The organism is Halioglobus maricola, from assembly GCF_009388985.1.
GTDB classification, from domain to species: Bacteria; Pseudomonadota; Gammaproteobacteria; order Pseudomonadales; family Halieaceae; genus Halioglobus; species Halioglobus maricola.
On record NZ_CP036422.1, the window covers coordinates 1,398,063 to 1,628,748 of the forward strand.

A 230,686-nucleotide genomic window follows, 5' to 3' on the forward strand; every position below is an offset into this window, starting at 1 on the left:
AGCAGGTGTCCTGATATGGCTGAGCTCGGCTACCTTGTGCACGACTCCACCCTCGATGAACGCGCTGAGACCTGGGCCGCCGGGCTTGAATTTGTTCCCTGGAGTGATCGCGAATCGGTGCCTGCGGGGGCGACGCTATTGTTGTGGCTCGGGGACGAGCAAATTCGGGATCTGGCGCACCTCGCGCTGGAGCGAGAGTGGACGGTGGCAGCGCTACCTCACCCCGATGCTCACGAAGCCTGTGTCACGATGGGTGTGAAAGGTGAGCCAGCGGATCTGGTGAAGCATTATCACGCGGTGGAACCAGTTCTTGCTGACGCGCTTACCTGTAATGGTGAATTGGTGTTTTCTTCCGTCGTAATAGGGCGGGTGTTGTCCCTTCGGCCCTGGGATATTAACAGCAAGCAGACAGCCTGGAGTTTCTTTCGCGGTGCGATTAAAGGCCTGGGGCAGCTTTCTCTCAATTCTTTCAAACTCATAACAGCCAAGGAGCAGGAAATTAGTCTGGCCGCGCTGGGAATGGTAGCGGTTACCCAGACCCGAAGCTCTATGGTGGGCAAGCGCTTCGACGAGAGTCCGGGTATGAATGATGGCCGGGCTTCTCTGGTGGTGCTGGCGCCACGCAGTATCTTGAGCTATCTGTGGTTTTTACTGAGATTGGTCCTGCCCGGTAGAATCCAGTTTTCGAACCTGCCTTCGTTTCTCGGTCTAATCCAGAGCACGTCAGTGCATTTGGAGGCACAGGGCGGTATTGAATATCTTCTGGATGGTAAGCCTGTGCACGGTGCGGCGATTGAGCTCTGTGTTCATGAGAACAAGATGAGAGTGTTGCCTGGCCCATCCGTGACACCGAGGGAAGATCAGCCATCCAAAGCTTCGCGAGAAACCCTGCGCCTGAACCACGTGCCTGTGGACGATGCCGCCAGAGCCATGCTCGGCAAAAACCTGCCGCTATTCAATCATGCCAGCGAGAGCGAGTATCGCGATCTCTTTGTATCATTGCGGGAGAACGCGAGCGCGAGTTCATCCTTCCAGGTGCTGATGATTCTCAGCGTCATGTTGGCGCTCACTGGTCTTTACGCAAATTCGGCGCCCGTCATTATTGGCGCAATGATTCTCGCGCCGTTGATGGCACCTATCATTTCCCTCGCCATGGGGCTGGCTCGCTCCGAAGCCACGCTGATTCGGGGGCCTCTCAAGACACTCGCTATAGGTGTGGCCTGGGGGCTTGGCTGTGGCGTGCTCCTCGCGTGGATAATGCCCTTCGATATCGCCACGCCCGAGATGAAGGCGCGGATGTCGCCGACGCTATTGGATTTGATGATTGCGGTGATATCGGGTGTGGCCGGCGCCTATGCGCACGCCAAGGAAGAGATTGCAAAGAGTCTCGCAGGTGTGGCGATTGCCGTGGCATTGGTGCCTCCGCTCAGTGTTGCCGGTATTGGTCTCGGCTGGGGTGACTGGCACATGGCCACCGGCGCACTGCTGTTGCTCACGACTAACCTTGTAGGCATTGCTGTGGCGGCGAGTATTACCTTCCTCGTGCTTGGCTTCGCGCCTTTTCAGCGCGCCCAAAAGGGGCTTGTGGCATCGCTGTTTCTGATCGCCTTGATAAGTGCTCCGCTATATATTGCCTACGACCATCTGGTAGAGCGGAGTCGCATTGAAGAAAGAGTGCCAGTGGGCGAATTGCAATTGTTGGAGCGGAGGGTATTCGTGGCGCGCGATCGGGTTGTGCTCGGCGATCCTCCTGTGATTTCTGTCGTTGTCAGTTCGCGTGAACCACTCCAGAGTCGGCACGTTGACGCGCTCAAGGAGATTGTTTCTCGCAGTGTAGAGCGGGACATAGAGTTGGAGGCGCAGCTGCATATTCGCCGCTAATACGATGCGTTATCTGTTTCTGTCACTGATCTTGTTGCTTTCTGGCTGTGGCAGCTACGACGTCAAAAATCTGGCGAAGTCAGATATCGACCTCGTTGCTGACGAGTTTATCGACGAGACACGGCGGCTGGTGCGAGAGCTCACGGTCAAGCTCTACAAACGTAATCCCGCCGAGTTGCGCAAGACACCCGGTATGACGGCCGAGCAGCGTTTGGCGCAGTTACTCAGCCAGCCTGGAGAGTTGAAATTTATCGAGTTGGGCGAGCGTCAGGGCATTGATGCCATGGAACTTGTGTTCAATCCACACTTCGATGGCGACCGGGTCTTTGCCTTGATTGTCGGCTTGGGAGGGATGCTGCGCCATGCCTATGGTTACAACGACGAGCTATTTCTGTTCGATTCACTGGACGCTGAGCTTCTCTGGACAAGCGCCCACAATGTGGAAGTGCTGGCCTGGAAGTTGCGCGAAAACCGCCGTGCCAATGGCGAGCCCTGGCTGATTACTAGTGAATACAAGGGTGAGATTGACAATCTCAGTTTTGAACGCCTGTTTGGAAAGCTGATTGTGCTACAGGAAATGATGGCGCGTATTGATAGCGATGCCAATGATCGGCGTGTCACCAAGGTGGTACACACGGCCGGTTCGGTGTTTATACCACTGCCTATCTAGCTGCCTGCTTAACTGCGCGGGTAAACCCTGAAGTCTCCAATCGCCAGGCGGCGATGGTCCTTCATAAATGTGCTGGCACTGTAGGGGTATAGCGTATCGTTCTCTCCTTGTTCGTTAACATACCAGCTGCTGCAGGATCCGCCTCCCCACACGGTTTCGTCGAGTGCACTGCGAATGTCATCGACATATTTTTGGCAGGCACTTTCACTCGGTTCGATCAGCTGGTCCTGCCCCGTTAATTCTATGGCCTCGAGGATCAGCTGGAGTTGTGCTTCGATAACACCGACGACCGATGTGGTCCCAAAGCCGGTGTTGGGGCCGGTGGTCATATAGAAATTGGGTAGGCCGGGAACAAACCCGCCTTTGTATGCGCTTGGACGGCCGCTCTGCCATCGTTCTGCCAGCGATTTTCCTGCAGTGTCGATGACTTCCACTGCCACCAAGTGCTTCTCCATATCAAACCCCGTGGCGTAGACGATGATATCTACTGCCTGTTTCTCGCCATTGGCTGTGACAATGCCGTCCGCTTCAATACGATCTATGCCGTCGGTGATTAACGTCACATTGTCGCGATTAATGGCGTTATAGAAGTTGTCTGCAATAAGAATCCGCTTACAACCCATCGGGTAGTCCGGGACCATGCGTTCCGAGAGTTCCTGGTCGTTCACACTTGTGCGGATATGCGTTTTTATTTTTCCTTCCAGCAGGTTTCGCCAGCGGCTTTCCCGCTTTGTTTTTACCACCGGAAAGAGCAAGTAGTCACCTCGTAAGAAGATGATCTTGCGGTAGAGCCAGTTGGTGAGAGGGAGCGCTGAAAACAATTTTTTCACCCATTCCGGGTACTCGATGTCATTGCGCGGTGCTATGTAGTTCGGCGTCCGTTGGTAGACGTTTACCTTGGCTGAAATTTTCGCCAGTTCCGGGACTAACTGGATCGCACTCGCGGCTGAGCCTATAACCGCAACCTTCTTGTCTGCAAAGTCTACACTGTGGTTCCACTCGGCGGAGTGCATGGTGGGGCCATTGAATGTGTCTCGCCCTGCGATATCCGGAAAAGACGGAACATGGAGTCCTCCGGTGGCGAAGATAACGTGCCGTGACCACTCGATCTCTCCATCCGTGAAAGTCGTGCGCCACAGCCCGTCGACGAAAGCATGCTGCTGAATTTCCCGCTCCAGATGGATGTTACCCATGATGGCGTATTTTTCTGCACAGCGCTCTATGTAGGCCTGAATTTCCTTTTGTGGTGAAAATTTTCGCGACCAGTTCGGGTTGGGCTCGAAGGAATAGCAATAAAGATGTGACTGAATATCACAGGCAGCACCAGGGTAGGTGTTGTGCCACCACGTGCCACCGATGCCGGCAGCCTTGTCGAATATCTTGAAATTCTCGATGCCAGCCTGACGCAATTTGATTCCGGCGCAAATTCCGCCGAAACCTGCTCCTACGATCAATACGTCAAGAATTTGAAGTGGGCTGTCTGCCTGACTCATTGTCGGCTCCTGTCATGGTAGCCGACATTCTAGCTGGGGTCCGATGTGACTTTAAACCCTGTCAGGGGTTAAGTTTCGGTAACGCTGCTGATTTCCTTGTCGATCGCCTTTGCTGCGCTGCGCGTGACCGCGCCCAGCACGATCATCGTCCAGCCCGCAAGCAGCAGGCGAATACCGACCATCAGGCCCACCAGCCACGCAGCCGAACTGGGAAACTGGTTGTAGATCATGACCCCAAGAATGATACCTACGCCGCCATTGACGATCATCCAGCCGGCTCCAGGTGCGGGGCGCCAGCGAATCCCATGCACAATGGCGAAGACGCCGTCGATAAAAAACCAGACCGCCAGAAACAGGGTGATCGTCGCTAATCCAGCACCGGGCTGACTAATCAGCGTCGTGCCACAGATACCAGCCAACAGGCCGAACACGAAGCGCAATACACCACTGCCGAACGAGTCAGATTGGAAGGCGAATACAATCTGTGCAATTGCTGTGATGATCAGGACCAGGCCCAGGGTGATTGTGATGGCTACGCCAGTTGCCAGCGGCATCGCGATGGCAATTAGCCCCATGATTACGACGGCGATACCCATCCAGGTGGCTGTTCTTGTTCCCGTTTTTGACGCTTCTGTTGCTATGCCCATAAACCTTTGCTCCAAGTGAAACGATTAGTCGTGCATGCTGATACTGTCAATCGATCCAGCATACCTAAACGGTGTTAAGCTTGATACAGATTTAAAAGAGTAGTGATAGAGCAGAAGTAGAGCTCACGTGAGGGTGAAGCACAAGATGACAACGAAAAAGCACTTGCAGCTGTTGGCCTACAGCTTTTTCACCTGGCTTACGTTCTATCTGATTGGCTTGCCCGAGTATTATCAGCAGTGGTGGGACTGGGCCAAGGTGCTGGTCGTGATTCTGGCAACTCTCGTTTACTTTCCCGTTAGCCGCTACACGCTGTGTAAATTCTGGGACGATGGCCGACATCTGGCGAATGCTCGATGGCTGGCGCTGTACCTGACCCTGCCCTTATTCGTGTACGACTATCTTTTGTTGGCCGTTTACAAGGATCTGGGTATCGGCTTCGTCGTACCCTACTGGTACCTGACGTTTTTCTATTTTTCGTTCTGGGTACAGATCCCCTATGTCGGCTGGAAGCTGCAGCAGGAAACTCGATAAAGAGACGGCCTACACCCGGAAGCGCCTTGCATACGCGGCGGCTTTGATACCCAGCCAATAGCCTGCGTAGCCCACGAACAGCATCATCCAGGCGTCGCGCGATTCGGACAGCCAGTAGGCGGGCCACGCGATAGCCCAAACGAAATTCATGATAGATTCGATGAACAATTCGAGGATCAGCTGGAACAGGCCGCTGGGGCTGAAATCAAATACAATGTTTGCAAGCCCCTGCAGGAAGTTGACGACATCGTCGAACTCAATATAGAGCCAGGTATACAGCGCCACCACGCCATAGAAACCACCGCCAAAACGAAACCACCGCTCCATTACCGGGTCCAACTCGGTTCGCTGCTTTTTGTCTTTCCGGGCTTTGCTCAGGGCATCAATATTGAGTTGCAGTTCCTTCACTGAATTGCCGCTCAGCCAACCCCGATGCATTGCCCAGGAAATAAGTCCAAAACTCAAGAGGAAGAGCGGCAGGCCGGCCGTAAGGATAGCTGTCAGAAAATTGGAAAGACTCATACGGGCAGTGTAATCGGCATTGTGCGTGAGGGTATAGTGTATGCTAACTTGGGCTTTCGTAAACGTGCCGTAAAACCACTGTGAGATGTCTTGATGTCCTGCCTGTATGCTCGCCTCGCGCTGCCACTCTTATTGCTGATCATTGGTTTGCCCGCCTTCGCGGGTGGGGCCAACAATGTCCTCGATGCATTCCATCGCGCGGCCGCGGAAGCTGACCTCGATACATATTTTTCGTTGCTGACGGAGGAGGTTGTTTTTCTCGGCACAGACGGCACTGAACGCTGGCAGGGGGATGAGTTTCGTGAGTTTGCCCGGCCGCATTTTGAATCGGGGCGGGGTTGGGAATACCGGCCACTGTCGCGCAATGTGGCATATTCCGAAGATGGCGATATTGCCTGGTTCGACGAGGCTCTGGAACATGACAAACTGGGGCATTGTCGCAGCAGTGGTGTGCTGCAACGAGTCGATGGGCAGTGGAAAGTTGCCCAGTACAACCTCAGCGTGCCGGTGCCAAATGGACTGGTGCTCTCAGTGGTAGAGCAGATTCAGGCGGTAGATACAGACGCAGTTGCCGCACCAGAGCCGGCTGCAATAGCGGAGGAGCCAGCGGAGAAGCGCGCCTCGTGCCGCAAGAAGCGGCACAAGACGAACAAGCCTGCAGGCTGCTAGGTGGTAATGATCAGTCGCAGGGCCTGCAGCTGCAGGTTGGCGTGCGCGATGTGGATTGCGCACTCTTCAATACGATAACGCAGGTTCTCCAGTTCTTCCTCACGAATCGAGGGATTGACCTCACGCAGCGCTTCCAATCGCGCCAGTTCCGCGCCGAGTTCACTGCGCATCAGATTTTCAGCGTCCGTTAAAACTTCCTTGAGTCGCACCTCGGCCTGCGCTTTGGCCAGGCTCATCTTCGCATCCACTTCGCGGTGTACCTGCTTGATGATGGCGAGCGCGGTCGGCTTCTTCACTTTTTCTACCAGCGAGTTCAGACGCTCGTGGGGTACCAGGTTCGCTAACTCCTTGCCACGCGCATCCACCAGCAAGCGCATGGGCGTCAACGGTAAGAAACGCTCAACCTGCAACGATTTCGGGGCGACACAGTTCACGGTAAACAGGGCTTCCAGCAGCATGGTGCCGGCTGCCACGCCCTTGAGTTTGATTGTGCCCAGAGCGGCATTGCCCAATTCGGTTGAATGCACCATGTCCATTGCTTCATGGATCATGGGGTGTTCCCAGGTGACGAACTCCATGTCTTCCCGCGCCAGTGCTTTATCTCGGCTGAAGGTCACGGTCGTTCCCTCGTCGCCTACATAGGGAAAGTGGCCGGTGAGCATGTGTTCCGATGGGCGCAGGATCAGGGTTTGCTCTGAGTGGAATTCCTGGTCGACGCCAAAGGCCTCGCACAGTGCTTCCAGGTAGTTCTCGAGAGTGTCGCCACTTTCCAGCCCTTCGATTTCGTTGATCAGGGCGTCCGCCACATCCCGGCGACAGGAGTTGCGTTCAATCAGTCGGTCGCGACCTTCTCGCAGCTCTTCGCGGGTGCGATGGGTGAAGTCTGCTGAGTCGACCAGAAGCGTATCAAACGCCTCTGTGCGCGTCTTGAGTTGCTCCACAAGCCGGTCGCGGAACGTTTCGAGAATCATAGTGCCGGCGCTGCAGCTGTCGCGGAACAAATCCAGCCCGCGGTCATACCAGTCCAGCAGCGTTTCCTGGGGTGTGCCCTCAAGGTAGGGTACGTGGATTTCCACATCGTGTTGCTGGCCAATCCGGTCCAGGCGACCGATGCGCTGTTCCAACAGGTCGGGGTTCATTGGCAGGTCAAACAGGATGAGATGGCGGGAGAACTGAAAGTTCCGACCTTCACTGCCGATCTCGGAACATACCAGAGTCTGCGCGCCATTGGTTTCGTCCGCGAAATAGGCAGCGGCGCGATCTCGCTCAATGATAGAGAGGCCTTCATAAAACGCAGAGGAGCGAATGCCTGCTCGCATATGCAGATAATGCTCCAGGGCTACTGCTGTGGTGGCATGGGCGCAGATCACCAGCACTTTTTCGGGGCGAAGTTCTTTCAGTGTCTTGACCAGCCACTCGACGCGCGGGTCGAAATCCAACCAGCTATCATCGTAGTAGGGCAGCTCTGGGTGCAGGCGCTCGATGAGGTCGACCTGCGCATGTGCATATTCCTCGGGCACAGGCAGTGGGTGGCGATGCAGTATGCGTTGGGGGAAGCCCTCAACTGCGGCACGCGTATTTCTGAACAGGACCCTGCCAGTGCCGTGACGGTCGAGCAATTGGTTGACCAGTTCTCCTGCCGGGAGAGAACGGTCGAGGTCGGCGGGCAAGTCCTCGGGTACAGTGCCGGCTTCCAGAGCGTCTGCCATCGCGCTCATCTGCCGATACTCCAGCTCCTGTTCCTTGAATGCTTCGAGATCGTGGAAACGCGATGGATCCAGCAGCCTGAGGCGGGCAAAGTGGCTCGCCTGGCCGATCTGTTCGGGCGTTGCGGTGAGCAGCAGCAGGCCGGGTGAGACCTGCGACAGCGATTCGACAAAGCGATAGTCTTCGCCGGGCTCGTCCTCTGACCAGTGCAGGTGATGGGCTTCATCGACCACGACCAGGTCCCAGCCCGCGTCCAGCGCCAGTTGTTGCAGGTGATCGTTCGCTTCGAACATCTCCATCGAGCACAGCACGAGCTGCTCTGCCTCGAAGGGATTTCCCTCGTCCATTTGCGCCAATCGATCGATATCGAACAGGGCAAAGTGGAGGTTGAAGCGGCGCAGCATTTCGACCAGCCACTGGTGCATCAGACTGGGGGGCAGAAGCACGAGGACGCGGCTGGCACGCCCGGTGAGCAACTGCTGATGAATGATCATGCCTGCTTCGATGGTTTTACCCAGGCCCACCTCGTCGGCGAGCAGTACACGCGGGGCGTGGCGCTGGCCCACTTCATTGGCAATGTACAGCTGGTGATGGAGTAAGCTGGTACGCGATCCCATGAGGCCGCTGGCCGGGCTTCTCTGCAGACGGTCAGTGTGCTCCAACGTCGCGACGCGCAGGGCGAAGTCGCTGTTCTTGTCGAAGTGACCGTTGAGCAAGCGCTGCTGTGGTGTGGTGAGCTGGACGAAGGCGTCCAGTTCCAGTTCAGATACCGCGATCTGTTCCTCGTGGTGATCGGTACCGGTATACATGAGCAGGCCATGCTGTTCATGTACGTCGGTTACCACGAGTTCCACACCTTCGACGGTATTAATGTGGTCGCCGACCTTGAATCGCAGCCTTGTCAGGGGCGCGTTCTCGATCGCGTAAGTGCGCTCCTCGCCGACGGCGGGAAAGCTGAGGGTGATGCGGCGCGGTTCAACTTCGACCACCACGCCAAGGCCGAGCTGGGCGTCAGCATGACTGACCCAGCGCTGTCCAATGAGGTATTCCATCAACTACTCTTGAAGGCCATCAATTACGAGTGAAAAAAAGTGCCTCACTATTACGGTAGACCTGTCTCAGCAGTTCTTCCACCTCGATCTGCATTGTGGCAGCCACCTGTTCGGCGATAAAGGGGAGGTAGAAGGGTGCATTTGGCCTGCCGCGGTAGGGCACAGGGGTTAAATAGGGGGCGTCAGTTTCCAGTAGGGCCTGTTCGACAGGCGTGGCAGCGATGACGTCGCGAACATTGTCGGCGCGATTGAACGTGGCGATACCATTAAAACCCAGCATGAAGCCTTCGCCCAGACAGTACTCCGCCAGGGCCATGCCGGAGGTGAAGCTGTGGATCACCCCTTTGCGTGGCAGACAGTCACTGAAGTTGGCCAGGATCGCTTGAGTATCCTCGTCTGCCTCGCGGGTGTGAATCACCACGGGCAGGTCGGTATCGGCGGCGATCTGGAGCTGCTGCTCAAAGACTTTGCGCTGGGTCGCGCGGTCGGCGTGGTCATAGTGATAGTCGAGGCCAATTTCGCCCACGGCCAGGATGCGGTCGTCGGCGACATGCTCGCGAACTTCGGCCTCGACCTCAGCGTTGTAGTGCTCGGCTTCGTGCGGATGAATACCCTGAGTGCCCCAGATGTCGGGGGCATGACGGGTCAGCGTGCGGACCTTGGCCAGATTGTCTGGGGAGACTGCGATGGTGATGATTCTTTCGACGCCTACCTGACGGGCTTTTTCGAGGGTGCTGTCGAGCTCCTCGCCCTCCAGATAGTCAAGGTGGCAGTGGGTCTCGATAATCGGCGTCTGAAAAAGTGGGATTTCCCGGCGCTTCTTTTTGCTCATAATTTCGCTGTCTGGTGCTATCAGGTACTGCCTGCGGCCACGCGTTGACGAAGCTTCTGAGGCTGGGTTGGGCGCAGGTCGCGGATGGTACAGGTGATCTGTTCCCATAGCCAGTTGTGCATGAGAGAGTTTGCGGTGCGGTTGTGGCTGACCAGCACATAATCCACCGAAAGGTCGCCGGCATCGGGGAACGGCTGGGCAGCAATCCCCTGGCTTACGCTCTCATTCTGCAGCAAGAATGCGGGGCCCGGCATCAGGTAGTCTGTGTTGCGCAGTACCTCCATCGCGGTCATCAGGTGAGAGATCTCCAGCGATCCGCGGGAACGCTGGCGAGCCTCCTCAAGGCTCGATGTGATCGGCGCAACATCCAACTGCTCCCGGTCCGAGATATAGAGTCGAATGGTGGGGTATTGCTGAATGTCCTGAGTGCTGACCGGGCCACTGGAAAGGGGGTGGTCGGACCGCATCAGCAAAACTGGCGGGCTCCCACCCAGATCGGCAAGGCGAAAGTCAGAACCGTACTGGCTCTGGCGAATGTGGATGGCGAAGTCGAGATTGCCCAGGGCCAGCTGTTCCAGCTGGTTTTCAACGCGGGTGACGATTCGCAGGTGGAGCAACGGTGCCTGGGCCTGCAAGCGTGCCGCCAGGATCGGAAGCAGGGTCACGCCGATGTACTCAGAGACGGCGAGGGTAACTTCGGTATCGCAATCGGCAGGATTGAAATGGGTGTTACTCACCAGATTGCTGATGCCGGCGAGAACCTCGGTGAGCCCCTGGTTCAGTTCTATCGCCCTGGGTGTTGGCTGCATGCCGTGGCTAGTGCGGGTGAAAAGAGGGTCGTCAAACAGGTTTCTTAGCCGGGAAAGCGTTTTACTCATGGCCGGCTGGGTAATGTGGAGTCGCTCAGCCGCTCGCGAAACATTCTTCTCCTCCATTAAAACTTGCAAGGATATCAATAGGTTAAGATCAATTTTGGCGAGCTCGCGAGTATCCATAGCGCCTGATATAATTTCAATTCATGTTATTCATAATAATAATACATTGGATACATATCACAAGCAGGTCTAATCTGGGTGCAACTCGAAACACAGAGCCCCAAATGCCGGGGCTGACAGCGGCAAGTCCGCTGCCGATGGCAACCCATCCAGGTCCAACAAGAGTTATTTTCGAACCCGCCGCTTGGCGGGTTTTTTTATGCCCCGGCGAGGCGCTGGGCTTCCTGCAGCGAATCTTCGGGAATGTCGCCCATCACCACAATATGTAATCCGCGTGGGCCGTGGGCACCATACACCAGTGTGGCTTCGACATCGGCGGTACTAGAGGGGCCGGCGATGCAATTGATGCCTCTGGGTCGCGTGCCCTGCTCCAACTCGGGAGAAAGCTCTTTCCAGAGTGCATCCAGGTCGGGAATGATATTCCCCGCATCCAGTAACAGCACATGCTGTTCCGGTAAAAAACTATTGGGCGCCGGATTCTGCTTGCCCGTGAGGGTGACAACCGCGCCTGTCTCAGCGACGCCCCAGCGGCCATAACCCAGTGCAACAGGCTCGCCGGGTTCCAGTTCACCGAAGCGCGGCAGAACACCGCCGTCTCGCCATGGCATAGCGGCCAGTTGCGGTGCATTGCTGGCGACCAACCGGTGGCTGCGGTGATGTTCATAGAGATACTGGCCCACAGCCTTTACCGCCGCGGTTCGGTCCGCCGCCAGAGCGACAGTTGCCTGATTCTTGAGCAGGCGCGCCATAAAGGCCACGGCAAGGTTTTCGTGCAGGAGGGGCGCGGTGGGCGCCGTGCCAAAACTGGCTAGCTCGCGCTCGATGTCGACGCCTTTGCTCCCGGCACTCGCACCGCGTACCCGGGCCATGATTCTGGAGCGGCTTTCACTACTCATCACCACGACTCCTGGCTTTGTACTGTTTCATGAAGGTGTCGCCCTGTGGCGCGGGGAAATCGCGCACTTGGGTCCAGCCGCTGGCCAGTGGCAAGCGTTTGAAGACTCCCTTTTTCTTTCCCAGCCTGGCCATGACGCCAACGCCAAGGTCCACGAAAAATCGATACAGCGTGGGACGTGCCGCAAGGAAAGCGTGCAGGCGCAGGCCGCCGCGCCAACTGCGTGGGGTGATTTTTTGTTGACTCTGTTCGTGACGCAGGTCGCGCAATAGGTCCGGCAGTGGAATGTCAGAGGGACACACTTCAGCACAGCGGCCGCAACTGGTGCAGGCGTTGGGCAGCGCTTCTGCCTCCTCCAGGGAAGATAGCAGTGGAGTGAGTACCGAACCCATCGGCCCTGTATAGACAGCGCCGTAGCTGTGCCCCCCAACAGAGGTGAAAATCGGGCAGTGATTGAGGCATGCGCCACAACGGATGCACTGCAGCATTTCCTTGTAGTCACTGGCGAGGATGTCGGAACGTTTGTTGTCCAGGAGGACAAAGTGGGTTTCCAGTGGCCCGTCGGTGTCTCCTTCGCGCCGTGGTCCTGAGTAGAAACTGGTATAGCAGGTCTGAGGTTGACCGGTTGCGGAGCGCACTAGCAAGCGTTGCACAGCTGCGGCGTCTTCTCCGCGAGGCAGGATTCGGTCCAGGGTGGTGCACACGATCAGTATGGACGGCAGGTTGGCACACAGATCGCCATTGCCCTCGTTGGTGACGAGCATGGAATAGCCGGTTTCGGCAATAAGGGCATTGGAACCAATAATACCCACGTCCGCCTTTAAAAAGGTCTCGCGCAGCATCTGGCGGGCTTCGCTTACGAGGGCCGGGATGTCCTCCAGTTCGCGCTCACCCAGCGGGTGCTTGTCGAAGAACAAGTCGCGAATATCGCTTTGCGACTTGTGCAGTGCCGGGCCGACGATATGGCTGGGTGTTTCGCCCGCCAGCTGGATGATGTACTCGCCGAGGTCGGTTTCGACAACATCGAGGCCTCCCCGCTGCAGATAGTCATTCAGCCCGGTTTCTTCGGTCACCATCGACTTGCCTTTGGCGACCAGGCGCGCGCTGTGCTGCTGGCAGATATCCAGCACGATCGAATTCAGCTCGGCGCCGGTGTCGGCGAAATGCACCTGGTTGCCGTTGTTAGTGGCTTCCAATTCAAAACGCGCGAGATAGTAGTCCAGGTTGTCGAGGGTGTGCTGGCGAATGCGTTTGTTGTGTTGGCGCAGTGCCTCAAATTCACCCAGTTCGTCCATCGCCGCATCGCGTAGCAGTGGCATGAAAAGGCCCAGCATATCGCGACGCTTTACTTGCTCCGTCTTTTCCAGCGCGTCTTCAGACAAGGCATAGAACTGATCGCTGTGCTGTTCCATTTAGCCTTCCCGCTCGCCGATGGCGGGTCCGTATAGATCCCCGCTGAGAATTTCAGCGACGTGGCGCACTTCAATATCAAGGCCTTCGCGGCGCGCACGACCGGCGATGTTGAGCAGGCAGCCTAGATCACCGCCCGTGAGAATTGCCGCGTTTGTTGCGCTCGCGTTGCGCAATTTGTCGTCGGCCATCTTGGCCGAAATGTCGGGCATTTTGGCGCAAAAAGTACCACCGAAGCCGCAGCAGACATCGCTCTGCTGCATTTCAGTGACATCAACCCCACACAGTGATTTGAGGAGCTGGCGCGGTTGCTCCTTTATGCCCAGTTCGCGCAGACCAGCACAGCTGTCGTGATAGGTGAGGGGGGGGAGTTGAGTGGGGTGAGCAGGTGGCGTATCCAGTTTAACTACATCGGTTAGAAAGCTGGTCAGCTCCCAGGTTTTCTCTGCGAGCGCCAGGGCCCGCTCGCGCCATTCGCCTGTAAGTAATTTGGGATAGTGGTGGACGATCATGCCTGCGCAGGAGCCGGAGGGGGCTACCACGTACTCAGCGTGCTCGAATAATTCGATGGTTCTTTTGGCCACGGGTATCGTGCTTTCGTACTCGCCGCTGTTGTAGCCGGGTTGGCCACAGCAGGTTTGCTCGACGGGCACGGAGACCTCGCAACCGGCGTGCTCGAGCAGACGAATAGTGGCGAAGGCAACGGACGGCCGCATCAGGTCTGCGAGGCAGGTGACAAACAGGGAAACTTGCGGCGCGGTACTGTGGTTCATGTGTTGGCCTGGTGCCCCCCAAAGATTAGCGACCAGTATATCTGATTAACACGCAGTGGGTAGCGTCGGACAGTCTAGAAACTGCCGGCGACCAGGACCACCAGGGCCGCCAGCAGGGAAACAGCGCAGGCGACGCCCCCGACGGCGAGCGGATGGCGAACCTCGAGCAACTTGATCAGCGCAGTTTTGCGGTCGACCCGCGCGCCGTGGCGGGCCAGTGGGTAAATCAGTTCGCGTACCTGCTCCGGGTTCAGATTGGGCACGAGTGCCGTGCCGGTGAACACCACCACGTCATCTATCATCAGGAAGGGGCCGCGGTAGTGGATGCGAGCCCCGTGAGCAAGGTGATACATATCCCGGTGGTCAACGAGTGCCAGGGTGTCCTCCACACGACCGGCATGGCCGCTCTCGCCACGCCCATATAGCAGTAGGCCAATAGCGGGACCGGACAGTGCGAGGATGGCCGCCAGAGCCTGGTGCGCGCTAGCGTCGAGCCCAGCGATCAGCAGCAGCACCGCGATACAGATTAAACCGTAGCCTAGCCCAGTGCGAAGCAGGTCTCGTCGGCGGTCTTCCACCGGATCTACCCAGACAATATGCTCGCTGTATTGGTCGAGTGGTTCTGCGCCGCTAGCAGGGCGATTGACATAAACCAAACTGCGTAGGTACTGATGGCAGGTGTACGTCAACGCACCGACTACCGCAACCAGGCACAACGAGAAGACAGTCGCCCAGATCGCACCGCTGATCGTCTCACTGCGATGCTGTTCGGCGATGAATTCAGTCAGCAGGTCTGATTCGTAATTTACCTCGGCCAGGCCTGTACTGCTGAAGCGCAACACCTCGGTGGTCCCTGGGTGGAATAGCAGTATTTTCTGCCCCCAGCGAGTGAGATGGCCGGAAGTCAGTGTTGCTGGTACTGCAAGTTCCCGCAGGTATTTCCAGTCGCTATCGAACAGGTAGAGCCCGCCACTGGCCGTTTCCGGATTGCGCAGGCTGACCCACCAGTATTCACCGGAGCGAATGAAGTCGTGAACCTGGGTCTGAGATTCTTCCAGTGCACGGGGCGGGAGGAGTAAAACTTCATCCAGCTGCCTGCCAAAGGCGTCATCTTCATAGCGAAGCACGCTCACTGCCGGGCCCTCGGCGCTGCCTGCGAAGAGCAAGCCCATCTCCAGCCGCAGTGCTGGCGAGGGCGCAAAGGCGCGTTCTGTGCGCGACAGAATCTCACCAGTGGGATCAAGTTTGAGCAATTCACCGGTGCCGGCCGTCGCGACAAACATCTGACCGCTGAGATCGTGGATGACCACGTTATCCGGTGCGCTGGCCAATACTCCTTTGGGGAGTGCTTTGCATTTCTCTGTCGCTAGGTCGCAGGACCAAAGGCCAGCTCCCGTGGTGTCCTCGCTGGCCGTCTTCGTCTCGATTGCCGAGCCCCAAACCAGCAGCTTGCCATCGGGACCAAAGCCGAGGCTGCGGGTGTCTGCAGCGAGCCCCAGGTCGAGGAAGGACAGCGTATTTTTGCCTGTGCCTGAGCGGTCGTGAATAAGCAGTTGTCCCGCTGCCTCCACGAGCAGTGTGCCGGTGGGAGCGGCGACAATCCGCGACGGTCCGGAAACTGTTTCGGTGGGGTCGAGACTGATATAACGGCCAGTAAGCAGCAGGGTAGCTGCAAGTATTGTCGCGGCGATTGCGAGTGTCCGCTTAAGGCTGTCGCGAGCTACGGTTGCGCGGCTGCGCACTTCGGCGCTGTTGCGAAAAGGATGGGTGCGGTAGTCGTTGGGTGCGCCAGACTGGCGTTTGCGGGAGGGCCCGCTGCCGAGTTTTTCACGGCGGGGTAGTTCCATCGCGGAGCGTACGGCGGCCGATTTTACTTTCAGGCCTTTTTGGGTGGACAGCTCTGCTGCACCTCGGGCCAGCGCCTGCTCCTCAAGGCGCTTGCGCTCAGCTTCGCGCTCTTGCTCCAGTGCCAATTCTCTGGCTTTGTGCGCTTCCTGTTCTTCTTTGAGGCGCGCTTTCTCAGCTTCTCGAGCTACACGCTCAGCTTCCTGTGCCGCTCGCCGCGCTGCGGCCTCGCGCTGTCTGCGGGCGGATTCTTCAGCGCGCTTGCGCTCGATTCTCTCCTGTTCCTGTCGCTTGATTTCCGCCGCTTTGGCGGCGGCCTCGGCCTCTGCTTCTTGCCGCAGGCGTAGCTCGGCAGCATCCTTTTCTCGCTGCAGGGCAAGTTGCCTGGCGCGCTCTCTTTCTGCCGCTTCCCGCTCTGCTTTTTTCTTCGCAGCGAGTTCCTGCTCATTCTTTTTCTGAGCCTCTCGCTCAGCGCGCTGCCTCGCGGCTTTGGCTTCCCGATCTGCTTTCTCTTGCCGACGCTGTGATTCTTCTTGCGCGCGGCGCTCTGCAGCCTCCGCCTTGCGTTTCGCCTCCGCTTCAGCCTTGGTTTTGCGTGCGGCTTCCCGAGCAGCCTTCTTGCGTGCCGATTCCTCGGCTTTCAGCCTAGCGCGCTCTTCGGCCTCTGCCTGTTTGCGTTGTACTTCTTCGGCTTTACGCTGAGCGGTCGCCTCGGCCTCAGCGCGGCGGCGAGCGGTTTCCTCCGCGTCTTTTTGGGCGCGTGCCTCGGCTTGCTCTTGCCTGCGGCGTTCTTCTTCCGTCCGCAGAATCGCCTGTTTTTCGCGTTCTTTCTGTCGGCGGGCTGCCTGCGCCAGTTGCTCGCGCTCGCGCTCCAGCTGACGCGCTTTCCACTCGCTTTCCTGTGCTTCGCGGCGTTCCCGCTGCTGGCGTTGACGACTGCTCTCGAGTTTGCGTTCGCGTTCTTTGGTGGCCCTTAGCTGGGCTTCTTGCTCAGCCTCCTGCCGGGCCTGTTCCCACTTTGCTCGCTTAGCCAGTTTTTCTTTTTCGGCTTGCTCTTGATGGGCGCGCTGGGTCTCGGTTTCGGTGGCAATGCCGGTAGCATCGATTTTGCGGAGTTCGGCCTCAACACCGAGCTTACGCAGTTTGGCGTAGTACTCGGCGGCAACCTTGCGCTCGATATTGCGGCGAAGAACGATCGTTTCGCCGGAGAAAAAGCGCTCGAGTTGCTCCGGTTCCCGGATGTCGAACATTTTGGCGAAGCGAGCCTTGACCGTCTCCGGATCGCGGCCCGGCAGAATCTCGCCCCAGAACGTGAGGTTGAATTTATTCACCTCGCGTCGCCCACTCCTGTGTTATGTCTGGATAAAGGGGCAATGTACGGCGTGCAGTGCCCCTTTGCCAAGCGCGAAGTTACGTTTAGTGCACTCCGTGCATCAGGCGCCTGAGGATAGGGGAGGCGAGGAACAGCAGCAGGGCGACGCCAAGGCCCACCCACAGCAGATCGTTAAACAGGCTGGAGTAGCTGGCCAGGGCAGCGCCGATGTCAGTCACACCGCCATCGACGGTCTCTATTGCGGCCAGTTTGGCCAATTGAGCCGCTACGAATTCTGAGTAGGCTGTGGCGAGGAACCACGCTCCCATCATCACGCCCACTACACTGGGCACAGACAGCTTGGTCACGGCCGATAGCCCTACCGGCGACAGGCATAGTTCTCCGGTGGTGTGCAGCAGGTAGGCCAGCACCATCCACCAGGCGGCCACAAGGCCCGCGTCATCCGGATTGGCAGCGCCCCAGACCAGTGCGCCGAAACCCAGCCCGGCCTGCGCGATACCCAGGGCAAATTTGACCGGCGTTGACGGTTCCAGGCCGCGCCTGTCCAGTGCCGTCCAAAGCCAGGCGAAGAAGGGGGCCAGCGTCATGATGAAGAAGGCATTAAGAGCGCCGAATTGTGAGGCGGTGAATTCGATGCCGAACAGGGTGCGATCCATTACCCGGTCTGCAAAGAGAGTCATGGACGCAGCGGCCTGCTCGAACAGTGCCCAGAACACAACGGTCGACATCGTCAGCACAATCAGGGCAATCATTCTGCCGCGTTCAACGCTGTTACAGCGGGTGGTGATGAACCAGGCCAGGCCAGCCAGCACAGCAATTGAGAGCACGTTCAGCGTAATACCGACAGCGCCATGAAATTGCAGCATCTGCCAGGCGGCGAAAACGCCGAGCAGGGAGATCAGGTAGATGCTCCATTCCTTGCTGATGCCGATGGGAGATTTTTCCTGAAGCGCGTCAGGGTTGGCGGGTTCGGCGTGGCCGTGGAGGTGTTTCTGGCCAGTGATAAACGTCACCAGGCCGACCAGCATGCCGATGCCTGCAGCGCCGAAGCCATAGGCCCAGCCATAAGTCTCACCGAGATAGCCACACAGCAGGGTGGCGGCAAATGAACCGATGTTGATGCCCATGTAGAAGATGGTGAAACCGGAATCCCGTCGATGGTCATCTTCGCTGTAGAGGCGGCCGACGATAGTGGATATGTTGGGCTTGAGGAAACCCACGCCCATGACGATTAAGGCCAGGGAGAAATAGAACACTTGCAGCGCGCCTTCGTCGCGCACCACCACGCCTTCCACGTAGCGGGCCTGTTCGCCCTCTACGGCCATACCCAGGTGGCCCGCGACCAGCAGTAGCCCGCCGAAAATAACGGCTTTACGCATCCCGAGATAACGGTCGGCCAGCAGGCCGCCGATGACTGGCATTGCATACACCAGGGCTGCGTAGCTACCGAGTACTTCCAGGCCATTTGCGTCTGAGAAAAGGTGATATTTTGTGAGGTAAAGCAACAGCAGGTATTTCATGCCATAGAAGGAGAAACGCTCCCACAGCTCGGTGGCGAAGCATACAAACAGGCCTCGGGGGTGGCCGAAAAATCCTGTGTCCTGAGCCGAAGCCGCGGCGCTGTCGCTGGTCATTGAGTGTCCTTGTTGTGGGTGGCCTTCGCAGGCGTTGGCTAATAGACGAATGAGGGCGGCAATACCGCAACAGCCTGTGCGCGCTCACGGAATTGTCAGTATGATAACTCTCCGCCGCACACAATGGAGAATTCCCTTGCGCAAATTAATCGCTATGTTGGGCGCCGCACTGCTGGTTGCCGCCTGTGATTCCGGCAGCGATGCCTCAGTGACACCGCCGCCCGAAGGTAAGCAAGGTGTATCTCAATTGGCCGTCGCGCTCAGCCCCGACGCCACAATTGATGCGGAACTGCATCAGCACATTGCCGAGCTGGCATCTGATGCCTATATGGGGCGTGAGCCCGGCACCGAAGGTGAGGAATTGACCGTTGCCTACCTGGTAAAGCACTTTGAAGCGCTGGGGCTTGAACCGGGGAATGATGGCGACTGGTTTCAGCAGGTACCGATTACCGCCGTAACTTCCTCGCCCGAGGCCGTTTTGTCTATTCGCGGGGCCGACTACAGCGCCGAGCTGAACTACGGCGACCAGATGATGGCGATGACAACCCGGCAGCTTGACCAGGTCTCGATAGAAGATTCCGAGCTGGTATTTGTCGGCTACGGCATCAATGCGCCAGAGCGAGGCTGGAATGATTACGCCGGAATCGACGTGACGGGTAAAACGGTCGTGGTGCTCGTCAATGATCCGGGTTTCGCCACTCGGGATCCAGCGTTATTCAATGGCAATGCGATGACCTACTACGGCCGCTGGATCTACAAATATGAGGAAGCGGCTCGCCAGGGTGCTGCGGGTGTGCTGATTGTGCACGAGACTGCGCCGGCAGCATACGGCTGGGGCGTAGTGCGCAACAGCTGGTCCGGTCCCCAGATCCGTCTGACCGATGCCAATGCCAATGCCCACAGGGTGGCGATAGAAGCCTGGTTGCCTCTGGAACAGGCCGAGGCCCTGTTCTCTGCAGCGGGTCTGGACTATGGCGAACAGAAAGCGGCAGCAGCAAGCGGCGATTTTACGCCGGTGCCATTGGGCGACCTGCGCGCTTCAATGACACTTGAGAATACGCTTACCAGTGCCAGTAGCCACAATGTCGCAGCTCTTATTCCCGGTACCAGGTATCCCGATGAGGTCGTGATCTATACCTCTCACTGGGATCACCTTGGTGTGCGGGAAGGCGAGGGAGATGACAATATTTACAACGGGGCCAGCGATAATGCATCCGGCACCGCCGCGTTGCTTTCATTAGCGCGCATGTATATGGAACTGCCCCAGCGACCCGAGCGCTCTATCCTATTCCTGGCTGTCACCGCCGAGGAGTCGGGCCTGCTAGGTTCCCAATGGTACGGTGAAAACCCTATTTTCCCGCTGGCAAAGACCGTCGCCAATTTCAATATGGACAATATAGCCTCAGGCACGGTGGGTTTAACCCAGTCCGTCGCCGTGGTTGGGTATGGCAACAGTGAATTGGAGAGTTACCTGGAAGAGGCCGCTGCAGAGCAGGGCAGGGCCGTGGTCCAGGAGCCGTTTCCAGAGAAGGGCTACTATTATCGCTCCGATCACTTTTCCCTGGCGCGCGTCGGCGTGCCCGCCCTGTACCTCACACGCGCTACCGACAGTATCGAGCACGGTCATGAGTGGGGGGCGAAGCGTCTTGCCGATTATCGTAAACACCACTACCACAAGCCTTCTGACGAATACGACCCGTCCTGGGATCTCAGCGGTTCGGTACAGGAAGTGCAACTGCTGTTTGCGATGGGCCGGCGCCTGGCTGCCAACCGTGAGTTCCCGCGTTGGAACGAAGGCGTTGAGTTCAAGGCGGCGCGCGATGCCAGCCTGAGCGAATCTGCAAACAAGTGAACAAAGGAATACCCGCATGAATGGTGCTGAAAGCCTGCTGACAACCCTGACCAATAACGGCGTGAATGTTTGTTTCACTAACCCCGGTACATCGGAGATGCATTTCGTCGCCGCGCTGGATGAAGTAGCAGAGATGCGCTGTGTATTGTGCCTTTTTGAGGGGGTTCTCAGTGGCGCTGCCGATGGTTACGCACGTATGACCGGTAAGCCCGCTTCGACCCTGCTGCATCTTGGACCAGGGCTCGGCAATGCGCTGGCCAATATCCACAATGCGAAGAAAGGCCATTCTCCAATGGTGAATATCGTAGGTGACCACGCCACGTATCACCTGGAGTACGACGCGCCGCTGACATCAGATATCGAAGCTATCGCCGGTCCCGTCTCGCACTGGGTGCACACCTCCCGATCGCCGGAGGACATTGCGCGCGACGGTGCCGAGGCGGTTCGCCAGGCTGGGTTCTCACAAATTGCGACCCTGATGCTGCCGGCGGATGTGTCCTGGAGCGACAATCCTAACGGTGCCGAGGCAGCAGTCCAGATCGTCGGTCCCTTAGCGGTGCCTGCCGAGCGTATTGATGACGCTGCAGCGCGTCTTTCATCGGGTGCGAACACGCTGCTTCTGCTTGGTGGCCGCGAAGTCAGCAAAGAGCATGGTCTGCTGGCGGACCAGATCGCCCAGGCCACCGGTGCCCGGGTGCTTATCGAAGTTTTGCCTGGCAAGGTAGCGCGGGGCGAGGGCACCGCGACAATCGAGCGCCTCGCTTATCTCGCGGAGCTGGCTATCGACAGTTTGAAAGACGTCGAGCAATTGATACTCGTTGGTGCAACCGACCCGGTCTCGTTTTTCGCCTACCCGGGGGTGCCCAGTGCGATCGCCCCCGATGCGGCCGAGCGTTTTGTGCTGGCGGGACCGAATGACGATATCGATGGTGCCCTGACAGCGCTTGCGGGCGCTGTCGGGGGCACCGCAATCGAGCCGAGGGTTCACGCGCTGGACCTTCCGGACCTTGCGCAAGGAGAACTCGATGCGGGCATGGTGGGTATGGCGATAGCCCATCACCTGCCAGAGGACGCGATTCTTGTTGACGAAGGCATCACCAGCGGAATGATGGTGAATATGTTCACCGGCGCCGCGCGCCGGCATACACAGCTCAACCAGACAGGTGGCAGTATTGGGTGGGGCCTGCCTGCGGCGCTAGGTGCTTCGATCGCCTGTCCCGATCGTAAAGTTGTCTGTATCGAGGGCGACGGCAGTGCAATGTATACGATCCAGGCGCTCTGGAGTATGGCGAGGGAAAATGCGGATGTGACGATCGTTATATTTAACAACCGCAAATACTCCATTCTGGAAATGGAGTACGGCCGTACCGGCGCCCGTGACGGCGTGCCTGGTCCAAGTGCGGCCAGCACCCTGGATATCGGCAACCCGGATATGGATTTTGTCGCCATGGCTCAGGGTATGGGTGTGCAGGCAGCTCGCGCCACAACTGCGGAAGAGTTTAACGCGTTGTTTTCAGAGGCTATGTCTCAGCAGGGTCCGCGGCTGATAGACGCAATTGTCCCAACGGTGTTCTAGAGAGACTCGGCGTTGAAGAATAACGCTCTGCGAGATTCGACCTGGTGGTTTGTACTGGGCTTTAGTCTGTGTCTTCTGGCAGGCGCTGTGTTGAGATTTGGCTACAACGAAGCCACCGTTAACGCCACTGCGATACAGGCTGACGCGGCCAGCTACGTTCGCTACGCAAATAATTTGTTACATCACGGCGTATTCTCCAAACAACGCGCTGAGAACCCACAGCCGGATTCATATTGGGCGCCCGGCTACCCTGCGTTTCTTGCTGCCTTGATGATCGGTGGTGAATCTCTTGGATTGGAGAGCTATCGCCTTATTCTTGCGGTACAGGCGCTGTTAGGCGTATTTACTATTTATTTTACCGGGCTGATAGCAGCCCGCTTACTCCCCTTCGGATTGGCGCTGCTGCCGCCTGCTCTGGTGGCCTTGTCCCCTCATCTCGTGGCGGTGGGTCAGAATCTTCTGACTGAGACACTGTTCGGATTCCTTATTGTCGCTGGCTTGTACTTTTTGATTGAGGGCATTTATCGACAGGAAAGGGGCAGGCTGCTCGCGGGCGGTGTTGTTCTGGCGTTAGCCTGGTGGGTGAATCCAGTGTCACTCTTGTTGGCCCCTGCGCTGGCGCTGGCGATAGTGTGGTATTGGTTCAGGAAGGGGGAGGCGCCGCAACATGCCCCAGTCATATTGGCCGGAGTTATACTGCCTGTCGTTCTGACTGCGGGTGCCTGGTCAATGCGCAACCAAATCCAGGTGTCAGCGAGTGAGCTGACCTCCGCAGATCGACTGTTAACAAATCTGATTATTGGCATGCACAGTGATTTTCACGCTATCTGGCGTGTCAACAAGCGCGATCCTTCAAACCCCGCGGATATCGACAGGAAGGAGATTGATGGGGACTACGCTAAGTTCGCTGAGAGGTGGGCCGCCAAAGTGACAGCGGACCCACTGGGTATGCTGAACTGGTATCTACTGGAAAAACCGCGGGTATTATGGGGCTGGGAGGTTCAGATAGGTTTTCGGGATATATACATCTATCCCATTCAGTACTCTCTCTACGATGTCTCCCCTGTCGCCGGGGCTACGTACTCTGTAATGCGCACGCTACACCTGCCTTTGTTGGTACTGGGCCTGTTGGGTGTGCTTGTTGCGCTCGGCGACAGGTCTTCGATTACCCCCATGATATTGTGCATCACGCTGTTGTATATCACGTTTGTTTATTTGGCGACCCAGTCCGATCCGCGCTATTCGTTCCCGCTCAGGGGCCCGCTGTATATTCTGGCGATCTATTTCCCCTACAGGGCCTGGAATTTGCTCCTCAGGCGTTGATTGGCGCCGAAACCCATGTGTCTGTCGCTCACGGCAATGCTCTTTGTCAGTCCCCTGCGCTGAAATAGCCAGCATGGAAAACATGCTCGAAAGAGGAGACAGACGTGATGACAATCTTTAGCCGCATTTTTGGCCGCCGTGGCGCCAGCGAAAATCAACTGGGCTATGTCGAGGCACAGCGCAAGGTGTTGGATTACGCCAGATATCTCGAAGACTCGCCGGTCATGCCGGGCCGCGTAGTGGATGAAAGTGATTTGCCCCATTCCAAGCGCGAACTGAAAGCCTCGCTGCTCAAGTGCATAGGTAACAGCGATGACGCACGTCTGAGTGAACACCTCAAAAGTGGCTACTTGATGCTGTCAGCCTTCCAGTCGGGGGTGGGGGTGAAGGCCCTGGGTACCGATTTTGCGAACCTCGATTTGGAACGGGATCCCATGGACATCGCGACAGAGATTGAGGAGAGCCAGGAGATTGCCAATTTCTGGAAGGCCTGGGTTCAATCTGAGCTGGAGCAATTACAGCAGGACATATACGCACTGGAGCTGGAACTCGCCCAGCCCATGCAAGCCTCCGCCTGAGTCAGTTCAGGCCACACTGCGTCCGACTGCGGGCGCAGCTTTCACTTCTGCTGCTAACTGAGCACGCAAGGCTTCGGGATCTCTGAGGCGTTTTATGTTCTCGAACAAGATCGCAGCCTGCGGGTAGTAGCTTCTGAGATATACCAGCCACTGTTTAATGGGGTTGCCCACGCAATGAGCGTCGTAGGCGTCGATAGTCGCCTCGAGGTAGGTCTGCACCAGTAACAGTACTTCTTCCCAGCGCAAGGGCGCCCGGTCTTCAGCCATGTCATCGGCGCGGATGAGGTCTGGCAGGTCCGGGCGGCAAAGGGCGCCGCGCCCCAGCATCAGATCCTCGCAGCCACTCACTTCCCGACAGCGCCGGGCATCATCCGGGCTCCAGATTTCACCGTTGGCGATGACGGGAATGTCCAGAAGCTCGCGGGCGATGGCAATTTCCTCCCAGTAGGCTGGTGGTCGATAGCCATGGCGCTTGGTGCGAGCGTGTACGGTGAGTTCATCTGCACCTGTCTCGCCAATACCACGCACAATATCTTCAAACAGCGCGCCGTCTTCGTAACCCAGACGCGTTTTGACGGTAACGGGAACGGAAGAGGGCACAGCGGCGCGCGCAGCACTGGCAATAGCTGCCACGTGTTCCGGATTGCGCAGCAGTATGGAGCCACCGTTGGAATTGTTGACGGTTTTCGCGGGGCAGCCAAAGTTCAGGTCAATTCCCGCGGCTCCCAGTTCTGCTGCACGAGCAGCGTTTTCCGCGACCACCTGGGGATCGCCGCCAAGAATCTGGACGAACACGGGCACGCCGGAGGGGGTTACGCCGCCTTGTTTTAATTCGGGACAATAGCGGTGAAACACGCGCGGAGGTAGTAGCTGGTCGTTTACGCGCACGAACTCGGTGACACAGCGATCCACCTTGCTGACAGATGTGAGCAAGGTGCGCATGGTGTGGTCAACGACGCCCTCCATGGGGGCGATCATCAGTCGCATGGTGTTTTCTCGAGATTGGAGTGCTTGGGTGTCGCAGGCCGCGAATTATACGCCCGGCCACCTTCCAGGGGAATATCGAGCATAGCTACAACTAATGGCGCAATAATGGCACTACCAGGCCAGCTGTTTTATGATTGAGGTCTTCCGTCCGGAGTCAGGGCAGGCTTTGGCTCCTCCTTTTTTGTAACGGTACTGAGATGACAGACGATATTGTTAGCCAGGGTGTCGAGTTGATGCTTTATGGCATGGGCACCGTAGTCGTGTTTCTGGCGCTGCTGGTGGTGATCACGACGTTTATGTCTACCGTGATAACGCGCTACTTTCCCGAGGCTCCCGCACCTGCGCCGGTGCCACGTAAACCTGTCGCGTCGGCGGCCGCGCAGGGTGAGGTAATCGCGGCTATATCCGCGGCCGTTCATCAGCACCGCAGCAACAAACAGTAAATAGAGGTCACCCATGGATGAGAATAGGCGCCCTCTGGGCATTACCGATGTCGTTTTACGCGACGCCTCCCAATCGCTGCTGGCCACGCGGGTCCGTATCGAAGACATGCTGCCCATTGCTGCCAAACTGGATCAGGTGGGATTCTGGTCACTGGAAACCTGGGGTGGGGCGACTTTCGATGCGTGCATCCGCTATCTGGGTGAAGATCCCTGGGAGCGCATTCGCGAGCTGAAAAAGGCTATGCCGAATACGCCGCAGCAGATGTTGTTTCGCGGCCAGAATATCCTCGGCTATCGTCACTATGCTGATGACGTTGTCGAAAAATTTGTTGAGCGCGCCGCCCATAACGGCGTGGATGTGTTCCGCGTGTTCGATGCCATGAACGATATGCGCAATATCGAAGTGGCCTTGCAGGCGGTCAAAAAAGTGGGCAAGCACGCCCAGGGCACGATTTCCTATACCTCCAGCCCGGTGCACAATATTGACTCCTGGGTTGCCCAGGGGAAGTTAATCGAGGACATGGGCGCGGACTCCATCGCGATCAAGGATATGGCGGGCCTGCTTCACCCCTATGAGGGCTATGAGCTGGTCAAACGCCTTAAAGCCTCCTGCGATATTCCCATCGGCCTGCATTGTCATGCAACCACAGGCCTCTCCACGTCCACTATCCTCAAGTGTGTCGAGGCGGGTATCGACAATGTCGACACGTCCATTTCTTCCATGTCCATGACCTATGGTCATTCGCCGACGGAATCGGTGGTCGCCATGCTGCAGGGCACTGACCGCGACCCAGGCCTGGATATACATCTGCTGGAAGAGATTGCGGCGTACTTCCGCGATGTGCGGAAGAAGTACGCTAAAAACGAAGGCTCGCTACGCGGGGTCGATTCCCGCATTCTCGTGGCCCAGGTGCCCGGTGGCATGCTCACTAATATGGAAAGCCAGCTCAAGGAGCAGGGCGCTGCTGATAAGCTCGACGAGGTGCTCGAGGAGATTCCCCGGGTGCGCGAGGACCTTGGATACATTCCCCTGGTGACACCCACTTCCCAGATTGTGGGCACCCAGGCAGTGATTAACGTGCTCACAGGTGAACGCTACAAGTCTATCTCCAAGGAGACCGCTGGTATTCTCAAGGGTGAGTACGGTGCGGCGCCGGCGCCGGTTAATGCAGAATTACAGGCGCGTGTGCTCGAAGGCAAGGAGGCGATCAGCTGTCGCCCTGCAGACCTGCTCGAGCCTGAACTCGATGTTTTGAGCACCGAGCTTCGTAAGCTGGCAGCGGAGAAGAATGTCGCCCTGACCGCCGGTGAGGGCGAAATCGACGATGTCCTCACCTATGCGCTGTTTCCCCAGATTGGCCTTAAGTTCCTGGAAAACCGCGGCAATCCCGATGCCTTTGAACCGCGCCCTGGTAGTGAGCCCGAGCCCCCGGCGGTAGCCGCGCCTGTGGCTGCGGCCAGCGCTGCAGAGGTCTACACCGTCAAGGTCAATGGCACCGCCTACGTGGTCGAAGTCAGTGATGGGGGCGACATTTCCAGTATTGCACCGGTGGCTGCCCCTGCCACCGTTGCGCCCGTCGCCAGCAGTGAGGCAGAGCCACTGCCGGCCCCGCTTGCGGGGAATATTTTCAAGGTCAACGTCGCACCGGGCGACAGTGTTGCCGCGGGGGACGTCATTATCATCCTCGAGGCGATGAAAATGGAAACCGAGGTACGCGCCAGCCGCGATGGCACTGTTGCCAGTGTTGATGTCAAGGTGGGGGATTCCGTCGCTGTCGGCGAAACCCTGATTACGCTGGGCTAACTGGCGATGGAAAATTTGCTCATTCTCTGGAATTCCTCCGGCCTCGCCCAGGTGCAGCTCGGTCAGGTAGTCATGATGGCTATCGGCCTTTTGCTATTGTTCCTGGCCATTCGCAAGAATTTCGAACCGTTACTCCTGGTCCCGATTGGCTTTGGTGGCATTCTGGCGAACATTCCCGGTGCTGGCCTGGCCTATTCGGCGGTGGAGAATGCACTGCAGGCGGCAGACCCTGCGCTGCTGGGCGAGTTCGCCAGCACGCTGGGCCTGGCGACCTTTGAAAGCACCAAGGATCTGCTGATTGCTTACGACAACGCAGGCGCATCAGCTCACCTTGCTGCCGAGCAACTGGCCCGGGATGCCGGCCATGGCAACGGTATGTTGTATACCTTTTACTCTGTGGCCATCGCCTCAGGTATCGCGCCGCTGGTGATTTTTATGGGAGTAGGGGCGATGACAGACTTCGGCCCGCTGCTCGCCAATCCCAAGACCCTGTTTCTGGGTGCGGCTGCCCAGTTCGGTATCTTTGCCACTGTGCTCGGCGCTGTGGGACTGACCTCCGTCGGCGTGATGGATTTCAGCGTGGCCGATGCGGCGGCTATCGGTATCATCGGTGGCGCAGATGGCCCCACTGCGATCTATGTGTCCAGCGTACTGGCGCCCGACCTGCTCGGCGCTATTGCGGTAGCTGCTTATTCCTATATGGCGCTGGTGCCACTGATTCAGCCGCCGATCATGCGTGCGCTGACCACCGAGGACGAGCGCAAGATTGAAATGGTGCAACTGCGGCCGGTCTCCCAACGGGAGAAAATTGTCTTTCCGCTGGCGTTACTTATATTGGTGGCGCTGTTACTGCCCGACGCAGCACCGCTGCTGGGCATGTTTTGTTTCGGCAACCTGATGAAAGAATGCGGTGTGGTCGATCGACTGTCTGACACGGTCCAGAATGCTTTGATCAATATCACAACCATCTTCCTGGGTTTGTCTGTGGGCTCAAAGCTGGTCGCTGATAAATTCCTCGATGTGAACACGCTTGGGATTCTCGGCCTGGGTATTGTTGCTTTTGGTATCGGCACTGCGTCGGGCGTGTTGATCGCCAAGGCAATGAATCGCTTCGGTTCCACTCCGATCAATCCGTTAATAGGATCGGCTGGGGTTTCCGCTGTGCCTATGGCCGCGCGCGTAAGTAACAAGCTCGGCCTCGAGGCCAACCCGCACAACTTCCTGTTGATGCATGCCATGGGCCCGAATGTGGCGGGAGTGATTGGTTCTGCCGTTGCTGCAGGTGTCATGATCAGTCTCGTTGGAGGTTGATCACATGAGCATTCCGATTACGCGGATCAAGCCGCGCTTTAATGAGACCGACGCCCTGGGGCATATCAACAACGCGGCGATGTCAGTCTGGTTCGAGGTGGCCCGGATTGACGCCTTGGATTATCTGCGGGGTGGCCCCAGGTCCGAAGGTCGCTGGCTGGTAGCTTCAGTGACCATCGACTATCTGAGAGAGACCTTTCACGGCACAGATGTGTTAATCCAGATGACTGCCGTGACCGCAGGCAATACTTCGCTGACCATGAAGTGTGAGATGCAGCAGGGCGACACGCTGGTCGCCCGGGGCAGTGCAGTATTGGTGCATGTGGATATGAAAACCAAGCAGACGATACCTGTGCCGGATGTTATCCGTGAGGCTCTCGCCCGCCTGTAGCGCCAGTTCAGGCCTAGCCCTGGTAGCCGAGCACCGCCTGGAAACCCTTATCCATGATGTTCCTGATCAGGCCCTGAATCGCTTCGGTGTCGTTGACGTGGGGGAAGGTTTCTTCCGGGGCAGGTAACTCCAAAAATTGACACAGTGGTTCCCAGCCGTCAGCTACCTCAAATACCAGGAGTCGTTCAGGGTCAATGTACTCGCGAACAGCGGCGGTATGTTCGTTGAACCGCCGGACAAGGTGCTCGCGTTCGTGCATACGACCGTCAAAGTAGTCGTTAATCGTCGCCTTCATATAGGCGCCTGCCTCAGTATCCGGCAGAAAGGCGATCCACTCTTCACCAAAGATCGTGTCCTGAACTGATCGGAACCATTTTTCCGGGTCGCGGACAGTGTGAATCACTTTTGCTTCAGGGTAGAAGTCCGCCAGGGCAGCAAAACTTGTCGAGGCGGGGAAGTCCACCGTAGCAGTGAACCCCCTGAAGATTGCCTCCCAGTCCGGCGTTTCGGTGCCCACCGCTTCCCAAAGCTTCCAGTGCGATGGCCCCTGCGGAAAGCACTCCACCATGTGGTAGCAGGGGAACCCCAGCTGCTCGAGAGCGGCCTTTAGCGACATGGTGCCGGTTCTGCCGAAGCCTGCGCCTATAATATCCAATGCCATGGTGAACTCCCTGGGAGTAGCGTTTACTCAGACGGTGTGGAAATAGCTTCCTTCACCTTGTCCATGTCTACCGACTCGCTGGCTTTCTGCTTGTCCACTGAGTCATAGGCTTTCTTGTAGTCGACGCTATCGCCACTGACGGCTTCGGTCATTTTATCGGTGTCCACCGATTGCACGGCCTTATCCGTGTCCACGGCCTCAACCAGTTTGCCGAGATCTTGCGCGGATGCCGTACCGGCAATAGGCAGTAAGCTGAGGATGAGGGTCTGAAGAATACGTTTGTTCATAGATGTAGATCCTGTCGTTGTCATTGTTTACCGAGTGCGTGCTGGTAGGCGCGTATGCTGTTGGCGAGCCCCTGATGGATGGCATCCACTGTCAGGGCATGGCCGATAGAGACTTCGAGTAGCCCCGGCACTTCTGTAGTAAAGCGGGGCAAGTTGTGTAGGTCAAGGTCGTGGCCTGCATTGAGTCCCAGGCCTTCCTCTGCCGCGACTTCCGCGGCGCGGATGAACTCTCCCAGTACCTTGTCGACATCTGTATTGGTTTTAAAGGCATGGGCATAACGTTCAGTATAGAGCTCGATCCGATCGGTGCCGGTCTGGGCGGCGAGACGAATTTGTTCTGGATCGGGGTCCATGAACAGGCTGGTCCTCATGCCCAGTGATTTGAGCTCTGCTACCAGCGGCGCAACCCGATCGCCATCGCGCTTAAGGTCGAAGCCATGATCGGAGGTGAGCTGGCCGTCGCCATCGGGGACCAGAGTGACCTGGGCAGGGCGGATGTCCTTTACTAATTCCATGAAACCGGGGTAGTCGGTCACTCCCTCTCGCTCGCTTTTGCGAGCGCGGGTGAAGGGGTTGCCCTCGATATTGAATTCAACGTCCAGCATGGCTGCCAGGTCGTAACAATCCTGGGCGCGGATATGACGCTGATCCGGCCGAGGGTGGACCGTAATGCCATCGGCTCCCGCGTCTATGCACATCTGTGCATGGCCCGGCACACTGGGGTTGGTGGTGTCCCTGGAATTACGGATCAAGGCAATCTTGTTGAGGTTGACCGACAGGGCGATCACAGCAGGGATTTCCGTTTCACCTCAATAATAGTGACGGTGTCTGTCGGTACGTCGCTGTGCCCACCTGCATTGCCCGTGGGGACGGTGGCGATGAAGTCCACGACTTTCATGCCTTCGATGACTTCGCCAAACACAGTGTAGCCCTCGCGCCCTGGCGCCCAGTCCAGACGCAGATTATTGCGCAGGTTGACGAAGAACTGGGAGGTTGCGGAATCCGGGTCATTGGTCCGCGCCATGGCAATCGTGCCGCGGGTATTGTGCAGGCGGTTTTTCGATTCATTCACAATCGGGTCATTCGGCGGTTTTTCGCTCATATCCGCCAGGAAACCACCGCCCTGGATCATGAAGTCAGGAATCACGCGGTGGAAGATTGTGCCGTTGTAGTAACCCTCATCGACGTATTTGAGAAAGTTTTCCACGCTGATGGGCGCCTTGTCGCGGAACAGGCGCAGGGTGAAACTGCCATCGGAAGTTTTGACGGTTACCAACGGGTTGGGCAGTGGGGTTTCTTCTCGCTCGGCTGCGCTTGTTAAAGGCGCAAGTACCAGGGCCAGGGCGAGCGTGAAAATTCTGAGCATTGTGTATCTCCTTACCAGCTGGATCCCCAGCTTGAGGGTTTGCGGCGCTTGGGCCAGAGGCGGGGGACTACCAGAGTAATAATCACACCCAGCAGTACAGCGAGCGCGCCATTCATGAAGGCCTCGCTCTTTAGCTTGTCAGTCAGGCGCAGGTTTTCTGCTTCGAGCGTATCTACTTCGGCGCGCAGGTTTTCTGCTTCCTCTACGAGCCGCCGGTTGTCGATATCAAGTTGTACCGCGTTACCGGAAATAGTTTTGAGTTCAGCCAGTTCCTCAGACACAGAAACCAGATCGGCCTCGGTGCTGGTAATGCGGTTTAGCAACTCGACTTTCTCGCCCTGCAGCGTGCCCAGATCGTTGCTGAGATTGGCGTTTTCATCAGACAGTTGATCCGCTCGCGCTACGGCCTGGGGAAGTTTGACCTGGGCGGGGCTGTCGGCGGTGAGAAATTCGGTGCGAACCCAGCCGGGGGTGCCGCGGGCAGTTGTGACTTCGGTCCAGTCGCCCTGGGAGCGGCCAGCGCTGAGGCGAGTGCCCGGAGTCAGTTTGGCTGCCCAGCGATACTCTGCGCCGGGCCCCTTGTGCAGGACAATAAAGACCTTGTCGCTGACATAGCGTGTTTCCTGAGCCTGGAGGGTAGTGGCCAGCAATAGCGAAAGCAGCAGGACGGGCAGGGAGCGCAGCAAAATGGGAACCTCGATGATTCTTTGGTGATTCTTTGAATGGGGGCGCTAGTTTAACGCCCCTGCGGGGGTATTTGTAGGCGTGGAGTGGTTTAGGGCAGGACCTTTTTGTAGGGCTTTACCGTGACCTTGGAGAATACGCCGGCGTCTACATAGGGATCGGAGTCCGCCCAGGCGGTGGCTGCTTCCAGACTGTCGAACTCGGCGATGATCAGGCTGCCAGTGAAGCCCGCTTCACCGGGATCTTCAGTGTCGAGCGCAGGGTGGGGGCCTGCGACCAGCAGTCGCCCGGCATCCACCAGTTCCTGAATACGTTCCAGGTGGGCGGGGCGCGCGCCAGCGCGCAGCGAAAGGCTGTTTTCTACGTCTTCGCAGAGAATGGCATACAACATGATGTCAGGCTTCCTGATTGTCGGTGAGCGGTGCTTCTTCTTTAATATGGGGGCTGACGATAATCGCGGTCAGCACAGTCAGTACCAGCGTGAAACCAATGGCAGAGTAAAGTTTGTAGCTGACCCAGGTGGCTTCAGAGTAGCCGTAGGCGACGACCAGATTGAGTGCGCCGACGATGGTGAAGTTGCTCACCCACAGCAAGTTCAGTTTGGTCCATATGGGCCTTGGCAGAACGATCTGGCTGCCCAGAGTACGCTCCATCAGGTTTTTGTCGCCGATGAATTGGGAGCCGCCGAAGGCGAGCGCGAGCACCCAATTGAAAATAGTGGGCTTCCACTGGATAAAGAGCTCGTTGCGCAGCACCAGGGTGGCACCACCGAAAACAAGAATAGCCGCGGCCATCCACAGGGCGCGCTTCTCCAATCGTCCACTGAAGGCGAAAGTCAGGCCGACCTGAGCGACGGTGGCGACCATCAACACGGCTGTCGCGCTGAAAATGCCATCAAAAGTGTAGGCCCAGCTGCCCAGGGCCATGGTCTCGCCGTCGAGTTGGTAGACGACGAAAAAGAGGGCGATGGGGATAAATTCTGCCAATTGCTTCATGGTGTGCCCTGTACCTCGGCTGTTACTATGGGTTTTCCCCATGATTATTGTTCGCTCGGCACCCCGTGCCGCAGCGCCTAAGTGTAAAGATTGTGCTGATCGACTTCCATACCCATACGACAGCTTCTGATGGTGCCCTGACGCCCAGGGAGCTCCTGCAGCGCGCCAGTGAGGCGGGCATCGACCTGTTTGCTATCACCGATCACGATACGATGGCAGGCTATCTCGAGGCCAGTCAATTCCAGTTGGACTATCCCACGGTGAAACTGGTTCCCGGGGTAGAGGTGTCCTGTCGCTGGTCTGCCACGACTATTCATGTAGTGGGCCTTGGGGTGGATTGCCAGCATCCGGCCATGTGCGAAGGGCTTGCAGAACTTGATACGGCGCGCACGGCCAGGGGGATCAAGATTGCTGAGCGCCTGGCTAGCCGAGGCTTCCCCGGCGCGCTCGAAGGGGCTCAGATCGAGGCTGGGGGCGGCCAGCTGGGCCGGCCACACTTTGCCAGCTGGATGGTGGCGCAGGGGCATGTGCCTGACCACAACACCGCCTTTGACAAGTATCTGGGGCAGGGTAAGCCGGGGGATGTGAAGGCATTCTGGCCAGAGCTCGCCCGGGCGGTGGCCTGGATCGTCGATGCGGGTGGTATCGCAGTGCTGGCGCATCCACTCAAGTACAAGTACACCCGGATGAAGCTCAGGCGCCTTGTGCAAGACTTTGCCGAAGCCGGGGGCACAGCGGTTGAGGCCCTCAGCGGTCGCCAGACGCCGGACCAGACTGCCCAGCTCCTGCGGCTGGCGGAGGATTTTGAACTGGACGTATCCGCCGGCAGTGATTTTCACAGGGATGGGCCCTATAGCCCCCGCTTGGGTGTAGAATTGCTCCGGCTTGAGGCCCGGTCGGGAGTGTGGCGACACTTCGAGTCGGCGCAAGAGAACCCAGAGGAGGCCCGGTGACCCAGTTTTTACAAATCCATCCAGAGAACCCGCAGGCGCGCCTGGTGCGCCAGGCCGTGGATATTATCCGTGACGGCGGCGTGGTGGCCTACCCCACAGACTCCGCCTATGCCCTGGGTTGCCATATTGGTGACAAGAATGCCCTGGATCGAATTCGCAGGATTCGTCAACTGGATGATCGTCACAATTTCACCCTGGTGTGTCGCGATCTCTCCGAGATCGCCACTTACGCCCGGGTCGACAACGCCGCTTACCGGCTGCTCAAGCACTGTACGCCCGGCCCCTATACGTTCATCCTGCGGGCCACTTCCGAGGTCCCCCGGCGCCTGATGCACCCCAAGCGGAAAACGGTTGGCCTCAGGGTTCCGGACAACGCGATTGCCCAGGCCCTGCTCGCGGATCTCGGCGAACCCATGATGAGCGTTACCCTGATCATGCCGGGTGACGAGTATCCCCTGATCGACCCCTACGACATTCGCGAGACCTTGCAGCACCACGCTGATTTAGTGATCGATGGCGGCTACTGTGGGATGGAAGCGACCACGGTTGTGGATATGGTGGAAGACACTCCTCTGGTGATGCGCGCCGGTAAGGGTGATATTGCCCCATTCGAGGACTGATCCTGTATACTGGTCTCAGACAATTACAGGTAATCCCGTGTCAGCCAACGAACCCGAATCCGAAGTACCCGTAGAAGCCCCAGAGGCTTCCGCTGAGGCGCCTGAATCGGCTGTGCCCACCGGTCCGGAATTCCCCCAACAGGGAGAGATGCCCTTCGCTGTGGTGATGGGGCAGGCAGTCACGGAACTGCCCAAGGATTTGTACATTCCGCCGCAGGCGCTTGAAGTCTTTCTCGAGGCATTCGAGGGGCCGCTGGATCTGCTGCTGTACCTGATTAAGCGTCAGAATCTCGATATTCTCGAGGTCGATGTGTCCAAGATCACCCAGCAGTACATGCACTACGTCGATCTTATGGACGCCATGCAGTTTGAACTCGCGGCGGAGTACTTGCTGATGGCGGCAATGCTCGCCGAGATCAAGTCACGGATGTTGCTGCCGCGCTCTACCGATATTGACGAGGACGAGGAAGATCCGCGCGCCCAGTTGATCCGGCGCCTGCAGGAATACGAGCGTTTCAAAAAGGCTGCCGAAGACATCGAGGAAATGCCCCGCATGGAGCGGGACACCTGGGTGGGTAGTGCCAACCCTCCGGACATTAATCGTGTGCGGCCTGACCCTGACGTCGACATGCGCGAGCTTCTGGTTGCGCTGTCTGAGGTGTTGCGCCGTGCTGATATGTATGAGAGCCACCACATCCAGCGAGAAGCCCTGTCTACCCGGGAACGGATGTCGGATGTGCTGGAACAACTGGCAGGGCAGCAGTTCGTGCCGTTTGTGTCACTGTTTTCGGCAGAAGAAGGACGTCTGGGCGTGGTGGTCACGTTCCTGGCGGTAATGGAATTGATCAAGGAATCACTCGTGGAAATTGTTCAGACCGACTCTTTCGGTCCTATCCACGTCAAGGCAAGGTCTGAATAACATGGCGGAAACAGGTCTGGTACAGATCCTCGAAGGCGCACTACTGGCTGCGGGCAAGCCGCTCACTGTGGCGCAGCTGGCTGAGCTGTTTGAAGAACACGAGCGGCCCGAAAACGCTGCTATCCGCGAGGCCATGAAAGAAGTTGCCGAGCGCTGCGACGATCGCGGCTTTGAGCTGGTGGAAGTGGCGAGTGGGTTTCGTTTTCAGGTGCGCCAGAATCTGAGCCCCTGGGTGGCACGTCTGTGGCAGGAGCGCCCGGCCAAGTACTCCCGCGCTCTGCTCGAGACCCTGGCACTCATTGCCTATCGCCAACCTATCACCCGTGGTGAGATCGAAGAGATTCGCGGTGTGGCGGTGAGTTCGAATATTATCAAAACGCTGCACGAGCGTGAGTGGATCCGGGTTGTCGGGCATCGCGATGTGCCTGGCCGTCCCGCCATGTATGCCACTACACGCCAGTTCCTCGATTACTTTAACCTCAAGAACCTCGATCAGTTGCCCGCGCTCGCCGAGATCCGCGATCTGGAAACACTCAATGCCGAGCTCGGCTTTACTGAGCCGCTGCCCGAGAGTGCAGCGCCCGCGGCTGATGAGGGGTCCGAGCCCGCCGCATCCGAGGCTGAAGGTGATGGCCCGGGACTCACTGTCGTAGGCGGAACGGACCACGTCGAAGCAGACGAACCTTACGCTGAGTTTATCGTGGCCGAGGAACTTGCTGAGGCCATGACGGACCTCACCGAAGCTGCTGAACCCGAAGCTGCTGAAGAAGAACCTGAAGCCTCCGCCAACCCCGAACAGCAGGTCTGATAGCGATTCATGTCATCCCCCTATACAGAGGAGCCTGCCGACGACGCCAAGCCCGCTCCCTCGGTCCCTGGCGAAAAACTGCAGAAGGTTCTTGCGCGCACTGGCATTGGTTCGCGTCGGGAAATGGAGCGCTGGATTGAAGCAGGACGGATTCTCGTTAACGGCAAGGTGGCCAGGCTAGGCGATCGAGTTATCGATCGCGATCGCATCAGCGTTGACGGACGGCCACTTGATCGCGCGCCAGCACAGGAAACCCGCTGCATTCTGTATCACAAGCCAACTGGTGAGGTTTCCTCACGCAAGGATCCCCAGGGTCGGCGCACCGTTTTCGAGCGCCTGCCCAAGCTAAAAGCCGGGCGCTGGATTTCGATAGGCCGGCTCGATTACAACACCTCTGGCCTGTTGTTGTTCACCACCGACGGCGATCTCGCCAATTCCCTGATGCATCCCTCGTCTAATATCGAGCGCGAATACATGGTGCGGGTCATGGGTGAGTGGGACGAGGCAATGCTCAGTCGCTTGCTTGAAGGGGTGATGCTCGATGATGGTGTTGCCCGCTTCACTGACATCCAGGACGGCGGCGGTGACGGCATAAATCACTGGTTTTACGTGGTTATCATGGAGGGTCGTAACCGCGAGGTGCGCCGTCTGTGGGAATCTCAGGGGCTGACCGTGTCGCGCCTCAAGCGAGTGCGCTACGGCGACGTGTTTATTCCGTCCAAGGTCAAGCAGGGCCAGTGGGTGGAGCTCCACTCGAAAGAAGTCAAAAGCCTGTACCGCCTGGCCGGCATGGAACTCAAAGACCAGAAACGCTCCAGCGTAAAAGAGCGCGAGGTCATGGAGCGCCAGTTCAATAAGCGCCGTGGGCGCCCGCCTGCCCGCAAAAAGCGCTAGTGATAACTGAAGGACTACTGCGCGTCGAATGAGACGCCAGTAGTGCCTGCGCTATCCTCTCCCATCAAATACAGATAAGTCCCCATAATCTCCTCGGGTGAGGGGTTCTTCTCGGGGTGCTCCGCCGGGTAGGCAGTGCGCCGCATCGTGGTATTGGTGGCGCCGGGATTGATGCAGTTCACACGGATATTTGACGTCTCCACCAATTCCTCTGACAACACCTGCATGAGCCCCTCGGTGGCAAATTTGGACGCGGCGTAGGCGCCCCAGAATGCGCGACCCGTGCGGCCCACTCCAGAAGACGTGAACACGATAGATGCGCTGGGTGAAGCCTGTAGCAACGGCAGCAGGTGGCGGGTCAGGAGAAATGCCGCATTTACATTCACCTGCATGACTTCCTGCCAGGCGGTATAAGTAGCGCTCTGGATAGGGCGGCGTTCGCCAAGCACGCTCGCGTTGTGCAGCAGGCCGTCTATCTGGCCGAATTCATCGGCCAGTCCGGCCACCAGTTGCATGCACTGCTCTTCGGTCACGGTGAGCAGGTCCATGGGCACGATGGCCGGTTTAGCATGGCCTGCCGCTTCGATCTGGTCATAGAGAGCGTCCAGTTTGCCTTCGGTGCGCCCCAGCAAAATCACAGTGGCACCATGAGCCGCGTAGGCGAGGCTTGCGGCGCGCCCGATGCCGTCGCCGGCGCCGGTGACAAGAATGGTTTTACCCTCCAGTAGATTTTCGGCAGGCTGGTAGTCGGCGGGTGCAGTTGCAATGTTCATTAACGGAGCTCGTCAGTCGGTGAGTATCAGGTTTATCAGGTCTTCGCTGCGAGGGGCAATTATGTCCGCGCCCCAGGATTCAGCGCTGTCGTCTGGCTCGATATAGCCATAGGCGGCGGCAATCGTATACATGCCCGCGCGCTTGCCCGCTTCGATGTCGCGCACGTGGTCGCCCACGTAGATCGCCTGGTGCGGTGTGCAGCCCAGTTCACGACAGTTGAGGTACAGGGATTCCGGGTGTGGTTTGCGATCTTTGACGTCGTCCGGGCAAACCAGGCTGGGGCAGTACAGGCCGATCCGGGGTAGCAGCGGTTCGGCGTAGGCACGTGGTTTGTTGGTCGCCACGCCCCAGGATATGCCGCGCTCGGCAAGTTCATCGAGCAACTCGGTAATCCCGGGGTAAGGCGTCGCCTCGGTCCCCAGTACCTCGGTGTACAGTTCGAGCAGGCGCAGCCGCTTGCTCTCAAATTCGGGTGCCTCGAAATCGATGTCCAGGCCCAGCTTCACCAGTGCTCTTGCGCCATTGGAAACCGATGCGCGGATGCGTTGCGGGTCCATCTCTGGTAGCCCGTGTTCAGCGCGTAGCTTCTGCACCACGACGACAAATTCCGCTGCCGTATCGACGAGGGTGCCATCCAGGTCAAACAATACTGCCTGCAGGTCCCTGGGCATCATGCGGGTTTCACCGCGTGCACCATGTAGTTCACGCTGACATCGCTCGGGTTGAGGCGATAGATCCGGGTGAGCGGATTGTAGGTCAGGCCGGTCTGATCTTTTAGCAGCAGGCCGGCATCGCGAATCCAGCCCGCCATTTCAGAGGGCTTGATGAACTTGTCGTATTCGTGCGTGCCCGCTGGCAGCAACTGCAGAATATGTTCGGCGCCGACGATGGCGAAGGCGTAGGCCTTCAGATTGCGGTTAATGGTGGAAAAATAGAGGTTGCCGCCGGGTTTGGCCATGTCGGCACAAGCCTGGATGATCGCTCCGGGATCGGGCACGTGTTCCAGCATTTCCAGACAGCACACGACGTCGAATGCGCCTGGCTCGCGCTCGGCCAGTTCCTCGGCGGTGCTCTGTTGGTAATCCACTTCGACACCGGATTCCAGGCCGTGCAGTTTGGCCACGGACAGTGGCGCCTCGCCCATGTCGATGCCGGTGACAGTCGCGCCGCGCTGGGCCATGGCTTCTGCCAGTATCCCGCCGCCACAGCCAACGTCCACCAGGCGTTTGCCTGCAACGGGTGAAATGCCGTCGATGTAGTTGGCACGCAATGGATTGATGTCGTGCAGTGGTTTGAATTCGCTATTGCGGTCCCACCAGCGCGAAGCCAGCGCTTCGAACTTGGCGATTTCTGCGGGATCTACGTTGGATTCTGTGCTCATGCCTTGTTTGTCATCTCAATTTTTTGGCGCCATTGATCTGCTCGCGCGAGCAGGTCTGGCAGGTCGATACGGATAAGTTCGCGGTCTTGGAGCAGTTGTTGGCCGGCTATCCAGCTATGCCGGACCTGGCTGCCGTTACAGCTGTATACGAGCTGCGATAGCGGGTGGAACAGGGGTTGGCATTCCGGGCCGGTGAGGTCGACTGCAATGAGGTCTGCCTGCTTGCCAACTTCCAGGCTGCCAACCAGCTCATCGAGGCCGAGTGTGCGGGCGCCACCCAGGGTCGCCATGTACAAGGCGTCGGCAGCGGGAAGCGCGGTGGCGTCTTCGCTGTGCAACTTGGCGAGGAAAGAGGCGCTCTGCATCTCGCCAAACATATTGAGGTCGTTGTTACTGGCCGCGCTGTCCGTGCCCAGAGCGAGGTTGACACCGGCCTCCAATAATTTTTTGACCGGAGCGATCCCCGAGGCAAGCTTCATGTTGGATTGAGGGCAGTGCACCACGGATGCACCGGTCTTGACCAGGGTTTCAATGTCCTGGTCACCCAGATCGGTCATGTGCACGCACTGGGTGCGGGGCCCTAGCAGGCCGATGGCGTTCAGTGTGTCGATTGGGCGCTCGCCATTCGCTTCAACCGCTTGCAGGACTTCGCCGGCGGTCTCGTGCAGGTGGATCTGGATGCCCGCATCCAGTTCCGCTGCCAGCGTGGCCACTTTTTGGAGATTCTCTCGCGACACGGTGTAGGGGGCGTGCGGCCCAAAGGCGATGTTTACAAGGTCCAGATGCTTGGTCTCGTCCCGCAGGCGCAGACCCTTGCTGATGTATTCGTCGGCGTTGCGGGCCCAGTTGCTGGGGAAGTCCAGGACCGGGAAGCTGAGCTGGCAACGCATACCCAGGCGTTGGGCCGTCTGGGCGCAGGTGTCCGGGAAGAAATACATGTCAGAAAATGTCGTGGTGCCGGAGCGGATCATCTCTGCGATAGCGAGTTCGGTGCCGTCGGCGACAAATTCAGCGCTCACATGGGCGCCTTCTGCGGGCCAGATATGATTTTCCAGCCAGGGCATGAGGGGCAGGTCATCGGCATAGCCGCGCAGCAAACTCATCGCGGCGTGCCCGTGTGCATTGATCAGGCCGGGGGTCAATGCGTGGCCTGGCAGCTCGATAACCCTGCCGGCCTCAATGCCAGCGGTTTCATCCCGCGGCAGGATAGCGCTGATGCGCTGGCCAGTTATGGCCAGGCTGTAGTTTTCCAGCACTGTCCCTCGGGGCACAACCGGTACCAGCCACTCGGGGTGAATCAGGGTGTCGACGCTGCTTGGAATCTGGCTCATTACGGCCCTTCTTTGGTCAATTTTCCACCAGCTTTGGCGCTGCTTGGAGAGCGCGTCACCAGTGGGCGGAGAGTATACCCCTAGAGAGCCGTAATTGTCGGTGAAATTCAGTAAAAACGTGGTAGTTACGCGGTCAATTCCGTATAATCGGCGGTTGGTATTCAGGGGCGTTCCGGCACTTTTCCAAAGTGCGTTGCACCCCGTTTAACACAGCATAATTAATTCAAGACGAGGCCTGTAAAAATGGCCGTGGGATACAGTCGTACATGGGTGATTTAGCGAAAGAAATTCTTCCCGTCAATATTGAAGACGAGATGAAACAATCCTACCTCGATTACGCAATGAGCGTGATCGTGGGCCGCGCGCTGCCAGACGTGCGCGACGGGCTCAAGCCAGTTCACCGGCGTGTGCTTTTCGCTATGAACGAGCTCAACAACGATTGGAATAAAGCCTACAAAAAGTCCGCCCGTGTGGTCGGTGATGTTATCGGTAAATATCACCCTCACGGTGACTCCGCTGTGTACGACACTATCGTGCGCATGGCCCAGCCGTTCTCTATGCGCTACATGCTGGTAGACGGGCAGGGTAACTTCGGCTCCATCGACGGCGACAATGCCGCCGCGATGCGTTACACCGAAATCCGGATGCAGAAAATCTCCCACCAGATGCTCGCTGACCTGGATAAGGAGACTGTGGATTTCGTCGATAACTACGACGGCACAGAGCAGATTCCCGCGGTGCTGCCGACCCGCGTCCCCAGCTTGCTGGTTAACGGTTCCTCCGGTATTGCCGTGGGCATGGCCACCAATATTCCGCCGCATAACCTCACCGAGGTCATCAGTGGCTGCCTGGCCCTGCTGAGCGATCCCGAACTCACCGTCGACGAGCTCATGGAGCATATTCCGGGCCCTGATTTCCCTACCGGTGCGATCATCAATGGCCGCGCAGGTATTATCCAGGCCTATCGCACTGGCCGCGGTCGCATATACGTGCGTGCGCGGGCCGAAGTCATTACCGACGAGAAGCGCGGCAAAGACATCATCCTGATCCACGAAATTCCCTACCAGCTGAACAAGGCGCGCCTGATCGAGCGTATTGCCGAGTTGGTAAAAGAGAAGAAGCTTGAGGGCATTACTGAACTCAGGGACGAATCTGACAAGGACGGCCTGCGGGTTGTGATCGAGCTTCGCCGGGGTGAAGTGGGCGATGTTGTGCTCAACAATCTCTATTCGCAGACGCAGCTGCAGTCAGTATTCGGTATCAATATGGTGGCCCTGGTGGATGGCCAGCCCAAGATACTGAACCTCAAGGAAATACTCGAAGCGTTTATCCGTCACCGTCGCGAGGTTGTGACGCGTCGTACCGTGTACCTGCTGCGCAAGGCGCGTGAGCGAGGCCATATTCTCGAAGGTCTCGCCATAGCGCTGGCCAATATTGACCCAGTGATCGAGTTGATCAAGGCGTCACCTAGCTCTACTGAAGCTAAGGAAAAACTGCTGGCACGTGCCTGGGAACCAGGTGATGTCAGCGGCATGCTGGAGCGCGCCGGTGCCGATGCCTGCCGCCCGGATGAGCTGGACCCGATGTACGGTGTTCGCGAAGGCAAATACCACCTGTCTCCTGCGCAGGCTCAGGCCATTCTCGAGTTGCGCCTGCATCGCCTGACTGGCCTCGAGCACGAGAAGCTGCTCAACGAATTCGAGGAGAGACTGCGCGAAATCGGCGAGTACCTGGAAATCCTGTTTGATCCTGAGCGCCTCAAAGTTGTTATTCGTGAGGAGCTGGAAGAAATTGTTGCCGAGTATGGCGACGAGCGTAAAACTGAAATCACCGCCAGCCAGCACGACCTCACAGTGGAAGATCTGATCACTGAAGAGGACCGGGTGGTTACTATTTCTCACGGGGGTTATGCCAAGACCCAGCCTCTGACCGACTATCAGGCGCAGCGCCGTGGCGGTATGGGCAAGTCTGCCACCTCAGTGAAAGACGAGGATTTTGTAGAGCATCTGCTGATTGCCAGCACCCATGCCACTATTCTCTGCTTCTCCAACCTGGGCAAAGTCTATTGGCTCAAGGTTTACCAGATTCCTCTGGCCGGGCGCAATTCTCGCGGCCGCCCGATGGTCAACCTGTTGCCATTGGAAGACGGCGAACGTGTCACTTCCATTCTGCCGGTGGAAGAGTATACCGAGGGCCATTACATCTTTATGGCCACCGCCAACGGCACTGTTAAGAAGACTGCACTGACCGATTTCTCGCGTCAGCGCAGCGTCGGCTTGCGTGCACTGGACCTGGTCGAGGGCGATGTGCTGGTTGGCACCGCTATCACCACCGGCGAACAGGACGTGATGTTGCTGTCCAGTGAGGGCAAAGCCGTTCGATTCAAAGAGGGTGATGTGCGCCAGATGGGCCGCACCGCCAAGGGCGTACGGGGTATCAAGCTGGGCGAGGGCCACGAGATGATTTCCCTGATCGTGCCCCGTGAGGGTGGTCGCGTATTGACCGTGTCTGAACACGGCTACGGCAAGCGCACTGAAATCACGGGTTTCCCCACGAAGGGACGCGGCAATAAGGGTGTGATCGCCATGGCGACTACCGAGCGCAACGGCAAGTTGGTCGGCGCGGTTCAGGTTTTCGATGGCGACGAACTGATGCTGATATCCAACCAGGGCACGCTCGTGCGTACCCGTGCGGATGAGATCTCTATTCTTGGTCGAAATACGCAGGGTGTGCGCGTTATCCGCACCAAGGAAGGCGAAGCGCTGGTGAGTGTAGAGCGTATCGATGAGCCAGAGGAGGAAGTGCTGCTCGAGGGCGAGGGATCCAGCGAGAGTGCAGAATCTGCTTCGGATGAAGCATCCAGCGAAATGACAGAATCCGTCGAAGGTGAAGCATCCAGCCAGGATGAAGAGCCCGGCGAGGAGACATGATAGTTCGCGACGACTGTTCGCGCCTACCTATTATTCAGGAATAAACACCCCCATTTGATCGTTCTTTCTCATGGGGGGCGGCCGACGGTCGCGATTTAAACCACAATTTGAGAACCAGACCATGACCCGCAAATACAATTTCTGCGCCGGCCCGGCGGCTCTGCCCGAGGCGGTACTGGAAACAGCCCGAGACGAAATCCTCGACTGGCATGGCGCCGGCCTGTCCATTATGGAAATGAGCCATCGTAGCCCGGAAGTCGTGAGCGTTGCCGAACATGCCGAGGCCACGCTGCGTGAGCTTATGGGTATTTCGGACGACTACGCGGTGCTGTTTTTGCAAGGTGGTGCCAGCACCCAGTTCGCCGCCGTCCCCCTCAATTTGATGGGCGAGAATGGCACGGCTGACTACGTCAACACCGGGCAGTGGTCCAAAAAAGCGATCGCAGAGGCAAAGCGCTATGGCAATGTAAACGTGGCAGCGACCTCCGAGGACACCAACTTTTCCACTATCCCGCCGCGGGATAGCTGGCAGCTGAGCGACGGCGCCGCGTATTTGCACTACACGCCCAATGAAACAATTGGTGGTGTGGAGTACTTCTGGGTGCCCCAGGCCGATGTCCCGTTGGTGGTGGATATGTCTTCTACTATTCTATCTCGTCCGGTGAATGTCGATGACTACGGCGTGATATACGCTGGCGCCCAGAAAAACATCGGCCCCGCCGGCCTGACTATTGCGATCGTGCGCAGGGATCTACTGGGCAAGGCTGTGCCAAGCTGCCCGGCGATGCTCAACTGGCAGACCGCCGCGGACAATGACTCCATGTACAACACTCCGCCCACGTACGCGATGTACCTGGCTGGCCTGGTGTTCGATTGGCTCAAAGCGCAGGGTGGCCTGACGGCGATGGAGACTGTCAACCGCCGCAAGGCTGAAAAGCTCTATGGCGCCATCGATGGCTCGGATTTCTATGCCAATCCGGTGGAAGTGCAGAGCCGCTCGCTGATGAACGTGCCATTCACCCTGGCGGATGCTGGTCTGGACAAGCAGTTCCTCGCCGAGGCCGATGAGGCCGGTCTGCTTAACCTGAAAGGGCATCGCTCTGTCGGGGGCATGCGCGCGAGCATATACAACGCAGTGGGCGAAGATGCTGTAGACGCACTCATCGCTTTCATGCAGGACTTCGAACAACGCAACGGGTAAGCCCATGGCGGATAACGGTGACAATCGCACCCTGGACGAGGTTCGTGTCGATATCGACTCGATCGACCGGGAAATACAGCAGCTTATCAGCCGCCGGGCGAAGTGTGCCCAGCGGGTAGCAGATATCAAACTCGCCGAAGTGCAGGCCGCCCTGGAAGCGGGCGACACGGAAGCCGAGGTAGTTTACTACCGGCCCGAGCGCGAGGCTCAGGTGCTGCAGAATATTATCGATCGCGAAGAAGGGCCGCTGCAGGGCGAGACAGTGGCGCATATTTTTCGCGAGGTCATGTCCGCCTGTCTGGCACTGGAGAAACCGCTGCAGGTGGCGTATCTGGGCCCGGAGGGCACGTTTACCCAGGCGGCCGCGATTAAGCACTTTGGTCATGCTGCCGTGTGTGTGCCCCGCGGGACCATCGCCTCAGTATTTGCGCAGGTTGAGTCTGGTGAGTGTAATTATGGCGTTGTGCCAGTGGAAAATTCCACCGAAGGCATGGTCAGTCACACGCTGGACAACTTTATGGATTCCTCGCTGAAGATTTCCGGTGAGGTGGAAATGGGTATCGGTCACCATCTGTTGGTGGCGAGCCACACGGGTAAGGGCGATATCCAGCGAATTTGTGCACACCAGCAAGCCCTGGCGCAGTGCCGTAACTGGCTGGACCGCAACTGGCCCGATATCGAGCGGGTAGCTGTGAGCAGTAATGGTGAAGCAGCGCGCATGGCGGTAGACATGCCAGGTGTCGCGGCCATCGCTGGCGATATGGCTGCAGAGCTTTACGGTCTCGAAAAGCTCGCAGAGCACATCGAAGACTATGCCGATAACACGACGCGCTTCCTGATAATTGGCCGCGAGGAAGTACCGGCCTCGGGTCGCGACAAAACCTCTATTATTGTCTCCAGCCGCAACAAGCCAGGCGCTCTGTTTACCCTGCTGGACCCGTTCCGGAAAGCTGGTGTGAGTTTGACCCGAATCGACACCCGGCCTTCGCGCACCGAGAAATGGGCCTATGTTTTCTTTATCGAATTCGAGGGACATCTGCAGGACGAAAATATCGCCGGCATTGTTGGCGAGTTGGAGGAACAGTCCATCCTGCTTAAGCCGCTCGGCTCCTACCCCCGTGCGGTGCTCTGATCGAGTATGGCTACGCGAGTAAGCACAGTTGCCATTCTCGGCCTTGGCTTGATCGGCGGTTCGCTGGCCCGTGCTCTCAAGGCCAATGCATTTTGTGAGCGAGTCATCGGTTACGGCCACCGCGCGCCGTCGCTGGAAAAAGGCGTTGCGCTGGGGGTGATTGATAGCTTCACCCTTGATTTGGACGAGGTCATCGAGAGCGCTGACATTCTCGTGATCTGCACGCCGACCCTGATTGCCGAGCAGGTGCTGGAACAGATTCTGCCGCGCATTGCTGGCCGACAGGATGCGCCGGTGGTGACCGATGCGGCGAGCGTCAAAGGAAATCTTGAAAGCGCCGCCCGGCGCATCTGCGATGGCCGCTACCCCGCCAACTTTGTGCTGGGCCACCCCATTGCGGGTTCTGAGCAGAGTGGCGTGGCCGCCTCAAAGGCGGATCTTTACGTTAATCACCGGGTGATCATCACGCCGGTGGCAGAAAACGATGCTGCTGCGTTGGACCTGGTGCGCGATATGTGGGCTGCCACGGGCGCAGAGGTTGTCGATATGAGCGTCGCGCAGCATGATGCTGTGCTGGCCGCGACCAGCCACTTACCGCATGTGCTTGCGTATTCCCTGGTGGATGCATTGGCCCAGTCCGACGCCAGCGACGAGATTTTCCGCTGCGCTGCCGGTGGCTTTCGCGACTTTACCCGTATAGCATCCTCCGACCCGGTCATGTGGCGAGATATCGCCATAGCCAACAAGGGGGCGCTGCTCGACTCGATCGATCTGTTCAGTGAGCATCTGGCCAGCCTGCGGGCTGCGGTGGAAGCCCAGGACAGTGATGGCATGCATGCAACGTTTACCCGGGCCAAGGCGGCGCGGGATGAATTCGCCGCGATCCTGGCAGAGCGCCAGGGCGACAAGGCAGAGAGTTAGAGAAAGAGACTATGGAATTTTTGTTAAAACCCGGCGGTACCATCTCTGGTGAGGCGCGCGTGCCCGGCGACAAGTCGATGTCGCACCGCTCGATTATGCTGGGCGCACTCGCCGAAGGCACGACCCATGTTAAGGGTTTTCTTGAGGGAGAAGACGCCCTGGCCACCCTGGGGGCTTTTCAAGCCATGGGCGTTGAAATCGAGCGTCGCGGCGAGGGTGAGGTTGTTGTTCACGGCGTTGGGCTGCACGGCCTGAAAGCGCCGACTGAGCCACTTGATCTGGGTAATGCCGGCACCGGTATGCGCCTGATGGCGGGTTTGATGGCAGGTCAACCCTTCGATACCGTACTGACGGGTGACGCTTCCCTTTGCAGTCGTCCCATGGGCCGGGTGATCACCCCACTGCAAAAAATGGGTGCCGAGATCGAATCCGAAGAGGGTGGTCGTCCGCCTCTGCGCATAAAAGGCGGCAGGAGCCTCCGCGGTATTCACTACGATCTGCCGATGGCCAGCGCCCAGGTTAAATCCTGCACCCTGCTGGCGGGGCTCTATGCCGAGGGTCGCACCTCCGTGACTGAGCCTGCGCCCACTCGCGACCACACCGAGCGCATGTTGCGCGGTTTCGGCTATCAGGTGAAATGTGAGAATGAGGTCATCAGTCTTGAATCCGGTGGCCGCCTCGTCGCCGGTGACATCGATGTGCCCGCGGATATATCCTCCGCTGCTTTTTTCCTGGTGGCCGCGGCCATCGCGCCGGGTTCGGACCTGCTGCTGACGCACGTAGGCATTAATCCCACCCGGGTAGGGGTATTGAATATCCTGACCCTGATGGGCGCTGATATCACCCTCAAGAATGAACGTGAAGTTGGTGGTGAGCCCGTAGCTGATATCTACATACGCTATGCGCCCCTTAAGGGTATCGAAATTCCTGAAGACCAGGTGCCGCTGGCCATCGATGAGTTCCCGGTGCTGTTTATTGCTGCCGCCTGTGCCGAGGGCCGCACCGTGCTGCGCGGCGCAGAAGAACTGCGGGTGAAAGAGAGCGACCGTCTCGCCGCAATGGCCGAGGGCCTGGACACCCTGGGCGTGAAAAGCGAGCTGCTCGACGACGGCATTGTGATCGACGGTGGAACCATGGGTGGCGGAAAAATTCGCACGCACATGGATCATCGTATCGCCATGGCGTTCAGTATTGCAGCGCTGCGCGCAGAAGAAGAAATTCATGTTCTGGATTGCGATCACGTGGCTACGTCCTTCCCCGGCTTCGATGCACTGGCCCGTGGCCTGGGGCTGCAGATCACCGCACAGGCTGATTAAGCAGTGCAAGATGCCCCGGTAATAGCTGTCGACGGGCCCTCAGGGGCCGGCAAGGGCACTATCAGTCATCTTCTCGCAGACAGGCTCGGCTGGCACTTTCTGGACAGTGGGGCGCTTTACCGTGTCACTGGCCAGGCCTGCCTGATAGAGGGTGTCAGTTGGGATGATCATCCCGCTGTCACCGAGGTGGCTCGCCACCTGGATGTGTCCTTTACCTATGCCGAGTCAGGCGAAGTACTGGTGGCCTATAAGGGCGCTGATGTTTCCGCCGTTATTCGCACGGAGGAGGGCGGGCGCGGCGCTTCGACCGTTGCAGCTATCCCTGCCGTTCGCGATGCCTTGCTCGCTCGTCAGCGTGAATTCTGCCGGCCTCCGGGCCTGGTCGCAGATGGCCGCGACATGGGCACGGTGGTTTTCCCTGCAGCGGACCTCAAGTTTTTCCTCACTGCATCGGCTGAGGAGCGCGCTGAGCGGCGCTTCAAACAGTTGATATCAAAGGGTGAAAGTGTTAGTCTCCCGCGCCTTCTGGAGGACATCCAGGAGAGAGATGCGCGCGATTCGACGCGATCTGTCTCTCCCCTGGTGCCCGCCGAGGACGCCATAGTCATCGATAGCACCACCACTACGATCGAGCAGGTTTTTGATCAGGTGATGTTAGAAGTGGCACGAAAAGGTCTCTATTAGCGGATAAAATCCGCGATCTCCTTTTAAATGGCATACACTGTTGAGGTGGCTGAATCCAGTCATAGCTTCCTTGTACAGTGCTTTTAAACAACCCCGTACCCGGCTGGAGGGACGGATGACTAAACCTATAGGTAATGTGTAATGAGCGAATCTTTCGCCGAACTATTTGAAGAGAGCCTGAAAACAGTCGACATGCAGCCCGGTGCAATCGTAACCGGCGTAGTGATCGACATCGACAGCGACTGGGTCACCGTACATGCGGGCCTCAAGTCTGAAGGTATTATCCCCCGTTCCCAGTTCACCGACGCCGCAGGCGAATGCTCACTGAGCATCGGTGACGAAGTACAGGTAGCCCTGGAATCCGTAGAAGATGGCTTTGGTGAAACCAAACTGTCTCGCGAGAAAGCCAAGCGTGCTGAAGCCTGGAAAGAGCTGGAAGCCGCCCACGAGGCCGAAGAAGTGGTCAAGGGCGTCATCAACGGCAAGGTCAAGGGTGGTTTCACCGTCGACATCAACACAATCCGCGCGTTCCTGCCGGGCTCCCTGGTAGACGTACGTCCCGTTCGCGAGACCGTCCATCTGGAAGGCAAGGAACTCGAATTCAAGGTCATCAAGCTCGACCAGAAGCGCAACAATGTCGTGGTATCACGTCGCGCAGTCATGGAAGCGGCTAACAGCGAAGAGCGCGAAGCGCTGCTGGAGACCCTGCAAGAAGGCATGTCCGTCAAGGGTATCGTCAAGAACCTGACCGACTACGGTGCTTTCGTAGATCTGGGCGGCGTAGACGGCCTGCTGCACATTACCGACATGGCCTGGAAGCGCATCAAGCATCCTTCCGAGATCGTGGAAGTTGGTCAGGAAATCGACGTCAAGATCCTCAAGTTCGATCGCGAGCGCAACCGCGTTTCTCTGGGTCTCAAGCAACTGGGTGAAGATCCCTGGGTCGAGATCACTGGTCGCTACCCCGAGGGCAGCCGCGTCAAGGCCAAGATCACCAACCTCACCGACTACGGCTGTTTTGCCGAGCTCGAAGAGGGTGTGGAAGGTCTGGTGCACGTATCCGAAATGGATTGGACCAACAAGAACGTACACCCTTCCAAGATCGTCCAGCTGGGCGACGAAGTGGAAGTTATGGTTCTGGACATCGACGAGGAGCGTCGTCGCATCTCCCTGGGTATCAAGCAGTGCATGCAGAACCCCTGGGATGCATTCGCTTCCAAGTGCCAGAAAGGCGACAAGATTGCCGGCTCCATCAAATCCATCACCGACTTCGGTATCTTCATCGGTCTGGAAGGCAACATCGATGGCCTGGTGCACCTGTCCGACATCAGCTGGAACGAAACTGGCGAAGAAGCGGTTCGCAACTACAAGAAGGGCGACGAGATTGAGACAGTTATCCTGTCCGTCGATCCTGAGCGCGAGCGCATCTCTCTCGGTATCAAGCAGCTGGAAGACGATCCGTTCGGCAACTACATCGCAGTCAATGACCGTGGCGCTATCGTCACCGGTGAAGTGATTGAAGTAGAAGCCAAAGAAGTGATCATCAAACTGGCTGACGAAGTTGAAGGCATCCTGAAGGCGTCCGACATTTCCCGCGACCGTGTGGAAGATGCGCGTAACTCCTTCAAGGTTGGCGACTCCGTTGAAGCCAAAATCGTCTCTGTGGATCGCAAGAACCGCGGCGTAGTTCTGTCCATTAAGGCCAAGGATTACGACGACGAGCAGGAAGCTGTGAAGTCACTGAAAGACGCCGAGCAGGAAACAGCGTCTCCAGGTACTATCGGCGACCTGATCAAGGCGCAGATGACCGAGAAGTAATTCTCGATCTGATCCAAACAAAAAAGGCCCGCTTATGCGGGCCTTTTTTTATGTCTGAAAAAAATGTGATCTTTTCGCACTTTTCCTATATAAAATAAGCACTTGCGCAATATAGAATCAGGGTCCACAATAATTCCCGGTGAAATAACGCCCGAATAAGAGCTATGACCAAGAGTGAATTGATCGAAACAATTGCGGCCAAGCAGAACCAGCTGTCCTCGAAGGACGTTGAACTGGCCGTAAAAACTATTCTCGAGCACATGTCCCAGTCCCTCTCGACCGGTGACCGTATCGAGATCCGTGGCTTTGGCAGCTTCTCGTTGCACTACCGTGAGCCGCGCAGGGGCCGCAACCCCAAGACCGGTGATGCGGTAGAGCTCACTGGCAAGTATGTACCTCATTTCAAACCCGGCAAAGAATTGCGAGAGCGGGTCAATCTGGGGCTGCAACAGGGCCTTTAAGCTTGCCCTGAATATCACAGGCGGTATGATCGCACCGGTCATACCGCTTTTTTATATCTGCCATTCTGGATACTCGCATGAAGCTGTTTCGCAACCTCATTTCCATTGCCCTGGTCCTGGCGTTTGCCGCTGTGGGTGTGCTGTTCGCATTGCAAAACAAAGAGCTGGTGCCGCTGGATATGCTGTTCTACACCTTTGAACCGCACAGCCTGGCGCTGTGGGTTCTGGGAGCGTTTGCAATTGGTGGATTGCTGGGTCTGCTGCTCTCATCCGGCATGATCGTACGTCAGCGGACGTCGCTTGCCAGCGCCAACCGCCAGTTGGCCAAGGCGCGGGCAGAGGTGGACAAACTGCGCACGGCGGGCCTGAAAGACGGTGAATGATTACCTCGTCTTCCTTCTTCTTTTTGTAGCAATCGCCATAGGCTGGCTCCTTGGCCGGCGCTCCCAGCGGCAGGTCGTCGCGAGCCCGGATCTTCCCGGGCAGTACTACAAAGGCCTCAATTATTTGCTGGACGGCCGCCCCGATGGCGCTATCGATGCGTTTATCGATGCACTGGAAGTCAACTCCGAGACCATGGAGACGCATATCGCTCTTGGCAACCTGTTGCGCAAGAAGGGAGAGGTAGACCGGGCAATTCGTATCCACCAGAACCTGCTGGCGCGACCCAGCTTGCCGCGAGCACAGGTGCACGCCGCTCACCTTGAACTGGCCCGGGATTACATCAGTGCCGGCTTGCTCGATCGAGCCGAACGCCTACTGTTGGACTTGGTGGCGGAGTCGCCGCTGCAGCGGCGGGCAAGCCAGCGTCATTTGCTCGACATCTTTCAGAGTGAACGTGAATGGCAGCGCGCCATCGATGTCGCGAACGACCTGATACCGCGCAAGACCCTGCTTGGCGGAGCACCCCAGGAATCGGCAGAGCCAGGTCAGAATGTGGCCACGGTGATCCCCCACTATTTTTGTGAGCTCGCGGCAGAAAAGCGCGAGCAGGGCGATATCCAGGGCGCCCGCAATTTGCTGCAGGGAGCATTGGATCAGGACAAGGAGTGTGTGCGAGCCTCGATTATGCTCGGTGAAGTTGAGTGCGAGGCGGGCCGCTACAAACAGTCCATCAAGGCCTTGCGCCGGGTGCGACAGCAGGATCCGGCCTACATCAGCGAGACCATTCCTGTGCTGCGGCGCTGCTACCGGGAACTGGGCGATGAAAAGTCGCTGCGAGCGTATTTGCGTGAATGCCTTGAGGCTCACCCCTCGCCACCACTGGTGATCGCCGCGGCGGAAGATATCCTGGTCTCACAAGGCAGTGACGAGGCGGAGGCGTTTCTTGCCAAACAGCTGGAACAACGCCCCTCTATGCGCGGCCTGGAACAACTGATCGGTTTGCAGATCAAGGCTACCGAGGGCAAGGCCCAGGATAACCTTGGCTTGCTGCAGGTGTTGGTGAAGCGGCTGATTGAAGAGCGGCCGGCCTATCGCTGCAGTCACTGTGGATTTGCCGGGCGTCATATGCACTGGTTCTGCCCTGGTTGCAAATACTGGGGCACGATCAAAACAATTCGCGGCACCAGTCTGGAATGATTGAGGAAATTTGATGAACGACAAACCCGTACTGGTTGCCCTGGATTACCCCGACGCGGAAACGGCGCTGGCATTTGCCGACAAACTCTCGCCGCAGCTTTGCCGCGTGAAAGTGGGCAAGGAACTCTATACTCGCAGCGGCGCCTCGCTGGTCGAATCGCTGCAGGCGCGGGGTTTCGATGTGTTTCTGGACCTCAAGTTTCACGATATACCCAACACGGTTGCTGGCGCGGTGCGTTCTGCCGCCGAGCTCGGCGTGTGGATGGTCAACGTCCATGCCAGTGGTGGGCGGCGCATGATGGAGGCCGCCGCCAATGCCTTGCAGGCCTACCAGCAACCGCCGATTCTGATTGCAGTGACTGTGCTCACCAGTATGTCTGACGATGATCTGCGAGAGCTGGGTTACACCGAATCAGCTGCCGAGCGTGTGTCGCGCCTGGCTGCGCTCACCCAGTCCAGTGGTCTGGACGGTGTAGTGTGTTCTGCGATGGAGGCTCCCGGATTGCGCGCCGATCGCGGCGATGACTTCTGCCTTGTCACGCCGGGGATACGTCTTGCAGGTGATGATGCCGGCGACCAGCGTAGAGTGCTGACCCCCGCGGATGCTGTCGCCAACGGGGCTGACTACCTGGTGATTGGCCGCTCTATAACTGCAGCGGCAGACCCTATTGCGGCGCTGGAGCGAGTGCACCGTGAACTGGAAATCATCGGCTGAGGCCAGTTCCCATCAATTGCGCGCGCACACGCCTTGCAGCGCGTATTTGTTGCTAGACTCACCTCTCGATACGGATGCCTGCACGGATGCAGAGTTTAGAGAGCAAGGAGACTAGCTATGAAAAACATCATCAATCCCAATGTGTTTGCCACCTGCCTGATGGCACTGTTGCTTGCCATCGGCGCGGGACATGCCGCCGCCGAAGATTTGCCGCCGGGCAGTGTGAACATCAATACCGCTGATGCGACGGCGCTCGCCGGCGGGCTCAGTGGTGTAGGTGCCAGCAGGGCCGAGGATATTGTGCGCTATCGAGAGGAGTTCGGGCCGTTTACGACGCTTGAGCAGCTCACGGAAGTAAAGGGTATCGGCCAGGCCACGGTTGATCGCAACCGTTCGGTAATAACTCTGGATTAAGCCGGGCGCATCCGTATCATGAGGGGGCTTATGTCCCCTTATTTTTTTCACATTCCGCGATGAAGTGTCTGGTCACTGGCGCTACCGGATTTATTGGCCGTGCGTTATGCCCCGAGCTGGCAAGCCGTGGCCATGAGGTGCTCGCGATCAGCCGCGGCGTCAACGCGCCGGCTTGCGCTGATGTTCTGGTGATGGATCTTGCCCGAGGAGTGCCGGACTCTGTCCGCCTCGAGGGTGTCGACGCCGTTATTCATCTCGCCGGTATTGCTCACCAAAAGGCAGCAGCGCAGCAGTATCAGCAAGTCAACCGCGATGCGACTCTTGCGCTGGCCCGAGCCGCTCAGGCGGCGGGCGTTCGCCACTTCATTTTCGTGTCCAGCGTGAAAGCGATGGGCCCGGCTCAGGACGGACACGCGCGCGGTGAGGACGATGTCTTTCCCACAACTGACCCCTACGGCCAGAGTAAATGGCAGGCGGAGCTTGGTCTGCAGGAATTGGCCGCGGGCGGCGAGATGGCGGTGACGATTTTGCGCCCTGCACTGGTCTATGGCGCTGCGCCGAAGGGCAATCTGGCCTTGCTGGACCGCGGGGTCGATTTCGGCTTGCCGCGACCACCGGAGGAGGGCGGCCGCTCAATGATTGGGCTGCCGGACCTGGTTGATCTATTGTGCCAATTGGCGACATCTCCGGGCAGCGGTACCCACACCTGGATTGTCAGTGACGGGGAGAGCTATTCGAGCCGGACGGTTCACGATGCGCTGCGCGCAAGGCGCGGTGCGCCCGTCGCGAGTAGCTGGTGCCCGCGCTGGGTTTGGATGGCTGGCGCCCGCATGCTGGGCGCGCGCGACAAGCTGTTTGGTTTCGAGCACTACGATAACAGCGCGCTGCTGGCGGCAACCGATTGGCGACCGCAGTCGCGGCTGCAAGACGTGCTGGCGAGGAAGACCTGATGCCCGCCTTGCTGATCACCCTGGCAATATCGATTGTCCTCTGCGGCCTGTATCTGAAGCTGGCGCGTCGCCTGCAGATAATGGACTTGCCTAACGAGCGCAGCTCTCACACCTTGCCCACCCCACATGGCGGGGGTACTGCGATGTTGGTTGCTTTCAGCCTCGGACTGGCAGCGGCAGCGTGGATGGGCATGGCGTGGCATTCGCAGTATCTCGCGCTCGCCGGCGGCGCATTGTTACTGATGTTGGTGGGGGTGGTGGATGACCTGCGGGGGTTGCCGGTGCGTCTGCGTTTCTCCTTCTACGCTCTGTGTTCCGTCGTGCTGGTGAGCGTTCTGCTAAAGCCCCATGGGGGCCAGTGGCTGGTGGCACTTGTGGCCGCCTTCGCCTTGCTGTGGATGCTCAATCTCTACAATTTCATGGATGGCATAGACGGTATCGCTGCGCTGCAGGCGACGATAGCCTGTGTCGGGGCAGCCATAATCAGCTGGTTCTATGCGGCAGATTTGCAGTACTTCTTTTTCTGCCTCCTTCTGGCTGCAGCCCAGTTGGGATTCCTCTGCTGGAACTGGCCCCCAGCGCGCATGTTCATGGGGGATGCGGGCAGCGTTCCTACGGGGTTCCTGGTGGGTGGCCTGGCACTGCTCGGTGCGGTGGAAGGCACACTACCACTGGCCTGCTGGCTGATTCTGCTGGCTGTTTTTGTGACCGACGCGAGCTACACACTGGTCGCCCGGATGTTCGCCGGCGAGCGATTCACCCAGCCTCACAGGACGCACGCCTACCAGCGGCTGAGCCGCCATTGGGGCGGTCATTTACCCGTTGATATGCTGCTGTTGGCTATCAATGCTCTGTGGCTCTTTCCTTTAGCCCTGACCACAAGTTTGTGCCCCAAGTTCTCATTTTTATTGGTAATTTTGGCATATATACCCTTGCTCTACGGCATGGCTAAAGCCCGGAAAGTGGGCTAGTATCCTTTACTCGCTGCATCAACAAAAACACCAGCAGTGATACGACCAATCAAGGATTGAGGGAAGGAATTGCTGAAATTTCTGGGCAGCATATGTTCGCGCGCGTCTTCAACGGTAGTTGGCGGCCTGCGGGATGCCCTTGAAAGGCTCATCGAGCTTCCTCGCAATATCAAACAAGCCTGCCTGCTGGCGTTGGACATGTTCTATGTCACCGTGGCCATGTGGGCGGCGGTGGCTTTTCGCTATGGTCACACTGACTTCACGCTCGGTTCTGTTGAAATTTTCTGCGGTGTCTTCACCGTGCTGGTCAGCGCCGTCATCTTCTTGCGACTCGGCCTCTATCGCGCTGTCATCCGCTTCATGGGTCAACAGGCCATTTGGGCGATTATCACGGCAGTTAGTTATTCAACCCTGATTCTCGGGGCTGCGGTTTTCTTCACTCAGGCCGAGGTGCCCCGTTCCATGCCCTTTATCTACTGGGGCCTGGCCATGCTTGGGATCGGTGGAACGCGTTTGAGTGTGCGCGCCTATTACCAGGCGAAGCTGCGTTCCATGTCTGAGAACGTGATCATCTATGGTGCTGGCGCTTCTGGACGGCAGCTGCTCACCGCGCTCAATCACGGCGACCAATACCGCGCAGTCTTCTTTGTCGATGACGATATTCGCCTGCAGCATGCTGTGATCAATGGCCTGCAGGTGGCCCATCCCGACCATATTGAGCAATTGATCGCGGCACACGATATCACCCAGGTGCTGCTTGCAGTGCCCTCTGCTTCGCCGGAGCGACGCAAGGAAATTATCAATTCCCTCGTGGGTCTGCCGGTATATGTGCGTACCGTGCCGCGCATCGCCGAATTGGTTGCCGGAGAAGCCAGCGTTAACCAGATTCAGGACATTGATCTGGATGACTTGTTGGGCCGTGAACCGGTCCCGGCCAAGCCGGAACTGATCGACCGCTGTATCACCGGTAAAGTGGTGATGGTGACGGGCGCAGGTGGCTCCATTGGCTCTGAGCTATGCCGCCAGATCCTGGCCGCATCGCCCCGCGAACTGATTCTGCTGGATAATTCTGAATACGCGCTCTACAACATCGAGCGCGAGTTGCGTGCGACGCTCGAACACACCGCTTACGATTTCAATATCGTACCGCTGCTGGGTTCGGTGCAGGACCAGCGACGATTGGAAAGTGTTTATCGCACGTTCTCCGTGAATACGGTCTACCACGCCGCGGCCTACAAACATGTGCCGATGGTCGAGTACAACGTGGCCGAGGGTGTAGCCAACAATGTCTTCGGCACCTGGTACGCCGCTGAAGCAGCACGCAAGGCCGGTGTTGATACCTTTGTTCTGGTGTCGACGGACAAGGCAGTGCGACCTACCAATGTTATGGGTGCGTCCAAGCGCTTCGCCGAGATGATCCTCCAGGGCCTGGCCCAGAGAGATACCCACACCCGTTTTTGTATGGTCCGGTTCGGTAATGTCCTTGGTTCCTCTGGCTCGGTAGTCCCCCTGTTTCGTGAGCAGATTGAAAGCGGCGGCCCAGTCACCGTGACGCACCCGGAAGTTACCCGCTATTTTATGAGTATTACCGAGGCTGCCCAGTTAGTACTGCAGGCCGGCGCCATGGGCACTGGTGGTGATGTATTTGTGCTGGATATGGGAGAGCCGGTGCGTATCGTTGACCTCGCCCGACGCATGATTCGCTTGAGCGGTTACGAGATGGATCACGATACGCATGTGGGTGAGCATATCGATATTGAGTTTATTGGCCTGCGCCCCGGTGAAAAACTGTATGAAGAGTTGTTGCTGGGCAGCAATGTGACCGGCACCGGTCACGCGATGATCATGCGGGCTGAAGAGGAGTGCCTCACCTACGGCCAGATGCACCACTATGTTTCAGAGCTCATTCGCTACTGTGACGCTCTGGATTGCGACGGTATTACCAAAGTGTTGCGCGCCGCTGTCAGTGGCTTCATGGAGCACGAAGTGCGCCATGACTATCTGTGGACCAAGCAGGGTCAGGTCGGCGAACAGCCGCGTGCACCTGTGGTCGTATCCAACGTGAAAGAACTCTTCCCCGAAAAATCGCCCTGATTAGTCCTCGACGTCGTCCACATCCACCTGGCCCGTGAGGCGACGGCGGATGTGAGACCAGGACATTCCTACCGCCAGAATCAGCGACAGCACCGTCAGCGCCAGCCATGTGATCGCGCCAGTAGAATCCAGGCTCAACCAGCCGATATCCACGAATAGCCAGATAATGCAGGCAAACAGTGCGGCTCCCAGAATGATGCCCAGCCAGCCCAGAGACAGGAACGTAGCGCGCAGGAAGACAATCCAGGCAATCAGCAGGGATATGCCGATGATGGCCGTGACCGGGCCGAACTCATGGCCCTCGGCCATCACATAACTGACGTAAGACAAGTCGCTGGGGTTATAAGTGCCGAACACCAGCGCTGCGGCAAAGACTACTCGCAGCGCAAAACCCAGTGCGTCAAAATTGCTGGCCATATCTGTTTTCCTTCGAAATTTTTATCAGCTTAGTCGAGTCATGCGGCTTCGAGCAAGCCGCGCACAATGCCGGATATTTCTGCTTCGGACATATAGCGCGGAACCGGGTAGATACTGCCAGCCTCAGCGATAGCCTCTTCGACAATACCGGGTACGTCGGCCTGGGTCAGGCCCCTGGGTTTCAGTGGCAGCTCCATCTCGGCGCGCATATCAACGATTGCCTGAATAAACTGACGAGCCAGGGTGGCATCGTCATCGCTCTCGCTGCCAATGTTCACATCCCTGGCCAACTGCGCCAGACGCTCGTGTACACAGGCACCGTAATTGCTCAGTACTTCCGGTAGTACCATGGCGTTGGCGTTGCCGTGGGGGGTATGGCAAACGCGGCCCAGCTGGTGAGCGATGCCGTGCACATAACCTACTGAGGTGCGCCCGAAGGCGGAGCCGGCGTAGAACGCAGCCAGTGCCATGCCATCGCGGGCCTCGAGATCATCGCCTTTGTGCCATGCGCGGGTCAGGTTTTTGAATATCAGTTTCACGGCGGCAACGGCCTGCACTTCGGTCGCCGGGGTGGAGGAGGTGGCGATATAGGATTCCACCGCATGCGTGAGTGCGTCCATGCCAGTAGCTGCGGTGATGCCGGGAGGCATACCCTTCATGATGTCCGCGTCCAGCGCGACGTAGCCGGGCATCAGCTTGTTGTCGATCACCGGGACTTTTGCGTGGGTGTCGGGGTCTGAAATGACTGAAACATACGTGATTTCTGAGCCTGTACCTGCGGTGGTGGGTACGGCAAAAATAGGTACGGCGAGATTCTTTGATTTCTGGATGCCGTCGAAATCATCCAGAGTGCCCGGATTGGTATGCAGCAGGGCGATCAATTTACCGGCATCGAGTACCGATCCGCCACCGACGGCGAGCACGGCATCACAGGATTCAGTGCGCAGCAGGGCTTCGCCGGCCTGGATTTGGTCAAAGGCCGGATCCGGTAGCACACCGTCAAAGATTGCATAGCGGGTGTTGTTTTCGTCAAGAGTCGCTTTAATACCGTCAAGGATGCCTGAGCTTGCGAGAAAGCTGTCAGTGACGATCAATATCTTGCTGTGACCGAGCACGGCGAACTGCTTGGCCAGTGTGTTGGCGGAGCCTGCGCCGGAAAATATCACAGGAGCAGGGCGTGGAATCAGGCGCAAGAGCCAGGTGACGGTAAAGGCGCGAAATTTGTAGTACAACGTTTTCATTGGGTCTTCTTATCCGGTGGCATAGAAAGACCATGATACGAGAGCTGAAGCGCTCAAGCCACCTTCTCAAGCTACCTTGTCAGCCCACTTTGTGCCGGCGTCGATGTTGTGCGCGTTTCTGCTTCTTGAGCCAGCGATCGACGCTGGCGAGCCGGGTTATGCGGCCTTCGTCCGCTGCTTTGGCGAGGTTCTCATTGACGAACCGGGTCATCGCTGAGGTGATCTGTCTGACCATCCGATTCCCCTCGTTGTTGGTGGCCATGACCAGCAGGTGGGGGTTGAGCATATCAATGGGGAGGTCCTGTTCGCTGCGCTCGATAAGCACGTAGCGCAGTGTGGCTTTCAGGTCGTCCACCTTGTTGACACCCTCTATAGCCAGTCGTTTCTCTACGAGATATTCGAATTCTTCCCGGTGACGCCGGGCAGATACCAGAAAGTCATCCTGGTGCACGATGCTGATCCAGGGGATGTCATAGGCGAGCAGGATCTCCAGCGCCTGTAGATGTCGCTGCTGGTATTCGGCGGGGTTGCACAGTGCCGCCTCAATTTCTTTCGTGAGGCCATAGAGTGAAACAGTGCGCAGCAGACGGCTGCCTACCAGTCGCAATACGTAGGGGATGTCGGCATTGAGCAGGCGGTGTTGCACCGTGCTGTTGTTTAGCAGTCTGCGGACAGCCAGGTTGAGGCTGTTAATCATCGGTCGGGCGATTTTGCGCTGAAGAAAACGCTCCAGCCCGGCAATATCCTCGTTGCTTGTGGCAATGGCCTCAGCGTGGACCGGATGCAGTTTTCCCTGATCTTCGCGATCATAGATCTGCTCGAATCCGCCGTAGTCGAGTTGTGTCTGGTGGCGCAGGTGGGCGACCAGCGATTTAATATTTTGCCCGGTGTTGGGGCCATCGGCAGGTGACCAGGTGGCAAGGTGAATCATACCGCCGGCGCGCAGGGCGTCGACCAGGTCTCTGTCTTCACGGCGCAGACGCTCGTAGGGCAGGGGGGCTGCGCCGGGCTCCGGCAAGAGGGAAAGTAGCAGGTGATCCATGATGACGCCCGCGATACTGTGGCCTGCCACCGGGGTGGGGCGATTGCGGCGCCAGTTGCGCAGGATGGCTTTGCGCAGCGCCAGGGCGTAGTGGGGGAATATTTCATCTTGTGGGAGAAACTTGGCTCTGCTGCCCCGGTGCAGCGCTGACACGGTCCACGAGCTAGGCAGGCGAATCAGCAGGCTGGCGAAACTGAACAGGCCAAGAAAACCGTGCATGAGCAGGATATGTACGCCGTCCTGTTCATCTCCGGCGCGCGTCTCGGCTTTGTTCTGAACAAGCTGGCCCCGCTCTTTATACTCGAATACGGTCTCGTCAAAGTGGAGCGCCTGTTCGTCGGCGAAGATATAGACCTTGTTGGCGATGTCCCAGGTCTCCCGCAACAGGCGCAATGGTGTTTCCATCACTGTTTGCTCGAAGTCAGTGACTTCGTCCATTTCCAGCCGACCGAGCGCTTTTAGCTTGAGCGTGCCAGCCACCAGCAGGGATACAGTTTCAGCGTTGGTAAAGACGCCGCGATTGAGGGCGACGCGCAGGGCGTTATTCTCCTGTGCTAGCAGCACGACCGCAGGCTCTTTCTCGGCGAGGTCGGGAGAATAGGGGGGGAACGACCCAAGCGTACCGTCTTTGCCGATACCACTGATGAGATAGTGGAAAGACATGCTGGCACCGACGCGGCGACAGATTTCCTGCTGGTAGCGTTCCCGCTCTGCCCGGGCCAATTGCAAGGCGCGACGTTTGTTTCCCGCTTGTAAGGCACGATGGGCCGGGGCGAGGTTGATGGGATTGCACAGGCGCTTCACCACAGCATCCACAATATCCTCACGGTCGGCGCTGCGCTCCAGGTCCAGTTTGCGGCGTATCGCATTCAGGCCCCGGATGCGGCAGAGTTTTTCCGCCAGCGGCTGGAGGAAGTTTAGTCGCAGCGACTGCTCAGCACTCTCCCAGTGCTTTTCCCCGGTAGATTCCTCGAGAAAAAAGAAGCGCACATGGCCTAGCCAGTCGATCTTGCTGTGATGCAATTCCAGCCACGCATGATATTGGGCCTTGATGGTATTGCCACCGCCGATGGCGATGGTGAAGTGGTTGCGCTTGTACGGCCCCCATGCCCGGAGCCGATCGCGCTCAAGCCAGTCCGAATAGCGCTCATACATGAGGTTTGCAGCCTGGCGGGCGGCGGCGGGCAGATCAGGCGAGATGCCCACGTGGATGCCGGAGTCTTCCTGAACGAGTGAGGTCGAGGTGGATTGGCGTTTGCCCAGCTTGAACGATCGCATCAAATTGCCCGCAGCAGATATGAGGTTATTCTGCCACAGGTCGGCTTCGATGAGCTGACAGCGCGATGCGAAAGTGAGTACTGATCGGGATATTGGACCGGAAAAAGAAAAGGGCCGCACAATATGCAGCCCTTTTCAGAATTTGGCTCCGCCTGCTGGGCTCGAACCAGCGACCCAATGATTAACAGTCATTTGCTCCCCTAAGTCCCTGAATTCCAACTGAAACCCTGCGGTTTCCCGTGTTGGGTGGCCTTAAGAATATCACCTGCGGTATCGAGAAAGGAACTAATTTGTCTCAAACTGGGTCTTACGGGAAACCTTGGGAGAACGTAGGGATGCGTGATTGGTGGGATGAATTTGTGATTGTGCTGTCGCACTCAGGGAGAGCCCAGGTCGCGATTTTGTTGGGCCTATTCTTTTTTGTAGGAGTGCTAACTCTGGGCCATTGGGTTACGCACGATTTTGAACTTCAGATACTGGGACCTGAGGGTAGTGCCTCCATTGCCGAGGCATTCAGAGGCAGGTATGAAAAAGTGGCATTAGCTTCTTTGATTGGATTCCTATCGGTAGCGATTCAGGCTTATCGGAAAGACAGAAAAAGGCTGTTCGGCTGATTTCTCGCTGTATCTAATTTTTCTGGAGCCGATCAATGTTCATGTAGAGCTTCTCTACTCTAACGTCTCGATCTGCTGCGAAGTGCAGGGCGCGGTGGCAGTCGGGGCACACTGCGACAGTGTTTGACACCGTGTCTGGACCTCCTTGTGCAAGAGTGACAACGTGGTGTACTTCTAAGTACGCGGTGCCGTCGTCTTTTACAAATGGAGCGGGCTTCTCGCAGCACTCACAGCTTCCGTCAGCTTCTTGTAGTACCCATGCTTTCACTTCGGGAGATCGGTTGTAGACAGTGCTGTTTCCGTCGCGTTTGGTTGGGCTTTTCAAGCCAGAGGGAGGGAGAATACGAGCATCTGATTGTCCCCAATTGTCCAAGAGCATGGATACCTTCCTGTCCATGTCGACGGGATTAGATGCCTCTGTAGTGGGAGGGTGTATATCATGCATTGCATTCAGAATTTGTGACTGTCTCACGAGCTTTTCAAGGACCGGGCGGACAGTTGGACCAATATTTGGAGCAGGAAGTAGGCCTTTCACGTGCTTGCCACCCAACGAGACCACAACATGTGAAATGTTCATCATTCTGCGCTCAAAAGCTTTGTTCTTTCTGCCGAACTGTGCCTCGAGGTCTCGGTAGATTTGAGCTTTGTTCACTTTCCTACCCTCGGCATCTGCACGAAGCATAAGTGCGTACGCGTCTACTGAGGCTTTCAATTCTTCTTCTGACCAAGCGTCTTCAGCCATTTGGACTTCCTTGTAATGAAATGTGGGATTTGTTCGTTCACCTAGTCACGCGCGAGAGAGGGTAATCGCGTGGGGGTGACAGTAATATGGATAAACGGTTGAAAAATCAATGCTCTATGAGAGGGGAGGGTAAAAATTTGTCCGTATTGTTTGCGAGTTTTCTGGCCTTCATTGTTCCAGACTTATGTACTTCGCTGTATTAATTTTCTCCTCCCTGCAGGAGTTTCGCGAGTGTCTGAGAAGTGCCTCGCGGTCTACAGTTTCTGAACTACTTTTCCGCCAGTATTTTCTCCAGTTGCTTTGCCACTGATTTGGGAATCTTGAAGGGGTAGGCTCTCCAAAACTTATAAAACTCTTCCTCGTTATCAAACGCTCCTCTTCCTGCGCGAAGATCTTCGAGATTTGTGACGGCACCAATGTATTCTCGGGTTGTTGAAGAACGCTCCCTTGAAGCGATTCTCCAGGATGGCTGTATAACGAGTTCGAGTTCAGTGACACGAGTGAGCGAATCTTCGTCCAGGGTGTAAATGACAATCAGGTCAATGTGGGATTTGTAGTTCGCAAATGGGCGAAGTATCGAGGGCCAATCTACCTCAGGAAACTTGAAATAGGTGTTTCCTGTGTAGAGTGTAATCCGGCTCTGGGTTTGTTTTCCGGAGGCGCTCCTACGGGCGACCTTTATATCCACCGCATGGTATTCGTCCGCAAGCAGGCTTCCAGTTAGTTCCAGGTCCGGGTAACCGCGCTCGGTCCCTGGATTCATGCTTATCCCGTCGATCTCACTTATCTTGTTTGTCAGGTAATCAGATATGGATACTTCTACGATGTTTGCGAGCGCGGCAGACTCTTTTGGTAGCGGCTGAAATTGCCCTGATTTTCTGAGCTTCTCTCGCAGCTCTGCTTCGCTGTTGGCTGTTAAAGGCCAGTCGATGGATTCGTTATCGGCTTCTGAATGGGCAATTCCGGTCTTTCGGTATACAGCGTAGGGCTGAAACTCGTATTCTGAGCATATGTCACGTAGCCATTCAGAAAGGTCATTGATCATTCTTATATTCCAGTAGTTCTTCTGGCGTGCATTGGAGGGCTTTGCAAATTTTATCTACGGTTTTGAGGCTCGTATTGTAAGCATTTCGAGTGCCAAGGGATTCAAGAGTTGCTTTGGACAACCCTGTTCGCTGAGCGAGACGTTCGTATGTCATTCGCTCGTTCGATTGCTCACTGTAGGCGGCCATTACGGCTTTGAGGCGTAGACTAATCAATTTAAATCTTGTATTGTGAATACAACAAATGTAACATGACTTATATTGTCTCTGAAATTTGAAAGAATCCCAAGAAATGTACTCCACATTGAGCTTATTCACCGGTGCCGGTGGACTTGACCTTGGACTCCACGCAGCTGGATTCCGCACCAAAGTTGCAGTGGAGTGCGACCCTGTCAGCATTGAGACACTCCGATTTACAGAGAACCGTAAGTGGTGGAAGTCGACAGAAATCTGTAGTGAAGCCATTGAGGATGTATCGAGTGAGCGTTTATTGGAAATGGCTAACTTGGGCGTTGGTGAAGCGCGTCTTTTGGTCGGAGGTCCTCCCTGTCAGCCTTTTTCGAAGTCAGGATACTGGCACAGCGGGGATGCGCAGAGGTTAGACGACCCCAGAGCCAACACCCTGTCGGAGTACTTACGGGTCCTCGAAGACTCCCTTCCCGAAGTTTTTCTTCTCGAGAATGTGCCTGGGTTGGCATTCAGTGAGAAAGATGATGGCCTCAAGCTGTTGAAGAGCGAGGTTGCTGCAATAAACAAGAGACAGGGGACGAATTATAGTCTTAAGGCTGCTCAATTGAATGCGGCTAGTTATGGGGTGCCGCAAACTCGTGAGCGCGTGTTTGTTATCGGCCACCGAGACGGAAAGGAATTCGAATTTCCCGAAGCAAGTCATCAGCTCCCGCCTCGAGTCGATATGTCGGCAGGTATTACTGATATGCCACCGAGGAGAGTAGTGGGAGGGCTTCAGCCCTGGAGCACAGCTTGGGACGCGTTGGCGAAGATTAAAACACCTGATGACCCTGATTTGCATGTGCGTGGCAAGTGGGCTGACCTTTTGCCTTCTATTCCAGAGGGGCACAATTACCTCTATCACACAGAGCGAGGTAAGGGGGTGCCACTCTTTGGGTGGCGTCGTCGGTATTGGAGTATGCTTCTAAAGCTGGCAAAGAATCGCCCCTCTTGGACTCTAACGGCACAACCAGGTCCAGCGATCGGTCCGTTTCATTGGGAGAATCGGCGCTTATCCTCAAGAGAATTGTGCGCGCTCCAAACATTCCCTGCTGATTATCAGATAGTTGGAAACTGTATGATGTCTCACAGACAAGTAGGTAATGCGGTGCCAAGTGCGTTAGCGGAGGTGTTGGGGAGAGAGATTCGGCGGCAGTTCTTTGAAGAAACCCAGGTGTCGACAATTCCTACGCTTCTGCCACAGAGGCAGAAAAGGACACCTTCAGTGTCGCCGGTAGCACCAGTGGCCAAAAAGTATGAGCATCTAATTGGTGACTACGAAGAGCACCCCGGGACTGGGAGGGGGCCTGGAGCTTCCCGAAGGGCCTCTAACCAGTAAGACTAACAACTGGCCTCCTTCTTGTAGCTCCAGGCTCAGCACGCTTCATGGGCTTTCTTCGAGTGCTGTTCTGTAGACAATTGTTGATGGGCTCAAGCAGCCAATTGTAGTTTTCTCCTCTTTACATGAATGTGCGGGCTCAAATCATAACTCTGCCTGAAAGCTGTCTCCATGGCGTGATGGACTTTCTCCCAGTCACGGTCACGGCACACAGCCCCGTCATGGATGGGCAGAAGCGGTATGGAGTGCTCCACACAAAAGGCGATAACGGACATCATTATTTCGCTTTCACGGAAGTACAGGCTTTCCCAGGTGTTGTCGTAGAACATATGTGAGATGCGCCAGTGCTTTGTGGCGATGGCGTCCCGGAGTTCACGCGCTTCTTTGAACAAGCCCATACCCTCTTTCTTAACGATGGCCTGAACGGCACCTTGAGGAGACTTTGAGTTCAGCATAACCTGGAAGGCCACCTTCACATGTTCCCGCTCGAAGCCGGGGATGTTGTAGGCGTCTCCGTCGATTTGAAGTGGCGTGTGGGCTGAGGATTGTAGCCCTGTCTCGGCATAGGCCAGTGTCGGCATCATGGCTCTAAAGTCCAGTTCTGCCACAGGTTCACCACCGATGGTCATGGCCTTGCGGTCTTCCTTCGAGAGGTTCTGTAGGCCGCAGTGAAACCTGCCGTAGCACCTGAAGGAGCCTTGCTTGAATTTTCGCGTCAATGCGAGTGACCGTAGGTTCGACACGACAGGTCTTCCAGCGTTGTCTGGGTGTACCCAATCCACGGAGGCATTCACCGCCCTCAAGCCGTTTATGTTCTTCCGCATCCAAATGGTCCTGGGGTTGTCTGCGTAATCCTGGAGTCGGTCATTCCTACCTTGGAGAATCACCACCTCGGAGCCAGTGGGGTCAACAGAGCCCTCGAAGGAGTAGCTGGCCTCAAGAATTACTTCATTATAAAGATGTCTTATCTTCTCTGTAGGTACGGCCAGGGAGGTTAGTCCACCAATACCAGCGCTGCCGCTCTTGCCACCCCTGTAGAACTCGATATATCCGTGTTCCTGTAGGACGTCGGCTGCGTCTCGTCTGCGGGCTTCCGGGAATAGGCGACCATTGAAGTATCTATTCTTCGGTGTCGCATCCGTCCCCGTCTTCCACAGTACGCCAATAGGAGAGTTGTCTCTGCGTGAGTGGTATGCCTCGAAGCAGGCGTTAATGAGGCTGTGTATTGCCTTCTCTGTACCTCTACGCAGGTCAGCCCGCCAGGAATACGCGCTGGTAATTTCAGTGACCTCCTGGCGTAGACGCGGCGAAGTAATCATTCTGTTCTGATCTGCTATGAAGCTTCTCAATATCTCATCTTCTTCAAGGTAGCCTTGGTTCCTCAACGGGCCGGTCCAGCGCTCGTTCTTCCATAGGAATCGTTCAATCAGGGGTTCAATCATTGTTGCGTCCTCGTTTATGTTCCCTTGGTTACAGGGAGCTTTGGTTGGGGTGGGTGGGGCTGGTGGGGGATAGTTCTTGCCAGGGCACTTGCCGGGCTACTTAAGGATTACCTTCTGCATAGAAATAGACTTTTGCCCCCCCACAGTTCTCAGGGGCGAGTGTTGTAGCGAGGCTGTATTCCAGGGTTGAGGGTTTTTGTATCCCGCGTGTAACGCTCACCACGCGATGTGATGGACGCACGGCATGGAGTGGGCGAGTTTTCGCCAGCGGGCTGAGTGTGCTATTCAGGCGCGCTCAGCCGGTGGGGGAGCAAATGATTCTAAGCGGCGTGGAATAGGTCGGCGTCTAGTTGCTCTATTCCAGAGTTCGGGGTTTTCGGCTGTTCCTTCCGAGGTTGTGTGTTTTTGGCGTTCGTACTCACCGTGCTGCATCACACAAGCGATTTGAACTACACATGAATCTCTAAGAAAACCGCCAGTGATTGACGGTAAGACCCCATATCGGAGCGGAGGGCGGCAACAGGTGCGCCTGCAGATATCCTGGCAGGATTACCCGAGGAGGGCTGTAGTGTACCGTTCTGCGCCTTGGGGGTGGCTACTCACCGCAGCATCCAGTTGGGTGATTTGTATTAGTCTGGATTTGATCTGACAGACATTGTCAGACTGCTGAGGTTTGCTTTCGTCTACTAGCAGCTATAGGAAAAAGCTCGGAGAAATCGAATCTAGCGGCTACCACATCCAGCAATTTGGTTCTCATCTATTCTATCTCTGTCGCTCAAGATCATGTTGTTGGCAGGTCCCGCCATCTCATTCTAAGGACGACTCTCATAGGATTCTGCAGCAAGGTCAGGAGGACTAAGAGATGGCTAGACTTATCAAATGCCCAGACTGCGGACAAAAGGTGTCTAAGCGGGCACAGGCTTGCCCAAGTTGCGGCTACCACGTTGCTAAATACCGCGGCCAGAATCAAGCCTTTAAGGTCTTGATGTGGCTCATTCTAATAGGCATATTTGCCAGCTATTTACAGGGCGGCTGATGGCACCAAGCCGCCGTTGAATCTATCCGTCTACTACTTCTTACGGGAGCCCTTGGTGGGAACCTTCTGCGCCCCCGTCTGCCCCGATGTGTCCACTCCGGCCTTCTTGAGTATCCGGTGAACGGTAGTCTTCGTGGACTCCAGGGCCTTGGCGGTGGCACCAATGCTGCTGTGTTCCATGTAGGCGCCTACCACTGCCTCAGTCTCCAATGATTGCTTCCTGCCGAACTGGACACCTTTGGCCTTGGCTGCTTCGATACCTGCCATCTGTCGTTCATACCTTAGGTCCGTCTCGAACTGAGCGAACACAGCAAGCATCCCGAACATGGCCCGTCCGGTACTGGTAGTGGTATCAATCCCTTGGTCCAACACCACGAAGCCCACCCCCGAGCTGCGGAAGTCCTCTACGATGTTCGATAGGTCATTGAGGGACCGGCCCAGTCGGTCCAACTTCGTGATGTACACAGTGTCACCCTTGCGAACAAACCGCTGTAGTTCCTTCAGCTTGGGCCTGTCTGCTGTGGTGCCGCTTTGCTTCTCTGAGAAGATGTTCTCCGGGTCACACCCTGCCGCCTGAAGTGCTTCCATTTGCACCTCCAGCGATTGCCCTGTCGTGGACACCCTCGCGTAACCTACCTTGACGCCCGTTCCCATGATGTATCGTTCCGTTACCCCTAAAGAATATGGAATGCATGTTATCGGAACGAAAACGGAACGGCAATACTCAGGGGGCAGAAAGTGTTCCTAAAGGTATACCCAGTGGAATGCTGCTCCAAGGCCGTTTGAACTTAGGAGTAGTAGATTACCTGTTCAACTCGAAAGTGAACTTATTGGATACCCCATGACGCTCCACAGGAACGTCATCGAGCATTTTGGGGCGGTATCGGAACTGCTTCGCTGCTGCTAACGCTGCTGCGTCAAACACTCCCGTGGGCACGGAGTGCGTGATGTGGAAATTCGTGGTTCGGCCTTCTTTGTCGATGCAGTATTCGACAATTACATAGCCCTCTAACCCAGCGTACTGAGCTATCCGGGGGTAAATCGGCGCTATCTTCCATGCGCCATGTTCTTCTATTTGTTGCTTAATCTCGTCTTCAGTCAAGCGACTCACTGGGGGCGGGTTGTCCTCAGGGTTGCTGAATACCTCCTTCGCCTGTTCATTCCCTAGTTCCGAAGCCCTGTCCAAATACATGAACGCGGTCTGGTAATCGACGTCAGTCCCTTGCCCGGTGAAGTACATGAAGTACAGCGAGTAGGCCGCGTGAGCCATCCGGCGATTGGCGGCGAGCGTGAACCAGTAGAGCGCGTCCTTGTAACTCCGCTCTGTGCCATATCCGTTGTAGTAGAGTCCCCCTAAAATGGATTGCCCTACGGGGTGCCCCTGCTCTGCTGCGGCAACACACCATTGAAATGCCTTGTCATAATCTTGGGGGTAGCCCTCCCTCCCATACCGATAGCCATCGCACCGTGCGATAGTCTCCTCTGCGTCACCCAAGCTCCCCGCTGGTGCGTCAGAAGCTTTCGCAGATAGCTCCGCTGTTTCCTCAAACGGATTCTCAGGCGTGTCGGTCTCAGCTAAGTCTACTTCTACCGAAACTGGGTCTGGGTCCTGCGCTTCGTCTTCCACCGCTGGTGTGGCACAGCCGAGCAGCGTCCCGGTTGCCACGAACAAGCTCAGGAATCGAAGTTTGGTAGTAGATGCTTTGAATTGAAGTGGCGAGTTCATGAGGTAGTTGTCCACCGTCCTTGTGGTGACTGCTTTCGATGGAGTCTATCTGGACGCTGGCAGAAATTCGAGAGAGGGCCAAGTGATTGGCGAAGAATCTATCGAAAGCCCAAACGCTTCCCCAGAGACACCTTGCGAATCCTACAGGCTCCAGGCACCCCCACCCCCTTATATAGAAGGCCCCCCGTTGCGCTGTGGGAGTAGGCCCTCAGATATTTTTCCTGATTTTTCGCTGAGGGGGTTGAAAGTTCGTGTAGTGAATCAATATTCAAATAATTGCAGAGTCAACTATTGAGGACTTATGAAGATTCGATTGCCTGAGCTTGAGATACCTGAGGATGCTGGTTTCTCTCGTGACTTCGACATGTTTGAGCGGAAAGCGTACGGAGTGCGCCTGCTGGATATAATTCAACGCGCGGACGACAATTTGGTTATTGGTCTCGATGCAGCATGGGGTGAAGGAAAAAGCACGTTCATTAGTATGTGGTCAGGTCATCTTCGGCAGAATGATGTCCCGCTCGTTGTCTACGATGCCTTTACGAACGACTATCAAGAGAGTGCGTTTATTGCACTGGCAAGCTGTGTATACGATGCCATACCCGAGAAAGAAACGGAGAGGCGGGAAGAATTCCTGTCTAAGGCCACGAGTTTGGGAAAAATTCTTCTTCGGTCTAGTGCGAGAATAGCCACACGAGCCGCGCTGGGCGTGGCTATCGACGACTCTGCTTTTGAATCTGCTTCTGTTGAGTCTGAGGGAGCCGCGCTTGTAGATCAGCTTATTGCTTCTAAGATTGCCGGCGCACAGCAAGAGAAGGAAGAACGTGCGGCTTTTCGCGCCGCATTGAGCGAGTTAGCGGGTTCCGGGAACGATGGCAGCAAGCTTGTATTTGTAATTGATGAACTGGACCGTTGTCGGCCTGCATTTGCTCTGGAGATAATTGAATGTGTGAAACATTTCTTTGCTGTGCCCGGTGTTTCATTTGTTCTGGTGATGAATCGTACACAGGTGGAAGAGTCGGTTCGTTGCACCTATGGTCAAGGCATTGATGCGCACACATATCTACAAAAGTTTGTGAATCTCTGGACGGCCCTTCCCAGCAAGGGCAATGGAGTCTTATCTGGCGCACAGCTTTACATGCGGAACTGTTTGGGGCGTATGGGCTTTGAGGTCCAAACGCAAGAGCAAAATGTAGTTGTGGAACAGTTTGACCAGCTAATCGGTCACTACAGGATGACGCTGAGGGAGATTGAAAAAGCTCTTACCAATTTTGCGATTGTAAGTAACGCCATCAATTCTCGCATGTATAGCCACTACTACATTCTCACTGTGTTCCTGGCGGTTCTGAAGGTTGTCCGTCCAGGTGTGTATGCAGACTTGGCAAAGGAACTTCTGGACTACAAGTCGCTCTCGGAGAGGGCTGGTTTGGTGTCTTTGGTAGATGAATACTGGAGTCGCGAAGAGGGTTGTTACCTCCGCTTCTTGCTGTGTGGGTATCTTGGCACTGATGCACAGCGTGAGAGCCTTTCCGATTTTAGTAGCCTTATGGAGTTCCGCAGGAGCGAGAACCCGGTAGCAAATATCATTAAATGGATGGAAACGCTTGAATACACATAGCCCGATCAGTCGTGCGGCAGTTTTTTCCATCCCATTCGAGAGAGATATGAGGGTATGTGTGGCGGCTGGTAGCTTGCCATGCTCTGATTGAGGGTTTCCATTCTGAACCTGCCAGTTGCATAGCGACGAGACTCGCCCATTCCTTCCAGGGTATGACCAGCCAAGGATTGAACTACCATCGTGTCGATACCTTGTTCCTTTATGGCTCGGTTAATGAACGTGTGCCGGAAGGAGTGATAGACAAGATTCTTTAGCGACCAGCCGGCAGGCAACTCGTTGGCTCGGTAGGTCCCGCCGAACCATTTACTGCAACGCTGTGCGGGGTCTTCAGTGTTCTCATTTGGGTACGGGAGTATGTGGTTGTGCCCCCTCTGTTTGAGGTGCAGAAGGTACTCTTCGAAGCCGAGGCGTAGTAGCTCTGGATGCACAGGTACCAGTCGTATCCCTGCAGGCGTCTTAACCGACTTGTCGCCTTCGTCGTTGATAGACAGGCACATGACGCCATCCACGGTTTGAACATCCTCAAGTCGTAGTTGTGCCAGTTCTCCGACACGAGCCCCTGTGTACAAGCCCAGGATAATCAGCCACCACCACGACTTCCGGCCACCAGGGCCACGGCGGTACTCCTTACAGGCAAACAACGGGCTGGAGAACAGCACCTTCAGGTCCTCCTCGGTATACCTTCCGCGCTCCCTCGGCTTCTCAGGTAGTCGTAGTGTCTTGCTTCGGAATGGATTAGGCCCACTGTAAGCCTCTGCCTCTGTCGCCCACTCCCACAATTTTCCCAGGCGCTTCATTCGCTCATTGATGCTCGTGGCACTCAATAGCTGGTCCGGTGGTGTGTCTAACTCCAATACGGCGTCGATTGGCATGCTCTTGTATGGCTTCCTGTCGGTCCGTCTTCGTGGCAATCGTAGGAGCGCTTCAAGATGCTCTCGGGCCTCAGCGAACCGGAACTCGTGGAAGTAGGCTCCTGGGTTCAACAGCGACAGTTCGGTGAACGCTTCCCGGTACTTCCTGCGATGCTCCTTTCCGCCAGTTCGGCATAGGTCACGCAGCGCATCCTCCAGGGCCTCTTTCAGCAGCAATGGTCGGGGCACAGGGGAGGGCGGCAGGGTGTCCGAGAGTGTCCGGACGTGTCCGCTTGTGTCCACGGTAGGTGCCTCAATGGCCCCCTTGGGTGCTACCACAAACTCAGTCAGCCCCTCCTCGTAGAGTTGCTGTGCCCTGATGCGTGTCAGTCGGGAGACCTCAGGGAACTGGAGCCCCGCGCGGTGGAGTTGGCTGCTGTAGGTGTAGAGGACGCCGGCCCGCTGTCTGGCGGTGTATTCGTCCTGGGTTCGTAAAGTGGTCCTAAGCAGGCTGCCTCCCAGTCGGCGCTGGAAGTGGTAGTAGCCCTGGAGGAGATGGTAGTAGGTTGGTGTCCGGCCCATATCTGAAGTCTCGTGTTTGTATCAAGAAAATCTCGAACCAACACGGGGCAGGTTTCATTCAGGCAAAAAAAATCCCCGAAAACATTGGCTTTCAGGGATTCTTCAGTATTTGGCTCCGCCTGCTGGGCTCGAACCAGCGACCCAATGATTAACAGTCATTTGCTCTACCAACTGAGCTAAGGCGGAATTGATCTCGTGAGAGGCCGCGTATATTAATGATGGAGCGGGGTTGGGTCAACACCCGTAATGCAATTATTTCTGATTCCTGACAGGTCTTCGAAACAGGCTGCATTTCATGCCTATGTGGATGATAATTAACGGCTAATTGATGATCCTGAGAGCCGCCCCGCGATGTCCCGCCCATTCAAGGTAGAGTCCAAATTTGAGCCCGCCGGCGACCAGCCGGAGGCGATTCGCCAGTTGGTAGAGGGACTTCAGGCCGGGCTGGCCTCGCAGACGCTGCTCGGGGTCACGGGCTCGGGCAAGACGTTCACCATGGCCCACGTGGTGGAGAAGCTGCAGCGGCCCACGATTGTGATGGCTCATAACAAGACCCTGGCGGCCCAGCTCTACGGCGAGTTCAAGGAGTTCTTCCCCAACAATGCTGTCGAGTACTTCGTTTCCTATTACGACTATTACCAGCCCGAGGCTTATGTGCCTTCGTCCGATACCTTCATCGAGAAGGACGCCTCGGTTAACGATCACATTGAGCAGATGCGCCTATCGGCGACGAAAGCACTGATGGAGCGGGACGACTGCCTGGTGGTCGCCACTGTCTCGGCCATCTACGGCCTGGGTAATCCCGATTCCTATTACAAGATGCGCATGCACGTGTCACGCGGCGAGATCATCGATCAACGCCAGATTTTGCGCCATCTCGCCGAGTTGCAGTACACCCGCAACGATGTGGACTTTGCCCGCGCGACTTACAGGGTGCGCGGCGATGTGATTGACATCTTCCCGGCCGATTCTGAGCGCGAGGCGGTGCGGCTCGAGTTGTTCGATGAGGAAATCGAGAATATCTACATCTTCGATCCCCTTACCGGCGCCGTCGAAGCCAAGATTCCCAGGGTGACGATCTTCCCGAAAAGCCACTATGTGACGCCACGGGAAGTGATGCTGCAGGCGGTGGACCAGATTGAGGCGGAACTTGAGGTGCGCCTGGATCAGCTGCAGGATCTGGAAAAGAGGGTGGAAGCCCAGCGCCTGGGGCAACGCACCAAGTACGATCTCGAGATGATTCGCGAACTGGGTTACTGCCAGGGGGTGGAAAACTACTCTCGTTACCTCTCGGGCCGCGCGCCGGGCGAACCACCTCCCACCCTTTTCGAGTACCTGCCTGACAACGCCCTGGTGATCGTGGATGAATCGCATGTCACCATTCCGCAGATTGGCGCCATGTATAAAGGTGACCGCTCGCGCAAGGAAACGCTGGTGGAATACGGATTCCGACTCCCCTCAGCACTGGACAACAGGCCTCTGCGCTTTGAGGAGTGGGAGCGGCTGGTGCCGCAGGCGATTTTTGTCTCTGCCACGCCAGGCAAGTACGAGGACGAGCACGCAGGCCGGGTTGTTGAGCAGGTGGTGCGCCCAACAGGGTTGTTGGACCCGGAACTGGAAGTGCGCCCGGCGACGACCCAGGTGGACGATTTACTGGGCGAAATTCGGACAACGGTAGAGCTGGGGGAGCGGGTATTGGTTACGACTCTCACCAAGCGTATGGCCGAAGACCTGACAGAATATCTTAGCGATCATGGGGTGCGGGTGCGTTACTTACACTCCGATATCGACACGGTGGAGCGGGTTGAAATTATTCGCGATCTGCGTCTCGGAGAGTTCGATGTGCTGGTGGGTATCAACCTGTTGCGGGAGGGCCTGGATATGCCAGAGGTCTCGCTGGTGGCGATACTCGATGCGGATAAAGAGGGCTTTTTGCGCTCAGACCGGTCTCTTATTCAGACCATTGGCCGGGCAGCGCGTAACCTCAACGGCCGCGCGATTCTCTATGCCGACCGGATCACTGGCTCGATGGAGCGAGCGATGGCTGAAACCGAGCGGCGCCGGGAGTTGCAGATGAAGCACAACCTCGAGCACGACATCACGCCGCGGGGGGTGGAAAAATCAGTTCAGGACATTATGGAAGGTGCCCGGCGTATGCCCACCAAGGGCAAGGCCAAGGCGAAAAACGTGGCAGAGCCGAAGCTGGCATTTGGTGCCGAGATCGCCAACCTCTCACCTGCCGCGCTGTCCCGTAAGCTCAAGCAGCTGGAGAACCAGATGCAGGAACACGCCAAGAACCTGGAGTTCGAGGAAGCTGCCGCGCTCCGCGACCAGGTCGCGGAGATCAAGCAGAAGGCCTTTATGGGGAACGGTTAGTTCCCCTCGCCGTGCGCTGCCTAGTAGAAACGCTCTTTAGCCATCACCTCTTTGAAGTAGGCCTTGGCCTCGCGCGTAGCGGTCATTTCCAGAGTCTCGATTTCACCTTCACTATTGCGCCAGCTGACGAAACTCAGTTCTCCGTTAGCTGACTCCACTGGCGCTGTCTTGGTCACCCGCGCAGCATACTCGTCACGTATCTCTTGACGGACCGATTCGGCGCCGTGAAGGTCTCCCCGGGCGATCCGTTCGATTAACCTTTGCTTCCTGCCATCCTGGCCGTTTTTCTTGTCCAACGGTTGATGGGGGCGCGGATTTCTTGGAATTGCGACACTTGCCATTTGGGTCTCCTCCTGTGGTATTGACTCCATCCTAGGGAGGGTTGGCCAGCGGGCACATGGCGTGTGACGACAGCGACATGACCCCCAGCGACAATCAAGGGTGATTATTATTGCGTGCTGGCGAGAGTGGTCTATATTCACCATGGGAAGGTCATTCCCGCCAGTTATCTGAAGGAGCTTTAAATGCTGAAATACACCAAATCGTTGGTGGCCGGAACTCTCGCGTGTCTCGCGCTAGGAACCCAGGCCGCTGACAAACCCAATATCCTTGTGGTGTGGGGCGATGATGTGGGCCAGTCCAACATCAGTGCCTACACTCGGGGCGTCATGGGGTACACCACGCCAAATATCGACCGCATCGCCAATGAAGGCATGCTGTTTACTGACTACTACGGTGAGCAGAGCTGTACCGCCGGTCGATCCTCCTTCATCATGGGACAGTCAGTGTTCCGTACCGGGCTCAGTAAAGTGGGCCTGCCCGGCGCTGACCTGGGCATGCGGGAAGAAGACCCTTCCATTGCGGGCCTGCTGAAGAATCACGGCTATGCCACGGGCCAGTTTGGCAAGAATCACCTCGGTGATCGCGACGAGCACCTTCCCACCAACCACGGTTTTGATGAGTTTTACGGCAACCTCTATCACTTGAATGCAGAGGAAGAACCCGAAAACGAAGACTATCCCACCAATCCTGAGTTTCGTAAGAAGTTCGGCCCTCGCGGTGTGATTCGCTCCTCCGCCGATGGCAAGATTGAAGACACTGGCCCGCTGACCAAGAAGCGCATGGAAATTGTCGATGACGATACCTCCGCCGAGGCGATCAAGTTCATCGAGAAGGCCCACGCCGAAGGCAAACCCTTCTTCGTCTGGTGGAGCGGGACCCGGATGCATTTCCGCACTCACGTTTCCGACGAGAAGATGAAGTGGTGTAAAGAGCAGTATCCACGCGCCGATATGTATACCTGCGGCATGCTGGAACACGATGCTCACATTGGACTGTTCCTGGATAAACTCGATGAACTTGGCATTGCCGACAACACCATCGTGTTTTACTCAACGGATAATGGTCCGCACTACAACACCTGGCCAGACGCGGCCGCTACGCCGTTCCGTGGTGAGAAAAACACCAACTGGGAAGGCGGTTGGCGTGTGCCGTCCATGGTGCGCTGGCCCGGCAATATCGAAGCCGGTTCTGTCTCTAACGAGATCATGCACCACATGGATTGGATGCCGACATTTCTTGCCGCCGCGGGCGAAGCTGATGTCAAGGACAAGCTGCTGAAAGGCCACCGCGCCATAGGCCGCCGCTACAAAGTGCACCTGGACGGCTATAACTTCCTCCCACATCTGACGGGTCAGGAAGCTGGCGGGCCTCGCAATGAGATCTTCTACTTCTCCGACGACGGTGACCTGACAGCCTTGCGCTACCAGGACTGGAAAATGATCTTCATGGAGCAGAAGACAGAGGGAACGTTCCGCGTTTGGATGGAGCCGTTCGTGCCACTGCGCGTGCCCTTGATTCTGAATCTGCGTCGTGACCCTTACGAGCGCGCGCCGATCACCTCGAACACTTACTACGACTGGCTGCTGGATCGCGCATTCCTGCTGGTACCAGCGCAAGCCTATGTGGGTCAGTTCCTGGAGACATTCAAGAAGTATCCGCCGCGCCAGAAGGCCGCGAGCTTCTCGCTGGATCAGGTGATGGATAAGTTGACCACGCCGAGTGGCCCGCAGTAAGACTGCAGTCACTGATACGAAAAGGGCCTCTTTAGAGGCCCTTTTTTATTGCTGCGCGTGTTTTGGTAACAAGATCGAGAAACGCACACCGCCAGCAATGTTCTCCGCCCTTACATAGCCGCCATGGTAGTCGCTGATCAAGCGCACCACGTGCAGCCCCAGCCCCAGGTGCACATTGTCGCTTTCACGCTCGCGCAGGGAGACCATGGGCTCGAACAAGCGATCGCGCAAATTGTGGGGCAGGGCGGGGCCCTCGTTGCTCATTGCAATAACCCAGTGCGCAGGCTGCTCCGAAAGGTCTAACTGGATCGTTGAGCCGGCGGGCGCGAATGAGGCCGCATTGTCGAGTATTTTGTCCAGTGCCTGGGCTAGTAATTCTGGGGCGGTCTCGGCTTCAGCGCTTTCAACCTCGAGGTTGAGTGTGATCTTGTGCTCGGCGTAGACATCCCCGTAGGCATCACTGATTTCCTCAAGCAAAGGCGCAAGGTCCATTGCGTGCAGGGGGTTGGTGCGGACACTCTCTTCCAGTCGATTTGCTTCGCTCATGGCGGTGAGGATGGACTTCAATCGGTCCAGACCTTCCCGTGCACGGGCCAGATATACCGTGCCCTGCTGTGGGCCGCCCGCGCTGTGTTCGAGGTTTTCCAGTGAGGTCTGGATGACGGCGATCGGAGTGCGCAGCTCGTGTGCGAGCTTGCGACTGAGGGTGCGCAGATAGTCGTTGTACTCCCGCAGTCGTTCGAGCAGGTCGGCATAGGCCCGGGACAGTTCGCCGATTTCGTCGGGAGCCCGACTGCGTGGGAATTGTCCCTGAATAGCGCCGTCCGAGGCGATCACTTTGTGCGCCGCCTCATTCAGGCGCCTTATTCGCCAGGACAGCAAGCTGGCGTAGGCGAGCAGGCCCAGGATGCCTGTGCCCAGGGCCAGCAGGCTATAGCCCAGCAGGCGGCTGAACGCCTGGTCGGTCAGAGAGAGGTACTGTTCGCCGCTCTGGGTGATGATGATGGCGCCGATGATGCCATCCTCGTTCTTCACTGGTGCGGTTGCGACCAACTGGCTACGGGTGGTACTGCCCGGTTCACGAAACCTGAGATTGCCAGGCCCGCCGGAAAGAGCATCTTCCACCAGCGTTTGTGCCGCCTTTCCTGCCTGGTCAGTGACTGGGGGCGGAGGCAATGTTTCTTCAGCGAGAATGCTGCGGTACAGCAGGCGCAGCAACCAGAATGTGTTGTCGTCAGCCTTGTGGCGGGCTGACCCTGTACTCGCCAGCAGCCATCGACTGTTATCAGCCACCTGGATTTCAAGGCGCTGGTTGTCAAACAGCGCAAGGGCTTGCTGCAGTGCATCCGAGGTGTAGATCAACCACGGGGGTGAGGTCGTTTTCAGCGGCGCGATATTCCCCAGGGTGGTTACCGGACTGCCTTCGCCGTGACTCACGTTATTGATGTAGAGCCCCAGCCTCCCGCCAGTCATTTTCAGGGGCATTTCCAGTTCAATACTGTATCCGTTCATGGCGTCTTGCCAGTAGCCGCGAATTCGCCCTGGGTCCATTCCGCGAGTGCGGCGGCTGGCGGCACGGCCGCGCATACTGCCTGGCGCCGCGGTGGCCATGACATAGTCCTGACGCCTGCCGTCCTGCCAGGTGCGAATCATCAAGCGGTCGCCATTCGGCTCTCGCGACAAGCCGGGGTTGTGGTAAATCACGTCGCTGTCTTGCACCTGTACCAGCAGGAATAGGCTGTCGCCCCGGGTCTGGGCCTTGATGTGCATGGCGAGGTCGCCCGCGTCGCTGCGCAGCTGTAGGCCGGGAATGTCTTCCCAGCCCTCGGCATAGCCGTCCACAGGAATGCGTATTTCGGCGGGGTGGGCGTGGATGTTGGGGCGTTGTTCCGGTGGCGCGTCGATGCGCTCGGGTGCAGGGTATATCGAGCGGCTATCGGCCCCGACCACCGCAGCCACGGCCTGGGCCGTGGCCTGCAGTGTCTGCTCCTGGCCGTGGCGCAGCGCGCCTTCCATTTCACGAATGAACTGGCAACCTGCCCAGGGCAAAGTTAGCAGCAGCAGCGCGACAATAATCAGTTGTCTGCGCAGGCTGAAGGTCAGCCTTTCCATCGATAACCCACGCCGTAGGCCGTTTCGATGTGCTGGAACCGATCGTCCACACCCTGGAATTTTCGTCTGATCCGCTTGATATGCGAGGTAATGGTGTTGTCATCCAGCACCACATCCGCGCTGTTCATGAGCTGCTGTCTGGATTTCACATGACCGGGGTGCAGTGCCAGAGCGTGCACCATCCAGAATTCTGTCACCGTGAGATCCAGCGCCTGTGCTTTCCAGAGCACGGTCATACGCTCTCTATTCAGTTCCAGCTCGCCCTGACGCACGATGTCATCTTTTTTCTCCGGGCTTGCCAGCGCGCGGACCCGGCGCAGCAGGGCGTGTATCCGTGCAAGGAGTTGGGCCTGGCTGATGTCCTTGGTGAGGTATTCGTCCGCTCCCAGGCGGAGTCCGGAAATAATGTCCAGCTCGGAGTCGCGCGCGGTGAGGAACACGATGGGAAGTTCCGCGGAGCGCGCCCGCAGTTCACGGCAAAGCTCGAAGCCGCCCTCCATTTCGTCACCCAGGCCGATATCTATGATCGCCAGGTCTGGCAGGTTCATGGCAAATGCGGTGGCTGCCTGCTGGCGGTCCGGATACAGGCGCACATTGAACCCCTGACGTTCCAGGTGATCGCGGTAATTGGCGGCTATGGCCGCCTCGTCTTCGACGATGGCAATGTGTTGCGGCATCCATGGATGGTTTCAAATATCCCGCGATAGCTCAAGCGCTCGCCACAATTCATCATAATTGATCAGGGCAATGCCACATCGGGGCGCGGCTTTGCCACCTCGGGTGATTTAAATACAGGGACTCAAATATGGAGAACCTGTTATGAAAGCGTATCAATCAGCGGCACCCCTGCGGCGGGATGTTTCAAGTTTCGGTGGTCCACTACTCTGGCTTTGCTTTCGCTGCCTGCCCATGGTGGTTGTAGCTTCTGTAGTGCTGTTGATGCTGTCTAGTCTAAGCGTCAAGGCAAGCCCGATCGAGGAGGTCTCGCCTAATGATGCCCAGGCGGGTCAGCTCTACCTGCGCGGCGGTTCATCTGCTTACCAGCCGGCAGTGCTGCATGGCAGCAGCGCATCAGTAGCGGTGTCGGGGATGATTGCCGTGGTGACTTTAAAACAGGTATTCAGCAATCCCACGACGCAATGGCAAGAGGGTGTATACGCCTTTCCTTTGCCTGAAACCGCAGCTGTACGAGCCATGGAGATGCGTATTGGCGAACGGCGCATTGTGGGCGAGATTCGTGAGCGTGAGGCTGCGCGCAAGGCCTACACCCAGGCGAAGCAGGTCGGTAAGAAAGCGTCGCTGGTCGAGCAGCATCGGCCCAACCTGTTCAGCAATCGCGTGGCGAACATCGCCCCGGGCGAAGAATTGGAGGTGACGCTGGAGTATGTGCAATCAATCAGCTATCGCGATGGTGTGTTCTCCCTGCGCCTGCCCACCACAATCACCACGCGCTACATCCCGGGCGTGCCGCAGCAGGACGAGACGTTCACAGCCGAGGCCACGCTGGATGTGTTACCCGATCACGGCTGGGCGATGCCCACGGATCAGGTGCCTGATGCGCCGGCGATTACGCCACTGCAACATGCTGCACCTGGTAGCGACAGCGCGCCGCATAATCCGATTGTGATCACCGTGCGCCTCGATCCTGGCATGCCGCTGGCGGGCGTAGAGTCGCCCTTTCACGATATCGCGCTGAGTCGTCGCGCGGGGGTTTACGATGTGAGTCTGGCGGCGGGCAAGGCAGAGATGGATCGTGACTACGTGCTGGAGTGGCGTCCAGTGACAGGCAGTGAACCGGCCGCGGCGCTGTTTACGGAGAAGGTAGGGCAGGAGTATTTCGGTCTGTTGATGGTCGTGCCACCCGCGGTTGAGCAAGCCCAACCAGCACCTGCGAGGGAGATGATATTTGTCGTCGATACATCAGGCTCAATGGGTGGTGTCTCAATTCGGCAGGCGCGCGAAAGCCTGCAGCAGGCTCTGCGTATGTTGCGGCCGGAGGACAGTTTCAATGTGATCGCCTTCAACAGCAATTATCGCAAGCTGTTCCCCAGAGCGGTTGCTGCGAGCGCACACAATGTGCAGCGAGCATCAGAGTTTGTGCGTCATCTCAGCGCCAGCGGCGGCACCGAAATGATGCCGGCAATGCAGGCGGCGTTGTTGCATGAGGCCGAAGGGGATGAACTCAGCCCCCATGCGGCGTTGCGCCAGGTTGTCTTTATCACCGATGGCGCGGTTGGCAACGAAGAGGCGTTGTTTGCAGAAATTCAGCACACGCTTGGCCCCAGTCGCCTGTTTACGGTAGGTATAGGATCGGCTCCCAACAACTGGTTTATGCGCAAGGCGGCGGAGTTTGGCCGAGGCACATTTACCTATATAGGCGATGTCCAGCAGGTCGGTGACAAGATGACGCACCTGTTCCGACAGTTGTCCAGCCCGGTGGCGGTCGGTTTGGCGGTGGATTTACCTGCGGGTGCGCAGATGTGGCCGCAGCGGGTACCCGACCTCTATGCGGGCGAACCCTTGTTGCTCGCGGTGAACTTCGGTGAGCAATTGCCGCTGCAAGAGATTGGCATCCAGGGCGCGATAGCCGGACAGGCGTGGCAGCGCGAATTGAGCTTTGCCGGTGCAGACCCGCAGCGTGTAGCCAGTCACGACGGTGTCGCTTCTATATGGGCGCGCCGGAAAATCGCCGGATTGCTCGATGAGAAAACACGGGGGGCGAATGAGGCCACGGTGAAAGCCAAGGTATTGCCGCTGGCGTTGGAACACAGTCTACTAAGCCCTTACACCAGCTTTGTGGCGCTGGAGCAGCAGGTTTCCCGCCCGCAGAAAGATGACTTGCACAGCGGTCCTGTCGCCAACTCCCGGCCGCAAGGGCAGGCCGGTGCAACATACGCATACCCGCAAACCGCTACTACCGGCCCGGCGAAACTCTGGTTGGGAACGTTGCTGCTTTTTGCCGCCCTCGTGCTGCGGGCGACCCGCCAGGAGGAGCACGATGCCTGATGTACTTTTGCGAGCGGTGTGGCCACTCTTGCTGCTGGTGGCGTTGCAACAATTGGGCGGTGCAGCGGTGATAAATTTCAAGGCATGGCTGGCACCGGTGTTATTGGAGCGGGCCTTTGTGCAGAGTCAGGCGCAGGGCGGCGCGGCAGTTCGCCCCTGGCCCTGGGCGGACACCTGGCCAGTCGCCCGCTTGCGAGTGCCCGCGATGGCGGTAAGCCGTATGGTGCTCGCAGGTGACAGTGGCAATGCGCTAGCGTTCGGGCCTGGTCACAGTGCTGCTTCCGCTCCTCTGGGCGGGCCCGGGGAAGTGGTGCTTGGTGGTCACCGGGATACACACTTCCGCTTTCTCGAGCGCGTCGAACCGGGAACCGAGCTGGAAGTGATGTTGGGTGATGGCCGCATGCTGCACTATCGGGTGACTTCTATGGAGGTGGTGAATGCCCGTGAAGAGCCGCTGCGTGTAGGCGAACAGGCCGACAGGTTGTTGCTCGTTACGTGCTTCCCTTTTGACAGCCTGGAAAGCGATGGCCCTCTGCGCTACGTCGTCAGTGCCGAGCGCTCTGGCCGTGTGCATTTATAGCCGGGGAGGTAAATGTCTGGTGGCTCTAACGCTGCTATAATAGGCGGCCAATTTTGGTGCAAGAGCCCTGACATATGTCTGCAAGCAAGCTGAAGCCGCTGGACGCGGTATGGCTTATGATGGAAACCCCGGACACACCGATGCATGTCGGCGTCCTGGCAACCTTCCAGAAACCAGCCAGAGCAACTGCAAGTTACTTTGCCGATCTGGCCGACGAACTGCGAGCGACTGAAGCCGTTGCGCCCTGGAATTGTCGCGTAAGCCGCGGTGTGGTCCGTAAGCTGAGTGAAGATCCTGATTTCGAGCTGGACTATCATTTCCGTCGCTCTGCGCTACCCGAACCTGGTGGTGAGCGCGAACTGGGCCGCATGATTTCGCGCCTCCACAGCAACGCTCTGGATCGTGCCCGCCCATTGTGGGAATTCCACCTCATCGAGGGGCTGGAAAATAATCGTTTCGCGTTTTACATCAAGATTCATCACGCGCTGGTGGAGGCGGTCAATGGTGTCCCTGCGCTGCTCTCTACCCTGGCCAGCAGTGCTCGCGCACGCAATGTTTCCCCGTTGTGGACAGTGCCGCTGTCTGCTGTTGAATCGGGTGACCTTATGGATGACCTGGGTTCCAGTGGCCTGGAAGGTACCCTGGATTCCGCCGGCGCACTCGGGCGTGCAGTAGTGGACATGGCCCGGGCAGCGGTGCAACCAAGCGAACGTAACAGCTTTATCTTCCCGCGCGGAACCCCTCGCTCCACCTTGAATCGGCATATCAATGCCCAGCGCCGCTTCGCTACTCAGGAGATTGAGCAGGCGCGGATCGAAGCACTGGCAGAGGCCACCGATAGCACTGTCAATGAGATGCTCACCTATTTGATGGGCAGTTCCCTGCGTCGATTTTTCAAGGAATACAACGCGCTACCAGACGAGTCGCTGGTGGGCATCATGCCCGTCTCGCTGCAAGAGCGGAGCCAGCACCTGGCCGGCAATGCGATTGCCGGTTTGCGGGTATCCCTGGGGACCAACTTTGGCGATCCGCTGGCGCGCCTGGATGCGGTTAAGGCCTCTATGCAGGAGGTGCGCGAGGACCGTGCATCCTTGCCAGAGGAGGCCGTGACCTCCTATGTTTTGTTGCGAGCTGCTCCCCTGTACGCGAGTCAGTTGGGCGTGCTGGGCCGGTTTGTGCCACCCCTTTACAATCTGGCGGTCTCCAACACTGCCGGTTCCGACAAGCCCCTGTATTTCAACGGAGCCCGTCTTGAATCGATTTATCCACTGGCCCCGTTGATGCAACACAGTGCGCTTAGCGTGGATTGCGTGAGCTACAACGGCAACTTCAATATCGGATTTACGGGTGCCCGCGACACGCTGCCACATCTGCAGCGTATGGCTGTCTATCTCGGCAAGGCCATGACGGATCTGGAAGAATTGCTGGCGGCGGGGGAGGTGGCCTGATGAACAAGATCACAGCAACATTTCTCAAGAAAGGCCTTGAGCTGAACCATCGCATGGCTTCATCGACAGCAAACAGCGTCGATTGGCTATTCAAGCGCGATACCCTGATCAAGTCTGGCCGTACCTGGTACGAGTTGGTGCATGACGGCGATCTGATGGCGGTGCGTTATTACGATCTACCTGAAGATGACGAGATCGAGCTTGTTGATGGCTCCACCATGGCCATCGAGCGCAATCAGCACGCTGTGCCATTGGTGCTAATCCCACCGCTGGGCGTGACTACCGAAACGTTCGATCTGATGCCGCAGCGTAGTCTGGTGCGCTATCTGGTGGCGCGTGGTTTCAAAGTATACCTGGTGGACTGGGGCAAACCGCAGAAGGAGCACGCCCATCTGGGGATGCTCGACTATTGCAACGACATGATGGGGACAGCGCTGGACAAGATTCGCCGGCACTCTGGCAGCGAAGACCTGTCACTGATGGGCTGGTGTATGGGTGGTTTATTCTGCCTGATGTATCAGGGCGTCAATCAGGACCCCCGGATTCGCAACATGATCACCGTGGCCAGCCCGATTGATCTGGAGAGTGGCAAGGGCGTGGTGGGCATGGTTGCCGGCGCAGCCCAGGCACTTGATGGCCCCGCCCAGCTGGTGAGCAACTACACCAATTTGCGGCTGAATACGCTGGATCCCGCGAGGCTGTCGATGCCCGACTGGGCCACGACGATCGTGTTCAAGATGACGGACCCCGTGGGTAGCGTCACCACTTACTGGGATCTGATGACGCGACTATCTGATCGTGAGTTTGTTGAATCGCATTCCACCACATCCGATTACCTGAACCACATGCTGCGCTATCCGGGCGGGGTGGTGAAGGACCTCGCCGGCAGTGTCAGTGAGAACCAGATGGCCAAGGGCCAGGTTGTCATCCGGGATGTTGTCGTATCGCTGAACAAGATCAAGTGTAATTTGCTGGCCTTTGCCGGTGAGACGGACGCCCTGGTGCACCCGGAAGTCGCAGGTGCAGTTGTTGACGTGGTCGGTTCTGAGGACAAGGAGTTTCGCATTGCTCCGGGCGGTCACATGGGTGTGATCATCGGTAGTAAGGCGCAGGCGGCCGTTTGGCAGGAATCGGCGGACTGGTTAGTCAGCCGTTCAGCGGTGAAACCGCCGAAGAAAAAGCGCAAGACGCCTGCGAGAAAAACCAAGGCTAAAGCCAGGGTCAAACCCAAGCTGCGCAAATGATCCCCCGGGGGGTGACCGCCCCCGCTCTTCCTATGTTAGAATGCGCGCCCTCTATTTCACGTGGCCTTTAGTAGGGGCCACCACTGACCCAAGGAAAGCTCATGCCTGTTGTTACCCTGCCTGATGGCTCCCAACGTTCTTTCGATAACGCGGTTTCTGTGCACGATGTCGCCGCTGATATCGGTCCGGGGCTGGCCAAGGCTGCCCTCGCGGGCGTTGTTGATGGTAGCGAAGTAGATACCTCTCACCTGATTGAACAGGATGCGTCACTGGCGATTATCACTGAGCGCGATGACGCCGCTCTGGAAATTATCCGCCACTCGACGGCGCACTTGCTTGCTCAGGCAACCCAGCAATTGTTCCCCGGTGTACAAGTCACGATCGGTCCTGTTATCGAGGACGGTTTCTATTACGACTTCCACACAGGTAACAACTTCACGCCAGAGGATCTGGAAAAGATCGAAAAGCGGATGGAGGAAATCGCTGCACAGGATCTCACCATCGAGCGCATTGAGTGCAGCCGCGAGAAGGCGATCGAAATTTTCCGCAACATGGGTGAACGCTACAAGGTCAAAATCATTGAAGACCTGCCCGAGAGCGAGCAAATCAGCCTGTACCGGCAGGGCGCCTGGATGGACCTGTGCCGCGGCCCTCACGTCCCCAGCACCGGCAAGCTCAAGGCCTTTAAACTGACCAAGGTTGCAGGCGCCTACTGGCGTGGCGATTCCAATAATGAAATGTTGCAACGGGTCTATGGCACTGCCTGGACCAATAAGAAAGCGCTCAAAGCGTATCTGAACCGTATAGAAGAAGCGGAAAAGCGCGACCATCGCAAGATCGGCAAGAAACTGGGGCTGTTCCACACCCAGGAAGAGGCCCCGGGAATGGTGTTCTGGCATCCTCCAGGCTGGAGCGTTTACCAGACCATCGAGCAATATATGCGCGAGCAACAGCGGCTCAACGGCTACGAGGAGATCAAGACCCCGCAGCTGGTAGACATGTCCCTTTGGGAGCGCTCCGGGCACGCCGACAAATTTGGCGACGACATGTTCATGTTGAACACTGAAGATAAGGCGTTCGCCGTCAAGCCTATGAACTGCCCCTGCCATGTTCAGGTGTTTAACCAGGGCCTCAAATCCTACCGCGACTTGCCTCTGCGGCTGGCAGAGTTTGGCTCATGTCATCGCAACGAACCATCCGGCTCACTGCATGGCATTATGCGTGTCCGCGGCTTTACCCAGGACGATGCGCACATATTCTGTACCGAGGACCAGATTCAGGACGAAGTGTCCGTCTTTATCGACTTCCTCCACTCAGTGTATGAGGACTTCGGCTTCACCGATGTGATCTACCGTCTGTCCACGCGCCCTGAGCAGCGGGTGGGTTCCGACACCGACTGGGATCGAGCAGAAAAAGCACTGGCCGATGCCCTCGATGCCCAGAATCTGCCCTGGGAAGAACTCCCCGGGGAGGGCGCGTTTTACGGGCCCAAGATCGAATTCTCACTCAAGGACTGTATCGGCCGGGTGTGGCAGCTGGGGACGGTTCAGGTGGATTTCTCCATGCCGGGGCGCCTGGATGCGCAATATGTGGCCGAAGATGGCACCCGCCAGGTGCCGGTGATGCTGCATCGGGCCATTTTGGGGTCATTTGAGCGATTTATCGGTATTTTGATCGAGCATTACGAGGGAATTTTCCCCACCTGGCTGGCGCCAACACAGGCTGCGGTGATAAATATCACCGACAAACACGCCGAATATGCCAAATCTGTGGAAGATTCCTTAAAAAACAAGGGTTTCAGGGTCATTTCGGACTTGAGAAATGAAAAGATCGGCTTTAAAATCCGCGAGCTTACGATTCAGAAGGTCCCTTACCTACTCGTAGTAGGGGATAAAGAAGTCGAATCGAACCAAGTGGCCGTGCGCGCGCGTCGCGGTAAGGACCTGGGATCCATGGATCTCGATGCGTTTGAAACGCTCCTTACCGAGGATGTTGCGCAGCGTGGCCGTATTGCAATGGAATAATGGAGAATCAGCATTAAGAGAGACAGCAAAGGTGCCGCCAAGAAGGCGCTGACGAACGACCAGATAACCGCGGACCCGGTCCGCCTTGTAGGTGCCGAAGGCGAGCAGGTGGGCATTGTGTCCCTGGCTGAAGCCAAGGCGGCGGCAGAAGCTGCCAGCATGGATCTGGTTTTGATTGCTGATTCCGACCCCGCAGTCTGTAAAGTGATGGACTACGGTAAGCACATCTTTGAAGCGAAGAAGCAGAAAGCGGCCCAGAAGAAAAAGGCCAAGCGGACTCAAATCAAAGAAATGAAGTTTCGTCCAGGGACGGAAGAGGGAGATTATCAGGTAAAACTACGCAACCTGACACGTTTCCTTGAAAACGGCGATAAGGCCAAAGTCACCCTGCGTTTTCGCGGGCGTGAAATGGCTCACCAGGAAATTGGCATGGAGCTACTCAAACGAGTAGAAGCTGATCTGGCCGAGTTGGGTGGTGTCGAGCAATTCCCGAAAATGGAAGGCCGACAGCTCACTATGGTTATTGCCCCTAAGAAGAAGAACTGAAGGCTTGTGACGCCCCAGTTTCTTTAATTTTATTATTTGCGAATGCGGAGTATTTGATTATGCCAAAAGCAAAAGTTCACAGTGGTGCGGCCAAGCGGTTTAAAAAGACTGCTGGCGGCTACAAGCGCAAGAGCGCACACAAGAGTCACATCCTGACTAAAATGACCACCAAACGTAAGCGTCAGCTTCGCGGAACCTCCATGATTCATAAGAATGATGAAGTTCTGATCGATCGCATGATGAAAACGAAGTAACGGTAAATAGGAAAGGAGTAGACTTATGCCTCGCGTAAAACGTGGTGTGGTGGCTCATCGCCGTCACAAGAAAATCTTGAAGCAGGCCAAGGGTTACTATGGTGCCCGTAGCCGTGTCTTCCGTGTTGCCAAGCAAGCCGTTACCAAGGCTGGCCAATATGCATACCGTGACCGCCGTCAGCGCAAGCGTCAGTTCCGCGCGCTGTGGATCACTCGCATCAATGCCCAGTCTCGTGCCAATGGCCTGAGCTATAGCCGCTTGATCAATGGCCTTAAGAAGGCTGACATTGCCCTGGACCGTCGCGTATTGGCGGACCTGGCTGTGCATGACAAGCAGGCGTTTACAGCGATCGTGGAGCAAGCGAAGGCCCAACTGGCCTAAGCCCACCCCCGCTGCGGTGAAACTTGCCGCGGCATCGCTGGCTACACTGGAAAACCAAAAGGGAAAGGGTTCTGCTCTTTCCCTTTTCTTTTATTTAACGAGACCGATTTAATGGAAAACCTCGAGACTCTGGCAGCAGAAGCAAAAGCCGCCATTGAAGCCGCCTCAGACGGCCCTGCACTGGAACAGCTGCGTGTTGACTACCTGGGTAAGAAAGGCCAGATCACCGGCCTGCTGAAAGGCCTGGGCAAGCTGTCGCCAGAGGACCGGCCCAAGGCCGGCGCCCAGATCAATGTGGTCAAGCAGGAACTGCAGGACCTGATCGGTGAACGCAAAAGTGGGATGGAAGCCGCTGCGGTGGAGGCCAAGCTGGCTGCTGAAACCATCGACGTGACCCTGCCTGGCCGCGGCCAGACCACCGGCGGTATTCACCCGGTGACGCACACGATGGAGCGGATGGAAGCCTTCTTTGCGGCGATTGGTTTCGAGGTTGTCGAAGGCCCTGAAGTAGAGGACGACTACCACAACTTTGAGGCGCTCAATATTCCCGCCCACCACCCAGCACGTGCCATGCACGACACCTTCTACGTGGACGAACACACTGTGCTGCGCACTCACACCTCGCCGGTCCAGGTGCGGGTGATGGAAAGCCAGCAACCGCCCCTGAAAATCATCTGCCCGGGCCGCGTCTACCGCTGCGACTCGGACCTGACCCATTCGCCGATGTTCCACCAGGTGGAAGGGCTGCTGATCGACGAGCAATCGAGTTTCGCAGACCTTAAAGGCCTTATTGAGCGCTTCCTGCAGGTGTTCTTCGAGAAGGACCTGGAAGTGCGCTTCCGCCCGTCTTTCTTCCCCTTCACTGAACCGTCGGCTGAAGTGGACATTCAATGCGTGAATTGCGGCGGCGAAGGCTGCCGCGTGTGCAGCCACACCGGCTGGCTGGAAGTGCTGGGCTGCGGCATGGTGCATCCCAAGGTACTGGAATACTCTAATATCGATCCGGAGAAATACTCTGGCTTTGCCTTCGGTATGGGGGTGGAGCGTCTGGCCATGCTGCGCTATGGGGTAAATGACCTGCGCCTGTTCTTCGACAATGACCTGCGTTTCCTCGAGCAGTTCTAAGCCACCGTATTCTGGAGTAAGTAAAAAGTGATTATCAGTGAACAGTGGCTGCGCGAATGGGTAAGCCCTGAAATCAATACCGAAGACCTCGCCCACCAGATCACCATGGCGGGCCTCGAAGTCGATGCAATCGACCCTGTAGCCGGGGAATTCACCGGTGTGGTCGTGGCCGAGATCGTTTCTGCTGAACAACACCCCGACGCAGACAAGTTGCGCGTCTGTGAGGTGAACACCGGCAGTGAAACAGTGCAGATCGTGTGCGGAGCGCCGAACGCGCGCGCTGGGCTGAAGGCGCCGCTGGCGACCGTCGGTGGTGTGCTGCCCGGCAACTTCAAAATCAAGAAAGCGAAGCTGCGAGGTGTTGAGTCTTTCGGCATGCTCTGCGCCGAACAAGAATTGGGCCTGTCTGAAGAAAGCGACGGGCTTATGGAGCTGGCGGCGGATGCACCTGTTGGCAGCGATATTCGCGACTACCTGGGCCTCGACGATCGGGTCATTGAGATTGGCCTTACTCCGAACCGCGCCGATTGCCTCGGCGTGGCTGGTATCGCCCGTGAAGTAGGCCTGCTGAATGATGTGGCAGTAAGTGCCCCGGTAATCACTGCCATAGAACCCAGCCATCAGGAGAGCTTCCCGGTAGAGCTGGTCGAACCTGAGCGTTGTTCCCGTTTCGTCAGCCGTGTCATTCGCGGTATCGATGTCAGCAAACCGAGCCCACTGTGGATGCAGGAGAAGCTGCGCCGAGTGGGGCTGCGCTCTATCGACGCGGTGGTGGATGTCACCAACTACGTGATGATGGAACTGGGCCAGCCCATGCACGCCTTCGACTACAACAAGCTGTCGGGCGGCATTCGCGTGCGCCTGGCAGAGCAGGGCGAAGCGCTGGAACTGCTGGATGGCCAGACCCTGGAGCTCAACAGCGACACCCTGGTGATCGCGGATCACGACAAAGCCGTGGCCATGGCTGGCATTATGGGCGGGCAGGGCACTGCCGTGTCCGAAACCACCACTGACCTGTTCCTGGAGATGGCGTTCTTTACGCCGGAACTGATGGCTGGCAAGGCTCGCTCTTACGGCCTGCATACCGATGCGTCGCATCGCTTTGAGCGCGGTGTGGACTTTACCCTGCAAACCAGAGCGATGGAGCGCGCGACTCAATTGCTCCTCGATACCGTCGGTGGCGACGCAGGCCCCTTGTGTGAAACCGTGAGCGAAGAACACTTGCCGGTGCGCCCGGATGTCACCCTTCGTGCGGCGCGTATCCAGAAAGTACTCGGCTTCGAAATGGATGCAGCAGAAGTAGAACGCATTCTCGCTGGCCTCGGCCTGGGTGTGACCATCACCGAAGATGGCTGGCGCTGTACAGTGCCCAGCTGGCGCTTTGATATTGCTATCGAGGCGGACTTGCTGGAAGAACTGGCGCGTGTCTATGGCTACAATCGCTTGCCTGTTAGCCATATCAAGGCAGACCTGATTCTGCCTGAGAGGCGTGAGACGCAGCTGGGTATTCGCAGCTTGCGCCAACATCTCGCCGCGGCGGGATATCAGGAAGCTATCACCTACAGTTTCGTCGATCCCTCTCTACAGAAACTCTTTGATCCTGCACTGGAGCCGGTGGCACTGGCCAACCCTATTTCTGCCGATATGGCGGTGATGCGCACAAGCCTGCTGCCAGGCCTGCTCACCGCGCTGACTCGCAACACCAAGCGGCAGCAGCCGCGCGTGCGCCTGTTCGAAACCGGCTTGCGCTTCCTGCCCGGCGATGAGGGGCTTGTTCAGGTTCCCACCCTGGCCATGGTGGTCACAGGCGACAAGTTGGAAGAGGGCTGGGCTGAGGCCTCGCGTCCGGTCGACTTCTTCGACCTGAAGGGCGATGTACAGGGCCTGCTGGCGTTGACGCGTGCCATGGACACCTTCGGCTTCGTACCCGGTAAACGCGATGCCCTCCACCCTGGGCAGACAGCGATGATTACCCGGGATGAGGAAACGGTCGGCTATATCGGCGCTTTGCACCCTTCTGTAGCCAAAGAGCTGGGTGTGAGTGGCGCGGTTTATGTTGCTGAGATTACCTTGTCTGCCGTGCTACAGGCGGAGCTGCCGGTCTTCGCGGAACTCTCGAAATTCCCTGAAGTTCGCCGCGATCTGGCGGTACTCGTGGACAAGGCGGTGCCCGCAGGAGAGCTCATGGCAAATGTTCGAGCCTCAGCGGGTACTTACCTCACAGACTTAACCCTCTTTGATGTCTATGAGGGCAAAGGTATTGATCCTAAACGGAAAAGTCTGGCTTTAGGTTTGACATTCCGGGATTCTTCACGCACTCTTAGCGACCATGACGTGAATCTGGCTGTTGACCAAGTGGTTGATTCGCTGGAGAAAAACTATAAAGCCGAGCTTAGGAACTAGGTAAGGGAACGTGACTGCGCTGACAAAATCTGAGATGGCCGAACGCCTGTTTGAAGAGCTTGGGCTCAACAAACGCGAAGCCAAAGAGATTGTTGAGCTCTTCTTCGAGGAGATCCGTGGCTGCCTCGAAAACAACGAACAGGTGAAGTTGTCGGGTTTTGGCAACTTCGACCTGCGCGACAAGAGCCAGCGCCCCGGACGCAATCCCAAAACCGGCGAGGAGATTCCCATCTCTGCTCGCCGTGTTGTTACCTTCCGCCCTGGGCAAAAGCTAAAAGCCCGAGTAGAAGAATATGTTGGAACCGAGCCACAACAATGAACTTCCCGCAATTCCGGGCAAACGCTACTTCACGATCGGTGAGGTAAGCGAGCTCTGCGCGGTTAAGCCCCATGTGCTGCGCTATTGGGAGCAAGAATTTCCCCAGCTGAAACCTGTCAAGCGCCGCGGCAACCGCCGTTATTATCAGCGCGAGGACGTCCTTACCATTCGCCAGATTCGCAGCCTGTTGTACGACCAGGGCTACACCATTGGCGGTGCTCGCCAGCGTATGACCGACGAAGATGAAGGCGCCGCAAACCCTGCCATCGAAGCAGTCATTCAGGAAACAATTGAGGAGCTGGAAGAGCTGCTCAAAACCCTGTCGCCCAGTAAATAACTATTTGTAAGCAGGGTGGTTTTCAGTATAATGCCGCCCTCGCAAACATTGCGATTTTCGGGGCGTAGCGCAGTCTGGTAGCGCACCACACTGGGGGTGTGGTGGTCGTAGGTTCAAATCCTGCCGTCCCGACCAAATTTTCGGTTTATATAAGAAGGGCTTACTTTGTAAGCCTTTTTTTGTTGTGGCCAGCCTGGGTCGGCACGGTGTTTTCCGGCCCGGCGTATTCATTTATCAATCACTTCTCGACTGCTCTCAGATTGGCAGCATCTTGCTGTTGAAAGTCTGGCGTATTCTGTATTTCCCAATGCCTCTGTCAGAGGATATGCCTGGAGACTGGAGGCATTTCTCGATCTGAAATTGTCTTTGTTTCGCCTCATACAATCTGATCCCCAAACTTTCCTGATGACTGATCAAGAGCTTTGTAATACATCATATCTATAGATCGACGGCTGGAAATAAAATTAGCAAGCCCGGCGAATTGGGCTGGGAATCAAGGCACTCGGCAGTTGCAGTGGGTTAGGGGGATCACAGTTTCATTGATAGCTTGGCCAAAAATACTAACCGGCATCGGATGCAAGCATTAAAGGGCGATTCTCCATATGAGGAAAATCCACTTGCACTCTCATCTTATTGTATTACAATTTAACAAGTTGCATGTTTTATAAGTCTAATAATTGGAGACGTCAGATGCATTACTCTCGCTCAAAACTAGCTACCGCTATCACCGGCCTCGTGCTCGCTTCGGTAATTGCTCCCAGTCACGCCCAACAACTGGAAGAAGTAGTTGTAACCGCGCAGAAAAGGAGTGAAAGCGTACAAGATGTACCTATCGCCATCACCGCTTTGTCTGGAGAGCAGATCACGAAAACCGGCGCAGTGGACTTCGAGTCACTGTCAGATTCATTGCCCAACGTTGAAATTGCCAAGGCTCCGGGCATTAAGGCGATTGGCATCCGTGGTATCGCTAGTGGCGCAGGCAATACGGGCTTCGAACAATCTGTGGGTCTGTATGTAGATGGCATCTACGCTTCGCGGGTCGAGCTATTCCAGGAACCCTTTATGGACATTGAGCGCCTGGAAGTGCTGAAAGGCCCACAAGGGGTGCTTTTCGGTAAGAATAGTATCGCTGGCGCTCTGGCATCACATTCAGCCAGGCCCACCGATACGTTTGAAGCCAGTATCTCCGCCACTTACGAATTTGAATACGACGGCTATGAGGTGACCGGTATAGTGTCCGGCCCCCTCACTGATAATCTTTTTGGACGACTGGCTGTGCGAGACCAATCGCAGGGTGCATACGTAGATAACGGATCCACGGGACCTGACGCAGGTGAGGACGAATCAACAACGATTCGCGGGTCTTTCATCTGGAACCCGTCTGAAGAGACGGAAGTCTACCTGAAAGTTGAAACCGCTGATTATGAGGCAACTGGCTACCCCTGGGAAACTGTTGCAGATGATGCTCCCGGCTCTACGGCGTGGGCTCTTGACACATTCGGCCCGGGAACTGTGAATGGCGAGGTGCTAGGTGCAGTACAGGGCATTCGAGCAGCTATACCCATTCCTGGTGTGACCGTTGCGGATCCACATCCCGTAGTAGACACAGTACCAATCCCAGGAGCGGATTTCTCATTAGGCGGCCTGCTCGGCATTTTAACTAGTCGGGAAGATCAATACTTTGGTTCTAGAGCAGGTGGTGATGATTTCGTTGAAGACGGCAAGCAATTTCTCAATGCAAATACCTATACCGACCACAGTTCTGACAATGTCACCTTGCAGCTGACGCACTACATGGGTGAATTCGAGTTGGTCTACCTCGGTGGCTACGGCCAATTTGAGCGCGAGTCAAATAACGACAACGACTTCTCTGCGGTGGACACCCTCACCACCTTTAACGACAGGGATTTTGACCAGACCAGCCATGAAATACGATTGGTTTCACCCCAGGGTGAAACCATCGACTATATCGTGGGCGCTTATTACCTGGATCGCACGTTCGAGATTTTTGATTCCAACAGACTCTTTGGTTCTACGGCCCAATATGCAGAGACGGAGTTTTATCAGAATTTCTCTTGGGGTGGTCAGGGAAATTATAAAGAGGACGCGGAATCTCTAGCGTTTTTTGCACAGGTCACCTGGAATATCACCGATACTCTCAGAGCCTCTTTCGGTGGCCGCTATTCGGAAGAAGAGAAGACCGCAAGGAATTCATCTGAAGGGCGGACTGTGCTTGGTTCTAGCGAACTATTGGAGGACGCAGACCCCGTTAGAGCTGACTATCTCGCCACTAACTTCGGCTCAGGTGTTTATGATTATAGCGATACGATAAATGAGTACGCGTTTGATCCTTCCGTTGTTGTTCAGTGGGACTTCAATGATTCTTCCATGGCCTACGTGAGTTGGACCCAGGCCACAAAAGCTGGCGGCTTCGACGCAAATACGGGAGAGGGTGATGAGGGCAATTTTACATTCGAACCTGAAGAAGCTGAGAGCATTGAAATCGGTGTGAAAACGGAATTCTATGATGGAAGAGCTCGTTTAAACGCGGCCATCTTTTTCACCGATTTCTCGGATCTTCAGGTCAGCGCATTTGACCCCAATGCGGGCACAGTTGGCGCCTTTGTTACTACGAACGCCGCTGAGGCAACTACCGACGGTGTCGAGATAGATGGTCTGTTCGCTGTATCCGAGAACCTGACCCTCGGTGGCAGCGTGGCGTTTTTGGAGGCGGAATACGATGAGTATGAGGCGGCCTGCCCGAACAGTGCCCCGGCTGCAGCCGCACTTGACTGTTTCACTAACTCAGGCGGCGCCCTTGTACAGGACCTGAGCGGGGTCCGACTGGCACAAGCACCTGAGTGGTCGGGTAACTTGTTTGCAGACTATTCAATCCCTGTTGGCGAACTGTACCTGGGGTTTAGGGCAGATGTGATCTATAAAGATGAAGTAAACCTGGACTATTCTCAGGACTACAACCTCTTTGTGGATGACTACTGGAAAATTAATCTCCTCGCGACCCTGGATTCAGCTGATGATGACTGGTCTCTGGCCCTGGGCGTGTTTAACCTGGAAGACGAGCAGCCGGTAACCTTTGGCGGACAAGCCTTCGGGGTAGACGGGCTCTATTGGAAAAACATCACTCGTGGTCGTGAAATCAAAGCAACTGCAACATACAGGTTCTAGTAAGTTTCAGAGTAGACAATTCAATTCCAGCCTAGCTCACGTTTGGCAAGGCTGGAATTGATTCACCATCTCAACTTCTGACAGGTCAGAAGTCACACCTCTCCGAGCATAGAATGTTCGCCACCGTCCCCACTGTTCTCGCAGTCGTTCTGAAATGAGGGCTCGAATCATTAAGAAAAACCTGGAAACTTTTCGAAAGATGATCAGTTGGTTCAGGGTATTATTGTCATTGTCCCTGCCTGGAGCGATCTGATATGAACCTTAGAGTTGTTTTAGCCACTCTGCTTGTCCCTATATGTGCGGCCCTTGTGTTTCTGTGGCTGGCGGCCACCGGCTACCTGGGCCGTGAGGCGGGTACGGGAACCCACGCCGACATACCGGTTCCCGCAGATGAGGTGGCTTTGAGAAACCGGCGCCAGGCACCCGTTCGGCCAAGCCATACCGATAGCCAGATACTGTTCGGCGATTTTCATGTGCACACTACCCTGTCTGGCGATGCCGCCAGTATGAGCATGCCGTTGTTGGGTGGGGAAGGGAGCCGGCCTCCCGGGGCTGCCTGTGACTTCGCCCGCTACTGCTCTGCGCTGGATTTCTGGTCGGTGAACGATCACGCAGAGCAACTGACACCGCGCCTGTGGCGAGAGACGGCGGAGGCTATACGCAGCTGCAATGCGGTTAATTCGGATCCGGAAAACCCGGATACGGTCGCCTTCCTGGGATGGGAGTGGAGCCAGATGGGGGATACGCCGCAAAACCACTACGGCCATCGCAATGTAATATTTGCCAGTACTGAAGACCACGAACTACCAGCGCGGCCCATCGCATCGCGGGCGCCTGCGGGCATTGAATTCGGAGAGTTGCCCAAACTCACTCGCGCGATCGGTTTTTTGTTGGCACCCGATCGACATGTGCTGGATCTCAGCAACTATTTTGAAGAGGTCAGTGCCGCGCACAGTGATGTCTGTGCCGATGGTATTCCAGTTCGCGACCTGCCGCTCGATTGCCTGGAGGAGGCCGCTACACCGGGTGAGCTTTTTGCCAAGCTGGATGACTGGGGGCACGACTCTCTGGTGATTCCCCATGGCACTACCTGGGGTAACTATACGCCGCCCCTGTCGTCCTGGGAGAAGCAACTGGGGCCAGTGGGTCACAATCCGGCCAGGCAAACGCTGGTTGAAGTGTATTCCGGCCATGGCACAGGCGAAGTCTATCGTCCCTGGCGCGCGATCACGATGGGGGAGAACGGAGAGCTCGAGTGCCCCCAGCCCACAGCGGAATACCTTCCTTCCTGCTGGCGGGCCGGAGAGATCATTCGCAACCGCTGTCTCACCGAAGGTGAAGGCCAACAAGAGTGCGACGCTCGCGCTGTACTTACCCGGCAGCTTTATCTGGAGCGAGGTATGGCGGGACACCTTGTTGTACCGGGCGCACAGGTCGAAGATTGGCTGGATGCCGGGCAGTGTGAGGACTGTTTCCTGCCGTCGTTCAATTATCGGCCCATGGGGTCGCTACAATATATGCTCGCTCTCAGCGGTTTCGAAGAGGGCAGACCGCCTAGGCGCTTCCGTTTTGGTGTGATCGGCTCCAGTGATAACCATTCGGCGCGCCCAGGCACCGGCTACAAGGAGATCAACCGGCGGGGGATGACCGATGCGGTTGGATTGAAAAAGGGCTGGTTTAACCGAGCCAGGCCGCAGCCTGGCCCGGCAATGCCAGATCCGGTTGATATCAGTACGCTCGATATTGTCGCCCGGGCGGAACAGGATCGGATCAATTCGTTTATGAGCAGTGGCGGACTGGTGGCTGTACATGCCGGCGGGCGTGCGCGTGAAGATATTTGGGATGCGGTAGAGCGCAAGCGGGTTTACGGTACCAGTGGCGACAGAATCCTGCTCTGGTTTGATGCGGAGCGTGGGGGAGAGCACTACCCTATGGGTTCAGAAATGAGGGCGGAAAAAAGTCCCCAGTTTACTGTGAAGGCGGTAGGCGCGTGGGAGCAGAACCCGGGCTGCCCGGAATCCAGCAGGCTGGGCCTTGGGGCTGATCGTCTGTCGGCCCTGTGTCGCAACGAGTGTTACAACCCATCAGAGACGCGCAAACTTATTGAGCGACTGGAGGTGGTAAAGGTAACTCCCCAGATCGAACCTGGCGAGCCGGTTGAGCCATTGATACAGGACCCATGGCTGGTCCACGAGTGCCCGGCAGATCAATTGGGTTGCAGCTTTAGCTTTAGTGATCCTGAATATAGTGCCGGGGCGCGGGATGCCGTTTATTATGTAAGGGCTATACAAGCCGTTTCAGATGCGATCAACGGCGACAACCTGCGCTGTGAATATGACGATGAAGGGCAGTGTATTGCGGTCAAGCCTTGTCACGGGAACGAAGCTCTCACCGAGTATGAAGATGACTGTCTGGCGCCAGTGTATGAGCGCGCGTGGTCATCACCAATATTTGTCGATTACAAAGCGGAATCAGGAAGGCCCCTATGAGTGAAATATCCACCAGCGCCAGCAACTCGATTATTCTGAGATTACGTATTCAGAATATACCGGGCATTCTTGCCAGTGTTGTTGCTGAAATAGGCAAAGCCGGAGGCAATATTGGAGCGATCGATATCGTCCAGTATGAGCAGGAGTGCGTCGTTCGTGACGTCACGGTGGAAACAACGGGCTCTGAACAGATCGATTCAATTGAAAAGAAACTGTCTGGGCTGGAGGGCATTGAGGTCTTGCATGTCTCCGACCGGGTTTTTGTGATGCACCTGGGCGGCAAGATTGAGGTGACAAGTAAAGCACCCCTGAAGTCACGTGATGACCTTTCCATGGCATATACGCCCGGGGTGGCCAGAGTGTGCCAGGCCATTCACAACGATGTCAGGAAAGCGCATAACCTGACCATCAAGAAGAACACCGTGGCTATCGTCAGCGATGGAACGGCAGTGCTGGGGCTGGGCGATATCGGACCAGAAGCGGCTATGCCGGTGATGGAAGGCAAAGCCATGCTTTTCAAGGAGTTTGGTGGTGTGGATGGTTTCCCCATCTGCCTGGACACAAAAGACACTGAAGAGATCATTCGAACCGTCAAAGCTATTGCTCCCGGATTCGGCGGTGTCAACCTGGAAGATATATCAGCACCCCGTTGTTTCGAAATTGAGCAGCGTCTGATTCAGGAGCTGGATATTCCGGTTTTTCACGACGACCAGCATGGTACGGCTGTGGTGATGATTGCCGGGCTTATCAATGCGCTGAAGGTAGTCGACAAGTCCCCGGCCGAAATAAAGGCAGTTGTCGCAGGGGTAGGGGCAGCTGGCACCGCCTGCACGCGAATGATGTTGGATCTCGGCATTAAGAATATCATTGGTCTGGATAGGGCGGGAGTGCTACATGCTGGACGCACGGATCTGAATTCGGCCAAGCAGGCCTATTGCGAAATGACCAACCCAGAGAACATCATTGGTGGCATGGAAGAGGCCATTGAGGGCGCAGACCTGTTCGTGGGGCTTTCGGGGCCGGGTATTTTAACCGTGGCGCATGTGAAGACAATGGCCGATAAGCCTATTGTTTTCGCAATGAGTAACCCGGAGCCAGAAATAATGCCCGAACTCGCCTGGCCGCATGTTGCTGTTATGGCCACAGGCCGCAGTGATTACCCCAACCAGCTAAACAATGTTCTGTGTTTTCCGGGACTGTTCCGCGGGGCGCTCGATGCCAGTGCGACTGATATCACGGAAGAAATGAAGATGGCAGCTGCACGGGCGATTGCAGAAACCATTGCTGAGGAAAAAATATCTTCGGACTACATCATACCGAGCGTATTCGATAAGAATGTTGCCCCCAATGTGGCAGAGGCCGTCAAGAAGGCTTTCTACGAATCCGTATAACTTGAGCTGAATTTTTTGAGGAGACAGTATTAGTGGCTTTGCCAGACGTATTAAAACAAAATTTGCGACTGCCTTTGGTAGCTTCGCCCATGTTTATTGTGTCTACCAGGGAGCTGGTAGTTGAGCAGTGTAAAGCCGGCATAGTGGGCTCATTCCCTTCGCTAAACGCACGCACCGTTGACGAATTTGAGCAGTGGTTGCAATACATTGTTGCCGAGCTGGCCGCTTATGATGCTGAGAATCCCGATGCACCTTCAGCGCCCTATGCTGTGAATATGATGGTTCACAAAACCAATCCTCGCGTAGAAGAGGATTTGGCGCTGTGTGTGAAATACAAGGTGCCGATAGTTATTACGTCTCTGGGTGCGCGGGAGGATGTCAACGAAGCCGTGCATAGCTACGGCGGGATTACATTACATGATGTCATCAACAACAGGTTTGCCAGGAAGGCTATTCAAAAAGGTGCCGATGGCATCATTGCCGTAGCCACAGGTGCTGGTGGGCATGCGGGTACGATTTCCCCGTTTGCGTTGGTGCAGGAAATTCGCGAATGGTTTGATGGCCCTCTCTTGCTCAGCGGCTGTATGTCCACCGGGCCTGCAATCCTTGGGGCGTTAGCGATGGGAGCTGATTTGGCCTATATGGGCTCAGCGTTCATTGCTACCGAAGAAGCGAATGCAGTTGATGATTACAAGCAGATGGTCATCGATAGCGGCGCTGACGATATCTTGTACACCAGTGCTTTTTCAGGCGTTCACGGCAATTATTTGCGCCCATCCATCGTTGCGTCCGGGTTAGATCCGGAGGCCTTGGGTAATGGTGATGCTTCCCAGCTGGCGAAGCTGAGCGATCAGGGAAAGGAAGTGAAGGCCTGGAAGAATATCTGGGGAGCAGGGCAGGGCATTGGTCCGGTCAAGAATATTGTCAAGGCTGGTGACCTGGTCGCCACATTAGCGGCTGAGTTTGAGCAGGCCAGGCAATCGCTGCAATCCAAAACGGGCTAAATTGAGAGGGTTGTAGAATGAGTCAGAATCCGAGTTTTATTGATACCTGGCATGACTATGTAAAAAGTGGCGATTCCCAGCAGTTGAGAGATCTCATTCATGATGATGCGATCTTTTGGTCTCCGGTTGTGCATACCCCTCAAAAGGGAAAGGAGATTGTTTGCCAGTATCTGCAGGCTGCGGGCAAGGTTTTGGGTGACGACAACTTTGCCTATGTTCGTGAAATCGTAGGTGAGCGTGACGCAGTATTGGAATTTACCAATGAGGTTGATGGCATTACGGTTAATGGCGTGGATATGATTCGCTGGAATGATGACGGGAAAATTGTTGATTTCAAGGTAATGCTAAGACCCTTAAAGGCGATACAAATTATCCACCAACAAATGGGTGCCGCGCTGGCCAGTAATGACGGTTAAAAGACCTGGGGGCATGCATTCCCCGTGGCATTCGTAGAGCGCACCGAGGATTGAGAACAGTGTAGCCATTGTTACAGGTGCCGCTAGCAGAATGGTACCGCGAAAACGAACAGTACTATCTTGAGAAATAAATATGGCTGACATAGAAGTTAAACACCGGGGCGCAATTACCTGGGTGTTCTTGAATCGGCCTGAAGCTCTCAATGCGTTAACGCCCGATATGCACTACGCACTGCAAGATGTCTTTGACGCCTATGCAAAGGATGACAAGCAACGAATATGCGTCATTACCGGTGCTGGCGAAAAGGCATTTTGTGCCGGCTCGGACCTCAAAGCCTTCGGTGGCTCTTATCCCCCCGATGGCTATGCAGGGCTGATAGAGCGCTTTGATTTGACCAAGCCAGTTATCGCTGCGGTCAACGGCTTTGCTCTGGGCGGCGGGTTCGAAATAGCACTGGCATCAGACATTGTTATTGCTACCGAAAATGCCCGGTTTGGTCTGCCAGAGCCTCTTATCGGTGCGGTAGCCCTTGGCGGCGGCATTCACCGGTTGGTGAGAGAAGTTGGCAACAAACAGGCTATGGGCTTGTTACTCACGGGAAGGCAGATTGACGCAGAGGAATCGTATCGCCTTGGGCTGGTGAATGAAATTGTCCCGGCCGAGGAGCTCGAGCAGGCAGTAAACCGTTGGTGTGAGGAGATTTTGCGCTGCGCGCCATTATCGATTGATGCAACAAAGCAGTGTGTCACTTTAGGTTTGGCAGAACCCAGCCTTGAAGCCGCGATGAAAAACCAGAATAAGTATCCAGCGTTCGCCCGCTGGGAGAGCAGTGAGGACTGGGAGGAGGGCCGCAAAGCCTTCGCTGAGAAACGCTCTGCCAAATGGAGAGGCCGCTAACAAGGCGCTGGCCAACTCGCGATATCGGTTAAGAAATAGGAACATAATATGAATAGTTCTGGATTCGCTCGATTCTCCGCGATTGCAGCGCTGGTACTGCCATCGTTGGCTCTCGCAATACCGCCACTGGTGCTCGCAGATAGCTACTCTCCCTACCCGGCACAGAAATTCCCGCGTCAGGTCTATTGGGGGGATACCCATCTGCACACAGCCTTGTCTGGAGATTCAATTTCTACCGGCAATCGTCTGATGCCGGAAGACGCCTATCGCTTTGCCCGGGGCGAGACAGTGACCACTACCACCGGAGTGCAAGCCCGTCTTAGTCGGCCACTGGACTTTGTCGTGGTGGCGGACCACTCGGAATATCTGGGTGTAATTGCAGACCTTGTAAGCGGTGCTCGCACGGCCGAGAACGAGTTTGAGAAACGTTGGCTGCAGGGTATACGTGAACGCAAAGTGAGGGAGCTTACGCGCGAATATCACAGCTATCTGAATACCAATGCGCCCTGGCGGCCCGATGAAAAACAGGAGCGCTCGGCATGGGAGCGCAGCGTATATTATGCAGAAAAAAACAATATACCGGGCCAGTTAACAGCGTTCATTGGCTATGAATGGTCTACGACATTAGGTGATCAACACATGCACCGCAATGTGATTTTCCGGGATGGCGCAGACCGCACGAAGAAGATTGTTCCCTTCTCAAGTCTGGATTCTACCAATCCAGAGGACCTTTGGGATTTTCTAGCAAGCTACGAAAGCAGTACTGGCGGCCGAGTACTCGCTATCCCTCATAACCCGAACTTGAGTATAGGCGGGGCTTTTCCTTCAGATGCGAAGGTACTCACACCGGAGTATGTAGCCAAGAAAAGACGCTTTGAGCCTCTAGTTGAGGTGACGCAAACTAAGGGTGATTCAGAAACACATCCCGTGCTAAGTGCGGATGATGCTTTCGCTGACTTTGAAAGACACTCTGTGCCGGGGCCAGAACTTTCTGTTGAGAAAGAGCGGGCGTTGCGCAAAAAAGAGTACGCTCGAAGTGCACTACAAACAGGTCTCAAGGCCGAAAAACGTGTCGGCGAAAATCCTTATGGCTTTGGCATGATTGGAAGTACGGATTCGCATATTGCCATTTCGGGCGTAGAAGAAAACAGCTTTTTTGGCAGCTTTACTCTCCTGGAGCCACCAATGCGCGCCAAAGGTGGCCCAATGGCTGCACGTTTTGCGAGCACTAGTGCGGCGGGCTATGCAGCGGTCTGGGCTACCGAAAATACCCGAGAGGCTATTTTTGACGCGATGATTCGTAAAGAGACTTACGCCTCCACAGGGCCGCGCATGACAGTACGCTTTTTTGCGGGGTGGGAGTTTGAGACGGCGCACGGTGTTAGTCCGGATGTTGCTGCTGTGGGTTACGCGTTAGGCGTCCCCATGGGAGGAGAGTTGCACAAGTCTGTCAATGTTGCTGCGCCATCGTTCCTGGTCTCCGCCAGCAAAGATCCGCTGGGTGCCAACCTGGACAGGATACAGATTATCAAGGGCTGGCTGGATGCCGATGGCAGTACCCGTGAGAAGGTCTACGATGTAGCCCTGTCCGATGCACGCCAGGTTGGCAGTGATGGCAGCGGGGTATCACCGGTGGGCTCAACAGTTGATGTCGACTCCGCCACCTATACCAACGCTATTGGCGATTCCCAACTCGCCACGGTGTGGCGGGATCCTGATTTTGACGCGTCCCAGCCAGCATTCTACTACGCCAGGGTACTGGAAATCCCCACTCCCCGCTGGACTACTTACGACACAGTGCGTCTAGGCACAGATTTACCGAAGCATGTTCCGGCTGAGATACAGGAGCGCGCGTACACATCTCCGATCTGGTATAGCACGGAGGAAGATTAGAAGGCTTTGGTCATGCTTTATATTCGGCTATAGAACTTGCCTACGCGCCCGTTGGTACATCAGAAAACGCCATACCCTTGTCCATTCTCGGTTCCTGGGGCAGCTGAAGTACCCGCTCTGCAATGATATTCGCCATGATCTCATCGGTGCCGCCTGCGATCCGCAAGCCCGGAATGCCCATGTAGGTCTGTTGGAAAAGCTGGCTTACAAACTCGTCTTTTGCCTCGTCCCATTCAACACCCTGTTGCTCAAGCAGGTCGATGGCAAATGCAGCCATGTCCTGTGTTTTTCGAGCGCCTACCAGTTTGCCGATTGAGTTCTCGGGGCCCGGAAGGTCGCCTTTTGACAAGGCTGACAAGCTGCGCTGCGCAGTGAACTTCAGACCCGCTTCCTCTACATACCAAGAGGCGAGCTTGGCGCGCACGGCCGAGTCTTCGATGGCCGGTTTTCCATTGATAGTGACGCGTTGTGCCAGCGCCTTCAGCGAATCGAAGTTTACGGCGCTATTGCCGGATCCGATATTCGCGCGTTCGTTCATCAGGGTCGTCAAGGAAACCTGCCAGCCCTGCCCAACCTCACCCAGTCGCTGGCTGTCAGGAATACGAACGTTAGTGAAATAGACTTCGTTGAATTCAGATGTGCCTGAGATCTGCTTGATGGGCTTAATCTCTATGCCCGCACTTTTCATGTCGACGTAGAAATATGTCAGGCCCTTGTGTTTTGCAACAGTAGGATCGGTGCGTAAAACCAGAATACCCCAGTCGGAATAGTGTGCGCCTGAAGTCCAGATCTTCTGCCCATTAACAATCCAGTCGTCGCCATCAGGTTCTGCCTTGGTTCTCAAGGCTGCAAGATCCGAACCCCCAGCGGGTTCGCTGAACAACTGGCACCAAATTTTTGCACCGCTGGCGAGGTCCGGTAGGAACCGTTCCTTGTCCGCATCATTGGCCCAGGTCATCAGGGTAGGGCCGGCCATACCTTGCCCAATATGCAGATATTGGTGTGCGTTGGGTGTGTCCAACTTAGCTTCTTCCTGCTGGAAAATGACATGCTGCATTTCCGTGGCGTCACGGCCGCCATAGACTTTCGGCCAGCGAATACAAGCCCAGCCGGCATCGGCTTTTTTCTTCTGCCAAAACATTCCCCGTTGAAACTCATCCAGGCCAGCGAGCTCCTCCTCAGTGGGGTTGTTGGAGATTAGCCAATCACGCGCTTCGGCTCTAAATGCTGCTTCTTCTTTACTGTCTTCAAAGTCCATTCAGTACTTCCTATGCCGCTGCTATATCAGACGCGTTGATCAATTTATCCTGCCAGGATCGTTCGCTACCCACCGCAATTGCAAGAGCCTTGGAGCGACGGTAAAAGAACTGGCAATCGAACTCCCAGGTGTAGCCCATGCCGCCGTGCGTCTGGATGTTTTCTTTGGATGCGTAGTAGTAGGCCTGACTACTGCCAATTCTGGCGGTTGCCGCGGCGAGTGGCAGCTCTTTCGCATTGGTGCTCAAGGCCCACGCGCCGTAATAGGCGTTCGAGCGTGCCAGCGTATTTTTGACGAACATCTCAGCCAGTTTATGCTTGATGGCCTGAAAAGAGCCGATCGGCCGACCAAAGGCATAGCGTTCCAACGAATAGTTGCGAGCCATTTCAAGGCTGCTTTCGGCGCCGCCCAACTGCTCCCAGGCATAAAGCACTGCCGCACGATCCAGCACCTGTTGCAGTATTTCCCAACCGTTGCCGTCTTCACCCAGCAGTTCACAATGGGCGTTCTCAAAACTGATATCTGCGTAGTTCAAACTCGGATCGATAGTTTTGATCGTGTTGGTGGTCACCCTGTCACTTTCGGTGGAGACCAGGTACATCGATGTACCGTTGCCTTGCAAACTCTGGCCGAGCACGCAGATCACAGATGCGATGTCTCCGCCCGGGACGGCGCGTTTGACACCACTGAGTGACCCATTGCTAACGGTGGTGTTGATTTTTTCTGGGCGGGCTTCACCGGGGCCTTCCGAGTAGGCCAGCGTTCCAATAACTTCACCAGCCGCCAATTTTGGAAGCCACTCCAGCTTTTGTGCTTCTGATCCAACGCTAAGAATCGCTTCTGTCGCCAGGTACACGGAGCTCGCGAAGGGCAGGGGGGCGCAGGCGCGGCCTAGCTCCTCGGCGATTAAAGCCAACTCAAAGTATGAGAGGCCTATCCCGCCATATTCTTCCGGAATCGTGGTTGCGGTCCAGCCCAGTTCAGCGATCTGCTTCCACAGGTCTTGCGCATAGAGTTCATTACCTTCCAATACTCGTCGAACGACGGAGGTTTGGCAGTTGGTATTGAGAAAGCCCCGTGCCTGATCTCGCACTAATTGTTGTTCTTCGTTAAATTCGAAATTCATAGTGATTTAGTGCCTACCGAATCGTTGATAAAAGTCTGCCAATTCCAGATTAAAGTTGTCGGCTTCAATAAATTCCTCATCGCTAACTAATTTTATTCGTCTCATCTTGCCTATCCACTTTGTGCTTGCCGAGGGCGACTGGTGTCCACAATTTGGCGCCCTGAGTTCTATACGCGCTCAATAATGATCGCGGGCGCCATACCTCCCGCAGCGCACATGGTCACCAGGCCGCGCTTCAGGTTACGACGTTCAAGTTCATCCAGAAGGGTACCAACCAGGATTGAACCGGTGGCGCCAATTGGATGACCCAGCGCCATAGCGCCGCCGTTAACGTTCACTTTTTCGCGGTCCAGATCCAGGTCGCGAATGAACTTCTCCGCGACCACTGCAAAGGCTTCATTGATTTCCCACAGGTCGATGTCGTCAACTGTGAGGCCAGCTTTAGCGAGAACTTTTTTCGCTGCTGGCACTGGTGCGTTCAGCATCAGCGTTGGCGAGTCACCCATGTTAGCCATGGCAACGATTTTCGCGCGTGGTTTCCAGCCTTGCTTTTCGGCATATTCGGGTGATGCCAGCAGCAGTGCCGCGGCACCATCGACAACACCTGAAGAGTTACCTGCATGGTGCACATTCACCACGTCTAAATCCGGGTAGACTTGCGCAACCAGGCCGCGGAAGCTTGTACCGGCTTCATCCAGCGGCATGTCCATGAATCTTACAAAGGAAGGGTTTAGCTCGCTTAAGGACTCCGCCGTTGTACCCGGGCGGGGGAACTCTTCTTTATCAAGCGCAAGACTACCATCGTCGTTGTATACGGGTACCAGGCTCTTGTCGAAGTGGCCATTGGCGATGGCGTTTGCGGCGCGCGCCTGGCTCTCGGCCGCAAGCGCATCAAGCGCTTCGCGGGGAATGCCTTCCAGCGTCGCGATGGCATCGGCGCAAACACCCTGGTGAGGTTGCGGGTGTAAATCGCGCAAATGCAGGTTTCCCTTGTCCAAAAATGGCGATGCTGGCGGTGTGTCGGGCTTACCTGCCGCTGACATCATTTCACAACCGCCAGCAATCACGACATCTTCCATACCGGCCATAATGGAGGCAGCGGCAATATTGACTGTGGTAATGCCTGAACCACAAAACCTGTCCAGCGTTACAGCACTGGAGCGGATATCGTAACCGGCGTCCAGAGCGCTCATACGGCCTATGTCGCCAGCGGCATCGCCTACCTGTGCGTTGCAGCCCCAGATAATGTCGTCAACATCGGCGGTGTTCAAATCATTCCGCTCTGCCAGTGCGCGCAAAACAGTAGCGCCCAGGCGCTGTGGGTGTATATGGGTCAATGCCCCCTTGCCGTATTTGCCGCCACCGCGTGGGGTTCTGCATGCGTCTATAATATAGGCTTCTGTCATAGCTGAATTCTCTTTAACTTTTTTGCTAGTAGTGGGCAATACCTTTCCGGCTTATTCCGTCAGGCCTCTCTCATCAGTCGAAGTGCTCTATCGATCAGCCTGAGTGACGAGGCGTGTAGCCGTTCCGCCACATCCTTGGGAGCCTTGCCTGCGCAGTACCGGGCGTAGGTTCCCTCCAGGATGATTGCCAATTTGAAACACCCCACCACGCCATACCATGAGATGTGGCTGAGATCGCGGTGTGAGTGCTCGCCGTAATGTTTGATGAGTTCTTCGATAGTGGGGTAGGCGCCCCATTCGGCTCCTTCTAACAATAAGGTCTGGGTGCCATCAGCATCGGGCCAGGTGGCGATAATCCAGCCGAGGTCGATCAGGGGATCACCAATGGTGGCGAGCTCCCAGTCAATCAAAGCAGCCACTTCGGCACTGTCGAGGCTGAACATCACATTGGCAATGTGCGCATCCCCGTGCAGTACGCCGGGGTCGAAAGAGGAGGGGCAATTATCATCGAGCCACTTGGCGATAGCGCTGATACTATTGGCCTCGCCGAGACCCGGCCATTCTTCATAGATTTTGTAGCGTTCCAACTGGTCAAGCCAGCGGGGTGCCTGTCTTGTAAGGTAGCCGTCTATTTTGCCGAAGCCTTCCAGGCCTACGGCCTTGTAATCTATCTCTCCAAGCGCCGTGAGCGCTTCCATATGTGACAGCCCCATCCGGTGCTGAACACTCTCGCTTGACTTGTGCAGGTCCGGCAGGCCATTGAGCATGTTGAAGCCTTTGACAGGTTCCATCAGGTAGAAACTGGCACCCAGCACCTCGGTGTCGTCACAGGAGGCGATAAAGCCCGGGTGGGGCACATCGGAACCGGACAGGGCGGCAAGCACCGTTGCCTCTCGCTGCATCGTTTTGTTGGAGTATTTGCGAACGTGGATTGGTGGACGGCGTAGTACATAGGAACGGCCGGCCCTGTCGAACTGCATCAGTATATTTTGAGTGCCACCGGTGAGCAGGTTGGTGTTAGTGATTGCCCCGTTGCCAAGTTGCTGGGTGTCCATCCATTCGGTTAATGCGTCGAGGTCTACTAATTCGGTAACGGTGTTCACTAACCCTACTCCTGGATTGCAACCTGGTGGTTGGGCAATACGTGTGCGCTAGCCACTCAAGTTTATTGTATTACAATAATACTCCACAAGTGCACAATGTAAAGTTTTTGTTCCGAATAGAAAGCCGCTAGCCTGCGCCCATCAGCAGAAGTCCCGTGATAAAAATTGCGCCCGTAACAAAGAAGATCATCACGGTATATCCCATGATTTGTCGCAGCTGCAGGCCGGCAATCGCGAGTAGGGGAATGGTCCAGAAGGGCTGGACCATATTGGTCCATTGGTCGCCGTACGCAATTGCGAGGACAATCACAGAGTGATCTACTTGTAATTGGTTTGCCGCCTCGATAAAGATCGGGCCCTGCACGGCCCACTGACCGCCGCCGGAGGGGATGAACATGTTTACCAGACCTGCGGACAGGAATGCGCCGACACTGAGTGTTTCTGCGGTGGTTACAGACGCAAACCAGTCTGAAATCACTGTCACCAGGCCTGTGGCGATCATCATGCCGAGTATCCCTGCGTAGAAGGGATATTGCAGAATGATAGGCCCTACGGTGGAGCTTGCGTTTTCGATCAAACGTACATAGTGCAGCGGTGAGCGGGCCAGCAAGAGCCCGGCGCCGACGAATGACCAGTTGACGATATCCAGGGTGAGGTAAAAGCCCTTTTGGTAAAAGCTGTATGCGATATAGGCCACCAGCGCCAACCCCAGGGCTGAAGACAGTGATCGCATATTTTCCAGGCGCTGAGCGGGTGTTTCCGGTATGACGGTCGGTACATCCAGTGTTTCTGATTCTTCCAGGAGGGCGGGGTCAATTTCCAGGATCTCCTCTTCCGACGGGCGCATCATGGGGCAGAGCACAGCAACCGCTACCAGGGTGACCAGCGCGAGAAAGCCGTTCTGGATTGTGAAGATTGTCTCGGTAATTGGCAGGATGCCCATTTCAGCTTCCAGCGAGTGCCCCGGGGTAGCTACAAACAGTGCGGCGGAGGCGGAGTACCCCATATGCCAGACAACGAAGCCCCCGTAGGCGGAGGCAACCAGCAAAGGATAGTGGACGCGAATACCCCGCTTGCTGCACTGGATGGCAACTTGCCTGGCGATAGTGGCTCCGGCCACCAGGCCGAGGGACCAGGCTATCAGCGAGCCTACGCCAGCTGTCAGGGCCACCAGGGCGTATGCAGCGTTGGCGCTGCGCGGCAGGGAGCCCACAGCGGCGAGGAATCTTTGTACACGGTCGGTATGTGCAAGGGCATGGGCGCCTAACAGCGTGATGCTCAACTGCGCGGTAAAGGCTAGCAATTTTGGCAGGCCGTCTCCCCAGGACTGCAGGGCACTGGCGGGTGTGGCATCGGTAGCGATGAGAGCCAGAACAAATGTCAGTAGTGACATAAGAACAGCGAATACAAAAGGATCCGGGTAGTACCGCTCTACAAGCGTGGTGAAGGGTCTGATCAGCCAGCTGGGGATTTTCATTATTATGGTCTCAACAAAAAAAAGGCGTCTTGCGACGCCCAGGGCGCGAATATTCAACTCAGAAATACTACCACTGTGCTGAGACGTTCGCGCTTCGCCGACTGTGTGCTAAGGACTCTCCAGTATTAAGAGTCCGTATAGCGATTGATGATGATTTTGCCCAACGCCATCTGGTGAACCTGATCGGGACCGTCAGCCTGGCGACACCAACGAGCATAGTTGAAGCCCTCGGCCATGCAGAAATCTTCGGTCAGGCCGCCGGCGCCGTGGATCTGCATGCAGCGGTCAATCAGGTTCTGAATCAGCAGTGGCACGGTAGTCTTGCTGGCGGCAATCAGATCGATAGCGCCCTTGGGGCCGACCTCGTCCATTCTGCTACAGGTCTTCAATACCAGCAGGCGGGCCATTTCCAGCTCCGAATAGCACTTCGAAATATCTTCACGCACGCTCTGGTGCTGGCTCAGTGTCCGGCCAAAGGTCGTGCGTGTTGCGGCGCGTTCACAGGCCAACTCAAGCGAGCGCTGGCCTATGCCGATCAGGCGCATACAGTGGTGAATACGGCCTGGGCCCAGGCGCCCCTGGGCAATCTCGAAACCACGCCCTTCACCCAGTAATACGTTTTCTAAAGGAACGCGGACATTGTTGAAATGAACCTCAGCGTGACCCAGGGGAGCATCGTCGTAGCCCAGAGTGGTCAGTGGGCGGACAATATCCACGCCAGCAGTATCTTTCGGTACCAGTACCTGGGTTTGCTGCTTGTGGCGATTCTCGTTATCCGGGTCAGATTTTCCCATTACGATAAAGATAGCGGTGCGCTCATACATGGCGTTGGTGATGAACCATTTTTTCCCATTGAGCACCCACTCATTGCCTTCTTGAATAATGCTGAGCTCAACATTGGTCGCATCCGAGCATGCCACCTGGGGTTCGGTCATCAGGTAACTGGAGCGAATGTCACCGTTTAGAAGTGGTGTTAACCATTGCTCCTGCTGTTGTTCATTGCCGTACTTCATGAAGACTTCCATGTTTCCGGTATCCGGCGCGTTGCAGTTAAACACTTCTGGCGCCCAGATCACTCGGCCCATGATCTCTGCCAGTGGGGCATATTCAAAGTTGGTCAATCCATCGTGATCAACAAACTCTGAAAGGCTGGGGGGAACAAACAAATTCCAAAGTCCGGCGGCTTTGGCTTTCTCCTTCAGCTCATCCATGAGTGGGACTGGTGCCCAGCGGTTTGCCGTTGTGTGCATATATTCGGCATAAGCTTTCTCGTTCGGGTAGATGTGTTCATCCATAAAGTTGAGAAGCTGTTGTTGCAACTGCTGGGATTTTTCGCTGAATTCGATCACGCGGTCTCTCCTGAGATTTCTGTGCTGATTGTTGTATTGCTGTGTTGGGCTGGCTGTGCGCTCAGGTTTCCCAGGCCATTTCGAGTATCTCCATGATCTGGCTGGTTTCGGTAATTTCTCGAGGGTTGTTCCGCACGAAGTAGCTCGGCAGGGCCGCGGTGGCCATCTGCTCGAATTGTTCCTTCCTGACACCTGCTGCTTTTAGGCTGTCGGGCAGCCCCAGTCGCCTTACCAGAGCGAGAACTGCGTCTGCCGCGCTGCTTTCTGGTTTACCCAGTGCTTCGGCAATCCATCCATCGCGTTCACCGGACACTTCAGCGTTGTAGCGAAGTACAGCAGGTAGCATGACGCAGGAGCAGATACCGTGCTGTACACCGGCTACGGCACCCACCTGATGGCCGATACCATGGCTGGCACCGTAAGGCGCGCGCATCAAGCCAATGGTGGCGCCCCATACCGCGAATTGGCATTCCTGGATAGCTTCCAGGCTCATGGCTTGTTGATCCCCGACTTGCAGGGAGCGGCCAAACAGCCGTAGCGCATGCAGCGCCGGTCCATCGGTATAAGGTGTGGCGCCAACGGATAACACTGTTTCCACTGCGTGATCCACTGCGCGCATGGCGGTGGCTACCCAAAGGTCATTTGGTGTGAGCCGGCACAGCTCGGCATCATAGATGATGCTGTCGGAACACATCTGCGGGTGAGTGTAGATATCCTTGATATTGCGCTGGGTATCCACTGCGCCGCCAATGGTGCCAAATTCTGCTCCGGACAAGGTCGTCGGTATTGCTACCTGGCGGAGTAGGGCATCTGGCTGGAAAGGGGCAACCTGCTCGCCCGCTTCGTTGACGGTGACGCGCAGTGCCGCTATTTCTTCTGTGCTCTTTGCACCTGCCGCATTGGCCAGGGTTGCCACCTTGACGGTATCGATTACGCTGCCGCCACCGATGGAAACAATGAGGTCGGGGCTCTCCTGGGCCACTACATGACGTAGCTGCAGAATACTATCGAGTGGGGCGTGAGGCTTTATGTCATCGTAAACGTCCAGCAAACGTTCGCCCAGATGCTCCTTCAGGCTCTCTGTGGCCCCCAGTCGTCGGTTGATTGAGGGTGAGGAAACGACAAGGACCCGGCTGGCGTTTCGGCGCTCCGCCTCTGTTGCAGCAGCCATTCCGGCTTCCTGCCCGAAAACCACGCGCTGTTGATCGAGGAAAGAGTATTCGCCGCTTTTTATCATTGTCAGACTCCTTATGTCTCGTCTTTTGCGCGCAGTACGTTTCTGCGAATTTTGCCTGTCACTGTCTTGGGCAGGTCGGCGGCGAAGGCTATACGGCGGGGATATTTGTAGGGTGCGGTAGACGCTTTCACGTGGTTTTGAAGCTCAGCGGTGAGTGCATCGTTACCAGTGAAGCCGTCTTTGAGAACGATCCAGGCTTTGACTAGTTCGCCGCGCTCCTCATCTGGAATACCCACCACTGCGCACTCCCTGACAGCGGGGTGGCCGCTCAGGGCGTTTTCAACTTCCTGAGGGCCGATTCGATAGCCGGATGAGTTAATGATGTCGTCGGCGCGGCCGGTGAAGAAAACATAACCTTCGCTGTCTATTTCCACATTGTCGCCGGTGGCGAACCATTCCCTGCCCTGAATTGTGACCTGGGTAGAGGCTGTTCGCTCAGGGTCTTGCCAGTAGCCCAGCATCACTTGTGGGTTGGGCAGCCCGATCAGGAGTTCGCCAGTTGCGCCGCGTGATTGCGCCTCGTCGTCGCCGGTGCGCACGGCACACTCCACGCCGGGAAGAGGGCGGCCCATTGAACCAGCTTTCACTTCACGGCCAGGGCGGTTGGTAATCGTCATCAGTGTCTCGGTCTGGCCGTAGCCATCGAGCACATAAGTTCCGGTCAGTGCTTTCCAGCGTGTCAGGATTTCCGGGTTTACAGACTCACCGGCAGATACCGTCTGGCGCAGCGTTGACAGGTCGTACTGCGATGCATCCTCGAGTACCAGTTGGCGCAGTTCTGTGGCGGCTGCGCAGAAACAAGTGATCTGGTGGCGAGAAAGCAGGTCGAAGCGCTTGGCGGGTTCGAAAGGTCCATCGTAGAACAGCACAGCAGTGCCGCGGCTCCAGGGTCCGAACAGAATGCTGGTGCCGGCCTTGGACCAACCTGTATCCGCCGTGCACCAGATACGATCCCCGGGCCCCAGGTCCAGCCAGTGCTCGGCGGAGTTCTTCCAGGCCCACAAAGCCCGGGAGGCGTGGGTGACACCCTTGGGATTGCCGGTCGATCCTGAGGTGTAATACATGATGGCGGGGTCGTCTATGCCCACCGTTGCGGCTTCGAAGCTCTCAGGTAGTGCGTCGGCCTCGCTGAGCCCGACCCAGCCGGTGGGCGCTTCACCCACGCATATGCGTGTTTGGAGGCTGTCTATGGTGTCAAATTTGGGACACTCAGGCGCAATGGTGATGATGCCCTTGGCGCCGGCGTGCTCGGCACGGTAGGCGAGATCCTTGGTGGTTAACATGGTAATGCAGGGAATGGGGATGGCGCCCATCCGCAATACGGCGGTCATAGCAATCTGCCACTGGGGAATCCGGGGTAGCATGACAATCACCCGGTCTCCCTGTTGGATCCCCTGGTTTACCAGCAGGTTGGCCAGCTGGCAGGAGAGCCTGGAAACCTGGGCATAGGTGAAGCTCTGCTGGTCCCCGGCAGCGTTTTCCGCAAGTAGTGCCAACTTGCTGGGGTCTGCCGCCCAGCGGTCAACCACGTCGGAAGCAAAGTTAAACGCCTCTGGCATTTGCCAGCGAAATTCGGCGTCAATTTGGTCGTCAGGTGTATTGTCTTTATCGTTCATCTTGCGGATGCGGCCGGTAATTGTTGCTGATACCCCGGCAATGTAATATTGTTATACATATTATGCAAGGGCGATCGCGAGCTTAGGAGCACCTGATGATAGCAAAGAAGATTACTATTGTTGGCGGCGGTCACGCCGGCATTGAGCTGGCATAGACGAGTCCTGGATCAGACGGAAGCTGCCAACCTGACACCCTGGTCGATTGCTCGTTTGGCATCGATTTCTACCGCAAGCTCCGCACCGCCTATCAGGTGCACATCATCGCGTTGTTCATTTAGCACGTTGTAAAGTGCATTGTCTGATTCCTGGCCGGCGCAGATAACAACCGAGTCCACCTCCAGCACGCTAGCCTGGTCCTGGGAAAGAATATGCAGGCCCTGGTCATCGATACGTGTGTATTGAACACCTGCCATCATTGTTACGTCTTTGCGCTGCAGGCTGATTTTGTGGGCCCATCCGGTGGTAGTACCGAGGCCTCTTCCCGGCGAGGTATCTTTCCGTTGCAGTAGATAGATCTCCCGGCCACTGGTTTCCACCCGCGGCACAACGCCCTGTATTCCTCCACGGGGGTGATTGTTAAAATCGATACCCCATTCACGAGCAAACACCTCCACATCGAGGCTGGCCGATACACCTGCGTGGGCCAGAAGCTCAGCGACATCAAAGCCGATGCCACCGGCTCCGATAATCGCCACGCGCTTGCCGATACGTTCAGGATGCAAAATCGCTTCCCTGTAATTAAACACCATGGGGTGGTCAATGCCGTCAATTTGGGGTGTGCGCGGCTTGATTCCGGTAGCGATGACCACTTCATCCCACGCTTCCAAGTCCTGGGCATTGGCCCGGGTATTCAGACGTAGATCGATATTGTGCAGCTCGATCTGGCGATTGTAGTAGCGAATTGTCTCGTGGAATTCTTCTTTGCCGGGAATGATCTTGGCCAGGTTGAAGTGGCCGCCAATTTCTCCTGAGGATTCGAACAAGGTCACCTTGTGGCCACGCTCAGCGGCAGTGATTGCGAAAGACAGGCCGGCCGGGCCCGCACCCACCACCGCGATATTCTTAATAGGGTTTGCTGGCGGAAGGTTGATTTCAGTTTCATTGGAGGCGCGCGGGTTCACCAGGCAAGTTGCCAGTTTACCCTCGAAAGTATGATCCAGGCAGGCCTGGTTACAGCCGATGCAGGTGTTGATTTCGTCCTCGCGACCACTGCGTGTCTTGTTGACAAACTCCGGGTCGGCGAGATGCGAGCGTCCCATGGAGACTATATCTGCCCAGCCTTTTTTCAGTACGTCTTCGGCGGTGGCCGGCGTATTAACACGATTGCTGGTAATCAATGGAATGCTCAGTTCCTTGCGCAGGCGGCCTGTTACGCTGGCAAACGCAGCGCGGGGTACCCGCGTGGCAATCGTCGGTACTCGGGCTTCATGCCAGGTAAAGTGGGTGCTGATGATGGTGGCTCCGGCTTGTTCGATCTCCTTGGCCAACGTAACGACTTCATCCCAACTGCTGCCGTCCTCCATCAGTTCCATCGCGGCAATTCGGTAGACGAGGATGAATTCTTCGCCTACGGCCTCGCGCACACGTTTAATGACCTCAATGGCCAGGCGCATACGATTTTCGTAACTGCCACCCCACTGATCGGAGCGTTTGTTGGTTTTTTCCAGCAAAAATGTACTGATCAGGTACCCGGCTGACCCAATAATCTCGACGCCGTCGTAGCCGGCCTGCTGCGCGAGCTTGGCGCAGTTGGCGAAATCGGAAATAGTACGCTCGATATCCTCTTCGGTCATCGCCCTGGGTTTGATGGGGTTGATGCGGGACCGAATGCCCGAGGGCGATACCGCATCTGGATTAGCGGCTATCGCACCAGGGTGCAGTATTTGCATACATATCTTGCAATCGGACGCGGCAGCTTTAACCGCTTCGGTTACCTTGCGATGTAGTGGGACATTGTCTTCCCGATACAGCATTGCGCTGTCGTACGCTGGGTTATTGCTCTCCGGGTTGGGGGATATGCCGCCTGTCATTATCATGCCTACGCCGCCACTGGCGCGTTCGGCAAAGTAAGCGGCCAGTTTCTGATAGCCCTCGTCACCGAAATCTTCGTGACCGGTATGCATGGACCCCATCATGATGCGATTTTTTAGGCGGGTAAATCCCAAGTCCAGGGGGTTGAAAATGTTCGGGTAGGGTTGGGTCATGGTCGGTTTCATTTGAGCAGTTGCTGATTTTACATTAATGTAATATTGTTATACATAACATGCAAGAGCGATTGCGGATTTGAGGAGCACGTGGTGAGCACAAAGAAAATTATTATCGTGGGTGGCGGCCACGCCGGAATTGAACTGGCAAAGCGTCTGGATAACCACGCGCAAGTAACGTTAATCGATGGCAAGGACAGCTTCGTACATACACCTGCTGCCATTCGCGCCGTCACGGATCCTGCGCTATTGGACCAATTGATTATTCCCTACAGTAATCTACTCAAGGAAGGCGAGGTAGTGCAGGGGTGGGTGGAGAGCATAGACTCCGATGGTGTTGTGTTGAGTGATGGCCGTAAGCTCGACTCGGATATCACTGTGGTTGCTACTGGATCCACCTACGCATCGCCTTTCAAGCATACGAGTGCCGGGCTCGATGATTTCCGCGCCGCAAACAGGCAGGCCGCCGCTTCCCTGGTTGAAGCCGGGACGATTGCCATTGTAGGGGCGGGTCCCGTGGGGGCAGAGCTGGCGGGTGAAATCGCCGAGGCCTACCCGGACAAGGAGGTGCACCTGATCACCGACGAGGCCTCCCTGTTTCCCTCGTATACTTCGGGCCTTGCGAAAAAACTACAGGCGGACTATTCCGCGTTGGGTGTGCATGTCCATACCGGCAAACTGGTCAGCAATCTCAAGAGTCTCAGCGAACCCTACGCGGGTGTTGTCGAACTGCCCGGGGGCGAGAGTATTGAAGCGGACCTGGTGTTCCCGGTAATTGGGGCCCGGCCACAGTCTGCATTGCTTGAATCTGTAGACGGCGTTAAAACTGCCGCAGACGGCCGCGTGGAGCACGACGGATGGATGCGCCCGAGTAAGTTTCGCTCCAGTCTGTTCGCTGTTGGTGATGTGCTGGCATCGGGTGACGCCATGACCATAGTCGGCATCTCTCGTCAGCTACCCTGGCTGGAAAAAACGATCAAGGCCGTGCTGGCGGGCAAGTCGGTAGAATCGATGAAGCCCTATTCACCCTGGCCGCTGGCTCCGATTATTCTCCCGCTGGGCCCCAGTCTGGGTGCTACCGTACTGCCGTTTGGCAAGAAAGGGATGGCCGTGGGCCACTGGCTGACGGCCAAGATAAAAGGCAAGGACCTCTTTATTGGCAAATATCGTAAGCAGTTGGGACAGGATTAACGCGTCTCAGAGGGCGATGGAGAGTTGAAAACGAATCGCTCAGCCTGTCAACGGCTACACCTTCAATGGAAGATGTTCGCGGAAACCTAAGATGATGTTCCCTAGAGTAAGCAAAGCTGTCATTTCTCTTTGGGGCATTTGGATGATAGGCGTAGGCATCTATACGATGCTCGAACCGGCGATAATCATTCAGTTCTATGCCATCGAGCCAAAAAATGCCGTTGGCTGGTCTACCCTCAGTGGAAATATCGCACCGCTTTTACTTTTGTTAGGTCTTTGCGCCCTGATGGGAATCTGGTTATCAAACGTCACCTTTCTTTGGGTGATTCTTTTGGCAGAAGCCGTCGTGCTATGCGGACGAGCTGTTGCATTATACCAACACGGCTACCACCAGGACCTAATGGTGACACTCATTGCCGAAATCGCAATGGCCTTATGGCTAGTTATTCACTTGCGAATACACCATACAACACATCAGCACTAGCCTGGGCCATTGGTTTAAGTAAAACCAAAAAATTGCGCCAAAATAAGAAAAAAACGTGAAAACCATTAAGGATAAAGTTGTTGCAATAACGGGGGCAGTTTCCGGTATGGGTCTTCAGCTTGCGATCCAATTCGCGCAAGAAACCAATATCGACGATATCGAATGGATACTTGGTATCAACATGTAGGGCGTGATCAATGGCTCCCGCGCTTTTTTTACCTAAGCTTATTCAATCAGGCGATGGACACGTGGTTAATATCTCGAGCGCGCTAGGTTTGGGCGCGTCGGCTTATGCCGCGTACTACAGCAAAAGCAAATTTGCTGTGCGCGGATTTACAGAAAGCCTGCGCCAGGCTTAGATCTAAAAAATCGCGCACGCATTTTTGTCGGGAGCGACGTAAAAATTTTTGACTGGGTGCAACGACTGCTGCCTGTTAAATACCAAGCCTTCGCAATTAAAGGGTTTAGCCAAAGAATAGAGCTAGCAGAAAGCTAAGTTGAGGTAAGCTCGCTGGTTTAGCGCGAGCGCCCTTGGCTTAATGGCGTATTGCTTATTAACGGGAAGCACAAGGAGCACTATGGCATTTCAACTCTTCGATCTCACAAGTAAGGTGGCGCTGGTCACTGGTGGGTATTGCAGCGACGCATCCAGTTTTCACATGGGTCAGGAGTTCACTATAAGCTGTGGTTACACGGTATTTTGAACATCCAAGAGGCGCCTCCCAGCACTCCCTTAAAGGAAATATGATGCTAGATGTTTTAAACGATGGAGCTGCATCGTGGCGGCTAAAACACTGCTAATCAATGAGGCCCGTAAATTCTTCAGCCATGAACGAAGGCATTGTTATAAGCCTATCTGGCGTAATACCAGATGGGCGAGGTATAGGCCCTTTCCTGATGAACACGAAGGACGTCGTCCGGAAGCTCGAGTCCATATTTGATGGCGTCTAGCGAAGCCCAGGTCGGCGTCGGGATTTCCAGAACGCGCGCGTAATAAAATGCACTCTGTGCAGGGTCAAAGTCAGGGTCTGTCCAGGCTGCCTCCAGAGCTGGGGCGCCGCCGTTGTTGTCCCAGGTGCCAGTACCTAGATCAACCGTATTGGCCACAGCGGGAAGTTTGCCCAGCGCGTCTATTTTCCTGTTCTTCTCATCCGACCAGCCCAGGTTGTATACCTTCTCGTGGGTGCCGCCTTCTGCGTCTATCCAGCCCTTCACTATTTGAATGCGATCCAGGCTGGCGCTTTCAGGGTCCATCAGGGCCGACAACAGAAAGCTAGGTGCTTTGCCGTCAGATTCTGGCAGCTCGCCACCCATAGGTACTCCTCTGGCGTAGCCCTCGGCAACCAGCTTGTCACCGAGGTCAGCGTCAGAAAAATCATACCCGGCAAACATCCTGACCTGTATACGAGGGCCAGTTGTTGCATAAACTTCCCGGCGCATAAAGGCATCAAAAATAGCCTCCCTTGTATTTGAAGTTGCCCAGACCGCTGCGTAACCACTGGATAAATAATGCCAGCCAAACCGGCCTTCACGAGTGCCCAGGTTTTGGGGTGCGAGCGCACGGCCCTCAACATTAATTTCATTGCCGGTATGCTTGCCGAAAAAATTATTTTCATCGGCTGTGGCAAGTGAAGTGTGGCTGTCGGTTGAGCCGATAACACCAAAAGCGTAGGGGTTAACACCGGTTTGAGCTTGCAACTGAAGGCCGCGTTTTAACGCTTCACGCGTGTAGCTTCCGGCGTAATCGTCCTCTGAGGTCTGTTCGGTGCAACTCAAATTGCACGTATCCCAGCCCGTGTTCCCATAATCGGCGAACTCGTCATTGGGTGAAAGAAATGGATGAGTTTCGCTATCGCCCTTTATTTGAGTGATCTCAACAACGGGTTCATATTTTGCTCTGATTTCTGCGTAAGCCTTGTCGATGGGTGAGCCGTCCAGGCGCGTCATCGCAAACATCAAGCCATTGGATACATTGCTGTTATGTGGCATGGCAAGAACCTGGCCGCCAGTGTTTGCTTCGTATTGCGCCATCCATGCCCAGAGTTGTTCAGGATCGGGGTTGGTCAAGGAGGGAATGGGAGTGACAGTATTGGTTTTTTCGGAGCCATCGCGAAACATGACGACGCGATGAAGGTTGTTGCCATTGGGCATTGGTGTGTACTCAAAGCCGACAAAAGCGGTGAATTGACCCGGTTGGTTGTAGTCATCGACGATTTTGTTGTGACTGCGCCACAATTTGCTGATCCGCTTATCGTCTTCGAACAGCGCGGCTTCTTCGGCGCTTGGAGCTTCACCGCTTGCGCCCAAATCTATGATTTCGGCGGTAACTTGCAAGCTGCCTTCTTCACTCTCATGCATCATGTCCCACCAGCGCTTGAGCTGCTTACCCGGAAGCAGCATTCGAGGGGCTTCATACAGGGCGCGAGTTGCCCCTATCGCATCGCTGTGATCAGAAATTACCAGAAAATCCAGTGGGCGGGTTAGTTTGGCCTGCACTCCGCGAGTTGACGTCACTGCCTCGCCTCGGGCGAACCGCAGGGCAGCTTCAGCACCCAGTCGATTGCCAAATCCAAAGGCATCTACGGAATTGGATGTATGCAGGTGCGTATCACCCCAGAATAATTGCGCCGGATAGCTGGCTTGAGCAGCCGGGTCGGCCTGAACGTCGGTACGCTGCTGGTTTTCAGCTTCTTTGTTGCAGCCGGCCAATAACAATGAGCAAAGCAGGACAAGTAGTGGATAACGCTGTTTAGTTTGCATGGTGTTATACCTGTTTATTAGATGAGTCATGCTTAGAGGCAGTATTAATTTTGTCTAAACTAACTTCATAAGTTCAGCTTTTTCATAAGCAGTGAGATCGTCAAATTTCCCAGCTTGTACTTGATTGGCCCAGTCAGGGTTGGCAATTAGTCCACGGCCAACGGCAATCAGATCAAACTCACTCTTGTCCATTCGTTCGGTCAAATTGTCTAAACTAGCAAGCTCCGCGTCGCTAAATAAACCTGAACTTCCACTGCCGATATAATCTTTGTCCAGGCCAACACTGCCAACTGCTATTACCGGCTTGCCTGTTAGTTTTTTAGTCCAACCGGCAAGGGTGAGATCACTGCCTTCGAAAGCTGGTTCCCAGAATCGGCGGGTAGAGCAATGAAAGATGTCGACACCAGCGTCACTCAATGGCTGTAAAAAAGCTTCCAATTCTTCTGGTGTATTGGTTAGGCTGGCAGAGTAATCCTGCTGCTTCCATTGAGACCATCGCAAGATTATTGGGAGGTCTGGGCTAACTGCTTTACGCATGGCTTGTATAATTTCTATGGCAAAGCGTGAGCGAGCGGCTAAATCGCCACCGTATTCGTCGGTACGTTGGTTGGTCCCATCCCAGAAGAATTGGTCAATCAGATAACCATGGGCACCGTGAATTTCTACAGCATCAAAGCCAATGGCTTCGGCATCGGCTGCCCCTTGAGCGAACGCCGCCACCACTTCAGTAATATCATCATGCGTCATGGCATGGCCAGTTATTTTGCCGGGCATTGCCATACCTGAAGGGCTATATCCTGGAATATCCCCTCCTGGGTTTATACCAGGCCTGCGTACGGCGCCACCATGCCAGAGTTGAGGTGCAATTTTTCCACCTTCGGCATGCACTGCGTCTACGACTTTTTTCCAGCCTGCAAGAGCCGCTTCGCCATGGAAGTTTGGCACGTCTTCGGCAATGTGAGCAGCCTTGTGGTTGACACAAGTCCCTTCGGTAACAATGAGGCTAACACCACCAGCAGCTCGACGGCGGTAGTATTCAACGACTTGGTCGTTAGGTGTATTGTTTGGGCTAAAACTTCGAGTCATTGGTGCCATTACAACGCGGTTGCGAAGCGCCAAATTGTTAAGTGAAAATGGCTTAAACAAGCTGTTAATTTCGGTCATGGTAATTCCTAATTTAGAGCGTCACTATCGATGGCACGCCTTTACCCCGCGGGACTTCCGCAACACATTCGCTTATAAATTTCAGGGTTAAGCCCTGATAACGCCCAATTTAACTGAAGAGTAAGCGTGGCCGTTTGTAGCCGCTTCCGGGGATACGATGAGCCCCCTCAAGTCCGGGTAAGCAATAAGTGCGACGTCGTTGCCTTTATCATACGGGCAGGTTCCAGAACGCTGATAATCTGGGTTTGTTCTATAGAGATTTTGGTAAAAATCTTCATCAAAATAGAGTTGAGTGGTTAGCAGTGTTGCGTCGTCCAGTGCGACACGCAAATGTATATGAGGCATTCTCAGTTCATACCAGCTAGGAAATATCGTGGTGAAACTCACAGTTCCGTTGGCGTCTGCTTCCTGTAACCCTCGCAAGTAAGTCTCGTTGTTGCTTGGTTCAACGTGGCCATCCTTTGACGTGATCAGTGATGTAAGGGTGTCAAAGGGCTTTTTAGATGAGCCTGTGGGGTAGCCACTATAGTTTCCTTCGGTATCGCAGTGCCAAATTTCTACTTTTGCTCCCGGAATGGCTTTGCAGCTGCTGACGTCGACGACCTGAATATCCAGGTCATAGTTAAGCCCTGTTCTATCTTCCCGGATGTCGCTGCGTACTGGCGACTGTAAGGCGTAAGGCCCCGCTTCTTGCTCAGGGGTCAATAGGCAGATGTCATCAGCAATGGATGGTGCAAGGCTGTGGGGCGTCTCATCTCCCGACCGCGATCTGGCAATTTTTGCGGTTATTTCATTTCTGTAGAACCCAGCTGCGACCGAGCCTGCTGTGATACCCGCCAGGGTTATTAGCCTCCTTCTTTTCATCATAGTAACTAAGTCCGATCAAATTCTAATTGGAGTTTCTACCAGGGTCTTAAACCCCAATAAGCAAACGGGTTGGTTCAAGAAAGTAAAGAGCGATAAGCAGCATGGGTAGTGCAAATATCACCAGAACGCCTATCGCCATTTTGGCGCCTCGTCCCTCGGATAAAAAGTTTGTTACGGCCGCGCCGAGCATAACGAAAAACATAATGCCTGAAGCTATGCCCGCATAGGCTGGGAACCAGATGCCTGCAATCAATGCCGGGCCGCAAATGATTTCAATGGCACCGGAAAGATAAGCGAGAGAGTAAGGCATCTTCATGCTCTCGAACTCTTCGATAAAGTGTTCGTGTCTGGTCAATTTTAGAATCGAGGCACCCGTGAAGAATGCGCCAAAGAGAACCAGGGCAGTGTCAATTAAGAATGTCATTGATAGATGTTTATCCGTTTGATTTTGTGGGAGGGGTATCGGGAAGATCACCCCATTTATCGGCAAGGCAACTCCGAAGTACTTCTAGTTGCTTTTTGCCCAATCGCTTTTCCAACTCCTGTTCCATTCCAGTGATGATCTCAGCGGCATCTATGCCAATGCTGATGCCAGATTCGGCTGGACACATTAACTTTCTGCGGCCATCCACTGGGTCGGGCTCCAGGGTGATTAAACCTCGCTTAATTAATGGCTTGGAGGCTTGATTGATCGCTTGTGGTGATAGGCCCAGGGCCCGTGCAATCTCAACAGGGCTTCTGGTGCCCTGGGCGATATAGACCATTATCTGTGATTCGGTGCGGGAGAGGGCTTCCCAGCCTCGGGCCGCGAGATTCTTCTGCAGGTGCTGATCCATCCAGGTGAAGGCTCGTAATAACCCCCCCATCAGATCTGCTCGAGAGGCTTCAATAACCTCGGGCTTTATATCTTTAATAAGCTCTGGGTCGATATCTGTGGTCATGCTAGCACTGGGCTTTTGCCTGTTGGGAAAGACTCTTAGTATGCCTGAGTGTATTTTATTGTCAATTAAGTTGATAATCAATTAAGTTGATAATATGATGTGAAACTGAAGCCAAGGGCAAGGTAAATCCATTGGAAGCGCAATGGTGAATGCTTGCTGACGCATTGACTCAGTAATGTCTTGCTGATCAAGGATCTAGTGGCACCTTGGTTGTTATCACCCATAAATAGAAACGTAGGTCGTCTATGTACGAGACTCTCCATTTGGCGCTCGCGCCGTATTACCTCTATATAAAAATGGTTCATGTGCCCGCGGCCTTTCTTTGGTTCATGAGCGTGTTGTCGGGCTATTCCTTTTTTCTGGTCCCGGTCATGCAGGCTTGGCGCCGAAATCAGGATGACCCGGGCCATACCGAAATGCGCAATTGGGTGTTTGAACGTTTTGATGTGTCGGTTTCAGTGGAGCATGTTGCTTATCCGCTGGTGATGATTTCAGGGGCGCTTCTATTTGTTGCCGGTGGGTGGGACGCTCAAGCGGGTTGGCTCATCCTGAAGTTGGCGATAGTATTTATCGTCACCGTACCTATGGAGGCTTTTGATTACTATATTTCCCACCTAAATGGTAATAAGCGCTACCTGCGCGACCGGGATGGCAAGCCTGATTGGGAGCGTTATGAAACCGCGATGCACACGCACTGGTGGTTCTTCCTGGTTACCACTCCCCCCATTGGCTTTATGTTATTTAGTGTTATTTTCCTTGCTTTTACCAAGCCTTTTTAACGGCTTGCCAACGCTTATTCTTAATAGCCCCTAACAGCTTACTATTGGAGAAAACATGGAATCCGATACCACTAGGACACAGCAGAGCGAACCTGCATTCAGTCGACCCTTCGCGGGCAAACCGAAACACTATTTTTGGGTGTCGGTAGCCGTTTCATCCTACTTGAGCGTGGGCATATATCTCTTCTATGCCTTGGTCCGTTACTACTTTGCTGGGGATGCCGATGTTTTTACTTGGCAAGTATTTCGCTATGCATTGCTATTCTGGCTGCTTTATACCGTATTCAGTTACAGGGGCATGATGAAATACGATGGTGCTTATGCAGACCCTGATGAATGGGTGGAGAAAGAAGTGACTGTGAAATTGCTTGAGCCGAAAGAGCATCGCCGCTTTGGCTAAGGGTCTAATGATGATGAACTTTATACGGAAAAACGTTTCAATTTGTATGAACGGTCTGGCCGCCATTGTGGTGATGCTGGTCCCATTCTCTGTTGCCGCTCAAGAGGCCGATGTGAATGCCGGTGCGGCCAGAGCTGCGGTGTGCTTTTCGTGCCATGGTGAAGATGGTGTGTCAAAAAATTCAACTTGGCCCAACCTTGCCGGACAAAACAGTAAGTATTTAGTTAAGCAGATGAAGGACTTTCGCGATGGTCGTCGTCAAGATCCGACAATGGAGGCTATGGCCAGGCCTTTAAGCGACGACGATATTGTTAATATCTCTGCTTATTACTCCAGTTTGGGTCGCGGCGACTCATCTTCTGGTCAGCAGAACAGGCGCAGATGATGTCCGTAATATTTGAGCGATAATGCCTATTTTTCTGTGTGCTGTAGCCATTGTTCGGCGAGCTTTAGGAGTACAATCTAGGTAAGATTTCCCACAGTTCCATGGCTTCTCCCCGGGAGAAATACCGTGACGCTTACTCAATAAAAACTGCCAATCCGAGGTAACTTTCCAGTGCTAATTCACAACCTTACGGAATTCTACGCGCGCTCCTATCCTGATAACACCTGTCTCAGCCTGGGAGACAAGCAACTCACCTTCAGCGAACTCGACGCTCAGGTTAACCAACTGGCCAATGCCATGCTCTCACTTGAGTTCAGTCCCGGACAGAGAGTTGCCATTCTGGGTGAAAACAGTATTGAACACGCTATTTGTTTTCTTGCCGCCAGTAAGGTTGGCGCAGTTGCAGTGCCTCTGAATTATCGTCTGGCGCCAGTGGAACTCGCCTATGTGATCAATGACGCCGAGGCAAGATTACTCTTGGTAATGGACAGCGCCCTGGAGCAACTGACACCGTTACGTGAGCACCTGTCTGCAAAGGTCAATATCGTTAGTTCGTCCTCAGATGACAGCCTGCACTGGCAGGAATGGCTTGAGCAGTTTGACCAGAGCGCACCTCAAATTGAGTTGGGTCGCGATACTCCAATACTACAGCTGTATACCAGTGGTACTACCGGTAACCCCAAGGGCGTTGTACTTTCCCAGTACAACATGATGAGCACCATTATGCTGGGCAACTTGACGGCAGCCTGTCGACCCAATGTAGGTTCTGCCGGCATAGGAATAGCGCCACTGTTCCATATTGGTGGTGCTGGATATTTGCTTTCAGGATTGGCCAACGGGATGCATATCATTATCCACGAGACCTTCGACCCCATGAAGTTCCTGGATGATATAGAACAAAACCCGGTCGAAGTGGTGTTTATGGTGCCGGCGATGATCATGTTTATCCTGCAGATCCCCGGCATTGAGAAGCGCGATTTCAGCGGCGTCAAGCAAATCGCTTACGGGGCTTCGCCCATTTCGGAATCGCTTTTGCGCCAGGCAATAGATATCTTCAAGTGCGATTTCGCTCAGTTGTATGGCATGACCGAAACAGCCGGTTATGGCACGGTACTGGTGCAAAACGACCACGCCAAGGCACTGGCGGGGCAGCCGGAGCTGCTGCGGTCCTGTGGGCGTCCAAACATCGGGGCCTCAGTCAAGCTGATGGACAGCCACGGTAATGAGGTAGAGCAGGGCGAGATAGGTGAAATCTGGCTCAAATCCAATTCCAGTATGCTGCATTACTACAATCTTGAAGCGGCGACTGCCAGTAGTTTGACCGATGGTTGGGTGCATACGGGTGATGCCGGCTATCAAGACGAAGAAGGTTATATCTACCTGAAAGATCGCATCAAGGACATGGTGGTCAGTGGAGGTGAAAATATTTATCCGACAGAAGTCGAGAATGCCCTGGTTCAGCATCCGGGTATTGCCGATGTGGCCGTGATTGGTGTTCCGGATGAGAAGTTCGGCGAAGCTCTGCTTGCTGTAGTTGTACTGGCACCTGAGCAGAGCCTGACGGCTGAAGAAATGATTGAATTTTGCCGCGACAAGATTGCGGGTTACAAGATTCCCAGACAACTCAAACTGATCGATCAACTCCCGCGGAACCCTTCAGGGAAATTGCTGAAGAAAGAGCTTCGCGCGCCCTATTGGGAAGGCACCGATCGAGGGATCGGTTAGGTCGGTATTCGAATAGCGTTGTGCGGGAAATGACGACTACTAATAACTTCCAGTCGCCTTGCCTCAACATCAATAGCAGGGTGATGAAGTGAAGATTGTTCAAGCGCAGCACACTCTTGAAGGTGCCGGTTTCAGTGTGGCGAGGCCGATCCCCATGCCAGCCTGCGAATCCGTCGGCCCATTTATACTGTTGGACCATATCGGTCCGTTAGTGGCCCCTGCAGGGCAATCTGTAGCTGCCCCCACACATCCCCATGCCGGTATTGAAACCATCTCCTACTTTTTGGACGGCGAGGGTTTTCATCAGGATAGTCTTGGTAACAAGGCGACAACAGGGCCGGGCGAAGTGCAGTGGATGCGTGCCGGCCGGGGCATAGTACATGATGAGGCACCAGGGAAATCCCTGGTCGAGCATGGCGGACGTGTGCACGCGGTACAGTTGTGGCTCAATATGCCTGGTGCGAGTAAGTCTGCAGAACCGGTGTATAAAAGCTTCCGCCAGGCGGATATCCCGAAACAGGCAGAGGTTAGCGGTCTGGAGATTAGTGTTATCGCAGGGCAATACACAGGCCTTACTGGCCCCTTGACCACTTTTGCCGAGCCCCTGCTTATGCATGTCGCCTTAGAGGCCAAGACTTCGACCTGCCTGGAACTACCAGGTATCGAGGAGCTTGGTGTATTTACGCTTGAGGGCTCCGTCACGATCAATGGCAATACCGTGGCTGCAAATGAATTAGCGGTGATGAGTGAAAGTGAGAGAAACCTGCAAATTGCCTGCACTTCGGATTGTGAATTATTGATACTGGGTGGTCCCGCAGTCAGGGATGAATTGGTACGTTACGGACCATTCGTGGCTAATAGCGCTGTCGAAATGCAGGAGACCATTGAGCGATACCGGCAAAACCTGTTTGGAGAATTGTAAGGTCTCCTCGGTTTAACTGCCATCGCGGCCGCCCATGTACCACACCTCTTAGCTAGATGACTATTTCAATGGGTTTCCCCGGGGCATTTCCATAAGGGACCTCAGTTTTTGGAGATTGCGTGCTCCAATGCGCGCCTCCAGTTCTTCTTCTATCGTGGCAAGAGATTCTGTCGCGCAGACGATTATTCGCTTTCCCTGCTCAGTTGGAATGATTACCTTGGCACGCTTGTCATCGGGGTCTTCGACAAGTTCAAGGAAGTCCAGGTCTACGAGTTCTTTTACGCTGCGGCTGACAACCTGTCTGCTGACACCCATATGTCGGGCGATGTCAGCTGTGCGTAACAGCCCGTCTCCCAGGGAGGTCAACACCTGGGACTGAAGCCGGGTGATGCCCGGCCAACCGTTCTTCTTCAGCAGGTTTTGCAGGCTGTCATCGACCCAGTAGAAGGCATTTAGCGTGAGTGCAAGCAGGCTGGGCGGGGGAGGGGATTCCGCCAGCTTTTCGAATTCGTCGTTGATCGACTTGTCGTAAGCCCGTTTATTGGCCCGAGCCATGGCTGGTGTCCTTTTGTTGCCTGGAGCCGAATGCTCGTAACGGCTTGCTCGAATAATAGCGTATCTTGCTGTCCATATTCCGAATTTTCATCGACTTCCAAAAAAGGATTAATGTCAGTATTGTTGACATATAATGTCAGCAATAATTACTATTTGTCCATACTCTGTGCCGGCGTCACGTGCAAGTTGGTACCAGCCAATAACAATAGGACTATCGAAAATGCCCACACTCTACCAAGCAGACCTTTCGCCATTTGCGGCTCGTATCCGAATCCAGTTGCGCGCCAAGGGAATTGACAGCTTTGACTTCGTTTTGCCTCCAGGGGGGCTCGGAAGTGACGAGTACAAGGCGATAAACCCTACCGGGAAAATTCCGTTTCTCGATCTGGATGGCACTGGCATCGCTGAATCTGCGGTGATCTGTGAATATATTGAGGAAAAGTGCCCTCAGCCTTCGCTCCTGCCCGACAGCCCCGAGGCGCGCGCCCAGGTTCGCTTGCTGGTCCAATGCGTCGACATGTATATAACGACCCCCATGTTCAAAACGATACCTCTGCTTGAGCAAGGAGAGAGCGCAAAGGAGGCACTGGGCCTGCTACTTGCGGAGCTTAAGGCTGGGCTGGGGTACCTGAATGAGTATCGCAATCGTTCTGGTCTTGCCGGAGAGCGCTACGCGATAGGTGATCAACTGACCCTGGCTGACGGTGCGATCGCGGGCGCGCTATTTTTTGTCATCAATTTTGCCGAGGCGATGCTTGGGCTTGAAGATGCGGTCCCCGCAGATCTTCGCGAGCTTTACGAAACGTTGAAGGACGACCCTCACGTCGCTGAAGCACTGAATGAAATACACGTAGCGGCCGAGGCAAAAAGGGCAGGAGGCTGATAGCTATCTACAGATCAATTCTCTAGAAAACAGCGATTCAAATATCAGGAGCGTCCAGCATGGTTTTATTGCACATCGAAGCGAGCCCCAAAGGGGAGTACTCCTACTCCAGCCAGATAGCGAAAAGCTTTCTGGCAGCCTATAAGGAGAAAAACCCGGAGCACGAAATTCGCATACTGAATGTGTTTGAACGAGACTTGCCCTCGTTCGGCGAAACAGAGGCCTTGGCAAAGTTTGCCCCGATTCTCGGCGAACAGCGTACTGCCGAGCAGGAAGCTGCCTGGGACAGGATCAAGGAAGAAATTCGCTACTTCGACGAGGCGGATAAAATCCTGCTGTCCTGCCCTATGTGGAATTACTCTATTCCATGGCGTTTGAAGCAATACATTGATTGTCTTGTTCAGCCTATCGAAACATTCGGTTACGACTTTGAAAAAATGGAGCATGTCGGTCTACTCAGAAATCGACCGTTGCAGCTAATCCTTACGCGCTCATCCACCATGGCGGGTGATTACGCAGACTTCCAGCTTCCCTATTTGAAATACATTTTTGGGGCCGTCGGCATTCGCGACACGCGCGCTATGGTTGCCTCCAGTACCACCCAGGCAAGCAAAGAACTGACCCAGGCTTACCTGGATTCATTTATTGAGGAAGCGAAACTGACTGCCGGGAGCTTTTAATCATTGTGAACGACATGGATAGCGCCCTTCTCATGAACGGGGAGACGCCGCAAAAATATGATGTCCTGATCGTGGGGTGTGGCCCCTCGGGGGCGATACTCGCCAATTTGCTCAAAGACAAAGGGTATAAAGTTGCCATTTTCGACAGGGATAAAGAAATATTTCACGCCCCGCGAGCGATGATGCTGGATGTGGAAAGCTGCCGCATTCTGAATGGTATGGGGATGTTCCACCGCATAATGGAAAAGGATGGCGTGCCTTTTCTACGTCATCGATTTGTTTCGAAAAATAAAAAGACGTTGATGTCGATTCGTATGCCGAATAATCAAGTTGATCTTGGTTATCCTGAATCGGGCGTTTACTGGCATCAGCCTGCGGGTGAGGCGATGTTGCGGGAGAGTTTTAGTAAAGGTGATGGCCAAGGCGGTAGCGTAGATGCATTTCTCGGTTATGAGGTCCTCAGTGTTGATGGAGAGGGCAGTGAAGCGAAACTGATCGCCAAAAACCCTGAAAGCGGCGAGGAACAAAGTTTTGTTGGTCAGTACCTGGTAGGGGCAGACGGTGGGGCAAGCACCTGTAGAAAGTATCTCAATGCCAAGCGGGTTGATTTAAATTATAGCCGTGACTGGATTGTGATGGACCTCATTATTCATGACAGCCAGTGGTGGAATGCGTTTCGGGAAGGCAGTGCATTTACCTGTGAACCCAATGCAGCGGTGGTTGTTGTTAAGGGGCTTCATGGGCATATCCGCATGGATTTTGAACAGCCTTCAGCGCAGGCAGCTGAAGCATTCACCGAGGAAGACGCCTACCAGCTCATTGCAGAGTATCTTGATGTAGACAGGGAGAAAATTGAAATCATCCGGCGACAGCCCTATAAGTTTTATGCCGGTATGCCGGACCGCTGGCGAAGAGGGCGAGTATTTCTCGCTGGCGATGCCGCTCACCAGACCTCACCTTTTAAGGGCCAGGGCCTGAACATGGGTATAAGGGATACGGTAAATCTTTCATTCAAATTGGATATGGTCTTTAAAGGCCTGGTCAATGATTCTATTTTGGATACCTATCAGGAAGAGCGCTGGGACAATTGCGCCCATCTGATCGAAGAGGCAACGAAGGGAGGTTTAATGTTGAGCACCGCCAACTGGTGGGAGATTCTGGTGCGGGATTTTACTTTTATGTTGGGCCGAATGAGCAACAGGCTTGCTTATGAAATGACCAAAAAAACATCGAGTATCGCCCCTTATAAAAATGGTTTGCTGGGGAAGCAGCACTCTCTGTCCGGGGCACGGTTTTTCCCGCCGCAAGTCCAGTCGCCGGATGGTAGAGGTGCACTGTTGGATGAAATAATAGGTGATCGGTTCGCACTGATCACACGAGAGCCAGTCAGCGGTGAGGCCGTTGATTGGTTGCATTCAGAGCTGGGAGGGACATCTTTGACGATAGGCAAAGATGTAATTGATGCCAGCGGTAAACTGACCGAGTACTTTGTAGATAACAACGCGGAGGCTATTTTGCTTCGCCCGGATTACTACATCTTCGATGCGGGTAGTGACGCAAACGCGGCATGCTGCGCTTTACGTACACAACTGACCGACTATGGGCTGGCGTCACCGTCGGGTGTCGGCTGAATCTGGGGTGCCCTAGGATTTAACGCTAACCGGTGCGTCGAGGTTGAGTTCGGCCAGCTCGCATCCGCGGCGGAAGTCGCGAATGTGTTTGGCCATCCAGGTCTCAGCTTGCTTTTCATTGCCTTTCTTCAGCGCCTGGAATATTTTCGTGTGCGCTTCGAACAAACGCTCACCCGGGCCTAGCTTCCGAATGACGGCTCCGAAGGCAGGGAAAAGCAAATCTCCCAGAGGTTCCCTCGCCAGTAACATGGCGTGATTGTCGGCGGCCTTGGCCACCAGCTCGTGGAATTCAACATCACACTCCGCTAGCTTGGCGGGTTTATCCAGGCACGTGGCCGTGCGTGCCAGATTTGCCTCGATTTCATCCAATATCTCCTCTGAAACCTTGCTCGCTGCCAACGCAGCTGCAGCCGGTTCAAGGGCCATTTGGATTTCCCACAGCTCCCGATAAGTGACCCCGTGCAACACGATAGCCTCGTGCATTGCATTGTGAACAATACGAGGGGATGGCGCGGTGACCACCATGCGGCGGCGGGGTCCACGCTTGATCAGGCCGGCGCCTTCCAGCGAGCGGAAGGCCTCGCGCACAGTGGGGCGGGTAACCTCCAACTGCTCTGCCAGCTCGGTCTCGGGGGGCAGCAGGTCACCGGGGGAAAGCTCTCCGCCCATGATCATGCTGCGGATGGATCCCTCTACCAGCTGGTACGCAGGCACCTTGGTTACTGCCTTGAAGGCCGTTACTTTGCTCATAGGGTGATGTCCATCGTCAGTACAGGGTGCTTTTGCGCGAATGATGTCATATTTGTAAACATAAGTACAAAGCCGGAGGCTAGCGCTTCTGAGCCCCTGACCTCAGGCGTTGTCCAGGCAGAATTCGTGTACGCAGCTGGAGTACTCCTCGGTGTGGAACAGCATAAGCTGGTGACCGGCATCCTCGAACATTTTGAGCGTAACAGGGCCGCCAACTTCCGCGACAATCATCTCGAGCGCGCCGTCCGGGATATTGGGATCATCAGTCCCTGCGGTGAACAGCACGGGTTTCGTGTTTTCGCTCAGCGGCTCGGGTGGGTCGTAGTTCATGATGGAAGCCCAGGACGCCAGATCGTAAGACCAGGTATTCAGTGGGTCCAGTTTCTTGGCATCAGCAGCACCCTGAAAGCCGTAATCCACGTCGAAATTGAAAAACATTGGGATGTCCAGGCGTGCAGCACGGCCTAGCTGGGCCAGCACCTGTTGCACGGCTTCGCTGCGCCAGTGCTCGGTCATTGACTTGATCAGTGGGCTGCCTGGTACTGCGATTGAACCCATAGCGATGACGCCGGAAATGTCGGGGGAGTCAATCGCCGAAATAGCGGCACCCACGCCAAGGCTTGAACCTAGTGCGAAAACGGGCAAACCCGTTTTAGCTTTGACATGGGCTGCGAAATCGCGAGTGGCTTGTGCCCATTCGTCCATGGTCCACTGCCCGCGTGGGCGTGAGTTGTTTGAACGACCGTGCCCAGGCGCGTCGTAGGACCAGATTTCAACGCCTTTTCCGCCGTGGTGTTCGCAAAAAGGTCCATAGATCCCGCCGTGACCGCCCAATCCGTGTGAAATCACCAGTGCATACTTTGCGTCTTGGCCATCTGGTACGTATCGATATGCGTGAAGATCATTCAGAGTGTGTGATTCGATTTTCATTTGCGAGCCTCCGTCTTATGTCTTCATAGTGTAAGACAATAATACAAATAAGGAAAGTTTGGGCGCTTATAGGCCGATTGCTATTGCCTGGAACAGATCCTGGTAACGCTCTTTCCACCAGTCGGGGGCTTCGTTGAACTTGTTGTTGGCGTTGTACATGGCGATCACCAGGCCCTTGTCCTCGTTGACGAACAGATACTGGCCATACAGGCCGGATGCGTAGTATTCCCTTCCGTTGGGTTCTACCGGCGTCCACCACAGGTACCCGTAGCCGAAGGGCTTCTCTGATAGCGGATTGTCGCGCCCAGGCATCTGGTAGGGTTTGGAAGGCGTGGTTGATTCCAGCACCCAGGATTCAGGGATCAATTGCTCTCCGTGCCATTGACCGCGCTGCAGGAACAGTTGCCCAACCTTGGCAAGGTCCCTCAGGCTCATGCTCAGGCCCCCGATGGCTACTTCCATTCCCGTGACATCCGTCGTCCAGGTGGCGTCGTCCTGGGCACCCAGGGGTTCCCAGAGCTTTTCGTGCATATAGTCGGCCAGGGTGCGATCACCGAGGACTGCACGCAACAGGAAACCTGCGAGTTGGGTTTCCATGCTGTTGTAACCTTGCTTTGTGCCCGGAGGATGGGCAGATTTCAGTGCAAGCAGGAAGGGCTCCATGGGCTTGTCGAGAACAAAATTAACTTGAAAGCGCTGCATATCCGTATCAGTGCGGCTGTAATCCTCATCAAAGTCGACGCCACTGGACATCTCAAGGACGTTGGCGATGGTGGCCTTATCCCAGGCAGTCCCCTTGAAGTGAGGCAGGTACTTCACTACAGGGTCGTTTACGTCGTCTATCAGGCCGTCGCCGATGGCCATTCCCACCAGAACCGACGTCATGGACTTGGCGACTGAAAATGCAAACTGGCGGTCCGATTCCACAAGGCCTTGCCAGTATTGTTCATGAATGACCTGTCCGTCCTTAATAATAAGCAGGCCAGTAGGCTTTGCTTCCTTAAGGAACTCAGCAGTTGAGAGCGTTTCACCATGATTGACAAAAGTTTCAGGTATAACACCCTGCTGTACATTCCGCGGAAAGGCCTCGGGTTTTGAAGAACGTTGGATCAGGTGAGTCTTGTAATAGGTATCGGATATTCTGAGGTTTTCCGCCATCGACGCTTCGTCGTCCATGTTCATGGCGAAGTACAGTCTCTCAATAATCGGCGCGTAGTAGATGCCGATGGCAGCGACCGAGACTATGACAATTGCGAGAACAATTTTGATCGCTTTCATATCTATTCCTGCGAATTATTTGAAATATGGGAGTGTGGTGAGTGCATTGTGGTGACAGATATTGTCATACTGACAGACACAAGTACAATGCTGGGCCGGTTCAATCAATCAGGAGTACAAAGAGCATGCCAGACTATCTCAGTTTTTTATTCTATCTCGAGGGAGAAGCCGCACTAGCCAAAGATGGTGCCGGGCTGTAGCAATGACAACAGTCGTCTATGAACAGGAGTACGAAGTTTACACATACGGCGAGTCCCTGTGCTCACAGATGGTTAGAATTGCCTGTGTAGAGAAGGGAATTGAATGGAAATCAAAACCCATAATGCTTTCGGAGGTAGCCGTTGAGTCAAATAATCTGACGCCTCAATACCTGGCAATTAACCCCAAGGCCCGTGTTCCTTCACTGGTTCACAATGGCACGCCTATCCTGGAAAGTTACGAAATTATCAAGTATCTGGATCGACAAAACCCAAACTCAGGTCCGCGCCTGTATCCAGAGGATCAGAATCTGCGGAGCCGTATTGATGCCTGGGTTCTGGGCGCATCACTTCGTGATGATGGAGAGTTTGGGACCACGTTGGGGATGGCCATCCCAATGGTGTCTTCGCCAGCCATCAGATATTGTTTGAAGCGCCAGCCGTTCTGGCATGTGATGCGAAAATTCTCCAAACACCCGCTGCCGTCCAGGGGCATAGGCTTTCGGGTGCTGCGCATCATGCCTGTTCCCAGGGGAATAACGGATAAATCAGTTGCGGCAATCGCCCAGGCTCTGGTGAATATTGAAAATGAGCTTTCGGGCGGTGATGACTATATTTTGGGCTCATTCACCCAGGTAGATGTCATGATGATGGCACACTTCCACCGGCTCGAGGATGTCGCACTGGGTGAAGTGTTAGTAGATGGAACCTTGCCCAATATTTCCGCTTATTGGGCGAGGCTGCAGGCCAGGCCCTCCTATGAATCTGCCGTACTGGCTTATCACGAACCCCATTGGCGCGAGGCGCTGCAAGCGGTTTTCAGTGACTCGCAGTCGCCCGAAATGGGTAAGTTAAAGGCTGCAATTAACCGGGCGATGTAGCTCTCCTTCAATCTTGCAGGAGAGTAAATGTCAGCGGCAAGCCATCGGTGGGAAACGTTAAGGGGATATTGTTGTATTTGTAGGAGTCCATCTTTTCGTCTTTGCTGACCTTATAGTTCTTCAGCAAATGGTAGAGGAAGGTTTTCCCCTGTACTTCCGCAAAGTGTAGCCCCAGGCATTTGTGAGCGCCGCCGCCAAACGGGATGTATTGAAAGAAGTTCCCTTTTTGCTCGTTGCGCTCGGGCGAAAATCGCGTTGGATCGAAGGTATGAGGTTTTTCCCAGTACTCTTCCATGTAGTGGGTGAACAGTGGTGAAACAGCTACCGGGGTATTCCGGGGGAAAATATGTCCTGCGAACTCGAATTCCCGCAGAGCAACCCTGGGCATCATCGCAAGAGGCGGGTACATGCGTAACGCTTCTGCAATCGTCCAGCCTGTTTTTACTAAAAGGTCCAGGTCGTCTAGCTCAAGATCCTCTTTATCAATCGCAGTAACTTCTGCCCTCAGCTCTTCTTGCCATTCACTATTTGAGGCCAGCGCATACAGGGTGCTGCTTAAGGTACTGGTCGTCGTGTCGTGTGCCGCGAACAACAGAAACAGTATGTGGTCCCGGATTTCTTCGTCGCTGAAGTACCGGCCTTCGTCATCCTTGAGCTGACAAAACTGTGTGAACATATCGCCCCCTGACGATGAGCGTCGAACATCAATTTCGCGGAAGATAAACTCTGAAACGACCTGGTTTCCCTTTACACCTTTGGCATAGGGTGAAAACCAGATTTTTTCCCATTTGAAGAAGTCGGCTGTTCCCGCAACGATCGCTTCAAACGCTTGATTCAGATTTTTTGCTTCCGGGCCAATGTCCGAGCCAAGGAAGACCTTTGCGCCAGTGTCTAACAGTAGATCTTTGAGGAAATTCTTGGCCTTTACCGTCTTCCCACTGGAAAGTTGACTGATGCCTGCCTTCAATACCGGACTCATTATGGCCAGGTGCTGCACAATGGCCTCTCGTTTGAACGCGGCCTGAAGGATTCGACGCTTCTGTTTGTGGTCAGAAAAGTCTCGCTCTAACAAGTTGTTGTCGAACAGACCTTTGAATGTAACGTCCCATGCCAGAAAATTGGAAAATAGTTTGTCTTCATTCTTTAAGACCAATTCGTTAGCTTCGGGTCCTAGCAGAAAAACCATTTCTCCCAGTGGGCTTTTTTGCTTGAATACTGGTCCATGGCGAGCGTGCTCCTGGTCCAGCAGTTTGTGAAAGTCTTTTAGAAAAGGGAACATATGCCCGAAAAAAGGCAGGCCTCGACTCCCCGGGATTTTGGCCAGATCGGCGCGAGGTGTTTTCTCCTGGTATTGGCGGATCTTCGGTAAGTCGTAATTCGCCAATGCTGTTTCTATATTCATGTGCTTATCCTGTACGCTATATTTGCATCGTATTACAGTAGTGCTCTCTGTCAATGTGATAGTTGACGATGCTGAGACAGCGTTCAAATCTGATTCTATTCATAACAACGCGATAGGAAATCTGCTATGCCCCAAACAGTATTTTCTGTGCCCTGGAAAAGCGAAACCTTTGAAGTTCTGCCGCTGAACATCGTTTATCAGGAGGAAGCAGTCTTCAAGGATACCTACGGGGGTGATGTTGGCTTGGTTGCACTGGATGGGCGTTATTACAAGCCAGAAAAAGACTCGGACACGGTGCTTATCAGTATGCATCCCATCGGTGGCACCGGTCAGCTACCGGTGATGCGCCAGTTGGCCAAGCAGGGCATCCATGTTATTGCGGCAGACAGCCGCTATCGCGGGGTCGACAATGCCTTAATCATGGAAAAAGTAGTCACCGACCTGGGCGCGGTGGTGAGGCTGGCACGGGAGACGCTGGGTTATAAGAAAGTAATCCTTCTCGGTTGGAGTGGCGGTGGATCGCTGTCTTCCTATTATCAGGCGCAGGCCGAGTCACCCACAGTGACAAGTTCACCCTGTGGGACCGGACCCGACCTCACCAGGGCCAACCTGATTCCGGCTGACGGGGTCATATTCATGGCAGCACATGTGTCGCGGCATGGCACGCTGACTGAGTGGGTAGACGCATCGATCATCGAGGAGACGGACCCCTACAATCGCGACCCCGAGCTTGATATCTACTCAGGAGAACACAGCGCACCTTTTTCAGCTGAATTTATAGCGCGATATCGCGCCGCGCAGATAGCCCGTAACCGCAAGATCACCGCCTGGGTTAAAGACAAGCTTGCCTGGCTGCAGTCTTCCGGGCGTGAAAATGAGGAGTTTGCCTTTACCGTGCACGCGACCATGGCTGATCTGCGCTGGCTCGATCCAGCCATTGATCCTAACGACCGCAAACCAAACTGGTGCTACCTGGGCGACCCGAGAATCGTCAATATGGGACCGGTGGGGCTTGCCCGTGCTGCAACCTTGCGGAGTTGGTTGTCGCAGTGGAGCTTTGATGACGCTAACGGCGACGGCCCCAGGTGCGCGGCGAGCATCACAAAGCCAGTGTTGGTTATCAACAATACGGCGGATGACGCCTGTACGCCCAGTCATGCCCAACGTCTGTTCGACGGCGTTGGCCACAACGACAAGGAACTAAGGCATATAGAGGGGGCGTCACATTACTATATCGGGCAGCCGGAGCAGGCGAAGGAAGCGTCGTCACTGGTTCTTGACTGGTTGAAGCGCAAGGGTTTCGAAGGGTAGGGGGCTTGTCAGTGCGTAACCGCCAAGCCCAGATTGCTGCCGTCGACCTCGTTCAGAGAGTCGCCAGTCTCTCCCGGAATATCAAAGTTGATCTTGCTGAAAGCCCTATTTAATTTTTTTCGGTGGCTTAGCGTATTCCGGGTTGGACTTGGCGGTCATTGAATCCGGCAGGTGCAGGGCCAGGCGGTAAAGTATATTGGGCCCCAATTCCAGGTGCGGTTTTTCCGCATCGTAGCTGGGCTGCTTGACCGAGCCTGTGCCTTCGCTTGCCTCGAACGGTTCGGGATGGCGATATTTTTCCAACTCTTCTGCTGAAATGCCTGCGAGTTCGATCACTTCCGGCTCCAGCCAGGACCCCTCGGTATCGAGTGGCGCCTCGCAGTCGTTGGTAGCGACCTCTAGAGACAGGCCCTCGGGCCCGGCGAAATAAATAGATTGGCACAGCCCGTGATTAAGGGGGCCGAAGCAGGGTACGCCTCGTGAGCGAATGCGATCGCGCATCGCCATCAGTTCTTCGCAGGTGTCGACGTTCAGCGCGAGGTGCTGCAGGGTGCCCGGCGCGCTTGCCCCGGCGCCGCTGCCTGCGTGCGTCTGGCCGATAACCGGTTGTGCTTCCTTGTTCTTGGGCAGGAACACAAAGGCAAATGCGGAATCGCCCATCTTCATGAAGCCGTGCCAGGCATTTTTCACACCGTGCATCCAGAACAGGCCCACCAGTTCCATACCGAGCACGTCGGCGAAGAACTCGATTTGCGCTTTCATATCGGCGGTGGATATGGCGATGTGATGGATGCCGTTGGGCTTGGCCATAGTTGAGCTCCTCTTGGTCCAGCGGGTAAATTATTTTTGGAATAATCCTAAACTATACTTAAAGGTATGGTTGCCTGTAAATAACAGCGACGTCAGGCATCTCGGTACTCAGGTGCGCGTCTCTGCGCAAAGGCTGCCATGCCTTCCTGAGCATCTGCAGTTTGTGCACAGAGAATCTGGTTACGATCTTCAAGTGCGATAGCTGCCTCCAGAGAGCCTGTGTCGATATTGACGTTCAGGGCCTCTTTGGAGAGTCGCAGCCCCAGTGGAGAATTGGTTAGCATGAGCTGCAGGTCTTCCTCAACCGCAGCTTCGAGTTGGCCTGGTTCGACTACCTGTGACACCAGGCCCAGATCCAGGGACCGCTGCGCGTTGATGAATTTGCCAGTGAGAATTAGCTCCGCAGCGACTGATGATCCGACCTGACGCGGCAGGAAGTAGGATGAACCCATATCGCAGCCTCCCAGGCCGATGCGTATATAGGCACAATTCATTTTGGCCGTGCTGTCTGCAATGCGAATATCTGAGGCCAGGGCCAGTGAAAAACCGCCGCCACAGGCCGCACCACTGATCAGCGCGACAATGGGTTGTGGACAGCGTCGCATGGCCAGATAGATTTCTGCGATTTCCCGCTGGGACTGCAGACCCTTCTGCACAGTACCCAGCGCTAGCGCTTCTTCCGAATTTCCGCCGGCCTTGATATCCAGACCCGCGCAAAAAGCCCGACCGGCACCCCGCAGTACCACGATACGGCGATCGGGGCGAGTGGCCAGGTCGCGGAAGTAGTGGGTCAACTCCGAAACCATGGTTGGGTTGAGGGCGTTCAGTGACTCCGGCCGGTTCAGGGTCAGCCAGTCGACTGCGCCTTGTTCTTCCAGGAGTAGAGTTTCGAATTGTTGCCGGGCCATGAGGAGATGCTCGTAATCTGTCGGGGCCGGTTAATATAGAGGAAGTAATATTGTGCTACAAATACTGCTCAGTTTTTGTGCCTGACGGGTCATGGTCTTGAGTCAGCGCTATGAGGTCTGGGCGTTCCCGCGCAGACCAATTGACAGCTCCATACCATAAGGTACAGTATGGGCCGTCTTCGAGAATGAATATGGGGTCGGCCCATGGCCCTCGGCACGGGTATGCATGCGTTGCCGATCAGGCGGTCTGAACTGGGGTTAACAATACATGTACGAAACACTACAACAATTTCTCGCGCCCTATTACTTCTATATAAAGTTGGTGCACGTGCCCTTCGCCTTCTTGTGGCTGTTCAGCGTGGTCATGGGCTACGCGCACTATCTGGTGCCCGTAATGCAGGCCTGGCGACGCGACTCCTCCGACCCAGGCCTGACGTTGATGCGCAACTGGGTATTTGAGCGTTTTGACGAGGGCGTTTCCGTAGAGCACATCGCCTATCCAGTGTTATTGCTGTCGGGGGTACTGCTGTTTATAGCTGGAGGTTGGGGGCCGCATGCGGGATGGCTGATGCTGAAGCTGGCCATTGTGATTGTAGTGACCGTGCCAATGGAAACTATCGACTATTACATCTCTCACCTGAACGGTAACAAGCGCTACCTGCGCGATAAGGACGGCGAGCCCGACTGGGAGCGCTATGAACAGGCATTGCACCGGCACTGGTGGTTTTTCCTGGTAACCACGCCCATGATCGGCTTGATGGTGGTTAGCGTTCTCTATCTTGCATTCACCAAGCCTTTCTAGGGGAAAAATAATGGACTCGGAAAACCTTGGGCGACAATCGATGGTCTACAGCCGTGAGTTCAATGGCACGCCGAAGCTATACCTGTGCGCAGCCATTGCCAGTGGCCTGTATCTAGGTCTGGGTATTTACCTGGTCTACGCCTGTATTTGCTACTACTTCGCGGGCGATGCCAGTGTCTTTAGCTTCAGATATTTGGTTTATCTTGGACTTTTTTTCGCGATCTATATTCCTTTCGCCTATCGCACGATGCTCAAGTATGACGGACTGAAATCCAGTGGTGACAGTTGGGAGCAGAAAGAGGCGAGGGTAAAACTGATTGAGCGAAAAGAACACCGCCGCTTTGGTTAACAACCAGGGTGCCCGGGTGTTAAGTTGTCCAGCCCGTACATTGATATTTTTAAATGAACTTCAAGGAGAAATTATGAGCTCACTGGTTAACCAAAAATTAAGCATCAGCAGTCTGGCGGCTGAAAAAGTAATCGCTGCAGCCCGTAGTAAGGCTGCGGAAATGGGTAAGCCGATGGTGATCGCCATCGTCGACGAGGCGGGTGAACTCAAAGCCTTCGAGCGCATGGACAGTGCTCCCATGCTCAGTGTAAAACTCGCCCAGGACAAGGCGTATACCGCAGTGTCTTTCGGTATGCCCAGCCACGGCTGGCACGATTTCATCAAAGACGATGCGCCCCTGCTGCACGGCATCGTGCACACTGATCGCCTGGTAGTGTTCGGCGGCGGCTACCCCATCACTGTCAATGGTGAAGTCGTTGGTGGTATCGGTGTCAGCGGTGCTCACTACTCTGACGATATGCTCGTGGCCGAGGCCGGCCTGGCAGCACTGGAAGACTGAGTAGGCTGATATGAAGCACTCGGACTATATCCACCCCTACGCGGGCAAGGATGTACCCTGGTTGTTGCGTGCCCAGGCCGAGAAGAATCCCGACGGCGTGCACCTGGCCTGGGAGCCCTTTGAGGGGAAGGCCTGCACCTGGACCTACTCGCAGTTTCTCGGGGAGGTAGAGGCGCTGGCCGGCGGGCTGGCAGCGCGAGGCATCGGCACTGGCGACCGGGTGTTGATCCATATGAACAATTGCCCGGAGTTTCTGTTCGCCTGGCATGCCTGTGCCTTGCTGGGGGCGGTAGCGGTGACGACCAATCCCCGTTCTGCCGCCAGCGAAATGGAATACTTTATTGATCATTCACAGGTGCGCTATGCCTTGACCCAGCCGGAGTTCCTGGAGTTGATACGGGGCAGGCGGGGCGATATCGAATGGATCGCCAGCACCATATCTAATAGCGATAGCGCCCAGGAATTCGATATTGGCGACGCCATTCCCTATGGCGAGCTTGTAGGTGATGCTGCGGATATTCCGAAGCGCCAAGCCGATCCCATGGCGCCTGTATCAGTGCAGTACACCTCAGGTACTACCTCGCGTCCCAAGGGCGTGGTGTGGACCCACGCCAATGCACTTTGGGGTGGGCAGGTAGGCACAACCCACAATGCGATATCCAGCGCGGACACTGCCATTGTGTTCACGCCCCTGTGTCATACCAACGCGATGAGTTGGGCACACTTCCCGGTCTTGTGGTCTGGCGGCACGATGGTGTTGCAGCCGAAGTTTTCCGCCAGCCGCTTCTGGCCGGTGGCACTGAAACATCGCTGTACCTGGGCCAATGTCATTCCCTTTGCCGTGGGCGCTCTGGCCAGCATAGAGGTGCCGGAAAAACACGATTTCCGCTTCTGGGTGGTGGGCGCCGGCAATGTAGGGATTGCAGAACAATTGTTCAGGCTGCCCTTCGTGGGAGCCTGGGGTATGACCGAACTGATCACCCACGGCACCTACACACCTATACATCTTCCCTGTCCGGAAATGTCCATGGGCATGCCGACACCGGAGTTACAACTCAAGGTAGTGGACGAGTCTGGCGAACAGGTTTCACCCGGCGAGACCGGGCTGCTTAAAGTTAAGGGGGTGCGCGGGGTATCCCTCTTCGCTGAGTATCTGAAGAACCCTGAAGCGACTGACGGCAGTTATGATGAAGATGGTTGGTTCGATACCGGTGATCGGGTGTACCAGATGGCGGACGGACATCTGCGCTTTGCCGACCGTAGTAAGGACATGCTCAAGGTGGGCGCCGAAAATGTGGCCGCGTCTGAAATCGAGGCTGTGGTTGCCACGGTGCCAGGAGTCATGGAAAACGCAGTGGTAGGAAAGCCCGACCCCATGCTGGACGAGGTGCCGGTAGCCTTTGTGCGCGCGGTGAACGCCGGCGATGAACTGGCCGTTCAGATTATCGAGGCCTGCGAAAAGAACCTTGCCAACTTCAAAGTACCCCGGGAAGTGCACTTCCTCGAAGAATTTCCCCGGGCGGAGCTGAATAAGATTGCCAAGAACAAATTGCGGGATCAGCTGAAATAATTGCGCTTAACGATAAGATAACAATGGAGATGAATATGGATTACAAGCAAATAGTAGTTGAGCGCGAGGGGAATGTTGTTACCTGCCGAGTGTTCAACCCGCCTTTGCAGGTATTCACCACGCCCATGATGGCGGAACTCAACCACCTGTTGAGTGAAATCGAGAACGATGACAGTGTCAGGGTATTTGTTGTCACGGGCACCGATGGCGTGTTTATCCGATGGATGGATTTAACCGAAATGTCAGATCACTCCAAGGCGGATCTTTCTGAGGTCACCTATGTTCCAACTATCGGACCTATCCATGAACTGGGTATGCGTATCCAGAAACTCAAGGCGGTTACTGTCGCCGCTATTAATGGCGTAGTTGGCGGTGGCGGTTGTGAGTTCTCCCTGAGCTTTGATTTTCGCCTGATGTCAGCCGATGGCCCCGGCTATGCAGAGCCGGTGACTTTCGCCCTGCCGCAGACAAGCTTCGGCCTGACGCCCGGTGGTGGTGGCGCCTGGCACTGTATCCGCCTGCTGGGTAGGGCAAAGGCGCTGGATGTACTCTTGCACGGTGAGTTTATGCCGCCGGAGCAAGCGCTGGAGTTGGGATTGATCAGCCGTCTATACCCCGCGGAGACGTATGAGCAGGATGTTGCAGCTTTCGTTAACAACATGGCAGCCCGGGCTCCGCTTGCATTACAGGGCGTGAAGCGACTGGTGTCCTTTGGTACTGATGCGGGGCAGCTGGATTTTTGTGCGCAGGAGATGAAAGAGTTGATGCCAACGCTCACTTCAAAGGATGCCCAGTTGGCACTCACATCATGGCTTGAAAACCCGGATCCTGCAGCCTACAACCCGCAGTTTACGGGCGAGTAACAACATGCCTCGAGGAGCAAAGCAGAAACAAGAGCGATCCAGCCGTGAAGACTGGTTGCGGGAAGCTCTGGAGCTTCTCGGTGAGATGGGAATTAGCAGCATCACCATCGATGCGCTGTGCAATCGGCTTGGTCTGACCAAGGGAAGTTTCTACTGGCATTTCAGTGGGCGACAGGAGCTGCTGTCCGCGATGGTGGAGCGCTACGCCAGCACCCACCCCCTGGAAATTCGCGAACGCCTTGAGCAGTCCGGTCTCGATGACTGGGGCCAGTTACAGCAGTTGAGCCAGGAGGCATACGAAAAGTACGCCAGGATCGACCACGCCATGCGCATCTGGGCCGAGGACAGCGAGGAGACACTCGAGGCGGTCAAGCAGTCTGATGCCAAGACCCTGCGGTTTCACGAGCAGAAGCTGAAGGCGATGGGCGTACCCCTGAAAAAAGCCAGGCCGATCGCACGGCTGATATTGTGTGCCAGCCTGGGCTATTCCTTCGCCAGGCCCTCACTGGGTGGGAAGAAGGAATACGATGAGATGGGCCCCCTGATCAAGAGCCTGATCGACCTGGAGATCCAGGCCAAGAATTAACCAGGTGCAATTGATAGGTGGTTGAATCACCGTCTGACGGGGCCAGCTTTCTCTACTCAGCTCGCCCCTGTCAGGTCGGATTACTTGCCCGGGGGTACGGTATCACTTACAGCTTCAGTGATGGCCTCATCGGGCGCTTGCAGCATGGCCTGGAGCATTTCTTCCGGAAGAGCGAACATGGGCTTACTGGTATCGTACGCCGGTTGGGGCACGGACTCTGCTGGCGCTTCATAGGCGGCCGGGTTGCGATAACGCTCCAGTTCATCTGCAGAGATGCCTGCAAGTTTTACGACCTCCTGGTCGATCCAGGTGCCGTCGAGGTCAAGGGGAGCGTTAGCTCCGTCATTGGTCGATATTTCCAGGGTCAGGTTTTCCGGGCCGGCGAAGTAAATTGAGGAACAGAATCCGTGATGGATCGGGCCCATGACCGGAACTCCCCGCGAGCGAATACGGTTCTGCAGCGCTAGCATATCTTCCCGGGTATCAACATTCAGGGATAGGTGCTGTAGGGTGCCGGGTGCTGACCCGCCTGCGCCGTGGCCTGGGTGTGTATAACCGATCTTGTTTTCAAGCTCTGCGTTTTCAGGCAGGAATACAAAGGCAACTGCTTCGTTGCCCAGGCGCATAAAGCCGTGCCAGGCACCTTCAGCGCCGTGCATCCAATACAGGGCAACAAGCTCCATGCCCAGTACGTCGCTGAAAAACTCAATCTGCTTTTTTATGTCACCGGTAGAAATAGCGATGTGGTGAAGTGCGTTTGGCTGGCTCATTACAGGTACCTCTTTTGCCTCAATATGATGGATCCAATATTTTTGTTATACAATAATACAGGATATAGGGCGACGCAAACACGTCTATCGATTCCCTTGTGATATGCGCGCGCAAATGTGTGCCCACTGTACTATCGATCACTGTGCTGATAGTTGAAATGGCTGGACAGGCGTCGGCTTGTTTGATTTTAGGTATATATGTAATACAATATATCAAGAATGTGCATGCTGGGGCTTGTGGCTCAGGCAATACAATTTCTGGTTTTTCGGGTCCATAACCCTTGGACTGTCAGCATCTTCAGGTGCTGGCAGTTTTTTTCTGCGACGTCTCATCACCAATGTTATTCAGGGGAGAGAATACCATGCCCAATCAATCACCCGTCTTAACCGAGATTTCTGATGGTGTCATGCTGATTACACTTAACCGTCCGCAAAGCCTGAATGCGATGTCCAAAGGCTTGGTGGATGGTGTGGTTGCTGCCATGAAGCAGGCAGAGGCTGATGAAAACGTTAAGGTTATTGTGATTACCGGTGCTGGTAAGGCATTTTGTGCCGGTGTGGATCTTAAGGAGTTGAGTGAGGGGGGAGACGTCCTGGAGGCTGATTCTGAATTGCAGACGGTTTTTCCCAACTGCAGCAAACCGATTATTGGTGCCATCAATGGGGTGGCTGTGACCGGAGGCCTGGAACTCGCACTGAACTTCGACTTTCTCTACGCGGCTGATACCGCCCGCATTGGTGACACCCATGCCAAGGTCGGATTAATGCCAACCTGGGGCATGTCCCAGAAACTGTCGCGGATAATTGGCATCAACCGGGCGCGGGAGATGAGCCTGTCGGGAGCCTTGATAGACGCTCAAACCGCGATGGACTGGGGTCTGGTGAACAAGGTCTGCAAGCCTGAAAACCTGCTGCAGGAAGTTATGGACAAAGCCAGGGAGATCGCCGCCAACCATGCCGAAGCCGTGGCGGGTATCAGAAAGCTGATCAATGACGGTTGGTGCACAAGCCTGTCCGATGGCCTGAAGCTAGAGGGCGAGCGCTCCCAGCCCTTCAATGATGCGCTGGATTTCTCGGTTATGGGTGAGCGGCTGGGACAGGTCAAGAAAAGCAACCGTTGATAAGCCAGCTATCGCTCCAGGCCACCGGAGGCACAAGAGGGCGTCAGTAGATTTCTCGAGAAGCGAGCGCCTGCACATCCCAACGCGGTTTCCAACAAAATGCCGGTTTTCTTCCCCAAGTGACAAGAGCCGGGTTAGCAATGAGAGAGCAGAGATATGAGTTTAGTAAACGCTTTAGATTTCAGCGGCAAAAAAGTACTAGTCTGCGGTGCCTCCGATGGCATTGGTTACGGCGTTGCTAAAGCCTTCCTCGAGGCTGGCGCCGAAGTCGCGATCACCGGCACCCGCACAGCGGACGATTACGACAATGACTTCAGTGGGATGCAATTTCACTCCCTGAATATCCAGGATGCGGCCGCCATCACCGACTTGGCGGCGAAATTCGATAGCCTGGATGTACTGGTTAACTGTATTGGCTCGGTGCTGTGGAAGAAAGCCGAATTCGAGCGCGAGGGCTTTGAGAAAATCCTCGCGATCAACCTGACCGGGGCCATGCAACTGTGTACCGAGTTTTATCCGCTACTGGAAACCAGCCAAGGGAGTATTGTGAACCTCGACTCCGTGGTGGCCATTAGCCCGGCTCCCGCTAATCCAGCCTACAGCGCCAGCAAAGCCGGCCTCGTGCAACTGACCAAGGCCCTGGCCATGAAGTGGGGGCGTAAGGGCGTTCGGGTCAACAGCCTGGCCCCGGGCATGGTGGCTACCAAGCTCACCACCAACCAGTCCAGCCAGGAGCAGCAGGCGGAATTTGCTAAAACCAACCCGGTAGGCCGTTTCGGCACACCGCAGGACATCGCTGGCGGCGTCCTGTTCCTGAGCTCGCCAATGGCAGCCTATGTCACCGGCCATCAACTGGTGATCGATGGCGGCATGACGCTGTAAACCAGACAACACCAGACCATAGGACTACAAATGAATCTCGATTTTTCCGAAGACGATACATTAATCCGGGATCAGGTAGAGAAATACCTGGCCAATAACTGCACCATAGAAGAGGTTCGTTCCGTCCTGGACGGCGAGAAGCCCTACTCTGAAGAGGTCTGGCGTGGCCTGGCAGACATGGGGCTGATGGGGATAAATGTCCCGGCGGAATACGGCGGTGTCGAAACCGGTTATAAGAGTCTTTGCCTGGTTGCGCAGAGTCTTGGCCAGGCTGCCGCCTCCATTCCGTTCTCATCCTCTGTCTACCTGGTCACTGAAGCGATTGTGCAGTTTGGTAGTGAAGCGCAAAAGCGTCACTGGCTGCCGCAGCTGGCCAGCGGCGACATTATTGGGGCGCTGGCTGTCACCGAGGGCCTGGAGCAGTTAACTGAGGCAAACCTGAGCTCTGCAGTAAAGGGTGGCTCTTTGAGCGGGAGCAAGCTGGCGGTAGCCGATGGTGGCAGTGCAGACATTGCAGTCGTGCTGGCTGTGGGCGATACCGGCCCGGCAATGTACCTGGTTGAGCTCAATGGCGAGGGTGTTGAGCGCAATGGCGTGAGTACCATTGATCCAACCAGAAATACGGTAAGCATCACGTTTTCAAACGCTAACGCCGATTTACTAGGCGAAGATGGCAAGGGCTGGGATCAACTTCAGCAGGTTTATGATCGGGCAGCGGTGTTAATGGCCTTCGAGCAGATAGGCGGTGCACAAGCCGCCCTGGACATGGCTGTGGAATATGCCAAGGAGCGTTATGCCTTTGGCCGTCCCATTGGCTCTTTCCAGGCTTTGAAGCACATGATGGCCGATATGTATACCGCGCGTCGCATCGCAGAGTCCAACTGTTTCGCGGCAGCTGAGGCCCTGGCGACACAGGCGGATGACCTACCCCTGGCCGCTGCAACCGCACGAGTCTCGGCAATTAATGCGTTCCAGCTGTGTACCAAGGACAATATCCAGGTTCACGGTGGTATGGGCTTCACCTGGGAGTTCGATTGTCATATCTACTATCGCCGCTCCAACTACCAAGCCTTGGAGCTTGGGGGGCTGAGTGTATGGGAAGACAGGTTGGTCGATATGATACTGGCGCACGAAAATGCCTCCGACAATACCGCTCAGGATACGGATGCTGAGCACCAGGCCTTCAGGGAAGAGGCACGCAGCTGGATAGACCAGAACGCGCCCAAACACCTCAAGTCTCACCTCGAGACCAGTGTTTTCGGCAAGATTAATACTGGTGATGAGAACCCACTGGCCGCCTGCAAGGCCTGGCAACGCAAGAAGGCGGAGGCTGGATGGGCAGCCCTGATGTGGCCAAAAGAGTACGGTGGGCGAGGTGCTACACCCATGGAGAGCATTATCTGGTCACAGGAAGAAGGCGTTTATAGCGAGCTGACTTACCCTTTCGTTATAGGCACCGGCATGTGTGGGCCGACCATGATCGCTTATGCCACTGAGGAACAGAAGAAGCGTTACCTGCCCAAGCTGGCCAGTGGTGAAGAAGTCTGGTGCCAGCTGTTTTCAGAGCCCGGCAGCGGATCTGATCTGGCGGGGCTGCGAACGAAAGCGGTTAAGGATGGCGATGACTGGGTGATCAATGGCCAGAAAATCTGGACATCGGAAGCCCATCATTCTGACTACGGCATCCTGATTACCCGGACAGACCCGACAGTTGCGAAACACAAAGGGCTGACCATGTTTTTCGTGGATATGCGCTCCGAAGGTGTAGATGTTCGCCCCATCAAGCAAATTAATGGCGGCAGCTCGTTCAATGAGGTGTATTTTGAGAATGTGCGCATACCAGACACCCAGCGCCTGGGTGAGGTGGGTGATGGCTGGAACGTATCACTGACGACGCTGATGAACGAACGCATGGCAATCGGTGGCATCATCGCTACGGGTGTTCCGGAGATGATCGACCTGATTCAAGACCTGCTTGTCGATAACGGAAAAGCAATTGAGCGCTCTGATGTGAGGGCTCGTCTCGCCGAATACTATACGAAAGCTACCGGGCTGAAAAATGCGGGTGTCCGCTCGATAAACCTGGTGGCGAAAGGGGGCATACCTGGCCCGGAAAACTCCATAGGCAAACTGGTCGCCGGCGAGCTCATGCAGGACCTCGCGAAATACGTGATGGATCTGCAGGGTTTTGCCGCGCTTATTGATGACCCGGATATTGCAGTGGGTAACTCACGCTTTCAGGCCATGTTAATGCGCTCGCCGGCTGTGAGAATCGAGGGCGGTACTGACCAGATTTTGCGCAATATTATTTCCGAACGCGTACTTGGCCTGCCTGCAGAGATGCGAGCGGATAAGGGCCTGGCGTTTAACGAGATACCAACCGGGAACAGCTAACCGATGGGAGTACTGGGATGAGCGTTTTACTGAGCCATACAGACGAGGGGGTGACAATTGTCACCCTGAACAGGCCAGAGCAATTGAATGCGCTCTCCCTGGAGTTGAGGGCGGCCCTTGCGGAAGAATTCACCCGGCTGGCTACTGATTCTGCTAGCGAGATCATTATTCTTACGGGCTCGGGCCGGGCTTTTTCAGCGGGTCTTGACCTCAAAGAGTTGGGTCAGACCGGGTTGCCATCTGAAGGGGCAAGTGGACCGGATCTGCATGAAGCGATACGCAATGTAGGAAAGCCCGTTATTGGCGCTGTTAATGGATTTGCGGTAACCGGTGGTTTCGAAATCGCCCTTATGTGCGACATTCTTATTGCCTCTGACCAGGCAAGGTTCGCAGATACCCATGTACGCATGGGTGTAGTGCCGGGCTGGGGCTTGAGCCAGCGCTTATCGAGAGCGATTGGTTCGTCCCGCGCCCGAGAATTGAGCTTTACGGGGAAATACCTGGACGCCCTGACGGCAGAGCGGTGGGGGCTGGTAAACCGCGTGTTAAGCGCTGACGAGTTGATGCCGCACTGTCTGGAGTTGGCCCGGGAAATCCAGGCTGCTGATCGTGCCACTCTAAAGGCCGTCCAGCATCTTATTGACTACTCGCTGGATCATGGCCTCAACACAGGACTGGCGTATGAGGACAAGGTCAGCACGGAGCACGCCGAGAACGTGAGTAGTTCCGCGCTGGAAGACCGCAGGGGAAAGGTGATGGGTGCTGGACGCCAGCAGAACTAGTTTTTAACGGTATAGCTCAGTGATAAACATCGATTTTTTAATGGTGATCTTCGTCCTGATTGGATTGCTATGGGCGTTTACCCGTTTTTATCTACGCGGGGCAGCAGACCTGGGCGTTTATGACGGGGCCCCGGAAGTATTGATGAGGCCCGCCGGCGTGGGCCCCAGTGAAGGACACTTTAAAGTGCTCGAGATGTTGAACGAGAGGAGGGCATCCCGGCCAAAGGTCTCATTCAAAGAGATGGTGCCCGCCATGCGAGCCAATATCGATGAGTTTGGTAAGGCAGTATCTCTGGAGGGGCTACGTGTTATACCTGTCGACGTCGATGGTGTTCCGGCGGAGTGGGTTCTGGCTGAAGATGCTGACCCCAATCGAAGACTGCTTTACATTCATGGCGGCGCATTTATGGCGGGCAGTCCACTCAGTCATCGAGCGATTACCTCACGATTGGCAAAGTCATATGGAACATCTGTGCTCGCCGTTGATTATCGGCTGCAGCCAGAGCACCGGCGTCTGGATTGCCTGGTCGATTGCCAGACGGCCTACCAGTGGATACTTGCCAACGGTCCCGACGGCCCTTCGACCGTAGAGACCTTGTTTGTCGCAGGTGATTCGGCGGGAGCACTGCTGGTTTTGTCAGTCACTGCCTGGGCTCGTGATGAGGGATTGCGGCCAGCCAATGCTGCCATTGCGCTTTCTCCACCGGTTGACGGGACGTGCACAAGCGCGAGCATGCGCACAAACATCCCTACAGACCCCATGTTAGGGCCTGATTTTGGCAAATTGATGAAGCTGCCGAACTGGCTTTTACTGTGGTACGGGTATTTTAGTAACCGAGCACGTCCCTGTATCCCCTGGTTGTCGCCTATTCACGGCGATCTTTCCAACCTGCCGCCCACACTTATTCATGCCAGCCAGGCGGAGATGTTTTATGACGACGCTTGTCGCTACGTTAATAAAGCGACAAGCAGTGGTACAGAAGCGGTGCTGCAGGTTTGGCCCCACATGCTTCATGTGTGGCATATTTTTCACGACGCCATACCCGAAGCTGATGAGGCCTTCGGTCATATTGAGAGATTTATGGATTCCAGATCCTGAGCTACTTGCTTGCGAAGGGTAGGTGAACGTTTGAAGATCAGAAACTTATAGAATTAGGGATCATCGATAATGAAACAGCTAAGTGCCTTGGACTCTATATTTGTATACAACGAGTCCTCCAGAACTCCGTTACACATTTCGGGTGTTTCCATCTATGAACCCCCGGCGAAAGGCGAGAAACCCGTCAGGTTCAAAGACGTTTTGCAGCGATATGAAGAAAGATTAGACAGGTCACCGGTCTTCCGCCGCAAACTGTCCAGGGTGGTCTTTGATCTTGACACCCCCTACTGGATAGAGGACGAGGATTTCGATCTGGAGTATCACGTTCGCCACATTGCCTTGCCGTCGCCGGGCAACTGGCGTCAATTGTGTATATTGATTGCCCGACTGCATAGCCTGCCCCTGGATCTCGGCAGACCACCCTGGGAGGCTTATGTTATCGAGGGGCTCAACAACATTAATGGACTGCCCAGCGGCAGCTGGGCTGTATTCAGCAAGACGCATCACGCCGCAATCGATGGAGCTACAGGCTCTCAAATGGGTGAGGCGCTGCATGATATTGAGCCAAAGCCTGTGCTGCCCAAAACCACAGACGATTGGAGGCCGGAAAGCGAACCTGGTCACTTAAGCAAACTGGGTAAAGCCTATCTCAAACTGTTTAAGACGCCTCGTCAGATGCGTGCGATAGTCGTGCATGCCGTTAAGTCTCGCAGCGAAGAAGTGCGTGAGCTGCTCAATAATTCTGAATCGGATCACGACTTGAAGGAACGGACACTGTTTAACGGTAATATCAGTCCGCACCGTGTATTCGGTGGTTTGCGCATGGAGTTAGACCAGCTGAAAGCCGTTAAAAATGTAGCTGGCAGTTGCACGTTGAACGACGTGCTGCTGAGTATTGTAAGCGGCACAATGAGGCATTATCTCAGTGAAAAGGGAGACTTGCCGAACAGTTCGCTGGTGGCCATTGTGCCGGTAAGTACGCGAACCAAGGATAATATTAACGCAGAAGGGGGCAATGAAGCTTCCGTGATGAATGTAAGTCTGCGTACTGATATTGCTGACCCTATGGAGCGTATTAAAGCAATCAACGAGGATGCTGTCAGATCCAAGACCTACGCGCAGGCGATTGGTATTGAACGCATTTCCACAGTAATGGATTCGATTCCCACGAGTCTAATGTCTCTTGGGATGAGAGTGGCGGCTGATACTGGTTTGCAGTCGAAAGCTCCGATGCCGCATACCACGGTTACCAACGTCCCCGGCCCCCAGTTTCCACTGTATTTCTGTGGCGCCAAAGTGTCTTTGTCTATGGGGCTTGGTTGCCTCATGGATGGTCAGGGCTTGTTTCATACCGTGACCAGCTATAACGGCTATGTTTCATTAACGTTTGTTTCATGCCGGGAAATGATGGATGACCCGGAATTTTATCACCAGTGTATCAATCGCTCCTTGCGGGAGCATATTGATGCCGCCGACGCATTAGCCAAGCCAAAAGCTACCAAGCCTAAGAAAAAGCGCAAACCCAGGTCTTCGTAACCCCCGCGTCGGCGGGGATAACCGTGTGGGTGGAAAACGCCGGTTCTCGAACGCCCGCTAGCTAGCGCTAGCTGGTAGATGCGTCCCCTCGTAGGAGTCCAGAATTTGCTTCAGTTTTCGGCTTATCTTTGTCTGGTTGCGAATCATCCCCAACTTTGGCCAGGTGCAACGCTCGCCCGAGGAAATAAGTTTAGTGACTTGTTTTTCACTTGGTGTTGCCAGTAACGTTCTTGGATTCACGAAGGTATAGTCGGGCAGAATATTGATATCACCCGCGTAGTTCTGGTTGATTAACGATCGAACAGCGCTTGTCGCTTGCGTCATTCTGCCATTCTCTTTGTCTACCCGATCGAGTATTAACGTGACTGCGTTGATCCATTCTCTTGCCGATCGACGGGCGGCGGCGCGTAAAATTCTGGCATTGGTGGGCTTGCGAGTGGCAGCTGCGACAAAGGGCAAAGCAAGCTGATTGGTTTGGCTGACAATGTAGTGATTCACTCCATACAGGCGAGCGAGGCGTTTAGCGGGTAAATCGTCGCTGACAGAGCCGTCAACCCACCGTCTGGAAGGAAGGTAGTTTACCTGATGTCCGTGGTCATCCACTGCCTTCAGCGTCACCGGAGGAAAAATTCCTGGAACAGCAGTAGAGGCCATCACTGCGCTACGCATCAGCACGCTGGGAGAAGTGGTGGCGTTTAACAACCTGGATGTTTGATGTGTCTCCGCTGCGGCGATGGGTACGTTGGCAGCCCGGCCGGTTTTGGCAAACGACTGCTCAAACGTCATATCAGGCACAATCCTGGCAATACCGGCCTCCAGATCTGCAGTATCCGTAACGCCGCTTTTCGGCGTATCGGGGTCGAGGGTACCGATCATGTAGTCTAATTGGAGCATTTTCTTCAGTTCTGCATTGGTGTGAGTGCAAAGCATGCTTGCTACAATCGCGCCGCCGCTGGAACCGGAGATGACGTCAGGAAGAAGTTCTGCTTCGACCAGAGCCTTCGCCACGCCCATGTGAAAAAACAGTAATGAGCCCGAGCCGCTCAACATCAAGGCAGAGTGCCCGACGCAGTGGCTGGCACGCTTGAAAAACTGGTATTTCTCTTCCGGGGCGATGTCCCCACTGTCGTCTTCGGCGATCAACTCCAGTGAATGCAAAATCTCGTCGATGTAATCCTCGATCAGGTGTTTAGTGCCAGTCTTGGCCTTTTCATAGAGGCCAGCGCGACCCATGCCGCCCATATTGCCGTGAATACCCTCGTTCAGCGTAAACAGTAGGCCTCGAATGTCATGCCTGGATTTAAGGCTGCGGAGGCGATCAAGCCGCCCACGGATGGAAACGTAGTCAAACTGGCTACTGACATCGGTGCGCCGCCATTTGTCAGCTTTGTGATACGCATCGTAAGCCTCGGCAGCGGACTGCCACTCTTCGAAACTTTCGGCACTTTTCAAAGAGCGCTTGAGTTGATTGCTGGTCAGTATGTTCATGTTTGCTCGTTTCTTGAGTATGGGTGTATACTATGTGTCATATTGTATTACATAAAGTTAATAGGTTCACCCCCTCACCTGAAATACTAATCGACAGCGTTGGGGGCACCACTCCACTGGGATAAAGCCAATGAGTACACATGAAGGAATGCATCCAGTCGGCGACGCTCCTCACTGGAGCGAAAGCTACTATTTCAATTTCTACGACCCAGAGACCCAGGTGGGCATGTTTACCCGCATGGGGTGGCGCCCAGGCAGTGGTTGGGCAGATGCGCTGCACGTGCTGTACCTGCCTGGATCCAGAGTCCTGTTCACCTATGGCAGGCGGGAAATTGACGGTGATCTCCGTCAATACGACGGTGACCTGACTGTGGGTAATCTCTCACTGAAATGTGTGACTCCACACGAACGATGGCTGATCGACTACGTCGGGGAGGCACAGGACATCCCCAACGGTGAAATACTGCTTCAGCGCAGCAAGCAGCGGCCGGATAATTGGTTTACCCCGGCACATCTGGATATGTCGCTGGCATTCGAGTGCCTGTCCTCGCCTCACTTCCTGATGACTGATGTGGCAGGCCATTTTGAGCAATCCGGAAAGGTTTCGGGAACGGTAAAGCTCGGTGATGAGCAGTGGGCTGTAGAGGGCCTGGGGGTGCGCGACAAATCCTGGGGCCCCAGGGACTGGAGCATGGGCCAAAGCACCGGTGGGGCGTCTAAAGATGGAGCAGGGGCCGCCGCTCACCCTCATGTCCACTGGTTTTCGATGAACTTTGGCCCGGAGCTTGCGCTGGGCGGCAGTGCTTTGCGTCAGGAAGATGGAAGCTGGAAAACCGTAGGTAGTTGGCTGCTGCGGCAGGATAAGAAAATTGAACTCCGCGATATTCAGGTTGAGACCTGCTACAAACCCGACTCCATTCTTCAGGAGAGTGTTGTGATCACGGCCAAGACAGAGGAGGGGGAAGATATCCGCGTAACAGGCGAGATGGTCAATATGTGCCCCACGAAGGTGCCAGCGCCCGGCGGCGCGATATTTATCAATGAAGGGCTGGCTCGCTACCAGTGGGGCGACAAAACGGGCTACGGAATTTCCGAGCAATGGCACGCGGTCAGCTTATAGCGTGCAGTGAGTTCGGCGTGCGCCGTGGACTCAGACAGAGCAGGGCGGTCCTATAAAGTGAACTGCTCCGCGCCAAACGCCTGCAACGTGGCCGTGTAAATCTCCGATGTGGGCTGAATGCAGGAAATAATCTGCGTGTGTACGCCGCTATCAGCACACCATCGAATCTGTTCCTGGCATTCACTTGCGGAACCGATGAATGCGATGTCATCCACCAACTCATCCGATAAGGCCGCAGCGGTGCGCTCGCGGTCTTTGCTTGCCCAGCCTTCACGAATCTCTCTGGCAGCGTCTTCAAACCCACACCAGGCGAGAAATTTGTTGTAAACGGGTGTCGAATAATAGGCGCTGAATGCGGCCCTGAAAGCGGCTCTCGCACTTGTTTTATCGTCGGTCACCACGGTCATTTGCCGGCTGACAACTTCCACGGAATCGGGGTTTTTAGCTGCTCGCTCAGCGCCGTCGCGAATATGGCCAAGAATCTTCGGCAGTGCACTGCGCGGGTATAAGTTGAGAATTACGCCGTCGCCGATTTCGGCGGCAGTTTCAAGCATTCGAGGGCGCAGTGCCGCGAGATAGATAGGTGTTTCGGTTACTCCCTGTCGGTAACCGTGGCTGCGCAGTGTGTCTCCGCTGAACGCCGTTTTTTCACCCGCCATTATCGTTCTTAGCAAGGCCATGATTTCCCGGGTCCGAGTGACCGGTTTTTCGAATGGAAGACCATGCCAACCCTCGATAATTGCATGACTGGACGTACCCAGGCCTGGAATGAAGCGCCCGGGATAAGCCTGTTCCAGAACGGAGAATGTCGATGCCAGTACCGCAGGTGTGCGCGTGAATATTGGGATAACCGCGATCCCGATGCGCAGCTTTTCAGTGTGCTCCAGCAGTAACGGGGCGAGCGTTAACGCGTCCAGCCCACCTGCATCTGCCAGCCAGATGTCCTGGTAGCCCAGTGCTTCTGCTTGCCGGGCTGCGGCGATTGAACCCGCCACGGTGCCGTCTGGAGAGGGCAGGGTTAGTGCAATTCGCTTCGTTGGGATCATCGTTCTATTTCCATTCTTTGGGTTTGGCATCCTGGCTGGTCGACAAATGTACCTGAACTCACAATTCGATATCGACACTTTCGACAATTGACGGGTTAGCTGTTCAGCCCAGCAGCATCCTCACTGCGCGACCCGAGGTCAGGAACTCGTGGCCCAGGGCTAGCAGAGCGGTCACGACCGGTATGGCTAGCGCCAGCCATTTGCGGTTGCTGAAAGAGTGCCAGAGCATGCCCGCGACACTAATTGCCAGCAAAGCCAGTCCAGCGGTTGACATGCCGAGCACAATGCAGGTCGCGCCTACAAGTTGCGCAACGGCGAGAGATATGAGCGCGGCGTTCTTGTTCCGCAAGCCTGACACCAGGCCTGGCAGCGCCAGCACGAATAGACCGGCAAGCGCGAGTATTACTATTCGTGCAACTGTAAGCAGCGAACCGACCAGTTCATAAATTACGCCGACTTCTTTTTCGTAGGCCTCGTGCTCTGCGATCATGCGTGCAAGCACTTGCGGCTGTTCAGCAGCGAGATTGATTCGCTCGGCCGGATCGTCGATGAGATTATACAGCTCCCATTTTCCACTGCTCAAGGGTGCTGGCATTTGCAGGATTTTCCAGGGTCCGTCGAAGTAGGCGCGGGTGCCGTGCAGTTCATAGCCGACACCCTCTGGTTGGTGGTTCTGCGTGGTATCCCCGTTAAATAGCCGCAACCGGGACTTTCCTGCCATGTCCGGGGTTTCTGTACCCACCTCGGCAGGGTAAGCGACGCCTGCCAATTCCAGAATGGTTGGCATGATGTCACTGACATGTACGAAACTGTGATTAACCGCACCGTCACCTCCGCCCAGGGGTTTGATGATAGCCGGTGTGCGAATGCCGCCTTCGGTGGAAAACCCTTTGAACAGACGGAAGCCACCCGAAGCGGCGGCTGCCCAACCGGCGCCTATCTCTGTGAACGAGCCAGGCAGGCCGCGATTTTCCAGGCTGTTATTAAACTGCTGGTGATATTCGCGGGTGTGACCGCCGTAGATTGTCGCTGGAAAAGGATTGGCGCCATTGTCACTGAAGAATAAGACAAGGGTATTGTCCAGTTGGCTGTTGTCTTCCAGCCACTGGATGACGCGGCCAATTTGCTCGTCCATCAGGTCAATCATTGCCGCATAGGTCTCCATGTCGCGACGCCGTAGAGTTTGCTCACCCCCCGGCAGCGATGCCCATGGTTTTATATAGCCTGGCCACTCTCCAAGAGCGAGGTTGTCGGGCAAGACACGTTTCTCTTTTGCTGCAGCATAGCGACGCTGCAGCAACGCCTGGTAGCCGTCGTCGTATACGCCCTTGTACTTGACGATGTATTCCTCCGGGGCATGCAGTGGGTCGTGAGGAGCAGTGAATGACAGGTAGGCAAAGAATGGCTGCTCCGAACCGCGGTCTTGCTCCAGCCAGGCCAGCAGATGGTCAGCGTACGCATGTGAGGAATAGAAATCTGCGGGAAGTGTTTCCACCAGCGTACCGTTGCGAGTGTAGTAAACAGGCTCATCGGGTGAGATAGGGAACGCATCTGCGTAGTGGCTGGCGGCACCGCTTAGCAGGCTGAATGTTTCTTGGAATCCGCGATCATGGGGGCGCTGCCCTTCCTCTACTCCCAGATGCCACTTGCCCGATAAATAGGTGTGATACCCGGCTTCGGACAGAACCTCAGCGATGGTGGGTGTGCCCGGGGATAAAAAACCCTCGTATCCGGGATTTACCCGTTGATTGTCAGTCGGCAGTTGCGAGCCTATGCCGGCGTTGTGGTTGTCATGTCCAGTGAGCAGGACTGAGCGGGTGGGGGCGCAGGTCGGTAGTGTATGGAAATTGCTCAGGCTGACGCCCTCCGCCGCCAGCCTGTCCAGGGACGGGGTGGAAATTTCGCTGCCGTAGGGCCCGATATCGGTGAAGCCCAGGTCGTCAGCAACGATGATCAGGACATTGGGGCGCACCGCTGGAGCTGCCTGTAGCTGAAGGGGCGCGAGCAGAATAGCCAGAATGCCCAGCCCTCTCACAACAGACGAAATTTTATTAGTGAACATTATGTACCTTGAAAGCCGCTGTAGATCTGAATTACCCCGCAAGGACACCAGTGAGAAAGGATTCTGGGAATAGGCATTCAATGAATTATGCGGACCGAACATCCCTGGACCTGATATTTGCTTTGGTCAGTAAAATCTATTCTGGAGCTTGACGGATCGGAAATTGTATTACAATATGTCATAAGGATGAAGGGGCTGGCTAGCAGCCGTTCGAGAATACATAAACAATAATCAGCGTTGAAATGGAGGGATCTGATCCCATGAGCATCACCAATCTTAAAATACCGTACAAGGTGTCCCCACCCCTGGTCGCTGTCCTCGCGTTGGTCGCATCGCCGACCTATGGGCAAGCCCTGGAAGAGATCATTGTTACGGCGCAAAAGCGCGTGGAGTCGGCCCAGGAAATACCTCTTACGGTGGCAGTCGTGAGTGGCGAAACTCTGGACCAGTTCTCCATCAATAATGCAACAGACCTTGCCAATTCGGTACCAGGGCTGGAGATTTCTCCGGCACCTCAGGGTTTGTCGTCACCAAAAATTCGTGGGCTGGGGACAGGTGTCGGCGCTGAAAACATGGAGCAATCAGTCGGCCTGTTTCTCGATGGTGTATGGACCGGAAAGACCCGCGATCTGCAATCGGCCTTGTTCGATGTTGGCCGTATTGAGGTTATCAAGGGCACCCAGACCTCTCAATTGGGCAAGAACACCAGCCTGGGCGCCATAATGGTCATGTCGAAGCGACCCGAGGATGAAAATGGGGGATTCGCCCAGGCAGAATACGATTTCGAACTCGGTAGCACGATCCTGTCTGGAGCAGGCAACATCGCAACAGATTTCGGCAATTATCGCCTCGCAGTCAACCTGGTGCAGGAAGAGGGGTTTGTCGAGAACCAAAGAGTAGGTGGCGATGATCCCGAACGCGAGCAAAACTCCGTCCGCATCAGTGGCCTATGGAACCCGGGAGACAGGGCAACTATCTATGCAAGCTATACCTATGACGACAGGGATGTAACAGGCATGTCCTTCGAGGTGTCAGAAGACCCCACCGGATGGTACGAAGGTTTGACCGGTGACACTGACACAAGCTTGAACAATAAGCGTAAGACCTGGACTTCATATGCATCTGACGGAAAAGACTTTGATGAACAGGAAGGTCACCGTGCGGTGCTGGAGTTCGCCTACGACGTCAATGATTCCCTTGATTTTACTTCCTTGACCGGCTACAGCGAATACGACAATACCCGTTTTTTCGACGCCGATTTTTCGACCCTGGACTACCTCGAGCAGTATAAGGAAACTGAATTCGATCAGTTCAGTCAGGAGTTTCGCCTGAACGGTACCGCATTCGACGAAGTCCTGGATTATGTGGCCGGCTTCTACTACATGGAAAACCACTTCGAGTCTTACCAACACACCAATTTTATGGATACTGGGGTCTTCATACCTGTCCCCGTCGCTCCAGGTATATACGCGGCGACAGGGCCTGCATCGGGTCCCTCGCAGTATGAACAAGATATTGAGACATGGTCCGTGTATGGCAATGGCGCTTTTCAACTGGGTGACCGCTGGCGGCTGACCCTTGGTATTCGCTATACAGATGAGACCAAAGATCTTGAAAACTGGTCTAGCATCTATGACGAGGATGAGTCTTCATTCTACTTTGGTCTTGATCCGGAAAATGGTGTTTTTCTCCCCATACCACCAGCAGCTTTGCCACCAGGTGCGCCGGCCACTTTTTACGAGATCGTGTCTGCGCCATTTGAATCGACTGATCTGCCCTGGGATGAAGATAACATCGACGGCTCAATCAACTTGCAGTATCAGTTCGATTCCGGAAATGTGTATGCATCCTGGGCTCGGGGTAGTAAAAGCGGTGGCTACAGTACCTCTGCTGGGCCAGACGCTGACCCCTTTGACACTGAAGAGGCAGAGACAGTCGAGCTTGGGTTCAAGTCTGAACTGCTCGACGGAGAATTGCGCTTGAATGCTGCGCTGTTCCACACGGAGATAGATAACTTCCAGTCCGTACAATTTGTCGGAACTGGCTTCCAGTCGTCAGCGATTCCTGTCGAGACACAGGGGTTCGAGTTTGAGAGCTTGTGGGCGGCCACCGCTAACCTCACAATGGGATTGGCAGCCACTTACGCAGATGCTGAGCGTACTGATACCGGTTTCACTCCCGCTGGAGCACCGGAGTGGACAGCATCTTTGTCCGTTGACCACGGCATGGACCTGGGTTCCAACTATGAACTCCGTACCAATGCGTTGGTGAACTACAGTGGTGAGGAGTTTACCCAGGGCATGGAAACCTACGAAGCACCATCTCTAGTCCTGGTGGACCTGCGAGTGGCTCTGTCTCCAATAAATTCCCAATGGGAACTGGCGCTCATGGCAAGAAACCTGTTGGATGAGCAGAAATTTGTATTCGGTTTCCCATTCCCTGTTCTAGGGGCCACGTACGGTACTTCTCTCGGAAGCCTTAACCGGCCCAGAACCGTAGCGATTCAAGCCCGCTATAATTTCTAGGGTACAATCACCGCAATTTTACGACGGTCAGCATTGAAAGATGCTGGCCGTTTTTTATTTGCATGTAATAGGCTACTTTTAGTTCAGGGCTATGATTTGGGCCGGTAAACATAGAATCGGTTGGTGCCTTTTAGAATCAGGTAATCTAGTTGATAACGTAGAAAGCACGAGTAAATAGGTGGCACGTGATGAAGAGTCGTGAACATACAAGCACTTCCGGGGCAGATAAGCTGGTCCAGGAAATTATTGAGAGCACACTGGCGCTTGACGAGGAGGCGATGATGGGCAGCGCTCGTCAATTGCTGAAAAGACTCCGCCGCTTCTCGACTCCCGTGGTCACGGGTACAGAAAATATCCCAAGTGAGCCAGCCCTGTTTGTAGCCAACCATTCTACGATGGCTGGTGATACCGTCGTAGCTTTACCTCTACTCGCAGAGGCGGCTGGCCGAGCGGTCAGGGGTATGAATGACAGGGCCTTCTACAAAAATCCACGACTCCGTCAGTGGTCCATCAAAAATGGTGCAGTTATGGGGCACCCGGACGTCGGATCCGCACTCTTTGAAGCGAAAAAAGATATTCTCGTTTTTCCCGGTGGGGCATACGAAGCCAACAAGAACTTGGACCTTCGCTATACCATTCAGTGGAAGCAGCGTACAGGATTCGTTCGCCTTGCTGCCAAACACGGTGTGCCCATAGTGCCTATGGGGATTGTCGGCCCGGATGAGTGGTATGACCGCTATCTCGACAGAGACGAGCTGCGCGACTCCGTATTTGGAAAATTACTTCGCAGAGCAGGAGCATCCGAAGAATTTCTGAATTCTGATGAACTGCCACCGATTCCGCGGGGCTTCATGGGGACCTTGTTGCCAAAATGGAAACAGGTGTTCATCCATTTTGGCAAGCCTGTTAAGACCGGCAGGTATAAGGGTAAAAATATCAGCGAGGCAAGCCAGTTTAAACTGCGCGATCAGGCCAAAGCGGAGTTAGAGGCCGCTATAGAGAGAATGCTCTTGTTACGGGAAGACATGCGCAAGAATAAGTCTGGTGTCCTGAGCGAATTCAACTGGTAAGTTCCAGCGAGGACATAGCCGAGTGTCGTTACCATAAGCTACATCAAATAGTTGCGAGACCCGGAGGCCTTGCAAAAGACCATCGATCGTTGGGATCGCACTCTTTGAAGCGAAAAAAATATTCTCGTTTTTCCCGTTGGGACTCACAAAACCAACAGGAATTTGGAGCTTCGCAATACCATTCAGTGGAAGTGACGCACAGGATTCATGCGTCGTGATGTCAAAATCGAAGCAGGTATTTATTCACTCAGGCAGGCCTGTCAAAACCCGCAGGTAGAAGGGTAAAAATATCTGCCAGGCCAGCCAGTTCAGTCCGCGCGATCGCGCCAATGTGTTGAGCCAGCCCTGCTGAGCGCAGTAGTCACTACTCCACTAATTCCCAACTCTGGCCGTCGCAAATAAACGCCACGCAGCCCTCTACCTCCAAGGTATTGCCCTCGCGAAGCATCTTCGACTTGAACACCTTGTCGCGTTCAGGGTCCCAGATTTTACCGCCGCTGTAGCTGCTCTTATCTTTGGATGTCATGTCCATGATCATTAGTTTGCCGAGGTATTCATAGTCGGGGTTCTCGCCATCGGCTGTGATTGCACGGGTGATAACACCACAGGTTTTCTTGCCGTCCTTTTCACAGGGGCCCACGGTAACTTCCAGGTAGGCTTTGTCGGCATTCGGCTGTGTCCGCCAAACCCCATCTGCGCTGGCAAAGGCAAAGGCGGGGAGGATCGCCGCAAGTGATAGTCCAAGAAGAGTGTTTTTCATAGTTTCTCCGTTTAACAATTCTGTACACTAGGCAGATGCTTTTCTGCGCTGAAACCATCGCCACAGCCCGATCACTGAGGCTGCTATCCAAAAGATTTCAATCACAAAGCTCGCCAAATTGAAGTTTACCAGCAAGCTGATCAGTAGTAACACTGCACCTACGAGGTTCAATGCGTTGTAACCCAGGCTGCTCGCTTCCATTCGTTCCAGCTGCAGCAGAAAGTAGGCCAGGACCACGAGGAGTGTACCGGACATGCCCACGGCATCTGCAAAAGTAAATTCCATTGATTATTCCAAAGTGACGTGGTCTGGCACGATCATTCCCGAAAGCACTATTGAAGCCAATAGTAGCCATCATCTGGATATTACCCAGCTGTGGCTTCAATTTCATCGACTCACCGGCAATAATTCTCTACAGTCTTGTTATGTATAGAGAAACTATAGCGAAGGTCTTCCGCCAGATTCTGCTGCTGGGTCTATTTTACAGCCAGAGTGCGCTCTCACTCGAAGTTCTTTCTCTTCAAGCTCAAGCAGAGCTGGTCGATCGGATTACCCATGAACGCCTGACGGAAGTCTTGCCTTCACTGATGCGTAGAGAGGGCGTTGACCTGTGGGTGATCATGTCGCGCGAGTACAATGAAGACCCAATTCTCAAGACTCTGCTCCCTGCCACCTGGATGTCGGCCCGGCGTCATACCATGCTGGTCGTGCATGACCCCGGGGAGGGCGCTGCGCTCGAATACCTCGCTGTTGCCCGCTACCCCGTGGGTAAAGTATTTGCCCCCGCCTGGAATGTGGCAGAGCAACCAGACCAATGGCGAGCTCTTGAAGAATTAATTACCGCCCGCGCTCCTGAAACGATCGCCGTCAATCATTCCGACAATTTCGCCCTTGCTGACGGCATGAGCAGCACCGAGTATCGCAAACTGCAGGAGGCACTTCCGGCAACTATGCGTGCGCGGCTGGTGTCTGCCGAGCGCCTTGCGATTGCGTGGTTGGAGACGCGCAGCAAGACGGAGATGGCCTACTATCCGCAATTGGTTCAGACCGGGCATCAACTGATAGCTCGCGCGTTCTCTAGCGAAGTGATAACCCCGGGAGTGACGACCACTGACGATGTTAGCTGGTGGCTGCGCGAGCGCTCTCAGGCGCTGGGTCTTGGGAACTGGTTTCATCCTTCCGTCTCTTACCAGCGTAATGGCGAGGAAGGTTTTAACCTGCAGGGCACGATTCTACCTGGAGACTTGATTCACGTTGACTTCGGCCTCACGTGGCTGCGCCTCAATACCGATCAGCAGCAGCATGCCTATGTTCTCAAGCCGGGAGAAAGCGAAGTGCCGCGCGGACTGTTGGAGGCGCTCGTTGCCGGCAATCAGTTACAGGATATTCTCACCGCGAATTTCAAGCTGGGCCTTACTGGCAACGAAGTCCTCTCCCGTAGCAGGAAGCAGGCTCTGGCGAGAGGCATTAACCCTCTGATCTACTCGCATCCTCTCGGCTTACATGGCCACGGCGCCGGGCCTACTATCGGCATGTGGGATGCACAGCAAGGGGTGCCGGTTAAGGGCGACTACCCGCTGTTTCCCGATACCGCTTACTCCATTGAATTAAGTGCGACGAGTGCTGTGGCGGAATGGGGAGGAGACGTGCGTATTATGCTGGAAGAAGATGCGTTCTTTGATGGCGAGATCGTAGATTACATGGACGGTCGGCAAACAGCGTTTCACCTCATACCCAGTAGCGAAGTGAAGCCTTAAGTGATGGAGCTGTTCTACCTGATCACAAGCGCCATCGCCTGTCTTATGGCGATAGCTTTCGCAATGCGGGCGACCCGAGTGGAGCGGCGCGCAAAGAAGCTCTCTGCCGAGCTTGAAGCGGCCAATGTGCTCTTGCGAGAACAAGCGCGGATCGACGAGTTGACCGGGCTGGCAAATCTCAGGGAGTTTGAGGAGAGGCTTGGGTACGCCTGGTCAGATCATGCACGCACCGGCCACGCGCTTTCACTCGTGAAGATAGACCTTGACCGCTTCGAGTGGTTCAACGAGCACCACGGTCGCGCTGCGGGCGATAAAGCTCTGCACGCAGTAGCGCAAGCGATGCGCGGTGTTGTCGAACGCCCCACTGACTTGTTGGCAAGATGCGGCGGGGACAAGATGGTGGCGCTGTTGCCCAATACCGACACCGAGGGTGCGGAGTTCGTGGCCGAGGCCATGGCTGAAGAGGTGCGTAAATTGAGGCTGCCCCACGACGAATGCGCCTATGGCGTGCTCACTGTCAGTGTGGGGGTGGCGTCGGTTTCACCAGAAGCAGAAACGGGCAAGGACACACTGCTGGAGGCGGTCGAAACTGCACTCCAGCAGGCCAAGACAGCGGGGCGCGACAGGGTATACGCCGCGTCGTGATTTAGAACGCGTAGCGCAGATCAATGCCGTAAGTAATCGTGTCCCTGATGCTGGTATGCGTAGCCCCCAGGGTGTCAGCGGCCAGGCCTCCCGGGTTTGAAGCGTACTCCTCATCCAGCAGGTTGTCCCCCCACAGTGCCACTTCGATATTGTCGTTTTCATTGGTCCACGCGACTCGAGCATTCAACATCTTGCGATCGTTGAAGTACCACGGGCCGTCGACGAAGATCGCCTCGTCCGGGTCATACTGGGACGGGTCCTCATTGAAGACGTAGTTCATGTGTACCAGAAGGTAGCCGGTGGGTATGTTTGGCGTCCAGTCCAGGCGCAGGGTGTAGTCGTTGTTGGTTCGGGCGGTGAATGCCTCGCCCCCGGCGGGCTCGCCTGCCGCATTAAAGTGTTTATCTTCGATCGAGGTTGTTTCGCGGTAGGTGGTGAGGCCGGCGACTCTCAAATTCTCGGTAATGCTCCAGGTTACGATGATCTCGATGCCCTCGGCTTCCTCGTCACTGGTCACCACCGTCGGTGATGCGGTGGGGTCGTCAGGGCTGTCTTTGGTGGATTTGGAGTTCTGCTTGCCGTCGAGCTCGTGGTAGAACACAGCGGCTTCCACTCGTAGTGATTCATCGAAGAAATCACCTTTGAGGCCCATTTCGAAACTCGTCATATCTTCCGGATCGAATGGGCCCGCTGCATAAGCGGAGAACGATTGACCGTCAAAACCGCCGGATTTGTAACCGGTAGCGGCGGAGGCGTAGAACATGGCGTAGTCGCTGAAGGCCCAGTCCAATACCAGCCGGCCGGTCGTCTTGCTCCAGTCATCTTTCAGGCTGAATGGGTCGAACCACTCATCCGCAGGCGCTCCTGATTCTGAAGGGATATAGGCGACACGCTCGGGGGCATAGGGCCAGTCAATGTCGGATTCGTAGGTTTGCCAGCTGTACTCTTTCTCATCGTAGCTGTAGCGGAGACCGGCGGCGATGCTAAGCGTGTCGGTGAGTTGGTAGGTGGCGTCGGCGAAAACACCCCAGTTTACGAAATCACCTGTGTTGTCCATGGTTTCGAAGAACTGCTCACCTGCGAAGGACGGGGGTAGTACCGCGAGGCCAGCGAGCTCAGAGATTCCCAGCCAAAAATCGTCAGGCTGGTCGCTGAACAAATCCCAGGCATGTGTGTCCTGGTCTGGTTCGATCCCAATTTCCGGCAGTAGCAACAGGCTGACAAACTGCATGTAGGAATCCGCCAGCAATCCGATATCTGTGCGCTGAAATACGTCTTCCTTGCTGTAGTTACCGCCGGTGATGAAGTTCAACTTATCGGTCACATAGTGAAAGCGTAGTTCAGTGTAAAAGATGTCGGAGTCTTCGAGATTATTGGTGTCCAGATAGCGGCGGGGTTGTGCAGTACCATCTTCTTCCTGCAGGTTGGTCGTGTCCCAATCGCGGTAACTGACAATGCCGAAGGTAGACCATTCATCCGTGAGTTGGCTTTCCAGCTTAAGGGAGACGCCGTACATCTCGCGGGTTTCCTCGCCGCCGATGACGTCGTGAGCGGTCTCACCGGAGAAGGGGTCATCGCTGGATTCATAAGCGTACTTGCCTACACCGATAATGACCGAAGGGGCCTCGTCACGATCCTCGATGTCCACGGCTAGTTGCAGTGAAGTGTCTTCGGTCACGTCCCAGAGTAGAGCACCACGTGCTGCAATGTAGCCCTCGTCTTTGACGTCGTCGCCAACACCTTTCTGTTCAGTCAAACCGTCTCGTTGATGGCTGAACACGTTTGCACGCAGGTACATATTGTCACTGACCGGCGTGTTGACCATGCCCTCCAGGCGCAGCAAATTGTGGTTGCCCACGCGAGTTTTCACAAAGGCCTCAAACTCATTATTGGGTCTGTTAGGTACGATATTGATGACGCCGGCGGTGGCGTTGCGGCCAAACAGGGTTCCCTGTGGGCCTTTCAGTACTTCCGTGCGCGCGATGTCAGTGAAGGGAATCGAGGTAGCGGCGCGCGGCATGTAGGTGCCGTCGTAGAACGTCGCCACTGACGGGTCGCCGCCTGAGCTGATGTTAGGGCTGCTCACGCCGCGTACGGTCACGCCTGCCTGGGTTGAGGAGCCCGAGCCGAAGGAGCTGCCGATCTCGACCCCTGGCATAAAGGTGTCGATGTCTCGAATGTCATCGGCACCGGTATTGACCATGTCCTGAGCAGTAAACGCGTTTACCGTCACTGGCACGCTCATAAAGTTCTCTTCCCGCTTCTGGGCGGTGACGAGTACTTCTTCAAGTTGCAAGCTGTATCGTTTGCTGCCCTCGGAGGCTTCGTCCTGGGCAGCGGCGGTGGTGCCAAAGTGCAGCGTTAGCAATGCTGTGGCAATTGGGGTTAGGCGTGCAAAGTGCAGTCGTGCGATGCGCATGGTACAGACTCCTTATCGTTATATTTGCATATACTAACTTTTTGTCGAATGCAGGGCTAGTTCCCACTGCAAGGGTCACATCGGGCCACTGCTGGTGTAAGCTTCTGGCCTGAAATTTATTGGAGAGGCAATGTATGTCTGATTATCTGGAATCACTGTTCAATCTTGGCGGCAAGACTGCCCTGGTCACCGGTGGTGGCAAGGGTATAGGCCGGATGATTGCTGAGGCCCTGCTGCAGGCCGGAGCCAGGGTATATATCTCCTCTCGCTCGGCTGACGATTGCCAGGCTGCCGCGTCCGAAATGGCGGAGCTGGGTGATTGCCGTGCGTTTCCTCATGATTTGTCCCGGATAGAAAACATTGAAGCCCTGGCCGCTGATATCGAAAGTGCGGGCCATGGGCTCGATATCCTGGTGAACAATTCCGGCGCGACCTGGGGCGCACCGCTCGAGGAATTCCCGGAGTCCGGTTGGGACAAGGTGATGGACCTCAATGTAAAGAGTCCGTTCTTTATCGTGCAGAAGCTGCTGCCGCTCCTTAAGGCCTCAGGTACTCAGGAAGCCCCCTCGCGCGTGATCAATATCAGCTCGGTGGCGGGCATCGTGGCTGGCAGCCAGAGCGCCTATTCCTATATGGCCAGTAAGGCGGCTATCTCCCACCTTACCCGGGGGCTGGCGGCAGATCTTGCCAAAGATCACATCACTGTGAATGCGATTGCCCCGGGCTTCTTTGCCAGCAAAATGACCAGGCACCTGACGAGCGAGGAGGGCATAGAGTTCATGCGCTCTGTCACGCCACTGGGCCGCATAGGCGAGCCCAAGGATGTCGGTGGTTTGGCGTTGTTTTTGTGTGGAGCGTCCGGTGCATTCATGACCGGCAGCACGATTCCCTTGGCGGGTGGTATGGATCTCGGCGCTGGCTATTAGCGCCTGTTGTGTTCGCCGCCCGGGGTGCGAATGGGGGTGATGTTGTCGCAGACCTCGACCCGATTGCGGCCTGCTGATTTGGCAGAATAAAGCGCGGCGTCGGCTTGACGCAGCGCATCGCTGAATTCCCCGTGCACCGCGGCGACACCGAAGCTGGCGTGGACGATGGCTTCCCCGTCGGAAAAGTTGAAAGGCGATTCATACAGGCTGCGGCGCAGGGCCTCAGCTACGACCTGGGCCTTCTCGGCTGAGGTGCCGGGGAGCAACAATGCAAATTCTTCTCCGCCTATGCGGCCGCAAATGTCGGATTCCCTCACCGAAGCACGGAGCATGTCAGACACATGTCGCAATACTTCATCGCCCACTGCGTGGCCGTAGGTGTCGTTGACACCCTTGAAGTGATCGATGTCGAGCAGAATCAGCGAAAGTGGATTGCCGGTGCGTTGCGCCTGGGCCGTCTGCAGACGGCTGTATTCGTAGAAGGCACGCCGGTTGTAGAGATCGGTCAATTCATCGATCCGGGCGAGGCGCTCAGCCACCGCATTGGCGGCAATCAACCGGTGTTTCAGGCTCAGGCTGGTATTGATGGTGCCAGCGAGCACCCGGGCGGAGCGCATTGCAGAGAGCAGAAACATGAGCCCCGCAGTGGCCATGCCTGCTGTTTGTAGTGAGCCCTGGGCGTAAAACCAGGAGACAATAGGCAGTAACAAGAGTGAGATGGCGCTGATCTGGAGCGCCCAGCTGGCCGAGAAAACGGCGACAGCGCTACCCGCCAGGCCGATCATGAAGTACAGCACAATGATCTGTTCGGCGAAGGAGTCCTTGGGCATGATCCACAGGCTGCCGAAGCTCCACCATGCGAAGTAGATCAGGGTGGCGGCAAAGTACGCGGTTTCTCGCGGGCTGTTCTCGTCTATCTCTGGCGGGTTGCGGCTGTAACTGGCGTACAGATAGAAGCGCGCAGCGGCGGTGACGACAATACCGGCCATCCACACCAGTAGATGACTATGTTGCTGGCTCTGCCACAGTATCCCGACCAGAATTGCAGCAATGATCACGCTCATGTAAGCGGCCATGTGGGATTGCTGCAGCAGCATCACCAGTTTCTCCTGGTGGACGACACCGGGGAGATGGTCGGTCTTGGCGTTGTTGTCGAGTTTATTCATAGGGTTCTAGTGTAGCAGCGCATCGGCTGATGCGTTTATTACACCCGCTGACAAAAAAGGCGCCCTGAGGCGCCTTGATTGATAGCCGGGCTGGTATCTAGAACTGAACCCGCTTGGTAAAGCCGCCATCGACCATCAGATTGGTGCCGCTGACGAAGCTGGCGGCCGGGCTGGCAAGGAATACGACAGCGTTGGCCACTTCCTCGGGCGTGCCGAGCTTGCCCTGGGGGAAGTCGCTCTCTACGCCTTTGAAAATGTCGGGTGCAGCCTGGCTGATCACATCCCAGTTGCCGCCTTCAAAGGTGGTGGGTCCGGGGGACACACAGTTCACGCGAATGCCTTTCTCACCGACGGCCTGAGCGAGCTGGCCGCTGTAGGTCAGGAGTGAGGCTTTGAGAGCGTTGTAGGGCTGGGGGGCGAAGAAGGTTTCCACCGCTGAGGTAGAGCTCATCAAGACGATGGCGCCGGCATCGGATTTCTCCAGATAGGGCATCGCTGCATCCACGCCGCGGCTGGCGCCCATGATGGTGGTTTCGAAGTTGGCACGCCAGGCGTCCTCGTCGACAGCGCCACCCACACCGCTCGCCATAATGATCAGGATGTCGATCGCCCCCATGGCTTCACCACAGCTCTGAATCCAAGCCTCATAGCCGGCCTTGTCGGTGACGTCCACCGCCGCACCGCTGGCTTTGCCACCGGAGGCGGTGAGGGCGTCTACCGCCTGCTTGACCGAGTCTGCGTCACGCGCGCTGATGGCGACTTCAGCGCCTTCGCCTACCAACAGTTCTGCGGTGGCGCGCCCTATGCCGCGGGCACCGCCCACGATAACTGCCTTTTTACCTGAGAGGCCGAGAGAAAATTTCATGCTTGTGAGCTCCGGAGTGGTTTGTATGTTTATTGAACCGAGCGCCTACGCTAGCCGAGGCGGGCAAATAAAACAAGCCCACCTGATTGTTTTAGTGAGAGATCTTGTCCACGGGAATCGCCGTCTCGTTCTTTACTTCTTCTATCACGACATAGGTGTGGGTCTGGCCGATGAGGGGAATAGCGGCCAATTGTTCCCCCAGGAAACGTTGGTAGTCCTGCATGTCGGCGCATCGAATCTTGATCAGGTAGTCGAAGCCGCCCGCCACCATATGGCAGGACTCTACCTGGGGCAGATCCAGCATGCGCTGGTTGAAGTCGCGCAGTTTCTCAGTGCTGGTGTTGGTGAGCGAGACCTGAATAAACGCGAGCGTACTGGCATTGAGCTTGGCCGGGTCCGCCAGGGCCACGTAACCCGTGATATAGCCCTCGCGCTCCAGGCGCCTTACCCGCTCCAGGCAAGGGGTGGGACTCAGGGCAACTTGCCGGGCAAGGTCTACATTGGATAAGCGGCCGTCGGCTTGCAGCAGGGTGAGAATATGTCGATCGGTGCGGTCGAGCTGGCGTGACTTTTTCATGGCAGCGAAAAATCCTGAATATTGAGTATTGGCAGGATAATACGCTGTTTATAAGCGAATAAAAGCGCCAAATATCGCGCTTAATCTGGAAAATGCAGGCCATAACTAAGGAGATAGGCCGTGGCTGACAAACTGCAAACTCTACGCGACGAAATCCGTGCTGCCCATTGTGCCGATGAGCACCAGGTGGTCGTGCGACTACTGGACACCTGTGCTCTCGGGGCACCGGCTCGCCAGGCGATCCGCAATAACGCGATCGGCCTGGTAGAGCAGTGCCGGGGCCAAAGTGACCGCGCCGGAACGCTCGATGCCTTCCTGCAGGAATTTGGGCTCTCCAACAAAGAGGGCATTGCGTTGATGTGTCTGGCAGAGTCGCTGTTGCGGGTGCCGGATCAGGAGACAGCTGACAAACTGATCGCGGAGAAAATTTTATCCGGCGACTGGGCTGCACATAAGGGCAAGTCTGGTTCGCGTTTTGTGAATGCCTCGGTGTGGGGTCTGATGCTCACGGGCCGCGTCGTGCATCTGGACGATGACATTACCGGCGACACTGCCTCGTGGATGAAAAAGCTCGTCAGTGGCATGGGCGAACCTGTGGTCCGCCGTGCGGTGTTGCAGGCCATGAAGATCATGGGGGGCCAATATGTATTGGGTCGCACGATCGAAGAGGGCGTGCAGAAAGGCGTGTCGGGCAATCGTCCAGGCACACGTTTCTCCTTCGATATGTTGGGGGAGGGCGCCCGGACTGAGCAAGATGCTCAGCGCTATTACGAGGCCTATGCTGAGGCTATCGGTTGTATTGCTCGCCTCGGCAGCCGTGAGGGTGTTGTTCAATCTGATGGTATCTCGGTGAAATTGTCAGCGCTGCATCCGCGCTACGAATATCGACAGAAGCGCCGGGTGATGGACGAACTGTTGCCCCGTGTGAAAGCGTTAGCTGTGATGGCCAAACGCGGCAATATCGGGTTCAGCATCGATGCAGAGGAAGCCGATCGCCTCGACCTGTCGCTGGATCTGTTTGCAGCATTGGCACACGACCAAGACCTCGCTGGCTGGGATGGTCTTGGTTTTGTGTTACAGGCCTACCAGAAGCGGGCTGTCGCTGTCGCGCACTGGCTGATCGCGCTCGCTGAGAATACTCAGCGCAGGTTGATGGTTCGTCTGGTAAAGGGTGCTTACTGGGACGGTGAGATCAAGCATGCACAGGAGATGGGTTTTGACGACTACCCTGTGTTTACGCGCAAGTGCCACACAGACCTTTCCTACCAGGTCTGTGCACAGGTATTACTCGGTGCACCGGACGATATCTTTCCCCAGTTCGCGACTCACAACGCTCACACTGTCGCCATGGTACAGGCGTTGGCTACTGAAAGTAGCGCCTACGAATTTCAGCGGCTGCACGGGATGGGTCATTTACTCTACGATCAGGTACAGGACGCGATGCCCGACACCGCCATCCGCGTTTATGCTCCGGTGGGTAATCATCGCGACCTGTTGCCGTACCTGGTGCGGCGGCTATTGGAAAACGGCGCCAACAGTTCCTTCGTAAACCGGTTTCTGGATGCACAGGTGCCCGCCGCGGAGTTGATCACCGACCAGGTTGATCTCACCCGGGTTTCGCAACCTTACCGGCACAGTCGCATTCCTGTGCCCGCTGACATTTACCAGCAGGCGCAGATACCCTGGAAAAATTCACGAGGTATCGACCTGGCCGACTCGGTATCCGTAGCACCTCTGCTGGCAACGATGGCTTCGAGCCTGGATACCACAGCGGTAGCTGGGCCTATCATCGGCGGTGAACGCCAGACCGGCCACGCCATGGCGGTGATGTCTCCGACTGAGGTTTCCAGAAAAGTGGGTTCAGTCATTGAAGCCAGCCCGGCGCAAGTGAGTGATGCCATGGGCCGCGCCCATGCGGCCCAGCCGGCGTGGGACACACTGGGGGTGGATGCACGTGCCGCTTGCCTGGAGCGTGCTGCGGAACTTCTCGAGGAACAGTGCGAGTCGCTGATGGGATTGATCGTCGCGGAGGCGGGGCGGACCATTGATGACGCGCTGGCTGAAGTGCGTGAGGCGGTGGACTTCTGTCGCTATTACGCACGGCAGGGCAGGCATACCCTGCGTGGTGAAAAATCGATGCCCGGACCGACGGGTGAAGACAATCAGCTGAGCCTGCATGGCCGCGGTGTTTTTCTTTGCGTCAGCCCGTGGAACTTCCCACTGGCTATTTTTGCCGGCCAGGTCGTAGCCGCGTTGATGGCGGGAAACTCGGTGTTGGCGAAACCGGCGGAACAAACGCCATTAATTGCTATGCGCGCTGTGCAGATCCTGCACCAGGCTGGTGTACCTGCAGAGGTGTTGCACCTGTTGCCCGGCGACGGCGCTTCCGTCGGTGGCGCGGCGATTGCAGATCCTCGACTGGCGGGAGTGGCTTTTACGGGCTCTACTGAAACAGCCAGGTTGATCAATCGCCAGCTGGCGGCAAGGGATGGCGCAATCCTGCCATTGATAGCTGAGACCGGTGGCCTCAATGTCATGCTGGTGGATTCCACGGCCTTGCCCGAGCAGGTTGTCGACGATGTGATTGACTCTGCTTTCCAGAGCGCCGGCCAGCGGTGCAGCGCGCTGCGAGTGCTGTATTTGCAGGAGGATGTGGCTGACAACATTATCACCATGTTGAGTGGCGCTATGGCGGAATTGAAAATAGGTGATCCCGCTGCACTGAGTACGGACATCGGCCCCGTCATTGATCTCGATGCACGGCAGATGCTCGAGCGCCATGAGCAGCGTATGCGGCGCGAGGCGAAACTGCTCGCCGCTTGCGAACTGGAAGATGTGCATCGCGAGGGCCACTTCTGCGCACCGCAAGTTTACGAGATCGAGAAGCTTTCCCAGCTGGAGCGTGAGGTTTTTGGCCCGATTCTGCACGTGATTCGCTATAAGGTCTCAGATATCCCGCGCATCTATGATGAGATCAATGCCAGTGGCTACGGGCTCACTCTCGGCGTTCATAGCCGTATCGATGCTTTCGCTCGCGAGGTGTTCCATGCCACCCGCATTGGTAACACCTACATCAACCGCAACATGGTGGGGGCTGTGCCGGGGGTGAATCCTTTCGGTGGTCACGGCTTGTCTGGCACCGGTCCCAAAGCGGGTGGACCAAACTATCTAGTGCGCTTTGCTACTGAGCGGACCCGCACCGAGAACGTCGTTGCCCGTGGCGGGAATACCCAGTTATTTGGTTTGACGGAGCAGGGGGCTTAGGCCCCCTGAGCACGTGCGGCTAGTTAACCTCCTGCACACTGACCAACATGTCCGGCCAGGTACGCTGGTTCTCCATGTCAAATTGAGCGCCTTGCTCGTCGGCCCAGGCAAAGCGTTTTAGCGCGGGCGTCTCGCTTGTTGCCTGATACAGCCAATAGGCTTCTTCACGCAACGCATCCTCTATGGGTAAATCGATAGAGGCGTATACCGCCTGCTTGGTAGCGTTTATAGAAGCCGATGGCCATAGCGCGATGCGGTTGGCCAGCGCTTCTACGAAGGGACCAATTTCATCGGCATCCAGAGCGCGATTGATCGTGCCATAGGCCTCGGCCTGGTCGGCGTCGAAGTCATCTGCACCCAGTACGATTTCCAGTGCCCGGCCAAGGCCAACCTGACGTGCCATACGCGAGGCGCCACCGCCACAGGGCAGAATGCCCATGCCGACTTCCATCTGCATGAATCGCGCCTTGCCTCTTGCGGCAAAACGCATATCGCAGGCCAAAGCGAACTCATGACCACCACCGCGCGCGAAACCTTCGATCTTGGCGATGGTGGCCTGGGGCAGCTTGCTGATCCGCTCCAGTACAAGCTGTAAATCCAGTAGTTTCACCTCATCGCGTGGCACGGCCTTGCCGGACATGTCTTTGAGGAAATTGGTGTCTGCGTGACAGACGAAAATCTCTTCGAGTGCTGATTGGAATACGACCACTTTGACGCTCGCATCGGCCTCCAGTTTCTGTGCCAGCATGTTGAGGTCTGCGAGCATGGGTAGGCCCTGCACATTGACCGGCCCGTATTCGAAAGTGACCCAGGCCACCCCATGTTTGATTTCGACGGTGAAGGTAGTGAAGTTCTGGTAGTCCATTGTGGTATCCCTGTATTGATTTCGTTTGTGTCCCAGGAACGGCGCCCTGGCGTGGGATCACTCTATTGCTGCTTGAAAATCTAATAAATGGGCCTATATTTGATTTCAGAATTCGTAAATTGAATATAATTTGAGGTGTTATGGATACTGAAGGTGTTCGCCTTTTTGTTCGCGCAGCAGACAGACTCAACATCAGTGCAGCGGGCAGGGAGTTGGGGCTGGCGCCTGCTGTGGCCAGTGCTCGCCTATCGAAGCTAGAAAACCAATTAGGCGCAGATTTACTGCACCGCTCTACCCGCAAGGTCTCACTGTCGATGGAGGGGGAGGAGTTCTTGCCTTTCGCCCGGGAAATTCTCGCCCAGGAAGACGCAGCCCGGGCGGCACTGGGACACGGCAGTTCCGAAATTACGGGTACCTTGCGTTTTGCCGCGTCCAGCACCTTTGCCCAGATGTATGTGGCGCCGATCCTGCCTGAATTTCTCGAGCGTTATCCGGGCGTCAATCTGGAATTGAAACTTTCCGATACCCAGATGAATTTGATCGAGGGCGGTTATGACCTTGCTCTGCGCAATTACGCGATAGAGGACAGTAGTTTGCGTGCCCGTAAGCTGGCTGACGACAAGCGTATTCTGTGTGCCTCACCCGATTACCTTGCAGCAAGAGGGGCGGTGGACACCCCTGCTGACCTTGCCCAGCACCAGTTATTGGTTTTCGCCGGCAGCCGCGCCAGAAAGTTGCTATCGCTGGAGGGTGAAATTGTTGGCAGTTTCCCCCCAGAGGGAGCTCCGGGGCGGATTGTGTGCGATGACGGTGCCAGCATGCGCATTGCGACCCGCGCGGGAGTAGGCATCGCGATGAATTCGCGTTGGAGCGTACATGCCGAGCTTGCGAACGGTTCGCTCGTGCGGGTCTTGCCTGACTTTGAGCTCGAAGACCGCTCTGCGATCTGGCTGGTCTATCCGAAGTCCAATGTGCTGACGGCCAAAGTGCGGGTGCTTATTGACTTTCTGGTAGAGAAAATTGGCGACCCGCCTGTGTGGGAACAATGATTATATTGAAAAGCTAAAAACTGTTTCCCGCTGCGTGGCGTTTTATTCCTGACGGCATCCCTTATCTTTGATGGAACCGAAAACATTGATAGGGATACCTCCATGAAAGCTTGCCTCCTCAACACCTATGGCGAAAAAGCCCCCTTCGTAATAGCCGATGTCCCAAGGCCTGACATATTGCCAGGTCAGGTGTTGGTTCGAGTGGCTGCCAGCAGTGTGAATACTGTCGATACGATGATCCGCCAGATGGGTGCTGAACTGCCATTTGCGCCGGCACTGCCGGCCACGCTGGGTATGGATTTTGCGGGCACAGTGGAAACAGTGGGCGAGGGCGTGACAGGTTTTGCTGCGGGCGATGAGGTCTATGGTTGCGCCGGTGGCCTGGGGGACCTCAATGGTGCGCTGCAGGAATATATGCTTGCCGATGCGCGTCTGCTGGCACACAAGCCTGCCTCAATTTCAATGCGCGAAGCCGCTGCGCTGCCACTGGTGGGAATCACTGCTTATGAGGGAATGCAGCGAGCCGGCCTGGCCAGTGGCCAGCGGGTGTTGGTTCACGGTGGGTCAGGTGGCGTTGGTCACGTCGCCCTGCAGTTGGCGGTTCACGCGGGAGCGGAAGTCTATGCAACTTGTTCCAGTGACGTTCAGGCCGCCTATATCCAAGGCTGTGGCGCAACTCCGATCAATTATCGCGAGGAAGCGGTGGCAGACTATGTTGCGAAATATACTGACGGTGCCGGTTTCGATCTGGTTTACGATTCTGTCGGTGGGGCCAACATGGCCAATTCCTTTGAGGCTGCGGCACTTAATGGGCAGGTGGCCACCACGGTCTCCATGGTGGAACTCGACCTTACCCCAGCACATTTTAAAGGCCTGTCGGTGCATGTGGTGTTCATGCTTATTCCGATGATTCACAACTATAAGCGCGAAGCACATCATGCGATTCTCACGGCCCTGGGTGAAATCGTGGATGCGGGCGGGCTTGTGCCCTTGCTCGACGACCAGAACTTCAGTCTCGAGGACGTTGGCGGTGCCTATGCCCATCTCGCCAGCGGTCAGGCGATGGGCAAGGTCGTCATCGACGTATGAATACTGTGGCTACAGATCCCGGTTTTGCGCCTATTAACAGGGCCTATGGCGAGGTGTTCCAGCAGCACAAACTGAGTGTTGGCCTGGTTGTGCCTTTGGAGCGTTATGCCAGTAACCCGGTCCCGAGAATGGCGCGGGACGTCGAACGCATCCGATTGGCAGAGGAATTGGGTTTTGCCAGCGTCTGGCTGCGGGATGTGCCATTTAATGTGCCGTCCTTTGGCGACGCCGGTCAGGTGTATGACCCCTTCGTTTACCTCGGCCTGTTGGCGGGACAGACTGACCGCATTGCCCTTGGTATGTCCAGTATTGTGCTGCCGCTGAGGCACCCTGCGCACGTTGCAAAGGCCTCTGCAAGTGTCGACGTCCTCTCGGGCGGTCGTCTCATCCTCGGCATTGCTTCCGGTGATCGCCCTGAAGAGTATCCCGCGCTTAACCTGGATTTCGAAAACAGGGGCGAACGTTTCCGTGAGAGTGTGGCGTATATTCAGAAAAGCTGGCAGCCCCGGGCGCAGTTTGAGAACTCGTATGGCTCACCCAGCGGTGACATGGACCTACTGCCTAAACCAGACAACGGCAGGATACCCTTGCTGATTACCGGCAGTTCACAACAGACACCAGACTGGATCGCCGCCAACGGTGATGGCTGGATGCTGTACCCGCGGAGTGTGCAACAGCAGGAACAGGTGATAGAGCGCTACCAGCGCAGTGTCTTTGATGCGGGCAGGCCGGCACAGCCTGTCATGCAGCCACTGTACGTCGACCTGGCGGAAAGTGCCGATGCGCCCCCCCGGGCTATCCATCTGGGTTTCAATGCGGGCGTGAATTACCTGCGAGAATACCTTTCGTCACTGGAGGCGGTCGGCGTTAATCACGTTGCGCTCAACCTGCGTTTTAATCAGAACAATATTGAAACAACATTGAAAATTCTGGCAGATGAATTACTGCCACACTTTACCGGAGCAAAAAACTGATGCAGAAAAAAATTCTGATCACCGGTGCCACCGATGGCATAGGCCTTGAAACTGCGAAAATGCTGGCATCAAAAGGTCACCAGATACTGATTCACGGGCGTAATCCAGTAAAATTGGCGCAGGCCGCCGAGGCTGTATCACAGCTTTCGGACTTGCCTGTGCCGAGTTATCTGGCGGATTTATCCGATCTGGCCCAGGTAGAAGCACTCGCCAGCGAGGTAGCGAGCGATCACCAGACGCTGGACGTCTTGTTGAACAATGCGGGAATCTTTCGAACCCCAGAACCGGTGCTGCCCAGTGGCATGGATGTGCGATTTGTTGTCAATACATTGGCGCCATTGCTGCTGGCTCGTCGTCTGATGCCGCTGCTTGGCCAGGATGGGCGGATAGTAAACCTTTCTTCTGCCGCACAGGCGCCCGTAGACCTGAATGCTCTTCAGGGCAAGGTCCAGATCAGTGATCACTTCAACGCCTATGCTCAGAGCAAACTGGCGCTGACTATGTGGTCGCGCAAAATGGGGCTGAAGGATGGTCCAGTCATCGTGTCAGTTAACCCGGGCTCCATGCTTGCGAGTAAAATGGTCAAGGAAGGCTTCGGTGTCGCTGGCAATGACTTGAGTATCGGGGCCAGCATTCTTTCCCGTGCCTGCCTGGACGAAGAGTTCGCTGCAGCCTCAGGCCAGTATTTTGACAACGATGCCGGGAAGTTCGCATCTCCGCATGCGGATGCGCTCAATGATGCAACCGTTGAGCAGGTATGCGGGGTGATCGATTCGCTGCTTCCCGCTTGATTCAGACGCAGGGACGAGCGGTTAGCGGTTAACCCAGCCGCCGCACATGGGGAATGCCTGGCCCACGAAACAATCAGCGACATCGCTACACAGGTAGGCGATCAGACTGACATCCTCTTTTGCGGTGACCAGCCTGCCGAGGGGAACCTCCCGTTTCAGTCGTTCCTGGAAACGAGGATTCTCCTGTACTTCTTGCGGAAAATAGCTCGGATTTTCCACGAAATTTTGTGCCACGCAGTTTACCTGTATTCCGTGCTGAGCCATTTCAATGCCGACTGCCTGTACCCAGGAGAGCTGTGCGCCGCGTGCGGCACAGTAAGTTGAAGTGCGATTGATACCCCGCAACGCGGAGGCGCTACCGACAACGATAATTTTCCCCGAACCGCGTTCTTGCCAGTTCGGGAGCACGGCTCTTGCAAGCCGAGGCAGAGGGTGGACCAGTGCTTCGAACACGTCTGACCACTCCTCATCAGTAACCTCTGTAGCCCTTGTCGTGGGAGCAGCGATGGCGAGGTTCGCAATCAATATGTCGAACTCCCCGGCTGCGGCTATGGCCTCGCTGCAACTCTCTGATGATATCAGTGCACCTTCGTGGGGGATAACTTCTGCGCCTTGCGCGCGCAACTCTTCACAGATGGCCGGTCCCATAAACGTTTCCACCTGGGTGACGAGAATGCGTTTTCCGTTCAGGGCATGAGTCATGTTGAGCTTCCTGTTAGTCGGGTGATTCAGTGAATTGCGCGGCAAAAGCGGCGCCATCTGCGAGTCCGAGGTCGTAAGTGTCCTGTAGGCCCTGCGGGTTGGCGTAGTCAAACTTGTCGAGCAAAATCGGCTCGCTGGGTTGGGCGTATATTCGCTCGCCCGGCGGCGGCAGTGCCTGCGGATAGCGCTTGCTAAGCAGGACCAGGGTGGTGCCTTCTCGCTGGTCAGTCAGAAAGGCGGGAACGTTGTCGATGATGCCGCCATCCAGCACCCGCATGCCACGATAGCGGCCGAAGGGCAATACTGGGGGTACGCAAGAAGAGGCGAGAATCGTATCGACCAGATCGCCGATGTGCTCGGCTTCCTCATTGCCAAAACGTAGTGGTTTGAAACCGAGCTTGCGCGTCCAATGTGGGTGGAGTGCGCCGGTCAGATGTTTTTCCAGGCCGTAGACAACGAAAGCCAAGGGTGTGCCAACGAAGTTGGGCAGCCAGGCGGGGAAGCGAGCCATAAGGAATTCGAGTTTTTTGTCTGCGAGCGTTTTCAGGTCTTTCTCTGTGAGAAACGTCTCCAGTGCGTGCCGATACATATTCATATGCGGCAGCAACGGAGCGCCGGACCCGGGTTTAAGATTGTGCCAATGGATATTGGCCGGATTCTCGGCTGTCAGCTCTTTAAACATATCCAGCGCTTCGCGACCACGGCCGAGCATACAGGCTGTGGCCATGGCGCAGCCGGCACTGGTGCTGGCTGCGTAGTCCACACTCTGCGCTAACTTGAGACCAGCGGTATTAGCGCCGTCCCAGAAGCCCACTTGCCACAGGCAGCGACTGCCGCCGCCAGCGAAGATGGCATTTTTGATGAGATTGTCTGAGGTTTGCATCGGCAGAAATGATAGCGCGTGCGCTGAAAAAGTGTATCTTTACAGGCGGAAAATATAGACACGAGGTTCGAAAGTGCCCCAGAAGTACGCCATTCATCCTGATTTTGCCAACCTTCCCGTGCTCCGGGTCTACTTCAATCGCCCGTTCGTAGGGCTTGCCAATGCCGCGCTAACTTTTTTGCGTCGTGGGGTAGAGAAGAACATTCCCGCAGGCCTGGTGGAGGAGAAAATCACAGTCGTTGGCGCGAGTGGGCGCAGCACGCCCGGCTTGCGGATGCGGCCAGAGAACCTTTCCGGGCGCGTGCCGACCCTGATTTATTATCACGGCGGCGGATTCGCCTTGACCCATGGGGCCCACCAGCTGGCCATGTGCCGGCAGTTCGCGCTAGAGGCCGGCTGTCAGGTGATATTCCCTGACTATCGCTTGTTGCCGAAGTACCCGTTCCCGGCAGGCTTTGACGACTGTTATGACACCCTTACCTGGGTGCTTGAACAGGCGGATGATCTGGGAGTGGATAGCGATCGTGTAGTTGTCGGTGGCGATAGTGCCGGGGGTGCGCTGGCTGCCGGTGTTGCCCAAAAAGCCATCGATAATGACATTTCGCTCGCAGCGCAATTACTGATATATCCCCTGACAGACAGCACCGGCACTACCCAGAGCACGCGTGAATTTTTGGATACACCAGTTTGGAATGGGCGCAATACTGAGCGCATGTGGCGCTCTTTGCTGCCGGGCCACGACCGTAACTCTCCGCCACCTTACGTCGCGCCGGGCATGCGAGAAAATCTCTCCAACTTGCCGCCAGCCTACCTGGATACCGCTGAGTTTGATCCTTTGCGGGATGAGGGGGCGCGCTACGCCGAAGATCTTAAAGCTGCCGGCGTGGCTGTTGAGTACAACGCCACCAGGGGTACGGTGCACGGTTTTGAGCTTGTGCCAGAAAGTGCGATCACTCGCCAGATCATTCAGCAGCGAATTCACTTCCTGCGCGGGGTTTTCGGTACCATGAATGATTATGACCAGTCCTGACTGAAACCGACCTCTGGCGATCACGGGGCGCATGTTAAGGTTGTTTTCATAATAACAACCGATACTTCCGCTCATGGAAAAGCTTTCTCTCCAGTACAAGCTCATCTACTCGATGGGCAATCTCGGTATCGCGCTGATCACGGTAATGCACACCTCTTTTCTGGTGTATTACTTCTTCCCGCCTGCCGATTCAGGCATCCCTTATGTCATCCCTCAGAGCGATCTGATTCTGGGCATCACTGTGCTCGGCGCGATCATGACCCTGGGGCGTATTGTCGACGCCATCCTAGATCCGATTATCGCCAGCTTCAGTGACCGCCTGCAGCACCCGGCAGGGCGGCGGGTGCCGATGATGCGTTGGGCCGCATTGCCGTTTGTAATTTGCTATCTACTGACTTTCTTCGTGCCAGTGGGCGGCGATATCAGCTACTTAAACGCAATGTGGATGCTGGTTTTCCTTGTGGCCAGCGCGCTCTTCTTCACTTGTTACATGATTCCGTTTTACTCGCTGATGGTGGAGTTGGCGAAATCCAGTGATGACAAGGTAGACCTGGGTACTATCAGCAGTGCGTTCTGGTTCGTGGGTTTCCTGCTGGTGTCGTTTACGCCCGGGCTTTGGTCCGAAGTTGCCGAGATTTTTGGCACTACCAGAGTATGGGGTCTCAAAATCACCTTCATGGGGTTTGGGGTGCTCGGTTTTATCTGCTTGATGATACCCGCCTTGCTGATCGACGAGACAGCTTTCGCTGACGGGCGCGTCAAGAGCTCGCATCAGAAACTTTTTCCGGCACTGAAACGCGTTCTGCGCAACCGTAGTTTCGCGTTCTATCTTGGCGCCAATACGTGCTACACCGTCGCCACCGCCATGTTTGAGGCGGGCTTGATCTACTACGTTACCGTGCTGGCGGTGATGGAGGCAGGCATGAATGGGCCGCTTACTACCGTTGTCGGCGCCCTGACTCTGGCCTGTTATCCTCTGATTGCGAAAACTGCAAAGAGTCTGGGCAAAGCCTGGGTGTTGAAAGTGAGTCTGCTTTTGTTTGCCGGAACGTTTGTCGTTATTACCTTCCTGGGTATTGGTGGCATCAGCCCTTATATTCTGTTCGGCCTCGTGGTGGTGCTTTCGCCGTTTGCACAAGCAGGTTTCGGCATTTTGCCGCAGGTAGTTGCCTCTGATTGTGCAGCTTACGACCAGTACAAAACTGGAGAAGATCATGCAGGGATGTATATTGCGGCCAATGGTTTTTTTCGCAAAGTCGGCGGCACGCTGGGCGTACTCTTTTTCACGTCCTTCCTGATCATGGGTAAGGATGTTGGCGACGACATGGGGATTCGCCTGGCGACCGCGCTGGGTGCTTTGGTGTGTGTCGTCGGCTTTCTGCTGATGCGCTATTACAATGAAAACGAAATTCTCAGCTATAACCGGGCACTGGTGGAAGAGGGAACCGCCGCTGCTGCAAGTGAGACAACAGCATGAATGGTTCTACATTCGAAAGCATCGTCAAAGTTGCTGACACCTATGTCGCCGAGCGCGATCCCACCAAGCTAAGTTGGGCATGGGGAGAAGCGCTGCTGCTTTATAGCCTGAGCTTGCTGGATGATGAGCTTGGCGAGGAGCGCTATCAGGGATTCTGCCAGGCCTTTGCCGATCACCATCACAGGGTTGGATACTCGGTGGACCAGTCAGACACCTGTGCGCCGGCACTGATAACTAACGAGCTCTACAAGAAAACAGGTAACCAGAAGTATCTGGAGATGACTCAGGCGGGTATCCATTATCTCAAGCACGAACCACGCCTGGTCGAAGATCTGATTAATCACAACGGCCACAGCAAGGATTCTCGCGATTATCCGCGTAGCATTTGGGTGGATTCGCTCATGATGAGCGGCGTCTTTAGCGCGATTGCTGCCGATGATTTTGACGACGATGAATTGCGCGCTTTTGCCCGCACCCAGCCCGTTCAGTTTGCCCGATATTTGCAGGATCCAGAGACCAGGTTGTTCCATCACTCCTGGTGGAAAATGTTAAAGCGGCCTTATCCTCGCCAGATTTTCTGGGGCCGCGGTAACGGCTGGGTAGTTGCATCGCTGTCACTGTTCCTCAACTACGTGGATGATGCAGATACTCGTCGCATTCTGAATGAGGTCTCCGCAGCTCTATTGGAGTGTCAGCGCGATGATTACTACTGGGATACGGTGGTGAACAAGCCCGGTGATAATTACCGTGAATCGAGCGCCACGGCCTTGATTGCGGCGGGTTGGCTGAACGGGGTCAATCATGGCTATCTGGACATCGAGTATGCAGAGCTGGCGCAAAAGGCCTTGCAAGCGATAGCGAACAATATCCGTCACGATGGCGACCGGGCGTATATGACCGAGATTAGCTTGTGGACCATACCCATGTTCCTGATGCCTTATCGTCTGAAGTATGGCCCATACCCCGGCTATAAATATATCAAGACCGGCGAGAACATTTCCTATGGTGTAGCTTCACTGATTCTGGCGGGTATCAGCCAGCGGCAATATCATCGCAAGATTAATGGTCATCAAACGGCGGCTTGAGCCCGCTATGCAATCTTTCGAGAAGGACAAGTCTAGAAACATGCCAGAGCTGATTTTCCCAAAGGATTTTGTTTTCGGCACGGCGACAGCCGCATATCAGATCGAGGGTGCGTACGCCGAGGACGGACGCGGCCTGAGTATTTGGGACGAGTTCTCGCACAGGAAGGGTAAAACACACAAGGGTGACAATGGCGATGTGGCCTGTGACCACTATCACCGCTACCCGGAAGACATTGCGCTGATGGGTGAACTCGGTGTGAATGCCTATCGGATGTCTCTCTCATGGTCGCGCATATTGCCCGAGGGTACCGGCAAGATTAATCAGGCGGGTATCAATCACTATCGCCGGGAATTTGATGCGTTGCTGGAAGCCGGCATTACGCCCTACGTAACTCTATTTCACTGGGACCTGCCGCTGGCACTTCACAACAAGTACGGTGGCTTCCAGAACCGGCAGGCCGCTCATGACTTTGCCGAGTACGCAGAGGTCGCAGCGAAGGCTTTCGGAGATCAGGTAAAGCACTGGATCACTTTGAACGAGCCGTGGGAACACTGCGTGATGGGCCACTTTATGGGCGAACACGCTCCCGGCTACCACCGTCCATGGACTTTCATGAAGGTGATGCACAACCTGCTTTTGGGCCATGCCCTGGGTATGGAGCGTATCCGCGATGTGCTGCCTGACGCTACAGTAGGTATTACAACCAGCCACACACCTGCACACCCCTTCACAGACCGTGACAAGGACCATGAAGCAGCAGCGCTAGCGAACGAGTTTCTTAACTTCGTAACCCTAGACCCATTGTACAAAGGGCACTACCCAGAAGAGCTCAGTCGGCGTTTTCGTTACTTCAAGCCGGGGGTGGAGACGGGGGATATGGAACGTATCAACGCCCCTATCGATTTTATCGGCGTGAATAACTACCAGCGCGAATTTGCGCGTCATACCTACCTGGTGCCATTCCTGAATACCTGGATTGTGGGCGGCACCCAGGGCGCCGAGCGAGATTTTGTGAAAGACGGCGTGCAACACACGTCGATGGGCTGGGAAGTCTATCCGGAGGCAATCTATGAAGTCCTCGGCTGGCTGCGCAACGATTACGATAACCCGACTACCATGATTACAGAAAACGGTGCAGCGTTTGAGGATGAAGTGATCGACGGCGAAGTGCACGACCCCAAAAGAATGGACTTCCTTGAGGGCTACATGGGGCAGGTGAAAAGGGCCATGGATCATGGCTCGGACATTACCGGCTATTTTGTCTGGACCCTGATTGACAACTTTGAATGGGCGGCGGGTTTCGCCAAGCGTTTTGGCATCATTCACGTGGATCATCAGACGCAGGAGCGGATTATCAAGGGCAGTGGTCGCTGGTACGCTGACCTGATTCGTCGTAGCCAGGCACAATAGAGGAACGCCGTGATGAAGAGCCATCGTTTTATCTCTGTTACCACCAATATCGGCACGGTTGCCATGTTGGTGTTCCTGTATTTTTTTGTCTCGTTTAATGCGCCGGGTTTGGTCGCTCTATATGCCGTTGTCGCTGTGGCGGTTGTTTATGCGGTTGTGTACCTCACTGCGATAACGCTGTTGCTAAATCGCGTCAATGCTGAGCAGGGCGGCCCCAGGGCGGGCGCTATTGAGCGGCTTTTGCTGTTGTTACTCTCCATTGTGCTGCTGGCCGTGTTTGTCGATGCAACGGTCATGGACTATTACCAGCCGCTCTCGCTGTACGATGAAGCGATCGGTCTGTTGGCGCTTTGGTGGTTGCTATTGCTGGTCTCGAACATTGCGGGACTATTCGCTTCCAGATCGGTAGCGCGCGCATTGCTTGTCGCTACTCTAGCGGCGCTGTTGAGTGCGCCCTTCGCGGCGAGCCTGTGGTGGATAAATGCGCCCTCTGTAAACAGTGAAGTGTCACTGGCTGTGGACGTCTATACCGGCGGCGAAGACGGTTACGATATCTATCGCATTCCCGGCATGGTGTTGTTACCTGCCGGCTCTGCACTTGCGGCAGGCGACCCCCTTGAGAGCGACCGCATTCTGGCGTTTGCTGAAGCCCGCAGAAACGGCGCGCTGGACACGGGCGATATCGATCTGGTCATGAAGGTGAGTGACGATGGTGGCCGTAGCTGGAGCGATCAGAAAGTTATTTGCACCCACCGTAAAGATGAGCAACGGGGTAAGTGCGGCAACCCAACCCCGCTATTTGATGAGCGCGAGGGCAGGGTGGTGCTGGGTTACAATCTCAGTGGCCTCGAGGATGAAGGGCGGCACCACAGCACGGTTGTGATGAGCAGTGACGATGGCGGCCTGAGTTGGGGCGCCCCGGTGACCATTGCCAGTGACAATTTTGTATTCGGCCCCGGTAAGGGAATTCAGAAGCAGCATCCTCCGCATGCGGGGCGGCTCATGCTTCCAGGCTACATTCCTGGCTCAGCGGGTGCGTATTACAGTGACGATCACGGAGCAAGCTGGAAGCTGTCCCCATTCTTCGAGGGTGGAAATGAAACAGATCTGGCCGAGACGGGCGACGGGCGACTCTACCTGTCCACCCGCCATTCCGCGCCCATCGGAAGAGCGCCCAGCCCTAATGGGCGTCTATTCAGTATTTCCAGTGACGGCGGCGACAGCTGGCCAGCTCTATCGCTGGATGAGGCACTGCCGACGCCGGTGTGTCAGGTGGCAGTGATTAATGGCGACGATGAGGGATTGATATTTTCTAATCCCGCCCACATTAAATCCCGTGTAAAATTGACTCTCAGATACAGTGCAGACGCCGGCGCCACCTGGCCTCGCGAGCTACTGGTTTATCCCGGGCCTACCGGTTATTCCGTTTTGGCCCAGGCCACAGATGGCGACATTCTGGCGTTGTATGAAAATGGCAATATGTCTTATTCCGAGCGTATCAGCATTGCGCGGATACCGCGTGAATCGCTGTTGCCAAGCAATCAAAATCAAACTGATGTACCTCCAGGAGAATGACCATGGATCTCGATATCCGCTACGCAGCACACCCAGATGATGTGAAGCATTACGACACTGAAAAGCTGCGAGAGCACTTTCTGATTGAGTCCCTGTTTCGCCCAGGCGAAGTTCATCTGACATACTCCCACGTGGATCGCATCATCGTCGGCGGCATTACGCCAGCCGCTGCTCCGCTGACACTTGAAGCGGGCAAGGAGATGGGCGTGGACTATTTTTTTGAACGCCGTGAAGGCGGCATCATCAATGTCGGTGGTAAGGGCAGTATCACTCTGGACGGCGAGCGCTTTGAGCTGGACAAGCGCGACGGCTTATATATTGGTATGGGTGTAAAAGAGATCAGTTTTGAGTCTGAATCCGCAGATGCACCGGCGAAGTTCTATTTCAACTGCGCACCAGCGCACCAGTCTTACCCAAACGTGAAAATCGAAATATCCCAGGCCAACCCGGTGAAGCTTGGGGCAGATGAAACCTCCAATAAGCGCACGATCTACCAATATGTGCATCCTGCTGTGTGTGAGAGCTGTCAGTTGGTGATGGGCCTGACCATGCTCGAGCCTGGCAGTATCTGGAACACCATGCCCTGCCACACACATGAACGTCGTATGGAAGTGTATTTCTACTTCGACCTGGACGCTGGCCAGAGTGTATTCCACTTAATGGGACAGCCCAAAGAAACACGCCATCTGGTGGTTGCCAACGAGCAGGCCGTCATTAGCCCGAGCTGGTCTATCCACTCCGGCGCTGGAACCAGCAACTACACCTTCATCTGGGGCATGGTGGGTGAGAATCAGACCTTTGACGACATGGACCACCTGAGCCCGGCAGATCTCAAGTAGGGCCCGGACCATGACGCAGTTTGCCCTGCAGACGTTCACTGTCCGCAAGTACCTGAATTCCCCGCAGGCGATCGACACTGGCATGCGGCGTATTCGGGAGTGTGGCCTGAACGCCATCGAACTTGCCTACGTGAAACTGGAGAAGCCGGAGATGGATGCGATGGCGACCGCCTCGCGAAGTCACGATATCACCGTGGGCAGTTCCCAGATCACCTTCGACATCCTCAGCAAACGCCGCGAGTGGGTGCTCGAGTTTCACGAGCAACTGGGCTGTCAACGCACTGCTGTCTCGGTGCTGCCGTTTATGGCGATTCAGGGTGGGCGCGATCGTCTGCTGCGCTTTGCCGATCAGTTGGAGGAACTTGGCAGGTTCTATCGCGAACGTGGCGTGCAGCTAATGTACCATCACCACGACTTTGAGTTTCGACATTACGGTGACGAGATCGGCCTTGATCTGCTTATGAACAATACCTCTCCGGAGCATGTGGCGCTGGAGTTGGATACCTATTGGACGGCGCGCGGCGGCAAGTCACCCCAGCAACTGATTACTGATCTCGCTGGCCGGGCGCAGGTAGTGCACCTGAGGGACCTGCGCCTGAAGAAGAAGCTTTTCAGCCTGGCCCCGACCGATTGTGCTTTGGGTGACGGCAATCTCGATGTCCGCCGCATTGTTAACGCCTGTGTAGAGCAGGGCGTGAAGTATATGGCCATAGAGCAGGCCACAAGCAATCCCTACGAAGAAGTCGCGCGCAGTGTGGCGCACCTCAAGCAACTAGAATTTAGCGCCTTGTTCTGACGCAAGCGGAGACCTGCATATGATCCTCGATCAATTCAAACTCGATGGCAAAGTGGCGATTGTCACCGGAGCATCTCGCGGCCTGGGCAAGGGGCTGGCCCTTGCCCTGGCGGAAGCCGGAGCGGATATTGTCGGTGTCGGCGTGTCCAACTCTGCGGCAACAGGCAAGGCAGTAGAGGCACTCGGTCGCCGCTATCTCGAAGTGACAGCAGACCTCACTGACAAGGCCTGTGTGGCGGATATCGTCGATAAGACTAAGACTGCATTCGGCCGCATCGATATATTGGTAAACAACGCCGGCATCATCCGCCGCAACGATTTTGTGGATTTCAGTGAGCAGGATTGGGACGACGTCATGGACGTCAATCTGAAAACCCTGTTTTTCCTGTCACAGGCCGTCGCCAGGGAATTTATTGCCCAGGGGGAGGGCGGCAAGATAGTGCATATTGCGTCGATGCTCTCTTATCAGGGGGGGATTCGCGTGGCGTCCTACACCTCGAGTAAGTCCGGAGTGAAAGGTCTGACGATGTTGATGGCGAATGAATTGGCGCAGCACGGTATCAATGTGAACGCGATTGCACCTGGATACATGGCCACCGACAACACCGAAGCACTGCGCAGTGACGAGCAGCGCAACACGGAAATACTCGCTCGCATTCCAGCGGGCCGTTGGGGCATTGCAGAAGATCTTGCCGGCGCAGTGGTTTACCTCTCCAGTGATGCGGGCAGCTACGTGCAGGGGCACACCCTGGCAGTCGATGGGGGCTGGTTGGCGCGCTAAAGTGTAACGCTGTGTGTCAGCCCATCGTAGGCGATCTCAACCTGCTCTGAACCGTAGTCGGTGTTGCCCGCAGGGCATTCATAGCGCGGGTAGTCTGACGTGTTAATCTCGGTACCTTCAACCCGCAGAGGACCCTCCCAGCCCGCGTTGAATTCACCTACGCTGGGAGATTGGTAGGTAATTGCCAGGCCTTCCACGCGGAGCTCTGCCGAGCTAACGGCTTCGATAAAGCGGTCAAAGCTTGTGTAGTCGACACGCCGTCCCATTTCCACCAGCCAGATATTCTGGCGACCCCATGCCACCAATTCACGGCCCGCAAATTCACCGCCGGCTTTCCAGTGGCATCCGTTGCTGGAGTAGAGCGCGATAAAACCGTCGCCTTTTTCACCGAATACCCAGTTACCGCGTTTAACGACAGTGTCGAAACGCTCCTGGGGGAAGAAAGCGTGGGTAAACTCCAGCGTTTCAGCCAACAGGATCGTGGGCGCCCTGGGGGTGTTGTAGATGATGGCGGCGACGTTGCGATGCTGCAGGGCACGGGGCATGAAACCATTGCCATGCCAGAATCCGTCTGGCGCCTTGTCGCCCCAGCCGCCCGGGTGAGTGGTAAAACACACTGCCTCGTCATCCAGAGTTGCTTGCCAGATGTGGTGCTGGTCACCGCCGTAGGAAGGGCGATAGTCCTGGGCACTGCTGAGCATGTAGTCCGGGGTACGGAATGTGTGGATGTTCACCTCGGTCATGGCATTGCGCGAGATGTCCTTGCGCAAAATCCAGGAGACCAGCCGGGTCAGGCCAATACGGCGACCTACACGAATAGACGTTCTAAAGGGCGCAAATTCGAGGAAAAACTGATTCTGCCACCAGTTGAATTCGTCCAGCATCAGGGCCATGTGGTCGATGGTCTTTGGGTGACAGTAGCCGCCGTATGAAAGCAGGCCCATGGCACTTTCGGTATCCATTTTGCCGTAGCCCCATTTGGCGGCGTCGTCGAAGCTGATGCTTGCACGCTGGCGTGACTCCCACGCATCGCGTTCGGTGTCGTTGGCAATGCGGTACAGCACTTCGGGCATGCGGTAGCCAGACAAGGCAAAATATACAGCGCTCATATTGTCTTCATTGGCAAAGGCGCCCAGGCCGAACATCAGCTTGGATGTGTCGGTTGTCGACTCTTGATAGGGGTTCAATTTTTCCCTGGTGTAACTGCGACCATGACTACAGCTGAACAGCCCTTTGTAGCTGTTCACTGCCATGTCGTAGAGCATCAGATCTACCACCTTTCCCGCACGCTCACCCAGTTCGCGGTCAGCGGCAAAGTCGAGCATATTAAGAAGCGGGGGGAAGTCCTCGTCGTAGTAGACATGGGACAGCCATTCACTGAAGCCGGTACGGAAACGCAGCTCCAGCCACTTTTCGATACGCTTCGCCGCGCGGGCTTGCTTGGTGCTGCCCAGATCGCCTGAGTTGGTGAACACATCTTCGGGATAGAGCTGGCCAGCGAGGTATTCACAGGTGCTGAAAATAATATGGTGGTTTTCAGTCCAGTAGCACATGGAGTCAATGCCCGGCTCATCTGGCCAGTATTTGAATCCGAGGATTGTACTGTGAGCGCGGGTGCGAAACTTGTCAGAAAGTGCGGGGCTGTCCCATAGCTGCAGGCGGATACGCAACAGGCCGGCCATGATGAAATCAGCGCAGTCATAGCGATGATCGATATAGTCGAGAGCCGCAAACAGGATGCCCTCATGCACCGCGGTTCTTCCTTCACTGATGCGAATCAGTTCGTAGAAAAATCCTTTTACCGTATCAACCCCGGGGTTGTTTAAAGCGAACTCGACAAACGCTGAGCGACGATCCTCATAGTTCTCGGCGAAAGACTCGGTACAAAATGCATCGAGGCTTCGCTCGGTGGGATAGCCTTCGGGGGCTGGGCCGATATTACCGAGTTTGAAGTCCTGCACGCCGGACGTCGCGGCGAACTCATGGTTGTAGTCAGTCATTGGGCTCTATTATTGCTTATACATTAGCGGACCAACGATACCCCTGCGGAGGGTCTGGTCAGGTAAATTGTGGGGTCCAGGCCAGTTTGGACATGGTATTGGCTTTCTACGGCCTCAATGGCAGTAGCGACTCTTTCTTTAGCCAATAGCGCCACGACGCAACCGCCGAAGCCACCACCGGTCATGCGCACGCCGCCATGCTCTCCAGCGACGCCTGCGAGAATGCCCACCAGGCTGTCAATTTGGGGGGTAGTGATCTCAAAGAGATCGCGCATGGAGTTGTGACTGGCTTTCATAAGCGCGCTGACGGCGGCTATATCGTTGCTGGCAAGTGCTATTTGGGTATCGTGAACACGCTGGTTTTCTTCGAGTACATGGCGTGTGCGTTTGGCCACCACTGGGTCCAGTTCCTGTTCGCGTTTGTTGAATTCTGCCAGTGTCAGGTCGCGCAAGCTGCTGAGGCCGAAGTGCGCCGCTGCTGCTTCGCACTGTTGACGTCTGGTGTTGTATTCACTGTCTACCAGGCCGCGTTGCACGTTGGAGTTCACAATCATCAGCGCCAGTGATGAGGGAATGGCCTGGGGTGTCAGAGACAGGTCGCGGCAGTCGATAGCCACGGCAAAATGCTCCCGCCCAGTGGCCGAGATCAGTTGGTCCATAATGCCGCAGGCACAGCCGACGAAATTGTTTTCCGCTGCCTGACCAATGAGCGCAAGATCCACTGGCGCGATCTCCACGCCAAACTGCGCTGCCATTGCGCTGGCCAGCGCAACCTCCAGCGCGGCGGAAGAGCTCAGCCCGGCGCCCTGAGGGACATTGCCCGTAATCGCAATATTGCATCCCGACAATTGATGACCACGCGCGAGCATTTCCACGCAGACCCCGCGGACATAGTTGCTCCACATCTGGGTTTCGTGGAAGGCAATGCTACTGTCGAGAGAAAAGCTATCTGTCTGGCCGTCCCAATCGAGGGCCAGGGTGTGCACTTCGCGGTCATCGCGGGGCGAGATGGCGACGAGGGTGTGGTACTCCACAGCGCAGGGGAGGACAAAGCCATCGTTGTAGTCGGTGTGCTCGCCGATGAGGTTGACGCGACCCGGTGCGCGAGTGATGTGCACCGCTTTGCTGCCGAAATGTTCGCGAAAACCCAGTTCAATCGCGGGCAGTAGCTCAGACATTAGTGGTGCCCTTGTAGTGAGCTTTGCTTTGCTCGCGCAGGCGTTCTGCTGCCTGTTCTGGGGTCAGGTCACGCTGTGCTTCAGCGAGCATTTCATAGCCGACCATGAACTTTTTTACCGTGGCGGAGCGAAGCAGAGGAGGGTAGAAGTGCGCATGCAGCTGCCAGTGGTCACACGCATCGTCACCGAAAGGTGCGCCGTGCCAGCCCATACTGTAGGGAAAAGAGGTGTTGAATACATTGTCGTAGCGTGTCGTCAGTTCTTTCAGTATGGCCGCCAGTGCGTCTTTTTGTGACGCCTTGAGATCGGTCATACGCGCGACCCTGAAGCGCGGTAGCAACAATGTTTCGAAAGGCCAGGTAGCCCACCATGGCACGACCACCAGCCAGTCCTCGTTAAGGCATACTGTGCGCTCACCACTAGCCACTTCTCGCTGGGCGTAGTCGAATAGCATGACGGTGTTTTTGCGGACCAGATAGTCGCGTTGTGAATCGTCCTCCCTGGCTACCAGAGTGGGCAATCCGTCGCTGGCCCAGATCTGGCCGTGTGGGTGGGGATTGGAGCAGCCATTGATGGTGCCCTTGTTCTCAAATACCTGGACCCAGCGATAGTGTTCGCCCAGTTCCCTGTATTGCTCGCACCATGTGTCGATGAGGCAAACAATATTCTGCTCGGCCATTTGTGGCAGGGTGAGATCATGGCGCTCGGAGAAGCAAATCACCCGGCATTCGCCGCTTATCGGTGCACTGCGGAACAAGTCGTCGTTGCCTTCGAAAGCAGGAGATGTCGCGGTGATGGCGGCGAAATCGTTATTGAAAACGTAGGGCCCGCGATAGTCCGGATTCCTGTCTCCACTGGCCCTCTCATTGCCAGCACAGAGATAGCAGGCGGGGTCGTGCGTGAGGGCTGGCTCAGATTGGTCTTCTTCCAGCTGTCCCTGCCAGGGGCGTTTTGCCCGATGCGGCGACACGAGCACCCAATCCCCGGATAGGGGGTTGAACCTCCGGTGGGGATGTTCGCTGGGGTCGAAGTCTGTCACTGCCGGGATTAACCGAACTGCTGTTTTAGTGCTGCGAAAGCACCTTCAGTGCGCTGCAAAGCCTCTGCAATGACTTCCTCAGTGTGGGCGGCGCAGATAAACATATTGTGCCAGGGGTGTAAGTAAACGCCGCGCTGCACGGCTTCGGCGACGAAGAAGTTGTTCTTCTCCCACATGTCGTCGTCTTCGAACAATACCAAAGGCATTTGCGAAGGTCCGGTCTGGCGCAGTTTGAAACCGTGGGCTGTCGCCAGCTCATCAAGGCCAATGCGCAACTGGTCGCCGGCACTTTGTATTGCTTCGATAGCGCCTTCTTCCTCGATTGCTGCGATGGTTGCAAGTGAAGCGGCAAAAGAGACCGAAGCGAACCAGAATGAACCAGTGGTGTAGATCTGGCTGGCCCCTTCGCGGAACTTGTCGTTGCCGGTAACAACCGCAAGAGAATAGCCATTGGCCACGGACTTGCTCATTGCGCAGAGGTCAGGTGTCACTCCTACAGTTTCCCAACTCGAACCCAGGGTGAAGCGGAACGCGCAGCGCACATCGTCCAGAATGAGGGCAGCACCTGTGCTGTCACACAACTGGCGAGCCGCCTTGGCGAAATCTTCGGTGGGCCATTCCTGGTCCACGAAGACATCGTGTTTGAAGGGCGAGACGATTATTGCTGCGAGATCGTCGCCGGCCTCGGCAACGGCGGCGCGGAGGCTTTCGATGTCGTTGTAGTTGTAAGTCAGCTGGTTTTCTCGATCGGCCGGAGACACACCTGCCATGTTCGGTGTGCACCAGGGCGCAGCGCCGTGATACGCGCCGTCTGCGACAATGACTGTATTGTTGCCGGTCTGGGCGCGGGCCGTCATCAAGCAGATTGTGGTGGCGTCGGTACCGTTCTTGGCAAACATGGTCCAGTCGGCATGGGCGACCTTGCTGTTAAAGGTTTCTGCAAGTTCCAGCATCAAGGGGCTGGGGCCGGTGGCCGCATCGGCGATACTCTGTTGCTTGATGGCAGCCTCATCGACCTTTGGGTGGCAGTAACCCAATAGATTAGTGCCGTAGCCACACATAAAGTCGATGTATTCGTTGCCATCCGTATCCCACAGGTGGCCGCCCTCGGCGCGGGCGAAAAACTGGGGGTGCTTTGGCGACAGGGACGCAGAAGCCTGATGGCCGTAGACCCCGGAGGGGAAAGCAGTTTGCGCGCGCTCGCGCAGCTTGAGGTCGTTCTCGATCTCGTACATGTTTTTGTTCCTAGTCTTCGTTCAGTTTATTGCCGCTGGCCAGGTCTTCGCGCTTGGCCTGCTGTCCGTAGCTGGCGAATGCCACCAGTACATCGTCCATTTGTTTTTTGTCCAGGATGGCCGGGCCACCGATGGCCAGAGTGCCCCAATAGCAGTGTGCCTGCTCTTCTACCAGCTCTGCCAGTTTCAGCGCACCGTTGATGTCGAATCCTGTTGCCAGCTGACCGTGATTTGCGAGCAGGCAGGCAAGAGACGTGGACAGCGCCTCGACGTTTGCATCGGAGAGTTCCTGACTGCCGAAAGTGGCATAGTCCGCGAGCGGAATGCCATAGCTGCCAGTGGCTGCAACCATATAGTGCATCGCCGGAATTGCCTTGCGGGCACAGGCCAGCATGGTGGCATACGGCGAGTGGCAGTGAACGACTGCGGTGATACCAGGTTTATTGACGTATACGTCGGCGTGCATTTTCCATTCGCTGGAGGGTGTGAGTTGGTCTTCTGCCGGGTCGCCATCCAGCGACATATATACAATGTGCTCTGGCAGCAGTTGTTCTGGTGCCACGCCCGTGGGGGTCACCAGCATGCCGTCTCCGGTAAAGACTGAGACGTTGCCGGAGGTGCCTCTGTTCAGCCCCTTAACGCCCAGCGCTACCAGCGTGTCCACAACTGCCTGACGGCTCTCGAGGTTGTTGCTATAGAGGCTCATGCCTGTGCCTCCACCGGCATGGCGCCCGCCTGCATGATGGCGATGGTGTCCTCGAAGTTCCCGACGGCGCCGTCGGAACCGACCGCAGATGCCACTTGAGCGGCCGTGGCAGCGGCGAAAAGGGCAGCATCTTCAGCGGCCATTCCATTGGCGAGGCCCACCTGAAAACCTGCGCAGTAAGAGTCTCCGCAGCCGCTGGTGTCCACGACGTTGACGTTGGCCATGACCGGGATCTTTGCCACGAGGCCGTCCTTGTTGGTGAGATAGGCACCGTCGCTACCGCATTTAATCAGGCAGCCAAAAGCACCCTGTTGCATAAAGAACTCAGCGGCAGCTTCAACAGTGCTGGCACCGGAGATTTCAAGTGCTTCGTCGATGGAGGGCATGAAGTAGTCCATGTGCGGGATAAGAGCTCTGACGGCGTCCGGTGTTTGAGGCCCTGGTGAAATGAGGTCGCCCGTGATTGTCGCGCCGTTTGCTTTTGCTTCCGCCAGAATCTCGGCCCCGGCGGGACCATCGTAGTTGAACAACAGGCCGATGCCCCCCCAGTGGACGTGGTCGGCGTTGACGATGCGAGCACGAGCCTCTGCGCTGATATCCATCAGCAGGAACGCGCCAGGTTGGTGCCAGTTGGGCCTGCCACCGTCGCTGTTAATGGGCAGAATCGTGGTTGCGGTTGGCAGGTCATCTCTCACTTGCAGCAGAGATGCATCTACGCCTTCCTGTTGCAGTTTGTGGCGAATGAGGAAACCGGCTTCGTCTTCGGCAATGGCACCGATGAGGCTGCTCTGCATGCCCAGGCGCGCGGCGGTTACCGCGGGCGCCGCGGCGGTGCCGGCTGCACACAGGTGAATGTTCTGGATCACCTCCGTGCTTTCACCTTGCGGGATGCTGTTGATCGGGTACCCCACGATGTCGAGGATCGTGGCGCCGACGCTGACGAATGATTTAGCCATCGGGCTCTCTGCTCCGGGTTTTATTGATGAGTTACATAGTAGGGGGCTCTGGTCAGTAGTGGGAGGGCGAGAAAATCCAAAAACTGGTCAATTTCAGTCAAATTTCGACACCTGAGGCATGGCTCACGAACTGGCGGCTGAGGATTGAGCCGGATTCGGTCGACTACTGGTCAATTTCAGTCATTGTTCTTACACTGCTTTTCTCATCTCACGGAGCTGCTCAATGGGCGCAGATAAAAAATGTATTCCTCCTTTCATGTTTAACCTGATGGTTCGCGTGATGGAACAGGAGGGGTATTCGGCCGACGCTTTGATAGATGGCCTGGCGTTCAGCCTGGATCAGCTGGCGTGCGAGGATACGCGGATTTCCTTTCACGATGCTCTGTTGATGATCGAAAACGCCTACCGCATTACGGGTGACCCGGCCCTGGGTTTGAAAGTGGGCATGGCAGTGAATATTGGCGATTGGGGCATGATGGGCTACGCAGTGGCGAGTTGCGGCACCCTTTGGGAGGCGCTTCAAATCGGCCAGCGTTTCAGTCGGGTTGCCACCCGGCTGACTGACAATCGCGCAGAGCCTGAGGGTGACTACATCAGCCTCAGTTCAAGGCCTCTCTATACAGCCGGTGACGCAGAACGCTTTCTGATCGAGGAAGATCTCGGTGGCGTGGTTGGTTTGCTGCACCGGTATATGGGCGATGGTGTTTATCCTCGAGAGGTGCGTTTTAGCTATCCAGCGCCGAGTTACGTTGAGCTCTATGAGGCCCATTTTCGCTGCCCGCTCAAGTTCGAACAGCCACAGAATTGTATTCTCTGGGGTAGCGAACTGATGGAGCGGGCTGTGCCGTCGCGCAACCCCGCAGCCACAGAGATGGCGATTCGTCATTGCGAGGCACTGATTGCCGAAGAGGACGACCGCGGTAGTGTTGTCGACAGGGTGCGCTCCCGACTGGTGCAGGAGCCAGGTCGCTACCCTGCGATTCAGGAAGTCGCTGCGGATTTCAATATGAGCGAGAGCACCCTGCGCCGCGCGCTGAAAGAACACGACTCATCCTTTCAGTCGATACTCAACGATGTGCGGCGCAAGCTGGCTATCGAGTACCTGACCACGTCACGCCTGAAGCTGGACGAAATTGCCGTGCTAGTCGGTTATACCGACCTCAGTAATTTCCGCCGGGCCTTCAAGGGCTGGACGGGCCAGGCGCCGCTTGAATACCGGCGCCAGGGGGCGCGCTGATTTAGCCAGGTTCGCCCCAGAACTCGTAAGAGTGATAGGCGAGGTAGTCGTCGCTGGGTTGGCTGATCACCCCGTGAGGGAAGCTGTCAAACAGGCGATGAAAATCATCCCGTTCAATTTCGATCAGCCCCTGGTGATCGCCCGCCTCAAAAAATACGCTGGGTTGCTGCCCGAGGTCTTCGTCCCACACCATATCAAGCTGGTAGGCTTGGCCGAATCCAGGCACTGCGCCCAGTTCACAGTCGGGAAAAACCTCGACCAGTTCAGCTTCGCGGGCGAGTACCGCATCGGTATGTGTGTTGTCGCGCACCCAACCAAGATGAACCCGATTACACGCTGGGGTCAGGGCCACCAGATAGCGTCCGTTGCGCTTGTCGCGCAGCAGTACGGACTTGGCCACCCGCGCGGTGGAGAGGTGGGCGGCGTGGGCCGAGTCGGCGGCAGATTCAGTGTGGCGATGATCAACTGTTCGGTAGTCGGTCTGGCTGAGGCGCAGGAAGTTATCCAGCCTGGGTGCTGTGCTCATAGTGTGACCTCCCTTGAAGGTCTTATCAGTATGGCAAAAGCCCCAGCGGGGCTTAGATCAATTCCCGATATTGAACTGCCTGCTTTAGTTCTGCTTGTAAATTCCGGTCTCCAGCGCGCTGCTACTGGAACGCGAAGCGCGGTACATACCTGCCGTATTGAAACTCATGCTGATATTGCCCAGCGCGTCCAACACGATAACACCGCCGGTGCCACCCGCGGGGAGCAACACATCCTGGATGACATGCTCCGCCGCTTTTGCGGCGGGTATGCCCTGGTACTTCACCCGGGAGCAGATGTCCGCGGCGACGTGATAGCGGATGAAGTATTCGCCGTGACCCGTGGCAGAGACGGCACAGCTGGCATTGTCTGCCCAGGTGCCGGCGCCGATAATCGGTGCATCGCCAATGCGACCATAGCGCTTGGCGGTCATTCCCCCGGTGGATGTGCCCGCGGAGAGATTACCGTTGGCATCCAGAGCGACCGCGCCCACAGTGCCGTATAGATACGCTGGAGGAAGTTCGTTGACCTGTGCCTGGTAGTCTTTGCCGAGGGCCTCCTGTTCCTTTAACTTTTCTCGGGCTTTGAGGAGAGACTGGTGGGCGCGCTCGGTGTTGAAGATCTCGTTGTCGACCATCACCATTCCCTGGCTTCGCGCAAAGGCCTCGGCGCCTTCACCCATGAGCATGACATGAGGGGATTCAGTCATGACCAGGCGGGCGAGGTCAATGGGGTTGCCGATGTGGCGTACGCCGGTTACTGCACCTGCTTCCAGCGTGGCGCCATCCATGAGGGACGCGTCGAGTTCGTGCTTGCCGTCGTACGTGTAGACGGCGCCGTGGCCGGCGTTGAACAGCGGTGAGTCTTCGAGGATCTTAATGGCAGCGATGACTGCGTCCATCGACGCGCCGCCGCGTTCGAGCACCGCGTAGCCTGCATTGGTAGCCTCGCCCAGTTTTGCTCGCACGGCGGCTTCGGTTTCCTCGCTCATCTTCTCCTTGAGGATAGTGCCGGCACCGCCATGAATAGCTATCGCCAGCGGCGGCTTGGCAGAGACTTGGCATGACAGGGCAAGAAGCAGGGGTATCAGAATCTGAACTTTGCGCATGAATCGAGTTTCCATTCGTCGTATGTGCGGCAGAGCGTATTACACTTTGCGCTCTTTTCCTAAAAGGAGGGATGGCCATGGCCTTACCTTTTCCCGGTCACGCAGGCGAGATCTCCGATAATTGGCTCAGCGAAGCCCTGGGCCGTCGTGTACTTAGCCACAGCGTACTCGACCAGCACGATGGCACCACCGGTCGTGTCGCCCTGCAACTGGAATATGACGCGGGCGAGCGAGAGCGCGTATTCCTGAAACTACCGCCGGCGGATGAACAGCAGCGCGCATTTGTGCTTGCGACCGGCATGGGCGAGCGGGAGGCCCGGTTTTACGCAGAGTTGGCGGCAGATGTGCCTGTGCGAGTGCCGCGGCCACTCTACTCTGGCTGGGAGAGTGGCGGGGAGCACTATGCGATGTTGCTGGAGGATCTCGAGGCCACTGGATGCAGTTTTCGCAACGCCTCCGAACGCTATTCTCTGGACTACGTCCGCGCTGTGCTCTCCGCATTTGCCAAACTCCACGGGCGCTACTGGGAGACCCCGCGTTTCGCCGCTGATCTTGACTGGATGGAACCGCCACCACAGCACCCGATCGCTCCCGTCCTGGTGGCACAAGCACTGGAGTCTCACGCGGATCAAATGCCGCCGATCTTCGTCGAGATGTGCGAACTTTATATCCATCACACTGACGCAGTTCATCAACTGTGGCATCGAGGCCCTCACACCCTTGTGCACGGCGATGCGCACGACGGCAATATGTTCAGTGATGCAGGCGAGCCGGGTTTTCTCGACTGGGCCCTGCTGGCAAAGACAAACCCGATGCGCGATGTGGGCTACTTTCTGGCGGGCACTGTGCAGCCTGCGGATCTGGCGGACGGAGTACAGGACTTATTTGCATACTACCGAAATGCGTTGGAGGCAGAGGGAGTGAATACCCCGCCCGCTGCTGAGATGTACCGCGATTGCCAGTTGCATGCAGCCTACGTCTGGGTGGGCACGGTGACCACATTGGCCATGGGGGATGCCTGGCAGCCGGTCAGCTACGTTACCAAGACCCTGGAGCGTCTACATTTGGCGCTGGAGCTTTTGCAAACGCCGCGCGCATTAAAATCAGAACTTATTGATTTTTAAGGGAAAAATGTAAAATTCCACTAATCTTGAAAATTAATTGCAATTTTTTTGCGAAATTAGGGAATAAAACGGGGAGCACAGCCGTCAAGTAGTCAAAGTGGAGTGAAACACCGCTTGAGGTTGCAGTGGTGATTTGCCTTTTGGGTATGCATCACCGGCCCCAGAGGCCACCATAGAATGCTTGGCAATCACTGCTCTCCTCTACTTCTTTTGCCGGGATGTCCCTTGGGGGCGTTCCGGACCACAGCTCACAGAGCGGGGACCGCTAGCCCTCCGCGCTGAACTTCAGGGTCTGTCATCTACATGGGGTGGCAGGCCCTGTTTCTCTTCTGGGCCCTCTAAAATATTCCTGATCAATCTCTCTGGTGATTTCCAGGCAAAAAAATACCCAGCGTAGCTGGGCATCAAGACGGAACTGGCGTGAAATCAGTTCCAGTGATTCTCGATGAGCGCGGCTTCTTCTGCTGCACTCAGTGGGATGCTATCGGTCTGGTCGGCCAGGAAGTTGGCCACGGAGTCGGCGTCGGTTGCGCCGGCGGGACGGAACTGGGTGGCATCACCGGGGATCTCTGTGGCGGCCAGAACCTGTGTCTGCCATTCGCCAGCTTCCCGGCAGGAGACGCCACGAGACGCTTCGTCGGCTTCAGTAATCAGGAATTCGCGGCACCAGTTGCCTTCATTGTCCTTGAAACTCAGGACAGGGCGCACCTGGCTGCCGTTGTCGAGCGTTTCCCAGCCAGATGCCATGGAGGGGCTGGTTTCAAGCACCTCGGCCAGCATCTGTTGTGCGTTGGGCGCGCTCTGCCAGGTGGGGCTGATGGCCAGGCCAGCCGCAGCAACCAGGGAAGCGGCGATGGCGTATTGCCAGGCGGGGCGGGCCTTGCGCTGGGGCAGGGCAACCACGTTGCTCGCCGGGGTGAGCATGGCGCGCACACTGGCGGGGGCTTCGGCTGTTTGCTGGAGCGCGCTGCGAATCGCTACATCCTGGCCTTTCATTCGGTCCAGGGTGGCGGCCAGTTCGGGCTCTTGCTGCAGGCGCTGTTCGAGGGCCCGGCTGCTAAACACATCCAGTTCACCATCCAGGTACTGCGAAAGCTGTTGGTTGTCCTGTTCGTTCATCGTCTTGGTCTCGTCAGTCCGCCTCGGGCGGACTGTATATTTGTAGTAAGCTTTTTCTCGCTCTGGCTATCCTGCTCATGATGGTTCCCACTGGAACCTCAAGAATCTCCGCTGCCTCGGCGTAACTTTTCCCTTCTACTGTCACCAGGGTCAGGGCCAGTCGCTGTTCGTCAGGCAGTTGTTCCAGCGCCTTTGAAACTGCATCCAGTGCCTGTTCGCCTGCGGCGACAGTCTCGGTGGAGTGGGTTTCCTCGGCATCTTCAGCTGCGATGCTGGGGTAACGTTGTCTCACCTCGCGGGACCTGAGTTCGTCTATCCAGACGTTCTTGCAGACCCTGTAACTCCATTTAGCGGTATGCGCTTCTGCTGGAATTCCTTTATTCAGCAGTTTTTCTACAGTCGCCTGCAGCAGGTCATCCGCATCCGCGGCATTCCCTGTGAGGGAGTAGCAGAATCGGCGTAATCCACCCAGTTCGGCCATAAGGGCCTCACGTTGTGAATCGCTGAGCGATGGCATACGAATCCTGTTAGAATAAGTGACGTTTGGGCGGCGGATTTTATTCCATGAATTGGAATTTTTCTTGCCGAGAAACGTCTTTATTAGTGAATACGACGTTAATTTCAGGTGGTAAATACTACCATGGTTTCCTGCAAGTCATTGAAAATTCAGAATATAATTCCGTTTTTGCGTAATTGTACCTCTCTTCCCGCGGCTCTGATCGTGGCGCTGGCGCTCGTTTTGCCCGCACCGCTGGCCGTTCATGCTCAGGTTCCCGGTGCCTTGACCGGGGCAGAGGAACAGGTGGAAGACGACGTTGAAGAGGACGTAGAGGAGACCGTCGAGGACGAAATCGTCCAGGAAGAGGTGGAAGAGGCTATTGAGGAAGAGGTGGAAGAGCAAGCCGGAGAACTGGTGCTTGGCTATACCGAAGCGGCCTTCGAAGACAGCGTTGAAGAAGATGTCCAGGAAGACGTCGAAGAAGTGATTGAAGAGGAAATCGTTGAGGAGGCAGTCGAGGAAAACGTCGAAGAGACTGTCGAGGAAACGGTAGAGGAGCAAGTTGCTGAAACGGTGACTGAAGACGTTGAAGAAAATGTCGAGGAGACGGTGGAAGAAACCGTTGAGGAAACCGTCGCTCAGGACGTGGAAGAAATCGTTGAAGAGACGGTAGAGGAAGAAGTTCAGGAAGAAGTCGCAGAGGCTGTCGAAGAGGAAGTCCAGGAAGACGTCCAGGAGCAGGTTGCGCAAACTGTCGAAGAGAGCCTCGAGACCGGTGTCGAGCAGACGGTCGAACAAACCGTTGAGCAGAATGTCGACCAGGTCGTTGTTGCGCAGGTGGAGGTCGCTGTGGAAGAGCGGCTCGAGACCGAGATTGATGACATCCTGGATGCGGTCGAGAGCGACCTGGAAGTCGATGAAGAGCGAATTCACCGCGAGCAGTGGCTGGTAATGGCGGAGCCCGAGGTATTCGAGGAACTGACAGAGAAGGGCTATCTGTTTGACACAGTGACCGACTTGCCGGCACTGGGTATGCGTCTGGCGGAAGTAGCCGGCCCATCAAGTTTTGATATCACCGAAGTGCGCCGCGGCGTGTTGGACGTTGTCGGTAAAGACCGTGCTGAGGTCGATCTGAATCACATCTATACCGCTGGCACCCAGTTGGCGAGCGCTTCAGAGGGCGTTACCCCCCGTTCAGTCATGGCGCTGCCAAGCCAGGCTGAAGCGACACCGCGCATCGGTATGATTGATAGCTCGGTGGATACAGCGCACCCGGCGCTCGTCGAGTCTCAGATCGAAAGCCGGGTCTTTGTCGGCAAGGGCGCAGAGGTTCCCGAGTTCCACGGTACTGCGATTGCCTCGATCATCGCCGCCAACTCGCAGGATTATCAGGGGCTGGCACCTGGCGCTGAAGTCTATGCCGCCGGCGTTTTTGAAATCGACGAGGAGCACGGTGAAATCGCTTCGACGGTGAGTTTGCTCCGCGCACTCGATTGGTTGATATCTTCCGAAGTTGATGTCGTGAACATTAGTCTGGCAGGTCCGCCTAATCGTCTGCTCGAGGCAGCGCTTGGTCGCGCTCAGGAACAGGACGTTGTGGTGCTGGCGGCAGCCGGTAATGGAGGCCCGGTGGCGGGCCCAATGTATCCTGCGGCCTATGATAGTGTCGTAGCCGTGACTGCTGTGGACAGCCGTCACCAGGTGTTCCGTTTGGCTAACCGCGGTGAGTATCTTGATATTGCAGCGCCAGGGGTTGACCTTCTGCATGCTCAGGCCGGGGGTGGCTTTGTCGCTTCTTCAGGCACATCTTTCGCTGTTCCCTTTGCCGCCACTGCCGCGGCCAGCCTGTTGAGTCAGCGTCCCGATGAGGATGTGATGAGCCTGCTCTACGAATCAGCTGAGGATCTCGGCCCGCCAGGGCGCGACGATATCTACGGCCACGGCCTGCTGCGTCCCGCCGGCGGCTGATCTATTCCCAGCGCCAGGACAGGCGCGTGCCAACCACGTGCTGGTCGTAGGCCGCGCGTGGGAAGTTTGAGTCGTAATCTGAGTAGCCGCCGTAAAACTGCAGGGTGCCCCCGCTGAAGACAGGGTATTCAAGGTCAATTTTCCAGCGGTGGCGCTGGTCGTCCCGCTCTTCGTCAATGCTGGGAGTAATGCCGCTGTAGTCGCGATCCTCATAGCGCCAGGACAATTCCATTTTCAGAATATCATCCCACACTTCGAAGCGCTGTATATAACGCAGTTTCAGGTTGTGCGCCTTGTAATCGTAGCGGTCTGCGGTGGCATCTTCGTCTTTGAATTTGTAGCCCATGTTGAAATAACTGCGAAGACCCCGACGGAAGAAATAAAGATCAAACTCGCCTGCGTGACTCTGGGCATCTCGTTCTGCATTCTGGGCGATGGTTTTGTCAGAATAGACATAGGCGCCGCGAGCAAACCACTTCTTGGACAGGAAACCGGACACGTAGGGTGAGCCACGGTAGTACTCAAGAAAATCGTTCCCGTCGAGTTGAGCGTTGATGTAATAGAGCGCCAGGCCCGTGTTGACTGCGCCGAGGTCAGCACCGAGATCGGCGCCAATGAGATGCGTCTGGCGATCCAGCAGTTCGAAACGATCGTAGTTGGTCTGGCTGAAATTGTAGTTGAGCGACAGGTCCGTCGTCTCAGTGATTTGCTGGTCCAACTCCAGGTTGGCATCCATCGTGTAAGCGTAGTCGCTCTCATTACTGGTCGCGTCCAGTTCATCGACCGAGACGTTGCTGTCGTACTCCGCCCCAAGGCCTACTTCGGCAGAGAACTCTGTACCTGACGCACTTGCGGTGAAACTGGCGGGCATGGCGGCAACCGACGCGATAAGCGCGCAGGAAAGTCTAACCGTGTGTGAAGGCCATGCCATTGTGTTGCGTCCTGGAGGTGCCGGGGCCAGCGCTGTGGCGTTGCCTGGCGCATTAATCCACTAATAATAGCAAAAAGCGGGGGGAACCGAATCGAAAATACACACCAAAGCCAAGGTATACTGCGTGCATCCCTATCTATCCTGGTATGCGTCATGCCTGTTGTTGGAAAATTGATCAGCCAGCTGGCGCTGCCTGTCGCATTGATGAGCGTTATGGCCAGCGCACGGGTGCAGGCCGAAGACACCGTAGGAGCAAGAGCTGATCGCTGTGTCATTCTGCTACACGGTCTGTTTCGCTCGTCACTATCGCTCAAACCGATGCAGTGGTTTCTCGATCGTGATGGCTATACCACGGTTAATCTGAGCTACCCATCGCTGCTCCATCCGATACCCGAACTTGCAGAGGACGTGATTACCAATTCACTGCGAACCTGTCACGCCCGTGGTGCCCACAAGATTAATTTTGTCACTCACTCTCTCGGTGGCATTCTCGTTCGCCAATATGCCAGCGTACAGCCGATCCAGGGCATGCAGCGCGCTGTGATGCTCGGCCCGCCCAACGGTGGGAGCCAGGTGGCGGAGTACTACGGATCCATTGATTTTTTAAGCGCTATAGAGCCAATGGCGATTAGGCAACTGGGTACAGGGGAGGAGTCCATTCCGCGTAGTCTTGGGCCGGTTGAATTTGAACTGGGCGTTATCGCTGGTGGTGCCCGCGACAGCACATTATTGCCGGGCTTTCCCGATGAGCCCAGCGATGGCACCGTGTCACTGGCGGAGGCCGTGGTGCCCGGCATGCTCGACTTTCTGCAGATGCCGGTCACTCATACGTTTATGATCTGGAACCCGAAAGTCATGCACCAGGTTGGGTATTTTCTGGAGTACGGTACATTCGAACGAGAAATGTAGGCTGGGCGGTGTGCGTCCAAAAAAACGGAGGTTTGTAAGAATCGTCAATACAAAGCCAATTTAGTGTTAAAATTCGGCGCCTCTTTTATCTCATTACCGGAGTATTCCCATGTCAAAGACAGACGCTGAACTACACCACGAAACTATGAATCGCTTTATTGAGCTGGCCAATGCCGCCAAAGACGAAGGCGTCAGCCCCCATGTCGTCTCGGCAGCTATGATGACGGCCTCCGCTGTCTACGCCAGCTATGTCGCTGCTGGTAACGAGGGTGGTTTACATGACTCTGGTATCGACAAGGTTGTCGATGCGTATCGCCATCAGATGGAGCAGATTCAGGCGATGAAACGCGCCGAGCTGGAACAAAAGCAGCAACAGCAATAAGCCACTAAAAGGCTGTTCAGTGGGCGACAGTGAGAAATCGCTGCTAGAGCCAGCGGACTGGGATGCGTTTCGAAAGGAAGCGCACCGGGCATTGGATGTCGCGTTGGATTTTTCCCGAGACAGGGCTGAGCGCGCTGTCTGGACACCGCTTCCTGAACATGCCCGTACGGTCGATGAGCCCTTGCCGCGCGGGGGCGAATCGCTGCAGGAGGTGGTCGGTGAGGTAGAGCGCCGAGTCCTGCCGCACACATTGGGCAATACCCATCCTCGGTTCTGGGGGTGGGTCAACGGTTCTGGCACACCCAGCGGGATCGTATCTCAGCTTCTCACAGGCGCGATCAATGCCAATCTCGGCGGCAGGGACCACAGTCCCATTTATATCGAGCGCCAGCTCATTCGCTGGATGTGCGAGCTTTTTGACTTTCCTCTCGATGCCGGCGGGCTCATTTGCACCGGTACTTCCACGGCTACCTTGTACGGCCTCGCAGTGGCGCGTCATCGCGCGCTCGGAGCGGCGTCGCGTCAGCAGGGCAACTCGCAGTCGCCCCTGGTGGCCTACTGCTCAGCTCAGGCCCATGTGTCAGTCAGCAAGGCTGTGGAATTGATGGGGCTCGGGAGTGATGCGCTGAGGCCGGTTCCTGTGTTAGACGACTTCAGTATTGATTGCAGCGCGCTCGCCGACCAGATCGCCGCCGATGTTGAAGCTGGCCTGCAGCCTTTCGCAGTGATCAGCTCGGTGGGCAGTGTGAATACTGGGGCGATCGACGACTTGCAACAAGTGAATGCGATCTGCGAACAGTATCGCTGCTGGCATCATGTGGATGGCGCCTTCGGCGCCCTGATAAGCCTGAGCGAAACGTTGCGGCCGCGCCTCGCGGGTATTGAAAAAGCCGACTCTCTCGCCTTCGATTTTCACAAGTGGATGCATGTGACCTATTCCTCTGCCTGTCTGCTGGTGCGCGACAGGGAAGAACACCTCGCCACGTTTGCCACTGCACATTCCTATTTGCGAGGAGAGCAAAGAGGTGTAGCGGGCGGTGCACCCTGGCCGAATGATTTTGGTATAGATCTCTCGCGCGGCTTCGCTGCGCTGGGCCCGTGGATGCTGCTCAGAGAGATGGGCAGTGAACGCCTCGGTCTGGCAATCGAACGCAACTGTGAACAGGCGGCCTGGTTGGGTCGCACGGTAGATGAGCATCCGCAGCTTGAGTTGCTCGCACCGGTCTCCCTGAATATTGTCTGTTTTCGCTATGTGGCCAGTGGTGTTAGCGAAGAGCAGCTCAATCGCCTCAATCGTCATCTTGTGGTGGAACTACAGTGCAGGGGCATTGCCGTGCCCTCGTTTACCGAGCTTCACGGCACCACCGCTATCCGCGTCTGTATTGCAAATCATCGTACCGCGGAAGCAGATCTTCAGGCCCTGGTGGATGCCGTACCCCTGCTTGGTGAGGAACTGCTGCGGGCAGGGGGCGAGCCCGACGACTTCGCGGTCGATTAGCATTATTGAATTTATCCCTTTGCCAAGCTTTCCCGGCTTGGGCAAACTTACAGCGTCAGTGCCCCGTAGGGCACCCTCCAGATTTTGAGACAATAATGTATAAAACGGCAGCAGTTTTAGGGCTGGGCTATGTTGGCCTGCCGGTGGCGGTGGCTTTCGGCCGGCACATGCGAACCATCGGTTTCGATTTGAATGAGTCGCGGCTGGCGCGATACCGCGCGGGGGAAGACCCCAACGGCAGCGTCACACCGGAGGAGCTTGCGGCAGCATCTCAACTCGAGCTCACTAGTGATCCGGCGAGCCTTGCCGAGGCGGACATTATCCTGGTGGCGGTACCTACACCCATCGACGATGCCCGGCGGCCCGATCTCAAACCTTTGCATGGCGCCTGCGTCACTGTCGGCCTGCATATGTCCGCGGGCGCCACGGTTGTGTTTGAATCCACCGTGTATCCGGGCTGTACCGAGGAATACTGCGTACCGCTGCTGGAGAAGTCATCGGGTATGGTCTGGGCAGGCCGGGAGGAGGCCAGTGGCGACGCATTCCATGTGGGCTATTCGCCAGAGCGTATCAACCCGGGTGATACCGAGAACCGGCTTGAGACCGTGGTGAAAGTTGTCGCTGGCGATACGCCAGACACGCTGGAAAATATTGCCCGGTTTTATGAGCAGGTGGTCAGCGCAGGGGTTCACCGTGCGCCAAGTATCAAAGTGGGCGAGGCTGCCAAAGTGATCGAGAACAGCCAGCGTGACCTCAACATTGCTCTCATGAACGAGCTCGCGCTAATTTTTAATCGCCTTGAAATTGACACTCAGGATGTCCTCGAAGCTGCTGGAACCAAGTGGAACTTTCTCCCTTTCCGCCCCGGACTGGTGGGCGGCCACTGCATAGGCGTCGATCCTTACTATCTCACCTACAAAGCGGAGGCGGTCGGTCATCATCCGCAGGTGATTCTCGCTGGGCGTCAGACCAACGACGATATGGCAAAATTTGTAGCGGAACAGACCGTGAAGCAGCTGCTGCGTCAGGGGCGGTCTCCGGATACTGCGCGCATCGTTGTGCTCGGCTTGGCTTTCAAAGAGAACTGCCCGGATATTCGCAATTCCAAGGTAGCGGATATTGTCGCGGAACTGCGCGATTACCAATGCCAGGTGCTGGTGCACGATGCACTTGCAGACGCCTCCGAGGCGCAGGCTGAATACGGTATTGAGCTATCTTCCTGGCAAGATCTGCCCCCGGCAGACGCTCTCGTTCTGGCAGTGCCCCACGCCGAATATATGTGCCTGGGAGAACAGGCCATCGCCGAGCTATTGTCACCGGGCGGTATCGTGATCGACGTCAAGTCGCGGCTCGATCGGGCCGTGCTGGACCAGCTGAATATTCCTGTCTGGCGGCTCTAGTCAGCTTGCGTCCGCACGCTGGTACTGTGGCAGCGGCTGGGCGATAGGATAGAGTTCTTCCAGCGGCTGCGGCATCCCCATTTCGTCAATCACCTGAGCGTGGCTGCGGTCGAGTTCAGCCGGTTCTGCAACGCCGCAGGAGTGCGAGATGATCTCCACCTCGTGCATCAAATTCTGTGCATAGCTGGCGACCCTGCGGGCTTTATTGGCTGGGTCCAGCCCTTTTTGAAGGTCTTCATCGTGAGTAGTGATCCCCGTGGGGCAGGTATTTTTGTTGCACTGCAGAGCCTGAATGCAGCCTAGCGAAAACATAAAGCCGCGTGCTGAATTCACCGTGTCGGCTCCAAGGCATAAAGCCGCGGCAACCCCTGACGGATTCACCATCTTGCCCGAGGCTATAACCCGCACTCGCTGGCGCAGACCGTACGCCACCAGCTTGTCGACGACCAATGGCAGGCTGCGGCGCAGCGGCAGGCCCATATAGTCGATCAGGCTTTGCGGTGCTGCGCCAGTACCACCGTCGGCACTGTCTACAGTGATAAAGTCGGGAGCGTACTCCATTCCCCGCGCCTGAATGCGCTGACAGAGTTCGTCGAGCCAGGCCGCCTGGCCAATCACAGCTTTGAACCCTGTTGGTTTGCCGGTGACATCGCGCACTCGGTGCACCATGTCCAGTAATTCGTCGATAGAGTTGATGTCCGGGTGGCGGTTCGGGCTCAGCGAGTCTTCGCCCGCTGGAATGCCCCGGGTGGTGGCGATGACATCGGTGACCTTGGCACCGGGGAGAATGCCTCCCTTGCCGGGCTTGGCGCCTTGCGACAATTTTATTTCAAATAATTTCACTTGCGGGTGTGCAGCGATAGCGCGCAACTTCTCGTCATCGAGCTTACCCTGCTCATCGCGAACGCCGTACTTGGCTGTGCCGATCTGAAACACAATGTCGCAGCCTCCTTCGAGGTGGAACGTCGATATCGCGCCTTCTCCCGTGTTCAGCCAGATGCCTGCCTCGGCGGCGCCAGCTGATAACGCACGAATGGCCGGCGCTGACAGTGCGCCAAAACTCATGGCGGAAATATTGAAGAACGAGCGAGTTCGATAGGGGTTGCGAGCCTGCCCCTCGCCAAAAACAATTTCGCTGCGCGATTTGATCTCTTCTTCCAGCGGCGGAAATAATCCGTTGAGAAACAGAAAATCCCCCGGCTGGTTGAGAGGGTGGGTGGAGCCGAAAGCCACGGTTGAGTCCAGGTTCTTGGCTGCGCGGTACACCCAGCTGCGTTGTGCTCTATTGAACGGCAGTTCCTCTCTATCCAGAGCAAAGAAGTACTGCCGGAAAAACTCTCCGAGGTGTTCGAAGAAATAGCGGAAGCGACCGATCACCGGGTAGTTGCGCCGAATAGTTTGTTGCCGCTGGGTGACATCGACGATGTACATGTAGATCACTGCCAGGATCAGCACGAGTACGCTGAAGGCAATTAGCAGGGCACTGATTTCAAAGAAAGTCAGGGTGAAGGCTTTGAGCCGGTCCATTTCCATGTCGGGGGTTGCTCCCAGCGAGTGTCCGTCCAGTCTAGGCTGCGGCAGGGGAGAGTGCTAGCGTCGATCGCGAGGCGTTTCGCTGTTTTAGATATAATGCTATATTAATATAACAATTGCTGGTGCTCTCCCAATCACGCCGGTGGCAGCCGATGGATCCCAGCAAGCCCACTTCCAAGGAACAACCACGTATCGCAATGGCTGCAACTCTATTCGACAAGCTCTGGCAGGAACATCTGGTAGAGACCCAGCCCGATGGCACCGATCTAATCTATATTGACCGCGTATTCTTGCACGAGCGTACCGGTTCAATAGCACTTTCGAGCCTGCAGACCGATGCGCGCGAGGTGTTTTATCCCCAGCAGGTGTTTTGCTGCATGGATCATATTGTCGATACCTATCCCGAGCGCAGCGACGATACCACCATGCCCAGCGGGCGCGATTTTATCGTCGCCACCCGCGAGGGCGCCCAGGCGGCAGGCCTGACCCTGTTCGATCTGGATGACCCGCGGCAGGGGATAGTGCATGTCGTGTCGCCGGAGCAGGGCATTGTTCAGCCCGGAGCCACACTGGTCTGCCCGGATAGCCACACCTGCACTCAAGGTGCGCTCGGCGCATTGGCCTGGGGCATAGGGTCCAGTGAGGCCGAGCATGCACTGGTCACCAAGACGCTGCGAGTGAAGAAACCCAGCAGCATGCGTGTGCGCTTTGAGGGTACATTGCCGGTCGGTGTGACCGCCAAGGACATGATTTTGCGTTTAATCGCCAGCCATGGAGCCAGTGGTGGTAGTGGCCATGCCGTGGAGTTTGCTGGTGAAGCCGTGGCCGCGCTTTCCATGGAAGGGCGCATGACGCTGTGCAATATGGCAGTGGAGTTTTCTGCATTTACCGGCATCATCGCCCCGGACGAAAAAACTATCGCCTATCTCGAAGGGCGTCCCTATTCTCCCTCGGGTGAATTCTGGGACGCTGCCTGTGAATACTGGGCCGGCCTGCACAGTGACGACACGGCTGAATTTGATAGTGAAATAGTTATTGATTGCTCAACGCTTGAGCCGCAAGTGACCTGGGGAACCAGCCCTCAGCACTCGGGTGATATTTCCGCCGCAGTGCCTGCCGCTGAAACAGATGACCCGGTTGATAGCGCCAGCCGGCGCAAGGCGCTGGACTATATGGCCTTGCAAGCGGGTGATGCTATCGCCGGGCAGGCCATCGATTGTGCCTTCATTGGTTCTTGTACCAATGCACGCATCAGTGATTTACGCCTCGCGGCGCAGGTGCTTGCAGGGCGCAAGGTAAAAGAGGGTATACGCGCAATCTGCGTACCGGGCTCCATGCTGGTGAAAGCCGCCGCAGAGGCCGAGGGCCTGGACAAGGTCTTTCGCGATGCTGGTTTTGAGTGGCGCGCCTCGGGTTGTTCCATGTGCTTTTTCGCCGGTGGCGAACACTTTGGTTTCCAGCAGCGCGTGGTCAGCACAACCAATCGGAATTTCGAATCCCGCCAGGGGCCACAGACCCGCACTCATCTCGCCAGTCCCGCTACGGTAGCAGCGTCAGCGGTGACCGGGGTGATTACTGACCCGAGGGAGATGTTGGCAGGATGATGGACAAATTTACCCAGCACCGCGGCGTTACGGCGCCGATCCTGCGCGGCAATGTCGACACCGATGCGATTATTCCCTCGCGTGAAATGAAGCGTGTATCCAAGCAGGGTTTGGGCGAGGGTATGTTCGCTGGTTGGCGTTATACCGAAGTGGGTGGCCGAGAGGTCAATCCGGATTTCATTCTCAATCAGGCCGAGTATGCCGGAACCAGTATTCTTTTGTCAGGCCCTAACTTCGGTTGTGGCTCGTCCCGTGAACACGCTGTGTGGGCGCTGAAGGAATACGGTATTCGGGCGATTATCGCCCCGAGTTTTGGCGCTATTTTTGCAAACAACTGCATCCGCAATGGCCTCTTACCGCTGGTGCTGAATGAGGAGTCAGTGGCCCATCTCGCGGCGTGGGTGGAGCAGGATCCCGTGGCTAACCAGGTATTGGTAGATTTGCCTGCGCAAACGGTTTTCGCGGGAGAGGGCGGTTACGCTTTTGATATTGATGCCGGGGCCAAACGTATGCTGGTCGAAGGTCTGGATGCAATCGCACTCACCCAGACCCGCTGGGAAGTGATTGAGGCGTTTCATCAACAGCGACAGCAGCGCCGGCCCTGGTTGTACTGCTAGCCGCAGCTGGAACAGTCTAGTCCGCGATCATTACGCCAGCGGCGACCAACTTCTCGACAGTCGCTGAGTCTATTCCCAGCGCCTCCAGGTGCTCGCGCGCACCCTGTCCGGGTTTGGGCAGGGCCTTGTGCATGCCGGCCTTCACGCCGTCAAATTCCACCGGTAGCGCGGGCAATTTAATGGTCTCCCCGTTGTTCAGGGTCACGTCCAACAGCGCCCCGGCATTCATATGTGGGTCGTCCACCAGGTCGATGGGCTTGTTGATCGGCGCGAAGGGAACACCGGCCCGGTCGAGGCTGGCCATGAGTTCATCCTTGGTCAGCGTTTCGAATCTGGCCTGGATGCCGGGAATCAGGGTGTCGCGCTGCGCCACCCGTTGATTATTGCTCTCCAGTTCGCTGTCGGCCGCCCACGCATCAAAACCGAATTCCTCGCAGAACCGTTTCCACAGGCTGTCGGAGACCACGCCGACGAAGACCCGGCCACCGTCCCCGGCACTGAAAATGTCATACACGGACCAGGCACTGCGACGCACGGTCATGGGCGGGGGTTCTTCGCCCAATACGCCCTGCTGGGCAATGTGCTGGCCGCACATAAAGGCGGTTGTTTCAAATAGTGAGCTGGTGATGTGCTTGCCCTTGCCTGTGGTGTGGCGCTCCTGGAGTGCGGCGAGGATGCCGATAACACCAAACATACCGCCGGTGATGTCGATCACCGAGCTGCCTGCACGCATGGGTTTGTCCGGCAGGCCCGTCATATAGGCCAGGCCACCCATCATCTGAGCCACTTCGTCCAGTGCTGTGCGGTGCTCGTAGGGCCCGGACAAAAAACCTTTCAGGGAGAGGTAGATCAAGCCGGGATTCGCCGCGCTTAAGGCGTCGTAGCCAAGGCCGAGTTTATCCATCGCGCCGGGGCGGAAGTTCTCGATCATGATGTCGCTGTTGGCAACGATCTCGCAGGCGGTCGCGAGGCCATCATCGGATTTCAGGTCCAGGCAGAGGCTCGACTTGTTGCGGTTGTACATGGCGAAGTAACCACCACCTGAGCCCTTCAGGCGGCGGGTGTTGTCGCCCTTGAGAGGCTCGATTTTGATCACTTCGGCACCGAGGTCGGCGAGCAGCAGGCCAGCGGTGGGGCCCATGACCATATGGGTGAATTCGGCGACTTTCAAGCCGGCGAGAGGCTTGGCCGGAGAGTGGGCTGGTTCTGCCATAGCTGGGGTGATCCTTGTTACTGCAGGGGTGGAAATGATAATATGATATATCAATATATCAAATGTCCCAAGTTATGACTAATTTCGACATCGAGATCAGCGAGGTCGGCCCTCGTGATGGCCTCCAGAGTATTTCTCCCATCATGCCCACCGAGGCGAAGAAAGCCTGGATTTCAGCGCTTGCGGCGGCCGGTGTTCCAGAAATAGAGGTCGGCTCCTTTGTGCCGCCCAGGGTACTGCCACAACTGGCGGATACTGCAGAGCTGGTAACCCATGCGAAGGCGATAGAGGGGGTGGCGGTGGCGGTATTGGTACCCAACTTACGCGGCGCAGAGAATGCCCTGAAAGTCGGGCCGGACAAGGTAACGATTCCCCTGTCTGTCAGCGAAACTCACAGCCTGAAGAACCTCAAGCGCACTCACGAACAGGTGTTGGACGAGGTACGGGGTATTCGCGCGGCGATCGACGCGCTGCCCGCGGCGAAGCGGCCGAAGCTGGAGGGCGGTCTGTCTACGGCCTTTGGCTGTACCCTCGAGGGCGTGGTACCCGAGGACAAGGTGATGGAGATGGCGGTTAAGCTCGCCGAGGCGGGCTGTGACGAGGTGGGCCTGTCCGATACCACGGGCTTTGCCAATCCGAAGCAGGTAACGACATATACCAAACGCATTCACGAACTGCTGGGCCCGCAGATGCTCACCGGTGTGCATTTACACAACACGCGTGGGCAGGGCTTCGCCAATGTTATGGCGGCGCTCGAAGCCGGCCTCACCACCATCGATGCGAGCATGGGTGGGATCGGTGGCTGCCCCTTTGCGCCTGGGGCCAGTGGCAATATCGTTACCGAAGACCTGGTGTTCCTGCTCGAGAGCATGGGGCTACGCACGGGAATTAATTTCGACAAGCTATTCGCTGCGCGTCAGGTACTGGCTCAGGCACTGCCTGAAGTAGAGCTCTACGGCTTTACACCCGAGGCGGGCCTGCCCAAGGGCTTTAGCCCGGCCACGCCGCAATAGAGGGAGAATTGGCATGGAGCAGCTCAACAGTATTGAACATATGTTCTTTGACATGGAGGCGGGAAACTTCAGCCTCGACGTCTCCAGCCTGCACTTTTACGACCCGGCCACGGCTCCCCGGGGCAAGGTCAGCTACCAACAGGTCTTCAATCGCTTTCGGGCCGGCGTTGACGCGGTGCCAGTGCTGCGCCGTAAATTGGTCACGGTCCCGTTTGGGGTAGATCATCCTTACTGGGTCGATGATGCGGAGTTCGATCTGGCCAATCACCTGGAGCACATTGAGCTGGAGGGTGATGGCGACTGGGCGCAATTAATGGAAGTCGTCGCCGCGCTTTTCGCGCGCGATATTCCGCGCGCCAAGCCGCTGTGGTTCGGCGCCATTATCACCGGAATTAGTGGCGTCGAGGGCCTGCCTGAGAATGGCTACGCCATGTTCCTGAAAATGCACCACGCAGCCATCGATGGCGCGTCTGGTCGCGCTATCCAGGAAGCGATTCACGATATGAAGCCCAAGGGCGTGCGCAAGCCTGGCGAAGTTGCCGAGTGGGGCGGTGAAGAAGCGCCTTCACGGCTTAAGCTACTGGCTAAGGCCTACCCGAATAATCTCCGTAAACTGATTCTGGCGGGGCGCGCGATGGTCAAGGCTGTGCCCGCACTTGTTAGAGAGGGCTCGGCCAATAGAGACCCTGCTGCCGACGGCGATTCTGGCGGCTTGTTGCTGCCCGAAACCGTGTTCAATCCCAAGCGGAGTGGCGGAGGTTTGCGAATCGATGGAGCCATGTTTCCGCTGGCGGATATCAAGGCCATGCGGAGCTTGGCAGCTGGAGCGACACTGAACGATGTGGTGTTCGCGATTATCGCCGGTGCTATGCAGCGCTATATGGAACTCTATGGCGACGTGCCGGCGCAGCCGTTGATCGCCGGTATGCCGATGGACGTGCGCGGTGAAGGTGACGAGAATGCCAAGGTCATGGTGACGGCGCTGATGTCCAGGCTTTACACCAATATCGATGATCCCATAGAGCGCCTGGTCCTGACCCACGAGAGCAATAAGGCCGGCAAGGATTCACTGTCGATTCGGGCGGCCCGACCGATGATGGGCGTGTTGGAGCACACGCCTCACCTGGCGTTGTCGCCGCTCATCCGCGCCAGTGCCTGGCTTGCCGAGCGCAGTAATTTCATTCCCATGCACACCTTGATTACTAACGTTCCCGGTATCCCTGTTCCTATTTATCTTGCCGGTGGCCGTATGGTGGGTTTGATGGGGGTGGTCCCGGTGGCCGGTCGCACGGGCCTGACTCATGCGGTGTTTTCGACTCCGGAAACCCTGTCGATAACGATGACCTGTGACAAGGCGGTCATGGCGGATACGCGCGATTATGTAGACTGTTTGCAGGCATCCTACGATGAGTATCTTGCGCTGCTGGACTAGCGAATTGGAGGGTCATAATGAGTGATATGCTGGCAGGGCAGGGTGCTGAGACAGCGGGCGACTTCTCGGTCGATTGGCTGGTTTATCACGCCACCTATACCGGTGATTATCTCGCGGCGGTCGACCTCGATACTGGCCGTGAATTTACCTACCGCGAGTTCTACAATCGCATCACCCGTGTCGCCGGCGGACTGAACCGTCGATTCAAGATCAACAAGGGCGACCGGGTTGCGGTATTGGCCCACAACTCCACAGATTTCTTCGAAATACTCTTCGCATGCTGGGAAATCGGCGCCATTTTCGTACCGCTCAACTGGCGCTTGGCCGGACCGGAACTGGCGCATATTTTGGGCCACTGCGAGCCCTCGCTGCTGATTGTCGATGAGGAGTTCGAAGAAAAACTAGAGGGCATTTCCACGCCACGTATTGTGCGTCGAAGCGGTGCTGAAGAATCTGATTACGAGGCGCTGATTCGCAACAGTACGCCGGATTTCGACAAGCAGGCAATCAAGGTGGAGGATGTAGCGATGCTGATCTACACCTCCGGAACCACCGGAAACCCCAAGGGGGTTATCCACAATTTTCATATGGTGCGCGACACCATTATTCACGCTGCCCAGCACGGCGAGGTGAACATTCGCACTCGCTCGCTCAGCTCTGCCCCTCTGTTTCACGTGGCAGGGCTCAATGGCTTTGCGATGCCCCTGTTTCACTATGGCGGCACGATTTTCATGATGCGTAATTGGGATCCCGCCCGGGCGATGGCTTATCTGGAAGACCCGGAGTTGGGGATAACTCACATGTTGGGCGTGCCCATCCAGTACCAGATGCTGGCGGAGCAGCCTGGTTTTGCCTCGGCAAAATTTCCCAGCCTGCGTGTGGCTGGTGTCGGCGCTGCGCCCGTACCCCGTTCATTGCTGGAAACCTGGCAAGCCAAAGGCGTGGGTCTCTCCCAGAGTTATGGCATGACCGAAGCCTTTTCGGTGGCGTTTCTGCCCGCGTTTATGGCCGAGAAAAAATTGGGCTCCGCAGGGTTCAGGGTCATGCATACCCAGATCCAGATCGGCGATGAGAATGGTGAAGAGCTGCCCGCCAATCAGGTGGGGGAGGTCCAGATTCGTGGAGCGGCGGTCACTCCAGGCTACTGGAATGATCCCGACGCCACGTACAAGGCATTTATTAACGGCTGGTTCCGCTCCGGCGACGCCGGCCGCATGGATATCTCCGGTGCTGTCTATATCGTGGATCGCTACAAGGACATGTTTATCTCCGGGGGTGAAAACGTGTATCCCGCAGAAGTGGAGAACGCGCTGCTCAGTCATCCTGAGGTCGCTCGCGCGGCGGTGATTGGCGTAGAGGACACGCGCTGGGGCCAGACCGGCCTCGCGGTGATATGCCTTGCCGCAGACAGTGACCTCGGTGAAGAGGCAGTGCGTGACTATTGCCGTGAGCGCCTGGCGGGTTACAAGGTGCCGGGCCATGTGCGCTTTGCCGATGAGTTGCCCATGTCCCCCCAGGGTAAAGTGCTAAAACAGGTATTACAGGAGCGCTATGCGCTGTAAACGAAGAGGTAACCCCAATGGCCGTTATTAAAGATCTCCTGCGGCTGCAAACCGATATCGCTGTCACCGCGGGTGAGATAGCGCTTTCGCGGTTGACCCGTAAGCGGCTGCTGCGCAAGATCCCCCGGGGGGAGGGGCAGTTGGTCATGTTGCTGCCGGGGTATATGGCGGGTGATGACTCGATGAACTGGCTGCGCGACGTGCTGCGCGATGCCGGGTTTGATGCCCACTGCTGGGGGCTGGGCCAGAATCGAGGTTTTCAGGGTGAGTCGGGCGAGGCCCACGTGGAGGAGATGACTGCTCGCATTATCGAAAAGGTGCGCAAAATAAGTGGCGCCAGTGGTGCGAAAGTGGCGTTGGTGGGTCAGAGCCTGGGGGGGCTGTACAGTCGCGAAACAGCCATGCGCTACCCTGACGAAATCGACCGAGTGATCACCCTGGGGTCGCCGACGATCCATCCCTATATCAGCGACGACCAGAACAGTTTTGTGACCCGCATCGCGAGCCGCAAGGCCGAGGCGGGGTTCCGTTTTTCCATTACCGGTAAACAGGGTTTCCTGCACTGGGGGGCGCGACAGCCCGAGTTGCCCATGGTGGCCATCTGGAGCCCTATTGATGCTGTCGTGTTCAGCCAGTCTGCGCGTATCCCCGACTACATTGTCCAGTTGTCCCAGGCACCCGCGATTCGCGAGAATCTGCGCCTCGTATGCTCCCACTCAGGCATGGCGTTCAACGAGGCCGTTGTGACTGCGGTGGCGGACAGGTTGGCGGAGCCGGTCGATCAATGGCAGGCTTTTGACGCAGTAAAGTACTTCCCCCGCTGGAGCATTGAGCTGGTCGAGCAGGCGTTCGGCAACCGTCTGTTTCATGAGTTCATCTATGCCGACTGGCGCCAGGAAGTCGTACGACCGCGCCCGGAAATTCGCGATATCGAAGATGACCAACCGCTGTTACTCAAAAGACTCCGCCGTGATCACAATGATTTTTACCAGCTTTACGCCATGATCGAGGAGTCGCTGGCCGACGGTAGTTTTGACGAAGAATCAGATTACTTACTGCTGGCAGACGTGGCGCGTTTCATGACCGATTATCTCGACCGCTGCCATCATCCGCTGGAAGAATTTGTGTTTCAGGAGGTGCTTAAGTTCCATCCTGAATCCGCTCATAGCCTCGAGGCATTAGAGCGCGAACACAGCAAGATCGCCAAGCACGGAGCGCTGTTGCTCCAGCAGGTAGAAAACGCCTGTGATCCCGGCATCAAGGGCAGGCCAGATCGCCTGCTCGTGCGCTGGCGCAAGTTCTGCGAGACATTGCGCTCCCATGTAGAGCTGGAAGAGACTGTGCTGTTTCCTCAGGCAATGACACATATCCCGGCAAGAGCGTGGACCATTGTCCAGCGCGATTGGAACCTGCGCGAGGATAGCGCAGAGAGCCCGCTGTCAGATGTGGGTGTGGGAGAGGAGTTCAGGCACCTGTTTGAGTACCTGAGCTACGTGGCGAATCGCGATCGTCGCCCAGAGGGATTTGGTGACAACCGCGTATTAGGGCGCTATCTCGATTCGGTGGTTTTCCTGTCAGAGAAACTGGACGGCGCCCTCGAGCGCCGCCAATCCTCTTCGAACTAGAGTTCCTGAACGACCAGGCCCAGCTTCGCCCGTAGCTCCTCTGTGGGTGTAAGTTGTGCGCTATTGCTCACTACTGCAGTGCTGGCCTGCTCGGGCTTGAAGTAGGTTTCGCCAACCCGCAGTAAGTCGTCCATGCTCACTGCGAGAATACGTTCGCGGAACAACTCTCGTTGCGCGTGGGTGCGGCCAAACAGGCGATTGTGGAAGTGTTGTTTGGCCTCTCCCGCCGGGGAGCTGGGTTTGTCCAGGCTGCCTATCACGCCGAGGATCGCTTCCTCGAGAGCGCGTCCGTCATGCCCGCCCTGTAGCAGCCAATCGATGGCTGCGTCGAAATCGTCCAGCGTTTCGACAAGGCGTGGATCGCGATAGGAATAGAAACGGAACGCTGCGGAACCTGAGTCCTGGGAGGCGCCGCCGCCATAGGCTCCGCCTTGTTCGCGAATGGTCCGATGCAGATAGCCGTTGCGCAGGAAACCGCCGAGTACTGAAAGCGAAGCTGCATCGTCGTGGCCGACAGGCACTGTCGGGTAAGCCCGGGCGCAAAAGTTGACCTGGGTATTTGTCACCCAGAATTCGTTGCGCTGCTCGCGCAGTTTTTTGAAGCTGAGGGTGTCGCTGGCAGCCTGACCTAGCTGGCCGTAGCTGGCGGTGAGTTCGTCAGCCAGACGTTCCACTTCCTGCGGTTCTGCCACCAGCAGCAGATCGGCTGGCATATCGCGTACACCGCTGTGGATGGACGCCAAAGTGGCGCTGAACTTTGCCAGTTCTCCCTCGTCCTTGAGTGCTTCATCCAGCTTGCGCAGGCGACGAATTCCGGCCAGTCCGGTGAGTTCGTGATTGAGATTGGCTAGCGGGCTCATGCCGGCACAGGCCGCGGCCATAGCCAGTCCGTGGCCATTGCCGGTGATCGATTGCTCGCGGCGAGCGCGCTGCTGGCTGACCAGGTCGCGGAGCCTCTCGTGCTCGTCGAAGCGCGCGGTGTTCAGGGTGTCGCGCATCAACGCTGTTTGCGCCCGGGCATTGCGCAGCAGTGCTTTGGAGGAGAGTACGAAGTGCGCTTTCACCTCCTGTTCGTTGTCTACTTCACCGCGCATGGAGGTAAATGCGTTTATCGCACCGACATCTGACGACTGGCGGTGTTGGGTGTCGAGATAACTTGTTCCACCGATCCCGAGCTCAGTGAGGAAACTGGTATACAGCGGCAGAACAGCGCGCTGTTCTTCGTTCAGGGCCGGCAGCGCCAGCACCAACTGCTGGTAGACCAGGCCATTGGTGCCCTGGCCGTATCGAGTGGTATTCAGGCCGTGCAGATCCGACTCCGCGAACTCCACGTCGGGGAAGGCGGCGGGGACGTCGGCCAGTTCGACCTTGGGCAGGATGCTCTCGTCGTCGACACTCTGCTGGCGCTCCACCAGATCGGCCGCGAGCTTGACGGTGGCCGCCTTCTGCTCTTCGCTCATACCAGATTTGATGTCTGCCAGGCGTGCGGCTTCTTCTTCCACCTTGCGTGCCGAAAGGCCCTTGTCGGGTTCCACGACCAGGGTCACCCGGTGGGTATTTTCCAGCAAGAGTTTGCGGGCAAGGCCTTTGATGTAGTCGGGGTTTTCGATCTTGCTGCGCAGGGATTCGATGACTGGATCGAGGTCCATTGCGGCGATCGGGTCGGCGTAGTGGGTGGCGGATCCCAGCGCCTGTAAGATCAGGTGCAGGCCGTAGGGATAACTATCGCCGCTCACTTCGCGTTGGTGTAATTCAAGCTGGTGTAACACGGCTTCCAGGCGCTCAGCGGCGACACCCTCGGCGGCCACTTGTTCGATAATGGCTAACACCATGGCTTCGAAGGCATCGGTGTGTTCAGCTTCGCTTCCTTCAATGCCACAAACAAACACCATTTCACGCATGGATTCTTCGAGCCCGCATAGCGGGGAAGGTGCCTGGCCCAGCTCAGTTGTCTCAAGAGCGTGCTGCAGCGGTGATGCACTGTTCTCCAGCAGCACGCTGGAGAGCAACTGCGCCTCCAACATGGCCTCCAGGTCACTACTCTCGCCGAGCATCCAGCCCATCACCAGATGTGTTTTGGCACTGGTGTCGGTGTTGTCGTCAAAGGCGTAGCTATTCTTCACCCGCAGAGGAGCGGAGAGGCGCTGCTCTGGTTTTACCTCAATGCGCTGTTCGAGGCGCTGGAAGCGACTCAGTGCACGCTCTTCAAAGACGGCCTGGTGCTCTGCGGCCGGTATGTCGCCGAAGGTCATGAAGATCGCGTTGCTAGGGTGATAGTGGCTCTCGTAGAAGGCCTTTAACTGCTTATAACTGAGATCGGGAATGTTCTCCGGTTCTCCGCCGCTGTTGTAGTGATAGGTGCTGGAGGGAAACAGCTGCTGGCAGAACTGCTGCCAAAGGGTGCTGCTCACGGAACTCATCGCGCCTTTCATTTCATTGAAAACAACGCCTTTGAAAACCAGTTCGGTATTCGGGTCATCGGGCGTGGCAAACTCTACCCGGTGGCCTTCCTGGGCGAAATCCAGTGGGTCCAGGCGGGAGAAGAACACGGCGTCCAGATATACATCGAGCAGGTTGTTGAAGTCTTTGCGGTTCTGGCTTGCAAAGGGGTAGGCGGTCCAGTCTGAACTGGTGAAAGCGTTCATAAAGGTGTTCAGCGAGCGCCTGAGCATCATGAAGAACGGGTCGCGAACGGGATAGCGTTCCGAGCCACACAGGGCTGTGTGTTCGAGAATATGGGCGACACCGGTGGAGTCCTCAGGCACGGTGCGCAGGGCCACCAGGAACACATTTTCGCTGTTGTCGGCGGCCATGTGGTAGTGCACGGCGCCGGTCTCGCGGTGACGATATTCCTGAACCTTGAGGTTGAGGGAATCGATGGCCTGTTCGCGCACGGGTTCGAAGGCCGCGTGGGCGTGGGGCAGGGGGTTACTCATTCGCTATCTCGGTATATGGGGTAGGGGCGCTATTCTAGCGCGATTCTTGCTCGCTGGGGTGGGGCACCAGCTCAATTTGATAGAGCCATGGCCACCGTTTACCGGTCACCCAGATTGCACCGTTTTCCGGGTTGCGGGCGATGCCATTGAGCACATCTGTATTGGGTTTACGCTCAGCGGTGGGTAGCAGACCATCAAGGCTAATGTTGGCGGTTACCTCACCGGTGTCGGGAGAGATAATGACGATGCGATCGGTCTGGTAGATATTGGCCCACACCTTGCCATCTATCCACTCGAGTTCGTTCAAGTGGTTCACCGGTACGCCCGCCATTGTGACGGCAACGGAGTGTTGCTTGCCGGGTTTCCCGGGGGTGATGAAGTGCAGGTGGTGGCCGCCGTCGGTGTAGATTAAGTGCTCACCATTGGTGGTGAGGCCCCAGCCCTGGCCGCTGATAGGGTGCCATTTGATGGGTTTGAGTGTTTCAAAGTCGAATTCGAGCATCATGCCAGCGCGCCAGGTGAGCTGGTAAAGCTTGTCGTCGAGGCGGGTGATCCCCTCGGCGAACAGGCGAGGGTTTAGCCGCTGTTCCTGTTCCAGCGCCATGGTTTCCAGATCGTAGCGGCGCAGTTTGGATTTACCGTACTCGCCGGCGCTGAGGTAGAGCTTGCCCGCGTGAATCTCCAGACCCTGAACATAGTTCGCGCGGTCGTTTGGCTTTTTGTCGAGCACGCGATAGCTGAACTGCTCCACGGCCAGGCTCAGAGATGAAAACTGTGACGCGAACAGGCAGACCAGAAGCGTGAGGATAGGTCGCATTAGATCCGGCCTCGCGCCAGGTCGCGCACCAGGAAACGGGCGGGAGACAATGCTCGTTGTAACTCCCGGCTCATCGGTATTGGCTCCTCACAAATCTGGCTCGCCAGTATTTCGGCGACCAGGGGCGTCGAGCTCAGGCCACGGGAACCGTGGGCGGTGTTGACGTACAAATCGGTCATATAGCTTCCGAGAGCGGGGATAGTCTGTTTGGCATTCTTACGCAGCCCGGCGTAGTCGTGCAAGAAGGCGTCGCGCGCGGGCACCGGGCCGGCGATCGGCAGGTAGTCCGGACTGGCGCAGCGGAAACCCACACGGCCACTAATGTGTTCGACGTCGATGGCTGCGATCAGTTCCCGCCAACGGGGTACAGCACTGGCCAGGCGCTCCAGGTTTTGACGATGATCGTCGTGGCGCAGGGAGGTTTCGCTGTCCTTCAGATTGAAGGTTGCGCCGATGCAGTGTTCGCCATTGCGAGCCGGCGCGATATAGCCCTCGTGGCAAAAGCCCGCGCGCAGGGTGTCGAACTGGCTGTTGGCTGGAAGATGGCTGGTCTGGCCACGAATAGCCTGGGTAGGCAGCCATTCCAGGCCCTCAAAACGGCTTGCGGCGGTCCCTGTGCAAATAATTGCAAGGCTGCCTGTTGCGATAGCCTCTTGGCCGTTGCGAGCCGTCCAGTGATCAAGCTCGCGGACGAGTGATAGTGCTCCGCAATGTTCTATCAGCTGAATGTTGGGGTGGTCCAGGAGCGCAGTGCAAACCGAAGGCGGACGCAGCCAGCCGGAGGCCGGGAACCAGTAACCGCCCTCGCGCGGGCGTACGCCCAGCAGGGATTCGGCCTCTTCTGGTTCAAGGACGGCGGCGAGCTGGGGCAGGGACTTGAGTTGCTCTGCGAGTAGAGCACGCTCGTCTGCATCTGACTGCTGGTGGAAGCTGCCGCAGAGCTCTCCGTCCACACCCGCGCAGAGACGGCCGTTGGCAAACAGCCCGCGATACAGCGCAGCAGCGCAGGTAAAACTCTGCAGGGCAAAATCGGTCAGGACCGAGTGGCGCCGCGAAAGACGAGTGTAGAGAATACCCTGCTCGTTGCCCGAGGCCTCGCCAGCGAGGGCGCCAGCGTCGAGCACTTTTACCACCAGGCCCCTTCGAGCGAGGGCCGCTGCAGTGCTGCAACCCGCCAGGCCCGCGCCAATCACCAGCGCCGTCTTCGGTGTGAGTTGAGGCGACGGGTTCAACAACTCGTGCGGTGATTTGCGCGGTAAGTCCCAGGGAGTGTAATCGTGAGTGGGTGCCTCAACGGCGTGCGCCAGTGATCCTCGGAGGCACTCGCGCTTGTGGCCGAAGCCCGGTGCTTTCTCCACCTGAAATCCACAGTCCTGCAAGCCGCGTCGCACATGCCCCGCGGCAGTGAAGGTGGCGAAGCTAGCGCCTTGTCGACTGGCGGCGGCAATCGCCCTGTAAAGCTCCGGCCGCCACATCGCCTCATTGCAGGCAGGGGCAAAGCCATCGAGAAACCAGGCGTCGATCGAGGGCCCAGTGCTGGCGATGTCTGGCAGTGCTGCGGCGACATCTTCCCACCACAGGTCCAGGGTCACCTGGCCATCGTCGAGAATCACCCGGTGCTGTCCAGGCAGAAGATCGGGCCAATGGGCCAGCAGGCTTTCCGCCAGAGGTGCGAGCGATGGCCAGGTCGCCAGTGCGCGCTCCAGATCGGCTCGCAGCAGTGGGAACATCTCGACCGAGACGTAGTGCAGGCGCGGGCGTGGCTGGGGTAGCCCCCGCCACAGTTGCCATGTGAGCAGAAAATTCAGGCCGGTCCCGAAGCCGGTTTCCCCGATGCAGAAGCTACCGCGATCGCCATTGACCAGGCGCTCGGCGAGCTTATTGCCCTCGAGGAATACGTGCGTGCTCTCCGCGATTCCGTCTTCACGCGAGTAGTAGACATCGCCGAACGTGGAGGAGAGTGGATCCCCTTCGTCGGTCCATTCCAGTTGGGCGGGAGTGACCGGCGCCCACGGTGTGTTCTCGCGGTTCACTGGCCTGGGTTCACATTGGTGGGAATGGGGCTTTGCATGGCGCCGGGAATCATATCAGAGGCCCCGTTCAAAGGCAGGGTTTTCGTTGCTCGAGATCGCCTCTGGCAGTAGACTTGCAGCTCTTTTCAGCCGAGGTAAATATGGCAGACCTACAGAATCAATCCATCGAGCGCGACAAGTTCCTGACGATGGCAATTAACCTCCTGCACCGGGCGTTCATCGAGGCGCCGCGCACGGACGCGAAGAAACTCTATAAGGAAGTGGCAGCGGGTAAAATTATTGGCCTGACCAACGTGGAGATGGAAGACAAATCCAAGGTTCGGTTCGATATCTCTCTGGATCACAGCGAGTACGCGGGCAACCTGAACTACAGCGCGTTTCGTGCCAGCCTTGCAACGCTGCTGAGCAACCTGGTCAAGGCCATACAGGACGGGCAAAAAATCCCGTCTTTCACAGCGCAGAACCAGCCGACCAACCAGATCATCGGTATCACCGGCGTGACGGTTGAAGAGGGCGTGCCGTCAGTGATGGTGTTGTCAGTACAAACCCACGAGCGCAAGGCCGCGGTAATGTTGCGTCCGATGTATCTGGATTATGAACAGTTTCAGCGCTCCCAGGCCGCGGGTGGAGAACTACCCGCCTGACAGGCTAACTTCGGGCGTAGCCGGCTTCGGTAGGCTCTCCTTCTCTGTCGGTGCTGTGACGACCGAGGTGCCGGTCAGCACAAGCTTGTCGTCCTGGTTGTAGACCTTGTTGGCGAGCGTGAGGGTTTTACGCCGGTCGCTTTTTTCGGTCACTTCCAGCTCTACCCTGACTTCATCACCGATCTTCACCGGCAGGCGAAACTTCACCGATTGTTCCAGGAAAATGCAGCCAGGGCCCGGCAGTACATTGGCCAGGGCGCCGGACACGATGGATGCCGTGAGCATGCCGTGAGCGATACGCTCACCAAAGCGTGTTGTGGCCGCGTATTCAGGGTCGAGATGGAGTGGATTTATGTCGCCGGAAGCCACGGCGAAGAGCTGGATGTCCAATTCGGTCACCTGCTTGGAGTAGCTTGCGGTCTGGCCTAGGGTAATTTCGTCGTAGGTGAAGTTGGTAAGCGTATTCATGGGGTTCTCTCTCGGCTGAGGGCCAGAGCATAACCCGGGACGCGGCTTCGCCGCCACGACAACAAGCTCGAGAGGGAGCATGACAGACTCACCGGGGGCGCTCCCCGACCTACAGATCGAATACCCGGAAGCACTTCCCGTCACCCAGCGCAGGGAGGAAATTGCGCGCGCCATTCGGGAAAACCAGGTTGTGATCGTCGCCGGGGAGACCGGCTCGGGCAAAACTACCCAGTTGCCCAAAATCTGCCTGGAATTGGGGCGCGGCCGCAAGGGTCTTATCGGTCATACGCAGCCACGACGCCTGGCAGCGCGCACGGTGGCCCAGCGGATAGCCGAGGAACTCAAGGGTGAGCTGGGGCAGCTCGTGGGTTACCAGGTGCGCTTTACGGACAAGGTCTCCGACGATACCGCCATCAAGCTGATGACCGACGGAATCCTGCTCGCCGAAATCCAGCGCGATCGCCTGCTGCGCCGCTACGACACGATTATTATCGATGAGGCGCATGAGCGCAGCCTCAATATCGATTTCTTGCTTGGGTACTTCAAGCAACTCCTGCCACAACGCCCCGACCTGAAACTGATTATCACCTCGGCGACCATCGACGTGGAGAGCTTTGCGCGTCACTTCGACGGAGCCCCTGTGGTCGAGGTGTCCGGTCGCACTTTTCCGGTGGACACTCATTACCTGGAGGCAGAGCCCGCCGATGGCGAGGACTTGCCGCAGCGCATCGTCTCGCTGGTGCAAGAAATTGATGCCGGTAGTTATGGCAAACGCGGCGATGTGCTGGTGTTCCTGTCAGGCGAGCGGGATATTCGAGAGACGGCCAAGTCCCTGCGTCAGGACACCGAGCTGGATATCCTACCGCTCTATGCCCGGCTCAGTGCGGCGGAGCAAAACCGGGTGTTCAACCTCTCAAGTCGCCGTGGGTTGCGGGTGATCCTCGCCACCAATGTGGCGGAAACATCGCTGACAGTGCCGGGGATTCGCTATGTCATCGACCCGGGTGAAGCGCGGATCAGCCGTTACAGTTATCGAACCAAGGTTCAACGTCTGCCGATAGAGCCGATTTCACAGGCGAGTGCCAACCAGCGCATGGGACGTTGCGGCCGGGTTGAGGAGGGGGTGTGCCTGCGCCTCTACAGTGAGCAGGATTTCCTCTCGCGGCCGGAGTTCACAGACCCCGAGATTCTTCGTACCAATCTCGCCGCAGTCGTGTTGCAGATGTTGATTCTCGGCCTGGGTGAGGTGGAGAATTTCCCCTTCATCAATCCGCCGGACCCGCGCCTGGTCCGCGATGGCTACAAATTGTTGGAGGAGTTGGGCGCGGTGACGCCAGATCGGGAACTCACCCAGGTGGGCCGACGCATGGCCCGGCTGCCGGTGGATCCTCGTCTGGGGCGTATGGTGCTGGCGGCAGGCGAGCTCGGCTGCCTGCCCGAAATTCTGGTGATTGCAGCGGCTTTGGCAGTCCAGGATCCGAAAGAGCGCCCGGCCGACAAGCAACAGCAGTCTGACCAGGCGCACGCTCGCTACCGCCACGAAAAATCCGACTTCCTGGGCTGGCTAAACCTGTGGCGCTATTATGAGGAGCAGCGTCAGGAGCTCAGCCAGAACCAGTTGCGCAAGCTGTGTAAAAAAGAGTTTCTTTCATTTATGCGTATGCGCGAGTGGCGGGATATCCACACCCAGCTCAGCATTGCCTGCCGCCAGCAAAAAATGAAGGCCACGTCGGAACTGCCCGAAGAGGAAAACTA

At 56.1% G+C, this 230,686-nt stretch carries 205 protein-coding genes and 2 tRNA genes (2 of these 207 only partly in view); 119 read left to right on the forward strand and 88 right to left on the reverse strand.

The features are described 5' to 3' along the window. The 3 genes in view from EY643_RS06300 to EY643_RS06310 are tightly spaced (at most 4 nt apart) and all read left to right on the forward strand, a layout consistent with a single transcriptional unit that may run on beyond the window. A protein-coding gene (locus EY643_RS06300) for an alpha/beta fold hydrolase (RefSeq protein WP_152661397.1) crosses the window boundary here: on the forward strand, positions 1-14 show its final stretch. Its footprint begins 739 nt before the window's first position; 14 of the gene's 753 nt are visible here — the last part of the coding sequence; its start codon lies off the left edge, out of view; its stop codon occupies positions 12-14. 1 nt (position 15) lies between these two features. Next, positions 16-1,881, forward strand: a complete 1,866-nt coding sequence (locus EY643_RS06305; RefSeq protein WP_152661398.1) for a TIGR00341 family protein — start codon at positions 16-18, stop codon at positions 1,879-1,881. Positions 1,882-1,885: 4 nt separating this feature from the next. Continuing rightward, positions 1,886-2,551, forward strand: a complete 666-nt coding sequence (locus tag EY643_RS06310) for a hypothetical protein (RefSeq protein ID WP_170287301.1) — start codon at positions 1,886-1,888, stop codon at positions 2,549-2,551. A gap of 8 nt (positions 2,552-2,559) precedes the next feature. Here the strand turns inward: EY643_RS06310 and EY643_RS06315 are convergent, their stop codons facing one another. After that, positions 2,560-4,044 carry a flavin-containing monooxygenase gene (locus tag EY643_RS06315; protein WP_152661399.1) on the reverse strand — a complete coding sequence of 495 codons (1,485 nt, stop codon included), beginning with the start codon at positions 4,042-4,044 and terminating at the stop codon, positions 2,560-2,562. Between the two features lie 68 nt (positions 4,045-4,112). Further along, complete coding sequence (locus tag EY643_RS06320; protein WP_152661400.1) at positions 4,113-4,691, reverse strand: HdeD family acid-resistance protein; 579 nt, start codon at positions 4,689-4,691, stop codon at positions 4,113-4,115. Between the two features lie 145 nt (positions 4,692-4,836). Between EY643_RS06320 and EY643_RS06325 the strand changes: the two genes are divergently transcribed. Then, positions 4,837-5,223 carry a hypothetical protein gene (locus EY643_RS06325; RefSeq protein ID WP_152661401.1) on the forward strand — a complete coding sequence of 129 codons (387 nt, stop codon included), beginning with the start codon at positions 4,837-4,839 and terminating at the stop codon, positions 5,221-5,223. 9 nt (positions 5,224-5,232) lie between these two features. Here the strand turns inward: EY643_RS06325 and EY643_RS06330 are convergent, their stop codons facing one another. After that, positions 5,233-5,745, reverse strand: coding sequence for a hypothetical protein (locus tag EY643_RS06330; protein WP_205743165.1), 513 nt, complete (start codon positions 5,743-5,745; stop codon positions 5,233-5,235). Between the two features lie 93 nt (positions 5,746-5,838). On the opposite strand from EY643_RS06330, the gene EY643_RS06335 reads away from it, so the two are divergent. Next, complete coding sequence (locus tag EY643_RS06335) at positions 5,839-6,414, forward strand: nuclear transport factor 2 family protein (RefSeq protein WP_152661403.1); 576 nt, start codon at positions 5,839-5,841, stop codon at positions 6,412-6,414. Here EY643_RS06335 and rapA read toward each other — a convergent pair. The 8 genes from rapA to EY643_RS06375 form a co-directional block, all read right to left on the reverse strand. Next, positions 6,411-9,173: an RNA polymerase-associated protein RapA gene (gene rapA / locus EY643_RS06340; RefSeq protein WP_152661404.1), complete on the reverse strand. Its 2,763-nt coding sequence runs from the start codon at positions 9,171-9,173 to the stop codon at positions 6,411-6,413. The genes EY643_RS06335 and rapA overlap by 4 nt on opposite strands. A 19-nt stretch (positions 9,174-9,192) precedes the next feature. Continuing rightward, positions 9,193-10,005 (reverse strand): TatD family hydrolase, encoded by an 813-nt coding sequence (locus EY643_RS06345; RefSeq protein ID WP_152661405.1) that lies wholly within the window; start codon positions 10,003-10,005, stop codon positions 9,193-9,195. Positions 10,006-10,025: 20 nt separating this feature from the next. After that, positions 10,026-10,940, reverse strand: a complete 915-nt coding sequence (locus tag EY643_RS06350) for a LysR family transcriptional regulator (protein WP_240732843.1) — start codon at positions 10,938-10,940, stop codon at positions 10,026-10,028. 257 nt (positions 10,941-11,197) lie between these two features. Next, a complete protein-coding gene (locus tag EY643_RS06355) occupies positions 11,198-11,896 on the reverse strand; it encodes a LutC/YkgG family protein (RefSeq protein WP_152661407.1) in 699 nt (232 codons plus the stop codon). Further along, entirely contained in the window at positions 11,889-13,307 is a 1,419-nt protein-coding gene (locus EY643_RS06360; RefSeq protein ID WP_152661408.1) for a LutB/LldF family L-lactate oxidation iron-sulfur protein, read from the reverse strand. The genes EY643_RS06355 and EY643_RS06360 overlap by 8 nt, the downstream gene beginning before the upstream one ends. Further along, positions 13,308-14,078 carry a (Fe-S)-binding protein gene (locus tag EY643_RS06365; RefSeq protein ID WP_152661409.1) on the reverse strand — a complete coding sequence of 257 codons (771 nt, stop codon included), beginning with the start codon at positions 14,076-14,078 and terminating at the stop codon, positions 13,308-13,310. It abuts the gene before it with no gap. A 74-nt stretch (positions 14,079-14,152) separates the two neighbouring features. After that, positions 14,153-17,254, reverse strand: coding sequence for an NHL repeat-containing protein (locus EY643_RS06370; protein ID WP_152661410.1), 3,102 nt, complete (start codon positions 17,252-17,254; stop codon positions 14,153-14,155). A gap of 85 nt (positions 17,255-17,339) precedes the next feature. Further along, on the reverse strand, positions 17,340-18,890 hold the full coding sequence (locus tag EY643_RS06375; RefSeq protein WP_152661411.1) for a peptide MFS transporter: 1,551 nt from the start codon (positions 18,888-18,890) through the stop codon (positions 17,340-17,342). A gap of 136 nt (positions 18,891-19,026) precedes the next feature. On the opposite strand from EY643_RS06375, the gene EY643_RS06380 reads away from it, so the two are divergent. From EY643_RS06380 to EY643_RS06395, 4 genes are all read left to right on the forward strand, one after another. Further along, a complete protein-coding gene (locus tag EY643_RS06380) occupies positions 19,027-20,742 on the forward strand; it encodes a M28 family metallopeptidase (RefSeq protein ID WP_205743166.1) in 1,716 nt (571 codons plus the stop codon). 16 nt (positions 20,743-20,758) lie between these two features. Further along, positions 20,759-22,318, forward strand: coding sequence for an acetolactate synthase large subunit (locus tag EY643_RS06385; RefSeq protein ID WP_152661412.1), 1,560 nt, complete (start codon positions 20,759-20,761; stop codon positions 22,316-22,318). A gap of 12 nt (positions 22,319-22,330) precedes the next feature. Further along, the gene (locus EY643_RS06390) at positions 22,331-23,641 is read left to right on the forward strand and encodes an ArnT family glycosyltransferase (protein WP_152661413.1); all 1,311 of its coding nucleotides are present in this window, start codon (positions 22,331-22,333) and stop codon (positions 23,639-23,641) included. A 107-nt stretch (positions 23,642-23,748) separates the two neighbouring features. Continuing rightward, positions 23,749-24,219, forward strand: a complete 471-nt coding sequence (locus tag EY643_RS06395) for a hypothetical protein (protein WP_152661414.1) — start codon at positions 23,749-23,751, stop codon at positions 24,217-24,219. 6 nt (positions 24,220-24,225) lie between these two features. Here the strand turns inward: EY643_RS06395 and EY643_RS06400 are convergent, their stop codons facing one another. Then, positions 24,226-25,206 carry a tRNA-dihydrouridine synthase gene (locus tag EY643_RS06400; protein ID WP_152661415.1) on the reverse strand — a complete coding sequence of 327 codons (981 nt, stop codon included), beginning with the start codon at positions 25,204-25,206 and terminating at the stop codon, positions 24,226-24,228. 197 nt (positions 25,207-25,403) lie between these two features. Between EY643_RS06400 and EY643_RS06405 the strand changes: the two genes are divergently transcribed. The 4 genes from EY643_RS06405 to EY643_RS06420 are packed head-to-tail and all read left to right on the forward strand — an operon-like array spanning position 25,404 to position 29,155. Beyond that, positions 25,404-25,649: an OadG family protein gene (locus tag EY643_RS06405; RefSeq protein ID WP_152661416.1), complete on the forward strand. Its 246-nt coding sequence runs from the start codon at positions 25,404-25,406 to the stop codon at positions 25,647-25,649. A 13-nt stretch (positions 25,650-25,662) separates the two neighbouring features. Next, positions 25,663-27,453, forward strand: a complete 1,791-nt coding sequence (gene oadA, locus EY643_RS06410; RefSeq protein ID WP_152661417.1) for a sodium-extruding oxaloacetate decarboxylase subunit alpha — start codon at positions 25,663-25,665, stop codon at positions 27,451-27,453. A gap of 6 nt (positions 27,454-27,459) precedes the next feature. Beyond that, positions 27,460-28,764, forward strand: coding sequence for a sodium ion-translocating decarboxylase subunit beta (locus tag EY643_RS06415; RefSeq protein WP_152661418.1), 1,305 nt, complete (start codon positions 27,460-27,462; stop codon positions 28,762-28,764). A 4-nt stretch (positions 28,765-28,768) separates the two neighbouring features. Further along, positions 28,769-29,155 carry an acyl-CoA thioesterase gene (locus EY643_RS06420; protein WP_152661419.1) on the forward strand — a complete coding sequence of 129 codons (387 nt, stop codon included), beginning with the start codon at positions 28,769-28,771 and terminating at the stop codon, positions 29,153-29,155. 13 nt (positions 29,156-29,168) lie between these two features. Here EY643_RS06420 and EY643_RS06425 read toward each other — a convergent pair whose 3' ends face one another. From EY643_RS06425 to EY643_RS06455, 7 genes are all read right to left on the reverse strand, one after another. Beyond that, the gene (locus EY643_RS06425) at positions 29,169-29,816 is read right to left on the reverse strand and encodes a sulfotransferase family protein (RefSeq protein ID WP_170287303.1); all 648 of its coding nucleotides are present in this window, start codon (positions 29,814-29,816) and stop codon (positions 29,169-29,171) included. Positions 29,817-29,839: 23 nt separating this feature from the next. Then, the gene (locus tag EY643_RS06430) at positions 29,840-30,103 is read right to left on the reverse strand and encodes a hypothetical protein (protein WP_152661420.1); all 264 of its coding nucleotides are present in this window, start codon (positions 30,101-30,103) and stop codon (positions 29,840-29,842) included. Positions 30,104-30,123: 20 nt separating this feature from the next. Then, a complete protein-coding gene (locus tag EY643_RS06435) occupies positions 30,124-30,891 on the reverse strand; it encodes a pyridoxine 5'-phosphate synthase (protein WP_152661421.1) in 768 nt (255 codons plus the stop codon). Further along, positions 30,888-31,469, reverse strand: a complete 582-nt coding sequence (locus tag EY643_RS06440) for a peptidylprolyl isomerase (protein WP_152661422.1) — start codon at positions 31,467-31,469, stop codon at positions 30,888-30,890. The genes EY643_RS06435 and EY643_RS06440 overlap by 4 nt, the downstream gene beginning before the upstream one ends. An 11-nt stretch (positions 31,470-31,480) precedes the next feature. Beyond that, entirely contained in the window at positions 31,481-32,155 is a 675-nt protein-coding gene (locus EY643_RS06445) for a TIGR04211 family SH3 domain-containing protein (RefSeq protein ID WP_152661423.1), read from the reverse strand. 89 nt (positions 32,156-32,244) lie between these two features. Then, complete coding sequence (locus EY643_RS06450; protein WP_152661424.1) at positions 32,245-32,544, reverse strand: YciI family protein; 300 nt, start codon at positions 32,542-32,544, stop codon at positions 32,245-32,247. A 4-nt stretch (positions 32,545-32,548) separates the two neighbouring features. Then, the gene (locus tag EY643_RS06455) at positions 32,549-33,148 is read right to left on the reverse strand and encodes an inner membrane-spanning protein YciB (RefSeq protein ID WP_152661425.1); all 600 of its coding nucleotides are present in this window, start codon (positions 33,146-33,148) and stop codon (positions 32,549-32,551) included. Positions 33,149-33,240: 92 nt separating this feature from the next. Here EY643_RS06455 and EY643_RS06460 point away from each other — a divergent pair, with 92 nt between their 5' ends. The 5 genes from EY643_RS06460 to rluB are packed head-to-tail and all read left to right on the forward strand — an operon-like array spanning position 33,241 to position 37,342. Further along, entirely contained in the window at positions 33,241-34,101 is an 861-nt protein-coding gene (locus tag EY643_RS06460; RefSeq protein WP_240732844.1) for a PHP domain-containing protein, read from the forward strand. Beyond that, on the forward strand, positions 34,098-34,721 hold the full coding sequence (locus tag EY643_RS06465; protein WP_152661426.1) for an L-threonylcarbamoyladenylate synthase: 624 nt from the start codon (positions 34,098-34,100) through the stop codon (positions 34,719-34,721). Before EY643_RS06460 ends, EY643_RS06465 begins: the two co-directional genes overlap by 4 nt. Positions 34,722-34,758: 37 nt before the next feature. Then, the gene (locus tag EY643_RS06470) at positions 34,759-35,640 is read left to right on the forward strand and encodes a segregation and condensation protein A (protein WP_420841638.1); all 882 of its coding nucleotides are present in this window, start codon (positions 34,759-34,761) and stop codon (positions 35,638-35,640) included. 1 nt (position 35,641) lies between these two features. Beyond that, positions 35,642-36,448 carry an SMC-Scp complex subunit ScpB gene (gene scpB / locus EY643_RS06475; RefSeq protein WP_152661427.1) on the forward strand — a complete coding sequence of 269 codons (807 nt, stop codon included), beginning with the start codon at positions 35,642-35,644 and terminating at the stop codon, positions 36,446-36,448. 9 nt (positions 36,449-36,457) lie between these two features. Further along, positions 36,458-37,342, forward strand: coding sequence for a 23S rRNA pseudouridine(2605) synthase RluB (rluB, locus tag EY643_RS06480; protein WP_152661428.1), 885 nt, complete (start codon positions 36,458-36,460; stop codon positions 37,340-37,342). 14 nt (positions 37,343-37,356) lie between these two features. On the opposite strand, the gene EY643_RS06485 is transcribed toward rluB, so the two are convergent. Genes EY643_RS06485 through EY643_RS06500 form a run of 4 tightly spaced genes read right to left on the reverse strand, consistent with a single transcriptional unit; the run spans position 37,357 to position 40,828 of the window. Further along, positions 37,357-38,115: a YciK family oxidoreductase gene (locus tag EY643_RS06485; RefSeq protein ID WP_152661429.1), complete on the reverse strand. Its 759-nt coding sequence runs from the start codon at positions 38,113-38,115 to the stop codon at positions 37,357-37,359. Between the two features lie 12 nt (positions 38,116-38,127). After that, positions 38,128-38,790, reverse strand: a complete 663-nt coding sequence (locus EY643_RS06490) for an HAD family hydrolase (protein ID WP_240732845.1) — start codon at positions 38,788-38,790, stop codon at positions 38,128-38,130. Beyond that, positions 38,787-39,497, reverse strand: coding sequence for a bifunctional 2-polyprenyl-6-hydroxyphenol methylase/3-demethylubiquinol 3-O-methyltransferase UbiG (gene ubiG, locus EY643_RS06495; protein WP_152661430.1), 711 nt, complete (start codon positions 39,495-39,497; stop codon positions 38,787-38,789). Before ubiG ends, EY643_RS06490 begins: the two co-directional genes overlap by 4 nt. Continuing rightward, positions 39,494-40,828 carry a TRZ/ATZ family hydrolase gene (locus tag EY643_RS06500; RefSeq protein ID WP_152661431.1) on the reverse strand — a complete coding sequence of 445 codons (1,335 nt, stop codon included), beginning with the start codon at positions 40,826-40,828 and terminating at the stop codon, positions 39,494-39,496. Before EY643_RS06500 ends, ubiG begins: the two co-directional genes overlap by 4 nt. Positions 40,829-41,094: 266 nt before the next feature. On the opposite strand from EY643_RS06500, the gene gyrA reads away from it, so the two are divergent. The 15 genes from gyrA (at position 41,095) to EY643_RS06575 (ending at position 58,016) form a co-directional block, all read left to right on the forward strand. Further along, on the forward strand, positions 41,095-43,758 hold the full coding sequence (gene gyrA / locus EY643_RS06505) for a DNA gyrase subunit A (RefSeq protein WP_152661432.1): 2,664 nt from the start codon (positions 41,095-41,097) through the stop codon (positions 43,756-43,758). A gap of 121 nt (positions 43,759-43,879) precedes the next feature. Continuing rightward, positions 43,880-44,959, forward strand: a complete 1,080-nt coding sequence (gene serC / locus EY643_RS06510) for a 3-phosphoserine/phosphohydroxythreonine transaminase (RefSeq protein ID WP_152661433.1) — start codon at positions 43,880-43,882, stop codon at positions 44,957-44,959. A 4-nt stretch (positions 44,960-44,963) separates the two neighbouring features. Further along, the gene (gene pheA, locus EY643_RS06515; RefSeq protein WP_152661434.1) at positions 44,964-46,091 is read left to right on the forward strand and encodes a prephenate dehydratase; all 1,128 of its coding nucleotides are present in this window, start codon (positions 44,964-44,966) and stop codon (positions 46,089-46,091) included. Positions 46,092-46,097: 6 nt separating this feature from the next. Continuing rightward, positions 46,098-47,012 carry a prephenate dehydrogenase/arogenate dehydrogenase family protein gene (locus EY643_RS06520; protein ID WP_152661435.1) on the forward strand — a complete coding sequence of 305 codons (915 nt, stop codon included), beginning with the start codon at positions 46,098-46,100 and terminating at the stop codon, positions 47,010-47,012. Positions 47,013-47,023: 11 nt separating this feature from the next. Beyond that, a complete protein-coding gene (gene aroA / locus EY643_RS06525) occupies positions 47,024-48,328 on the forward strand; it encodes a 3-phosphoshikimate 1-carboxyvinyltransferase (RefSeq protein WP_152661436.1) in 1,305 nt (434 codons plus the stop codon). A 3-nt stretch (positions 48,329-48,331) separates the two neighbouring features. Beyond that, positions 48,332-49,012, forward strand: a complete 681-nt coding sequence (gene cmk, locus EY643_RS06530; RefSeq protein WP_152661437.1) for a (d)CMP kinase — start codon at positions 48,332-48,334, stop codon at positions 49,010-49,012. A gap of 141 nt (positions 49,013-49,153) precedes the next feature. Continuing rightward, positions 49,154-50,830, forward strand: coding sequence for a 30S ribosomal protein S1 (rpsA, locus tag EY643_RS06535; RefSeq protein ID WP_152661438.1), 1,677 nt, complete (start codon positions 49,154-49,156; stop codon positions 50,828-50,830). Between the two features lie 164 nt (positions 50,831-50,994). Further along, entirely contained in the window at positions 50,995-51,291 is a 297-nt protein-coding gene (ihfB, locus tag EY643_RS06540) for an integration host factor subunit beta (RefSeq protein WP_152661439.1), read from the forward strand. A gap of 77 nt (positions 51,292-51,368) precedes the next feature. Then, positions 51,369-51,674: a lipopolysaccharide assembly protein LapA domain-containing protein gene (locus EY643_RS06545; RefSeq protein WP_152661440.1), complete on the forward strand. Its 306-nt coding sequence runs from the start codon at positions 51,369-51,371 to the stop codon at positions 51,672-51,674. Continuing rightward, positions 51,667-52,872 (forward strand): lipopolysaccharide assembly protein LapB, encoded by a 1,206-nt coding sequence (gene lapB / locus EY643_RS06550; RefSeq protein WP_152661441.1) that lies wholly within the window; start codon positions 51,667-51,669, stop codon positions 52,870-52,872. Before EY643_RS06545 ends, lapB begins: the two co-directional genes overlap by 8 nt. A 13-nt stretch (positions 52,873-52,885) precedes the next feature. Next, positions 52,886-53,587, forward strand: a complete 702-nt coding sequence (pyrF, locus tag EY643_RS06555; protein WP_152661442.1) for an orotidine-5'-phosphate decarboxylase — start codon at positions 52,886-52,888, stop codon at positions 53,585-53,587. A gap of 117 nt (positions 53,588-53,704) precedes the next feature. Further along, the gene (locus tag EY643_RS06560; RefSeq protein ID WP_152661443.1) at positions 53,705-54,001 is read left to right on the forward strand and encodes a ComEA family DNA-binding protein; all 297 of its coding nucleotides are present in this window, start codon (positions 53,705-53,707) and stop codon (positions 53,999-54,001) included. Positions 54,002-54,060: 59 nt separating this feature from the next. After that, positions 54,061-54,951 carry an NAD-dependent epimerase/dehydratase family protein gene (locus tag EY643_RS06565; protein WP_152661444.1) on the forward strand — a complete coding sequence of 297 codons (891 nt, stop codon included), beginning with the start codon at positions 54,061-54,063 and terminating at the stop codon, positions 54,949-54,951. Next, positions 54,903-55,922, forward strand: coding sequence for an MraY family glycosyltransferase (locus tag EY643_RS06570; protein WP_152661445.1), 1,020 nt, complete (start codon positions 54,903-54,905; stop codon positions 55,920-55,922). Before EY643_RS06565 ends, EY643_RS06570 begins: the two co-directional genes overlap by 49 nt. Before the next feature lie 69 nt (positions 55,923-55,991). Beyond that, positions 55,992-58,016, forward strand: coding sequence for a polysaccharide biosynthesis protein (locus tag EY643_RS06575; RefSeq protein ID WP_152661446.1), 2,025 nt, complete (start codon positions 55,992-55,994; stop codon positions 58,014-58,016). On the opposite strand, the gene EY643_RS06580 is transcribed toward EY643_RS06575, so the two are convergent. From EY643_RS06580 to EY643_RS06590, 3 genes are all read right to left on the reverse strand, one after another. Then, the gene (locus EY643_RS06580) at positions 58,017-58,433 is read right to left on the reverse strand and encodes a DUF6524 family protein (protein WP_152661447.1); all 417 of its coding nucleotides are present in this window, start codon (positions 58,431-58,433) and stop codon (positions 58,017-58,019) included. It abuts the gene before it with no gap. A gap of 38 nt (positions 58,434-58,471) precedes the next feature. Continuing rightward, positions 58,472-59,674 carry an iron-containing alcohol dehydrogenase gene (locus EY643_RS06585; RefSeq protein ID WP_152661448.1) on the reverse strand — a complete coding sequence of 401 codons (1,203 nt, stop codon included), beginning with the start codon at positions 59,672-59,674 and terminating at the stop codon, positions 58,472-58,474. 79 nt (positions 59,675-59,753) lie between these two features. Continuing rightward, complete coding sequence (locus EY643_RS06590; RefSeq protein ID WP_152661449.1) at positions 59,754-61,994, reverse strand: 6-phosphogluconolactonase; 2,241 nt, start codon at positions 61,992-61,994, stop codon at positions 59,754-59,756. A 335-nt stretch (positions 61,995-62,329) separates the two neighbouring features. Here EY643_RS06590 and EY643_RS19570 point away from each other — a divergent pair, with 335 nt between their 5' ends. Beyond that, positions 62,330-62,608: a hypothetical protein gene (locus tag EY643_RS19570; protein WP_170287304.1), complete on the forward strand. Its 279-nt coding sequence runs from the start codon at positions 62,330-62,332 to the stop codon at positions 62,606-62,608. A 13-nt stretch (positions 62,609-62,621) separates the two neighbouring features. Here the strand turns inward: EY643_RS19570 and EY643_RS06595 are convergent, their stop codons facing one another. The 3 genes from EY643_RS06595 to EY643_RS19875 form a co-directional block, all read right to left on the reverse strand. After that, on the reverse strand, positions 62,622-63,350 hold the full coding sequence (locus EY643_RS06595; protein ID WP_152661450.1) for an HNH endonuclease: 729 nt from the start codon (positions 63,348-63,350) through the stop codon (positions 62,622-62,624). A gap of 268 nt (positions 63,351-63,618) precedes the next feature. Beyond that, a complete protein-coding gene (locus tag EY643_RS06600) occupies positions 63,619-64,395 on the reverse strand; it encodes a type II restriction endonuclease (protein ID WP_152661451.1) in 777 nt (258 codons plus the stop codon). Further along, positions 64,385-64,792, reverse strand: a complete 408-nt coding sequence (locus EY643_RS19875; protein ID WP_420841640.1) for a helix-turn-helix domain-containing protein — start codon at positions 64,790-64,792, stop codon at positions 64,385-64,387. The genes EY643_RS06600 and EY643_RS19875 overlap by 11 nt, the downstream gene beginning before the upstream one ends. Between EY643_RS19875 and EY643_RS06610 the strand changes: the two genes are divergently transcribed. Next, the gene (locus EY643_RS06610; protein WP_152661453.1) at positions 64,686-65,960 is read left to right on the forward strand and encodes a DNA cytosine methyltransferase; all 1,275 of its coding nucleotides are present in this window, start codon (positions 64,686-64,688) and stop codon (positions 65,958-65,960) included. The genes EY643_RS19875 and EY643_RS06610 overlap by 107 nt on opposite strands. Before the next feature lie 92 nt (positions 65,961-66,052). On the opposite strand, the gene EY643_RS06615 is transcribed toward EY643_RS06610, so the two are convergent. After that, entirely contained in the window at positions 66,053-67,402 is a 1,350-nt protein-coding gene (locus EY643_RS06615) for a hypothetical protein (RefSeq protein ID WP_152661454.1), read from the reverse strand. Positions 67,403-68,264: 862 nt separating this feature from the next. Here EY643_RS06615 and EY643_RS19880 point away from each other — a divergent pair. Beyond that, a complete protein-coding gene (locus EY643_RS19880; protein ID WP_152661455.1) occupies positions 68,265-68,438 on the forward strand; it encodes a zinc ribbon domain-containing protein in 174 nt (57 codons plus the stop codon). Positions 68,439-68,471: 33 nt separating this feature from the next. On the opposite strand, the gene EY643_RS06625 is transcribed toward EY643_RS19880, so the two are convergent. Continuing rightward, positions 68,472-69,092: a recombinase family protein gene (locus EY643_RS06625; protein WP_152661456.1), complete on the reverse strand. Its 621-nt coding sequence runs from the start codon at positions 69,090-69,092 to the stop codon at positions 68,472-68,474. A 148-nt stretch (positions 69,093-69,240) separates the two neighbouring features. Beyond that, positions 69,241-70,164, reverse strand: a complete 924-nt coding sequence (locus tag EY643_RS06630; protein WP_152661457.1) for a TonB family protein — start codon at positions 70,162-70,164, stop codon at positions 69,241-69,243. A 301-nt stretch (positions 70,165-70,465) separates the two neighbouring features. Between EY643_RS06630 and EY643_RS06635 the strand changes: the two genes are divergently transcribed. After that, positions 70,466-71,779, forward strand: coding sequence for a KAP family P-loop NTPase fold protein (locus tag EY643_RS06635; RefSeq protein WP_152661458.1), 1,314 nt, complete (start codon positions 70,466-70,468; stop codon positions 71,777-71,779). Between the two features lie 5 nt (positions 71,780-71,784). Here the strand turns inward: EY643_RS06635 and EY643_RS06640 are convergent, their stop codons facing one another. Together EY643_RS06640 and EY643_RS06645 are read right to left on the reverse strand one after the other, a co-directional pair. Then, the gene (locus EY643_RS06640) at positions 71,785-73,212 is read right to left on the reverse strand and encodes a site-specific integrase (RefSeq protein ID WP_152661459.1); all 1,428 of its coding nucleotides are present in this window, start codon (positions 73,210-73,212) and stop codon (positions 71,785-71,787) included. Positions 73,213-73,322: 110 nt separating this feature from the next. Then, positions 73,323-73,398, reverse strand: a tRNA-Asn gene (locus EY643_RS06645). Positions 73,399-73,563: 165 nt separating this feature from the next. On the opposite strand from EY643_RS06645, the gene uvrB reads away from it, so the two are divergent. Continuing rightward, on the forward strand, positions 73,564-75,588 hold the full coding sequence (gene uvrB / locus EY643_RS06650) for an excinuclease ABC subunit UvrB (protein ID WP_152661460.1): 2,025 nt from the start codon (positions 73,564-73,566) through the stop codon (positions 75,586-75,588). Positions 75,589-75,608: 20 nt separating this feature from the next. Here the strand turns inward: uvrB and EY643_RS06655 are convergent, their stop codons facing one another. Then, on the reverse strand, positions 75,609-75,929 hold the full coding sequence (locus EY643_RS06655) for a hypothetical protein (protein WP_152661461.1): 321 nt from the start codon (positions 75,927-75,929) through the stop codon (positions 75,609-75,611). Between the two features lie 183 nt (positions 75,930-76,112). Between EY643_RS06655 and EY643_RS06660 the strand changes: the two genes are divergently transcribed. Beyond that, on the forward strand, positions 76,113-77,663 hold the full coding sequence (locus EY643_RS06660) for an arylsulfatase (RefSeq protein ID WP_152661462.1): 1,551 nt from the start codon (positions 76,113-76,115) through the stop codon (positions 77,661-77,663). A 45-nt stretch (positions 77,664-77,708) separates the two neighbouring features. On the opposite strand, the gene EY643_RS06665 is transcribed toward EY643_RS06660, so the two are convergent. Together EY643_RS06665 and pdsR are read right to left on the reverse strand one after the other, a co-directional pair. Then, positions 77,709-79,775 carry an ATP-binding protein gene (locus EY643_RS06665; RefSeq protein ID WP_152661463.1) on the reverse strand — a complete coding sequence of 689 codons (2,067 nt, stop codon included), beginning with the start codon at positions 79,773-79,775 and terminating at the stop codon, positions 77,709-77,711. Further along, positions 79,763-80,452: a proteobacterial dedicated sortase system response regulator gene (gene pdsR, locus EY643_RS06670; RefSeq protein ID WP_152661464.1), complete on the reverse strand. Its 690-nt coding sequence runs from the start codon at positions 80,450-80,452 to the stop codon at positions 79,763-79,765. Before pdsR ends, EY643_RS06665 begins: the two co-directional genes overlap by 13 nt. 142 nt (positions 80,453-80,594) lie before the next feature. Between pdsR and EY643_RS06675 the strand changes: the two genes are divergently transcribed. The 20 genes from EY643_RS06675 to EY643_RS06770 all read left to right on the forward strand — a co-directional run bounded on the left by EY643_RS06675 (position 80,595) and on the right by EY643_RS06770 (position 104,720). Next, positions 80,595-82,781 (forward strand): marine proteobacterial sortase target protein, encoded by a 2,187-nt coding sequence (locus EY643_RS06675; protein ID WP_152661465.1) that lies wholly within the window; start codon positions 80,595-80,597, stop codon positions 82,779-82,781. Further along, positions 82,774-83,361 (forward strand): class GN sortase, encoded by a 588-nt coding sequence (locus EY643_RS06680; RefSeq protein ID WP_152661466.1) that lies wholly within the window; start codon positions 82,774-82,776, stop codon positions 83,359-83,361. Before EY643_RS06675 ends, EY643_RS06680 begins: the two co-directional genes overlap by 8 nt. A gap of 74 nt (positions 83,362-83,435) precedes the next feature. Further along, a complete protein-coding gene (locus EY643_RS06685) occupies positions 83,436-84,809 on the forward strand; it encodes a wax ester/triacylglycerol synthase family O-acyltransferase (RefSeq protein ID WP_152661467.1) in 1,374 nt (457 codons plus the stop codon). After that, the gene (locus tag EY643_RS06690; RefSeq protein WP_152661468.1) at positions 84,809-86,053 is read left to right on the forward strand and encodes an alpha/beta fold hydrolase; all 1,245 of its coding nucleotides are present in this window, start codon (positions 84,809-84,811) and stop codon (positions 86,051-86,053) included. The genes EY643_RS06685 and EY643_RS06690 overlap by 1 nt, the downstream gene beginning before the upstream one ends. Before the next feature lie 101 nt (positions 86,054-86,154). Further along, the gene (gene thrS, locus EY643_RS06695; RefSeq protein ID WP_152661469.1) at positions 86,155-88,077 is read left to right on the forward strand and encodes a threonine--tRNA ligase; all 1,923 of its coding nucleotides are present in this window, start codon (positions 86,155-86,157) and stop codon (positions 88,075-88,077) included. Between the two features lie 63 nt (positions 88,078-88,140). After that, positions 88,141-88,623: a translation initiation factor IF-3 gene (infC, locus tag EY643_RS06700; protein WP_276612721.1), complete on the forward strand. Its 483-nt coding sequence runs from the start codon at positions 88,141-88,143 to the stop codon at positions 88,621-88,623. Positions 88,624-88,682: 59 nt separating this feature from the next. Then, positions 88,683-88,877 carry a 50S ribosomal protein L35 gene (gene rpmI / locus EY643_RS06705; protein ID WP_152661471.1) on the forward strand — a complete coding sequence of 65 codons (195 nt, stop codon included), beginning with the start codon at positions 88,683-88,685 and terminating at the stop codon, positions 88,875-88,877. 25 nt (positions 88,878-88,902) lie between these two features. Further along, complete coding sequence (rplT, locus tag EY643_RS06710; protein WP_152661472.1) at positions 88,903-89,259, forward strand: 50S ribosomal protein L20; 357 nt, start codon at positions 88,903-88,905, stop codon at positions 89,257-89,259. Positions 89,260-89,370: 111 nt separating this feature from the next. Further along, positions 89,371-90,384 carry a phenylalanine--tRNA ligase subunit alpha gene (pheS, locus tag EY643_RS06715; protein ID WP_152661473.1) on the forward strand — a complete coding sequence of 338 codons (1,014 nt, stop codon included), beginning with the start codon at positions 89,371-89,373 and terminating at the stop codon, positions 90,382-90,384. Positions 90,385-90,411: 27 nt separating this feature from the next. Continuing rightward, positions 90,412-92,787, forward strand: coding sequence for a phenylalanine--tRNA ligase subunit beta (pheT, locus tag EY643_RS06720; protein WP_152661474.1), 2,376 nt, complete (start codon positions 90,412-90,414; stop codon positions 92,785-92,787). A gap of 10 nt (positions 92,788-92,797) precedes the next feature. Continuing rightward, the gene (gene ihfA, locus EY643_RS06725; RefSeq protein WP_152661475.1) at positions 92,798-93,106 is read left to right on the forward strand and encodes an integration host factor subunit alpha; all 309 of its coding nucleotides are present in this window, start codon (positions 92,798-92,800) and stop codon (positions 93,104-93,106) included. Then, the gene (locus tag EY643_RS06730) at positions 93,081-93,443 is read left to right on the forward strand and encodes a MerR family transcriptional regulator (RefSeq protein WP_152661476.1); all 363 of its coding nucleotides are present in this window, start codon (positions 93,081-93,083) and stop codon (positions 93,441-93,443) included. Before ihfA ends, EY643_RS06730 begins: the two co-directional genes overlap by 26 nt. Positions 93,444-93,501: 58 nt before the next feature. Further along, a tRNA-Pro gene (locus EY643_RS06735) sits at positions 93,502-93,578 on the forward strand. A gap of 555 nt (positions 93,579-94,133) precedes the next feature. Beyond that, a complete protein-coding gene (locus EY643_RS06740; RefSeq protein WP_205743167.1) occupies positions 94,134-96,629 on the forward strand; it encodes a TonB-dependent receptor in 2,496 nt (831 codons plus the stop codon). A 254-nt stretch (positions 96,630-96,883) separates the two neighbouring features. Then, entirely contained in the window at positions 96,884-99,118 is a 2,235-nt protein-coding gene (locus tag EY643_RS06745) for a DUF3604 domain-containing protein (protein ID WP_152661478.1), read from the forward strand. After that, entirely contained in the window at positions 99,064-100,509 is a 1,446-nt protein-coding gene (locus EY643_RS06750; protein ID WP_240732846.1) for an NAD-dependent malic enzyme, read from the forward strand. The genes EY643_RS06745 and EY643_RS06750 overlap by 55 nt, the downstream gene beginning before the upstream one ends. A 32-nt stretch (positions 100,510-100,541) precedes the next feature. After that, positions 100,542-101,513: an NAD(P)H-dependent flavin oxidoreductase gene (locus EY643_RS06755; protein ID WP_152661479.1), complete on the forward strand. Its 972-nt coding sequence runs from the start codon at positions 100,542-100,544 to the stop codon at positions 101,511-101,513. Positions 101,514-101,530: 17 nt separating this feature from the next. Beyond that, positions 101,531-101,929 (forward strand): nuclear transport factor 2 family protein, encoded by a 399-nt coding sequence (locus EY643_RS06760; protein ID WP_152661480.1) that lies wholly within the window; start codon positions 101,531-101,533, stop codon positions 101,927-101,929. 133 nt (positions 101,930-102,062) lie between these two features. Then, positions 102,063-102,827: an enoyl-CoA hydratase-related protein gene (locus tag EY643_RS06765; RefSeq protein WP_152661481.1), complete on the forward strand. Its 765-nt coding sequence runs from the start codon at positions 102,063-102,065 to the stop codon at positions 102,825-102,827. A gap of 48 nt (positions 102,828-102,875) precedes the next feature. After that, a complete protein-coding gene (locus EY643_RS06770) occupies positions 102,876-104,720 on the forward strand; it encodes a DUF3604 domain-containing protein (RefSeq protein ID WP_152661482.1) in 1,845 nt (614 codons plus the stop codon). A gap of 40 nt (positions 104,721-104,760) precedes the next feature. Here EY643_RS06770 and EY643_RS06775 read toward each other — a convergent pair whose 3' ends face one another. From EY643_RS06775 to EY643_RS06815, 9 genes are all read right to left on the reverse strand, one after another. Next, a complete protein-coding gene (locus EY643_RS06775; RefSeq protein ID WP_152661483.1) occupies positions 104,761-105,978 on the reverse strand; it encodes an acyl-CoA dehydrogenase family protein in 1,218 nt (405 codons plus the stop codon). Positions 105,979-105,988: 10 nt separating this feature from the next. Next, positions 105,989-107,104: an acyl-CoA dehydrogenase family protein gene (locus EY643_RS06780; protein ID WP_152661484.1), complete on the reverse strand. Its 1,116-nt coding sequence runs from the start codon at positions 107,102-107,104 to the stop codon at positions 105,989-105,991. 167 nt (positions 107,105-107,271) lie between these two features. Next, positions 107,272-108,510 carry an acetyl-CoA C-acetyltransferase gene (locus EY643_RS06785; RefSeq protein ID WP_152661485.1) on the reverse strand — a complete coding sequence of 413 codons (1,239 nt, stop codon included), beginning with the start codon at positions 108,508-108,510 and terminating at the stop codon, positions 107,272-107,274. 59 nt (positions 108,511-108,569) lie between these two features. Further along, positions 108,570-109,613: a phosphotransferase family protein gene (locus EY643_RS06790; RefSeq protein ID WP_205743168.1), complete on the reverse strand. Its 1,044-nt coding sequence runs from the start codon at positions 109,611-109,613 to the stop codon at positions 108,570-108,572. Between the two features lie 127 nt (positions 109,614-109,740). Then, entirely contained in the window at positions 109,741-111,090 is a 1,350-nt protein-coding gene (locus EY643_RS06795) for a short-chain fatty acid transporter (protein ID WP_152661486.1), read from the reverse strand. 125 nt (positions 111,091-111,215) lie between these two features. Continuing rightward, complete coding sequence (locus tag EY643_RS06800) at positions 111,216-112,439, reverse strand: acyl-CoA dehydrogenase family protein (protein WP_152661487.1); 1,224 nt, start codon at positions 112,437-112,439, stop codon at positions 111,216-111,218. Between the two features lie 61 nt (positions 112,440-112,500). Next, a complete protein-coding gene (locus EY643_RS06805) occupies positions 112,501-113,676 on the reverse strand; it encodes an iron-containing alcohol dehydrogenase (protein WP_152661488.1) in 1,176 nt (391 codons plus the stop codon). 11 nt (positions 113,677-113,687) lie between these two features. Continuing rightward, entirely contained in the window at positions 113,688-115,292 is a 1,605-nt protein-coding gene (locus EY643_RS06810) for an acetate--CoA ligase (protein WP_152661489.1), read from the reverse strand. 167 nt (positions 115,293-115,459) lie between these two features. Continuing rightward, complete coding sequence (locus EY643_RS06815; RefSeq protein ID WP_152661490.1) at positions 115,460-117,496, reverse strand: oxidoreductase; 2,037 nt, start codon at positions 117,494-117,496, stop codon at positions 115,460-115,462. A 93-nt stretch (positions 117,497-117,589) separates the two neighbouring features. Between EY643_RS06815 and EY643_RS06820 the strand changes: the two genes are divergently transcribed. The 4 genes from EY643_RS06820 (at position 117,590) to EY643_RS19760 (ending at position 119,530) form a co-directional block, all read left to right on the forward strand. Beyond that, complete coding sequence (locus EY643_RS06820) at positions 117,590-118,687, forward strand: NAD(P)/FAD-dependent oxidoreductase (RefSeq protein WP_170287306.1); 1,098 nt, start codon at positions 117,590-117,592, stop codon at positions 118,685-118,687. 91 nt (positions 118,688-118,778) lie between these two features. Continuing rightward, positions 118,779-119,171, forward strand: coding sequence for a hypothetical protein (locus tag EY643_RS06825; protein ID WP_152661492.1), 393 nt, complete (start codon positions 118,779-118,781; stop codon positions 119,169-119,171). Positions 119,172-119,226: 55 nt separating this feature from the next. Next, complete coding sequence (locus EY643_RS19845) at positions 119,227-119,358, forward strand: hypothetical protein (RefSeq protein ID WP_276612715.1); 132 nt, start codon at positions 119,227-119,229, stop codon at positions 119,356-119,358. A 10-nt stretch (positions 119,359-119,368) separates the two neighbouring features. Then, positions 119,369-119,530, forward strand: coding sequence for an SDR family NAD(P)-dependent oxidoreductase (locus EY643_RS19760; protein WP_240732847.1), 162 nt, complete (start codon positions 119,369-119,371; stop codon positions 119,528-119,530). A 493-nt stretch (positions 119,531-120,023) separates the two neighbouring features. On the opposite strand, the gene EY643_RS06835 is transcribed toward EY643_RS19760, so the two are convergent. The 5 genes from EY643_RS06835 to EY643_RS06855 all read right to left on the reverse strand — a co-directional run bounded on the left by EY643_RS06835 (position 120,024) and on the right by EY643_RS06855 (position 124,903). Continuing rightward, complete coding sequence (locus EY643_RS06835) at positions 120,024-121,931, reverse strand: DUF3604 domain-containing protein (RefSeq protein WP_152661493.1); 1,908 nt, start codon at positions 121,929-121,931, stop codon at positions 120,024-120,026. A 54-nt stretch (positions 121,932-121,985) separates the two neighbouring features. Next, positions 121,986-123,095 (reverse strand): NADH:flavin oxidoreductase, encoded by a 1,110-nt coding sequence (locus tag EY643_RS06840; protein WP_152661494.1) that lies wholly within the window; start codon positions 123,093-123,095, stop codon positions 121,986-121,988. Between the two features lie 87 nt (positions 123,096-123,182). Then, positions 123,183-123,962: a dioxygenase family protein gene (locus EY643_RS06845; protein WP_152661495.1), complete on the reverse strand. Its 780-nt coding sequence runs from the start codon at positions 123,960-123,962 to the stop codon at positions 123,183-123,185. 46 nt (positions 123,963-124,008) lie between these two features. Further along, positions 124,009-124,386 (reverse strand): DoxX family protein, encoded by a 378-nt coding sequence (locus tag EY643_RS06850; RefSeq protein ID WP_152661496.1) that lies wholly within the window; start codon positions 124,384-124,386, stop codon positions 124,009-124,011. Positions 124,387-124,396: 10 nt separating this feature from the next. Beyond that, positions 124,397-124,903, reverse strand: coding sequence for a MarR family winged helix-turn-helix transcriptional regulator (locus EY643_RS06855; RefSeq protein WP_152661497.1), 507 nt, complete (start codon positions 124,901-124,903; stop codon positions 124,397-124,399). Between the two features lie 245 nt (positions 124,904-125,148). On the opposite strand from EY643_RS06855, the gene EY643_RS06860 reads away from it, so the two are divergent. The 5 genes from EY643_RS06860 to EY643_RS06880 all read left to right on the forward strand — a co-directional run bounded on the left by EY643_RS06860 (position 125,149) and on the right by EY643_RS06880 (position 129,114). Then, a complete protein-coding gene (locus tag EY643_RS06860) occupies positions 125,149-125,682 on the forward strand; it encodes a hypothetical protein (protein ID WP_152661498.1) in 534 nt (177 codons plus the stop codon). A 55-nt stretch (positions 125,683-125,737) separates the two neighbouring features. After that, positions 125,738-126,082 (forward strand): hypothetical protein, encoded by a 345-nt coding sequence (locus tag EY643_RS06865; RefSeq protein WP_152661499.1) that lies wholly within the window; start codon positions 125,738-125,740, stop codon positions 126,080-126,082. After that, the gene (locus EY643_RS06870; RefSeq protein WP_205743169.1) at positions 126,075-126,467 is read left to right on the forward strand and encodes a c-type cytochrome; all 393 of its coding nucleotides are present in this window, start codon (positions 126,075-126,077) and stop codon (positions 126,465-126,467) included. Before EY643_RS06865 ends, EY643_RS06870 begins: the two co-directional genes overlap by 8 nt. 171 nt (positions 126,468-126,638) lie before the next feature. Next, positions 126,639-128,192, forward strand: a complete 1,554-nt coding sequence (locus EY643_RS06875) for a long-chain-fatty-acid--CoA ligase (protein ID WP_170287307.1) — start codon at positions 126,639-126,641, stop codon at positions 128,190-128,192. 88 nt (positions 128,193-128,280) lie between these two features. Beyond that, complete coding sequence (locus tag EY643_RS06880; protein WP_152661502.1) at positions 128,281-129,114, forward strand: pirin family protein; 834 nt, start codon at positions 128,281-128,283, stop codon at positions 129,112-129,114. Between the two features lie 60 nt (positions 129,115-129,174). Here the strand turns inward: EY643_RS06880 and EY643_RS06885 are convergent, their stop codons facing one another. After that, complete coding sequence (locus EY643_RS06885; protein ID WP_152661503.1) at positions 129,175-129,669, reverse strand: MarR family winged helix-turn-helix transcriptional regulator; 495 nt, start codon at positions 129,667-129,669, stop codon at positions 129,175-129,177. 220 nt (positions 129,670-129,889) lie between these two features. Between EY643_RS06885 and EY643_RS06890 the strand changes: the two genes are divergently transcribed. The 3 genes from EY643_RS06890 to EY643_RS06900 are packed head-to-tail and all read left to right on the forward strand — an operon-like array spanning position 129,890 to position 132,863. Then, complete coding sequence (locus tag EY643_RS06890; RefSeq protein WP_170287308.1) at positions 129,890-130,552, forward strand: glutathione S-transferase family protein; 663 nt, start codon at positions 129,890-129,892, stop codon at positions 130,550-130,552. A gap of 59 nt (positions 130,553-130,611) precedes the next feature. Then, complete coding sequence (locus EY643_RS06895; protein ID WP_152661505.1) at positions 130,612-131,232, forward strand: FMN-dependent NADH-azoreductase; 621 nt, start codon at positions 130,612-130,614, stop codon at positions 131,230-131,232. Positions 131,233-131,246: 14 nt separating this feature from the next. Beyond that, a complete protein-coding gene (locus EY643_RS06900; RefSeq protein ID WP_240732891.1) occupies positions 131,247-132,863 on the forward strand; it encodes an FAD-dependent monooxygenase in 1,617 nt (538 codons plus the stop codon). 12 nt (positions 132,864-132,875) lie between these two features. On the opposite strand, the gene EY643_RS06905 is transcribed toward EY643_RS06900, so the two are convergent. The 3 genes from EY643_RS06905 to EY643_RS06915 form a co-directional block, all read right to left on the reverse strand. Further along, positions 132,876-133,613, reverse strand: a complete 738-nt coding sequence (locus EY643_RS06905; RefSeq protein ID WP_152661507.1) for a FadR/GntR family transcriptional regulator — start codon at positions 133,611-133,613, stop codon at positions 132,876-132,878. 102 nt (positions 133,614-133,715) lie between these two features. Further along, positions 133,716-134,543: an alpha/beta hydrolase gene (locus EY643_RS06910; RefSeq protein ID WP_152661508.1), complete on the reverse strand. Its 828-nt coding sequence runs from the start codon at positions 134,541-134,543 to the stop codon at positions 133,716-133,718. A 66-nt stretch (positions 134,544-134,609) separates the two neighbouring features. After that, the gene (locus EY643_RS06915; protein ID WP_152661509.1) at positions 134,610-135,821 is read right to left on the reverse strand and encodes a serine hydrolase domain-containing protein; all 1,212 of its coding nucleotides are present in this window, start codon (positions 135,819-135,821) and stop codon (positions 134,610-134,612) included. Between the two features lie 202 nt (positions 135,822-136,023). Between EY643_RS06915 and EY643_RS06920 the strand changes: the two genes are divergently transcribed. Then, positions 136,024-136,899, forward strand: a complete 876-nt coding sequence (locus EY643_RS06920) for a glutathione S-transferase family protein (RefSeq protein WP_152661510.1) — start codon at positions 136,024-136,026, stop codon at positions 136,897-136,899. A gap of 7 nt (positions 136,900-136,906) precedes the next feature. On the opposite strand, the gene EY643_RS06925 is transcribed toward EY643_RS06920, so the two are convergent. Beyond that, positions 136,907-138,301, reverse strand: a complete 1,395-nt coding sequence (locus EY643_RS06925) for a cytochrome P450 (protein WP_152661511.1) — start codon at positions 138,299-138,301, stop codon at positions 136,907-136,909. Between the two features lie 126 nt (positions 138,302-138,427). Here EY643_RS06925 and EY643_RS06930 point away from each other — a divergent pair, with 126 nt between their 5' ends. Then, entirely contained in the window at positions 138,428-139,612 is a 1,185-nt protein-coding gene (locus EY643_RS06930; protein ID WP_152661512.1) for an alpha/beta fold hydrolase, read from the forward strand. Positions 139,613-139,717: 105 nt separating this feature from the next. Here the strand turns inward: EY643_RS06930 and EY643_RS06935 are convergent, their stop codons facing one another. Both EY643_RS06935 and EY643_RS06940 read right to left on the reverse strand, forming a co-directional pair. Beyond that, on the reverse strand, positions 139,718-140,422 hold the full coding sequence (locus tag EY643_RS06935; protein WP_152661513.1) for a VOC family protein: 705 nt from the start codon (positions 140,420-140,422) through the stop codon (positions 139,718-139,720). A gap of 92 nt (positions 140,423-140,514) precedes the next feature. Further along, entirely contained in the window at positions 140,515-141,330 is an 816-nt protein-coding gene (locus EY643_RS06940; RefSeq protein WP_152661514.1) for an enoyl-CoA hydratase/isomerase family protein, read from the reverse strand. A 268-nt stretch (positions 141,331-141,598) separates the two neighbouring features. Between EY643_RS06940 and EY643_RS06945 the strand changes: the two genes are divergently transcribed. The 6 genes from EY643_RS06945 to EY643_RS06970 all read left to right on the forward strand — a co-directional run bounded on the left by EY643_RS06945 (position 141,599) and on the right by EY643_RS06970 (position 145,999). After that, positions 141,599-142,132, forward strand: coding sequence for a hypothetical protein (locus EY643_RS06945; RefSeq protein WP_152661515.1), 534 nt, complete (start codon positions 141,599-141,601; stop codon positions 142,130-142,132). Positions 142,133-142,142: 10 nt separating this feature from the next. Beyond that, positions 142,143-142,481 (forward strand): hypothetical protein, encoded by a 339-nt coding sequence (locus tag EY643_RS06950; RefSeq protein WP_152661516.1) that lies wholly within the window; start codon positions 142,143-142,145, stop codon positions 142,479-142,481. 73 nt (positions 142,482-142,554) lie between these two features. Continuing rightward, positions 142,555-142,980, forward strand: coding sequence for a GlcG/HbpS family heme-binding protein (locus EY643_RS06955; RefSeq protein ID WP_152661517.1), 426 nt, complete (start codon positions 142,555-142,557; stop codon positions 142,978-142,980). A 10-nt stretch (positions 142,981-142,990) separates the two neighbouring features. Further along, the gene (locus EY643_RS06960; protein WP_152661518.1) at positions 142,991-144,550 is read left to right on the forward strand and encodes an AMP-binding protein; all 1,560 of its coding nucleotides are present in this window, start codon (positions 142,991-142,993) and stop codon (positions 144,548-144,550) included. 35 nt (positions 144,551-144,585) lie between these two features. Next, complete coding sequence (locus EY643_RS06965) at positions 144,586-145,413, forward strand: enoyl-CoA hydratase/isomerase family protein (RefSeq protein ID WP_170287309.1); 828 nt, start codon at positions 144,586-144,588, stop codon at positions 145,411-145,413. A gap of 4 nt (positions 145,414-145,417) precedes the next feature. Further along, positions 145,418-145,999 (forward strand): TetR/AcrR family transcriptional regulator, encoded by a 582-nt coding sequence (locus EY643_RS06970; protein WP_170287310.1) that lies wholly within the window; start codon positions 145,418-145,420, stop codon positions 145,997-145,999. A gap of 80 nt (positions 146,000-146,079) precedes the next feature. Here EY643_RS06970 and EY643_RS06975 read toward each other — a convergent pair whose 3' ends face one another. Beyond that, a complete protein-coding gene (locus EY643_RS06975; protein ID WP_152661521.1) occupies positions 146,080-146,769 on the reverse strand; it encodes a VOC family protein in 690 nt (229 codons plus the stop codon). A 362-nt stretch (positions 146,770-147,131) separates the two neighbouring features. Between EY643_RS06975 and EY643_RS06980 the strand changes: the two genes are divergently transcribed. The 6 genes from EY643_RS06980 (at position 147,132) to EY643_RS07005 (ending at position 154,583) form a co-directional block, all read left to right on the forward strand. Continuing rightward, complete coding sequence (locus EY643_RS06980) at positions 147,132-147,890, forward strand: enoyl-CoA hydratase (RefSeq protein ID WP_152661522.1); 759 nt, start codon at positions 147,132-147,134, stop codon at positions 147,888-147,890. Between the two features lie 156 nt (positions 147,891-148,046). Further along, positions 148,047-148,772, forward strand: coding sequence for an SDR family NAD(P)-dependent oxidoreductase (locus tag EY643_RS06985; RefSeq protein ID WP_152661523.1), 726 nt, complete (start codon positions 148,047-148,049; stop codon positions 148,770-148,772). Between the two features lie 30 nt (positions 148,773-148,802). Then, a complete protein-coding gene (locus EY643_RS19765) occupies positions 148,803-151,166 on the forward strand; it encodes an acyl-CoA dehydrogenase family protein (protein WP_240732848.1) in 2,364 nt (787 codons plus the stop codon). A 17-nt stretch (positions 151,167-151,183) separates the two neighbouring features. Next, a complete protein-coding gene (locus tag EY643_RS06995; RefSeq protein WP_152661524.1) occupies positions 151,184-151,948 on the forward strand; it encodes an enoyl-CoA hydratase in 765 nt (254 codons plus the stop codon). A gap of 19 nt (positions 151,949-151,967) precedes the next feature. Continuing rightward, the gene (locus EY643_RS07000; protein ID WP_152661525.1) at positions 151,968-153,047 is read left to right on the forward strand and encodes an alpha/beta hydrolase; all 1,080 of its coding nucleotides are present in this window, start codon (positions 151,968-151,970) and stop codon (positions 153,045-153,047) included. 69 nt (positions 153,048-153,116) lie between these two features. Beyond that, the gene (locus EY643_RS07005) at positions 153,117-154,583 is read left to right on the forward strand and encodes a WS/DGAT/MGAT family O-acyltransferase (RefSeq protein WP_152661526.1); all 1,467 of its coding nucleotides are present in this window, start codon (positions 153,117-153,119) and stop codon (positions 154,581-154,583) included. Between the two features lie 57 nt (positions 154,584-154,640). Here the strand turns inward: EY643_RS07005 and EY643_RS07010 are convergent, their stop codons facing one another. After that, a complete protein-coding gene (locus EY643_RS07010; protein WP_152661527.1) occupies positions 154,641-156,071 on the reverse strand; it encodes a DUF3336 domain-containing protein in 1,431 nt (476 codons plus the stop codon). Between the two features lie 130 nt (positions 156,072-156,201). Here EY643_RS07010 and EY643_RS07015 point away from each other — a divergent pair, with 130 nt between their 5' ends. After that, positions 156,202-157,191: a DUF7064 domain-containing protein gene (locus tag EY643_RS07015; protein ID WP_152661528.1), complete on the forward strand. Its 990-nt coding sequence runs from the start codon at positions 156,202-156,204 to the stop codon at positions 157,189-157,191. 50 nt (positions 157,192-157,241) lie between these two features. On the opposite strand, the gene EY643_RS07020 is transcribed toward EY643_RS07015, so the two are convergent. Continuing rightward, on the reverse strand, positions 157,242-158,237 hold the full coding sequence (locus EY643_RS07020; protein WP_170287311.1) for an LLM class flavin-dependent oxidoreductase: 996 nt from the start codon (positions 158,235-158,237) through the stop codon (positions 157,242-157,244). A gap of 103 nt (positions 158,238-158,340) precedes the next feature. Then, the gene (locus EY643_RS07025) at positions 158,341-160,299 is read right to left on the reverse strand and encodes an arylsulfatase (RefSeq protein WP_170287312.1); all 1,959 of its coding nucleotides are present in this window, start codon (positions 160,297-160,299) and stop codon (positions 158,341-158,343) included. 260 nt (positions 160,300-160,559) lie between these two features. Here EY643_RS07025 and EY643_RS07030 point away from each other — a divergent pair, with 260 nt between their 5' ends. After that, positions 160,560-162,824 (forward strand): TonB-dependent receptor, encoded by a 2,265-nt coding sequence (locus EY643_RS07030; protein WP_170287313.1) that lies wholly within the window; start codon positions 160,560-160,562, stop codon positions 162,822-162,824. A gap of 188 nt (positions 162,825-163,012) precedes the next feature. Next, positions 163,013-163,894, forward strand: coding sequence for a lysophospholipid acyltransferase family protein (locus EY643_RS07035; protein WP_152661532.1), 882 nt, complete (start codon positions 163,013-163,015; stop codon positions 163,892-163,894). Positions 163,895-164,258: 364 nt separating this feature from the next. Here the strand turns inward: EY643_RS07035 and EY643_RS07040 are convergent, their stop codons facing one another. Together EY643_RS07040 and EY643_RS07045 are read right to left on the reverse strand one after the other, a co-directional pair. Next, on the reverse strand, positions 164,259-164,654 hold the full coding sequence (locus EY643_RS07040; RefSeq protein WP_152661533.1) for a DUF2147 domain-containing protein: 396 nt from the start codon (positions 164,652-164,654) through the stop codon (positions 164,259-164,261). Between the two features lie 27 nt (positions 164,655-164,681). Next, a complete protein-coding gene (locus EY643_RS07045; RefSeq protein WP_152661534.1) occupies positions 164,682-164,939 on the reverse strand; it encodes a CBU_0592 family membrane protein in 258 nt (85 codons plus the stop codon). A gap of 140 nt (positions 164,940-165,079) precedes the next feature. Between EY643_RS07045 and EY643_RS07050 the strand changes: the two genes are divergently transcribed. Both EY643_RS07050 and EY643_RS07055 read left to right on the forward strand, forming a co-directional pair. After that, positions 165,080-166,411 carry a M24 family metallopeptidase gene (locus EY643_RS07050; RefSeq protein ID WP_152661535.1) on the forward strand — a complete coding sequence of 444 codons (1,332 nt, stop codon included), beginning with the start codon at positions 165,080-165,082 and terminating at the stop codon, positions 166,409-166,411. A gap of 3 nt (positions 166,412-166,414) precedes the next feature. Further along, a complete protein-coding gene (locus tag EY643_RS07055; protein ID WP_240732892.1) occupies positions 166,415-167,056 on the forward strand; it encodes a GGDEF domain-containing protein in 642 nt (213 codons plus the stop codon). Between the two features lies 1 nt (position 167,057). Here the strand turns inward: EY643_RS07055 and EY643_RS07060 are convergent, their stop codons facing one another. Beyond that, on the reverse strand, positions 167,058-169,475 hold the full coding sequence (locus EY643_RS07060; protein WP_152661537.1) for a TonB-dependent receptor: 2,418 nt from the start codon (positions 169,473-169,475) through the stop codon (positions 167,058-167,060). Between the two features lie 134 nt (positions 169,476-169,609). Here EY643_RS07060 and EY643_RS07065 point away from each other — a divergent pair, with 134 nt between their 5' ends. Beyond that, entirely contained in the window at positions 169,610-170,401 is a 792-nt protein-coding gene (locus tag EY643_RS07065; RefSeq protein WP_152661538.1) for an SDR family oxidoreductase, read from the forward strand. Here the strand turns inward: EY643_RS07065 and EY643_RS07070 are convergent. The 3 genes from EY643_RS07070 to EY643_RS07080 all read right to left on the reverse strand — a co-directional run bounded on the left by EY643_RS07070 (position 170,398) and on the right by EY643_RS07080 (position 173,009). Further along, positions 170,398-171,567: a GGDEF domain-containing protein gene (locus EY643_RS07070; protein ID WP_152661539.1), complete on the reverse strand. Its 1,170-nt coding sequence runs from the start codon at positions 171,565-171,567 to the stop codon at positions 170,398-170,400. The genes EY643_RS07065 and EY643_RS07070 overlap by 4 nt on opposite strands. 97 nt (positions 171,568-171,664) lie before the next feature. Next, positions 171,665-172,432: an SDR family NAD(P)-dependent oxidoreductase gene (locus EY643_RS07075; RefSeq protein WP_152661540.1), complete on the reverse strand. Its 768-nt coding sequence runs from the start codon at positions 172,430-172,432 to the stop codon at positions 171,665-171,667. Between the two features lie 91 nt (positions 172,433-172,523). Beyond that, positions 172,524-173,009, reverse strand: a complete 486-nt coding sequence (locus EY643_RS07080) for an Lrp/AsnC ligand binding domain-containing protein (RefSeq protein ID WP_152661541.1) — start codon at positions 173,007-173,009, stop codon at positions 172,524-172,526. A gap of 120 nt (positions 173,010-173,129) precedes the next feature. On the opposite strand from EY643_RS07080, the gene putA reads away from it, so the two are divergent. After that, positions 173,130-176,273: a bifunctional proline dehydrogenase/L-glutamate gamma-semialdehyde dehydrogenase PutA gene (gene putA / locus EY643_RS07085; RefSeq protein WP_152661542.1), complete on the forward strand. Its 3,144-nt coding sequence runs from the start codon at positions 173,130-173,132 to the stop codon at positions 176,271-176,273. 19 nt (positions 176,274-176,292) lie between these two features. Here the strand turns inward: putA and EY643_RS07090 are convergent, their stop codons facing one another. Then, complete coding sequence (locus EY643_RS07090) at positions 176,293-177,138, reverse strand: enoyl-CoA hydratase/isomerase family protein (RefSeq protein WP_152661543.1); 846 nt, start codon at positions 177,136-177,138, stop codon at positions 176,293-176,295. A 140-nt stretch (positions 177,139-177,278) separates the two neighbouring features. On the opposite strand from EY643_RS07090, the gene EY643_RS07095 reads away from it, so the two are divergent. From EY643_RS07095 to EY643_RS07110, 4 genes are all read left to right on the forward strand, one after another. Beyond that, positions 177,279-178,187, forward strand: a complete 909-nt coding sequence (locus EY643_RS07095; RefSeq protein ID WP_152661544.1) for a LysR family transcriptional regulator — start codon at positions 177,279-177,281, stop codon at positions 178,185-178,187. A 102-nt stretch (positions 178,188-178,289) separates the two neighbouring features. After that, the gene (locus tag EY643_RS07100) at positions 178,290-179,276 is read left to right on the forward strand and encodes a zinc-dependent alcohol dehydrogenase family protein (protein ID WP_152661545.1); all 987 of its coding nucleotides are present in this window, start codon (positions 178,290-178,292) and stop codon (positions 179,274-179,276) included. Further along, the gene (locus EY643_RS07105) at positions 179,273-180,250 is read left to right on the forward strand and encodes an LLM class oxidoreductase (RefSeq protein ID WP_152661546.1); all 978 of its coding nucleotides are present in this window, start codon (positions 179,273-179,275) and stop codon (positions 180,248-180,250) included. The genes EY643_RS07100 and EY643_RS07105 overlap by 4 nt, the downstream gene beginning before the upstream one ends. Beyond that, positions 180,250-181,041, forward strand: coding sequence for an SDR family NAD(P)-dependent oxidoreductase (locus EY643_RS07110; RefSeq protein ID WP_152661547.1), 792 nt, complete (start codon positions 180,250-180,252; stop codon positions 181,039-181,041). Before EY643_RS07105 ends, EY643_RS07110 begins: the two co-directional genes overlap by 1 nt. Before the next feature lie 21 nt (positions 181,042-181,062). Here the strand turns inward: EY643_RS07110 and EY643_RS07115 are convergent, their stop codons facing one another. Both EY643_RS07115 and EY643_RS07120 read right to left on the reverse strand, forming a co-directional pair. After that, positions 181,063-181,743, reverse strand: coding sequence for an SDR family oxidoreductase (locus EY643_RS07115; protein WP_152661548.1), 681 nt, complete (start codon positions 181,741-181,743; stop codon positions 181,063-181,065). A 13-nt stretch (positions 181,744-181,756) separates the two neighbouring features. Further along, on the reverse strand, positions 181,757-182,626 hold the full coding sequence (locus EY643_RS07120) for a patatin-like phospholipase family protein (RefSeq protein ID WP_152661549.1): 870 nt from the start codon (positions 182,624-182,626) through the stop codon (positions 181,757-181,759). A 73-nt stretch (positions 182,627-182,699) separates the two neighbouring features. Here EY643_RS07120 and EY643_RS07125 point away from each other — a divergent pair, with 73 nt between their 5' ends. The 8 genes from EY643_RS07125 to kduD all read left to right on the forward strand — a co-directional run bounded on the left by EY643_RS07125 (position 182,700) and on the right by kduD (position 191,620). Next, complete coding sequence (locus EY643_RS07125) at positions 182,700-183,656, forward strand: alpha/beta hydrolase (protein WP_152661550.1); 957 nt, start codon at positions 182,700-182,702, stop codon at positions 183,654-183,656. Positions 183,657-183,729: 73 nt separating this feature from the next. Further along, positions 183,730-185,133, forward strand: a complete 1,404-nt coding sequence (locus EY643_RS07130; RefSeq protein ID WP_152661551.1) for an MFS transporter — start codon at positions 183,730-183,732, stop codon at positions 185,131-185,133. Beyond that, positions 185,130-186,218 (forward strand): glycoside hydrolase family 88 protein, encoded by a 1,089-nt coding sequence (locus tag EY643_RS07135; RefSeq protein WP_152661552.1) that lies wholly within the window; start codon positions 185,130-185,132, stop codon positions 186,216-186,218. Before EY643_RS07130 ends, EY643_RS07135 begins: the two co-directional genes overlap by 4 nt. 40 nt (positions 186,219-186,258) lie before the next feature. Then, positions 186,259-187,629: a GH1 family beta-glucosidase gene (locus EY643_RS07140; RefSeq protein WP_152661553.1), complete on the forward strand. Its 1,371-nt coding sequence runs from the start codon at positions 186,259-186,261 to the stop codon at positions 187,627-187,629. Between the two features lie 12 nt (positions 187,630-187,641). Further along, positions 187,642-189,204: a sialidase family protein gene (locus EY643_RS07145; RefSeq protein ID WP_152661554.1), complete on the forward strand. Its 1,563-nt coding sequence runs from the start codon at positions 187,642-187,644 to the stop codon at positions 189,202-189,204. Further along, entirely contained in the window at positions 189,201-190,043 is an 843-nt protein-coding gene (kduI, locus tag EY643_RS07150; RefSeq protein ID WP_205743170.1) for a 5-dehydro-4-deoxy-D-glucuronate isomerase, read from the forward strand. The genes EY643_RS07145 and kduI overlap by 4 nt, the downstream gene beginning before the upstream one ends. 10 nt (positions 190,044-190,053) lie before the next feature. Then, a complete protein-coding gene (locus EY643_RS07155; RefSeq protein WP_152661556.1) occupies positions 190,054-190,839 on the forward strand; it encodes a sugar phosphate isomerase/epimerase family protein in 786 nt (261 codons plus the stop codon). Between the two features lie 19 nt (positions 190,840-190,858). Continuing rightward, complete coding sequence (kduD, locus tag EY643_RS07160; RefSeq protein ID WP_152661557.1) at positions 190,859-191,620, forward strand: 2-dehydro-3-deoxy-D-gluconate 5-dehydrogenase KduD; 762 nt, start codon at positions 190,859-190,861, stop codon at positions 191,618-191,620. Here the strand turns inward: kduD and EY643_RS07165 are convergent. The 6 genes from EY643_RS07165 to EY643_RS07190 are packed head-to-tail and all read right to left on the reverse strand — an operon-like array spanning position 191,617 to position 198,734. Next, entirely contained in the window at positions 191,617-193,620 is a 2,004-nt protein-coding gene (locus tag EY643_RS07165; RefSeq protein WP_152661558.1) for a hypothetical protein, read from the reverse strand. The genes kduD and EY643_RS07165 overlap by 4 nt on opposite strands. A 23-nt stretch (positions 193,621-193,643) precedes the next feature. Beyond that, complete coding sequence (gene galK, locus EY643_RS07170) at positions 193,644-194,798, reverse strand: galactokinase (protein ID WP_152661559.1); 1,155 nt, start codon at positions 194,796-194,798, stop codon at positions 193,644-193,646. Continuing rightward, a complete protein-coding gene (locus EY643_RS07175) occupies positions 194,791-195,837 on the reverse strand; it encodes a UDP-glucose--hexose-1-phosphate uridylyltransferase (RefSeq protein ID WP_152661560.1) in 1,047 nt (348 codons plus the stop codon). The genes galK and EY643_RS07175 overlap by 8 nt, the downstream gene beginning before the upstream one ends. Before the next feature lie 8 nt (positions 195,838-195,845). Continuing rightward, a complete protein-coding gene (locus EY643_RS07180; protein ID WP_152661561.1) occupies positions 195,846-197,072 on the reverse strand; it encodes an aminotransferase class III-fold pyridoxal phosphate-dependent enzyme in 1,227 nt (408 codons plus the stop codon). Positions 197,073-197,082: 10 nt separating this feature from the next. Continuing rightward, positions 197,083-197,778, reverse strand: coding sequence for a class II aldolase/adducin family protein (locus tag EY643_RS07185; RefSeq protein ID WP_152661562.1), 696 nt, complete (start codon positions 197,776-197,778; stop codon positions 197,083-197,085). Then, the gene (locus tag EY643_RS07190; RefSeq protein WP_152661563.1) at positions 197,775-198,734 is read right to left on the reverse strand and encodes a carbohydrate kinase family protein; all 960 of its coding nucleotides are present in this window, start codon (positions 198,732-198,734) and stop codon (positions 197,775-197,777) included. Before EY643_RS07190 ends, EY643_RS07185 begins: the two co-directional genes overlap by 4 nt. 223 nt (positions 198,735-198,957) lie before the next feature. Between EY643_RS07190 and EY643_RS07195 the strand changes: the two genes are divergently transcribed. Further along, positions 198,958-199,971 (forward strand): AraC family transcriptional regulator, encoded by a 1,014-nt coding sequence (locus EY643_RS07195; RefSeq protein WP_152661564.1) that lies wholly within the window; start codon positions 198,958-198,960, stop codon positions 199,969-199,971. Position 199,972: 1 nt separating this feature from the next. On the opposite strand, the gene EY643_RS07200 is transcribed toward EY643_RS07195, so the two are convergent. Together EY643_RS07200 and EY643_RS07205 are read right to left on the reverse strand one after the other, a co-directional pair. Beyond that, positions 199,973-200,497, reverse strand: a complete 525-nt coding sequence (locus tag EY643_RS07200; RefSeq protein WP_152661565.1) for an aminoacyl-tRNA deacylase — start codon at positions 200,495-200,497, stop codon at positions 199,973-199,975. Positions 200,498-200,581: 84 nt separating this feature from the next. After that, positions 200,582-201,604 (reverse strand): isoaspartyl peptidase/L-asparaginase family protein, encoded by a 1,023-nt coding sequence (locus EY643_RS07205; protein ID WP_152661566.1) that lies wholly within the window; start codon positions 201,602-201,604, stop codon positions 200,582-200,584. 77 nt (positions 201,605-201,681) lie between these two features. Between EY643_RS07205 and EY643_RS07210 the strand changes: the two genes are divergently transcribed. Further along, positions 201,682-202,728 carry a phosphotransferase gene (locus EY643_RS07210; protein WP_170287314.1) on the forward strand — a complete coding sequence of 349 codons (1,047 nt, stop codon included), beginning with the start codon at positions 201,682-201,684 and terminating at the stop codon, positions 202,726-202,728. Between the two features lie 426 nt (positions 202,729-203,154). Here EY643_RS07210 and EY643_RS07215 read toward each other — a convergent pair whose 3' ends face one another. Together EY643_RS07215 and EY643_RS07220 are read right to left on the reverse strand one after the other, a co-directional pair. Then, positions 203,155-203,847 carry an anti-sigma factor family protein gene (locus tag EY643_RS07215; protein ID WP_152661568.1) on the reverse strand — a complete coding sequence of 231 codons (693 nt, stop codon included), beginning with the start codon at positions 203,845-203,847 and terminating at the stop codon, positions 203,155-203,157. Between the two features lie 13 nt (positions 203,848-203,860). Continuing rightward, complete coding sequence (locus tag EY643_RS07220; protein ID WP_152661569.1) at positions 203,861-204,364, reverse strand: RNA polymerase sigma factor; 504 nt, start codon at positions 204,362-204,364, stop codon at positions 203,861-203,863. 204 nt (positions 204,365-204,568) lie between these two features. On the opposite strand from EY643_RS07220, the gene EY643_RS07225 reads away from it, so the two are divergent. Further along, entirely contained in the window at positions 204,569-206,314 is a 1,746-nt protein-coding gene (locus EY643_RS07225) for a S8 family serine peptidase (protein ID WP_240732849.1), read from the forward strand. Position 206,315: 1 nt separating this feature from the next. On the opposite strand, the gene EY643_RS07230 is transcribed toward EY643_RS07225, so the two are convergent. Next, positions 206,316-207,245, reverse strand: a complete 930-nt coding sequence (locus EY643_RS07230; protein ID WP_240732850.1) for a surface lipoprotein assembly modifier — start codon at positions 207,243-207,245, stop codon at positions 206,316-206,318. A 153-nt stretch (positions 207,246-207,398) separates the two neighbouring features. Between EY643_RS07230 and EY643_RS07235 the strand changes: the two genes are divergently transcribed. The 4 genes from EY643_RS07235 to EY643_RS07250 all read left to right on the forward strand — a co-directional run bounded on the left by EY643_RS07235 (position 207,399) and on the right by EY643_RS07250 (position 211,434). Next, positions 207,399-208,154 carry an esterase/lipase family protein gene (locus tag EY643_RS07235; protein ID WP_152661571.1) on the forward strand — a complete coding sequence of 252 codons (756 nt, stop codon included), beginning with the start codon at positions 207,399-207,401 and terminating at the stop codon, positions 208,152-208,154. Positions 208,155-208,263: 109 nt separating this feature from the next. Next, positions 208,264-208,536 (forward strand): DUF3144 domain-containing protein, encoded by a 273-nt coding sequence (locus EY643_RS07240; protein WP_152661572.1) that lies wholly within the window; start codon positions 208,264-208,266, stop codon positions 208,534-208,536. A gap of 19 nt (positions 208,537-208,555) precedes the next feature. Next, entirely contained in the window at positions 208,556-210,034 is a 1,479-nt protein-coding gene (locus tag EY643_RS07245) for a pyridoxal phosphate-dependent decarboxylase family protein (RefSeq protein ID WP_152661573.1), read from the forward strand. A gap of 95 nt (positions 210,035-210,129) precedes the next feature. Continuing rightward, positions 210,130-211,434, forward strand: a complete 1,305-nt coding sequence (locus EY643_RS07250) for a nucleotide sugar dehydrogenase (RefSeq protein ID WP_152661574.1) — start codon at positions 210,130-210,132, stop codon at positions 211,432-211,434. Here the strand turns inward: EY643_RS07250 and EY643_RS07255 are convergent, their stop codons facing one another. Beyond that, positions 211,435-212,967: an FMN-binding glutamate synthase family protein gene (locus tag EY643_RS07255; RefSeq protein ID WP_205743171.1), complete on the reverse strand. Its 1,533-nt coding sequence runs from the start codon at positions 212,965-212,967 to the stop codon at positions 211,435-211,437. It lies immediately after the preceding gene. A gap of 152 nt (positions 212,968-213,119) precedes the next feature. Between EY643_RS07255 and EY643_RS07260 the strand changes: the two genes are divergently transcribed. Beyond that, on the forward strand, positions 213,120-214,571 hold the full coding sequence (locus EY643_RS07260; protein WP_240732851.1) for a 3-isopropylmalate dehydratase large subunit: 1,452 nt from the start codon (positions 213,120-213,122) through the stop codon (positions 214,569-214,571). After that, on the forward strand, positions 214,568-215,188 hold the full coding sequence (gene leuD / locus EY643_RS07265) for a 3-isopropylmalate dehydratase small subunit (RefSeq protein ID WP_240732852.1): 621 nt from the start codon (positions 214,568-214,570) through the stop codon (positions 215,186-215,188). The genes EY643_RS07260 and leuD overlap by 4 nt, the downstream gene beginning before the upstream one ends. 16 nt (positions 215,189-215,204) lie before the next feature. Here the strand turns inward: leuD and EY643_RS07270 are convergent, their stop codons facing one another. After that, positions 215,205-216,401 carry a CaiB/BaiF CoA transferase family protein gene (locus EY643_RS07270; protein ID WP_152661575.1) on the reverse strand — a complete coding sequence of 399 codons (1,197 nt, stop codon included), beginning with the start codon at positions 216,399-216,401 and terminating at the stop codon, positions 215,205-215,207. A gap of 74 nt (positions 216,402-216,475) precedes the next feature. Here EY643_RS07270 and EY643_RS07275 point away from each other — a divergent pair, with 74 nt between their 5' ends. The 4 genes from EY643_RS07275 to EY643_RS07290 are packed head-to-tail and all read left to right on the forward strand — an operon-like array spanning position 216,476 to position 222,033. After that, positions 216,476-217,414: a hydroxymethylglutaryl-CoA lyase gene (locus EY643_RS07275; RefSeq protein WP_152661576.1), complete on the forward strand. Its 939-nt coding sequence runs from the start codon at positions 216,476-216,478 to the stop codon at positions 217,412-217,414. A gap of 13 nt (positions 217,415-217,427) precedes the next feature. Then, entirely contained in the window at positions 217,428-218,846 is a 1,419-nt protein-coding gene (locus tag EY643_RS07280) for a wax ester/triacylglycerol synthase domain-containing protein (RefSeq protein ID WP_152661577.1), read from the forward strand. Positions 218,847-218,863: 17 nt separating this feature from the next. Next, entirely contained in the window at positions 218,864-220,408 is a 1,545-nt protein-coding gene (locus EY643_RS07285; RefSeq protein WP_152661578.1) for an AMP-binding protein, read from the forward strand. A gap of 17 nt (positions 220,409-220,425) precedes the next feature. After that, on the forward strand, positions 220,426-222,033 hold the full coding sequence (locus EY643_RS07290; protein ID WP_152661579.1) for an alpha/beta fold hydrolase: 1,608 nt from the start codon (positions 220,426-220,428) through the stop codon (positions 222,031-222,033). Here EY643_RS07290 and EY643_RS07295 read toward each other — a convergent pair. From EY643_RS07295 to mnmC, 3 genes are read right to left on the reverse strand one after another with little or no spacing between them, the layout of a single operon-like run. Beyond that, positions 222,030-224,969 (reverse strand): insulinase family protein, encoded by a 2,940-nt coding sequence (locus EY643_RS07295; protein ID WP_152661580.1) that lies wholly within the window; start codon positions 224,967-224,969, stop codon positions 222,030-222,032. The genes EY643_RS07290 and EY643_RS07295 overlap by 4 nt on opposite strands. Positions 224,970-225,003: 34 nt before the next feature. Beyond that, positions 225,004-225,786 carry a glutaminyl-peptide cyclotransferase gene (locus EY643_RS07300; protein ID WP_152661581.1) on the reverse strand — a complete coding sequence of 261 codons (783 nt, stop codon included), beginning with the start codon at positions 225,784-225,786 and terminating at the stop codon, positions 225,004-225,006. After that, complete coding sequence (gene mnmC, locus EY643_RS07305) at positions 225,786-227,819, reverse strand: bifunctional tRNA (5-methylaminomethyl-2-thiouridine)(34)-methyltransferase MnmC2/FAD-dependent 5-carboxymethylaminomethyl-2-thiouridine(34) oxidoreductase MnmC1 (RefSeq protein ID WP_152661582.1); 2,034 nt, start codon at positions 227,817-227,819, stop codon at positions 225,786-225,788. Before mnmC ends, EY643_RS07300 begins: the two co-directional genes overlap by 1 nt. A gap of 140 nt (positions 227,820-227,959) precedes the next feature. On the opposite strand from mnmC, the gene EY643_RS07310 reads away from it, so the two are divergent. Next, the gene (locus EY643_RS07310) at positions 227,960-228,463 is read left to right on the forward strand and encodes a hypothetical protein (RefSeq protein WP_152661583.1); all 504 of its coding nucleotides are present in this window, start codon (positions 227,960-227,962) and stop codon (positions 228,461-228,463) included. On the opposite strand, the gene EY643_RS07315 is transcribed toward EY643_RS07310, so the two are convergent. Continuing rightward, on the reverse strand, positions 228,452-228,931 hold the full coding sequence (locus EY643_RS07315) for a MaoC family dehydratase (protein ID WP_152661584.1): 480 nt from the start codon (positions 228,929-228,931) through the stop codon (positions 228,452-228,454). The genes EY643_RS07310 and EY643_RS07315 overlap by 12 nt on opposite strands. A gap of 79 nt (positions 228,932-229,010) precedes the next feature. Between EY643_RS07315 and hrpA the strand changes: the two genes are divergently transcribed. Further along, positions 229,011-230,686, forward strand: the start of a protein-coding gene (hrpA, locus tag EY643_RS07320; protein WP_152661585.1) for an ATP-dependent RNA helicase HrpA. Its footprint extends 2,065 nt past the window's final position; the window shows 1,676 of its 3,741 coding nt (coding positions 1-1,676); it begins with the start codon at positions 229,011-229,013; the stop codon falls past the right edge of the window.

Bases quoted from the DNA above. Each gene is read 5' to 3' on its own strand.
- EY643_RS06305 (WP_152661398.1), top strand. From the start codon at position 16: ATGGCTGAGCTCGGCTACCTTGTGCACGACTCCACCCTCGATGAACGC.
- EY643_RS06310 (WP_170287301.1), top strand. From the start codon at position 1,886: ATGCGTTATCTGTTTCTGTCACTGATCTTGTTGCTTTCTGGCTGTGGC.
- EY643_RS06315 (WP_152661399.1), bottom strand. From the start codon at position 4,044: ATGAGTCAGGCAGACAGCCCACTTCAAATTCTTGACGTATTGATCGTA.
- EY643_RS06320 (WP_152661400.1), bottom strand. From the start codon at position 4,691: ATGGGCATAGCAACAGAAGCGTCAAAAACGGGAACAAGAACAGCCACC.
- EY643_RS06325 (WP_152661401.1), top strand. From the start codon at position 4,837: ATGACAACGAAAAAGCACTTGCAGCTGTTGGCCTACAGCTTTTTCACC.
- EY643_RS06330 (WP_205743165.1), bottom strand. From the start codon at position 5,745: ATGAGTCTTTCCAATTTTCTGACAGCTATCCTTACGGCCGGCCTGCCG.
- EY643_RS06335 (WP_152661403.1), top strand. From the start codon at position 5,839: ATGTCCTGCCTGTATGCTCGCCTCGCGCTGCCACTCTTATTGCTGATC.
- rapA (WP_152661404.1), bottom strand. From the start codon at position 9,173: ATGGAATACCTCATTGGACAGCGCTGGGTCAGTCATGCTGACGCCCAG.
- EY643_RS06345 (WP_152661405.1), bottom strand. From the start codon at position 10,005: ATGAGCAAAAAGAAGCGCCGGGAAATCCCACTTTTTCAGACGCCGATT.
- EY643_RS06350 (WP_240732843.1), bottom strand. From the start codon at position 10,940: ATGGAGGAGAAGAATGTTTCGCGAGCGGCTGAGCGACTCCACATTACC.
- EY643_RS06355 (WP_152661407.1), bottom strand. From the start codon at position 11,896: ATGAGTAGTGAAAGCCGCTCCAGAATCATGGCCCGGGTACGCGGTGCG.
- EY643_RS06360 (WP_152661408.1), bottom strand. From the start codon at position 13,307: ATGGAACAGCACAGCGATCAGTTCTATGCCTTGTCTGAAGACGCGCTG.
- EY643_RS06365 (WP_152661409.1), bottom strand. From the start codon at position 14,078: ATGAACCACAGTACCGCGCCGCAAGTTTCCCTGTTTGTCACCTGCCTC.
- EY643_RS06375 (WP_152661411.1), bottom strand. From the start codon at position 18,890: ATGACCAGCGACAGCGCCGCGGCTTCGGCTCAGGACACAGGATTTTTC.
- EY643_RS06385 (WP_152661412.1), top strand. From the start codon at position 20,759: ATGAATGGTGCTGAAAGCCTGCTGACAACCCTGACCAATAACGGCGTG.
- EY643_RS06395 (WP_152661414.1), top strand. From the start codon at position 23,749: ATGACAATCTTTAGCCGCATTTTTGGCCGCCGTGGCGCCAGCGAAAAT.
- EY643_RS06400 (WP_152661415.1), bottom strand. From the start codon at position 25,206: ATGCGACTGATGATCGCCCCCATGGAGGGCGTCGTTGACCACACCATG.
- EY643_RS06405 (WP_152661416.1), top strand. From the start codon at position 25,404: ATGACAGACGATATTGTTAGCCAGGGTGTCGAGTTGATGCTTTATGGC.
- oadA (WP_152661417.1), top strand. From the start codon at position 25,663: ATGGATGAGAATAGGCGCCCTCTGGGCATTACCGATGTCGTTTTACGC.
- EY643_RS06415 (WP_152661418.1), top strand. From the start codon at position 27,460: ATGGAAAATTTGCTCATTCTCTGGAATTCCTCCGGCCTCGCCCAGGTG.
- EY643_RS06420 (WP_152661419.1), top strand. From the start codon at position 28,769: ATGAGCATTCCGATTACGCGGATCAAGCCGCGCTTTAATGAGACCGAC.
- EY643_RS06425 (WP_170287303.1), bottom strand. From the start codon at position 29,816: ATGGCATTGGATATTATAGGCGCAGGCTTCGGCAGAACCGGCACCATG.
- EY643_RS06430 (WP_152661420.1), bottom strand. From the start codon at position 30,103: ATGAACAAACGTATTCTTCAGACCCTCATCCTCAGCTTACTGCCTATT.
- EY643_RS06440 (WP_152661422.1), bottom strand. From the start codon at position 31,469: ATGCTCAGAATTTTCACGCTCGCCCTGGCCCTGGTACTTGCGCCTTTA.
- EY643_RS06450 (WP_152661424.1), bottom strand. From the start codon at position 32,544: ATGTTGTATGCCATTCTCTGCGAAGACGTAGAAAACAGCCTTTCGCTG.
- EY643_RS06455 (WP_152661425.1), bottom strand. From the start codon at position 33,148: ATGAAGCAATTGGCAGAATTTATCCCCATCGCCCTCTTTTTCGTCGTC.
- scpB (WP_152661427.1), top strand. From the start codon at position 35,642: ATGGCGGAAACAGGTCTGGTACAGATCCTCGAAGGCGCACTACTGGCT.
- rluB (WP_152661428.1), top strand. From the start codon at position 36,458: ATGTCATCCCCCTATACAGAGGAGCCTGCCGACGACGCCAAGCCCGCT.
- EY643_RS06485 (WP_152661429.1), bottom strand. From the start codon at position 38,115: ATGAACATTGCAACTGCACCCGCCGACTACCAGCCTGCCGAAAATCTA.
- EY643_RS06490 (WP_240732845.1), bottom strand. From the start codon at position 38,790: ATGATGCCCAGGGACCTGCAGGCAGTATTGTTTGACCTGGATGGCACC.
- ubiG (WP_152661430.1), bottom strand. From the start codon at position 39,497: ATGAGCACAGAATCCAACGTAGATCCCGCAGAAATCGCCAAGTTCGAA.
- EY643_RS06500 (WP_152661431.1), bottom strand. From the start codon at position 40,828: ATGAGCCAGATTCCAAGCAGCGTCGACACCCTGATTCACCCCGAGTGG.
- gyrA (WP_152661432.1), top strand. From the start codon at position 41,095: ATGGGTGATTTAGCGAAAGAAATTCTTCCCGTCAATATTGAAGACGAG.
- serC (WP_152661433.1), top strand. From the start codon at position 43,880: ATGACCCGCAAATACAATTTCTGCGCCGGCCCGGCGGCTCTGCCCGAG.
- pheA (WP_152661434.1), top strand. From the start codon at position 44,964: ATGGCGGATAACGGTGACAATCGCACCCTGGACGAGGTTCGTGTCGAT.
- EY643_RS06520 (WP_152661435.1), top strand. From the start codon at position 46,098: ATGGCTACGCGAGTAAGCACAGTTGCCATTCTCGGCCTTGGCTTGATC.
- aroA (WP_152661436.1), top strand. From the start codon at position 47,024: ATGGAATTTTTGTTAAAACCCGGCGGTACCATCTCTGGTGAGGCGCGC.
- rpsA (WP_152661438.1), top strand. From the start codon at position 49,154: ATGAGCGAATCTTTCGCCGAACTATTTGAAGAGAGCCTGAAAACAGTC.
- ihfB (WP_152661439.1), top strand. From the start codon at position 50,995: ATGACCAAGAGTGAATTGATCGAAACAATTGCGGCCAAGCAGAACCAG.
- EY643_RS06545 (WP_152661440.1), top strand. From the start codon at position 51,369: ATGAAGCTGTTTCGCAACCTCATTTCCATTGCCCTGGTCCTGGCGTTT.
- pyrF (WP_152661442.1), top strand. From the start codon at position 52,886: ATGAACGACAAACCCGTACTGGTTGCCCTGGATTACCCCGACGCGGAA.
- EY643_RS06560 (WP_152661443.1), top strand. From the start codon at position 53,705: ATGAAAAACATCATCAATCCCAATGTGTTTGCCACCTGCCTGATGGCA.
- EY643_RS06565 (WP_152661444.1), top strand. From the start codon at position 54,061: ATGAAGTGTCTGGTCACTGGCGCTACCGGATTTATTGGCCGTGCGTTA.
- EY643_RS06580 (WP_152661447.1), bottom strand. From the start codon at position 58,433: ATGGCCAGCAATTTTGACGCACTGGGTTTTGCGCTGCGAGTAGTCTTT.
- EY643_RS06585 (WP_152661448.1), bottom strand. From the start codon at position 59,674: ATGAAAACGTTGTACTACAAATTTCGCGCCTTTACCGTCACCTGGCTC.
- EY643_RS06590 (WP_152661449.1), bottom strand. From the start codon at position 61,994: ATGCGATCGTTCAAGCTGGGCAAACGCCAATCCACCTCGACCTCACTC.
- EY643_RS19570 (WP_170287304.1), top strand. From the start codon at position 62,330: ATGCGTGATTGGTGGGATGAATTTGTGATTGTGCTGTCGCACTCAGGG.
- EY643_RS06595 (WP_152661450.1), bottom strand. From the start codon at position 63,350: ATGGCTGAAGACGCTTGGTCAGAAGAAGAATTGAAAGCCTCAGTAGAC.
- EY643_RS06600 (WP_152661451.1), bottom strand. From the start codon at position 64,395: ATGATCAATGACCTTTCTGAATGGCTACGTGACATATGCTCAGAATAC.
- EY643_RS06610 (WP_152661453.1), top strand. From the start codon at position 64,686: ATGTACTCCACATTGAGCTTATTCACCGGTGCCGGTGGACTTGACCTT.
- EY643_RS19875 (WP_420841640.1), bottom strand. From the start codon at position 64,792: ATGCTGACAGGGTCGCACTCCACTGCAACTTTGGTGCGGAATCCAGCT.
- EY643_RS06615 (WP_152661454.1), bottom strand. From the start codon at position 67,402: ATGATTGAACCCCTGATTGAACGATTCCTATGGAAGAACGAGCGCTGG.
- EY643_RS19880 (WP_152661455.1), top strand. From the start codon at position 68,265: ATGGCTAGACTTATCAAATGCCCAGACTGCGGACAAAAGGTGTCTAAG.
- EY643_RS06625 (WP_152661456.1), bottom strand. From the start codon at position 69,092: ATGGGAACGGGCGTCAAGGTAGGTTACGCGAGGGTGTCCACGACAGGG.
- EY643_RS06630 (WP_152661457.1), bottom strand. From the start codon at position 70,164: ATGAACTCGCCACTTCAATTCAAAGCATCTACTACCAAACTTCGATTC.
- EY643_RS06635 (WP_152661458.1), top strand. From the start codon at position 70,466: ATGAAGATTCGATTGCCTGAGCTTGAGATACCTGAGGATGCTGGTTTC.
- EY643_RS06640 (WP_152661459.1), bottom strand. From the start codon at position 73,212: ATGGGCCGGACACCAACCTACTACCATCTCCTCCAGGGCTACTACCAC.
- uvrB (WP_152661460.1), top strand. From the start codon at position 73,564: ATGTCCCGCCCATTCAAGGTAGAGTCCAAATTTGAGCCCGCCGGCGAC.
- EY643_RS06655 (WP_152661461.1), bottom strand. From the start codon at position 75,929: ATGGCAAGTGTCGCAATTCCAAGAAATCCGCGCCCCCATCAACCGTTG.
- EY643_RS06660 (WP_152661462.1), top strand. From the start codon at position 76,113: ATGCTGAAATACACCAAATCGTTGGTGGCCGGAACTCTCGCGTGTCTC.
- EY643_RS06665 (WP_152661463.1), bottom strand. From the start codon at position 79,775: ATGGAAAGGCTGACCTTCAGCCTGCGCAGACAACTGATTATTGTCGCG.
- pdsR (WP_152661464.1), bottom strand. From the start codon at position 80,452: ATGCCGCAACACATTGCCATCGTCGAAGACGAGGCGGCCATAGCCGCC.
- EY643_RS06675 (WP_152661465.1), top strand. From the start codon at position 80,595: ATGAAAGCGTATCAATCAGCGGCACCCCTGCGGCGGGATGTTTCAAGT.
- EY643_RS06680 (WP_152661466.1), top strand. From the start codon at position 82,774: ATGCCTGATGTACTTTTGCGAGCGGTGTGGCCACTCTTGCTGCTGGTG.
- EY643_RS06685 (WP_152661467.1), top strand. From the start codon at position 83,436: ATGTCTGCAAGCAAGCTGAAGCCGCTGGACGCGGTATGGCTTATGATG.
- EY643_RS06690 (WP_152661468.1), top strand. From the start codon at position 84,809: ATGAACAAGATCACAGCAACATTTCTCAAGAAAGGCCTTGAGCTGAAC.
- thrS (WP_152661469.1), top strand. From the start codon at position 86,155: ATGCCTGTTGTTACCCTGCCTGATGGCTCCCAACGTTCTTTCGATAAC.
- rpmI (WP_152661471.1), top strand. From the start codon at position 88,683: ATGCCAAAAGCAAAAGTTCACAGTGGTGCGGCCAAGCGGTTTAAAAAG.
- rplT (WP_152661472.1), top strand. From the start codon at position 88,903: ATGCCTCGCGTAAAACGTGGTGTGGTGGCTCATCGCCGTCACAAGAAA.
- pheS (WP_152661473.1), top strand. From the start codon at position 89,371: ATGGAAAACCTCGAGACTCTGGCAGCAGAAGCAAAAGCCGCCATTGAA.
- EY643_RS06730 (WP_152661476.1), top strand. From the start codon at position 93,081: ATGTTGGAACCGAGCCACAACAATGAACTTCCCGCAATTCCGGGCAAA.
- EY643_RS06740 (WP_205743167.1), top strand. From the start codon at position 94,134: ATGCATTACTCTCGCTCAAAACTAGCTACCGCTATCACCGGCCTCGTG.
- EY643_RS06745 (WP_152661478.1), top strand. From the start codon at position 96,884: ATGAACCTTAGAGTTGTTTTAGCCACTCTGCTTGTCCCTATATGTGCG.
- EY643_RS06760 (WP_152661480.1), top strand. From the start codon at position 101,531: ATGAGTCAGAATCCGAGTTTTATTGATACCTGGCATGACTATGTAAAA.
- EY643_RS06765 (WP_152661481.1), top strand. From the start codon at position 102,063: ATGGCTGACATAGAAGTTAAACACCGGGGCGCAATTACCTGGGTGTTC.
- EY643_RS06770 (WP_152661482.1), top strand. From the start codon at position 102,876: ATGAATAGTTCTGGATTCGCTCGATTCTCCGCGATTGCAGCGCTGGTA.
- EY643_RS06775 (WP_152661483.1), bottom strand. From the start codon at position 105,978: ATGGACTTTGAAGACAGTAAAGAAGAAGCAGCATTTAGAGCCGAAGCG.
- EY643_RS06780 (WP_152661484.1), bottom strand. From the start codon at position 107,104: ATGAATTTCGAATTTAACGAAGAACAACAATTAGTGCGAGATCAGGCA.
- EY643_RS06785 (WP_152661485.1), bottom strand. From the start codon at position 108,510: ATGACAGAAGCCTATATTATAGACGCATGCAGAACCCCACGCGGTGGC.
- EY643_RS06795 (WP_152661486.1), bottom strand. From the start codon at position 111,090: ATGAAAATCCCCAGCTGGCTGATCAGACCCTTCACCACGCTTGTAGAG.
- EY643_RS06805 (WP_152661488.1), bottom strand. From the start codon at position 113,676: ATGATAAAAAGCGGCGAATACTCTTTCCTCGATCAACAGCGCGTGGTT.
- EY643_RS06810 (WP_152661489.1), bottom strand. From the start codon at position 115,292: ATGAACGATAAAGACAATACACCTGACGACCAAATTGACGCCGAATTT.
- EY643_RS06815 (WP_152661490.1), bottom strand. From the start codon at position 117,496: ATGACCCAACCCTACCCGAACATTTTCAACCCCCTGGACTTGGGATTT.
- EY643_RS06825 (WP_152661492.1), top strand. From the start codon at position 118,779: ATGATGTTCCCTAGAGTAAGCAAAGCTGTCATTTCTCTTTGGGGCATT.
- EY643_RS19760 (WP_240732847.1), top strand. From the start codon at position 119,369: ATGGCTCCCGCGCTTTTTTTACCTAAGCTTATTCAATCAGGCGATGGA.
- EY643_RS06835 (WP_152661493.1), bottom strand. From the start codon at position 121,931: ATGCAAACTAAACAGCGTTATCCACTACTTGTCCTGCTTTGCTCATTG.
- EY643_RS06840 (WP_152661494.1), bottom strand. From the start codon at position 123,095: ATGACCGAAATTAACAGCTTGTTTAAGCCATTTTCACTTAACAATTTG.
- EY643_RS06845 (WP_152661495.1), bottom strand. From the start codon at position 123,962: ATGATGAAAAGAAGGAGGCTAATAACCCTGGCGGGTATCACAGCAGGC.
- EY643_RS06850 (WP_152661496.1), bottom strand. From the start codon at position 124,386: ATGACATTCTTAATTGACACTGCCCTGGTTCTCTTTGGCGCATTCTTC.
- EY643_RS06855 (WP_152661497.1), bottom strand. From the start codon at position 124,903: ATGACCACAGATATCGACCCAGAGCTTATTAAAGATATAAAGCCCGAG.
- EY643_RS06860 (WP_152661498.1), top strand. From the start codon at position 125,149: ATGTACGAGACTCTCCATTTGGCGCTCGCGCCGTATTACCTCTATATA.
- EY643_RS06865 (WP_152661499.1), top strand. From the start codon at position 125,738: ATGGAATCCGATACCACTAGGACACAGCAGAGCGAACCTGCATTCAGT.
- EY643_RS06885 (WP_152661503.1), bottom strand. From the start codon at position 129,669: ATGGCTCGGGCCAATAAACGGGCTTACGACAAGTCGATCAACGACGAA.
- EY643_RS06890 (WP_170287308.1), top strand. From the start codon at position 129,890: ATGCCCACACTCTACCAAGCAGACCTTTCGCCATTTGCGGCTCGTATC.
- EY643_RS06895 (WP_152661505.1), top strand. From the start codon at position 130,612: ATGGTTTTATTGCACATCGAAGCGAGCCCCAAAGGGGAGTACTCCTAC.
- EY643_RS06900 (WP_240732891.1), top strand. From the start codon at position 131,247: ATGGATAGCGCCCTTCTCATGAACGGGGAGACGCCGCAAAAATATGAT.
- EY643_RS06905 (WP_152661507.1), bottom strand. From the start codon at position 133,613: ATGAGCAAAGTAACGGCCTTCAAGGCAGTAACCAAGGTGCCTGCGTAC.
- EY643_RS06910 (WP_152661508.1), bottom strand. From the start codon at position 134,543: ATGAAAATCGAATCACACACTCTGAATGATCTTCACGCATATCGATAC.
- EY643_RS06915 (WP_152661509.1), bottom strand. From the start codon at position 135,821: ATGAAAGCGATCAAAATTGTTCTCGCAATTGTCATAGTCTCGGTCGCT.
- EY643_RS06920 (WP_152661510.1), top strand. From the start codon at position 136,024: ATGACAACAGTCGTCTATGAACAGGAGTACGAAGTTTACACATACGGC.
- EY643_RS06925 (WP_152661511.1), bottom strand. From the start codon at position 138,301: ATGAATATAGAAACAGCATTGGCGAATTACGACTTACCGAAGATCCGC.
- EY643_RS06930 (WP_152661512.1), top strand. From the start codon at position 138,428: ATGCCCCAAACAGTATTTTCTGTGCCCTGGAAAAGCGAAACCTTTGAA.
- EY643_RS06935 (WP_152661513.1), bottom strand. From the start codon at position 140,422: ATGGCCAAGCCCAACGGCATCCATCACATCGCCATATCCACCGCCGAT.
- EY643_RS06940 (WP_152661514.1), bottom strand. From the start codon at position 141,330: ATGGCCCGGCAACAATTCGAAACTCTACTCCTGGAAGAACAAGGCGCA.
- EY643_RS06945 (WP_152661515.1), top strand. From the start codon at position 141,599: ATGTACGAAACACTACAACAATTTCTCGCGCCCTATTACTTCTATATA.
- EY643_RS06950 (WP_152661516.1), top strand. From the start codon at position 142,143: ATGGACTCGGAAAACCTTGGGCGACAATCGATGGTCTACAGCCGTGAG.
- EY643_RS06955 (WP_152661517.1), top strand. From the start codon at position 142,555: ATGAGCTCACTGGTTAACCAAAAATTAAGCATCAGCAGTCTGGCGGCT.
- EY643_RS06960 (WP_152661518.1), top strand. From the start codon at position 142,991: ATGAAGCACTCGGACTATATCCACCCCTACGCGGGCAAGGATGTACCC.
- EY643_RS06965 (WP_170287309.1), top strand. From the start codon at position 144,586: ATGGATTACAAGCAAATAGTAGTTGAGCGCGAGGGGAATGTTGTTACC.
- EY643_RS06970 (WP_170287310.1), top strand. From the start codon at position 145,418: ATGCCTCGAGGAGCAAAGCAGAAACAAGAGCGATCCAGCCGTGAAGAC.
- EY643_RS06975 (WP_152661521.1), bottom strand. From the start codon at position 146,769: ATGAGCCAGCCAAACGCACTTCACCACATCGCTATTTCTACCGGTGAC.
- EY643_RS06980 (WP_152661522.1), top strand. From the start codon at position 147,132: ATGCCCAATCAATCACCCGTCTTAACCGAGATTTCTGATGGTGTCATG.
- EY643_RS06985 (WP_152661523.1), top strand. From the start codon at position 148,047: ATGAGTTTAGTAAACGCTTTAGATTTCAGCGGCAAAAAAGTACTAGTC.
- EY643_RS19765 (WP_240732848.1), top strand. From the start codon at position 148,803: ATGAATCTCGATTTTTCCGAAGACGATACATTAATCCGGGATCAGGTA.
- EY643_RS06995 (WP_152661524.1), top strand. From the start codon at position 151,184: ATGAGCGTTTTACTGAGCCATACAGACGAGGGGGTGACAATTGTCACC.
- EY643_RS07005 (WP_152661526.1), top strand. From the start codon at position 153,117: ATGAAACAGCTAAGTGCCTTGGACTCTATATTTGTATACAACGAGTCC.
- EY643_RS07010 (WP_152661527.1), bottom strand. From the start codon at position 156,071: ATGAACATACTGACCAGCAATCAACTCAAGCGCTCTTTGAAAAGTGCC.
- EY643_RS07015 (WP_152661528.1), top strand. From the start codon at position 156,202: ATGAGTACACATGAAGGAATGCATCCAGTCGGCGACGCTCCTCACTGG.
- EY643_RS07020 (WP_170287311.1), bottom strand. From the start codon at position 158,237: ATGATCCCAACGAAGCGAATTGCACTAACCCTGCCCTCTCCAGACGGC.
- EY643_RS07025 (WP_170287312.1), bottom strand. From the start codon at position 160,299: ATGTTCACTAATAAAATTTCGTCTGTTGTGAGAGGGCTGGGCATTCTG.
- EY643_RS07030 (WP_170287313.1), top strand. From the start codon at position 160,560: ATGAGCATCACCAATCTTAAAATACCGTACAAGGTGTCCCCACCCCTG.
- EY643_RS07035 (WP_152661532.1), top strand. From the start codon at position 163,013: ATGAAGAGTCGTGAACATACAAGCACTTCCGGGGCAGATAAGCTGGTC.
- EY643_RS07040 (WP_152661533.1), bottom strand. From the start codon at position 164,654: ATGAAAAACACTCTTCTTGGACTATCACTTGCGGCGATCCTCCCCGCC.
- EY643_RS07045 (WP_152661534.1), bottom strand. From the start codon at position 164,939: ATGGAATTTACTTTTGCAGATGCCGTGGGCATGTCCGGTACACTCCTC.
- EY643_RS07050 (WP_152661535.1), top strand. From the start codon at position 165,080: ATGTATAGAGAAACTATAGCGAAGGTCTTCCGCCAGATTCTGCTGCTG.
- EY643_RS07055 (WP_240732892.1), top strand. From the start codon at position 166,415: ATGGAGCTGTTCTACCTGATCACAAGCGCCATCGCCTGTCTTATGGCG.
- EY643_RS07060 (WP_152661537.1), bottom strand. From the start codon at position 169,475: ATGCGCATCGCACGACTGCACTTTGCACGCCTAACCCCAATTGCCACA.
- EY643_RS07065 (WP_152661538.1), top strand. From the start codon at position 169,610: ATGTCTGATTATCTGGAATCACTGTTCAATCTTGGCGGCAAGACTGCC.
- EY643_RS07070 (WP_152661539.1), bottom strand. From the start codon at position 171,567: ATGAATAAACTCGACAACAACGCCAAGACCGACCATCTCCCCGGTGTC.
- EY643_RS07075 (WP_152661540.1), bottom strand. From the start codon at position 172,432: ATGAAATTTTCTCTCGGCCTCTCAGGTAAAAAGGCAGTTATCGTGGGC.
- EY643_RS07080 (WP_152661541.1), bottom strand. From the start codon at position 173,009: ATGAAAAAGTCACGCCAGCTCGACCGCACCGATCGACATATTCTCACC.
- EY643_RS07090 (WP_152661543.1), bottom strand. From the start codon at position 177,138: ATGGACTACCAGAACTTCACTACCTTCACCGTCGAAATCAAACATGGG.
- EY643_RS07095 (WP_152661544.1), top strand. From the start codon at position 177,279: ATGGATACTGAAGGTGTTCGCCTTTTTGTTCGCGCAGCAGACAGACTC.
- EY643_RS07100 (WP_152661545.1), top strand. From the start codon at position 178,290: ATGAAAGCTTGCCTCCTCAACACCTATGGCGAAAAAGCCCCCTTCGTA.
- EY643_RS07105 (WP_152661546.1), top strand. From the start codon at position 179,273: ATGAATACTGTGGCTACAGATCCCGGTTTTGCGCCTATTAACAGGGCC.
- EY643_RS07110 (WP_152661547.1), top strand. From the start codon at position 180,250: ATGCAGAAAAAAATTCTGATCACCGGTGCCACCGATGGCATAGGCCTT.
- EY643_RS07115 (WP_152661548.1), bottom strand. From the start codon at position 181,743: ATGACTCATGCCCTGAACGGAAAACGCATTCTCGTCACCCAGGTGGAA.
- EY643_RS07120 (WP_152661549.1), bottom strand. From the start codon at position 182,626: ATGCAAACCTCAGACAATCTCATCAAAAATGCCATCTTCGCTGGCGGC.
- EY643_RS07130 (WP_152661551.1), top strand. From the start codon at position 183,730: ATGGAAAAGCTTTCTCTCCAGTACAAGCTCATCTACTCGATGGGCAAT.
- EY643_RS07135 (WP_152661552.1), top strand. From the start codon at position 185,130: ATGAATGGTTCTACATTCGAAAGCATCGTCAAAGTTGCTGACACCTAT.
- EY643_RS07140 (WP_152661553.1), top strand. From the start codon at position 186,259: ATGCCAGAGCTGATTTTCCCAAAGGATTTTGTTTTCGGCACGGCGACA.
- EY643_RS07145 (WP_152661554.1), top strand. From the start codon at position 187,642: ATGAAGAGCCATCGTTTTATCTCTGTTACCACCAATATCGGCACGGTT.
- kduI (WP_205743170.1), top strand. From the start codon at position 189,201: ATGACCATGGATCTCGATATCCGCTACGCAGCACACCCAGATGATGTG.
- EY643_RS07155 (WP_152661556.1), top strand. From the start codon at position 190,054: ATGACGCAGTTTGCCCTGCAGACGTTCACTGTCCGCAAGTACCTGAAT.
- kduD (WP_152661557.1), top strand. From the start codon at position 190,859: ATGATCCTCGATCAATTCAAACTCGATGGCAAAGTGGCGATTGTCACC.
- EY643_RS07165 (WP_152661558.1), bottom strand. From the start codon at position 193,620: ATGACTGACTACAACCATGAGTTCGCCGCGACGTCCGGCGTGCAGGAC.
- galK (WP_152661559.1), bottom strand. From the start codon at position 194,798: ATGTCTGAGCTACTGCCCGCGATTGAACTGGGTTTTCGCGAACATTTC.
- EY643_RS07180 (WP_152661561.1), bottom strand. From the start codon at position 197,072: ATGTACGAGATCGAGAACGACCTCAAGCTGCGCGAGCGCGCGCAAACT.
- EY643_RS07185 (WP_152661562.1), bottom strand. From the start codon at position 197,778: ATGAGCCTCTATAGCAACAACCTCGAGAGCCGTCAGGCAGTTGTGGAC.
- EY643_RS07190 (WP_152661563.1), bottom strand. From the start codon at position 198,734: ATGGCTAAATCATTCGTCAGCGTCGGCGCCACGATCCTCGACATCGTG.
- EY643_RS07195 (WP_152661564.1), top strand. From the start codon at position 198,958: ATGGGCGCAGATAAAAAATGTATTCCTCCTTTCATGTTTAACCTGATG.
- EY643_RS07200 (WP_152661565.1), bottom strand. From the start codon at position 200,497: ATGAGCACAGCACCCAGGCTGGATAACTTCCTGCGCCTCAGCCAGACC.
- EY643_RS07205 (WP_152661566.1), bottom strand. From the start codon at position 201,604: ATGCGCAAAGTTCAGATTCTGATACCCCTGCTTCTTGCCCTGTCATGC.
- EY643_RS07210 (WP_170287314.1), top strand. From the start codon at position 201,682: ATGGCCTTACCTTTTCCCGGTCACGCAGGCGAGATCTCCGATAATTGG.
- EY643_RS07215 (WP_152661568.1), bottom strand. From the start codon at position 203,847: ATGAACGAACAGGACAACCAACAGCTTTCGCAGTACCTGGATGGTGAA.
- EY643_RS07220 (WP_152661569.1), bottom strand. From the start codon at position 204,364: ATGCCATCGCTCAGCGATTCACAACGTGAGGCCCTTATGGCCGAACTG.
- EY643_RS07230 (WP_240732850.1), bottom strand. From the start codon at position 207,245: ATGGCATGGCCTTCACACACGGTTAGACTTTCCTGCGCGCTTATCGCG.
- EY643_RS07235 (WP_152661571.1), top strand. From the start codon at position 207,399: ATGCCTGTTGTTGGAAAATTGATCAGCCAGCTGGCGCTGCCTGTCGCA.
- EY643_RS07240 (WP_152661572.1), top strand. From the start codon at position 208,264: ATGTCAAAGACAGACGCTGAACTACACCACGAAACTATGAATCGCTTT.
- EY643_RS07250 (WP_152661574.1), top strand. From the start codon at position 210,130: ATGTATAAAACGGCAGCAGTTTTAGGGCTGGGCTATGTTGGCCTGCCG.
- EY643_RS07255 (WP_205743171.1), bottom strand. From the start codon at position 212,967: ATGGAAATGGACCGGCTCAAAGCCTTCACCCTGACTTTCTTTGAAATC.
- EY643_RS07260 (WP_240732851.1), top strand. From the start codon at position 213,120: ATGGATCCCAGCAAGCCCACTTCCAAGGAACAACCACGTATCGCAATG.
- leuD (WP_240732852.1), top strand. From the start codon at position 214,568: ATGATGGACAAATTTACCCAGCACCGCGGCGTTACGGCGCCGATCCTG.
- EY643_RS07270 (WP_152661575.1), bottom strand. From the start codon at position 216,401: ATGGCAGAACCAGCCCACTCTCCGGCCAAGCCTCTCGCCGGCTTGAAA.
- EY643_RS07275 (WP_152661576.1), top strand. From the start codon at position 216,476: ATGACTAATTTCGACATCGAGATCAGCGAGGTCGGCCCTCGTGATGGC.
- EY643_RS07280 (WP_152661577.1), top strand. From the start codon at position 217,428: ATGGAGCAGCTCAACAGTATTGAACATATGTTCTTTGACATGGAGGCG.
- EY643_RS07285 (WP_152661578.1), top strand. From the start codon at position 218,864: ATGAGTGATATGCTGGCAGGGCAGGGTGCTGAGACAGCGGGCGACTTC.
- EY643_RS07290 (WP_152661579.1), top strand. From the start codon at position 220,426: ATGGCCGTTATTAAAGATCTCCTGCGGCTGCAAACCGATATCGCTGTC.
- EY643_RS07295 (WP_152661580.1), bottom strand. From the start codon at position 224,969: ATGAGTAACCCCCTGCCCCACGCCCACGCGGCCTTCGAACCCGTGCGC.
- EY643_RS07300 (WP_152661581.1), bottom strand. From the start codon at position 225,786: ATGCGACCTATCCTCACGCTTCTGGTCTGCCTGTTCGCGTCACAGTTT.
- EY643_RS07310 (WP_152661583.1), top strand. From the start codon at position 227,960: ATGGCAGACCTACAGAATCAATCCATCGAGCGCGACAAGTTCCTGACG.
- EY643_RS07315 (WP_152661584.1), bottom strand. From the start codon at position 228,931: ATGAATACGCTTACCAACTTCACCTACGACGAAATTACCCTAGGCCAG.